188 protein-coding genes, 2 tRNA genes, 3 rRNA genes and 3 pseudogenes (2 of these 196 only partly in view) are annotated in these 230,686 nt (G+C 65.1%); 125 read left to right on the forward strand and 71 right to left on the reverse strand.

What is annotated here, in order from left to right; all coding sequences use genetic code 11:
- The 5 genes in view from KI794_RS02510 to KI794_RS02530 are tightly spaced (at most 54 nt apart) and all read left to right on the forward strand, a layout consistent with a single transcriptional unit that may run on beyond the window.
- A protein-coding gene (locus tag KI794_RS02510) for an FGGY family carbohydrate kinase (RefSeq protein ID WP_255809018.1) crosses the window boundary here: on the forward strand, positions 1 to 1,165 show its 3' portion. The gene continues 362 nt to the left of window position 1, outside the view; only the last 1,165 of its 1,527 coding nucleotides appear in the window; its start codon lies beyond the left edge, outside the window; it ends in the stop codon at positions 1,163 to 1,165.
- Positions 1,162 to 2,835, forward strand: a complete 1,674-nt coding sequence (locus KI794_RS02515; protein ID WP_255809019.1) for a glycerol-3-phosphate dehydrogenase/oxidase — start codon at positions 1,162 to 1,164, stop codon at positions 2,833 to 2,835. The genes KI794_RS02510 and KI794_RS02515 overlap by 4 nt, the downstream gene beginning before the upstream one ends.
- Positions 2,832 to 4,364 (forward strand): FAD-binding oxidoreductase, encoded by a 1,533-nt coding sequence (locus KI794_RS02520; protein WP_255809020.1) that lies wholly within the window; start codon positions 2,832 to 2,834, stop codon positions 4,362 to 4,364. Before KI794_RS02515 ends, KI794_RS02520 begins: the two co-directional genes overlap by 4 nt.
- Positions 4,365 to 4,369: 5 nt before the next feature.
- Entirely contained in the window at positions 4,370 to 4,993 is a 624-nt protein-coding gene (locus tag KI794_RS02525; RefSeq protein ID WP_255809022.1) for a glycerol-3-phosphate responsive antiterminator, read from the forward strand.
- 54 nt (positions 4,994 to 5,047) lie between these two features.
- Positions 5,048 to 5,335: a putative quinol monooxygenase gene (locus tag KI794_RS02530; RefSeq protein WP_255809024.1), complete on the forward strand. Its 288-nt coding sequence runs from the start codon at positions 5,048 to 5,050 to the stop codon at positions 5,333 to 5,335.
- A 66-nt stretch (positions 5,336 to 5,401) separates the two neighbouring features.
- Here KI794_RS02530 and KI794_RS02535 read toward each other — a convergent pair whose 3' ends face one another.
- Both KI794_RS02535 and KI794_RS02540 read right to left on the reverse strand, forming a co-directional pair.
- Positions 5,402 to 7,774: a chitobiase/beta-hexosaminidase C-terminal domain-containing protein gene (locus tag KI794_RS02535; RefSeq protein ID WP_255809025.1), complete on the reverse strand. Its 2,373-nt coding sequence runs from the start codon at positions 7,772 to 7,774 to the stop codon at positions 5,402 to 5,404.
- Positions 7,775 to 8,200: 426 nt separating this feature from the next.
- Positions 8,201 to 9,082: an A/G-specific adenine glycosylase gene (locus tag KI794_RS02540; protein ID WP_255809027.1), complete on the reverse strand. Its 882-nt coding sequence runs from the start codon at positions 9,080 to 9,082 to the stop codon at positions 8,201 to 8,203.
- Positions 9,083 to 9,194: 112 nt separating this feature from the next.
- On the opposite strand from KI794_RS02540, the gene truB reads away from it, so the two are divergent.
- The 6 genes from truB to KI794_RS02570 all read left to right on the forward strand — a co-directional run bounded on the left by truB (position 9,195) and on the right by KI794_RS02570 (position 15,429).
- Positions 9,195 to 10,181: a tRNA pseudouridine(55) synthase TruB gene (truB, locus tag KI794_RS02545; protein ID WP_119281362.1), complete on the forward strand. Its 987-nt coding sequence runs from the start codon at positions 9,195 to 9,197 to the stop codon at positions 10,179 to 10,181.
- Positions 10,178 to 10,534 (forward strand): hypothetical protein, encoded by a 357-nt coding sequence (locus KI794_RS02550; protein ID WP_119281304.1) that lies wholly within the window; start codon positions 10,178 to 10,180, stop codon positions 10,532 to 10,534. Before truB ends, KI794_RS02550 begins: the two co-directional genes overlap by 4 nt.
- A gap of 68 nt (positions 10,535 to 10,602) precedes the next feature.
- The gene (locus KI794_RS02555) at positions 10,603 to 10,986 is read left to right on the forward strand and encodes a hypothetical protein (protein WP_119281303.1); all 384 of its coding nucleotides are present in this window, start codon (positions 10,603 to 10,605) and stop codon (positions 10,984 to 10,986) included.
- Positions 10,986 to 11,936, forward strand: a complete 951-nt coding sequence (locus KI794_RS02560) for a bifunctional riboflavin kinase/FAD synthetase (RefSeq protein WP_119281302.1) — start codon at positions 10,986 to 10,988, stop codon at positions 11,934 to 11,936. The genes KI794_RS02555 and KI794_RS02560 overlap by 1 nt, the downstream gene beginning before the upstream one ends.
- Before the next feature lie 223 nt (positions 11,937 to 12,159).
- Positions 12,160 to 14,301 carry a DEAD/DEAH box helicase gene (locus KI794_RS02565; protein ID WP_255809028.1) on the forward strand — a complete coding sequence of 714 codons (2,142 nt, stop codon included), beginning with the start codon at positions 12,160 to 12,162 and terminating at the stop codon, positions 14,299 to 14,301.
- A 93-nt stretch (positions 14,302 to 14,394) separates the two neighbouring features.
- The gene (locus KI794_RS02570; RefSeq protein WP_255809029.1) at positions 14,395 to 15,429 is read left to right on the forward strand and encodes a 6-phosphofructokinase; all 1,035 of its coding nucleotides are present in this window, start codon (positions 14,395 to 14,397) and stop codon (positions 15,427 to 15,429) included.
- Positions 15,430 to 15,852: 423 nt separating this feature from the next.
- On the opposite strand, the gene KI794_RS02575 is transcribed toward KI794_RS02570, so the two are convergent.
- Entirely contained in the window at positions 15,853 to 16,935 is a 1,083-nt protein-coding gene (locus KI794_RS02575; protein ID WP_255809030.1) for a hypothetical protein, read from the reverse strand.
- A 233-nt stretch (positions 16,936 to 17,168) separates the two neighbouring features.
- Positions 17,169 to 17,444: a mycoredoxin gene (locus KI794_RS02580; RefSeq protein WP_119281299.1), complete on the reverse strand. Its 276-nt coding sequence runs from the start codon at positions 17,442 to 17,444 to the stop codon at positions 17,169 to 17,171.
- A gap of 241 nt (positions 17,445 to 17,685) precedes the next feature.
- Here KI794_RS02580 and KI794_RS02585 point away from each other — a divergent pair, with 241 nt between their 5' ends.
- The 5 genes from KI794_RS02585 (at position 17,686) to ilvA (ending at position 23,307) form a co-directional block, all read left to right on the forward strand.
- Complete coding sequence (locus KI794_RS02585) at positions 17,686 to 19,029, forward strand: inorganic phosphate transporter (protein WP_119281298.1); 1,344 nt, start codon at positions 17,686 to 17,688, stop codon at positions 19,027 to 19,029.
- Positions 19,026 to 19,328 carry a hypothetical protein gene (locus KI794_RS02590; protein ID WP_119281297.1) on the forward strand — a complete coding sequence of 101 codons (303 nt, stop codon included), beginning with the start codon at positions 19,026 to 19,028 and terminating at the stop codon, positions 19,326 to 19,328. Before KI794_RS02585 ends, KI794_RS02590 begins: the two co-directional genes overlap by 4 nt.
- 66 nt (positions 19,329 to 19,394) lie before the next feature.
- Positions 19,395 to 20,798, forward strand: coding sequence for an aldehyde dehydrogenase family protein (locus KI794_RS02595; RefSeq protein WP_255809031.1), 1,404 nt, complete (start codon positions 19,395 to 19,397; stop codon positions 20,796 to 20,798).
- Between the two features lie 65 nt (positions 20,799 to 20,863).
- Positions 20,864 to 22,066 (forward strand): AI-2E family transporter, encoded by a 1,203-nt coding sequence (locus tag KI794_RS02600; RefSeq protein ID WP_119281360.1) that lies wholly within the window; start codon positions 20,864 to 20,866, stop codon positions 22,064 to 22,066.
- Positions 22,063 to 23,307, forward strand: coding sequence for a threonine ammonia-lyase (gene ilvA, locus KI794_RS02605; protein ID WP_255809032.1), 1,245 nt, complete (start codon positions 22,063 to 22,065; stop codon positions 23,305 to 23,307). Before KI794_RS02600 ends, ilvA begins: the two co-directional genes overlap by 4 nt.
- A 72-nt stretch (positions 23,308 to 23,379) precedes the next feature.
- Here the strand turns inward: ilvA and greA are convergent, their stop codons facing one another.
- Entirely contained in the window at positions 23,380 to 23,862 is a 483-nt protein-coding gene (gene greA, locus KI794_RS02610) for a transcription elongation factor GreA (protein WP_119281294.1), read from the reverse strand.
- Between the two features lie 120 nt (positions 23,863 to 23,982).
- On the reverse strand, positions 23,983 to 24,405 hold the full coding sequence (locus KI794_RS02615) for a DUF4307 domain-containing protein (protein ID WP_255809033.1): 423 nt from the start codon (positions 24,403 to 24,405) through the stop codon (positions 23,983 to 23,985).
- Between the two features lie 84 nt (positions 24,406 to 24,489).
- Here KI794_RS02615 and mca point away from each other — a divergent pair, with 84 nt between their 5' ends.
- The 3 genes from mca to recQ are packed head-to-tail and all read left to right on the forward strand — an operon-like array spanning position 24,490 to position 27,522.
- Positions 24,490 to 25,359 (forward strand): mycothiol conjugate amidase Mca, encoded by an 870-nt coding sequence (gene mca, locus KI794_RS02620; protein WP_255809034.1) that lies wholly within the window; start codon positions 24,490 to 24,492, stop codon positions 25,357 to 25,359.
- Positions 25,356 to 25,682, forward strand: a complete 327-nt coding sequence (locus KI794_RS02625; protein WP_255809035.1) for a hypothetical protein — start codon at positions 25,356 to 25,358, stop codon at positions 25,680 to 25,682. The genes mca and KI794_RS02625 overlap by 4 nt, the downstream gene beginning before the upstream one ends.
- 4 nt (positions 25,683 to 25,686) lie before the next feature.
- Complete coding sequence (recQ, locus tag KI794_RS02630; RefSeq protein ID WP_255809036.1) at positions 25,687 to 27,522, forward strand: DNA helicase RecQ; 1,836 nt, start codon at positions 25,687 to 25,689, stop codon at positions 27,520 to 27,522.
- Positions 27,523 to 27,542: 20 nt separating this feature from the next.
- Here the strand turns inward: recQ and trhA are convergent, their stop codons facing one another.
- Complete coding sequence (trhA, locus tag KI794_RS02635; protein ID WP_119281289.1) at positions 27,543 to 28,361, reverse strand: PAQR family membrane homeostasis protein TrhA; 819 nt, start codon at positions 28,359 to 28,361, stop codon at positions 27,543 to 27,545.
- 122 nt (positions 28,362 to 28,483) lie between these two features.
- On the opposite strand from trhA, the gene KI794_RS02640 reads away from it, so the two are divergent.
- From KI794_RS02640 to KI794_RS02655, 4 genes are all read left to right on the forward strand, one after another.
- Positions 28,484 to 29,269: an isoprenyl transferase gene (locus tag KI794_RS02640; RefSeq protein ID WP_119281288.1), complete on the forward strand. Its 786-nt coding sequence runs from the start codon at positions 28,484 to 28,486 to the stop codon at positions 29,267 to 29,269.
- Between the two features lie 40 nt (positions 29,270 to 29,309).
- The gene (locus KI794_RS02645) at positions 29,310 to 30,611 is read left to right on the forward strand and encodes an amidohydrolase family protein (RefSeq protein WP_255809037.1); all 1,302 of its coding nucleotides are present in this window, start codon (positions 29,310 to 29,312) and stop codon (positions 30,609 to 30,611) included.
- A gap of 274 nt (positions 30,612 to 30,885) precedes the next feature.
- Positions 30,886 to 31,446, forward strand: a complete 561-nt coding sequence (locus KI794_RS02650) for a hypothetical protein (RefSeq protein WP_255809038.1) — start codon at positions 30,886 to 30,888, stop codon at positions 31,444 to 31,446.
- Entirely contained in the window at positions 31,443 to 39,596 is an 8,154-nt protein-coding gene (locus KI794_RS02655; protein ID WP_255809039.1) for an Ig-like domain-containing protein, read from the forward strand. Before KI794_RS02650 ends, KI794_RS02655 begins: the two co-directional genes overlap by 4 nt.
- Positions 39,597 to 39,695: 99 nt before the next feature.
- Here KI794_RS02655 and KI794_RS02660 read toward each other — a convergent pair whose 3' ends face one another.
- Both KI794_RS02660 and KI794_RS02665 read right to left on the reverse strand, forming a co-directional pair.
- Complete coding sequence (locus KI794_RS02660) at positions 39,696 to 40,187, reverse strand: S-ribosylhomocysteine lyase (RefSeq protein WP_119282001.1); 492 nt, start codon at positions 40,185 to 40,187, stop codon at positions 39,696 to 39,698.
- A 189-nt stretch (positions 40,188 to 40,376) separates the two neighbouring features.
- On the reverse strand, positions 40,377 to 40,640 hold the full coding sequence (locus tag KI794_RS02665) for a hypothetical protein (RefSeq protein ID WP_119282002.1): 264 nt from the start codon (positions 40,638 to 40,640) through the stop codon (positions 40,377 to 40,379).
- Between the two features lie 387 nt (positions 40,641 to 41,027).
- Here KI794_RS02665 and KI794_RS02670 point away from each other — a divergent pair, with 387 nt between their 5' ends.
- Positions 41,028 to 41,582: a phosphorylase family protein gene (locus tag KI794_RS02670; protein ID WP_119282003.1), complete on the forward strand. Its 555-nt coding sequence runs from the start codon at positions 41,028 to 41,030 to the stop codon at positions 41,580 to 41,582.
- Positions 41,583 to 41,654: 72 nt separating this feature from the next.
- On the opposite strand, the gene KI794_RS02675 is transcribed toward KI794_RS02670, so the two are convergent.
- Positions 41,655 to 41,924 (reverse strand): hypothetical protein, encoded by a 270-nt coding sequence (locus KI794_RS02675; protein WP_255809040.1) that lies wholly within the window; start codon positions 41,922 to 41,924, stop codon positions 41,655 to 41,657.
- A 25-nt stretch (positions 41,925 to 41,949) separates the two neighbouring features.
- On the opposite strand from KI794_RS02675, the gene KI794_RS02680 reads away from it, so the two are divergent.
- On the forward strand, positions 41,950 to 42,465 hold the full coding sequence (locus tag KI794_RS02680) for a CGNR zinc finger domain-containing protein (protein WP_119282005.1): 516 nt from the start codon (positions 41,950 to 41,952) through the stop codon (positions 42,463 to 42,465).
- Positions 42,466 to 42,523: 58 nt separating this feature from the next.
- Here the strand turns inward: KI794_RS02680 and KI794_RS02685 are convergent, their stop codons facing one another.
- From KI794_RS02685 to KI794_RS02705, 6 genes and pseudogenes are all read right to left on the reverse strand, one after another.
- Positions 42,524 to 43,663, reverse strand: coding sequence for an AI-2E family transporter (locus KI794_RS02685; RefSeq protein ID WP_255809041.1), 1,140 nt, complete (start codon positions 43,661 to 43,663; stop codon positions 42,524 to 42,526).
- Between the two features lie 71 nt (positions 43,664 to 43,734).
- Positions 43,735 to 44,712 carry a TIGR00730 family Rossman fold protein gene (locus KI794_RS02690; RefSeq protein WP_255809042.1) on the reverse strand — a complete coding sequence of 326 codons (978 nt, stop codon included), beginning with the start codon at positions 44,710 to 44,712 and terminating at the stop codon, positions 43,735 to 43,737.
- Positions 44,697 to 45,008 carry a GNAT family N-acetyltransferase gene (locus KI794_RS02695; protein WP_255809721.1) on the reverse strand — a complete coding sequence of 104 codons (312 nt, stop codon included), beginning with the start codon at positions 45,006 to 45,008 and terminating at the stop codon, positions 44,697 to 44,699. Before KI794_RS02695 ends, KI794_RS02690 begins: the two co-directional genes overlap by 16 nt.
- A gap of 225 nt (positions 45,009 to 45,233) precedes the next feature.
- Positions 45,234 to 45,833, reverse strand: a pseudogene (locus KI794_RS16255) (pirin family protein); the annotation flags it as partial.
- Positions 45,834 to 45,848: 15 nt separating this feature from the next.
- Positions 45,849 to 46,100, reverse strand: a complete 252-nt coding sequence (locus tag KI794_RS16260) for a hypothetical protein (protein WP_370647849.1) — start codon at positions 46,098 to 46,100, stop codon at positions 45,849 to 45,851.
- 22 nt (positions 46,101 to 46,122) lie between these two features.
- Positions 46,123 to 46,578 (reverse strand): DUF3817 domain-containing protein, encoded by a 456-nt coding sequence (locus KI794_RS02705; protein WP_119282008.1) that lies wholly within the window; start codon positions 46,576 to 46,578, stop codon positions 46,123 to 46,125.
- A gap of 468 nt (positions 46,579 to 47,046) precedes the next feature.
- On the opposite strand from KI794_RS02705, the gene KI794_RS02710 reads away from it, so the two are divergent.
- A complete protein-coding gene (locus tag KI794_RS02710; RefSeq protein ID WP_255809043.1) occupies positions 47,047 to 55,824 on the forward strand; it encodes a VWA domain-containing protein in 8,778 nt (2,925 codons plus the stop codon).
- A 147-nt stretch (positions 55,825 to 55,971) separates the two neighbouring features.
- On the opposite strand, the gene KI794_RS02715 is transcribed toward KI794_RS02710, so the two are convergent.
- The 3 genes from KI794_RS02715 to KI794_RS02725 form a co-directional block, all read right to left on the reverse strand.
- On the reverse strand, positions 55,972 to 57,465 hold the full coding sequence (locus KI794_RS02715) for a peptide MFS transporter (RefSeq protein WP_255809044.1): 1,494 nt from the start codon (positions 57,463 to 57,465) through the stop codon (positions 55,972 to 55,974).
- A 258-nt stretch (positions 57,466 to 57,723) separates the two neighbouring features.
- On the reverse strand, positions 57,724 to 58,044 hold the full coding sequence (locus KI794_RS02720; RefSeq protein WP_255809045.1) for a hypothetical protein: 321 nt from the start codon (positions 58,042 to 58,044) through the stop codon (positions 57,724 to 57,726).
- An 86-nt stretch (positions 58,045 to 58,130) separates the two neighbouring features.
- On the reverse strand, positions 58,131 to 58,655 hold the full coding sequence (locus KI794_RS02725; protein WP_255809046.1) for a TetR/AcrR family transcriptional regulator: 525 nt from the start codon (positions 58,653 to 58,655) through the stop codon (positions 58,131 to 58,133).
- 94 nt (positions 58,656 to 58,749) lie between these two features.
- Here KI794_RS02725 and KI794_RS02730 point away from each other — a divergent pair, with 94 nt between their 5' ends.
- Positions 58,750 to 59,283 carry an FBP domain-containing protein gene (locus tag KI794_RS02730; protein ID WP_255809047.1) on the forward strand — a complete coding sequence of 178 codons (534 nt, stop codon included), beginning with the start codon at positions 58,750 to 58,752 and terminating at the stop codon, positions 59,281 to 59,283.
- 248 nt (positions 59,284 to 59,531) lie between these two features.
- Here the strand turns inward: KI794_RS02730 and KI794_RS02735 are convergent.
- Positions 59,532 to 59,620 (reverse strand) — tRNA-Ser (locus KI794_RS02735).
- A 94-nt stretch (positions 59,621 to 59,714) separates the two neighbouring features.
- Between KI794_RS02735 and radA the strand changes: the two genes are divergently transcribed.
- The gene (radA, locus tag KI794_RS02740; protein ID WP_255809048.1) at positions 59,715 to 61,037 is read left to right on the forward strand and encodes a DNA repair protein RadA; all 1,323 of its coding nucleotides are present in this window, start codon (positions 59,715 to 59,717) and stop codon (positions 61,035 to 61,037) included.
- Positions 61,038 to 61,099: 62 nt separating this feature from the next.
- Positions 61,100 to 62,611: a malate:quinone oxidoreductase gene (locus tag KI794_RS02745; protein ID WP_119282015.1), complete on the forward strand. Its 1,512-nt coding sequence runs from the start codon at positions 61,100 to 61,102 to the stop codon at positions 62,609 to 62,611.
- Between the two features lie 422 nt (positions 62,612 to 63,033).
- On the opposite strand, the gene KI794_RS02750 is transcribed toward KI794_RS02745, so the two are convergent.
- Positions 63,034 to 63,795 carry an HAD-IIB family hydrolase gene (locus KI794_RS02750; protein WP_255809049.1) on the reverse strand — a complete coding sequence of 254 codons (762 nt, stop codon included), beginning with the start codon at positions 63,793 to 63,795 and terminating at the stop codon, positions 63,034 to 63,036.
- A 90-nt stretch (positions 63,796 to 63,885) separates the two neighbouring features.
- Here KI794_RS02750 and argF point away from each other — a divergent pair, with 90 nt between their 5' ends.
- The 3 genes from argF (at position 63,886) to KI794_RS02765 (ending at position 67,063) form a co-directional block, all read left to right on the forward strand.
- Positions 63,886 to 64,812: an ornithine carbamoyltransferase gene (argF, locus tag KI794_RS02755; RefSeq protein ID WP_119282017.1), complete on the forward strand. Its 927-nt coding sequence runs from the start codon at positions 63,886 to 63,888 to the stop codon at positions 64,810 to 64,812.
- Complete coding sequence (argH, locus tag KI794_RS02760) at positions 64,809 to 66,227, forward strand: argininosuccinate lyase (RefSeq protein ID WP_255809050.1); 1,419 nt, start codon at positions 64,809 to 64,811, stop codon at positions 66,225 to 66,227. The genes argF and argH overlap by 4 nt, the downstream gene beginning before the upstream one ends.
- Positions 66,228 to 66,409: 182 nt before the next feature.
- On the forward strand, positions 66,410 to 67,063 hold the full coding sequence (locus KI794_RS02765; protein ID WP_119282019.1) for a hypothetical protein: 654 nt from the start codon (positions 66,410 to 66,412) through the stop codon (positions 67,061 to 67,063).
- 82 nt (positions 67,064 to 67,145) lie between these two features.
- On the opposite strand, the gene KI794_RS02770 is transcribed toward KI794_RS02765, so the two are convergent.
- Positions 67,146 to 68,504, reverse strand: coding sequence for an FtsX-like permease family protein (locus tag KI794_RS02770; protein ID WP_119282020.1), 1,359 nt, complete (start codon positions 68,502 to 68,504; stop codon positions 67,146 to 67,148).
- Positions 68,501 to 69,205, reverse strand: a complete 705-nt coding sequence (locus KI794_RS02775; RefSeq protein ID WP_119282021.1) for an ABC transporter ATP-binding protein — start codon at positions 69,203 to 69,205, stop codon at positions 68,501 to 68,503. The genes KI794_RS02770 and KI794_RS02775 overlap by 4 nt, the downstream gene beginning before the upstream one ends.
- 168 nt (positions 69,206 to 69,373) lie before the next feature.
- Here KI794_RS02775 and tyrS point away from each other — a divergent pair, with 168 nt between their 5' ends.
- Both tyrS and KI794_RS02785 read left to right on the forward strand, forming a co-directional pair.
- Complete coding sequence (gene tyrS / locus KI794_RS02780; protein ID WP_255809722.1) at positions 69,374 to 70,657, forward strand: tyrosine--tRNA ligase; 1,284 nt, start codon at positions 69,374 to 69,376, stop codon at positions 70,655 to 70,657.
- Between the two features lie 233 nt (positions 70,658 to 70,890).
- On the forward strand, positions 70,891 to 72,084 hold the full coding sequence (locus KI794_RS02785; protein ID WP_255809051.1) for a dipeptidase: 1,194 nt from the start codon (positions 70,891 to 70,893) through the stop codon (positions 72,082 to 72,084).
- A 32-nt stretch (positions 72,085 to 72,116) separates the two neighbouring features.
- On the opposite strand, the gene KI794_RS02790 is transcribed toward KI794_RS02785, so the two are convergent.
- Positions 72,117 to 73,046, reverse strand: a complete 930-nt coding sequence (locus tag KI794_RS02790) for an Lrp/AsnC family transcriptional regulator (protein WP_255809052.1) — start codon at positions 73,044 to 73,046, stop codon at positions 72,117 to 72,119.
- A 217-nt stretch (positions 73,047 to 73,263) separates the two neighbouring features.
- Between KI794_RS02790 and KI794_RS02795 the strand changes: the two genes are divergently transcribed.
- The 3 genes from KI794_RS02795 to KI794_RS02805 are packed head-to-tail and all read left to right on the forward strand — an operon-like array spanning position 73,264 to position 76,039.
- The gene (locus KI794_RS02795; protein WP_255809053.1) at positions 73,264 to 73,434 is read left to right on the forward strand and encodes a hypothetical protein; all 171 of its coding nucleotides are present in this window, start codon (positions 73,264 to 73,266) and stop codon (positions 73,432 to 73,434) included.
- Positions 73,431 to 74,906 (forward strand): purine-cytosine permease family protein, encoded by a 1,476-nt coding sequence (locus KI794_RS02800; RefSeq protein WP_255809054.1) that lies wholly within the window; start codon positions 73,431 to 73,433, stop codon positions 74,904 to 74,906. Before KI794_RS02795 ends, KI794_RS02800 begins: the two co-directional genes overlap by 4 nt.
- Before the next feature lie 2 nt (positions 74,907 to 74,908).
- Entirely contained in the window at positions 74,909 to 76,039 is a 1,131-nt protein-coding gene (locus tag KI794_RS02805) for an alcohol dehydrogenase catalytic domain-containing protein (RefSeq protein ID WP_255809055.1), read from the forward strand.
- Here KI794_RS02805 and KI794_RS02810 read toward each other — a convergent pair.
- Positions 76,036 to 76,617, reverse strand: coding sequence for a helix-turn-helix domain-containing protein (locus KI794_RS02810; RefSeq protein ID WP_255809056.1), 582 nt, complete (start codon positions 76,615 to 76,617; stop codon positions 76,036 to 76,038). The two genes, KI794_RS02805 and KI794_RS02810, sit on opposite strands and share 4 nt — an antisense overlap.
- A 128-nt stretch (positions 76,618 to 76,745) precedes the next feature.
- On the opposite strand from KI794_RS02810, the gene speB reads away from it, so the two are divergent.
- Both speB and KI794_RS02820 read left to right on the forward strand, forming a co-directional pair.
- A complete protein-coding gene (gene speB / locus KI794_RS02815) occupies positions 76,746 to 77,693 on the forward strand; it encodes an agmatinase (protein WP_119282026.1) in 948 nt (315 codons plus the stop codon).
- 157 nt (positions 77,694 to 77,850) lie between these two features.
- Positions 77,851 to 78,483, forward strand: coding sequence for a cyclase family protein (locus KI794_RS02820; protein ID WP_255809057.1), 633 nt, complete (start codon positions 77,851 to 77,853; stop codon positions 78,481 to 78,483).
- A gap of 37 nt (positions 78,484 to 78,520) precedes the next feature.
- Here the strand turns inward: KI794_RS02820 and KI794_RS02825 are convergent, their stop codons facing one another.
- A complete protein-coding gene (locus KI794_RS02825) occupies positions 78,521 to 80,209 on the reverse strand; it encodes a PucR family transcriptional regulator (RefSeq protein ID WP_255809058.1) in 1,689 nt (562 codons plus the stop codon).
- 164 nt (positions 80,210 to 80,373) lie between these two features.
- Here KI794_RS02825 and KI794_RS02830 point away from each other — a divergent pair, with 164 nt between their 5' ends.
- From KI794_RS02830 to KI794_RS02840, 3 genes are all read left to right on the forward strand, one after another.
- Positions 80,374 to 81,879 (forward strand): sodium:solute symporter, encoded by a 1,506-nt coding sequence (locus KI794_RS02830; RefSeq protein WP_255809059.1) that lies wholly within the window; start codon positions 80,374 to 80,376, stop codon positions 81,877 to 81,879.
- Between the two features lie 99 nt (positions 81,880 to 81,978).
- Complete coding sequence (locus KI794_RS02835; RefSeq protein WP_255809060.1) at positions 81,979 to 83,688, forward strand: thiamine pyrophosphate-binding protein; 1,710 nt, start codon at positions 81,979 to 81,981, stop codon at positions 83,686 to 83,688.
- Positions 83,685 to 84,683 carry a C-terminal binding protein gene (locus KI794_RS02840; RefSeq protein ID WP_255809061.1) on the forward strand — a complete coding sequence of 333 codons (999 nt, stop codon included), beginning with the start codon at positions 83,685 to 83,687 and terminating at the stop codon, positions 84,681 to 84,683. The genes KI794_RS02835 and KI794_RS02840 overlap by 4 nt, the downstream gene beginning before the upstream one ends.
- 105 nt (positions 84,684 to 84,788) lie before the next feature.
- Here the strand turns inward: KI794_RS02840 and KI794_RS02845 are convergent, their stop codons facing one another.
- Complete coding sequence (locus tag KI794_RS02845; RefSeq protein WP_255809062.1) at positions 84,789 to 86,234, reverse strand: purine-cytosine permease family protein; 1,446 nt, start codon at positions 86,232 to 86,234, stop codon at positions 84,789 to 84,791.
- An 81-nt stretch (positions 86,235 to 86,315) separates the two neighbouring features.
- A complete protein-coding gene (locus KI794_RS02850; RefSeq protein ID WP_255809063.1) occupies positions 86,316 to 87,209 on the reverse strand; it encodes a nitrilase-related carbon-nitrogen hydrolase in 894 nt (297 codons plus the stop codon).
- 207 nt (positions 87,210 to 87,416) lie between these two features.
- On the opposite strand from KI794_RS02850, the gene KI794_RS02855 reads away from it, so the two are divergent.
- The 8 genes from KI794_RS02855 (at position 87,417) to KI794_RS02890 (ending at position 98,397) form a co-directional block, all read left to right on the forward strand.
- Positions 87,417 to 88,367 carry an Lrp/AsnC family transcriptional regulator gene (locus KI794_RS02855; protein ID WP_255809064.1) on the forward strand — a complete coding sequence of 317 codons (951 nt, stop codon included), beginning with the start codon at positions 87,417 to 87,419 and terminating at the stop codon, positions 88,365 to 88,367.
- 570 nt (positions 88,368 to 88,937) lie between these two features.
- Positions 88,938 to 90,460, forward strand: a 16S ribosomal RNA gene (locus KI794_RS02860).
- 441 nt (positions 90,461 to 90,901) lie between these two features.
- Positions 90,902 to 94,014, forward strand: a 23S ribosomal RNA gene (locus tag KI794_RS02865).
- 132 nt (positions 94,015 to 94,146) lie between these two features.
- A 5S ribosomal RNA gene (gene rrf / locus KI794_RS02870) occupies positions 94,147 to 94,263 on the forward strand.
- The 16S, 23S and 5S rRNA genes sit together here, the layout of an rRNA operon.
- Before the next feature lie 281 nt (positions 94,264 to 94,544).
- Positions 94,545 to 95,771, forward strand: coding sequence for a hypothetical protein (locus KI794_RS02875; protein WP_255809065.1), 1,227 nt, complete (start codon positions 94,545 to 94,547; stop codon positions 95,769 to 95,771).
- On the forward strand, positions 95,690 to 96,655 hold the full coding sequence (locus tag KI794_RS02880; protein ID WP_255809066.1) for a hypothetical protein: 966 nt from the start codon (positions 95,690 to 95,692) through the stop codon (positions 96,653 to 96,655). Before KI794_RS02875 ends, KI794_RS02880 begins: the two co-directional genes overlap by 82 nt.
- Before the next feature lie 4 nt (positions 96,656 to 96,659).
- Positions 96,660 to 97,697: an HAD-IIA family hydrolase gene (locus tag KI794_RS02885; protein ID WP_119282095.1), complete on the forward strand. Its 1,038-nt coding sequence runs from the start codon at positions 96,660 to 96,662 to the stop codon at positions 97,695 to 97,697.
- A 67-nt stretch (positions 97,698 to 97,764) separates the two neighbouring features.
- Entirely contained in the window at positions 97,765 to 98,397 is a 633-nt protein-coding gene (locus tag KI794_RS02890; protein WP_255809067.1) for a PepSY domain-containing protein, read from the forward strand.
- Between the two features lie 33 nt (positions 98,398 to 98,430).
- On the opposite strand, the gene KI794_RS02895 is transcribed toward KI794_RS02890, so the two are convergent.
- Complete coding sequence (locus tag KI794_RS02895; protein ID WP_255809068.1) at positions 98,431 to 99,684, reverse strand: Nramp family divalent metal transporter; 1,254 nt, start codon at positions 99,682 to 99,684, stop codon at positions 98,431 to 98,433.
- A 96-nt stretch (positions 99,685 to 99,780) separates the two neighbouring features.
- Here KI794_RS02895 and KI794_RS02900 point away from each other — a divergent pair, with 96 nt between their 5' ends.
- From KI794_RS02900 to KI794_RS02955, 12 genes and pseudogenes are all read left to right on the forward strand, one after another.
- A complete protein-coding gene (locus tag KI794_RS02900) occupies positions 99,781 to 99,984 on the forward strand; it encodes a hypothetical protein (protein ID WP_119282092.1) in 204 nt (67 codons plus the stop codon).
- Complete coding sequence (locus KI794_RS02905; RefSeq protein ID WP_255809723.1) at positions 99,971 to 100,837, forward strand: TlyA family RNA methyltransferase; 867 nt, start codon at positions 99,971 to 99,973, stop codon at positions 100,835 to 100,837. Before KI794_RS02900 ends, KI794_RS02905 begins: the two co-directional genes overlap by 14 nt.
- The gene (locus tag KI794_RS02910; RefSeq protein ID WP_255809069.1) at positions 100,834 to 101,817 is read left to right on the forward strand and encodes an NAD kinase; all 984 of its coding nucleotides are present in this window, start codon (positions 100,834 to 100,836) and stop codon (positions 101,815 to 101,817) included. Before KI794_RS02905 ends, KI794_RS02910 begins: the two co-directional genes overlap by 4 nt.
- Positions 101,814 to 103,499 (forward strand): DNA repair protein RecN, encoded by a 1,686-nt coding sequence (gene recN, locus KI794_RS02915; protein WP_255809070.1) that lies wholly within the window; start codon positions 101,814 to 101,816, stop codon positions 103,497 to 103,499. Before KI794_RS02910 ends, recN begins: the two co-directional genes overlap by 4 nt.
- A 223-nt stretch (positions 103,500 to 103,722) precedes the next feature.
- Complete coding sequence (locus KI794_RS02920) at positions 103,723 to 104,976, forward strand: AI-2E family transporter (protein WP_119278722.1); 1,254 nt, start codon at positions 103,723 to 103,725, stop codon at positions 104,974 to 104,976.
- Between the two features lie 45 nt (positions 104,977 to 105,021).
- A complete protein-coding gene (locus KI794_RS02925) occupies positions 105,022 to 106,716 on the forward strand; it encodes a CTP synthase (protein WP_119278720.1) in 1,695 nt (564 codons plus the stop codon).
- A 6-nt stretch (positions 106,717 to 106,722) separates the two neighbouring features.
- Positions 106,723 to 107,382 carry an NUDIX domain-containing protein gene (locus tag KI794_RS02930; RefSeq protein ID WP_255809071.1) on the forward strand — a complete coding sequence of 220 codons (660 nt, stop codon included), beginning with the start codon at positions 106,723 to 106,725 and terminating at the stop codon, positions 107,380 to 107,382.
- 4 nt (positions 107,383 to 107,386) lie between these two features.
- Positions 107,387 to 108,400, forward strand: a complete 1,014-nt coding sequence (locus KI794_RS02935; RefSeq protein WP_255809072.1) for a site-specific tyrosine recombinase XerD — start codon at positions 107,387 to 107,389, stop codon at positions 108,398 to 108,400.
- A 126-nt stretch (positions 108,401 to 108,526) separates the two neighbouring features.
- On the forward strand, positions 108,527 to 109,381 hold the full coding sequence (locus tag KI794_RS02940) for a ParA family protein (RefSeq protein ID WP_119278714.1): 855 nt from the start codon (positions 108,527 to 108,529) through the stop codon (positions 109,379 to 109,381).
- 10 nt (positions 109,382 to 109,391) lie between these two features.
- Complete coding sequence (locus tag KI794_RS02945; RefSeq protein WP_119278712.1) at positions 109,392 to 110,216, forward strand: segregation and condensation protein A; 825 nt, start codon at positions 109,392 to 109,394, stop codon at positions 110,214 to 110,216.
- A complete protein-coding gene (gene scpB / locus KI794_RS02950) occupies positions 110,209 to 110,838 on the forward strand; it encodes an SMC-Scp complex subunit ScpB (protein ID WP_119278710.1) in 630 nt (209 codons plus the stop codon). The genes KI794_RS02945 and scpB overlap by 8 nt, the downstream gene beginning before the upstream one ends.
- Positions 110,839 to 111,007: 169 nt before the next feature.
- Positions 111,008 to 111,745, forward strand: a pseudogene (locus KI794_RS02955) (pseudouridine synthase); the annotation flags it as partial.
- Positions 111,746 to 112,498: 753 nt separating this feature from the next.
- On the opposite strand, the gene KI794_RS02960 reads toward KI794_RS02955, so the two are convergent.
- The gene (locus KI794_RS02960; RefSeq protein ID WP_255809073.1) at positions 112,499 to 113,728 is read right to left on the reverse strand and encodes a YeiH family protein; all 1,230 of its coding nucleotides are present in this window, start codon (positions 113,726 to 113,728) and stop codon (positions 112,499 to 112,501) included.
- 80 nt (positions 113,729 to 113,808) lie between these two features.
- On the opposite strand from KI794_RS02960, the gene KI794_RS02965 reads away from it, so the two are divergent.
- The gene (locus KI794_RS02965; RefSeq protein ID WP_119278706.1) at positions 113,809 to 114,720 is read left to right on the forward strand and encodes a LysR family transcriptional regulator; all 912 of its coding nucleotides are present in this window, start codon (positions 113,809 to 113,811) and stop codon (positions 114,718 to 114,720) included.
- 342 nt (positions 114,721 to 115,062) lie between these two features.
- Here the strand turns inward: KI794_RS02965 and KI794_RS02970 are convergent, their stop codons facing one another.
- Complete coding sequence (locus tag KI794_RS02970) at positions 115,063 to 116,190, reverse strand: 3-isopropylmalate dehydrogenase (protein ID WP_119278704.1); 1,128 nt, start codon at positions 116,188 to 116,190, stop codon at positions 115,063 to 115,065.
- 183 nt (positions 116,191 to 116,373) lie between these two features.
- On the opposite strand from KI794_RS02970, the gene KI794_RS02975 reads away from it, so the two are divergent.
- Both KI794_RS02975 and KI794_RS02980 read left to right on the forward strand, forming a co-directional pair.
- Positions 116,374 to 117,873 carry an aldehyde dehydrogenase family protein gene (locus tag KI794_RS02975; protein ID WP_255809074.1) on the forward strand — a complete coding sequence of 500 codons (1,500 nt, stop codon included), beginning with the start codon at positions 116,374 to 116,376 and terminating at the stop codon, positions 117,871 to 117,873.
- A 48-nt stretch (positions 117,874 to 117,921) separates the two neighbouring features.
- Positions 117,922 to 118,713, forward strand: a complete 792-nt coding sequence (locus tag KI794_RS02980) for an SDR family NAD(P)-dependent oxidoreductase (protein WP_119278699.1) — start codon at positions 117,922 to 117,924, stop codon at positions 118,711 to 118,713.
- Between the two features lie 229 nt (positions 118,714 to 118,942).
- On the opposite strand, the gene KI794_RS02985 is transcribed toward KI794_RS02980, so the two are convergent.
- The 6 genes from KI794_RS02985 to KI794_RS03010 all read right to left on the reverse strand — a co-directional run bounded on the left by KI794_RS02985 (position 118,943) and on the right by KI794_RS03010 (position 126,656).
- Positions 118,943 to 119,503 (reverse strand): PACE efflux transporter, encoded by a 561-nt coding sequence (locus KI794_RS02985; RefSeq protein WP_255809075.1) that lies wholly within the window; start codon positions 119,501 to 119,503, stop codon positions 118,943 to 118,945.
- Between the two features lie 449 nt (positions 119,504 to 119,952).
- Positions 119,953 to 121,359 (reverse strand): amidase, encoded by a 1,407-nt coding sequence (locus tag KI794_RS02990; RefSeq protein ID WP_255809076.1) that lies wholly within the window; start codon positions 121,357 to 121,359, stop codon positions 119,953 to 119,955.
- Between the two features lie 71 nt (positions 121,360 to 121,430).
- A complete protein-coding gene (locus KI794_RS02995; RefSeq protein WP_255809077.1) occupies positions 121,431 to 123,218 on the reverse strand; it encodes an ABC transporter ATP-binding protein in 1,788 nt (595 codons plus the stop codon).
- Positions 123,218 to 124,111 (reverse strand): ABC transporter permease, encoded by an 894-nt coding sequence (locus tag KI794_RS03000; protein ID WP_255809078.1) that lies wholly within the window; start codon positions 124,109 to 124,111, stop codon positions 123,218 to 123,220. The genes KI794_RS02995 and KI794_RS03000 overlap by 1 nt, the downstream gene beginning before the upstream one ends.
- Positions 124,112 to 124,113: 2 nt before the next feature.
- Entirely contained in the window at positions 124,114 to 125,061 is a 948-nt protein-coding gene (locus tag KI794_RS03005; protein WP_119278691.1) for an ABC transporter permease, read from the reverse strand.
- Between the two features lie 74 nt (positions 125,062 to 125,135).
- Complete coding sequence (locus KI794_RS03010; RefSeq protein ID WP_255809079.1) at positions 125,136 to 126,656, reverse strand: ABC transporter substrate-binding protein; 1,521 nt, start codon at positions 126,654 to 126,656, stop codon at positions 125,136 to 125,138.
- A 276-nt stretch (positions 126,657 to 126,932) separates the two neighbouring features.
- On the opposite strand from KI794_RS03010, the gene KI794_RS03015 reads away from it, so the two are divergent.
- Positions 126,933 to 127,715 carry a FadR/GntR family transcriptional regulator gene (locus KI794_RS03015; protein ID WP_255809080.1) on the forward strand — a complete coding sequence of 261 codons (783 nt, stop codon included), beginning with the start codon at positions 126,933 to 126,935 and terminating at the stop codon, positions 127,713 to 127,715.
- Positions 127,716 to 128,070: 355 nt separating this feature from the next.
- On the opposite strand, the gene KI794_RS03020 is transcribed toward KI794_RS03015, so the two are convergent.
- Positions 128,071 to 129,315: an MFS transporter gene (locus KI794_RS03020; RefSeq protein WP_255809081.1), complete on the reverse strand. Its 1,245-nt coding sequence runs from the start codon at positions 129,313 to 129,315 to the stop codon at positions 128,071 to 128,073.
- A 456-nt stretch (positions 129,316 to 129,771) separates the two neighbouring features.
- On the opposite strand from KI794_RS03020, the gene KI794_RS03025 reads away from it, so the two are divergent.
- The 6 genes from KI794_RS03025 (at position 129,772) to KI794_RS03050 (ending at position 135,758) form a co-directional block, all read left to right on the forward strand.
- Entirely contained in the window at positions 129,772 to 130,230 is a 459-nt protein-coding gene (locus tag KI794_RS03025; protein ID WP_119283453.1) for an Lrp/AsnC family transcriptional regulator, read from the forward strand.
- Between the two features lie 134 nt (positions 130,231 to 130,364).
- On the forward strand, positions 130,365 to 131,453 hold the full coding sequence (locus KI794_RS03030) for a prephenate dehydrogenase (protein ID WP_255809082.1): 1,089 nt from the start codon (positions 130,365 to 130,367) through the stop codon (positions 131,451 to 131,453).
- On the forward strand, positions 131,453 to 132,181 hold the full coding sequence (gene cmk / locus KI794_RS03035) for a (d)CMP kinase (protein WP_255809084.1): 729 nt from the start codon (positions 131,453 to 131,455) through the stop codon (positions 132,179 to 132,181). The genes KI794_RS03030 and cmk overlap by 1 nt, the downstream gene beginning before the upstream one ends.
- On the forward strand, positions 132,181 to 133,725 hold the full coding sequence (gene der, locus KI794_RS03040) for a ribosome biogenesis GTPase Der (protein WP_119283404.1): 1,545 nt from the start codon (positions 132,181 to 132,183) through the stop codon (positions 133,723 to 133,725). Before cmk ends, der begins: the two co-directional genes overlap by 1 nt.
- A 51-nt stretch (positions 133,726 to 133,776) precedes the next feature.
- A complete protein-coding gene (locus tag KI794_RS03045) occupies positions 133,777 to 134,679 on the forward strand; it encodes a DUF817 domain-containing protein (protein ID WP_255809085.1) in 903 nt (300 codons plus the stop codon).
- Positions 134,676 to 135,758, forward strand: a complete 1,083-nt coding sequence (locus KI794_RS03050; protein WP_255809086.1) for a hypothetical protein — start codon at positions 134,676 to 134,678, stop codon at positions 135,756 to 135,758. Before KI794_RS03045 ends, KI794_RS03050 begins: the two co-directional genes overlap by 4 nt.
- A gap of 59 nt (positions 135,759 to 135,817) precedes the next feature.
- Here KI794_RS03050 and KI794_RS03055 read toward each other — a convergent pair whose 3' ends face one another.
- The 3 genes from KI794_RS03055 to KI794_RS03065 all read right to left on the reverse strand — a co-directional run bounded on the left by KI794_RS03055 (position 135,818) and on the right by KI794_RS03065 (position 138,868).
- Complete coding sequence (locus KI794_RS03055; RefSeq protein ID WP_255809087.1) at positions 135,818 to 136,543, reverse strand: DUF4190 domain-containing protein; 726 nt, start codon at positions 136,541 to 136,543, stop codon at positions 135,818 to 135,820.
- A 136-nt stretch (positions 136,544 to 136,679) separates the two neighbouring features.
- A complete protein-coding gene (locus tag KI794_RS03060; RefSeq protein WP_255809088.1) occupies positions 136,680 to 138,257 on the reverse strand; it encodes an MFS transporter in 1,578 nt (525 codons plus the stop codon).
- Positions 138,254 to 138,868, reverse strand: coding sequence for a TetR/AcrR family transcriptional regulator (locus KI794_RS03065; protein WP_255809089.1), 615 nt, complete (start codon positions 138,866 to 138,868; stop codon positions 138,254 to 138,256). The genes KI794_RS03060 and KI794_RS03065 overlap by 4 nt, the downstream gene beginning before the upstream one ends.
- Before the next feature lie 175 nt (positions 138,869 to 139,043).
- Here KI794_RS03065 and rraA point away from each other — a divergent pair, with 175 nt between their 5' ends.
- A complete protein-coding gene (gene rraA, locus KI794_RS03070; protein ID WP_255809090.1) occupies positions 139,044 to 139,514 on the forward strand; it encodes a ribonuclease E activity regulator RraA in 471 nt (156 codons plus the stop codon).
- Positions 139,511 to 140,236 carry a lysoplasmalogenase family protein gene (locus KI794_RS03075; protein WP_255809091.1) on the forward strand — a complete coding sequence of 242 codons (726 nt, stop codon included), beginning with the start codon at positions 139,511 to 139,513 and terminating at the stop codon, positions 140,234 to 140,236. Before rraA ends, KI794_RS03075 begins: the two co-directional genes overlap by 4 nt.
- Here the strand turns inward: KI794_RS03075 and KI794_RS03080 are convergent.
- The 5 genes from KI794_RS03080 to KI794_RS03100 form a co-directional block, all read right to left on the reverse strand.
- Positions 140,233 to 141,678 carry an aldehyde dehydrogenase family protein gene (locus tag KI794_RS03080; protein WP_255809092.1) on the reverse strand — a complete coding sequence of 482 codons (1,446 nt, stop codon included), beginning with the start codon at positions 141,676 to 141,678 and terminating at the stop codon, positions 140,233 to 140,235. The genes KI794_RS03075 and KI794_RS03080 overlap by 4 nt on opposite strands.
- 12 nt (positions 141,679 to 141,690) lie before the next feature.
- Positions 141,691 to 142,647, reverse strand: coding sequence for a hydroxyacid dehydrogenase (locus tag KI794_RS03085; protein WP_255809093.1), 957 nt, complete (start codon positions 142,645 to 142,647; stop codon positions 141,691 to 141,693).
- Between the two features lie 13 nt (positions 142,648 to 142,660).
- Positions 142,661 to 143,938 (reverse strand): TRAP transporter large permease, encoded by a 1,278-nt coding sequence (locus KI794_RS03090; protein WP_255809094.1) that lies wholly within the window; start codon positions 143,936 to 143,938, stop codon positions 142,661 to 142,663.
- A gap of 3 nt (positions 143,939 to 143,941) precedes the next feature.
- A complete protein-coding gene (locus tag KI794_RS03095) occupies positions 143,942 to 144,544 on the reverse strand; it encodes a TRAP transporter small permease (RefSeq protein WP_255809095.1) in 603 nt (200 codons plus the stop codon).
- Positions 144,545 to 144,665: 121 nt separating this feature from the next.
- Entirely contained in the window at positions 144,666 to 145,136 is a 471-nt protein-coding gene (locus KI794_RS03100; protein ID WP_119283386.1) for an Lrp/AsnC family transcriptional regulator, read from the reverse strand.
- A 108-nt stretch (positions 145,137 to 145,244) separates the two neighbouring features.
- Between KI794_RS03100 and KI794_RS03105 the strand changes: the two genes are divergently transcribed.
- The 5 genes from KI794_RS03105 (at position 145,245) to KI794_RS03125 (ending at position 153,433) form a co-directional block, all read left to right on the forward strand.
- A complete protein-coding gene (locus tag KI794_RS03105) occupies positions 145,245 to 148,139 on the forward strand; it encodes an aminotransferase class III-fold pyridoxal phosphate-dependent enzyme (protein ID WP_255809096.1) in 2,895 nt (964 codons plus the stop codon).
- Between the two features lie 127 nt (positions 148,140 to 148,266).
- Positions 148,267 to 149,280: a TRAP transporter substrate-binding protein DctP gene (gene dctP, locus KI794_RS03110; protein WP_185986136.1), complete on the forward strand. Its 1,014-nt coding sequence runs from the start codon at positions 148,267 to 148,269 to the stop codon at positions 149,278 to 149,280.
- 88 nt (positions 149,281 to 149,368) lie between these two features.
- Positions 149,369 to 150,766 carry an NAD(P)/FAD-dependent oxidoreductase gene (locus KI794_RS03115; protein ID WP_255809097.1) on the forward strand — a complete coding sequence of 466 codons (1,398 nt, stop codon included), beginning with the start codon at positions 149,369 to 149,371 and terminating at the stop codon, positions 150,764 to 150,766.
- Positions 150,767 to 150,784: 18 nt separating this feature from the next.
- Positions 150,785 to 151,738, forward strand: a complete 954-nt coding sequence (locus KI794_RS03120; RefSeq protein ID WP_255809098.1) for a 2-hydroxyacid dehydrogenase — start codon at positions 150,785 to 150,787, stop codon at positions 151,736 to 151,738.
- A 36-nt stretch (positions 151,739 to 151,774) separates the two neighbouring features.
- A complete protein-coding gene (locus tag KI794_RS03125) occupies positions 151,775 to 153,433 on the forward strand; it encodes a thiamine pyrophosphate-dependent enzyme (RefSeq protein WP_255809099.1) in 1,659 nt (552 codons plus the stop codon).
- A 6-nt stretch (positions 153,434 to 153,439) separates the two neighbouring features.
- Here the strand turns inward: KI794_RS03125 and KI794_RS03130 are convergent, their stop codons facing one another.
- Positions 153,440 to 154,336, reverse strand: a complete 897-nt coding sequence (locus KI794_RS03130) for an NUDIX domain-containing protein (protein WP_255809100.1) — start codon at positions 154,334 to 154,336, stop codon at positions 153,440 to 153,442.
- A gap of 93 nt (positions 154,337 to 154,429) precedes the next feature.
- Between KI794_RS03130 and arfB the strand changes: the two genes are divergently transcribed.
- A complete protein-coding gene (gene arfB / locus KI794_RS03135) occupies positions 154,430 to 154,852 on the forward strand; it encodes an alternative ribosome rescue aminoacyl-tRNA hydrolase ArfB (RefSeq protein WP_255809101.1) in 423 nt (140 codons plus the stop codon).
- Between the two features lie 57 nt (positions 154,853 to 154,909).
- On the opposite strand, the gene KI794_RS03140 is transcribed toward arfB, so the two are convergent.
- The gene (locus KI794_RS03140) at positions 154,910 to 155,281 is read right to left on the reverse strand and encodes a DUF2200 domain-containing protein (protein ID WP_255809102.1); all 372 of its coding nucleotides are present in this window, start codon (positions 155,279 to 155,281) and stop codon (positions 154,910 to 154,912) included.
- Positions 155,282 to 155,433: 152 nt separating this feature from the next.
- Between KI794_RS03140 and KI794_RS03145 the strand changes: the two genes are divergently transcribed.
- The 13 genes from KI794_RS03145 (at position 155,434) to KI794_RS03205 (ending at position 173,277) form a co-directional block, all read left to right on the forward strand.
- Positions 155,434 to 157,035 (forward strand): class I adenylate-forming enzyme family protein, encoded by a 1,602-nt coding sequence (locus tag KI794_RS03145; protein WP_255809103.1) that lies wholly within the window; start codon positions 155,434 to 155,436, stop codon positions 157,033 to 157,035.
- On the forward strand, positions 157,032 to 158,372 hold the full coding sequence (locus tag KI794_RS03150; RefSeq protein ID WP_255809104.1) for a beta-ketoacyl-[acyl-carrier-protein] synthase family protein: 1,341 nt from the start codon (positions 157,032 to 157,034) through the stop codon (positions 158,370 to 158,372). The genes KI794_RS03145 and KI794_RS03150 overlap by 4 nt, the downstream gene beginning before the upstream one ends.
- Before the next feature lie 40 nt (positions 158,373 to 158,412).
- A complete protein-coding gene (locus KI794_RS03155; RefSeq protein ID WP_255809105.1) occupies positions 158,413 to 159,618 on the forward strand; it encodes an acyl-CoA dehydrogenase family protein in 1,206 nt (401 codons plus the stop codon).
- Between the two features lie 144 nt (positions 159,619 to 159,762).
- Positions 159,763 to 159,836, forward strand: a tRNA-Pro gene (locus KI794_RS03160).
- Between the two features lie 121 nt (positions 159,837 to 159,957).
- On the forward strand, positions 159,958 to 160,722 hold the full coding sequence (locus KI794_RS03165; RefSeq protein ID WP_255809106.1) for a group I intron-associated PD-(D/E)XK endonuclease: 765 nt from the start codon (positions 159,958 to 159,960) through the stop codon (positions 160,720 to 160,722).
- Between the two features lie 399 nt (positions 160,723 to 161,121).
- Positions 161,122 to 162,690, forward strand: coding sequence for a type I restriction-modification system subunit M (locus KI794_RS03170; RefSeq protein WP_255809107.1), 1,569 nt, complete (start codon positions 161,122 to 161,124; stop codon positions 162,688 to 162,690).
- Positions 162,687 to 163,880 carry a restriction endonuclease subunit S gene (locus KI794_RS03175; protein WP_255809108.1) on the forward strand — a complete coding sequence of 398 codons (1,194 nt, stop codon included), beginning with the start codon at positions 162,687 to 162,689 and terminating at the stop codon, positions 163,878 to 163,880. Before KI794_RS03170 ends, KI794_RS03175 begins: the two co-directional genes overlap by 4 nt.
- Before the next feature lie 11 nt (positions 163,881 to 163,891).
- Positions 163,892 to 166,915: a type I restriction endonuclease subunit R gene (locus KI794_RS03180; protein WP_441776123.1), complete on the forward strand. Its 3,024-nt coding sequence runs from the start codon at positions 163,892 to 163,894 to the stop codon at positions 166,913 to 166,915.
- A complete protein-coding gene (locus KI794_RS03185; protein ID WP_255809110.1) occupies positions 166,915 to 167,661 on the forward strand; it encodes a hypothetical protein in 747 nt (248 codons plus the stop codon). Before KI794_RS03180 ends, KI794_RS03185 begins: the two co-directional genes overlap by 1 nt.
- A 149-nt stretch (positions 167,662 to 167,810) precedes the next feature.
- On the forward strand, positions 167,811 to 169,040 hold the full coding sequence (drt3a, locus tag KI794_RS03190; RefSeq protein ID WP_255809111.1) for an antiviral reverse transcriptase Drt3a: 1,230 nt from the start codon (positions 167,811 to 167,813) through the stop codon (positions 169,038 to 169,040).
- A complete protein-coding gene (drt3b, locus tag KI794_RS03195) occupies positions 169,040 to 171,085 on the forward strand; it encodes an antiviral reverse transcriptase Drt3b (protein WP_255809112.1) in 2,046 nt (681 codons plus the stop codon). The genes drt3a and drt3b overlap by 1 nt, the downstream gene beginning before the upstream one ends.
- 1,245 nt (positions 171,086 to 172,330) lie before the next feature.
- Positions 172,331 to 172,978, forward strand: a complete 648-nt coding sequence (locus KI794_RS03200) for a hypothetical protein (RefSeq protein WP_255809113.1) — start codon at positions 172,331 to 172,333, stop codon at positions 172,976 to 172,978.
- A gap of 44 nt (positions 172,979 to 173,022) precedes the next feature.
- The gene (locus KI794_RS03205; protein ID WP_255809114.1) at positions 173,023 to 173,277 is read left to right on the forward strand and encodes a hypothetical protein; all 255 of its coding nucleotides are present in this window, start codon (positions 173,023 to 173,025) and stop codon (positions 173,275 to 173,277) included.
- A 101-nt stretch (positions 173,278 to 173,378) separates the two neighbouring features.
- Here KI794_RS03205 and KI794_RS03210 read toward each other — a convergent pair whose 3' ends face one another.
- From KI794_RS03210 to KI794_RS03230, 6 genes are all read right to left on the reverse strand, one after another.
- Positions 173,379 to 173,621 (reverse strand): hypothetical protein, encoded by a 243-nt coding sequence (locus KI794_RS03210; protein ID WP_255809115.1) that lies wholly within the window; start codon positions 173,619 to 173,621, stop codon positions 173,379 to 173,381.
- A 144-nt stretch (positions 173,622 to 173,765) separates the two neighbouring features.
- Positions 173,766 to 173,894 (reverse strand): hypothetical protein, encoded by a 129-nt coding sequence (locus tag KI794_RS03215; protein ID WP_255809116.1) that lies wholly within the window; start codon positions 173,892 to 173,894, stop codon positions 173,766 to 173,768.
- 9 nt (positions 173,895 to 173,903) lie between these two features.
- Positions 173,904 to 174,125 (reverse strand): HipA N-terminal domain-containing protein, encoded by a 222-nt coding sequence (locus KI794_RS16265; RefSeq protein WP_370647851.1) that lies wholly within the window; start codon positions 174,123 to 174,125, stop codon positions 173,904 to 173,906.
- 100 nt (positions 174,126 to 174,225) lie between these two features.
- The gene (locus tag KI794_RS03220; protein ID WP_255809117.1) at positions 174,226 to 174,921 is read right to left on the reverse strand and encodes an IclR family transcriptional regulator; all 696 of its coding nucleotides are present in this window, start codon (positions 174,919 to 174,921) and stop codon (positions 174,226 to 174,228) included.
- 12 nt (positions 174,922 to 174,933) lie between these two features.
- Complete coding sequence (locus KI794_RS03225) at positions 174,934 to 176,295, reverse strand: aromatic amino acid lyase (protein ID WP_255809118.1); 1,362 nt, start codon at positions 176,293 to 176,295, stop codon at positions 174,934 to 174,936.
- Positions 176,292 to 177,623, reverse strand: a complete 1,332-nt coding sequence (locus tag KI794_RS03230; protein ID WP_255809119.1) for an amidohydrolase family protein — start codon at positions 177,621 to 177,623, stop codon at positions 176,292 to 176,294. The genes KI794_RS03225 and KI794_RS03230 overlap by 4 nt, the downstream gene beginning before the upstream one ends.
- A gap of 120 nt (positions 177,624 to 177,743) precedes the next feature.
- Between KI794_RS03230 and KI794_RS03235 the strand changes: the two genes are divergently transcribed.
- From KI794_RS03235 to KI794_RS03265, 7 genes are all read left to right on the forward strand, one after another.
- Positions 177,744 to 179,444, forward strand: coding sequence for a urocanate hydratase (locus KI794_RS03235; RefSeq protein WP_370647852.1), 1,701 nt, complete (start codon positions 177,744 to 177,746; stop codon positions 179,442 to 179,444).
- Positions 179,441 to 180,460: an arginase family protein gene (locus tag KI794_RS03240; RefSeq protein WP_255809121.1), complete on the forward strand. Its 1,020-nt coding sequence runs from the start codon at positions 179,441 to 179,443 to the stop codon at positions 180,458 to 180,460. Before KI794_RS03235 ends, KI794_RS03240 begins: the two co-directional genes overlap by 4 nt.
- Entirely contained in the window at positions 180,457 to 181,527 is a 1,071-nt protein-coding gene (locus KI794_RS03245) for an ABC transporter ATP-binding protein (RefSeq protein WP_255809123.1), read from the forward strand. The genes KI794_RS03240 and KI794_RS03245 overlap by 4 nt, the downstream gene beginning before the upstream one ends.
- Positions 181,524 to 182,171: an ABC transporter permease gene (locus KI794_RS03250; protein ID WP_255809124.1), complete on the forward strand. Its 648-nt coding sequence runs from the start codon at positions 181,524 to 181,526 to the stop codon at positions 182,169 to 182,171. Before KI794_RS03245 ends, KI794_RS03250 begins: the two co-directional genes overlap by 4 nt.
- Positions 182,168 to 182,884, forward strand: a complete 717-nt coding sequence (locus KI794_RS03255) for an ABC transporter permease (RefSeq protein ID WP_255809125.1) — start codon at positions 182,168 to 182,170, stop codon at positions 182,882 to 182,884. Before KI794_RS03250 ends, KI794_RS03255 begins: the two co-directional genes overlap by 4 nt.
- A 49-nt stretch (positions 182,885 to 182,933) precedes the next feature.
- Entirely contained in the window at positions 182,934 to 183,830 is an 897-nt protein-coding gene (locus tag KI794_RS03260) for an ABC transporter substrate-binding protein (protein WP_255809127.1), read from the forward strand.
- A 409-nt stretch (positions 183,831 to 184,239) separates the two neighbouring features.
- On the forward strand, positions 184,240 to 187,935 hold the full coding sequence (locus tag KI794_RS03265; protein ID WP_255809129.1) for a phosphodiester glycosidase family protein: 3,696 nt from the start codon (positions 184,240 to 184,242) through the stop codon (positions 187,933 to 187,935).
- Positions 187,936 to 188,073: 138 nt separating this feature from the next.
- On the opposite strand, the gene KI794_RS03270 is transcribed toward KI794_RS03265, so the two are convergent.
- From KI794_RS03270 to KI794_RS03280, 3 genes are all read right to left on the reverse strand, one after another.
- The gene (locus KI794_RS03270; RefSeq protein ID WP_255809131.1) at positions 188,074 to 188,439 is read right to left on the reverse strand and encodes a DUF3592 domain-containing protein; all 366 of its coding nucleotides are present in this window, start codon (positions 188,437 to 188,439) and stop codon (positions 188,074 to 188,076) included.
- Positions 188,440 to 188,511: 72 nt separating this feature from the next.
- A complete protein-coding gene (locus KI794_RS03275; RefSeq protein ID WP_119283332.1) occupies positions 188,512 to 188,958 on the reverse strand; it encodes a RidA family protein in 447 nt (148 codons plus the stop codon).
- Positions 188,951 to 189,565: a helix-turn-helix domain-containing protein gene (locus KI794_RS03280; RefSeq protein WP_119283331.1), complete on the reverse strand. Its 615-nt coding sequence runs from the start codon at positions 189,563 to 189,565 to the stop codon at positions 188,951 to 188,953. The genes KI794_RS03275 and KI794_RS03280 overlap by 8 nt, the downstream gene beginning before the upstream one ends.
- A gap of 294 nt (positions 189,566 to 189,859) precedes the next feature.
- Here KI794_RS03280 and KI794_RS03285 point away from each other — a divergent pair, with 294 nt between their 5' ends.
- The 5 genes from KI794_RS03285 to KI794_RS03305 all read left to right on the forward strand — a co-directional run bounded on the left by KI794_RS03285 (position 189,860) and on the right by KI794_RS03305 (position 194,463).
- Positions 189,860 to 190,786 (forward strand): amino acid ABC transporter permease, encoded by a 927-nt coding sequence (locus KI794_RS03285; RefSeq protein ID WP_255809132.1) that lies wholly within the window; start codon positions 189,860 to 189,862, stop codon positions 190,784 to 190,786.
- Positions 190,783 to 191,574: an amino acid ABC transporter ATP-binding protein gene (locus KI794_RS03290; protein ID WP_304941400.1), complete on the forward strand. Its 792-nt coding sequence runs from the start codon at positions 190,783 to 190,785 to the stop codon at positions 191,572 to 191,574. The genes KI794_RS03285 and KI794_RS03290 overlap by 4 nt, the downstream gene beginning before the upstream one ends.
- Before the next feature lie 78 nt (positions 191,575 to 191,652).
- Positions 191,653 to 192,564, forward strand: a complete 912-nt coding sequence (locus tag KI794_RS03295) for an ABC transporter substrate-binding protein (RefSeq protein ID WP_119283328.1) — start codon at positions 191,653 to 191,655, stop codon at positions 192,562 to 192,564.
- 8 nt (positions 192,565 to 192,572) lie between these two features.
- Positions 192,573 to 193,496 (forward strand): acetamidase/formamidase family protein, encoded by a 924-nt coding sequence (locus tag KI794_RS03300; RefSeq protein ID WP_119283327.1) that lies wholly within the window; start codon positions 192,573 to 192,575, stop codon positions 193,494 to 193,496.
- Between the two features lie 13 nt (positions 193,497 to 193,509).
- Positions 193,510 to 194,463 carry a phosphotriesterase family protein gene (locus KI794_RS03305; protein WP_255809133.1) on the forward strand — a complete coding sequence of 318 codons (954 nt, stop codon included), beginning with the start codon at positions 193,510 to 193,512 and terminating at the stop codon, positions 194,461 to 194,463.
- Positions 194,464 to 194,496: 33 nt separating this feature from the next.
- Here KI794_RS03305 and KI794_RS03310 read toward each other — a convergent pair whose 3' ends face one another.
- The 4 genes from KI794_RS03310 to KI794_RS03325 form a co-directional block, all read right to left on the reverse strand.
- Positions 194,497 to 196,707 carry an ABC transporter permease gene (locus KI794_RS03310; RefSeq protein ID WP_255809134.1) on the reverse strand — a complete coding sequence of 737 codons (2,211 nt, stop codon included), beginning with the start codon at positions 196,705 to 196,707 and terminating at the stop codon, positions 194,497 to 194,499.
- Positions 196,708 to 196,775: 68 nt separating this feature from the next.
- On the reverse strand, positions 196,776 to 197,510 hold the full coding sequence (locus KI794_RS03315; RefSeq protein WP_255809135.1) for an ABC transporter ATP-binding protein: 735 nt from the start codon (positions 197,508 to 197,510) through the stop codon (positions 196,776 to 196,778).
- A complete protein-coding gene (locus KI794_RS03320; protein ID WP_255809136.1) occupies positions 197,504 to 198,286 on the reverse strand; it encodes a 3-oxoacyl-ACP synthase III family protein in 783 nt (260 codons plus the stop codon). Before KI794_RS03320 ends, KI794_RS03315 begins: the two co-directional genes overlap by 7 nt.
- 381 nt (positions 198,287 to 198,667) lie before the next feature.
- Positions 198,668 to 199,411, reverse strand: coding sequence for a GntR family transcriptional regulator (locus tag KI794_RS03325; protein ID WP_255809137.1), 744 nt, complete (start codon positions 199,409 to 199,411; stop codon positions 198,668 to 198,670).
- Between the two features lie 277 nt (positions 199,412 to 199,688).
- On the opposite strand from KI794_RS03325, the gene KI794_RS03330 reads away from it, so the two are divergent.
- Together KI794_RS03330 and KI794_RS03335 are read left to right on the forward strand one after the other, a co-directional pair.
- Positions 199,689 to 200,669: a fumarylacetoacetate hydrolase family protein gene (locus KI794_RS03330; protein ID WP_255809138.1), complete on the forward strand. Its 981-nt coding sequence runs from the start codon at positions 199,689 to 199,691 to the stop codon at positions 200,667 to 200,669.
- A gap of 42 nt (positions 200,670 to 200,711) precedes the next feature.
- Positions 200,712 to 201,647, forward strand: a complete 936-nt coding sequence (locus KI794_RS03335; RefSeq protein WP_255809139.1) for a hypothetical protein — start codon at positions 200,712 to 200,714, stop codon at positions 201,645 to 201,647.
- A gap of 115 nt (positions 201,648 to 201,762) precedes the next feature.
- Here the strand turns inward: KI794_RS03335 and KI794_RS03340 are convergent, their stop codons facing one another.
- From KI794_RS03340 to KI794_RS03350, 3 genes are all read right to left on the reverse strand, one after another.
- Positions 201,763 to 203,046 (reverse strand): ArgE/DapE family deacylase, encoded by a 1,284-nt coding sequence (locus KI794_RS03340; RefSeq protein WP_255809140.1) that lies wholly within the window; start codon positions 203,044 to 203,046, stop codon positions 201,763 to 201,765.
- A 27-nt stretch (positions 203,047 to 203,073) separates the two neighbouring features.
- Complete coding sequence (locus tag KI794_RS03345) at positions 203,074 to 204,405, reverse strand: MFS transporter (RefSeq protein WP_119283322.1); 1,332 nt, start codon at positions 204,403 to 204,405, stop codon at positions 203,074 to 203,076.
- Positions 204,406 to 204,563: 158 nt separating this feature from the next.
- Positions 204,564 to 205,703, reverse strand: a complete 1,140-nt coding sequence (locus KI794_RS03350; RefSeq protein WP_255809141.1) for a helix-turn-helix domain-containing protein — start codon at positions 205,701 to 205,703, stop codon at positions 204,564 to 204,566.
- Positions 205,704 to 205,841: 138 nt separating this feature from the next.
- On the opposite strand from KI794_RS03350, the gene KI794_RS03355 reads away from it, so the two are divergent.
- The 13 genes from KI794_RS03355 to KI794_RS16270 all read left to right on the forward strand — a co-directional run bounded on the left by KI794_RS03355 (position 205,842) and on the right by KI794_RS16270 (position 220,384).
- Complete coding sequence (locus KI794_RS03355; protein ID WP_255809142.1) at positions 205,842 to 206,450, forward strand: dihydrofolate reductase family protein; 609 nt, start codon at positions 205,842 to 205,844, stop codon at positions 206,448 to 206,450.
- A 474-nt stretch (positions 206,451 to 206,924) separates the two neighbouring features.
- Positions 206,925 to 207,902 carry an aldo/keto reductase gene (locus KI794_RS03360; RefSeq protein ID WP_255809143.1) on the forward strand — a complete coding sequence of 326 codons (978 nt, stop codon included), beginning with the start codon at positions 206,925 to 206,927 and terminating at the stop codon, positions 207,900 to 207,902.
- Positions 207,899 to 209,290, forward strand: coding sequence for an amidohydrolase (locus KI794_RS03365; protein WP_255809144.1), 1,392 nt, complete (start codon positions 207,899 to 207,901; stop codon positions 209,288 to 209,290). The genes KI794_RS03360 and KI794_RS03365 overlap by 4 nt, the downstream gene beginning before the upstream one ends.
- The gene (locus KI794_RS03370) at positions 209,287 to 210,300 is read left to right on the forward strand and encodes an ABC transporter permease (RefSeq protein WP_255809145.1); all 1,014 of its coding nucleotides are present in this window, start codon (positions 209,287 to 209,289) and stop codon (positions 210,298 to 210,300) included. The genes KI794_RS03365 and KI794_RS03370 overlap by 4 nt, the downstream gene beginning before the upstream one ends.
- Complete coding sequence (locus tag KI794_RS03375) at positions 210,300 to 211,226, forward strand: ABC transporter permease (RefSeq protein ID WP_255809146.1); 927 nt, start codon at positions 210,300 to 210,302, stop codon at positions 211,224 to 211,226. Before KI794_RS03370 ends, KI794_RS03375 begins: the two co-directional genes overlap by 1 nt.
- Complete coding sequence (locus tag KI794_RS03380; RefSeq protein WP_255809147.1) at positions 211,223 to 213,031, forward strand: dipeptide ABC transporter ATP-binding protein; 1,809 nt, start codon at positions 211,223 to 211,225, stop codon at positions 213,029 to 213,031. Before KI794_RS03375 ends, KI794_RS03380 begins: the two co-directional genes overlap by 4 nt.
- Positions 213,028 to 214,689, forward strand: a complete 1,662-nt coding sequence (locus KI794_RS03385) for an ABC transporter substrate-binding protein (protein ID WP_255809148.1) — start codon at positions 213,028 to 213,030, stop codon at positions 214,687 to 214,689. The genes KI794_RS03380 and KI794_RS03385 overlap by 4 nt, the downstream gene beginning before the upstream one ends.
- Before the next feature lie 39 nt (positions 214,690 to 214,728).
- Positions 214,729 to 215,850 carry an LLM class flavin-dependent oxidoreductase gene (locus tag KI794_RS03390; RefSeq protein WP_255809149.1) on the forward strand — a complete coding sequence of 374 codons (1,122 nt, stop codon included), beginning with the start codon at positions 214,729 to 214,731 and terminating at the stop codon, positions 215,848 to 215,850.
- 81 nt (positions 215,851 to 215,931) lie between these two features.
- Positions 215,932 to 217,062: an LLM class flavin-dependent oxidoreductase gene (locus KI794_RS03395; RefSeq protein WP_255809150.1), complete on the forward strand. Its 1,131-nt coding sequence runs from the start codon at positions 215,932 to 215,934 to the stop codon at positions 217,060 to 217,062.
- Positions 217,059 to 218,558: a flavin reductase gene (locus KI794_RS03400; RefSeq protein ID WP_255809151.1), complete on the forward strand. Its 1,500-nt coding sequence runs from the start codon at positions 217,059 to 217,061 to the stop codon at positions 218,556 to 218,558. The genes KI794_RS03395 and KI794_RS03400 overlap by 4 nt, the downstream gene beginning before the upstream one ends.
- 105 nt (positions 218,559 to 218,663) lie before the next feature.
- A complete protein-coding gene (locus KI794_RS03405; RefSeq protein WP_255809152.1) occupies positions 218,664 to 218,828 on the forward strand; it encodes a hypothetical protein in 165 nt (54 codons plus the stop codon).
- A 74-nt stretch (positions 218,829 to 218,902) separates the two neighbouring features.
- Positions 218,903 to 220,234 carry a Na+/H+ antiporter NhaA gene (gene nhaA / locus KI794_RS03410; protein WP_255809153.1) on the forward strand — a complete coding sequence of 444 codons (1,332 nt, stop codon included), beginning with the start codon at positions 218,903 to 218,905 and terminating at the stop codon, positions 220,232 to 220,234.
- 51 nt (positions 220,235 to 220,285) lie between these two features.
- Positions 220,286 to 220,384, forward strand: coding sequence for a hypothetical protein (locus KI794_RS16270; RefSeq protein WP_370647875.1), 99 nt, complete (start codon positions 220,286 to 220,288; stop codon positions 220,382 to 220,384).
- A gap of 354 nt (positions 220,385 to 220,738) precedes the next feature.
- Here KI794_RS16270 and ehuA read toward each other — a convergent pair whose 3' ends face one another.
- The 4 genes from ehuA to ehuB form a co-directional block, all read right to left on the reverse strand.
- Entirely contained in the window at positions 220,739 to 221,491 is a 753-nt protein-coding gene (ehuA, locus tag KI794_RS03415) for an ectoine/hydroxyectoine ABC transporter ATP-binding protein EhuA (RefSeq protein WP_255809728.1), read from the reverse strand.
- Between the two features lie 136 nt (positions 221,492 to 221,627).
- A complete protein-coding gene (gene ehuD, locus KI794_RS03420; protein ID WP_255809154.1) occupies positions 221,628 to 222,284 on the reverse strand; it encodes an ectoine/hydroxyectoine ABC transporter permease subunit EhuD in 657 nt (218 codons plus the stop codon).
- Positions 222,285 to 222,291: 7 nt separating this feature from the next.
- On the reverse strand, positions 222,292 to 223,041 hold the full coding sequence (gene ehuC / locus KI794_RS03425) for an ectoine/hydroxyectoine ABC transporter permease subunit EhuC (RefSeq protein ID WP_255809155.1): 750 nt from the start codon (positions 223,039 to 223,041) through the stop codon (positions 222,292 to 222,294).
- A 15-nt stretch (positions 223,042 to 223,056) separates the two neighbouring features.
- Positions 223,057 to 223,959, reverse strand: coding sequence for an ectoine/hydroxyectoine ABC transporter substrate-binding protein EhuB (gene ehuB, locus KI794_RS03430; protein ID WP_255809156.1), 903 nt, complete (start codon positions 223,957 to 223,959; stop codon positions 223,057 to 223,059).
- A 181-nt stretch (positions 223,960 to 224,140) separates the two neighbouring features.
- Between ehuB and KI794_RS03435 the strand changes: the two genes are divergently transcribed.
- From KI794_RS03435 to KI794_RS03445, 3 genes are all read left to right on the forward strand, one after another.
- Entirely contained in the window at positions 224,141 to 224,893 is a 753-nt protein-coding gene (locus KI794_RS03435; protein WP_255809157.1) for a GntR family transcriptional regulator, read from the forward strand.
- Between the two features lie 70 nt (positions 224,894 to 224,963).
- Entirely contained in the window at positions 224,964 to 225,785 is an 822-nt protein-coding gene (locus tag KI794_RS03440) for a CPBP family intramembrane glutamic endopeptidase (RefSeq protein WP_255809158.1), read from the forward strand.
- 212 nt (positions 225,786 to 225,997) lie between these two features.
- Positions 225,998 to 227,374: an NAD-dependent succinate-semialdehyde dehydrogenase gene (locus KI794_RS03445; RefSeq protein WP_255809159.1), complete on the forward strand. Its 1,377-nt coding sequence runs from the start codon at positions 225,998 to 226,000 to the stop codon at positions 227,372 to 227,374.
- A 79-nt stretch (positions 227,375 to 227,453) separates the two neighbouring features.
- Here the strand turns inward: KI794_RS03445 and KI794_RS03450 are convergent, their stop codons facing one another.
- From KI794_RS03450 to KI794_RS03455, 3 genes and pseudogenes are all read right to left on the reverse strand, one after another.
- Complete coding sequence (locus KI794_RS03450) at positions 227,454 to 227,990, reverse strand: hypothetical protein (protein WP_255809160.1); 537 nt, start codon at positions 227,988 to 227,990, stop codon at positions 227,454 to 227,456.
- A gap of 229 nt (positions 227,991 to 228,219) precedes the next feature.
- Positions 228,220 to 228,594: an SdpI family protein gene (locus KI794_RS16275; RefSeq protein ID WP_370647853.1), complete on the reverse strand. Its 375-nt coding sequence runs from the start codon at positions 228,592 to 228,594 to the stop codon at positions 228,220 to 228,222.
- A gap of 285 nt (positions 228,595 to 228,879) precedes the next feature.
- Positions 228,880 to 229,347, reverse strand: a pseudogene (locus tag KI794_RS03455) (hypothetical protein); the annotation flags it as partial.
- A gap of 593 nt (positions 229,348 to 229,940) precedes the next feature.
- Between KI794_RS03455 and KI794_RS03460 the strand changes: the two are divergent.
- Together KI794_RS03460 and KI794_RS03465 are read left to right on the forward strand one after the other, a co-directional pair.
- Complete coding sequence (locus KI794_RS03460) at positions 229,941 to 230,561, forward strand: hypothetical protein (RefSeq protein WP_119283309.1); 621 nt, start codon at positions 229,941 to 229,943, stop codon at positions 230,559 to 230,561.
- Positions 230,562 to 230,638: 77 nt separating this feature from the next.
- On the forward strand, positions 230,639 to 230,686 hold the 5' portion of the coding sequence (locus KI794_RS03465) for a hypothetical protein (protein ID WP_255809161.1). 582 nt of this gene lie beyond the right edge of the window; the window shows 48 of its 630 coding nt (coding positions 1-48); its start codon is at positions 230,639 to 230,641; the stop codon falls past the right edge of the window.

Consider the following 230,686-nt stretch of genomic DNA (forward strand, 5'->3'; position numbering starts at 1 on the left):
GCTGTGGCCGAGCATCGGCCGCCCCACAGGCGTGCGCAACGTGTACCTGTGGGCAGCACGGGTGCTCGCAGACCCGCAGCAGGCGCGCGCACGGGAATGCCAGGCACGGAGCACCCTCGCGTTCGGCACCGTCGACACCTGGCTGCTGTGGTCGCTGTCGAACAGGCGTGAACTCGTCGCCACGGCAACGAACGCGGTGAGTTCGGGGGCCTACCGCCTCGCAGACCACAGCTACCACACCGAGTTCATCGAGGCGCTCGGCTTCCCACTCGAGCTGCTGCCAGAACTGCGCGACGACGTCTCAGACTTCGGAACGCTCCGCCCCGAGATTCTCGGCGTCGAACTGCCGATCGTTGCGGCTGCGGGAGACCAGCACGCTGCAATGGTTGGGCTCGGTGTCATCGACAAGGGCGACGTAATGTGTGTGCACGGCACCGGGTCGTTCGTCGACCTGAACCTCGGCACGCACCTGCCCGAAAACGACGGTCGCTATCAGGGCGCGTTGAGCCTCGTTGCCTGGCGCGAAGCCGGTATCTCCCGCTACTCGATCGAGACTTTTACCTCGACGACAGGCTCCGCCATCGACTGGCTCGTCGACAAGCTGCGCCTGTTCGACTCGGGCAAACACATCAGTGAGCTTGCCGCCAACGGGCGCATGGGGTCCGTGCACTCGGTGCCGGCGCTCACGGGTGTTCGCATGCCGAGCGTGAACGCTGGCGTCGGCGCCCTTATTGGTGGTCTCACAATGTCGACAACCCGCGAGGACGTCGCGCTCGCCGTGCTTGAGGGCATCGCCCAGTCGGTCGGCTGGAGCATTGATGCCGATAAAGAGGTTGCCGGCGTCGAGATCGGCAAGGTCAACATCGGCGGTGGGCTTTCGAGCTCCGACCCGCTTGTGCAGTTGCAGGCCGATCTCACGGGTGTGCCGCACCACCGGTTCCGCGACACGGATAAGGCGTCGCTGCGCGGCGCGGCATTCCTCGGCGGGGTGAGCCTCGGCGTGTGGGACTCGCTCGCAGACACCCGTGAGCTGCTTGGCACCCCAGACGTGTTTGAACCCCAGATGAGCCCCGATGAGCGCGAGGAACGTGTCGCCCTGTGGCGGCAACGCGTGCTCACCGAGATGGAGCTCGCAGACGCAAGAAAGGAATCGACTAGGGAATGAGATTTCCTGAAAAACGCGCAAATACAGAGCGCCAGAGCCTGTCCCCAGTGGAGGCTCCCGCGCTCAGCAGAGCGAACGCAGTTCGCCGCATGGAGGACGCGACCTTTGACGTCGTCATCGTTGGCGGCGGCATCACGGGGGCATACGCTGCGCTCGACGCGGCCCTCCGTGGGCTGAGCGTCGCGCTCATTGAGAAAGACGACTTCGCCTCGGGCACATCGAGCAAGTCCTCGAAGATGATCCACGGCGGGCTTCGCTACATCGAGCAGGGCAACCTGCCGCTCGTGCGCCACTCGCTGCTCGAGCGCCAGCGGCTTCGCCGCAACGCCGGCCACCTCGTGCAGCGCCTCCCGTTCCTGTTCCCCGTGCTCTCGGAAGACGGCGTCTTCGACCGCAGGCTCGCCTCGGGCTTCGAAGCGCTGCTCTGGACCTACGACTTTGCGGGCGGGTGGCGCGAGGGCGTACTGCACCAAAAGCTCTCGAAGGAGGAGGTGCTCGCGCAGAGCCCCCTGTTTGTCGCAGACAAGCTCGAGGGCGGCTTCATGTACTACGACTCGCGCGCTGACGACGCACGGTTGACGCTGAACATCGCACGCACCGCGGCCTTTCACGGCGCTGCGATTGCGAATTACGCGAAGGCAACCGACGTGATGCGCGACGGCGGCAAGGTCTCAGGCGTCGTCGCTGAGATCGACGGCGGCGAGGTGCAGATTCGTGGCCGCTCGGTTGTCATGGCTGTCGGCTCCTGGCTGCGCGACTGGGACGGCACGAGGCCCGGAACCGACAAGCCAAACATCCGCCCGGCGAAGGGCGTGCACGTGTCGGTGCCGTGGTCGAAGATACAGAACTCGTGCACGATTACGATCCCGATCCCGGGCCGTACCCGCCGCGCCACAATCACCCGCTGGGGCGATACTGCGCTGCTCGGCACGACCGACGAGGACTACACGGGCGACCTCGATGCCGCGCGCTGCACGCATGAAGAAATGAACTTCCTGCTCGACGGCGCCATGCACGCGCTGCGCACCGAGATCAAGCCGGAAGACGTGCTCGGCTCGATCGCCGGCACCCGACCCCTCGTCGCGGCGGCGGGCGGGAAGACGCTCGACGTGAAGCGCAACCACGAGATCCGCACGGACTCAGACGGCCTCGTCACGGTCGTCGGCGGCAAGCTCACGACCTCGCGCCACATGGCCGAGCAGACTGTCGACGCGGTACTCAAGGTCCTCGGCGAACGCGCAAAGTGCCGCACGAAAAAGGCGTACTTGCTTGGCGCTGCAGGCTACGACGGCCAGGCCGCCACGGCATCCGGCGGGCTGCCGGCTCACCTCGCCGAACGCTTCGGCACCGAGTCCAGGTTCATCTCGCAGATGATCGCCGCGGACCCCGCGCTCACCGCACCCGTCGTCGAAGGGCTGCCGTACATCGAAGCAGAGGTCATCTTCGCGGCCCGCTACGAGATGGCGCACACAGTCGATGACGTGCTCAGCCGCCGCACTCGCTCGCGCCTCATGGCGCGCGACGCCTCGGGCGTCGCGGCTGGCAGGGTCGGCGAGATCCTCGGCCGAGAACTCGGGCTGAGCGACTCAGAGATTGCGGCGCAGGTCACGAATTACAACGAACAGATCCAGATAGAAAAAGCAGTGCTGATGGGAGGCACATCGTCATGATGAGTCGGGAAGCGGTTCGCCGCGGATACAACAAGAGGAACTACGTCGTCGGGGCACACACCCCTCCCGGCTGGGCCCCTGAAACTGTCACAACCGAGCAGCTGAGCGGATCGCTGCAGGCAGACGTCGTGGCGGTGCCCGAGACAGTTGTCGAGCAGCTGCGCGGCATCGCAGTAGCTGTCACAAACGACGCGGCAGACATCGTCGCGAACACCCGCGACTGGTGGGCGCGCACAATGATCGCAGAGACGGGCGGGGAGCCAGCGATCATCGAGGGCGTATTCGTCGAGGTTGATTCGGTCGAACAAATTCAGCAGGTCATGCGCCTCGCGAACGAGCACGGCATCCCCGTGACAGTGTCGGCTGGCCGCTCGAACGTCACCGGCGCGGCCCTGCCGCTGCGCGGCGGCATCGTGCTCGACGTCTGCCGCCTGAACCGGGAGCTCGATTTCGACGCCGAGAGCCAGATCGTCACCGTCGAAGCAGGTATGTTCGGCGACGTGTTCGAGGAGCTCGTACAAGAGAAGTACGGCATGACGAGCGGCCACTGGCCCTCCTCCTTTGGAATCAGCACAGTCGGCGGCTGGGTTGCCTGCCGCGGGGCGGGCCAGCTCTCGACCCGCTACGGCAAGATTGAGGACATGGTTGCCGGCCTCGAGGTCGTGCTCGCAGACGGCTCGCTCATCACGGTTGGCGCCGCCGGCCGCTCCGCTGTTGGCAGCGACCTGCAGCAGCTGTTCGTCGGCTCGGAGGGCACGCTCGGCGTGATCACCTCGGTGAAGCTCAAGCTTCACCGGCTCCCCGACTACACGAAGGCGATCGCGTTCGGGTTCCCCTCGTTCAAGGTGGGCCTCGACGTCTGCCGCGAGATCCTGCAGCGCGGGGCCACCCCCGCGGCGCTACGCCTGTACGACGAGCTCGAGAGCGGTCTGCAGTTCGATATGCCCGAGCAGAACGTGATCCTCATCGCCGACGAGGGCGACCCGAAAATCGTCGATGCGGTCATCGCGATCTCCGAAGAGGTGTGCCGCCAGTACGAGGGAGTCGAGCTCGACGGCGACGCACTGCTCGAACGCTGGTACGAGACGCGCTACCTCACGGGCAAGAGCGCCGAGGGCTTTAAGCGCAGCGCCGGCTTTGTGGCTGACACCCTCGAGATGAGCGGCGCATGGTCGGCGCTGTCTGACGTGTACAACGAGGTCGTTGAGGCTGTGCAGGCGCTGCCAGGCACGCTCCGTGCCTCGGCGCACCAGTCGCACGCATATACGGATGCCGGTTGCGTCTACTTCTCGTTCCGTGGCGAGGTCGAAGACCCCGCGAACCGTGCCGAGTGGTACCGCGCGGCCTGGGACGCGGCAAACGAGGTCATCGTGCGCCACCAGACGACGCTCAGCCACCACCACGGCGTCGGTCTCGTGCGTGCGCCCTACATGGCCGAATCGCTCGGTGCCGGGCTCGACGTGCTGCGAGCGATCAAGGCTACGCTTGACCCCAAGGGCATTCTGAACCCCGGAAAGCTAGGGCTCTAACTCCTATGACCGCTTCAAGGCGTGAGGCACAGATCGATCCGGTGCGTCGCGCGCGCCTGAAAGAACTCGTTGGCCTGCATACACGGCCGGTGATTGCGTCGGTTCTCGACCGCCCACACCTTGAAGCGTTCATCGAGTCGTCGGCGCAATTCTGCTTCCTCGCGCAGACCGACCTCATCGAGCTCGAAGCGGCGATCGCGCGAATCCACGAGCGGCCCCGCAAAGTCGTGTTCGTGAACATCGACTCGATCGTCGGTCTCGCGCAGGATCGCGGCGGCGTTGACTACCTGGCCCGGCTCGGCGCGGACGGCCTCCTGACGACCCGCGGATCGCTGATCCCGCGGGCCCAGGAGGCCGGCCTGCTGACAGTGCAGAAGCTATTCATCACCGATCGCTCAAACATTCAGCGTGGCGTCGCCGCGGTGCACGGGGCGAAGCCTGACCTGTTGCAGCTCATGCCAGCCCCTGTGCTTCCGTTCGTGGCAGGCCACGAGATCATGCGCATTCGGCCGGTCGTGGCCTCCGGGTTTGTGACATCTCCTACCGAGGTCGAGGCGGCGCTGTCACACGGGGCCGTCGGGGTCTCGACGAGCACTCCAAAGCTCTGGGAGTACGAGCGCGCGGGTTAGCCGCCCACACCCTGAATCTGTCCCCAAATACGTCCCCACTCGAAGGAGACCACAGTGTTTACAGTCATCGCCCGCTACTTCGCCTCACCCGAGACCGCAGACGAGGTCGCGGCGCTGCTGCCGCAGCTCGCCGCCGGCAGCCGCACGGAGCCAGGCAACATCTCGTACACGATCACGCGTGATCTCGAGCGCCCCGAAGAGTTTGTGATTGTCGAGGAGTACGCCTCGGCAGCCGACTTTGCGGCGCACCGCGAGACCGAACACTTCACGCAGATTGGGCTCGGCACGATCATTCCGCTGCTCGTTGAGCGCAAGGTCGTGACGCTCACGCCTGCGGAGTAGGCCGCAGGCGTATACCCGGGTGAGGCCCTGACCACGGCCTCCACCCGGGTATACGCCGGCACGCAGCTAGTTTGTGCGCATGCGGCGGGCGGCGAGCAGTGCGCCTCCAGCGCCGAGCGCGACGACAGCGAGCACACCGACGCCCGCGAGCACGGCTGATCCCGTGTTGGCAAGCGGGTCACCGTTTGCCGTGTTCCCCTGGGTCGCTCCTGTGCCCGGTGTATCCGGGCTGTCGGTGCCTGGCGTTGTCCCAGGGTCCGTGCCCGTGCCGGTTTCAGGGTCGGTAGAGGTTTGCCATGCTGTCAGCGCTGCGGTGAGCTCGTCGGTTGCGGCGTCGAGTGCGCTCTGTGGAACATTCAGCGTCCCTTGGATCTCTTCTGCCTCGGCAAGTTCGGCGCGGAGTTTCAGCTCGGTCTCGTCGCCCGAGGCGGTTACTCGGGCCTGAGTCGTCGCAGCAGCGTCGATCGCGGCGTGTGCTTTGGCGATCGCCGCGGCAAGACCGCCGCGGTCAACGGGCACGAGGTGCGCGGCGAGTTCCTGAGTCGCGTCTGCGATTGCCCACGCTGCCGCATCCGCCGCATCCTGCGTTGTGGGCGCGGCTTCGATCCGCGACCGCAGCTCTGCCGCGGCGAGTTTCGCGGCGGAGACATCTGCTACGACGACGTCGAAGTCAGCGGGCTCAGCGGGCGACAGCACGCCGAGAACTCGCTCGACCCTCTCGACGACAGCGGTCGCCGCGGTGGTTGCGCGCTCGATCCCGCTGCGGTCGATGTCGCCGGCGGTGAATGCGAAGCTGCGCGGGGCGCTCGCGTTTCCGTAGGAGTCGTACGCCGTCAGCGTCGCCTCGTAGCTGCGGCCAGACTCGAGCGTGCGGTCAATCGGCTGGCCGACCCTGTCGCCCGCGCGCACGGCAAGCGGAATGTCGAGTACTGCGGGCTTCGGGGCGACAACGTAGTCGGAGTAGATCCTCCCGTTCGCAGGCACAAGCGTGGTTGTCGCGCCACTCTGAGCATCCTTCACCACGAGGGTGTACTCAGAGGTGAACTGATCATCGCCGGCCTGGGGGAGCCGCAGCACAGGCCCACTCTCGGTCTGACGCACTGTCGGCTGCTCTTCGCCCCAGGTCGGCGCGACCGCGTTGCGGTTCGCCTTGGTGTACGTGAATTTCGCCTGAGTCTCGGCCGGGGTCGCGCCCCGGGCGATTGTCCAGGTCGGGCCGGCGAGCGAACCGGAAGAGTTGAAGGGTGGCTTCTCCTGGAAGCTCCAGACGCCCTCGTCAGTGTAGGTGCGGCCTGGGTCGGCCGCGTAGTTAATCCTGTCGATCTCAATGCGGTCCGCGTAGACGTCGACGACGACTGACTGGGCAGTCGGGATCGTCGCGTCGCGGGCGAGGCCCGGGCCGAACGCCTGGAACTTCCCATCGTTTTCCCCGTATGACATCGACCCCTCGTTGACCGAGGTGAAGTCCTCTTGGTGGATCGAACGCTCGTCGGTGATGTTCAGGTGGGAGTGCCCCGAGAAGTAGACGACCTGTGGGAAATCGCTGAGGTTCTGCTTCAGGCCGGAGTTGGATGCCTGCGCGCCGTCCCAAACTGTCGCCGGGATCGGCCTATGGCCGAACACGAAGATCGGCTGGCCCTGAGTGGCGGGATCCTTCGAGAGCGCGTCGAGCCTGCCGTACAGCCAGTTCGCCTGTGCGATATTCCAGGCTTCGGTGTTCACTACGAAGGCGGGGAAGCCGCCAATCTCCGCTTCGTAGTAGCCGGTTTCGCCTGGGAACCAGGCGTCAGGGTACTGCTCGGCCATGCGGTAGACACGGTCGTCGTGGTTGCCGAACGACATCATGATCTTTGTGTCAGTCATGCCTGTGCGCGCGAGGTTCTGTTCGAGCATGGTGCGCGGGTACTGATGGTCTGACGCGGTGTTGAAGTGGTTGTCGTTGATCTGGTCACCGTTTGAGATGATCGCGTCGGGGCTCGGCATAATGCGCCGTAGCGTGTCGAAGTAGCCCGTCCACTTGTCCCACGACGGACCGGTTCCCGTTGAGAGATGGATGTCACTCATAACGGCGAACTGCGAGAGTGGCTCCTCAGCAGACTTCACGAGAATGCCCCGGATGGTCGGGAGGCTCTCGGCACGGTCGGTGAACGCGACCGCGGTGACGTTCGAGGTGCGTTCGACTGCGATTGGGCCGGTAGCCAGCTGGCTCTTTCGGGTCGGGTGGGTGCCGTCAAGGGTGTAACGGATTTCCGCGCCGGCCTGGGCGGTGAAGGTAATGCTTTGTGGGCCGACGTAGCGGCCGCTCTCGAGGCTCGCCGCGGGTGCTGCGACTTCGCTCTGGGTGACCGCTGCTGCAGCGGTCGCAGTGGGAAGCGCGGCTTGCACTCCAAGAAGCGCGACGCCCGCGAGCGCTAGCCCCGCAAATCTGCCGATTGACATGGATTCCTCTCTTTCGTGCGCCGCGTGAGACGCTCAGGTATCCAAGTTGTCTATACAGCGTGGCCGCAGCTCGACGGCAGCGTGACGGTGCCATGAATTCTGCTTCACTCGTGGTTCACCGCCCCGCTCGGATTATCTCCCCCGGAGAGTTGGCAGTTGTGGTCACTTGGCGAGCGCCCAAGCGACCACAACTGCCAACCCGAGCGGGGTCGGAGGCTGGCGAGGAGGCCGGGAGGCCGGGAGGCTGGGAGGCCGGCTGGGAGGCAGGTGGGGGAGGCCGGCGAGGAGGCTGGGAGGCCTGCGAGGAAGGCCGGGTGGCAGGTGAGGAAGGCCGGGTGGCAGGTGAGGAAGGCCGGGTGGCAGGTGAGGAAGGCAGGGCGGCAGGTGAGGGAGGCAGGGCGGACGGCCACAGCTGAGGGAGGCCGGCTAAGGGAGGCGGAGCCCGCCCTCGAACTCGACGACGAGCCCATCGGCGATGAGTGAGTCGAGGGCCCGTTGCGGCTGGGCCTCGTCGCGCGCTTCGCCAACGCGGCCCCCCTCGGCTGCGGCCGCGAGCGCCGCCGCAGGATCGACGGCCTCCGTCGCGCCGCGGAGAAGCTGCATGATTTTGCCACGCGCCTGCCTGTCACTGCCCTCGAACGATGCCTGCTTGGGTCGCTTTGTTGGCGCATTGTCTGGGTAGCCAGCGCCCCGCCACTCGCAGAGCTCGGCGATGGGGCATTCGCCGCACTTCGGCGCCCGGGCCGTGCACACAGTCGCGCCGAGCTCCATTGCTGCAGCGTTGAACACCGCCGCCGCGTCGCGCTCGGCTGGCAGCAACGCGGTCATGTCGTCGAGGTCGCGCGGGGCCGGCATGCCTGCCGCAGCCTTGCCGTGCACGGCGCGCGCGATCACGCGGCGGGTGTTGGTGTCGACGACTGGGTGCGTGTCACCAAACGCGAAGACCGCGACCGCCCGTGCCGTATACGGGCCGATTCCGGTGAGCGCGAGCAGCTTGTCGATGTCGGCGGGCACCTGGTCGCCGTGCCGTTCGGCAATCTCGACTGCGGCCCGGTGGAGCCAGAGCGCACGACGCGGGTAGCCAAGCCGTTTCCACGCCCGCACTGCCTCGCCAGGTTCGTCGGCGGCGAGCGCAGAGGGGGTGGGCCAGCGATCCATCCACTCGAGCCAGTGCGGTATGACCCGCTCCACCTGGGTCTGTTGCGACATGAACTCGGAGACGAGGATGCCCCACGCCGACGTCTCGGGCGCGCGCCACGGCAGATCTCGCGCTGCAGTGCCAAACCAGTCGATGAGGGCGTGGCTCATGGCCGACTGTTTCGCCGCTGGCTCCCGAAGACTTCCCACCCCTCGAGTCTACGAGGCGGCGCGGTGTCGGGCCGTCCACCGGCGTTAGGCTTGGGGGGTGAAGTTTGCAGATATGCCGCAGGGCGCGATCTTGCTCGTTGACAAGGTTGAGGGCTGGACGAGCCACGACGTTGTCGCCAAGAGCCGTCGGGCTCTCGGCACCAAGAAGGTCGGCCACGCCGGCACCCTCGACCCGATGGCGACGGGGTTGCTCGTGCTCGGTGCGGGTCCGGCGACACGGCTACTGACGCACCTCGTCGGGCTCGACAAGACATATACGACCACGATCCGGCTGGGGCTCTCGACTGTCACCGACGACCGCGAGGGAGAGATCACTGCTGCGGCCCCGGCGGGTCTCGTCGCTGAGGTATTCGCGAATCAGGATCGCATCACCGCCGGCGTCACAGACCTCACCGGGCCGATTGAGCAGGCGCCGAGCGCTGTGAGCGCGATCCGTGTCGACGGCAAGCGTGCTTACGATCGCGTGCGCGCGGGCGAGGACGTCGTGCTGAAGAAGCGCCCGGTCACGATTCACGGGTTTGATATTGGCGAGCCGCGGATCCTGACAGTGCCGGGACCAGGAGGCGAGCCCGTCGAGGTCATCGACTTAGACGCTGTCGTGCGCTGCTCAACTGGAACGTACGTGCGCGCGCTCGCACGCGACCTCGGCGAGAAACTGGGAGTCGGCGGCCACCTCACCGCGCTCAGGCGCACCGCCGTCGGGCCGTTCTCTGTTGATGCGGCGACGCCGCACGCACAACTCGTCGGCGATGGCACGGTTGCCGGTGACCCCGGCGTTCTGTACCCGCCGGCGGATATCGCGCGCAGGCTGTTCACAGTGCTTGAACTCGACGCCGAGGAAGCGAAGGATCTCGCGAACGGGAAGCGGCTGAGTGTCGATCCTGAACGGCACGCGCCCGCCCCGCTCGTCGCGGCGATCTTCCCCGGCAGCGATTCGGATGCGGCGGGAGACAGACTTGTGGGCCTTGTCGAGATCAAGGGCGGGCGCAGCCGCGTCATCACCAACTTCCCGTCACAAGAAACCGGAGGGGCAGCATGATCGCCTGGTTCAGCTACGTCACGATCGCTGTCTCGTTGGTCGCCGCAGTGATGTGCGCGGTGCAGGGGCTGCGCAAGCAAGCCCCGAACGACTACACGATGGGGGCGACGGCGCTCGTCGCGGTACTGCTCGTCGTGCAGGTTGTGATCTCGATCGTCGCGCCGTTGGCTGGCAACGCGCCTGTCGGTGACCCGCTTGAGTTCTGGATGTACCTCATCGTCGCCCTCGCGCTTCCCATCGGTGCGGGCTTTTGGGCGCTCATCGACCGCACACGGTTCGCGAACCTCGTGCTCGCGGTTGTTGGGCTGTCTGTCGCGGTCATGACGTATCGCATGCTCGTGATCTGGGGATAGTGGGCGAGTACACTCAAAGGGTGAGTAACGTGGCAACTAGTGCAGAGACAGAGCAGCGCAGCGAGAAGATGAGCGGGCTTGGGCGGGTGCTCATCACCGTCTACATCATCCTCGCGATGGCGGCGACGTTCCGCTCGGTCTACCAGATCATGACGAAGTTCGACGAGGCTCCGCTCGCCTACATCCTGTCTGCAGTGTCTGGTGTCGTGTATATCGTCGCGACGATTGCGCTCATTCGCCGGGGCCGTGGCATCTGGCGGCCAATCGCCTGGGCTGCGCTGCTGTTCGAACTCGTCGGCGTACTCGTCGTTGGCACCCTGAGCATCACGATGCCGCAGCTCTTCGGGCACCCGTCAGTCTGGTCGTTCTTCGGCCAGGGCTACGGCTTCATCCCGCTCGTACTCCCGATTCTCGGCCTCATCTGGCTCTCCAAAGAGAAGCAGACAGTCTGATGCAGCTATTCAGCGCTATCGACGAACTCCAGCCGGAGAACTTCTCCACTGGCTCGGTCGTCGCCGTCGGCAAGTTCGACGGCGTGCACCGTGGACACCAGGCAATCATCTCGTCGCTGCTGCGCACGGCGCGAGCTGAGGGGCTCCACTCTGTCGTGTTCACCTTCGCGAACAATCCACTGAGCCTGCTGCGGCCAGAAATCTGCCCGCAGCCGCTCGCTAGCAGGGCCCAACGCCTCGAACTCGTAGAGAACGCTGGCGTCGACACTTGTGTCATGGTGCAGTTCGACGAGGCGTTCGCGTCGATCCCAGCGACTGAGTTCGTCGAACGGGTCCTCGTTGGCCAGCTGAATGTGCGCCATGTGCTCCTTGGCGAAGACTTCCACTTCGGGCACCGTGGCCTCGGCGACGCGGCACTTCTGCGCGAGCTCGGGCCGAAGTTCGGTTTCACCGTTGAGGTCGTCGCGAGTGTTGGCGACGACGAAGACGCGGCCGTGTCCTCAACGATGATCCGCGATGCGGTGCTGTCCGGTGACCTTGTGGCCGCGCGCGCAATGCTTGGTAGGTGCCACGCGGTGCGCGGCGAGGTCGTACATGGCGACGCCCGCGGCCGCGAACTCGGCTTTCCGACAGCGAACCTCGGCGGGACCGTCGAGGGGCTTGTTCCCGCGCACGGCGTCTACGCGGGATCTGTCGTTATCGACGGGCGCGAACACGACGCTGCGATTTCGGTCGGTGTGAACCTCACCTTCGAGCCTGAGGGGGAGCCGCGAGTGGAAGCGTACGTGCTCGACTTTGCTGGCGACCTGTACGGCAAGCAAATGGAGGTGCGGTTCGCGAAGCGGATTCGCGAGATGCTGCCGTTTAGCTCCGTCGAGGCGCTCATCGAACGGATGCACGAGGACGTGGCTGAAACCCGCGAGATCCTCGCTGCTGTCCGCGAGGGCTGACGTCCGAGGGCTGAACAGAGAGCGAAGTTCGCGCTTCCCGGGCGCGCCCACAAGCATCGGGTGGTAAGATCGGGGCATAGTCGAGAGACGTGTGACTCGAATCCCGTGCAACGTGCGGCTCAGATTCTAGACGCTCGACCGGCTTCGCCCCGAATACGGTAGGGGCGCATGCTACGTGTCGCCCCAGTTCGGTGCGTCACGCACAGATCCTCCAGGAGAGCAATTGGCAAGCAGCACTGCCACCCGCCAGCCCGCAAAGCGTCAGCGTTCCGGCGGAGCGCGTAAGCACGCGCACAACGAGGGCATCATCCCGCTCCTCGCGCGCGCTGTGCGCGAGGTCGAAGCGTCCGCTCAGCGCGGCAAGGCGAGCCCGCAGAACCGTACGAAGTTCCAGGTCATCGCTCTGCTGATGCGCGAGGAGCGCGCTCGAGTGAAGACCGAGGAGGGCGTCAGTGACACCGAGCGTGCCGAGACGCTCAAGCGCCTTGACGGTGTCGCCGCGATCCTCGCAAAGACTGCCGCCCGAGACACGAGCCTCATTACGCTGCTCGAACCCGGAGCGACCATCACCGATGCGACTCGGCAGCTCAAGCGAAAGATGCTCGTGCAGGCCGGTATCGAGGTCCCCGAGGAAGCGCCCGCAGAGGCAGAACCCGCGAAGACCCTCGTGCCGCCGGAGCTCGCAGAGCGCCAGGTCGAGCCCGCGCGGATTCACTCTCGCATGCTCGCAAACCCCTTCCTCGCGCCCTCGCTCGAGGCGCCCAAGCAGCCGACACCGGTCGTGCGTCTCGCGAACTGGGAACTTCTCAACCCGCTCCTCAAAGCATTCGAACAGGGCGGCGGCGGGGCAGCCTGCATGGAGCTCCCTGAGGCGCCCGTGCCCGACAGGCTCGCCCCTGCCGGGCTTGAGCTTATGCCCCACCAGGCGCGCTTCCTCGCAAGCGTTCGCGAGGGCCACCGCAGCTTCCTGCTTGCCGACGAGCCCGGCCTCGGAAAGACGGCGCAGTCCGTGCTCGCCGCCTCCGTCGCAGACGCGTACCCGATGCTCGTCGTCGTACCAAACGTCGTGAAGATGAACTGGGCGCGTGAGGTTGAGCGCTGGACCCCGCAACGGCGTGTCACAGTCATCCACGGCGACGGCGAAAAGATGGACGCGTTCGCAGACGTCTTCGTGGTGAACTACGACATTCTCGACAGGCACCTCAGCTGGATCTCGCGCTTCGGGTTCAAGAGCATGGTCGTCGACGAGGCTCACATGATCAAGAACACGCATTCACAGCGCTCGCGCAACGTGCTCACGATCGCCGAGAGTATCCGGGAACGCACGCGCGGGTCCCAGCCGCTGCTGGTCGCACTGACAGGTACCCCGCTCATCAACGAGGTTGATGACTTCCGCGCCATCTGGCGCTTCCTCGGCTGGACCGACGCTGACAAGCCTGGGCCCGAGCTGATGGCCAAGCTTGAGAACAACGGCTGGACGCCGGCCGACCCGCCATTCTACCCTGAGGCGCGCCAGAGCGTCATTGAGATGGGAATCGTGCGTCGACGCAAGATCGACGTTGCTCAGGATCTCCCCGCGAAGCGCGTCGTTGATCTTCCAGTAGAACTCGACGACGAGGCGGGTCGCGGGATCCGCGCCGCCGAGGCGAAGCTCGCCCAGAAGCTGTACGACCGTTTCGCCACGGTCAAGGCTGGCAAGCTCGGGCAGAAGCTCTCGGACGAGGCGATCATTCGGATGGTCGCGGCTCAGGAGCTCGAAGAGTCGAACGCTTCTGCTGACGGGCTCAATGTCTTCACGATGGTGCGCGAGATCGGCATCGCCAAGGCTGGCCTCGCCGTTGACTACACCGCGCAGCTCGCGCGATCGGTCGGCAAGGTCGTGTTCTTCGCGAAGCACATCGACGTCATGGACCGCGCCGAAGCGCAGCTCGCCGAGGCAGGCCTGAAGACGATCTCGATTCGAGGCGAGCAGAGCTCGACGTTCAGGCAGGAGCAGATCGACGCGTTCAACAACGACCCCGAGGTCTCGGTTGCGGTGTGCTCGCTGACCGCGGCAGGCGTCGGCGTGAACCTGCAGGCCTCCTCAAACGTTGTGCTCGCCGAGCTGAGCTGGACGGATGCGGAGCAGACACAGGCGATTGACCGCGTCCACCGCATCGGGCAGGAAGAACCCGTCACCGCCTGGCGTATCATCGCGGCGCAGACGATCGACGCCCGTATCGCGGAGCTCATCGACGGCAAGGCGGGCCTCGCGGCACGGGCACTCGACGGTGCGCCGGCGGCAGAGGAGAACGCCGATCCCGTGCAGCTGCTTGCGCTCATGAGTGTTCTGTCGCGCGCGGTCTCGGCGGCGGAGAACGACTGAGTTCTCAGGCGCGCGGGGCCTGGCTGTTCCGCGCGCCAAAATGGCGCGAATCTATGTGTCTGTAGCATTCGTGCCACCGCTAGCATGGTGACCATGCGTATTGGTGTGCTCTGCTCGGGCGGCGATAGCCCGGGCATGAATGCTGCGATTCGTGGCGCCGTGCTTCGCGGCGTCGACGTTCACGGCTTCGAGATGATCGGCTTCATCGACGGCTGGCGAGGCTTCCACGACGGCGAGTTCGTCGAGCTTGACCGCCCGACAGTGCGTGGCCTATCGCCGCTCGGCGGCGTCTTCATCGGAACGAGTCGTGTTCCACCGTGGGAGGCCCCAGTCACGCCAGAGGCGCTCGACGCGCTGAGCGCAAAGATGGCGGGCTACGGTCTCGACGGACTCATGCTCATCGGCGGCAACGGAACCCAAACCGTGTCTTCGATCCTGTGGGACGCAGGTATCAACGTCGTCGGCCTCCCGAAGACGATCGACAACGACCTCGCGGGCACCGACTACACCTTCGGTTTTGACACCGCAGTGTCGATCGCTTCCGAAGCCATCGACAGGCTCCGAACGACTGGAGACTCCCACCGCCGCTGCATGGTGCTTGAGGTCATGGGCCGCGACGCCGGGTGGATTGCGTTGCACGCGGGCATGGCGGGTGGAGCGCAGGCGATGCTGCTTCCCGAGTTCCCCGAGAGCCTCGAACAGGTGTGCGCCTGGGTCGCCAACGTGCGCGACCGCGGTCGTTCCGCGCTCGTCGTTGTCGCTGAGGGGTTCAAACTTGAGGGTTCAGATGACGCCGTCACTCGCGATGGGCTCGATGGCTTTGGCCGCCCGCGCCTCGGGGGCGTCGCCGACATGCTCGCGCCCCTGATCGAAGAGCGCACAGGTATCGAGACGCGCTCGACGGTGCTCGGGCACGTGCAGCGAGGCGGCTCGCCCACGGCGTTTGACCGCGTGCTCGCGACGCGCTCAGGCATCGCCGCTGCCGACGCAGTGCTTGCCGGGGACTGGGGCAAGATGGCTGGCCTTCGCGGCGACCGGATTGAACTCGTGCCCTTCTCAGAGGCCGTCGGCAAGTTGAAGACGGTGCCGGAGGCTCGCTACGCGGAGGTCCGCCTCAACTTCGGCTGACCTGCGCCCGGCCTGCGCCCTGCGGCCTTGCGGCATGGCGCGGCATGGCGCGGCCCGTGGCCCGCGGCCTTGCTGCCATGCGGCCCCGCGCGGCCTGCGGCCCGCGGCCTGCCCGGCGCGGCCTTCATCTCGCCCCGCCGCCTCGGCCCGACCCCACCAGCCCAAGGGACAGCCCGATGTACACAGTTCCCACAGAAGCACACGACTTCTACGCGCAGAAGTCGTGTTCTTCTGTGGGAACCGTGTACAGCCGGGTCTGGCTCGCTGCAAGGGCCGGGATGGACCGGGTGGAGGATCGGGTCTGACCTGGTCTGGTCTGGTCTGGTCTGGCGGAGGGTCGGCTCGGACGGGTCCGCTGCAAGGGCCGAGCTGGGCGGAGGATCGGGTCGGGCCGGCTGCAAGGGCTGCGCCGGGCTTCGCTGACTAAGGTAGGCCCTTCAAGAACGCGGTTACGCGCGGACCCCAGCGCTCGTTCGGCTCCCCAGGCACCCGCACCCCGTGCGCTGCCAAGAGTGCTCCGAAGCGTTCACGCGAGAACGCCTCGGCGGAGCCCCACCGGATGGGGCGCAAACCGGTGGTGCCCGAGATCCAGTCGGTGCGGCGTTTCTCGGCGAGGACGATCTCTGCCGGGGTCTGTCCGCGGAGCATTGCAGTGTCCAAGTATTTCTGTTTGCCGTCTGCTTCTCCCCAGAAGCCCGTACCTGTCAGCCGGAAATCGAGAAAGACCTCGCCCCGACCTGCACCGCGCACCCCGACCTGCAGGTCAACGTCGACGCCGAGCTCCACGAACCGTAGCCGCGAGAGGCTTTCAAGCGGCGAGTCTGCTCGCGGATCAGCCAACACGGCGACGGCTTCAATGGCTCGACTGCCTGGCCTGCCGCGCAGCGACTCGGAGCGCCGAAGCATCCCATCGCGCCAGGCGTGCACCGTGGCGGCATCTATCAGCCGCCCGACCCGCGCTATCTCACTGAGGTGCGTGTCTGCGCTTGCGAGCGCGATCGTGAACGGGCCTGCACGTGCGAGGTCAGCGATTGTTCGGTCGGCCGTCGTCCGTCGAAACCTTTCGCAGCTGTCGACGTCGCTCGCCGCAAGCTCGGCGCGATGGCGAACGACCGTGGAGCTCGGTGATGAGGGGCGCGTACGGGACACAGTGACTTCCACGACCCGCGAGTTCGAGCCTGGACCCGCAGACGTCTGCCGACGTCCCGCGTCACGCAGCCACCGAGACAGCGCCGGGAACCCATGGAGCAGGGCAGCACTGCCATGGGAGAACACCGGGGGCCTCTGAGCGCTGCCGTGCGCGGCGAGCAGTGCCGCCAGATGTCGCGTCTCAGCCGACGCTGACTCCCAGAAGCTGCCAGAAATGTACCAGCCTTGGCGCAGCCGAACGAGTGACGAATTTCGAGTGGCGGCCGCGATGTCGCGCTCACTGACACCCGAGCGTCGCAGCTCAGCGGCACGGAGCAACTGGCCTGCGACGGCTTCGATCTGTCGAGAGGATGGCACTCGGATAGTCTGACCGAGTTATCGGCCCTCCGAGGGGATACCCACAGGCGGCGCGCGATGCCGGGGAAGCTGGGGTGGTGTTGACGAGGCTGCGATGCCGGGGAAGTGGGGGTGCTGTTGACGAAGCCCCAATGCCATGGGCTGCGGTGTGGCGGACGACGTCAGTGACGCCGGGATGACCGATGAAGCCCCGAGGCCAGACAGGCGCCGGGGCTTCATCGACGAGGGGCGGGTTACAGCCCCAACTTGGCCTTCACGTCGTTCAGCGAGGGGTTTGTTGCGGTCGTACCGTCGGGGTAGACAACCGTCGGAACTGTCTGGTTGCCGCCGTTGACCTGCTCGACGAGCTCTGGCGTTCCCGGGGTGTTCTCGATATCAACCTCGGTGAAGCCGATGCCGGTGGCCGAGAGCATCGTCTTGAGGCGCTTGCAGTACCCACACCACTCGGTCGAGAACATCGTGATGGCCCCCGCCTCGGGGGTGAAATCTGAAATCTGTGCGGTGCTCATTGCACGCTCCTCACTCTGGTTGCCAGCGGCTTCGCCTGTCCACTCCAACATACGCTGCTGACGCGATATTCCTGCGGTGAGAGCGCGAAGATGAACGGAAGGTGAACGACCAGGGTCTAGCTTGACCGAACCATTGCGAGGTGCCAACATTTAGTTAGCGCGCGCGTGAACGGCACGTAAACCGTTGTGAGCGAGCACGCGATGAAACTCATCAATTTCTAACGCCGAACGGAAGGCGCCGGTGGAATTCACCCTCATCGTGCTGCTAGTTATTGCGCTGGCACTCTTCTTTGACTTTACGAACGGCTTTCACGACACAGCCAATGCGATGGCAACTCCCATCGCCACTGGTGCGCTCAAGCCGAAGACCGCCGTGCTACTTGCGGCAGTTCTCAACCTCATCGGGGCATTCCTGTCGACGGAGGTCGCCAAGACGATCTCTGGCGGTCTGATTCGCGAGGGCTCTGACGGCGGGGTGCTGATCAGCCCCGAGATGGTTTTCGCCGGCCTCATTGGCGCGATCGTCTGGAACCTCGTGACGTGGCTCTACGGCCTTCCGTCGAGCTCGTCTCACGCCCTGTTCGGTGGCCTCATTGGTGCCGCGGTTGTTGGTGCGGGTTTCTCGGCGATTGATGGCGGCGTCTTCATGTCGAAGATTCTGCTGCCTGCCCTCGCGGCTCCACTCACCGCAGGCCTTGTCGCGTTCGCCGCCACTCGAGTCGCCTACGCGATCACCCGCCGCCATGACGGCCGCAAGGACGGCCGCGGCCGGTTCAGGTACGCCCAGATCGCGTCGTCGTCGCTGATCGCTCTCGCGCACGGCACGAACGACGCACAGAAGACGATGGGCGTCATCACGCTCACCCTTGTCGCCGCCGGTTTGCAGGATCCCGGTACGGGGCCGCACTTCTGGGTCATCGCAACGTGTGCGATTGCGATCGCGCTCGGCACCTACTCGGGCGGTTGGCGAATCATCCGCACCCTTGGCGCGGGCCTCACTGACGTGAAGCCTGCGCAGGGCTTCGCGGCTGAGACGTCGACGGCTGCAACCATCCTCGCGTCCAGCCACCTCGGGTTCGCGCTCTCCACGACCCAGGTCGCATCGGGCTCCGTCATTGGTTCGGGTCTCGGGCGCAAGGGGTCGACGGTCCGTTGGCGGACTGTGGGTCGTATCGCTTCGGGCTGGCTCTTTACGCTTCCTGCAGCCGCGATCGTTGGTGCTGTCGCCGCCCTGATCGCACACCTCGGCACCTGGGGCATCATTCTTGACGCTGTGCTGGGCCTGTTCTTCATTCTGTTCATCTTCTGGCGTTCGCGCCGCAACAAGGTTGACGCGGGCAACGCGATCGCCGTGCCCGACGTCGCCGAGTCTGGTTATGCCGTGCGCATGGGCAAGGGCCGTGTCAAGAAGGTTCCGACGAAGACCGGCACTGTTCCGCCGCTCACGCCTGTCGCGCAGTCGGCGGTGCGCTCTGACAAGGCGAAGCGCGCGGCCGAGAAGGCAAGGCGCGAGGCCGAGAAGGCTGCTCGGAAGGCAGCAAAGAAGGCCGCGGCTCAGAAGCAGCGCGAGGGAGGCAACGCATGAGTGATATCAACTGGTTGGCGTTTCTCACGGTGTTCGGCGCCGCGCTGTTTTCGGCAGTGTTCGTTGTCGCCCTGTACTCGCTTGGTATTCGCTTCTTGGCGACGCCTCCCAAGCCCGCACGCAGGCCTGACGGATCGATCGAGCCCGTCGGCCCGGACCGCGACGACGAGGACGACGACATTGACGAGGAGGCTGGCCGTCCGCTGTGGGCGACAATCGCCGCCAACACGTGCTTCGCTCTGTCGGTCGTCGCTGTGCTCGTCGGCATCTACCTGATTGTGCCCGCGCTTCACGGCTAGCCCGCACACAGCGAACTGCGCCCCTGGTCCTGTTGAAGGCCCAGGGGCGCAGACTATTCTGGGCGCATGAGCTTTACCGCAATTGATCGCATCCCAGGGATCGTGGCTGGTCTTCGCTACACGTTCGACCAGGGGGTGACGCGCCCCGAGTCGTGGCGGTGCGAGCAACTGACGCGGCTGCGCGACCTGCTGCTCGAGCGCGGCGCCGACTTTGAGCGTGCACTTTTCGAAGATCTTGGCAAGGCAGGCACCGAGGCGCAGCTCACGGAGATCGGGTTCTTAGTTGCAGAGATCGATCATGCGCTCTCGCACCTGGGGAGGTGGATCCGGCCGCGCCGTGTTGGGCTCCCGTTGGCGCTGCAGCCCGCTCTGGGGAAGGTGGTTCCAGAGCCGCTCGGCGTCGTGCTGGTGATTGCGCCGTGGAACTACCCGCTCATGCTCGCGCTGTCACCGGTGATTGGTGCACTCGCCGCGGGCAACTCGGTCGTGATTAAGCCGAGCGAGCTCGCGCCCGCGACGGCCGAACTCATCTCCCGGGTTATCCCAGACACGCTCGACAAGCGCGCGGTCGCGGTTGTCGAGGGGGCGGTGCCCGAGACCACAGCGCTCCTCGCCGAGCGATTCGATCACATCTTTTACACGGGCAACGGCAAGGTCGGCAGGATCGTCGCCCGCGCTGCCGCAGAGAACCTCACCCCCGTCACGCTCGAGCTCGGCGGGAAGTCGCCCGCCTACGTCGATGATTCGGTCCCGCTCGATGAGGCGGCGAAGCGTCTCGTGTGGGGCAAGTTCATGAACGTCGGGCAGACCTGCGTCGCCCCCGACTACGTGATCGGTTCACGTGAGGTGCTTGCGAGGCTCGCGCCGCTGCTCGCCGACGCCATTCACGAGTTGTATGGATCGGCGGCACAGCAGAACCCCGACTACGGGCGGGTCGTGAACCGTGCCCAGTTCGACAGGCTTGTCGGTTACCTCGCTGATGGTGAGGCAGCCGTCGGCGGTCACTACGACGCTGAAGCGCTGCACATCGACCCGACGGTGCTCACCGGTGTTTCACGTGAAGCGCGAGTGATGCAGGAGGAGATCTTCGGGCCGATCCTTCCGCTCGTCGAGGTTTCCGATCTCGACGATGCACTTGCCTTCGTCACGGGTAGGGACAAGCCGCTCGCCGCCTACGTCTTCAGCGATGATTCAGACGTTCGCAGGCGGTGGGAGCGCGAGACGAGTTCTGGCGCCCTCGCGTTCGGCGTTCCGGTGATGCACCTCACCGCTCCCGAACTGCCGTTCGGCGGGGTCGGCGAGAGCGGTATGGGCGCCTATCACGGTGAGCTCTCGTTCCGAGTGTTCAGCCACGAGAAGGCTGTGCTCGCGAAGCCGCTGCGGCCCGACACTCTCGCGGCGACTGTCATGCCCCCATATACCGCCGCGAAGGATGGCGTCGCGCGGAAGTGGCTGCGGAAGCTCCTCTAGTGGGTGCGAGGGGTTCCTGGCCGCTCACCCACATACGTGCATATGGCGATCAGTAGACTGTGCACGTGGAAGAGCCAAACAAGACCCCGGACGCGGTGTCGCCGACTGAGCGTGCCGAACAGGAGCTGCCGCTTGGCATCCGGGTCGCCGCCGCGTGGTCCTGGCGCCTCATCATTATTGTTGTTGCCGCCGGCGCCCTGATCTGGGGCATCGTGCAGGTGCGGATCATTGTGATTCCGCTGCTCATTGCGATCCTCCTCACTGCGCTACTCAACCCCGTTGTTGATTGGTTCATCAGGCGCGGGCTTCCCCGCTGGTCTGGCGTTGTCGGCGCGCTTGGCGTGTTCATCGCGGCGCTGTGGGTGCTCATCTGGCTTATCGTGACGCAGCTGCGCGACGGCTTCGGGGATTTCTCGAAGCGCTCGGTGGAAGTCTGGAACGAGATCCTCGATTGGGTGCAGCACAACACCCTCGGGATCCCTGTCGACCAGCTCGACGACCTGATGAACCAGGCGCTGCAACTGCTCGAGAACAACCAGGGCACACTGTGGACGGGCGCGCTCGGCGTTGCAACGACCGCAACCCAGGTCGCCACGGGCCTGCTGCTCACGATCTTCTCACTCATCTTCCTGCTGATTGATGGCAAACGCATTTGGTATTGGGTTGTCGGCTTCGCCCCTGCCCGAGCGCACGCGGCGTTTGACGCCGCTGGCCGCGCCGGCTGGGTGTCTGTCGGGCAGTACGTGCGCGTGCAGATCTTTGTCGCCTTCGTCGATGCTGTCGGTATCGGGCTCGGGGCGACGATCCTGGGGGTGCCGTTTGCGATCCCTGTCGCGATCCTCGTCTTCCTTGGTTCGTTCATTCCGTTCCTCGGCGCGATCGTGACTGGCGCGCTTGCCGCGTTCATCGCGCTCGTCTACAACGGCCCCGTGACCGCGCTCATCATGCTTGGCGTCGTCGTGCTCGTGAACCAGATCGAGGGCCACGTGCTGCAGCCGCTGGTGATGGGCAATGCGGTTCGGGTGCACCCGCTCGGCGTCGTACTTGCCGTGACGACGGGTACTCTGCTCGCTGGGATCCCTGGCGCACTGTTTGCGGTGCCGATCGCGGCCGCGGCGAACACGATAGTGAGCGTGCTCGTGAAACGACAGTGGGAGTCAGGTACGGACCCGGCGGCGGAGTTCCATCGAAAAGACCAGGTCCATCGCGTCGCGAGAGCGCGCGCAAAAGAAGCAGCGAAACACGCGCGGAAAGGAAACATCGCATGAGCGACGCCTACACGGCCCCAACGCTTGAAGACTTTGAGCGAGCCCTTGAGCGGGTGCATCGAATTACGCAGCGCACGCCGCTTGAGACGTCACGATTCCTTGCTGGGATCAGTGGTGCGCCGCAGGTGTACCTGAAGTGCGAGAACCTGCAGCGCACCGGAGCGTACAAGCTTCGTGGCGCGTACAACCGCCTGCTGCAGCTCACTGAGGAGGAGCGGGCGCGCGGCGTCGTCGCGGCCTCGGCCGGCAACCACGCTCAGGGTGTCGCGTTCGCCGCACGCGAGCTCGGGATCAAGGCAACTATTTTCATGCCGAAGGGCGTCGCCCTGCCCAAGCTGCAGGCGACCCGCAACTATGGCGCAGAGGTGCAGCTTGCGGGTGACATCTTTGACGAGACAGCCGTGGCCGCTCAGGAGTTCGTCCGGGAGACTGGCGCTGTCTTTATCGCGCCGTTTGATGATCATGCTGTGATCGAGGGGCAGGGGACTGTCGCGCTCGAGATTCTCGAGACGGCTCCCGAAGTCGAGACAATTATCGTGCCGATCGGTGGTGGCGGCCTGATCTCTGGCGTTGCCGCCGCCGCAAAGCAGTGGGCAGCGAAGCACGGCAGACCGATGCGGATCATCGGTGTGCAGGCCGAGAATGCTGCGCCGTTCCCGGTCTCGCTTGCGGCTGGCGAGCCCGTCACCGTGAAGACGTCGCCGACGATCGCGGACGGTATCGCAGTCGCGAGACCAGGATCGCGGAACTTCGAGGCGGTGCGCGAGTACGTCGACGAGATCGTCACTGTGAGCGATGACGACATCGCCCGCGCGATCGTGCTGCTGCTCGAACGTGCGAAGCTCGTCGTTGAGCCAGCAGGCGCCTCGGGTGTCGCGGCGATCATCGCCGACAAGGTGCAACTCACTGGCCCGACCTCGGTGATCCTGTCTGGCGGCAACATCGACCCGCTGCTGCTGCAGCGCGTTATCGGCCACGGCCTTGCCGCCTCGGCGCGCTACACGAAGTTGCGCATTCTGTTGCCCGACGTTCCCGGGCAGCTCGTGCGGACTGCCTCGATCGTTGCCGAGCAGAACGCGAACGTTGTCGAGGTCATTCACACGCGCCACGCGACCGAACTCCCGGTCAGCGAAGTCGAACTTGAGCTGCACATTGAGACCCGCGGCGCGGAGCACGGCGAGGCTGTCGCTCAGGCGCTCCGCGATCAGGGCTACCAGGTGCGAGTCGGCGAACGCTACTGACACGAGGTATAAACGTCAGTGCCCGGGAGCTGGATAGCTCCCGGGCACTGACGTTTATGTGGACTGTGCGTGTTACGCGTAAGTGTCGACTGCGAGCACCTTCACGGGAATCTCCTTGCCGTTGGGTGCCGTGTAGCTCGCCTCTTCGCCGACCTTCAGCCCGAGAATGGCAGCGCCGAGCGGGCTCTCAGCACTGTACACGTCGAGGTCAGAGCCGTCTGCGAGGTTGCGGTTTCCGAGGAGGAACCGCTCTTCGTCACCAAACACCTCTGCGGTCACGACTGTGCCGACAACGACGACGCCGTTGGCCTCTGGAGCTTCGCCGACCGTCGCGTGCTTGAGGAGCTCGGTAAGGTCGCGGATACGCGCTTCCATCTTGCCCTGCTCGTCTTTCGCGGCGTGGTAGCCGCCGTTCTCCTTGAGGTCCCCCTCCTCGCGAGCCGCCTCGATGCGGGCCGCGATGTCCTTTCGGCCCGCGCCGGAGAGTGCGTCGAGCTCGGACTGCAGGCGGTCGAATGCCTCCTGCGTGAGCCAGGTCTGCGTGGTCTCGGCCATGGTGTCCTCGTTCCTTGGGGGAAGGTTCGCCCACCGAGGGAGAGCGAACCCGCTGATCTATGACGAACGCCCCGTCGAGCAGGGCGTACGGCACAAGGGTATCAGTGCAGGTTGTGCTGGCTAGCGTTCGACGGGCCAGCACGCCTTCGCGTGGGCCGCCGTCGCCGGCCCCAGCGTGACGATGTCAACGCTGACGGTCTGGGAGCGGCCATCGATAACGGGAAGGTCTACGATCTTCCACCCGACGGTTGCTTTCGACGTGTTGAGCGCCTCGACGGCGCAGCTGACGGCAACGCCGGGGTCGGCGTTCACCTCGAACTTGGTGCTCGCGCTGAAGGCGTCGCCAGGGCCGCCCTCGTTGTGGAGTGTGAAACCGATGTTCTGGAACTCGGTGGTGCTCTGCCGCCAGTTTCCGAACGCGATGACGAGTAGCCCGACCAGAATTGCGACCGAGGCGAGCGACCAGCCGATACGCCGATCCCACCGCTTGGAGCGGCTCGCGCCGTAGCGGTCGGCTACGGTGTCGCTGGCGGTTTCGGTCACGGGGAACCTCCGGTGTGTGCTGGCTAGACTAGTCCCGTGCCAGCGTATCGGGATCGCATGATCGCTGCATGTGAAAGGACGCCCATGACGCTCAGATTGATCGCCGTACACGCGCATCCCGACGACGAATCGAGCAAGGGAGCAGGCACCTACGCCCACTACCTTGACCGGGGCGTCGAGGTGCTGATCGTGAGCTGCACGGGTGGAGAGCGCGGCGACGTGCTCAACGAGCTAGCGGCCCGCGACCCGCGGAGCCGCCGCGATCTCGCCGGCCTGCGACGCAGCGAGATGGCCCGCGCACAGGAAATCATCGGCTTCGAGCACACGTGGCTCGGCTACGAGGATTCGGGGCTTCCAGGCGAGGGGGAGGATATCCCCTCAGGATCGTTCGCCGACGTGCCGAAGGAAGTGTCGGCCGAGGCACTCGTGCGCGTGGTTCGCGCGTTCAAGCCGCACGTGATGATCACCTACAACGAACAGGGCGGATACCCGCACCCAGACCACATCCGCACCCACGAGATCAGCATGATTGCGTGGGAGCGTTCGGGAGACGCGAGCGCGTACCCGGATGCCGGCGAGCCGTGGGAGATCGGAAAGATGTACTACGAAGACATCTTCAACTCTGAGCGGGTGAAAGCGATCCGTGCGTGGCTCGTGGAGAACGACCCGGAATCCCCGGTACTGACGCGCATCGATGAGATGAGCGAATGGCTGCTGCGGCGTGGCTACACCGGAACCGCTCGCGTGAATGTTGGCCCGTTCCTCGACAAGCGCGACGACGCGCTCCGAGCGCACGCGAGCCAGGTGTCGCCCGACAGCTCGTTCTTCTTCTGGCCGAACGAGGTTCAGCTGCAGGCGTGGCCGTTTGAGGATTACAGGCTGGCGGGCTCCAGAGTCGAGACCAGCGAGTTTGAAGCAGATCTGTTTGAAGGAATTGAGGAGAACGCACGATGAGTGTTGTTTCGAGCGTGGCGCTTGCCGCTCAGTCATTTGTTGCCGAGGCTGTCATCGCGATCGCCGCGAAAGACGGCGAGACGTTTGACCCAGACAAGGTCACGCCTGGCCCCGAGGGGTTCATTGCGACCGCAGTATTCGCGGCCGCCGTTATCGCGCTCGGGTTTCTGCTCGTGAAGCGCCTGCGCCGTAACACCTACCGCCACGAGATCCGCGAGGACATCGCGGCGGAGCTCGCCGAGAGTGGGAACGCTGATGGTGCGGGGTCCGAGAACAACGCACGCGGTGATGGGAACGACGGATCCCGCAGCACTGGAGCCTAGCTGCATGACGGGCGTTGTGCGCGACCCCCAGGAGATCCTTTCGGGGGTCTTTGGGTACAGCGAGTTCCGCGGCGAGCAGGAGGCGATCATTCGCCACGTTGTTGCTGGCGGGGACGCGGTCGTGCTCATGCCAACTGGCGGCGGCAAGTCGCTGTGCTACCAGATCCCGGCGATCGCCCGCGCGGGCACCGGCATTGTGCTGTCGCCGCTCGTGGCCCTTATGCACGATCAGGTGATGGCGCTGCAGCTCGCTGGGGTGCGCGCCGCGGCGCTGAACTCGTCGCTCGCGCAGGAGGAGCGGCGGGCCGTCGAAGCCGCCTACCTCAACGGCGAGCTCGACGTGCTCTATCTCGCGCCAGAGCAGCTTGCGGTGCCAGGCACCGTCGATTTTCTGAAGCGGGGAACTGTCGCCCTGTTCGCGATCGACGAGGCACACTGCGTATCGCAGTGGGGCCACGACTTTCGGCCCGACTACCTGCGGCTCGGCGCCCTCGCAACTGAATGGCCAGACGTGCCGCGGATCGCGCTCACGGCGACCGCGACGCCCGAGACTCACCGGGAGATCACTGAGCGGTTGTTCCTCGCGGACGCCCGCCACTTCGTGTCGAGCTTTGACCGCGCGAACATCCGCTACCAGATCGTGCCGAAGCAAAATGTGCGCTCGCAGCTGCTCGCGTTTATTCGAGCGGAGCACCAGGGTGAAGCCGGAATCGTGTACGCGCTGAGTCGCAAACGGGTCGAGCAGACGGCGGCCGCATTGCGGGATGCCGGAATCGACGCCGTTGCGTATCACGCTGGTTTGCCCGCAGACGTGCGACTCGATGCTCAGACCCGGTTCCTTCGCGAGGACGGCGTGGTTGTAGTCGCGACGATCGCATTTGGGATGGGCATCGACAAGCCCGATGTTCGGTTTGTCGCACACATCGATCTACCGAAGTCCGTCGAAGGCTATTACCAGGAGACTGGCCGAGCCGGGCGTGACGGAGCGCCCTCTGAGGCCTGGCTCGCGTACGGCCTCGCCGACGTCGTGCAACAGCGCCAGTTCATTGATTCGGGTGACGGAGACCAGGCGACCCGGGCCAATCAGACCCGCCATCTCGATCACATGCTCGCGCTGTGCGAGAGCGTCACCTGCAGGCGCAGGTACCTGCTCGGCTACTTCGGCGAGCTCGACGCCCCCGAAAGCTGCGGCAACTGTGACGTCTGCCTGGACCCGCCGAAGCTCTGGGACGCGACGGTTCCCTCGCAGATGCTGCTGTCGACGATCATCCGTACGCAGAACGAGCGCGGGCGCACATACGCTGCCGGTCAGCACATCGACGTCCTTCGCGGAGTGGGGTCCGAGCGCGTCAGCCAGATGCGGCTTGACGAGCTCTCAACCTGGGGCATTGGAACCGAGTGGACAGTCGCGCAGTGGCGCGGCGTCGTGCGTCACCTTGTCGCAATTGGGCTGCTCGAAGCTCGGGGCGAATGGGGAGTGCTCTGGCCGAGCGAGGCAGCGAAGCCGGTGCTCCGCGGGGAAGAAAAGGTGCTGATGCGCGAGGAAGTCATCGCGCGAGCGACATCGACGCGGCCGAGCAGCGGGGCGAAGCGTTCTGCAGCCGCAGCGGATCTCACGGCCGAGCAGGCCGAGGTGTTCGAGCGGCTACGGGCGTGGCGTGCCGCCGAGGCGAAGGAGCAGGGCGTGCCTGGGTATGTCGTGTTTGGGGATGTGACGCTCGCGGCGCTCGCCACCCATCAGCCAACAACTGACGATGGGTTGCTCGCAATCTCAGGCATCGGGCAGGTCAAGCTTGAACGCTATGGAGATGCGGTGCTCAGGGTGCTCGCCGGCGAGTAGCCGTCGGCTGCGCCCGCGCGCTACTGCAGATAGATGGGGTCGAGCGCGAGCAGCAGTGCAGCTGTCCAGTGACACAGAAATGCGATCACCGTGAGCGAGTGGAAGATCTCGTGGAACCCGAACACCCCAGGCACCGGGTTGGGCTTCTTGAATCCGTAGACGACTGAGCCCGCTGTGTAGAGCAGGCCGCCCACGATCACGAGTACCATCGCGGCGAGGTTCGCGTGCGCGATGTCGACGATGTACATCATTGCCGCCCAGCCGAGCAGCAGGTAGAGCGGAACGTACATCCAGCGCGGCGCGCCGATCCAGAACACCCTGAAGCCGATTCCGAGGAGCGCTCCCGCCCATACGAGCACGAGCAGCAGGATCCCCTTCTCAGGGGGAAGCGCGAGCAGCGCGATCGGGGTGTACGTGCCAGCGATGAGCATGAAGATGTTCGCGTGGTCGAGCCTACGGAACAGCTGCTTCGTCGTGGGCTTCCAGTTGATGCGGTGGTAGAGCGCAGAGACGCCGAAGAGCAGCATGCTTGTGAGCATGAAGACAGCCGATGCCCACTTCGCGAGTGCGCCGTGCGCGAGCGAGATGAGCACGATGCCTCCCGCGACGGCGATGGGAAACGTGCCAGCGTGGATCCAGCCGCGCCAGCGTGGCTTTACCTCGTCGGTAGACGCCTCGTCGTCGCCGCCGTGCTCGGCTTCGTGTTCGAGTGCGTCGTCGAGGAGCGGCAGGGCGAACCTGTCGGTGCCCTGGTCAGCCTCACTCTCGGGCACAGGTGAGGCGGTGTCTCGGGGATCTAGCGGCGCGCCCACCGCATCCTCTGCATCGGAAACGGTCATGCCCTGAGTGTATGGTCCCAACAGATCTCGCGGGGTATATATGTAGGCTACCCCCACTTGTCGCGCGGCTGGGCTGATGAAACACCCGGGCCCAGGCGGCGGCACATCGCTAGACTACCCAGGTGACCCCCCAGCCCAAACCGCCGCGCACCGGCCTGCTGTACCGCCTGTACCAGCAGCGTCTGCGGCGTGAGATCGTCGACGCGCGCGTGCCGCACCACGTTGCTGTCATCGTCGACGGGAATCGGCGCTGGGCGAAGCAGCGGCTGCAAGAGCGTGCGGCGTTTGGGCATCGAGCTGGCGCCCGCAAGGTTCCCGAGTTTCTCGGCTGGTGCGAGAACGCGGGCGTGAAGGTCGTGACGCTCTACCTGCTCTCAGCCGACAACCTGAACGCCAGGGGCAGCGACGAGCTCGAGGATCTCTTTGGGATCATTGCCGAACTTGCCACCGAGCTCGCCCGCAACCCTGCCTGGCGGGTGCAGCATGTCGGCTCGTGTGATGGGCTCGCCCCGGAGCTCGCGACGGCTCTAGCGGCGGCGGAGGAACGCACGCGGGGAAACACTGGCCTGCACGTCAACCTCGCAGTTGGGTACGGTGGCCGCAGTGAGATCGCGGCGGCGGTGCGCAGCGTCATTGAGGCGCATCAGGAGGATGGCGGTACCCTCGAGAACCTTGCCGAGACCCTGACCCCCGACAAGATCGGTGAGCACCTGTGGACGCGGGGACAGGCCGATCCGGATCTTGTCATTCGCACGTCGGGTGAGCAGCGCATCTCGGATTTCATGATTTGGCAGTCGGCGCACTCGGAGTTCTACTTCGTCGAGGCACTGTATCCCGACCTGCGCGAGGTCGACTTCCTCCGCGCGTTGCGCGACTACTCTGCTCGCCAGCGCAGGCTCGGCGGCTAGCCCACTGCCACAGACCTGCCGCGCCCGGTAGCCTTGGCGCATGACGACTGAGACAGTGCTTCGCGCCGACTCCATGCTCACGCCGGCCGGGACGGTGGCCCCCGCAGAGCTCGCCTTCGATGAGACGGGGCGCATCAGCTACGCCGGGCCGCCGCGCGCCGAAAGCGTTGTGACGCATGACCTCGCGGGCCATGCGCTCATGCCGGGGCTCACCAACGGTCATACCCACTCGGCCATGACCCTCCAGCGAGGCGTGTCAGACGACGAGAGTTTCATGCAGTGGCTCGCGACCGTGCAGGGCATCGAGCAGCGGCTCACCCACGACGATCTCGTCGCGGGGCTCGAGCTTGCGCTGCTCGAGATGATTGAGACAGGGACTGTCGCGTTCGCTGACATGTATTACTGGGATGAGGCGCTCATCGAGCGAGTTCGCGCTGCCGGCATGCGCGTGTTTGCGGCGCTAGCGTGCAGTGCGAGCGACCACGTTGCCTACCCAACTGTCTCTCCGATGACGGGGGCCGAGGTGCTCGACGAGGTCGAACGGCTCGCAGACCGCTACCGCGAGGACCCACTCGTGCGGGTAGGCTTCGGGCCCCACGCCCCCTACACGTGCACACCCGAGTTTCTGCGCGAGGTGCGGGAGCGGGCGCTCGCCGGCAACATTCCGATCCACACTCACGTCTCGGAGTCGGCTGCCGAGGTCGCGCAGATTCGAGAGCAGTACGGGAAAACGCCTGGAGATCATCTCGCATCGCTCGACTTCTTCGACGCTGAGGTGCACGCCGCGCACTGTGTGCACCTCACCGAGGGCGAGATCTCGACGTTTGCCGAGACCGGCACTTCCATCAGCCACAACCCTGTCTCGAACCTCAAGCTTGGCAACGGTATCGCCCCGTTTCCCGAGATGATCGGCGCTGGCCTCGCGCTCGCGATCGGCACTGACTCGGTCGCGAGTAACAACTCGCTTGACCTGTTCGAGGAGTTGAAGCACGCAACGATTCTGCACCGGGGGGCTCGCCAGGACGCGGCGGCAGTGCTCGGTCCGCAGGTGCTCGACATTGCGACGAGGGGTGGCGCCGCTGCAATCGGGTTCGCTGATTCGGGGGTACTCGAAGCAGGCAAGTTCGCCGATGTCGTCGCGGTCGATCTTCGCGGCACAGCGGCTGCGCCACTCGCGCCAGAGTCCCTCGTGGCGCATCTCGTCTATGGTGCGACCGGAAGGGACGTGCGGCATGTCTTCATCGGAGGCCGTCACGTCTATGCAGACGGGGAGCACCTCACGCTTGATGCCGAGGGTGTACGCGAGCGCGCGCGGGTCGCGCGAGCCCGGCTCGTGTCGTAGCTAGCGGTCGGCAGTTCGAATCGTAGAAAGCTCCCTCGCCAAGGCGGGGGAGCTTTCGCGTTACTCACTCCAAGCGGCTGAGTAGCGACTGAGTATCAGGGGGTCACCGTGCGGTGATGAACGATTGATGATTTTTCTTCACGCCTGAGAATTTCGTGTATAGAATCCCAATTAACTTGCTGTTTGTTGCCTTGCTATTTCGCTTGCGGTCGCCGTGAGTGACTGCGGTTTCCGCGAATCTGCTGTGGCTACATGAGCAGATTGGATGGGGGACATGACCGCAACGAAGCATCATAGCCACGGCGTTGCCGAAGCTGACGATTCACCGGGCGTCGTCGACGAGGCGCGTCCCGAGAGCATCGACGCTGGCACGCAGTCTGACGACTCGACTGCGACCGGTACTCAGTGCCGCACCAGGCGAGCAGTCATAGCGGGCGCCCTCGGGATCGGGCTCGTCGCGGGCGGTGGGATCTGGCTCGCCCTCCCACACGGCACAACCGACCCCCGCCTGCCAGCTGGATTTCCGACAACACAAGAGGTGCCAATCGCCGCGGGCGAGGTGACTACCTCGATACTCATCGGCTCGCAATGGCAGGTCGATTTGCATGTCGATGACTATGAGGCGCAGCTCGCCGCCATCGAAGACCTGCAAGGAGCCGGTTTTGCGCTCAAGGGCCAGCAGGGCTCTGGGCCAATCGGAACTGTGAGCGCGTTGAGTAGCGAAAGCCACTCAGCGCGCGTTGAGTTTGGACAAGACCACGACGGCAACTTCACAGTGAAGTACGTCGTCTCGGAGAGCCAGGGCGCTCCCCAGAACGAAGGGAACGCGAAGTGAGGATCACACATTCGGCAGGCACCCAGAGCTCCGGGCACCCGCATCGACGCCGAGAACAGCGAGCGCGCACCAGGCGGCAGCGGTTGGCCGGGGTCATCGTCGCGGCGCTTCTCGGCACCTCCGCCGCGGCGTTCGGACCGCTCGCGGTAGCGAGCCCGGCGCTCGCCGCCGGTACGCCCCACGGTGAGGTCGTCGGCATCGTCGAGTGGCCCGCAGACGCTGACCTCCACGCAGGTGGTGTGTGGGGCGGCGGCGACTTCAACCTGATCGTCGGAACGACAGGCACTCCGACCACGGCGATCAAGCGGTTCAACGTGAACGCCGCTGGAGGCCCGACAGGGACTCGCAACTCGTACAACCTTGGAGTCAGCGCGCACGCGGTGAACCCGGGCATCTATGCGACTGCGGGGTTGAACCTCGGCGGACGCTCAGCGGCATCGCCTGAGGCGCTCGCCCACTACGGCTTTGCGAACACGGTCTGGGTGGACTGGAGTCCGTCGACTGACAACGGCTCTGGCGAGAAGGGGAAGACATACTCGATCGAGATCCCGTCTCCCACGGTTGCCGAGGCCAACGCGGCCGGAAAACCGATTCACCGTGACTTCACCAACTCCTCGTGCGGTATGGAAGTGAACCCATACACGAGTGAGCTCGTCATTCTGAACAACTGTACGGCGAACGAAAACCGCGTGCAGTACCTCGTACTGAACCCAGGACCAGACGGCGATCCGTTGACGATGGAAGACAACAGCTTCGATTGGTTTGTCGCCAACCCCCTCACCGCCAACGGTGGCGCGGTCAGTGACATGACGATCGATGCGCTCGGCAACGTTTACAACTTCCTCTCGCCCGCAGTCGGGAGCGGCAGCATTGTGCGAACCGACGCCCAGACGGGGGCGGTTGCCACAGTCGGAACGTGGAATCAAGGGCCGTCAGAGCCTACCGGCATATACGAGTGGGTCTCCCTCGCGTTCCTCGACGGGAAAATGGTCGTACCGACGGGAAATATCAACTCAGGCCAGAAGCTGTTTGCAGTCGACCCGCTCACGGGCAAGGCCGAGGCGATTCCTGGCTACACGCCCGGACTTCTCAACCGCAACTACGTGAACTATGACGGAGCTGGTGTCGAGGGGGCCGTCGGCCTGCAGGGCAAGGTCGTAGACGTGAACGGGACCGGGCTCGCGAACCAGACGGTGGCGATTTACCAAGACAACGGCGATGGAACCGCGACGCTACAGGGCTCCCGGCCAACTGACGCGAACGGCGAGTATGCAGCGCTGCTGAACTGGTCAAACGGCGTTGGCTACGTGCGCGTCGTGCAGCCGCAGCTCACGACTGGCGCCGGCGCAACTGCTGAGGCCAAGAACGGTGAGGTCGTTGCCGCAGAGGTCGCAACCCTTGTGAACGACAACACGAACTCGATCGAAGTGTTGAACGAGGGCAACAACGGCGTGAACCCGCCGCTTGGAACCCCGCTCACCACAACGATCAGCGTTGCTGACACCGACGACCTCGTGAAGATCACGGGCAACAACGCGTCGGTGTTCTACACCGCAGACTTCACCGTCGCATTCGCTGGCTCGACCGCCGACCTCTCTCGGAACAGCCTGCTCAGCACAGACGCCACCGCGGGCAACGGGCCTCAGCACCTCAACGTTGCAGGGGATTCAAGCGGAGACCTGAGACTCGGCGCAACGAACGGCGAATATACTGTCGGCGCGACAGACAACAGCCACGCGAGCGATGATGGTGTGTTCTTGAACCTCGCGGGCGACACTCCGCTCGCGAAAGACCAGCTGTTCGCCAGCGGCCAGACCTACCCGATGCGTGCGGTGAGCGAGGGCGCGCAGGCGGCGAACGCGAAGGTAGGGGCGTGGCTCTCAGCCGCGGGCGCCCAGAACGCGAACCCGCGAGGTGCGTTCGGCGACGGAGTGTTCGGGACAGGAGCGACAGTCGATTTTGACCTCGTCTTCCCGTCGACCGCGGGCTTCTCGACGCTGCGCGTCAACTCCTCGCTCGCAGACGTCACGAAGCCAGACAACACGCTCGGCGAGTACGCGGCGACGGCCGCCACCTCAGGTACTAAGCCGTGGACGACGCCTGGCGAGGTCGAAGACTACGACGTCAAGACGGTCTCCTCGGTCGTTCGTGTGTCAGCCGAGAGCAGCGTCACAGGGTCGTACGCCTACACGCTGACGGGCGTGTCTACGACTGCGCCCTCGACGACAACTGCTGAGGTCGTTGTGAGTGACGCGGGTGAGACCACACCGTCGAGCACGGTGCACGAAGGCACTGTTGGCACCGACGTCGTTGTCAGCCCGACAGCGACACCGGCCGGAACTGTGCTCAAGTCGGCAAAGATCATCAATGCGCTCACGGGCGACGAGATCGGAGAGGCGACATTCACCTCGGCTGGTGTCGTGACGATTCCCGGAACTGCAGTCACGATGGGCTCCGACATCCGCGTGATCCTCACCTACAGCGAGGATCCATCCGCCGAGGACTCGACCCTTGAGCTCGCGCCCGCGACCGCCGAGGCAAACGGCACGAGTTCGATCACCGCAACCGTGACAGTTGTTGGCGGTGTCTCTGGTGAGCCGCTCGCGGGCCAGGTCGTGAAGATCGTTGCGGATCCGGCAAACGCCGACGTGACAGTGTCGAACGTCACCGACAACGGGGACGGGACCTACACAGCGACGATTACAAGCTCGGTGCCAGGCACGTATCCGATCGCCGCGACTGTTGAGATCGCCGGAAGCGACGAAGCGGTCTCGGGCTCGCCCGCAGACGCGGTCTTCACCGCCGGTGCACCGAGCGCAACCGAATCGGTATGGGAGATCGACAAGACGGGCCCCCTTCAGGCGGGGAGCGGCGCGGGCAGCACCTACACCGCAACCGCGACGGTGAAGGACGCAACCGGAAACGCTGTCGGTGCCGGGGTCGACGTGAGCTTCACCGTGCCCGCTGGGGTCAACGGGTTCACGGAAGAAACCGTTGTCGTCGTTCCGACTGACGCGAGCGGGGTCGCAAGCCTCGCGCTTGTCAGCTCTGTAGCTGGCGAGTATGTCTTCACTGCCGGACTCGGAGCTGAGCAGATCGGCGCAAGCGAGACGCGGGCGTGGACCGCGGCGGCAGCTGATACTGCGCATTCCGATTTCTCGGTGACGAGCGGGGTGAAGACTGCTGATGGGACCGCGCAGCACGTGTTGACTGCCGCGGTCGCGGATGAGTTTGACAACCCGGTTTCGGGTGAAGAAGTGACATTCACGCTCCCTGCGGGGGCTGAGTATGCGGGAACGACCGCGGGCACCTGGGTGTCAGGAACGACCGGAACGATTGTTGTTGCGACCGACGCTGCGGGTGCCGCGGCGATCGGGGTGACCTCGACGGCGGCAGCCACGTATTCGGTTGCCGGTGCGATCGGGGCCGGAGCGCTTCCGGGTTCGCCGGCCGATATCGAGTTCGGGGCTGGTGAGGTTGATGCTTCCGCTTCGAGCTGGGAGATCACGCCGGCTGGCCCGATTGCGGCTGGCGGGACCTACACGGTCACGGTGACCGCGAAGGATAGCTCGGGTAATCCTGTTGCCGGTGCTGACGTCGCGCTCACTCTTCCGGCCGATGTCACCATCGTTAGTGGCGGTGCTGCGACTGGAACTTCGGGTGCAGACGGCACTGTCGTTTTCGAGATCACGTCGACTGTGAAGGGCAGTCACGATGTCTCTGCAACGATCGGTGGTGACCCGGTTGGTGGGGCAGGGGCTGGTACCAAGTCTGTCGAGTTCACCGCGGCGGCAGCTGATACTGCGCATTCCGATTTCTCGGTGACGAGCGGGGTGAAGACTGCTGATGGGACCGCGCAGCACGTGTTGACTGCCGCGGTCGCGGATGAGTTTGACAACCCGGTTTCGGGTGAAGAAGTGACATTCACGCTCCCTGCGGGGGCTGAGTATGCGGGAACGACCGCGGGCACCTGGGTGTCAGGAACGACCGGAACGATTGTTGTTGCGACCGACGCTGCGGGTGCCGCGGCGATCGGGGTGACCTCGACGGCGGCAGCCACGTATTCGGTTGCCGGTGCGATCGGGGCCGGAGCGCTTCCGGGTTCGCCGGCCGATATCGAGTTCGGGGCTGGTGAGGTTGATGCTTCCGCTTCGAGCTGGGAGATCACGCCGGCTGGCCCGATTGCGGCTGGTGGAACGTACACGGTCACGGTGACCGCGAAGGATAGCTCGGGTAATCCTGTTGCCGGTGCTGACGTCGCGCTCACTCTTCCGGCCGATGTCACCATCGTTAGTGGCGGTGCTGCGACTGGAACTTCGGGTGCAGACGGCACTGTCGTTTTCGAGATCACGTCGACTGTGAAGGGCAGTCACGATGTCTCTGCAACGATCGGTGGTGACCCGGTTGGTGGGGCAGGGGCTGGTACCAAGTCTGTCGAGTTCACCGCGGCGGCACCTGACGCTTCTCAGTCAGCCATGACCGCAACTACTGGTGTCGTTACCGCGGATGGTACCGCGAGTCACAAGGCGACAGCGACAGTCAAGGACAGCTACGGAAATACTGTCGGAGCCGGTGTCACGGTGACGTTCACCTTCCCGGCGGACGTTGTGGGGGCCGGTGGCGCCTCGCCGCAGACAGTCGTCACGGACGCCGACGGAAAAGCAGCGCTTCAGCTGACCTCTGTGGTCGCCGGCACGTACGAGGTCGCGGCCACGATCGACGTTGCCGGCACGGCGACAGCGATCTCAGGATCGCCCGTGTCAGTTGAGTTCGGATCAGGCGGGGCTTCGGCAGCGAACTCCACCTGGGAGATCACTCCGGCTTACGGAACTGTGGCAGCCGGCGGCACCTACACCGCCAAAGTGACTGTGCGCGACGCGACTGACAACCTCGTCGAGGGTGAAGTCGTCACGTTTGAATTCCCCTCAGGCGTGAACGGGACTGGCGTGACGAGCGGGACAGCGACAACAGGCGCAGACGGTGTAGCCTCGTTCGAGCTCACCTCTGAGACAGCATGGGTTGACTTCCCAATCGCTGCACTCGTCGCAGGAACTGCTGTAGACCCAGCGACGATCCCGATCCAGTTCACTGCTGGCTCAGCGAGCCTCGAAACCTCGACGATTGTGGTCGATCCCACAACCATAGACGTCGGGTCTGAGCCGCCGGGGACCGCAACGGTCACCGTGCAGCTCAAGGATGCCTTCGGCAACGATGTCCACGACAACACTGCGACTGTCGTCATCGAGACGAGCGTAGGTACGATCACCGCGACGGCTGCTGCCGGGTCTGACACAGGCAGCTACACGGCTGAACTCTCGGGCACGACGGCTGACCTGGTAGACGGTCAGGCAACCACTGCTGATCTCTCGTTCACGGTTGACGGAGCGGAAGCAACTGCAACCGCAAGTGCGAAGCTCATCGACGATACGGCCCCGCTCGCGCCCACGGTCGACTCGACCGATGGTGGCGTGGTGACCGGTACCGCCGAACCCGGATCGACGGTTGTCATTCGTGACCCAGATACGGGCGACGTGCTGTGCGAGACGACGGCTGACCCGACAACTGGTGCCTTTGCGTGTGGCTCGGCAGACCAGCCGCTTCCACCAGGCAAGCACGAGGTTGTCGCAGTGGACCCGGGAGGCAACGAGTCTCCGTCAACGCCCATTACAGTGGCAAAGCCCCCCGTCGTCGATTCGACTGATGGTGGTGTCGTGACTGGTGAGGGTGAGCCTGGTGACACGATCGAGGTGCGCGATCCCGATACTGGCGAGGTGCTGTGCTCCACCGTTGTGAAGCCTGACGGCACATTCGAGTGTGGCCCGATTGAGGGCGGCGGCGACCTGGAGGTCGTGCAGATCGATCCGGAGGGGAACGAGTCGGCCCCGATTGAGATCACGGTGACGAAGCCGCCGAAGGTTGACTCCACCGACGGTGGTGTGATCACCGGTGAGGGTGAGCCTGGTGACACGATCGAGGTCCGCGATCCCGATACTGGCGAGGTGCTGTGCTCCACCGTTGTGAAGCCTGACGGCACATTCGAGTGTGGCCCGATTGAGGGCGGCGGCGACCTGGAGGTCGTGCAGATCGATCCGGAGGGGAACGAGTCGGCCCCGATTGAGATCACGGTGACGAAGCCGCCGAAGGTTGACTCCACCGACGGTGGTGTGATCACCGGTGAGGGTGAGCCCGGCGACACGATCGAGGTCCGCGATCCGGACACGGGCGAGGTGCTGTGCTCCACCGTTGTGAAGCCTGACGGCACATTCGAGTGCGGCCCGATTGAGGGCGGCGGCGACCTGGAGGTTGTGCAGATTGACCCGGATGGGAACGAGTCGGCGCCGATTGAGATCACGGTGACGAAGCCGCCGAAGGTTGACTCCACCGACGGTGGTGTGATCACCGGTGAGGGTGAGCCCGGCGACACGATCGAGGTCCGCGATCCGGACACGGGCGAGGTGCTGTGCTCCACCGTTGTGAAGCCTGACGGCACATTCGAGTGTGGCCCGATTGAGGGCGGCGGCGACCTGGAGGTCGTGCAGATCGATCCGGAGGGGAACGAGTCGGCCCCGATTGAGATCACGGTGACGAAGCCGCCGAAGGTTGACTCCACCGACGGTGGTGTGATCACCGGTGAGGGTGAGCCCGGCGACACGATCGAGGTCCGCGATCCGGACACGGGCGAGGTGCTGTGCTCCACCGTTGTGAAGCCTGACGGCACATTCGAGTGCGGCCCGATTGAGGGCGGCGGCGACCTGGAGGTTGTGCAGATTGACCCGGATGGGAACGAGTCGGCGCCGATTGAGATCACGGTGACGAAGCCGCCGAAGGTTGACTCCACCGACGGTGGTGTGATCACCGGTGAGGGTGAGCCCGGCGACACGATCGAGGTCCGCGATCCGGACACGGGCGAGGTGCTGTGCTCCACCGTTGTGAAGCCTGACGGCACATTCGAGTGTGGCCCGATTGAGGGCGGCGGCGACCTGGAGGTTGTGCAGATCGACCCCGATGGGAACGAGTCCGCTCCGATCGAGATCACGGTGACGAAGCCACCGAAGGTTGACTCCACCGATGGTGGTGTCGTGACCGGTGAGGGTGAGCCTGGTGACACGATCGAGGTGCGTGACCCGGACACTGGTGAGGTGCTCTGCTCGACGACGGTGAAGCCTGACGGGTCGTTCGAGTGTGGCCCGATTAAGGGCGGCGGCGACCTGGAGGTTGTGCAGATTGACCCGGATGGGAACGAGTCGGCGCCGATTGAGATCACGGTGACGAAGCCGCCGAAGGTTGACTCCACCGACGGTGGTGTCGTGACTGGTGAGGGTGAGCCTGGTGACACGATCGAGGTCCGCGATCCGGACACGGGTGAGGTGCTGTGTTCCACGACGGTGAAGCCTGACGGCACCTTCGAATGTGGCCCGATCGGTGACGGCTCATTTGAAGTTGTGCAGATCGATCCAGACGGCAACGAGTCGGCCCCGGTGCAGGTCATCGTGGATACAACTCCGCCGGCGCCCCCAGTTGTCAACCCGACTGACGGCAAGACTGTCGGCGGCACCGCTGAGCCGGGGTCAACAGTGACAGTGAAGGATAAGGACGGCAACGTCGTCTGTGAGACTGTCGCAGCGGCAGATGGCAAGTGGAGCTGCACGCTCGAGCCACCTGTGCAGCCGGGCACGTCACTGTCAGTCACCGCTACGGATTCGCACGGCAACGTTTCGGAGCCGACAGTGATCCAGGTCGGCAGCCCCTGGATGGAGCTGTCAGCCAAGACGCTGAAGCGCGGCGAGACTCTCGTCATCACTGGCCACTGGTTCGCGCCTGGCGAGAGTGTCGCGGGGTCGATCAAATCTGAAACCGTCGAGCTCGGTACTCAGGTCGCGAACGAGAACGGCGAGGTTGTGTTCGAATTCAAGATCCCAGCTGACTTCGAACTCGGCGACCACACCGCGTTCCTTGACGGGGCAGACTCCGAGCTCCTGCAGCTCCCGTTCGAGGTTGTTGCGGTGACGCCGCCGAAGCCTGACCCGGGCCTGCCGGGCACTGGCGGACAGCTGCCGTTCATCGGCGGCGCGGCGGCACTCCTGCTTCTCGCAGGCGGCGCGACTGCTCTCATCCTCCGGAGGCGGTCGGGTGCACGGGAATCGGCCTAGGAAGTAAGATGCGCAGCGTCGGAACACTGTTCCGACGCTGCGCATCTTGCTGCCAGTGGGGGAGCGGGTCGCCACTCACCGCGGCCGCGCGCGTGCTGGTTACGCGATGACGCTGCGGTCGAACGCGTCGACGCTGATGCCCTGTTCGAGCACCTGCTTCGACCATTCCTTGGCAGAGTGCAGGCTGTGATCTCGGTAGTTGCCGCAGCTCTCGGCGGTGGTGCCAGGCACGTCTTCCCACTCGACCTTCTCGACGAGGTCGGTCAGCGAGGACTTGATAGCCGACGCGACCTCCGCTGAGCTTGGCTCACCCCACACGATCATGTGGAAGCCCGTCCGGCAGCCGAAGGGCGAAATGTCGATGAGGCCGTCGAACCGTGTGCGCAGGAGCGCGGCGATTGTGTGCTCGATGGTGTGGAGACCGGCTGTCGGGATCTCGCCGGCGTTTGGCTGCACGAGGCGAATGTCAAAGTTCGAGATCGCGTCGCCCTTCGGGCCGCGTTCGACGCCGATGAGTCTGACGTACGGCGCGAGCACCTTCGTGTGGTCAAGGGCGAAACTCTCTACTGCGGCAAGCTCAACGTCACTCATGCCGCAAGTGTAGCCTCGCGGGTGGGGCGCGCAGCCGAATGTGACGCGCAGCTACGGGGCGACCGGAGTAGCACCCAGGAGGTGGGAACGCACATGCCCCGCCGATCCGGTCAGGATCGACGGGGCATTTCAAGCGGTTGCGCGGCTACGCGGCTGCGTCGCTACACGACCGGTGGTTGATCGGCTCGACTACGCGGCGCGGCTGAGCGCGATGCGCGCGTTGGTGCCGGCTGCTTCGACAGCGACGTCCCAGCCTGCCTTGTCCAGTCGGACGAGGTCACGGCGGGCGTCTGCGAGTGTGTCGGTCTCGACAACGTAGAGCGTGCGGCCCGCGCTGCGGTACACGGAGCGGTGTTGTGCCCACGCGGGAATCCGCATCTTTGCGCCTTCGCCGAGCGAGTGGTACGGAGTACGCGGCGCTGGGCGGATGGGGGTGATGTTCTGCGTATGCATAGTGATAGGTCCTTTCGAAGCCGCGTAGTCGTCATGACGAGCGGCGGTAATGAGCACGCTGTGCTGAGTGCAGACACATGTGCGTGCTTGGCCTCGATTGAGGCGGTCGATCCATGCGGATCTTGGTGAGCTGCTGCGCACTTCGCTGGAATGAAGACTGGCCCTGCACTGGACGAAATCGCGGTCGCTTGCAAGCTCTGTTGAATATCTTAGAACAAGTCTTCGAAAAACACCAGTGATGATTTCGCTTCGCTTGCGCAGCCCGCGCAAATCAGCGGCTGACTTTGCGCGATAGCCTTGGTTTCCGGGGCTTGCGATCGCGCCTGAGAGCACCGCTCGAAGCCCCCGCGCTGCAGCGTTTCGCCGCTTTGACTATGAGGAGACTTCATGACAGCCAACCGTACCTTGCTCGTGTTTGCCCACGGTGACGAGGCGTCTGCCTTCGCTGACGTGCCGCACCTGGTGACCGGCGTCGGCAAGATCAATGCTGCTGTGTCGCTCGCCAAGGAGCTTAGCGTCGGCGACGTGGGGCGCGTCGTCGTGCTCGGAACCGCAGGCGTCGTTGGGGAGGACACAGATCGGCTGTCTCTCGACACTGTGTACCAGGTGACCGCGCTCGTGCAGCACGACTTTTCGTTGCCGTCTGCGACTCTCATTCCGGGTGGGGATGTGCTGCTTGAGGAGACCGCCACCATGGCGACTGGGGACCAGTTTGTGAAGGACGACGCGCAGCGTGCCCACATTGCCGGCCTCGGTGCTCAACTCGTCGACATGGAGGGGTATGCCTACGGGGCACTGTGCGCCCGGTTTGAGGTGCCGCTGCAGGTGTTTAAGGTTCCGTCCGACTTTGCTGACAGCTCGACTACCGACGAGGAGTGGGACGAGATTGTTTTCACGAAGAGCCGCCAGCTGCGCGCGTTCTGGGAGGACCGTCTGCGCTAGGCGCCAAACCGCACGCCCATATGCGGGTTCCACGGCTGCCTGGTCCGCGAGGGCTGGCACCCGGTCAAGCGGTCATGCGTGCAACTGGTTGGGGGCGAGTGGGCGCAGTTCGACCCGATGCGCGCCGCAGCGAGCGCAGCGCACGTAGCGCACGATGCCCTCTGACGTCGAATGGTGCGACTCCGTGCGCCACGAGTGTTCGTGTGCGCGGCGGGCTTGTTCGGCTGTGTGCGAGGTCTGTGGGGCGCCTGAGCCGTTGGCGACAGGTTGAGTGCCAGGTTCGGCGGAAGTCGCGTGCGGGGTGGTACCGGGCTGGCGAGTGATTGGTGCGGTGGTGCTCATGAGACAAGCGTGATGTAATGCCCTTATGCATCTCAACCCTTACGGCACCTACGCTGTGCTGCTCGCGGCTTCGCTCGCCAACGACTGGCCGGTGGATCGCTCAGGGATCGAGGAGCGAACGCGCGAGTTCGGCATGACGATGCGCTTCGCCGTGGATGACGGAGACCATGCAGCGGTACGTGCCGTGATCGATGAATGGCTCAGAGTTGTCGACGCCGAGAACCCAGAGCGCCGCGCCGAGATTCTCAATCGGCAGATGGCCGACGCGGCCGCGTTTCCGCAGCTCGTGAACCACGACGGCGAGGGCTGGCACCTCCACTACCGCGACGACAGGCAATCACTCCCAGGGGTACTGCGCTCAGTGATCCCTGTCGGAACGGCCCTGCATCTCACGACGCGCGGAGTCACCCGACTTGGACGATGCGCGGCGGAACCGTGCACCCACGTGGTCGTCGATGTGACCCGCAATGGCAGGCAGCGCTACTGCTCGGTGCGGTGCGCAAACCGCGCGGCGGTTCGGCGGCATCGCGCCCGCGGCTAAACCCGGCGCACGTAGCTAGCGAAGGATCTGCCGATGGCACACCGTGCTCCGGCCGCAGCTAGTCGGCGGCTGGTCTACCGGATTCGGCGGTGAGGTTGTCGCCAGAAAGCCATCGCAGCCACCCCATGTTCGGGTCGCGCTCAAGGATGAGCGCGCGGACGAGGAGCGTCAGCGGGATCGCAAGGATGGCGCCGAGCGGTCCGATGATGAACGTCCAGAAGAGCACTGACACAAAGCTGAGCGTCAGGCTCAAGCTCACGGCGTCGCTGACGAACTTGGGCTGGATGAGCACCTGGAGCAGCACGTTCGCGACTGCATAGACCGCGACCACCGCGAGCATCAGCGGCCACCCACCGACAACGAGCGCGAGAATTGCGGGCGGCACGAGGCCGAGCACGAAGCCGATGTTCGGAACGAAGTTCGTAACGAACGAGAGGATGGCCCACACGAGGGGAGCTGGGATGCCGAGTGCCCAGAGGGCGAGACCATCGACGACCGCGACGAGGAGACCGAACGCCGCGTTCACGACGTAGTAGCGGCGCACGTTGCTGTTGAAGTTTGCGAAGCGCCGCACGCGAGGGCCGGCCGACGGCCCAAACTCTCGCGTGGCCCGTGCGAAGCGGCCGGCGTCGGCAGCCATGAATATCGCGTAGGCGAAGATGAAGAACAGCGCCGTCAGCACGCCAAGGATACTGCTACCAAGCGATGTCGCGTACTGGACAATCGTTGACGGCGTGAGCACCGAGGTGATGGCGTCGGTGAACTGATCGCTCAGGCCCAGCGAGGTGAAAAACTCGAAGAGCGCGTCGGCAGTTGCCCGCAGGTCTGCGCTGTAGGCGATGACGAGCTGCGTGAACTCGGCAGTCGCGAACGCAAGCATGGCGGCGAGCACAAGCAGGATCGCCCATGAGAGCGCAACGACGACCGATGTCGACACCCAGCTCGGCACGCCGCGGCGGTCGAGCGGGCGCCGCACCGGCGAACAGATGATGACGATCACCGCTGCGAGGGCGAGCGGGCCAATCACCTCGCGCGCAAACGACACCCCAGCGAGCACGATGACGGCTGCCGCGAGACCGAGCAGCACGGTGAGCGAAGGGGGTATGCCAGTGTGTGTGCGTACCGGCGCCAGGGAGGCTGGCGTCTCCGCGTGTGCGGGCGAGGCGCTGGGATGAGGCTGGTGCGCAGCGTCGTTCATGCACTCAGCGTAATGGAAGTTACGCCGGCTGCGTCAGGAAAGCGGCTACTCGGCGAGATGAGAAATTGCGGCTACGACCACTTGGGCCGCGGTGGCTGCCACTCGCCGATCTTCGCGAAGAGCTCGGCCGGCTCGGTCGCGACGATCAGTGCGCCCCTTGCCTCAGGCTTTGAGAACCCAGCGTCGACCATCGCGTCGATCGCGCCCATGAGCGGCTGCCAGTATCCCTCGATGTCGTAGAGCGCCACAGGCTTCGTGTGGATGCCGAGCGTCACCCACGTCCACACCTCGAAGATCTCCTCGAGGGTTCCTGGGCCACCCGGAAGCGCGACGAAGGCATCGGTGAGTTCAGCCATTCGGCGCTTGCGATCTGGCATCGACGCAACGACCTCAAGACGGGTGAGCCCCGTGTGTCCGGTCTCGCCGTTGAGCAGCGCTTCCGTGATGACGCCGAACGCGCTGCCTCCTGCGTCGAGCACGGCGTCGGCAACAGTGCCCATGAGGCCGACCTTGCCGCCACCGTAGACGAGTTCGATGCCCGCTCGCGCCATCGCACCGCCGAATTCGCGCGCACCAGTGGCGAAGGCGTCGGAGTTACCGAACGCCGACCCTGTGAACACCGCAAGGCGCTGCGCTGGGCGTTCGGGTCGTGCGAGGGCTGGGAAGATGTGCTCGATGTTGAGCGGCGCCATCGCGGGGTTCTCTTCGTGTGGGTCTGCCCATTCGAGATGTTCAATCTCGGCGAGTGGGCGGTCAACCGCGACGTAGGGATGCTCGAACACGTGCGCGATGACGTCGCGCTCGGGCTCGTTGGCGGCTGGGGAGCGGAACTGCCCGAGGCCGCGAAGACGGAGCGGATCGAGTTCCACTCCGAGTTCCTCTCGGAACTCGCGGATTGCGGTGTCTCGGGGATCCTCGCCGGTCTCCGGTTTTCCGCCGGGAAGCATGAGCGAATCGGTTCCGCGCTTTCTGACGTTGAGGACCCTGCCCTCAGCGTCGCGAATGACGACAGCGCTGACCCGAATGGGCTCGGCTAGGTGTTCGGCCAATCGACGATCTCCTCGTACTCGGGGTGCTTCTTCAGCCACGCCGACACGTAGGGGCAATACGGAACGATGCGCATTCCAGCGGCGCGCGTGTCAGCCATGGCTTCAGTGACAAGCGTACCGGCGAGGCCGCGGCCGCCGAACTCGGGGCTGACCTCGGTGTGAACGAACGCGCGGGCGTTGCCGCGAGCTGGCACCCGGTACTCAGTGAAGCCGGCGAGCGTCTCGCCGAGGTAGATGGCGTACCGTACGTCGTCGGGCTCGTGCGCGACTCGTACCTGCTCTGGTGCTTCGGACATGGGCGCCTCCTCGGAAGACTGTTGCGATTGTGAACTTGAAGTTGCGCCGCTGTTTGCCGTTGCGAGCGTCACTGTTGTGGCAGGAAGCGGGCCGAGCTTGCTCCGCGGCACCAGCCGCGCTGTCGGCAGCTCTGGTGCGGGAAGTGGTGGCTCTGGCTCGTCATCTGGCAGTCCGAACCGATCAGCGGCGTCGGGTTTCCGGGTGCTGATCGTCTCCTGCCACGCGTCGCGTGCGGCGGCGACCTCCTCGTGGGAGCCGCCGATGAAGTTCCACCACATTACGAGCTCGTCCTCGAATGGCGCGCCACCGATGAGGAGGAGGTGTGCGCCGTCTGCTCCAGCGGTGATCGTGAGCTCAGCGCACCCGGCAGCGGCAAAGCCGAGGTCATTTGCGCGGAGCGATGTACCTTCGGCCTTGTCAGGTGAGAGCGTTGCCGAGCCGGTGTCAACGAGCAGACCGTGCTCGTGGGTCGGCTCAACTTCGAGAGTGAGGCTCGTTCCCGCCTCGAGGGTGAGCTCGGCCCCAACGAGCGGCGTGTGTGTCTCGACGGGGGAGTGCTGCCCGAGCAGCGAGCCGAGGAACACCTGAGCCGTGTAGCCGTCGCCGGTGAGAAGCGGTGGCACGTAGTGGTCGAACCGCTTTGCGATGCCGCGCGCGTGTGCGGGGAGCGCGATCCAGAGCTGTGCGCCGTGCAGCAGTGTGGTGTCGGGGGTTGAACGCTCGGAGTGGCTGATTCCTGAGCCAGCGGTCATGAGATTCAGCTCGCCGGGGCGAACCATCGCGTGGTTGCCCGCGCTGTCGCGGTGCTCGATGGTGCCCGAAAAGAGCCAACTCGCGGTCTACAGTCCCGTGTGGGGATGTGCGCGAACCTGCATGCCGCCTGACTCTGCGACATCATCGGGGCCGTAGTGGTCGAGAAAGCACCAGGCGCCGATGAGGCTGCGACCCCGCTGGGGGAGTGTGCGGCGCACCGGCATGCCTCGGAGGCCGCCAAGCGGCACCTCCCTCGGTTCAAGTACCTCTACAGCGCCCGCGGTGCCTGGGCCTGCAGCGCAGACAGTTTCTTCGGGCTGTGCCTCAAGATTGCTCATGATTGTGCTCCTTTTGGAGATCCTAACCCTTGGGCACCGGGGGGCCCAACCAGAGGAGTACAAGGAACACAATCACCACGAGGATCGCGATCAGGCCGATCGAGAGGATCGGTCGACGCAGGATCCACGCCTGGACATGCTCAACGAAGCCGCTTGGGGCTTCGCCGCCGGGGGCGAGGCGCCAAGGGCCGGCAAGGAGGCCGCGCTTGTCGACGGCGCGTTCGAACGGGTAGGTCGCAAATGGCACGATTGCAAGGAGCAGGCCGGTGATGCCGAGACCGGGCTTCCAGCGCTGGTTGATCCACACAAACACTGTCGAGACACAGTAGGCGAGAAATACGAAGCCGTGAATGCCGCCGGCGATCGGGACCGCGCCGGCGGTGATACCAGTCGCCCTGAGGATGAGCGCGGCGATCAGGCCGGCCCAGGTGATGACCTCCGCGGTCGCGAACAGGCGGAACAGATTTCTTGGGCTCATAGTGCTCCTCATCTTGCCCGATCGAGGTTGGGAACTTCCTCGATTCGCCATTGGTAACGATCTTGACACGCCGACCACTTCCGTAGAGACTTCAGAGGCGAGTTCTGCTGGGCGGAACGCATGAACTGAACCACTCAGTTCCGAGCTGCGGAACTGATTGTGTGTTGATGAAAAGTCCAGTTCAGGTTTGATTTCAATGGGCAACTACCGCCAATGTGGGTGAGTATCGGAGACATCTGTCACGCTTGCCAGTCATCGAATGTTCATCGACAAGGCAGAATCGTCGGACTTGATTTTGTGAATCCTGACGCTTATCGTCAACGAGTACGCTATGGGTTCTCTGGGACCCAACGATTACTGCAGCATCATTGGGGACGGGGAATTCGCATGTCACGACGGGGTCAGCAATTTCGATTGGCGGGAGCGTCTGCCAGAGCGCGAAGGCGGAGCATTGGTCGCCTGGTTGCGATGGTGCTCGCGGGCGCGGTGATTTACACGGGTCTGCCGACAGCGGCATACGCCGTGACAACGCCCCCCGCTGATCAGCCAACAGTCGAGACAACCGGGCCGGAAACGACGGAGGCGCCGGAGACCGACCCAGGAACTGACTCGGGAACCGAGACAGGCGAGACACCGCCCGCAGCTCCCGTTGTTCCAAGCGACGAGGAAAGCACGCCGGAACCCCAGGCGGAGGCGCCGAGCGACGACGGTTCCGCGGGAGGCGAAGCCAAGGCGGCTGCCCCGCGAGCTGCAGCGGCAGACATCGCGCCGGCTGCTGTTCCGACGCTCAACGGCGGCCCCGGCGTTGGCACCGCACCCGGGGCCTCCGAGTGGCTGATCCAGATCGCCGCGACAGGCGACAGGAATGGACTGAACAGCCGTGAAAACCTTGCAGGCGTCGCCTTCAGCGCATTCCAGGCGACCAGCCTCACGAACGTGACGAACCAGACTGCCGTAGCGACATGTACGACCGACGCGACGGGCCAGTGCTGGATGAAGGTGCCAACACGGGGATCTGGATCGAGTTCCCCCGGATACCTCGTGAGGTCAGTCGAAGCGCCTGGCGGCTGGTCGATTCTCTCCACGATGAACACCTCATCAAATGGCCTCTCGGTCGGCACGGCGGAGCCCTACAGCTTCTACACCGGGGCGGCGCGCAGCGGCGGCTCGGCCGCCGACCGGACCTTCAGGCCCCCGACAGGCTCGAGCCTCCGCGCGAGCTCCGGTACCTGGTCGAGCGTGCGCAACAACCCGTCGATCCCCGCCGAGTGTGGCATCGACGTTGCCCTGCTCGTCGACCTCTCGACATCGGTCTCACAGACGAGTGGTGCGCTCCAGCAGATCCGTAACGCATCCTCGGCAGTCGTGAGTGCGCTCACAGGCACCCCATCGCGAGTCGCCCTCCACACCTTCGGAACCATGTCGCCGGCGCCAGGGGCAAACAACAGCTTCTTGGGCCTCACAAGCGTCGCGACTGCGGCCCAGGCCCAAACCGTGAAGGACAAGGCAAACGGCCTCACAATCAGCAGCTCGACCCAATACACGAACTGGGACGCCGGCCTCTGGTCACTGAACACAATGGCGCCACAACTCGACGCCGTCATCATGATCACCGACGGTCTTCCCACCGTGTACGGTCAGAACGGCGACGGCGCACGGGCGACGCGTTTCTTCGAGATGGAGAACGCGATCGCGTCAGCGAACGCCATCAAGGCCCAGAACGTGAAGATTATGGCGGTCGGAGTGGGCCTCGGGGTCTCTGGAGACTCCTACAATCTCCAGGCCATCTCTGGCCCGACAGCTAACTCCGACTACTATCAAGTGAGCAACTGGAACAATCTCGAGGCCCAGCTCCGGGCCCTCGCCTCCGCAAACTGTGACGGCACGGTGAACGTCGTCAAGCAGGTCATTCCAGTTGGCGGGACCGTTGCCAACGCGCAACCGAAGAACAACTGGGGCTTCACCGCACAGACGGGTGCCGCCGCGGTTCGCATCGACGAGGTCGGAACGACGTTCGCGACGACTGCTTCCGGGCTGACGGGGGCGACCGGTGTGCTCGGCTTCCGCTCGAACTTTGAAGGTACGACTCAAGCCAACCGGCGCATGAGCGTGACCGAGACACTTGGCCTCGAGCACACGCTCGCGCCGCAGAACGGTAAGAACGCAGTCTGTACGCGAACCGACACTGGCGCGAGCGTGGCAGTCACAAACATTGACAGTCCGACGAATCCAGGCTTCAGCGTCGACCCGATCCAGAACGCAACGGTGACCTGCACGATCTACAACCAGGCGCAGGACAGGTCTGCGCAGCTGCGCGTGGACAAAGTGTGGAAGATCGACGCTGACGGAGACGGCACCTTCGAAGAAGTGACCGACCCGAACGTTGCTCCCACGGCAATCCCCGGGCTCAGCGCAGGCCTGCAGCTCAGCGACAACACCAGGCTTCCAGGCGGAGTCGTGAACTTCGGCCAGACAGTCTCAAACCTTGCGCTCGACTCGACAGTTGCGGTCACTGAGACAGTGAACGGACTGCCGCCGCTCTGCACGAACACTGCAACGTTCACTCCCGAGCTCCCAGGCGGCAAGGTGAAACTCACGCTCGCGAGCGACCAAGGCGTGAACGCCGTCACCATCACCAACACAGTGACGTGTGAGACGAAGCTCACTCTCGAAAAGTCGGTTGCCGACGGCGAGACCCCCGCAACCGACTGGAACCTCGACGCGATCGCCCCAGGCGGTGCGGCCACTGGCCCCTCGGGAGTCTCGGGCTCAGGCGCTGCGACGGCGGCAGTGACCCCTGGCGTTGTCTACCCGCTTGCGGAGGAGGCGCTGACCTCGGCAGCGAAGAAGTACACGCAGCAGTGGCGCCCGACGCTACAGAACCAGTGGGGCGCGAACCACGGCGCCGGTTCGACAGGCTCGTGGGTCTGCGTCGCGGCAACCTCAGTTGTCGATGGAAACCCGGTGTGGGCAAGCAACCAGAGCGACGGCCGTAACGGCGGCGTGACCGTGCAGCCCGGTGGCTGGATGAAGTGCACCGCAGTGAACGAGCCGAAGCCAACACTGCAGCTCGTCAAGCAGGTGCAGATCGACGACGAAGTCGAGATCGTGCCTGTCGGCGACGAGCGCTGGACGCTCGGCGCGAGCTGGACCGCACCCGTCGCAACCGGTAACGACGGAAGCGCGATCACACCGTACCCGGCAACCCAGGAGGCGCTCTCCGGCGCGGGCGGCTTCGCCGCGACCGAGGTGTTGCCAGGCGAGTACTCGCTGACTGAGTCTGCGGCGACCGCCGGGTTCGAGAACGGCACTGCCTTTTCGTGCGTCGTGAACGGCGACGAGCCAAAGCTCATCGACGTCGACTCAGACGACACGCTCCACCTCGGGGCAGGTGACAATGCAGCCTGCACGATCGTGAATACGGCGCTTCCGTCGCCGCTCACAATCGAGAAGAGCGACGGCACCGTCGCGCAGCTCGCCACCGGCGACTGGCAAATTGACTACACAATCGCGGTGAAGAACCCCGGCCAGGTAGCGAGCACCTACACGCTCACTGACACCCCGGATCTGGGGGCAGGATTCACAGTTGTGTCGGGGAACTGGGTGGGCGCACCTGCGCCCGTCGCCGACAAGCCGATTGCGGCCGGCGCGACGCACGAGTACACGTACCGAGTGATCGCGAGCTTTGACAGCTCGACCGAAGAACCGTCGCTGACATGCGATCCTGAGCAGGGCGGTGCGTTCTTCAACACCGCCACGATCGCATTCCCCGGCGGCGAGGCAAGCGACTCCGGTTGTGGCGAACCTGCCACACCGACCGTTGAGAAGACCGCAGCTCAGCCAGTGCAGAACGCAGACGGGTCCTGGACGATCAACTACAAGATCGTGGTGACGAATCCGTCAGACATCCCCCTGGGTATCGACCTTGCTGACACGCTTGGCGAGCTTCCCGATGGTGCGACGTTCGAAGCGCAGAGCGTGAGCAGCACTGGCGGAACCCTGACGTCCGCCTGGAACGGCAGTGGCGCCCTCGTCACCGACGCCCTCGTCCCGCCGAACGGCGCACTCACCGCGACAGTGACGATCAAGTTCGTCTTCCCGGCAAGCACAGACGCCGCCGCGCTGGTGTGCGACGAGGGCGGTGAAACGGGGCTCTGGAACACCGCCGTCGTTGATAACGGCATCGGCACTGACGAGTCGACTGTCTGTTCGGAGATCCCGTCGGGTAGTGCAGACATCACGAAGACGGTGAACCGTGTGTCGCAGCTTGCAGACGGCACGTGGGAGATCGTCTACGACGTGACCGCGAGCAACCTGCTCAGCCCGGTGACTGCGACTTACTCCCTTGCTGACACGCTGAAGTTTGGCGGCGACATCACCGTGAACACAGCGACATGGGCTGGCCCTGCAGGAACGACAGGTGCGTTTGATGCAGCCGGTACCGCCACGCTTGCCACGAACCGCGCGCTTGCCGCAGGTGCGCAAGATAAGTACACGGTCTCTGTAATCGCGAGCATCGACCCGGCTGCGTGGGCGGCCGAGGAATCGACACTCACCTGCGAGTCAGACGGATCAGCCTCGGGCTTCCTGAACACTGCAACGCTCACCGTTGGCGGAAAGACGACAGACGTGCGTGCGTGCGCTGAGCCAGACCTGCCGACAGTGGCGAAGACCGCGGTCGGCGCCGAGCAGGATGCGACCGACCCTGAACTGTGGCACGTGAGCTACACGCTCACAGTCACGCCAGGATCAGCTGACTCCTTCTACTCGCTCACTGATACGCCGGCGTTCGCTGACGGGGTGACACTCGGAGCTGGAACTGCGCAGCGGACAGACACCGACCCTGCCGGCGCCGCGGTGGGCATCACGAGTGGTGAAAAGTTCACCGCCGACCCGGTGGCGATCGCCGCAACCGACGAGCCGCACACGTGGCTCGTGAGCTGGGAAGCACGTCTTGGTGACGTCGCCACCGCAGACGCAGCGTGCGGCGAGCCAGAGTCGGGCTTCTTCAACTCGGCTGCACTCGTGCAAGGCGACGACGTCGTGAGCGAGAGCGACGCGTGCATCCCCGTGCCGAAGCCAGCCGACCCGACAGTCACGAAGAACGTCACGTCGGCGAGCCAGGAGCCGAACGGCGACTGGACAGTCACCTACGACCTCACCGTGACGCTCCCCGCCAAGGGCGAGTTGAACCGCGACGGTCTTTCGGCAAAGTACAACCTCAGCGACACACTCGCGTACGGTGCCGGCATCACCGTGCAGTCGGCTGCGTGGACCGGGCCGGCGGGCGCCGAGGGCGACTTCGATGACACGACGTGGTCGGCGAACCTCGCAACCGGGGCGACAATCGCCGCGGGCGAGACGCTCACATACACTGTGACAGCCGTCGCACGGGTCACCGGCGAGGCTGTAGAGAACGGTACGACCGAGTGCGTCACCGAGGGTGACTCAGGTGGCTTCCTCAACACTGCGAAGCTCGTCTCCGGTGGGAAGACAACCCCTGTGGAGGCCTGTGCAGAGCCTGAGCTGCCAACACTCACGAAGACCGCGGTTGGCGCAGTGCAAGACGAAGCCGATCCTGATCTCTGGAGCGTGAGCTACCTGCTCACCGTGACCCCGAGCGGCTTTGACGCCTCCTACACGCTGACGGATACCCCCGACTTCGCGGCGGGCATCCAGCTCGGCGATGGAACCGCCCAGCGCACTGACACCGACCCTGCGCAGGACGCGTTCGCGATCTCCTCGGGCCAGCCGTTCAGCGTTGGACCGACAGCGATCGGCGCCGGCGACGCACCCCACACGTGGCTCGTCACGTGGGAGGCGCGAGTCGGAACGGACGTCTCCGGCGAGCTCAACGAGTGCGAGGGCCCAGGAACCGGGTTCTTCAACACCGCAGAGCTCACGCAGGGAGAGACAGTCATCGACGACGACAGCGCGTGCGCGCCAGTCGAAGATCGGGTCTACCCGCAGGTCTCGAAGACGGTGACGCAGACCGCGCAGCAGCCAGACGGTAGCTGGACGATCGACTACGATCTCGTCGTGACCCTCGCACCAAAGGGCGAAGCGAACCCGGCAGGCCTGTCGGCAAAGTACGACCTCACCGACGTTCTCGCCTACGGCGCCGGCATCGACGTGAAGTCGGCATCGTGGACGGGTCCAGCCGACGCCTCGGGCGACTTCGACGCGGCCGACTGGAGCGCGAGCATCGCGACAGGCAAGGGAATCAAGGCGGGAAGCACGCACACCTACAAGGTGAGCGTCGCGGCTGAGGTGCCAGTCGGCGCCCTCGAGGAAGGCGCGGGTGAGTGCCTCACCGGCGGCGAAGCTGGCGGATTCTTGAATACCGCGAAGCTCGTCTCTGGCGCTGTGACGACACCTGTCGAGGCCTGCGCAGAGCCTGACCTGCCAACGATCACGAAGACCGCGGTTGGGGCTGAACAGGACGCGATGGATCCTGAGCTGTGGCGCGTGAGCTACACGCTCACCGTCACCCCGAGCGACTACGACTCGTCGTACACGCTCAGCGATACCCCTGAGTTCTCGGGTGGCGTCACCCTCGGTGACGGCACCGCGCAGCGCACCGACACCGACCCGGCAGGGGCGGAGCTCGGGATCGCCGCTGGCGCGCCGTTCAGCGAAGAGCCCACTCCAATCGGTGCCGGCGATGCACCCCACACGTGGCTCGTCACGTGGGAGGCGCGCGTCGGGGAAACGACCGCTGCGGCCTGTGAGGGCCCCGGAACCGGGTTCTTCAACACCGCGGCGCTCTCCCAGGGCGACACAGTCATCGGTGACGACACCGCATGCCTGCCTGTTCCAGACGCTGTGACGCCGCAGGTCTCCAAGACTGTGGCGGGGGCGATCCAGAATGCTGACGGCACGTGGAGGATCGACTACAACCTCGTGGTCGCGCTCGCCGCGAAGGGCCAGGACAACCCTGACGGGCTCGCCTCGAAGTACGACCTCAGCGACGTGCTCGCCTTCGGAGACGGGATCGACGTGAAGTCGGCCTCGTGGACAGGGCCAGCGGGCGCGCGAGGAGACTTCGCTGAGGCGACTTGGAGCGCAGACATCGCGAAGGGTGCAGCAATCGCGCCGGGCGCGACCCACGAGTACAGGGTCTCCGTCGTCGCCGATGTGACTGCCGCAGCAATCGAGTCCGGCTCCACTGCGTGCGCGACCGAGGGCGGGGACGGCGGGTTCCTGAACACCGCTGAGCTCACCTCCGGCGGCGACACGACGCCAGTCACGGCCTGTGCAGAGCCGATCTTCCCGACAATCGAGAAGACTGGCGCATCATCGGTCGACAATGGCGACGGAACGTTCGACATCGCCTACAACGTTTCGGTGACATACCCGGAGATCGAATCGGGCTACCCGCTTGGCGTGAGCTTCTCGCTCGCCGACGAACCGCAGCTCCCAGCTGGCGTCGAGACCGTCGGCGGCTGGTCCGCGGCAGCGGCGAACAGCCAGACCCCAGCTCCGCAGAACCCGCGCCGCCCGGCGACTGGCGAGTGGAGACTCGTGGACGGAGCACAGTTTGTCAAGGAGAACGGCGAGTCATCGATTCCAGAGTTCGACTACCTCGTCTCGGCTACCGTCAAGGTGGTTCCCGGCGAGCTCGGTGAGCCAGGTGTCTGCGAAGACACCGAGGGTACCGGGATCGTTGTTCCGAACTTCGGAATCGTCACCTCTGGCGGATTCTCAGCCGAGGATGGCGGTTGCGTGACTGTGAACTTCAGGGACGTGGGCATCGAGAAGACTGCGGTGCTCGCAGAGGGTGAAACCTCGGTGCAGCCAGGCGACTCGTTCGACTACGTGCTCACTGTCACGAACCACGGCACCGCCCCGGCGACTGACGTCAAGGTGACAGACTCCGACGTCAACGAGCGGCTGAGAATCACGGGTCTCACAGTCGACCCCGACGTCGCGTGGACGGAGGCCCCCGGATACGAGGGCAACGATGTCGAGCTCACGATCGGCGAGATCGGTATCGGCGAATCAGTCGACGTGCGCATCAGTGTCGAGTTCCTCCCAGCAGCGAACCTGCAGACGGAACCGATCCTGCAAGGTTCGCCGGCTCCCGCCGCGCCCGCGGCGCTCGACGAACTCACAAACACGGCGTGCGTCGAGATGGCAGGCGACTCGAATGCAAACAACAACTGCGACGAGGCAGAGATTCCCGTACGGGATCTCACGGCAACCGTCTACACGCTCTGCGTGGCTGACGCGCCGATGCTTGGCTGGTCGGTTTCGAAGTCAGCGCTGCTTGAGGACAAGCCGGTGAACTTCCGGTGGACTCCAGACGGGGCGACTGCAGAAACGGTACCGGCTGAGGTGACGCTCACCGAGCCCGGTGGAAGCACGAGCTGGACCTCCACACAGGCATGGCCTGGATCGGCATTCACACCGTCAGGTGTCAGCATCGACTACCCAGGATGGCGTGCACTCAAGGCGTCCGACTTCGCCGCAGGAGGTGGCTACCTGCTGCCAGGCACCTCGACAGTCATGACTCCGGCGCAACAGGCAGAGTTCGTGTTCAACGGGTTGATCCTCGACCCGAGCGAGCTTGACTTCTCCTGGCGCGGTGACACGACGATTCAGTTCTCGGTCAACCCCGAGCTGACGTTCAACGCGAGCTACCCGCCGGCAACCGCTGGCTGTGGCGTCGCGCGCCACTCGCAGGTCGAGATTGAGAAGGACGCGAGCGTCACACGCACGCAGCCGGGCAAGTCGTTCGACTACACCCTCGCGGTGAAGAACGTGAGCGATGACAGCGCCGCCGAGGGTGTCGTCGTCACCGACAAGATCCCAGCCGATCTGAAGGTCGACTCGGTCGAGTGGGCAGGCAAGGGCAACGCCGACACCTTCCCGAACTGGAGCGAGTGCGATGTGACTGGCAAGGACCAGCGAGGCTACGGTGGAACGCTCCGCTGCGAGCTCTTCGGTCCGCTGCAGCCGAAGGGATCTGCCGAGGGAGCCTCCGATGCACCAGAGATCAGACTCGGTGTGACAGTTAACGCCGGATCGAATCGAACCGACGTCACGAACACCGCGACGGTGGATTACCACACGTTCGGTGACCCGGATGACTCGGGCCGGGACTCAGACAGCGCCACGGTGCTGCTGTGGGGCCTGCCTGTCACTGGCGCGCAGCTCGGGAGCATTGGCGGAGTTGCTGGCGGACTCCTCGTGCTCGGCGGGGCCCTGCTGCTCTGGCGGAAGAAGCGCGGCGTGACACCCTAGCCACCTGACCCGCAGCGCGGACGTCGAGGCTTCCCCCAAGAATCCATTCGACGTATGCCCCATGTATCCCCGCTGCGACGCAAGAAGGGCCGGGCAGAAGCTCAAGCTTCTGCCCGGCCCTTCGACGCGCGGTGACGCGGGTTCGCGCTAGCGAATGCCGCCCATGAGTCGCAGCACCGGCTTACGCAGCAGGAAGAGGATCGCGCCTACCGCGATCGACGCGCCACCGAGCGCGAGGAAGTACGGGACCTCGTTCTCGGGAGTGTAGAAGCGCGACAGCGATCCGGAGGCGGCGGAACCGAGCGAGATCGACAGGAAGAACAGCGCAACCATCTGCGAATGGAACGCTCGGGGCGCGAGCTTCGTCGCGAGCGACTGGCCGACGGGGGAGATGCTGAGCTCCGCGAGCGTGAGCAGCAGAATGATCACCACGTAGGCGAGGAAGGGAACGGTGCCGTTTGCGCCGCCCGCAAATGGAATGAAGCACAGGAAAGCGACGCCCATGAGGGCAGTACCGATCGCAAACTTCACCGGTGTGCTTGGCTGCTTGTCGCCAAGCTTCACCCACATCGCGGCGAAGACTCCCGCAAGAATAATGATGAAGATCGGGTTGATCGACTGCACCATGCTTGGGGGCATCTCCCACCCAAAGATGGTGCGGTTCAGGCGCTGGTCTGCATAGATGGCGAGCACCGTGAACTGCTGCTGCGACAGCGACCAGAAGACCGCCGATGCGAGAAACAGCGGAATGAACGAGAACACCTGACGGCGCTCGGGAGCGGAGACCTGGCGGCTTGAAAGAATCACGGTGAACAGCACAACAACAGCGATCACGATGAGCACAACAACAACCGTCGAGAGGTTCTCTGCGGTGATCACGCCAAGCGAGAGCGCGAGGGCGATGAGCGCGATGGCGACAACGAAGATGACCGACCACACACGCTTCTGAGTTGAAGACAGCGGGTTCGCTGGCTTCCTGCTCGACTCGCTCACCGTGTGCTTGCGCATGGCGACATACTGCACGAGACCAACCGCCATGCCGATGGCTGCGAGACCGAAGCCCCAGTGGAAGCCCTTCCAGCCCCACAGCGCGCTCGTGAGCAGCGGGCCAGCGAACCCGCCAATGTTTACGCCCATGTAGTAGATCGAGAACGCGGCGTCGCGTCGCTGGTCGCCCTTGTCGTACAGGTCGCCGAGTACCGTCGAGGTCGTCGTCTTCAATGAGCCGGAGCCGAGTGCAACGCCAACAAGGCCCATAGCGAGACCGAGCACGCCCGGGACGAGCGCGAGCGCGAGGTGGCCTCCCATGATGAGGCATGCGGCCGTAAGCAGAGTGCGCTCGGCGCCGAGCACGCGGTCAGCGACCCAGCCTCCAAGCACAGCAGAGAGGTAGACGAGGCCTCCGTACGCGCCAACGATCGACGTCGCGGCGGCCTGCGACATTCCCAGGCCGCCGTCGGTGACGGAGTAATAAATGTAGAAGGCGAGGAGCGCCTGCATGCCGTAGAAGCTGAACCGCTCCCACATCTCAACGCCGGCGAGGTTTGCGAGCCCCCACGGGTGGCCGAAGAAGCCACCCTTGCGCGGCTGTGACTGACTCGCCGGCGCCGTATTATCGGGCTGCGTAGTGGGTGATGACACGGGTTCTCCCCTGGGGTATACCGCGTGCGATGGCCCTCGCAGCGCTGGCGAGGGGCGCACCGCTGCGGAAAATCAAAAACATGAAAAAGACCCCGCCAGTGCGCTCCGTACCCCGGCGACCAGTGCCGTTCGTACCGCGCTCCAGTGTGCGGGGCCAGTGAAAACCGTATCACTGTCTGAGATTTCGGGCGCGTCGCGGGCGCGGAATGTGGTCTGGGGCGAGCAGGATCCCTGCCTGTGGTGCGCGACGGCTAGCTGCTAGGCGTCGCCGCCCTCGGACCCAGCGGCATTGCGGCGGTCGATCCGGCGATTGTGCAGTGAGAAGCCCAGGACTGCGGCAATGACAGCGGCAAAGAGAAGCACGAAGTTCCACGGGCCGACGTCGCGAGAAATGAGGAGCCCACTCGACACCGTGAGGACGAGGCCGACGGTGTAGGTCCACTCTGCGTGAGGCGGCATCGGATCGAGCTGCCCGGTGAGCGGGATGTGCTCGTGGGGGTGCGAGCACAACACGATCCTTATGGAGATGAAGAGCAGGGCCAATCCCACACACGTGACAGCCCATGCGAGGAGAACCATGCCCCTAGTCCACAGCAGGTGCGCGGCGACGTCAACCAGTGCGGGTAGTCGCGGTCGAGCGTGATGTGCGATGTGTGCGCGTCTGCTCAGCCGGCGATGAGGTCATCGAGGTGCGCGGCGCCATACTGTTCCGGGGCGATGCGCTGCATGCCCGCGAGCGCGACGCCGAGGAGCACCGTGCGCTCAGCGGCGAGTTCAGAGACCGCAGGGGCTGCGCTGCGGAGGGCCGCGGTCAGCTGGCCGAGGGTCTCGGCGTAGACGGGTCCGAACTCGCGGGAGCGGAGCGCGTAGGCCCAGGCGCTCACCCACAGGCTGACCTCTGCCGCACGCTCGGGGTCGACATGGTTGCCGAAGAACTCGCGAATGGGATCCTTCCCGTCAGTGACGACAGCTTGGTCATACTCGGCGAGGCTATCGGCGACGAACTTCTTCCAGGCGCTCGCGATGAGCGCGGGGACGCTCTCAAAGTGCTGGTGGATGAGGCCGGGCGATCCTTCGACTGCTGTCGCGATGGAACGCGCAGATACACCCTCGAGGCCGTCCGCGAGCATGACGCGGACGGTCGCCTCGATGATTGCCGCGCGGCGCTCTTCCCGGGGCAGATAGGCCATTGATCCTCATTTCTCGCGAACTCCGTGTAGTCTATCTGCGTAATCTGTACGTGTGTACAAATTGCTTGAGATTGCGATTCACGAAGGAGAAATCATGCGCCCCCACGCGCTCACAACCCTGCGCAATGCACTGGGTAATGTCGACGCGTCGACCCGGAGGACCGCCAGAATGCCGCGGGACGGCTTCACCCCTGCAGTGGAGGATCGCGACTATCTCGGCTGGCGAGACCCAAGCGCCCCGCAACGCGGCTACCTCTTCATCGAGGGTGAGCACGGCCTGCGGGGTGTGATGCTCACAACCACTCGCACGCGGAACTCGGTGCGGCGGGCCGTGATGTGTGAATTCTGTCGCATCCCGCGACGGTTCGACCAGGTGGTGCTGTTCACCGCGCCCACGTCGCCGAAGCACAAAGACAGCTCGACGTTCGGGACCTACCTGTGCATCGACCTCGACTGCAATGCGAGGGTGAATGCGCTCAGGCCAATGGGGCCGCTCGACCCGCCGGCCGACGTGATGGTGGCCGCGCATCGGGCCCAGCTCACGGAGCGTGTGACGGCCTTCGTGACAGAGGTGTTGGAGCGCGCGGAACTGCCGGCCACGCGACGAACAGGCTCTGCATCGCGGTGAAAGTGGTCTAAGCCTCGGGACCTTGACTCGGGCTTGCCCGGAGGTCGGGGTCCGCCCGGTAGCCTGGGCCCTCCGCGGGCCGCCGGATAGTCCGTTTTCTGCAAGTGAGTACCTAGCCAACGGGATGCAGGGGGCTGTTTTGCGAGGAAGGGACTGTCTTGCGAAGGGTGGGCCCGTCCCGCTGGCCAGAATGCGGAAAACCCCCGCGATCAGAATGTTTCCATTCGATCTAACGGGGGTTTTCTCTGTGGCGGTGACGGCGGGATTTGAACCCGCGGTAGGGGTTGCCTACACAACATTTCGAGTGTTGCACCTTCGGCCGCTCGGACACGTCACCGCGGAAAAGTTTACGGGAAAGTGTCTGCAGAACCTAATCGGGGTGAAAGGTGTGAGCGCGCCGGAGTGTCGGAGGTCGCCGCTAGTCTCGACACATGGCGAAAACGAGTAGCGCGTATGCCTGCAGCGAGTGTGGCTGGCAGGCTGCGAAATGGGTTGGTCGCTGCGGTGAATGCCAGCAGTGGGGCACCGTCGAGTTGCGTGGTGCGGCCAAGGCCTCGCTCGCGCGTACAACCAAGGCAACCGCGCCAGAGGCTGGGCGTGAGGCTCGGCCGATCACCGAACTCTCTGGCGCCTCCGTCAAGCACAGGCAGACGGGCATCACTGAGCTTGACCGCGTGCTGGGAGGTGGCATCGTGCCGGGCGCCGCGATTCTCTTCTCAGGTGAGCCTGGCGTGGGCAAGTCAACGTTGCTGCTCGATGTCGCCTCGCGCATCGCCCGCCACGGTGCCCGTGTGCTGTACGTGAGCGGAGAGGAATCGACGGGCCAGATCCGCATGCGGGCCGAGCGTACCGACGCGCTCGTTGACACCCTGTATCTCGCAGCAGAGACTGACCTGGGGTCGGTACTCGGGCACATCGAGCTTGTCGACCCGGGGCTCATCATCATCGACTCAGTGCAGACCCTTGCGAGCGACCAGGTCGAGGGCATCGCGGGCGGCCCATCGCAGGTGCGCGAGGTTGCGGCCGCTCTCATTCGGGTGGCGAAGGATCGCGGGACGCCAGTGATCCTTGTCGGTCACGTCACGAAAGACGGGTCTGTTGCCGGGCCGCGACTCCTCGAACACCTCGTCGACGTGGTGTGCCACTTTGAAGGCGACCGCAACACCGCACTGCGGTTCCTACGCACGCTGAAGAACCGCTTTGGGCCGACCGACGAGGTCGGTTGCTTCGAGATGACTGGCGGCGGTATTGCCGAAGTGAGTGACCCCAGCGGGCTGTTTCTCAGTCGAGGCAGTGTGCCCGTGAGCGGCACCTGCGCGACTGTTGCGATGGAGGGGCGGCGCGCGTTGCCAGTCGAGATCCAGGCGCTTGTGGCGTCGAGTGCGACGCCGAACCCGCGACGCGTGACGAGCGGAGTCGATCCTTCGCGAGTGGCGATGATTCTCGCGGTGCTTGAGCGCCGCGCGCGCGTCAGGCTCCACGACCAAGACGTCTATGTATCGACAGTTGGCGGGGTGAAACTCACCGAGCCCGCCGCAGACCTGGCAATCGCGCTTGCAGTGATTTCAGCGGTCGCTGATAAGCCCCTCGAACTCGAATTCGCGGCCTTCGGTGAAATTTCACTGGCCGGTGAGATTCGCGCGGTCACCTCAGGGCCACAGCGGCTCGCGGAGGCAGAACGCCTCGGATACACGCGAATCGTCGACTCAAGAGCCGAAACGCTCGCCGAAGCCCGGCGCCTCGCAATCGGCTAAACCCGGTTCCCTGAGCGCCGTGAGACCCGGGCGCCCCGGTATCCGAGGTACACTACAAGATCGTGAGCACAAACACGGTAGATGTCGTACTAATCGGCGGCGGCGTGATGAGCGCAACGCTCGGAACGCTGATCAAGCAGGTTCGCCCTGACTGGACCATTGAGGTCTTCGAGTCCCGCAGCGAAGTCGCCACCGAAAGCACCAACGGGTGGAACAACGCGGGCACCGGCCACGCCGCGCTCTGCGAGCTGAACTATATGCCCGAGGGCAAAGACGGCAGCCTCTCCGCCGATAAGGCGATCAACATCAACGAGCAGTTCCAGCTCTCGCGCGAGTGGTGGTCAACCCTCGTCGAGCGTGGCATCCTCGCTGAACCGACAAGCTTCATCAACCCGACCCCGCACATGACGTTTGTGCGTGGCGAGGAGAACGTTGATTACCTTCGCCGCCGCTACGAGCTGCTGAAGACTGAGCCGCTGTTCTCTGACATGGAGTTCAGCGACGACCCCGAGAAGATCGCCGAGTGGGTGCCGCTCGTCATCGATCGCCGCGCGAAGAGCGAAGTTGTCGCCGCCACCCGGTCTGAAGCCGGCACGGACGTCGACTTCGGCGCCCTCACCCGCCAGCTCTTCGGCTACCTCGAGCGCGAGGGAGCCCAGATGCACCTCGAGACCGAGGTACAGAAGCTGAAGCGCAAGGCAGACGGAACTTGGGACGTGCACGTTCGCAGCCGCAACGGCTACGGCACCTCGATCACGAACACCAAGTTCGTCTTCGTCGGTGCAGGCGGCGGGGCGCTCCCGCTGCTGCAGTCATCTGGCATCCCAGAGATCAAGGGCTTCGGTGGCTTCCCCATCAGCGGTAAGTTCCTGAAGACCTCGAACCCAGAGATCGTCGAGCAGCACAACGCGAAGGTTTACGGCAAGGCCGCGGTCGGCGCGCCCCCGATGTCTGTCCCGCACCTTGACACCCGCATCATCGACGGCAAGAAGAGCATCCTCTTCGGGCCGTACGCAGGGTTCAGCCCGAACTTCCTGAAGAAGGGCTCGTGGTGGGATCTTCCCGGCTCCATCCGTGCGCACAACCTCGGCCCGATGATCAAGGTCGGCCTCACGGAGTTCTCGCTCGAGAAGTACCTCGTGTCTGAGCTCCTCGCGAGCCGCGAGAAGCAGATGGAGACCCTGCGGCAGTACCTGCCGAGCGCGCGCACCGAGGACTGGGAGATGGTCACTGCTGGCCAGCGAGTCCAGGTTATGAAGAAGGATCCCAAGCTCGGCGGCATCCTGCAGTTCGGCACCGAGGTCATCACCGGTGCAGAGGGCTCGATCGCCGGCCTGCTCGGAGCCTCGCCCGGCGCTTCGACAGCGGTCCACGCGATGCTCGGTGTGCTGAAGACCTGCTTCCCCGACGAGTACGCGTCTGAGTGGGAGAACGTTTTCAAGGAGCAGGTGCCCGCTCTCGGCCAGGGCCTCAACGGTCGCCCCGAAGCCGCGAAGGAATCGCTCGAACGCACAACCCGCGTGCTGCAGCTCGGCGTCGCAGCCCCCGCAGAGGACGCGGCGGTCGAGGCCTAGCCTTCTCGGGCCTCAGTGCCCTATACATACATGTGTGGCCCCATCGGTTGGTGGGGCCACACATGTATGTATAGGGTTTGGCTCCAGGGGGCTTCTGGGCGCTCGCCTCGTACGCCTGTGATCTGCAGGAGAAATGCTGAGACGTTGCAGGTTCTCCATGTCTACTGCAGATGACAGATGTTCGTGCTGGGCCGGTTCTGCTCCGCTCGCCTCGTGTGCCTGTGATCTGCAGGAGAAATGCTGAGACGTTGCAGGTTCTCCATGTCTACTGCAGATATCAGATGTTCGTGCTGGGCGGGCCTGGGTTCGGCCGGGCTGGGGCGGGCTGGGCTGGGCTGGGTCGGGATCGGCGCGGCTCGGTTGTGCACAGGTGTGTGGCAGGGCCTGGCGTGTGAGAGGCCTCTGGCCGGCCCCCACACCGCCTACGCGTCGAGCAGCGCCTCAATGAAGTCTGCGGTGTCTTCCCACCCAGTGACCGCGTGACACTTCACACCCATGGCCTTCACCGGGTAGTCATTGCCGTCGGGATCCAGCCTGTCGCCGACAAAGAGCATGTCGTCAAGCGGAATGCCCGTGTGCTGTTCAAGCTTGCGCATGCCGTAGGCCTTGTCGATCCCTCGCCGGGTGATGTCAACTGAGGTCGATCCGCCGCTGCGCACTTCGAGGCCAGGGAGCCGCTCGGCGACCGCCGCTCGCAGAGTGTTCTTCTTCTCGCCCGTTGGGTCCCATGCGTGCTTGGCGTCGACGGGGGCACGCTGGCCGAGAGCGGAGAATGTGACCTGGGATCCGCGATCCTCAAGGATCTCGCCCCACGGCTCCGCCTCCCAGAGGCCGAGCCGCCCAGCTTCCTCGCGAAGGGCAGCGAGCGCCCCGTCACGCTCCTCCTCGGTGAGATGCTCGCGGTACACGGTGCGCCACGCCCCGGCTTCGCGCCGCTCGTATCTCGTCCCGCACGTTGGTAGGAGGTGTAGCCGCTCGAGCGCCGCTTCGGACACGGACTCCAGGCCGTCGAGCTGAGAGACGAGCTGCGACTCGAACTGCTCGAAGTTGCCGCCGGAGATGACCGCGACCGTTGTCTGCTCAAGCAGACGGGCGAATGCGTCAAGCATGCGTTGCGGGACCGGGGACTTTGAAGGGGCGAGCGTATCGTCGAGATCGAATGCGACAAGGCGGGGGACAGACATGGCCCCGATTCTCCCATAGCGCCCGCGCGGCCAGAGAAGGGCCACCCGGCCCGTTCCGCCGTGCCGGGGGCGGGCGAGTAAGCTGGGCGGGTGACTAGGCACTTTCTGAGAGACGACGACCTGAGCCCATCCGAGCAGCGCGAGGTGCTCGACCTCGCTGCGCGAATGAAGCAGGACCGATTCTCGGAGCGACCCCTCGAGGGGCCGCAGTCTGCCGCGATCTTCTTCGACAAGACGTCGACCCGTACCCGCTTCAGCTTTGCGGCGGGCGTCGCAGACCTTGGTGGCAATCCGATCATTGTGAATCCTGGCGAAGCACAGCTCGGCGCGAAGGAGTCGATCTCTGACACCGCGAAGGTGCTGTCGCGGATGGTGTCGCTCATCGTCTGGCGAACGCACGCGCATGCCGGTCTCGAGGAGATGGCTGAGAACGCGACCGTTCCCGTCATCAACTCGCTGTCTGACGACTTTCACCCGTGCCAGATCTTGGCCGACCTGCAGACGATCCGCGAACAGAAGGGCGACCTGCAGGGCCTCACCGCAACGTACCTCGGTGACGCCGCAAACAATATGGGTCACTCCTACCTACTCGGGTTCGCGACCGCGGGCATGCACATCCGGGTGGCGGGCCCCGCTGGCTTCCACCCCCGAGCTGACATCATTGCTGACGCCGAGAAGATCGCGGCTGAGACCGGTGGCAGCGTCACAGTCTTGACCGACCCGGCAGCGGCAGTCGCAGGCGCAGACGCCGTCATCACAGACACCTGGGTGTCTATGGGACAGGAGGCCGAGAAGGCCGAGCGCATCGAAACCTTTGGCTCGTATCGCGTCACCGCCGAACTCATGGCGGAAGCGAAGGCGGACGCTATCTTCCTGCACTGCCTCCCCGCCTACCGGGAGTACGAGGTCGCGCCTGAGGTTATTGATGGCCCACAGAGCGTCGTCTGGGACGAGGCAGAGAACAGATTGCATGCGCAGAAGGCGCTGATGGCTTGGCTGCTGAAGGAGAGCAAGTGACTGAGAATACGAACCGCGCTGCGGAAGACGGTGCCCTGTGGGGTGGACGATTCGCGAGCGGCCCGTCGCCTGAGCTTTTGAAGCTCAGCAAATCGACACAGTTCGACTGGGTGCTCGCGCAGTACGACATCCGTGGGTCGAAGGCGCACGCGAGCGCGCTCGCCGCAGCCGGCTACCTGTCGGCTACTGAACTCGCAGACATGCGTGCCGCTCTCGACGAGCTCTCGGCTCGTGTTGCTGACGGCCGCTTTGTCGCCGCTGAGGCCGACGAGGACGTGCACTCCGCGCTCGAGCGAGGCCTCATTGAGATCACTGGCGTTCAGCTGGGCGGCAAGCTTCGCGCTGGCCGCAGTCGCAACGACCAGATCGCGACTCTGGTGCGCATGTACCTGCTTGATCACGCCGCCGTTATCAGCGGGATGCTCGTCGAACTCGCGGGTGCCATTCACGCGCAGGCGGTGGCGCACGAGGGCGCGATCCTGCCCGGGCGTACGCACCTGCAGCACGCACAGCCGGTGCTGCTCGCGCATCAGCTCGCAGCACACGCGTGGCCGCTCGTGCGCGACCTTGAGCGGCTGCGCGACTGGTCGCGGCGGGCGAGCGCATCGCCGTACGGGGGCGGCGCACTCGCTGGCTCGTCACTCGGTCTGGATCCGCGCCTCGTCGCAACAGAGCTTGGCCTCGGTGACCCGCTCGAGAACTCGATCGATGGCACCGCGGCGCGCGACGTCGTCGCCGAGTTCGCGTTTATCACGGCGCAGATTGGGATCGACCTGTCACGGCTGAGCGAAGAGATCATCCTCTGGAACACGAAGGAATTCGGCTTCGTTCGTTTGCACGATGGCTACTCGACGGGGTCGAGCATCATGCCGCAGAAGAAGAACCCAGACATTGCAGAGCTCGCGCGCGGCAAGTCGGGGCGCCTGATCGGTAACCTCACCGGCCTGCTTGCGACGCTCAAGGCGATGCCGCTCGCTTACAACCGCGACCTGCAGGAAGACAAGGAGCCAGTCTTCGATTCGGTCGAGCAGCTTGAGGTGTTGCTGCCAGCTTTCACAGGCATGGTCGCGACGATGCGTTTCGACACTGATCGCATGGCCGAGCTTGCCCCGCAGGGCTTCTCGCTTGCAACTGACGTAGCCGAGTGGCTGGTGAAGCAGGGCGTGATCTTCCGTGACGCACATGAGATCTCAGGCGAACTCGTCAGGTACTGCGAGGAGCGTGGGCTGGAACTGCACGAGCCAAGCGACGACGAGCTGCTGACAGTGTCGGAGCACTTGCTGCCTGGCGTGCGCGATGTGCTCACGATCGAGGGGTCTGTGAATTCTCGAGTTGGGGCGGGCGGAACAGCGCAGGTGCGCGTAACCGAGCAGCTCGCGGTGCTTGCTGACCGGCTGCAGGAGTTTGGCGCTTAACTGACCACCGCCCCATCGGGGAGCCGCTGAGAACCGGCCTGTGCACCTTCGCGCACAGGCCGGTTTTTTCGTGCCGGCTGGTCCTTTGTCCACAGATTCCATCGTTTCCCACCGATGCGCCGGATACCGACGTAGTGTGGAACCACTTAGGCGACGGCTGATGAGTAGAGAGGTGGTGGAGTGTGGGACTTTTCGAGCTTTTGGCAGCGCTTGCGAGCGTAGCCGCGATTATCTCGGTCGTGCTGTGGAGCACGCGGGACACGAAGGTAACGCTCGGTGCCCGAATTGACAGTGTCGAAGCGCGACTCGATCGGATGGACAAACGGTTCGACAAGATGGATTCGCGGTCCGACAAAAACGAAGCAAGATCGGCGGACCACTTCGAGCAGCTGGAGGAAGGACTCGCCCGCACGACAGCTGTGATGGAGGCCCGCTTTGACAGTGTGGAGGCCCGCTTTGACAGTGTGGACGTCCGCTTTGGCAGTGTGGACGTCCGCTTTGACGCCGTGGATGCCCGTTTTGACAGGCTCGACGTTCGACTCGATCGGACAGACGACCGGGCAGCTGCGTTCGGAGCCTTGGTTGAGGGGCGCTTCGACACTCTGCGGGAACGGATCGACGCGGGTGCGGCGGAAGCGCTCGCGCGCAACGATGACCTGCGGGCGAGGCTCGAGACTCGCTTTGACTCGGCGAACGTTCGGGTCGACGGAGTGTACGAGAGTATGGAACGACTGCGCGACAGCATGTCTGTGCGTATTGCTGAACTGCGACACGAGTCGCACGGTCAAAATCCCGATCAGGGCGGCGAGAGTAGTTCCCGACTCAAAAAGGCCTGAGCGCCAGAGGCGCACACGGTGCCACTCTCCGAAGACGCAAGCCTTTCCCGCGCTCCGCCAGAGAGTGGAGCGCGGGAAAGGACTACTCGCGGTGACCATCCCCCGCTTCGACGCGTGCCGAGTCTCGAAGCAGTGGACGAGTCCCGAAGAGCGCCCCGAGCACGATGAGGTAGCCGAACATGATCATCGAAAGCATCGTGAGGAGTGACAACGGGGCGAAAATGAGCGCAGCACCCAGAATCGGGAACAGGAGCACCGCTGCGATCGTCGCCGAGCCTATCGAAGCGACAGCGAGCGGCAGAGTAGCTGCCTTGCGCCGTGCTCCGTCCTGCACAGACAACGGGGTGCCCATGATCGCAAGCGACCGATGAACATCACGGCGGTCAAGGATCTGCGCGGCCTGGTTCACCCCCACCGAGCATGCGACCATCACGAAAGTGCCGATGACGACGATCGCGAGGCCCGTGCGCATATCGCTCATGAGAAACTGCTCAGGGCCGGTGAGCTCAGCCTCGGCGCCAGAAGCCTGGCCGAGAAGCGCGATGCCCGATCCTGCGAAGACAGCCATGAAGCTCGACATCGCCACTCCAGAGACCTGCCGCCAGGCGGCCCGTGGAGACTCAAGGACGAGGCGCGCTGAGATGAGGTCGACAGGCGATTGCGCGCGACGCAGACGTGCCCTACCGAAGAGCGAGAGCACCCACGCCCCAATGAGGTCGATCGCGAGTAGGGCGACAGCGAAAGCGACAAGAAAACCGATAAGGACAACCGCGAGACCAGCATCGCCGTCGGCCTGAGTGAGTGCCGACACTGTCAGAACCGCGACGATGATTCCAGCGATTGCGACGATCGCCTGCACCCACGGCATTTTCGGTGCCGACTGCTTCATCGCGACCCCAAGGGGCGAGATGATGACCTTGCGGAGCCCGACCATTGCGCTGAGCGCGGCGATGGCGACGACAGCGAGCACCAGCAGTGCCGCCCACCCGAGCGGGAGTGCGGCCTGCGCTGCCCCGATCGCTGCCCCGCGGAAATGAATGAGGCCGATGAGGGGTGAGAGCGCGTACGCGAGCAGGACTCCCGCCACTGCACCCACACACGCGACCGCAGCGGATTCGAAGATCGCGAGCCCAGCAGTGCTTCGCCCGGTCGCGCCGAGCAAGCGGAGCACTGCCAAACGGTCGTCGCGACGTCGCGCCGAAAGCCTCGCAGCCGCCGAACCGAGCGAGATCAGTGGCGGAACCATGAGGGCGAGCGCGAGGCCCGCCAGGAACCCGTAGAGGTATGCAAGCTCATCGTCGAATACCCAGAACGACTGGGCACCGCCGATGACGATTGCAAGAAGGGCAGTTACGCTCGCAAAGGCGATGCCTGGAAGCAGCAGCCCGGCGGCACCCTGCCTGCTTGGGCGCGAGAGCAGCGGAAGAACTCGAAGAATCATGACTGGGTTCCGTTCGATCCCTGCGCGTGCGCGGTGTCTGCGACGATACGACCGTCAGACAGCGTGACAACGCGCTGGCACCGAGCCGCGACGCCGGGGTCGTGCGTCACAACGACGAGTGTGCGGCCGTTGCCAGAGGTGCTCGAGAGTAGCGCTGTCATCACCTCTTGGGACGTGTTCGAGTCGAGCGCCCCTGTCGGCTCGTCGGCGAATATCACCCGGGCGCCAGTCACTTGCGCGCGCGCGATCGCGACGCGCTGAGCTTGGCCTCCTGAGAGTTGACCGATCCGGCGTTCTTCCATTCCGGCGAGCCCGAGCGCCTGCAGCCACTGCGCCGCCGGCCCGATAGCGTCGCTCTTCTTCGCGCCATTGAGCATGGGAGCGAGCGCGACGTTCTCGACTGCAGTCAGCTCGGGGATGAGGAGCCCCTGTTGGAACACGAAGCCGAACTGCTCTCGCCGAAGCCTGCTGCGTTCAGAATCGGGAAGGCCGCTGATCGGCTTCCCCGCGTACGTCACGGTGCCCGATCCCGGGGTGAGGATGCCGGCGAGCATGTGAAGCAGCGTCGTCTTCCCTGAGCCGGAGGCGCCCATGATCGCTGTGGACGTACCTTCTACGATCCCGAGCGAGAGGGAATCGAGGGCGCGAGTGCTGCCGTATTGCTGTGTGAGGCTGTCCGCCTGCAGGATCACGTGTGTCATGGTTCCATGCTTCCGCGGGGCAGGCCCGGAGGGATCGGCCCGCGGTGCCGGACGATGGTACTTGGGTACCCGCCTGCCCGGTACCGCGGGGCCAGACCGGTGCCCGACTCGATCGGCAAACGAGGTAAACTGCGAGGCGTGTCTGAATTGAACGAACGCACCGAGCTCATGGCCAACCAGCGCATCGACGACAGCTTCCCCACCCTGTGGGCGGAGCTCGAGTGGCGCGGGCTGATCCACGTTTCCACGGACGGCGAAGCGCTGTCCGAGTTGCTCGAGGGTGAGCCGTTCGCGTATTACTGCGGGTTCGACCCGACAGCGTCGAGCCTGCACCTCGGCCACTTGGTGCAGTTGCTGCTCATGCGCCGCCTCCAGCTGAAGGGGCACAAGCCGCTCGGCCTCGTCGGGGGATCCACGGGTCTTATCGGCGATCCGCGCCCCACGAGCGAGCGCACCCTGAACTCGCGCGAGACTGTCGCGCAGTGGGTTGATTCGCTCGGCGAGCAGGTTTCGAAGTACCTGAGCTTCGAGGGCGACAACGCCGCGCGTCTCGTCAACAACCTCGATTGGACGGCGCCGCTCAGCGCGATCGATTTCCTGCGTGAGATCGGCAAGTACTTCCGCGTCGGCACGATGATCAAGAAAGACATCGTGGCGAAGCGCCTCGACTCAGATGAGGGCATCAGCTACACCGAGTTCAGCTACCAGATTCTGCAGGGGCTCGACTACCTTGAGCTGTACCGCCAGTACGACTGCAAACTGCAATCGGGTGGCTCAGATCAGTGGGGCAACCTGACGAGCGGAACCGAGCTCATCCGCAAGGCCGAGGGCGCAACCGTGCACGCGATCGGCACGCCGCTCATCACGAACGCCGACGGCACGAAGTTCGGTAAGAGCGAGGGCAATGCGATCTGGCTGAACCCAGAGATGTGCTCGCCGTACGCGTTCTACCAGTTCTGGCTGAACCAGGCCGATGCTGACGTCGTGGATCGCCTGAAGGTGTTCACGTTCCTCACGCGCGCCGAGATCGAAGACTACGCGGCCCAGGTCGCCGAGGAGCCCTTCAAGCGCGCCGCGCAGAAGCGCCTCGCGCTCGAGGTCACGACCCTCGTGCACGGCGCGAAGGCGACGCAGGGGGCAATCGACGCTTCCGCGGCGCTGTTCGGCCAGGGCGAGCTTTCTGATCTTGACGAGGTCTCGCTTGCGGGCGCGGTGGCTGAGCTGCCTTCTGCCTCGGGCGCCGCCGGCGCGAGCATCGCGCAGCTGCTCGTCGATACCGGGCTCGTGAAGAGCCTTGGCGAGGCACGCCGCGCGATCGCGCAGGGTGGCGTGTACGTGAACAACGCGAAGGTTGAGTCTGATGAGGCCGCGCTCGCCGCAGCCGATCTACTGCACGGCAAGTTCGCGGTGTTGCGCCGCGGCAAGAAGACGCTCGCGGCGGTACGCGCGTAGCGCTCGGCAGTGCATACACGGGCCGGGGAGGATCGCCAGAATCAGTGATCCTCCCCGGCCCGTGTTCGTGTGGAAGGCGTTGGCGGCCGGCTGAATGAGGTTGGCGATTGGGTGGCGATACGCCTCGCCCGGCTCAAGGCCGCACAGAGATTGCACAGCGACCGCGGGTTGATTTGTGGGTAATGCGCAAAGCGTTGCGGGCGGCCCGCAGCACGCTGCTAATCTCTGGCGCTATGACAACTCGACACCGTCGTCGCTGGGTTCGGCGAACCATTATCGGAACCGTTCTCGTGCTTGCACTCGCGCTGACCGCGTTCTTCGCGCTTGCCCCTGCGATCGCCGAGCGGAGCATGAACGAGATCACCGGTGACCCGATCCCTGAGGTGTCTGCTGAAGCCGCCGCCTTGCACTCGAAGCTTGCGGTCGCAGACATGCATTCAGACACGCTCATGTGGGATCGATCACTGAACACCCGTGCTGATCGTGGCCACGTCGACGTTCCCAGGCTCGCCGAGGGCAACGTCGCCCTGCAGGTCTTCTCATCGGTATCGAAGTCTCCCAAGGGGCAGAACTACGACTCGAACACAGGCGACACCGACAACATCACGCTGCTGTCGTTCGCGCAGCTGCAGCCACCAAAGACCTGGTTCTCGCTGCTCGAACGGTCGCGCTACCACGCGGCGAAGCTCGCGAGAGACGCTGAAGCCTCCGGCGGTGCGCTGCGCGTGATCACCACGCGCGCCGAGCTCGAGCAGCTGCTCGTCGATAGGTCTGAGGGGAGTCCTGTGATCGGGGCGCTGTTCTCGGTCGAGGGGCTGCAAAACCTCGAGGGCGACATTGCGAACCTTGACGTGCTGTATGCAGACGGGATGCGGATGGCGGGCCTGACTCATTTCTTCGACAACGAGCTTGCCGACTCGATGCACGGCGTCGGTAAGGGAGGGCTCACAGAACTGGGCCGCGAGGCAATTTCAAAGATGGAAGACCTTGGAATCGTTGTCGATATTGCCCATGCCAGCCACCAGACAATCGCCGAGGTGCTCGAGAGCGCCAAGAAGCCAGTCGTCGCAAGCCACGGCGGAGTTCAGGCGACATGCGACGTGAACCGAAACCTCACGGACGACGAGATCCGCGGTGTCGCGAAGACTGGCGGCGTGATCGGAGTGGGGTACTGGGACGCGGCTGTGTGTGAACTCACACCGCAGGCTGTGGTTGACGCGATCGACCACGTCGTGAAGATTGGCGGGATCGAGACCGCGGCCCTTGGCAGCGACTACGACGGGTCTACCGAGGTTGCCTGGGATACGAGCCACCTTGCGATCATCACGCAAGAACTCATGAATCGCGGCTACGACGATGATGACATTCACGCGATCATGGGCGGCAACACGATCCGAGTGCTCGCTGAGACCCTCCCGGCGGAATAGCTGAGTCCCGTGGGCGGCCTCCAGATCCCCGCTTAGTGCGTTCCGAACGCCGCAGTGAGGCGGTCTCCCTCGCCGTACTGTTCCTTGTGCATCCGCAGGTTGGCCCAGGTGTCCACCCTGGAGATCTCGGGGCGTGAACGGAGTGCGTCGGCGAGTCCAAGGATCTCGTCGTTGGAGGATCCTGAGAGCGTCGCGATGAGATCGTAGCCTCCAGATGCCACGGCGAGAAACTCGGGGCGTAAGTCCTTCACGCATGTGAGGGCGGCCTCGAGCGGGCCGCGCACCTGAATCCCTGCCCCGACGGTGACGGCCGCGGAATGACTGCCTCGAACAGGGATCCCCACGACCTTTACGGCCCCGTGACGAGTCAGGCGCGTGAGGCGGAGGCGAGCTCCACTCGCGGAGATTCCGGCTGCCGCCGCGAGCTCACGAAATGTCGCGCGACCGTCCTGCTGAAGGTGCCGGATGATGGCGCGATCGGCGTCGTCGAGGACGAACCCAGTTCCACCGGTGCGAATTGGTGAGTGCAGGTTTATTTCGATGCTGTCGTAGTGGTGCACTCGAAGCTCACGAACGTGGGGCAGCTGACGAATCCGGTCGATCGTCTCCCGCAGGTGGGGGTCGGCCCCGGTGCGAATCTCGGCATCGAGCCCGTAGCTTCCGGTGATCTCTGCGACGAACGTGGTTTCGGGCATTGCGACGACCGCCTCCCGTGCGGCGGTGATCGGGCCATCGAGGGCAATCTGAACGTATGCAAAACGTTCGAGGCTCAAGAGGTCTGGGCTGATTGACACAGTGATGCGTAGTTCGTCGTGTTCGAGCGCCGACTGGACTATGTGGGTCACCTGGCGTCTCGTGCTTCCGTGTTTGGCCGCAATCTGGGCGTAGCTGGCCCGGCCGTTCTCGCGAAGCTCATCCAGCACCTTCGTCCTGAGGCCATCGGTAGCCTGTTTCGGTTCCACGTGTGGCCTCCAAATTCATCGGACTGGGTACAAATTTTGCGCACCACAAAGCATGCTAATCGAAGATGCTGACGCTATTTTGCACCGATTCCGTGCGTTTGCGCACGAAAGGACTTTCTCAGGTGTAAATGCGTTTGCGCGCGCTTCCACGACGGACTTAGGCTTTCTCCGACTTACGAAGGTGTACGACCGGGACTCACAAGGAGGTCAGACCCAAATGTCTGAATTTATTGAACTGGATGCGGAAGTCGAGCGTCGCCTCGCCATCCTCGAAACAGATGAGGCGGCAGATTCCGTGCACGCCGCAATGAGCGGCAAGAGTCTGGCGCTCTTCCTCACGGTCGCAGCAGCTATCGTCGCGGTCTCGATTGCGATGGTCCTGCTGTGAGCTCGGTGCGTGACAAGCGCGCGCGGGCTGGCGTCGACGCGGATATCGCGAAGGAGGCGGTGTACGGCTCCCTCCCGCTCCTGAAGCACGAGCGCACGTGGAGTGGCGGGGACTTTAGCTGGGTCACGTTGAGTCTCGCGATTGCAACCTGGGCCTTCCTCACAGGCGGATCGACGGTGCTTCTCGTCGGGTTCACCGACGGCATCGCGGCCATGCTCATCGGCAACAGCATCGGTCTCGCAATCATGGTCCTTGGGAGTGTGCTGTTTAGTCAACGGCTCGGCATTGAGCAGTACAAGGTTCTGAAGTCGGTCTTCGGTGTCATTGGAGTCGGCATCGTCGTCTTCGTTGTCGTGCTGCTGACCGAAATGGGCTGGACGTCGCTTCTTGGCGTGATGTTTGGTCGCGCTTTCTCAGAGATCTCAAACCAGGCCTTCGGCACCGAATTTGCGCAGTTTGGCCCCCTCGTCACGGTGTTCGCGCTGCTTGCGATCTTCATCGGCTGGATCATTCTGTCGCGAGGGCCAGTCACGATCAGTAAGCTCAACAGGTTCGTCGCGCCGGGCCTACTCATCGTTGTGGCGCTCATGATGGTGCTGTTGATGACCCACTACAGCTGGGGCGATCTGTTGGCCGCAGAGCCCATCGCGCCGTTCGCGGACGAGCAGCTGAACTTCATGATGGCGGTCGAGTTCAATCTTGGAGCTGGCCTATCGTGGTGGCCTGTCATGGGCACCCTGGCTCGGCTCACGCGGGGCCCGCGTGCAGCGGTATGGCCCGCATACGGTGGCATCTTCATTGGTACCGTCGTTGCGCAGCTTGTCGGCATGGCCGCGGGACTGCTGTTCGGGCAGGCCGACCCGACCTCGTGGATGGTGCCGCTCGGAGGGCCCGTTCTGGGTGTTCTCACGCTCCTGTTTGTCGGGTTTGCGAACGTCACGAGCATGGCCTCTATCGCGTACTCGACAGTCCTCGCCGTGAAGCAATCGAGTGGTAGGGCGCTCTCGCGCCTGCGCTGGCCTGTGCTCGCAGGAGGCTTCCTCGCCCTGCCGGCCGTGCTGAGCTTCTTTCCGGGGTTCATGTACGAGCAGTTCATGACCTTCGTCGTGGTGAGCGGTGCATTCATCGCGGCGATTTGCGGCGTGATCATTGCCGACTACTTCATCCTGCGGCGCCAGGTTGTTCCGCTTCGGGCGCTCTATGCGAGTGGCAGGCAGGACCCGCTGCGCTTTAGCAGCGGCGTCAACATCGCGGCCATCGCTGCGGTGATTATCGCCTCCGCGTTCTACCTCTGGGTCTACAACCCAATCACGCTCGAAACGCAGCCACTCTTTCGGTTCGCGACAGCGACGGTCCCTGCCGTGCTGATTGCGATGGGGAGTTATCTCGTGTTGAACCGGCTCTTGTATGTGCGCCGCGGCCGCGGTGCGTATGGGGGAACCGATACCTTTGCGGCCGCCGGAAGGAAGTAATCATGGCTGAATCGCGGAGGGTTCGCTCGGCTGTATTTCACGCAGATAGTGGCGACAGGCTCGCTGTCGAGACACTTACTCTCGATCCTCCCGGGCACGGGGAAGTGCGGATCGCTGTGCGCGCGGCGGGGGTGTGTGGCTCGGACCGTCACGTCATCGACGGCGAATGGAATGTGCCGCTGCCCGCGGTCATGGGGCATGAGGCGGCCGGCGTCGTCGAAGCGATCGGCCAGGGCGTGCGCGAGCTTGCCGTGGGAGACCACGTCATTATCGCTTGGCACCAAGCATGCCAACGATGCGCCGAGTGCGCCGGAGGGAAGCCGTGGGCGTGCATGCGCGTGAAGTCGAACGATTCTCAACTGCCAGACGGCACCACACGTTGGCGGACGCTCGACGGTGCTGAGGCTTGGCCCTACCTCGCGGTCGGGGCGATGAGCGATCATGTTGTGGTGCCTGATTTCGCCGCGATCAAGGTCGACGAGCGTGTCCCGTTCGACATCGCGAGCCTCATCGGATGCTCGGTGGGCACGGGCTACGGTGCGGTGGTCAACAATGCCAGGGTAGTGGCTGGCGAAGCTGCTGTGGTTGTTGGGGCAGGCGGGGTTGGTCTCTCGATTATCTCGGCCCTCCGGCTGGCGGGAGCTCACCCGATCATCGCGGTCGACGTGACCCAGGAGAAGCTTGCTGAGGCCGCTCGTGTTGGAGCATCGCACGGCCTCATCGGGGGGTCGAACCTCGCCGCGGAAGTTGCGGCGCTCACCCAGGGTGGCGCCGACGTTGCGTTCGAAGCGATCGGCCGCATCCAGACAATGGCGCAGCTTCCTGCCCTCATCCGCCCCGGCGGGCGAGCCGTGTTCGTTGGGTTGCCGCCCGAGGGGCAGACGCTCGAGCTTGATGCGTTGCAGCTCGCCTACGACGGGAAGACAATCATCGGCTCAAATTACGGGGGGCTTGTGCCTGCTCGGGACTTTCCGAGGGTTGCCGCCGCCTATCTGGCTGGCGAGCTGCCGCTCGACGAGCTGGTGAGCTCGAGGGTCTCGTTGGACGAGGTCAATGACGCGTTCGATGCGATGCGCCGCGGCGAGCGCACGCGAAGCGTGATCCTGTTCCCGGCAGACCCGAGCGCGGACTAGCGCGAGCCGCTCCAGGCGGCGGGCACGAGGATCCACACGATCTCGGCGCCCGCCTCGCCAGCCCGCCAGGTGTGCGGCGTGCGGCCCGGGAAGGTGAGGGTGTCGCCGGGGGCGAGGGTGACCTCGCGGTCAGCAAACTGCACGCCCACCTCGCCCGCGACGACGTGGAGTGATTCGACGTCGCAGCTGACGGTGTAGAGCTCGTCGCCACCTGAGCCCCCTGGCTCGACGCTCGAACGGAGCACCTGCACGCGCTCTTCTGCGCGGGGGGTGACGAGTCGCTCGTCGGCTCCGATACCGCCCATGTTGATTCGCGGAGCATCTGCGAGTCCAACGAGCTGCACATCAGGCTCCTCGAAGAGCGACCCGATCGGCAGCGATAGGGCCTGGCAGAGTTGCACGAGTGTCGGCACGCTCGGCATCGTCTCGTCGCGCTCGATGCGGCTAATGAATCCCTTGGTGAGATCCGAGGCCGCAGCAAGCTGCTCAAGCGTGAGCCCCTGGGCCTGGCGCGAGCTGCGAAGTTTCGCGCCGATCTGCACCTGAGTTTCGGCCGCTGTGGGATGGATCGGTCGCACGACGTGGCCTCTTTCGTCAGGGAATTGTGAGCGCGTTGACGCTCCAGCGTTCCCAGTCTATGCTGGTCTCAAGTTCACCAATAGTATTCAAGAGTTTACTATTAGGCAACAAGACTGGAAGGGAACCAATGTCTGAGCACACACCGCAGGGCCCGGTCGACGCGAGTCTGACCCCCCGCTACGCCGGGATCGCCACGTTCGCCAAGCTGCCCCGCATCGAAGACGTGCCTGCGGCCGATATCGCCGTCGTCGGCGTCCCCTTTGACACCGGCGTGAGCTTCCGCCCGGGCGCGCGTTTCGGCCCGTCGCACGTGCGCGAGGCGTCGCGCCTCCTGCGCCCCTACAACCCCGCGCAGGATGTCTCGCCGTTTTACGTGAAGCAGGTTGTTGACGCCGGCGACATCGTGGCGAACCCGTTCAACCTCGACGAGGCAGTCGACCAGGTCGAGGCCGCGGCGACCGAGCTCGGCGAGAAGGTCGACAAGATCGTCACGATCGGCGGCGACCACACGATCGCGCTCCCGCTGCTGCGCGCAATCAACAAGAAGCACGGCCCGGTCGCAGTGCTCCACTTCGATGCGCACCTCGACACGTGGGACACCTACTTCGGCGCCCCGACAACGCACGGCACCCCGTTCCGCCGCGCGTCAGAGGAGGGCCTTATCGACATGACGGCGTCGATGCACGGCGGAACCCGTGGCCCGCTCTACGGTAAGCAGGATCTCGAAGACGACGCAATGCTCGGCTTCCAGATCGTCACGAGCGAGTTCATCGAAGAGAACGGCGTGCCCGCCGCCCTCGAGAAGATCCGGAAGCGCGTCGGCGACAAGCCACTCTACATCTCGATCGACATCGACGTGCTCGATCCCGCGCACGCGCCTGGCACAGGCACCCCCGAGGCCGGTGGCCTCACGAGCCGCGAGATGCTTCGCCTCATCCGCGGCCTCGCGGACCTGCACATCGTGGGCGCCGACGTCGTTGAGGTCGCGCCGGCCTACGACCACGCGCAGATCACCGCTGTCGCGGCGAGCCACGTCGTGTACGAGCTCGTCAGCGCGATGGCAGCCCGCGACTAGGGGTCGCCCCACTTCAGCGCAGGGCCCTCGAGTGATCTCGGGGGCCCTGCGCTGCGTCGTTGGTGCGTTGTCGCTGAGCTTGCCGGTCTACTGTTGAGGTGGGCGGGCGCGGGAACCGCCCCGGCCCAATCCGAACCCGTGGACTCGAGAGGCGAGCATGGCGACCTACGTAGACCTCAGCCACCCGGTGAGCACCGGGATGCCCGTGTATCCGGGGGATCCTGAGGTGCAGTTCGCGAGCGCTCTCACGGTCGCGAACGACGGCGTTGCCGTCGAGCGGCTCAGCATGGGCTCGCACGCTGGCACACATCTTGACGCGCCGTCGCATGCGATCCCCGGCGGGCGCACGGTCGACGCGATCCCGCTTGATTGTCTTGTTGGCGAAGCCCTGGTGCTGCGCGCCGAGGTGGCAGCGGAGCAGCGGATACGCCCTACCGATCTCACGATCCCCGCGACGCTGCCAGGGATCGTCTGTATCGCGACTGGGTGGGACGCTCACTTCGGCACAGCCGAGGCCCTGCGCCACCCGGTCGTCACCCATGAGCTCGCACAGACGCTCTGGAGTCGCGGCGCCCGAGTGCTTGCGCTTGACACGCTGAGCCCGGACCCGACCGCGCAGCCGGAACAGGGGATGCCGGTGCATGAGTATTGGCTCGGGCGCGTCGGCGTTCTCGTCGAAAACCTCAGAGGACTCGCCACTATCCCCGACGCCGTGGAGCTCTCGCTCCTGCCGCTTCGGCTCGCGGGGGTCGACGGCTCGCCGATTCGCGCGGTGGCGAAGATCGGGTAGCGCAAGCGGGAGCCGGCCCGCCGGCAGAGGCGCAGGCCTAGGTTGCGGAGCTGCCTCCGGGAGGCACCCCTGGCGGCGAATCCGCCGCGAGCGCAGTGAGTGCGAGGAGTACCCGGGCCCGCTCGAGTGGGTCGTCGAGGTCGCGCCCGAGGCGGAGCTGAGCGTCGCCAACGAGTCGCCTGACAGTGTTGCGGTGCACGCCGAGCTCGCGGGCGCTGCGATCCCACGAGCCGTGTTGGTGCAGCCAGCTCGTGAGCGCCGCGCGCTGCTCCGCGGTCTCTGCCGTGAGGATCGGCGCGAGCCACTGGGTAGCCGCCGCGCGGGCGACGGCCGGGTCTGCGGCCGCGCCGAGCGGCCAGCTCGCCTCAGCGGGCGGGGCGGTCCCGTCAACGTGGCTCCCGATGTGGAGCGCGGCTCGAGCGAGCACCTCTGCTTCCTGCATTGCGGTCGGGAGCTCAAGCAGTGGATGGGGCTTACTCACGGCGAGAAGCCATCCGAGTTGCCCCGCGTGCTGGAGCTCACTCTGGCTTGGGGCGCTCGCGACGAAGGCTCTGAGTTGCTTGGAGCGGTGTTCGACGAGTGGGGTGTGCAAGAGCTGGCGCAGCCAGTTCGTGTCGGACGCGACGGTCTCGCCGGCCGGGACTGGGTCGCCGATGGCTGCTGCGTTCGGATCCCGCATCGCGATGACTGCGTGCGCTGTCTTCGAACCACCCCCGAGTGAGTTCGCGAGCAGTCGCGCGAACCTATCGCGCTCGGCACCGAGAAGCTGGGAGCCGTGCCGCTCCATAAGCAGCTGCATGAGGAGCTGGTCGACCGCCATCGACTGCGCGGCAGGAAGCTGCAGAAGGAGGCCGACGAGGTTCGCGGCGAGCTGCAGCGCCGTGAGGTCGATCCTCGTGAGCCTGGGGGCGCGGCCGATTGTCAGGATCGCGTTGCCGTCGACGCTGCGATTTCGTGATGTGCGTGGCGTCGCCTCGTGCGCGGCGACCTCGTACTCGGCACCGGCCGTGCGCAGGGTCGTGAACGCTGTCGAAGCGCCGCCCTTTGCGCCACGTGGGCGGCGGAGGCGCTCGTCGAACTCGGTGAACATCTCGGCGAGCGCCAGCTCGTCTGGCACAACCCCGCCGAGGTACAGCTCGTCCCCGATGCGAAGCGCGGCCCAGCTGCCGGGCTCTGTTGCGAGCCGCTCGACGAGCCGCTGGGCAGGCCGGTGCTGCAGCACTGCCTCGGTGAGATGCCTGGCGAGCGTGTTCATGTGTTCGAGCGCGCGGGTGCGCTCGGTCTCGAGTGCGCGGTTGACGATGCTCGTGACTGCCGCGAAGTAGATCGGGGGAGGGAGCACGATGAGCGGGAAGTTCGCTTCGCGGCAGGCGGCGAGGAGCGTCGGCGGAATCTCCGCGTGCACCGGCTCGAGCCCGAAGACGAGCGCGGAGACCCCGCTCGCGCGAAGCCGCGCGATGTAGTCGCGGTCGTGCTCAGCGTCGCCTGAAAATGCGAGGCCGGTCACCATGAGCAGGTCTCCGGGGAGCATGTATTGACCCGGGTCATCAAGCTCGATCACGATCGCGGCGGCCACCGGTGTGCTGCGGATCTGCGCGGCAAGTCTGGCGTCAGTCGCGAGTACGCGAGGTGCGGGCGAGGCAAGCTCGGCCTGGAGCGATGGCTCGTCGAGGAGCGTGGCGAGTGGCACCGTTGCCCTGTCGAAATAGTCGGGTTCGTCGTGCACACTGCCTCCACGAAAAGTTCTTTTGACCCATCGCTGGTCAATTTTAGGATAAATCGTCGGCGAGTTCCGCGCGAATCCTAGGTACCTTCCCTAGAAGAAACACGCAGTCGGCGTCGACACCACGGATCGGTGTCGATCCACACCACCGGATCAAGGAGGACACTGTGGTCCTGGACTACATCATCATTGCCGCGTATCTCGTCGGCATCCTCGGCGTCGGCTATTGGGGCATGAAGCGCTCCAAGTCGAAGAGCGATTACCTCGTCGCAGGCCGCAGGCTCGGCGGCTTCATGTACTCGGGCGCGATGAGCGCAATTGTGCTCGGCGGCGCATCGACGGTTGGCGGCATCGGCCTCGGCTGGGAGTACGGTATCTCGGGCGCTTGGCTCGTCACCTGCATCGGCCTCGGCATCCTCGTCTTGAGCGTGTTCCTCGCGAAGCGCATCGTGAAGCTCAAGGTCACCACGGTCACCGAGATGCTCGACCTGCGCTACGGCGGCTCGAACGGGCTTATCTCGGGCATCGTGATGTTCCTGTACACGCTCATGCTCACCGTGACATCGACCCTCGCGTACGCAACGATCTTCCACGTGCTGTTCGGCATCTCGAACGTGTGGGGCGTCGTGATTGGCGGCTCGATCGTTGCAATCTACTCGATCATGGGCGGTATGTGGTCGATCACCATGACCGACGTCGTGCAGTTCGTCATTAAGACTGTCGGCATGTTCCTGCTGCTGCTGCCGATCGCGCTCATGACCGCATCCGACGAGGCAGGCGGCTGGGCTGGCATCCGTGAGCGCCTCGGTGACTCGTTCTTCTCGCCGTGGTCGATCGGCGGAATGACAATCGTCACCTACGTCATCGTCTACACCCTTGGCCTGCTCATCGGCCAGGACATCTGGCAGCGCGTCGTCACCGCCCGCACCCCGCGCGTCGCGAAGTGGGGCGGCATCTCCTCGGGCGTCTACTGCCTGCTCTACGCGTTTGCCGGTGCCCTCATCGGTATGGCAGCGCGCGTGCTCTTCCCCGATATGCCGAACCGCGACGACGCGTTCGCGTTCATGGCGCAGGAGATGCTGCCGCCCGGCGTCCGCGGCATCGTGCTCGCAGCCGCGCTCTCGGCGATGATGTCGACCGCGAGCGGGGCGCTCATCGCGTCGGCGACGGTGTTCACGTCCGACCTCATGCCGGCAATGCGGCGCGTGCTCGGTATGAAGCCGAAGCAGGCGAAGATCGAGGACGGGCACGTCGCAGGCGACAGCCTCGTGAGCTACCGCGTCACCATCTTCGTGCTCGCAGGCGTCACGATGTTCATCTCGACGCTTGTCAGTGACGTCGTCGCGGCGCTCACCATCGCGTACGACATCTTGGTCGGCGGCCTGCTCGTCGCGATCGTTGGCGGCCTGTTCTGGAAGCGCGGCACACGCGCAGGTGCGCTCGCGAGCATGCTCGTCGGCACCGTGACCGTCGTCGTCTCGATGTTCATCTGGGGCATCCTCGCGAACGAGCCGATCTACTTCAGCCTGCTTGCGAGCCTCGTCACCTACGTCGTCGTGAGCCTCTGCACAAAGCCCGTCGCGCCGCAGGTGCTCGACGAGTGGACCCACCGGCTGAGCCTCGACGACCGCACCGCAGTCAACGACGTCGTCTACACGGACGTCGAGCGCTAACGCTCGAGAACACCTCACCGGTCCCGCGGAGGGCACGCCCGCGGGACCGGCTCCCTTCCCCCTGAGTGCCTGCTCACCACAGTTCTTACGGAGGAACCAATGACCACTCAGACACCAGACACCGGCAAGCGCATCGGCGGCGACGTCGTGCTTGAGACGCTCATCGCGCTTGGCGCGCGCGGCGTCGTCGGGCTCCCTGGCCAGCACGCGCTCGGCCTGTTCGACGCGCTCCGCCGCTCCGACCTCGCCTACCTGAGCGCCCGCGTTGAGAACAACGCCGGGTTCATGGCCGACGGCCTCGCCCGCGTGACTGGCGACGTCGCGCCGTTGCTGCTCTCGACTGGCCCCGGCGCGCTCACCTCGCTCGCGGCACTGCAGGAGGCCGCGGCCTCCTCGATCCCGGTCCTCGCGATCAGCGCCCAGATCCCAGTTGCAGGTCTCGGCGGCGGTCGCCACGGCTACCTGCACGAGCTGCCCGAGCAGTCAGCGTCGTTCCGTGGCGTCGTGAAGCACGTCGTGACAGTTCGCACGATGGCGCAGATCCCGACCGCGATGGCCGAGGCCTGGCGGATCGCGGCCGCGGCACCGCAGGGCCCCGTGCTCGTTGAGGTACCGCAGGACATCCTGCTCGCCTCGGCGCACGACGTGCCAGTGCTCACAGGCGCGACTCTCGCGAAGGTGCCCACGCCGCTCGCGCCCATCACCGAGACTGTCGCCCACGCCGCGGCCGTGCTCGCCGCTGCGGAGCGCCCGGTGATTTTCGCCGGCGGCGGCGTCGTGCGTGCGGGTGCCCAGCGTGAGCTCGCAGCACTCGCGGAGCGCCTCGACGCGCCAGTCATCACGACGTTTAGCGGGAAGACCGCGCTGCCCTGGGGGCACCCGCTCTCCGCGCAGGGGTGGATCGAAGACATCGCGACGACCGAGTTCCTCGAGCACGCAGACGTGCTCGTCATCGTCGGCAGCGGTGTCGGCGAGCTCTCGAGCAACTACCACACGTTCCGCCCCCACGGTCGCGTGATCCAGATCGAAGCGGACCTCGGCAAACTGGGGTCGAACCACCCAGGCATCGGGATCCACGCCGACGCGAAGCTCGCGCTCGCGAGCCTGGACGCCGCGGTGGCGGCGGCAGGTCGCGGGTCGACGCCCGAGCGCCGTCAGGCTGCGACGGCGAGCATCGAATCGCTGCTGGGCACCGTGCTCAGCCGCGTCGAAGGCCAGGGCCGCGAAGCCGAGATCGCGCTCGTGCGCGGACTGCGCGAGGCTGTCTCGGATGACACGAAAGTCTACTGGGACATGACGATCCTCGCCTACTGGGCGTGGTCGGCGTGGGACGCCCGTGGCGTCGAGTTCGCGTCTGCGCAGGGCGCTGGCGGGCTCGGCTACGGCTTCCCCGCGGCGCTCGGTGCCGCGTTCGGGCGCAGGATCAACGGCGAGACCGGTTCCGTCCTTGCGGTCTCCGGCGACGGCGGAGCGCTCTACGGCATCGCCGAGCTCGCCGTCGCGGCCCAGCACGACCTGCCTGTCGTCTGGCTCATCGTCGACGACGGCGGATACGGCGTGCTGCGCGAGTACATGGAGGGCGCGTTCGGCGCGGCAACCGCGACCGAGCTCACCCGACCGAACTACGTCGCGCTCGCCGAGTCGTTCGGCATCCCGGCCGAGCAGACGACGCTCGAGGACGCCCCGGCGACAGTCGCGCGCGCCCTCGCGGCAGGCGGCCCCCGGGTCGTCGTGCTGCCTGCTGTGCTTGAGCTCTTCGCACCGACGCACCTCGACCGCCTCACCGGCGCGAACGGGGCCGCAGCATGACCCGGCCGCTTGTCATCTTCACCGACGAAACCGACCTCGACCCGGCGCCCGGCCGAGCGCTCCTCGAAGCCGCTGGCTGCGAGACGCTTCTCGCCGAGCTGCCCTCGCGCGCGGGCGAACCGCAGGAGCTTCCAGCGGGCGCCGAGCGGGCGGTCGCGCTCGTCGTTGGATACGCGCGGATCGACGAGGCTCTCCTCGAACGCCTGCCGAACGTCGGGTTCATCGCGACGATGAGTGCTGGCTTCGACATGATCGACCGCGCGGCTGCCGAGGCGCGCGGCATCTGGATCGTGAATCTCACGGACGCCGCGACAGAGGAGGTCGCCGCGCACGCGCTGACGCTCATGCTCGCCCTCGAACGCGACCTGCGAGGGAGCGTTGCGGTGACGGCTGCCGGCGGCTGGACCGATGACGTGACCGCCGTGCCGCGCCGGCTCAGCGGGCTCACGCTTGGCCTGTTCGGGTTTGGGCGCATCGCCCAGCGGCTCGCCCAGGTCGCCGGCCCAAGCATCGCCAGGGTGATCGCGCACGACCCCTTCGTGAGTGCGCCCGTGCACGGCGTCGAACTCGTGGATCGCGACACCCTCATCGCGGAGTCGGATGTGCTGTCACTGCATCTGCCGCTCACAGCCGACACCCACGGCGCGATCGATGCGGCCGCGTTCGCTGCGATGCGACCGGGCGCGAGCCTCGTAAACGTTTCGCGGGGTGAGCTCGTTGATCCCGCTGCGCTCACCGCGGCGCTCGACTCGGGCCAGCTGCGCGGTGCGGCCGTCGACGTGCTGCACGGCGAGCCCCCGGCCGCCGACCACCCGCTGCGAAACGACCCGCGCGTGATCGTCACCCCGCACGTCGCGTTCCTCTCAGACGGTTCGCTCGAGCACTACACGCTCGACCCCGCGCGCAACGTGCTCGACTGGCTGCGCACCGGAACCGCGTCGCGAGCGGCAGTGCTCGGTCGCGATTCGGAGCCGCTGCTCAAGAGCGCGGAGTAGCCCCAAACGGAGTTGGCAGTTGTTGTCGCTTGCTGATCGTGCAAGCGACAACAACTGCCAACTCCGTGGGGCCCGAATTGCTGCCGGACCCCCTTGCTCACCGGCCTAGCGGTGCCAGGTGCCGAAGACTTCCTGGCTCCGAGCGATCGCCTTCTCCTCGGCCGACGTGTCGCGACGCAGCGAGAACAGGTAGTAGGAGACGCCAGAGACGACGAGGCCGATCGCGAACGAGAAGTCAGCGCCGTCGAGCGCATTCGCGACTGGGCCCGTGTAGAACGAGAGCGAGAAGAACGGGATCATCGCGACGAAACCGAGTGCGTAGGCTGCGACTCCGCGCCAGGCCCACTTGCCGTACACGCCGCCGCGCGGGTTCACAATGTCTGTCAGCGCGTAGCGACCCTTCCGGACCAGGTAGAAGTCGACGAGGTTGACCGCTGACCACGGCACGAGGAAGTAGAGCATGAGCCCGACGAAGCTGTTGAAGCTGTCGACGTAATTGTCGGGGATCGCGAGCGCGATGACGAGGGTGATGATGCCAACGATGGTGAGCGCGATGACGCGCATCTTCACTGTCGGCTTCACCGGTGTGAAGCCGTCGATTGCGCTCGCGCCGGTAAGCATGGCGCCGTATGCGTTCACGCCCATGATTGACACGAGCGCGAGTACCGAAACAAGCACCGCGACTGTGCCAAACCCGGGCACGATCATGTCGCCAACCTCGCGGAGAGTGCCAATCGGATCCGCACCCGGAATGTAGCTCGCGAGCACCGCGCCGAGCGACATCAGCCAGATCGCAGAGAGCCCGGCACCCGCGTAGACGGAGGAGATGAGCTTCGGGGCCGAGGCGTTCACCGGCAGGTAGCGCGTGTAGTCAGAGACGTAGACGGAGTAGCTGATGTTGTAGCCGGCGGAGAGCGAGAACTGGATGAGGAACGCTGAGGTGCTCCATCCCGCGGTCGCCACGGCGGCGGCCGGATCAATGGGGGCCTGAGTGAAGTGCACGATTGCGAAGACAGTGATGATCGCGAACACGGCGACGAGCGCGTAGGTGAGCCAGCGCTGGATGAAGTGCAGCAGATCGTGCCCCACGACGGCGATGACGATCGAGACCGCAATGATGATCGGGTACCAGAACCACGTCGCTTCGGAGTAGACGCCGATGCCCTGCGTGACGAGGATCGTGTCGAACACCAGGAATCCGATGTACACAAAGACCGTCGCGATGAACGGTACGACAGCGCCGCGGCTACCGAACTGCGCGCGCGACTGGATCATCTGTGCGAGCCCCATCGTGGGTCCCTGGTTCGCGTGGAACGCCATGAAGAACGTACCGAAGCCGGCGCCGAGCACCACCGCGAGCACTGTCCACCACACGCTCAGCCCGAGGCTCGGCCCGGTGAACCCGACGACCATCGTCGTGAGTACGAAGTTTCCGGTGAACCAGAATGGGCCCTGGTGCCAGACTTTGCCGTGGCGTTCCTCGAGCGGCACGACGTCGATCGAGCGGGTCTCGATCACGCCCGTGCGTGGCGTTGAAGTGTCTGAAGACATCATTATCCTTAACTATCGGTTTCCCGCGATCGTTGCGGGAAGTGGGATCTGCCCCGGGCCGTTGGCGCGCGGGGCGCGTGGTCAGTGTGTGTAGCGTTCGTAAAGCTCAGGGCGACGATCTGCGATGACGTCGCTGTACGTTGCGATGCGCTTGACCCGGCTTGCCGCAAGGTCGACGTCGGCGTAGAGGGTCGTCGGAGCGTCGATGCGATCCGGACCGGCTGCGGCGTCGTCGGTTGCGGCGCGGTGGGCTGTCGCGCGGCGGCGGTCGCCCGCTCGCTCGGTGAGCGCGAGGGGCCAGCCGTCTGCGTCGACGATGACCGAGGCACCCGACCATTCGACTCCGCGCTCGTTGCCGCCACGATCGCACGCCGCAATGGCGACACGATTCATTGACGCCTCTGCCTGCACTCGAACGACCTCGCCTGGGCGCTCGCCGTTGGGGCGTTGCACTGTTGGCCAGTTGACCGGGGCGCAGATGAGGTCGGCGCCCTGCAGTGCGGCGATCCGCACCCACTCGGGGAACTCGAGGTCGTAGCAGACCATCACTCCGATGCGCCCGGCTGGGGTGTCGACGACCGGCGGCAGGCCGTCACCCGGGGTGAAGATCAGTCGCTCTCGATCCCACAGGTGTGCCTTGCGGTAGATCACCGGGTCGGCGCCTGGCATGACAAGCGCGGCGCTGTTGTATGGGGCACCGTGTGGGTTCGCCTCGACAAAGCCCGCGACGATCACGATGCCGAGCTCTTCCGCGGCCTCGCGCCAGCGGGCGACAGTCTCACCGTTTGCAGGCTCGCTCGCGGCTGCCGCATCGGCGGTGTCGACGAAGACGTAGCCGGAGTTTGCGAGTTCGGGGAGCACAACAACCTGCGCACCGCGGCCGGCTGCGTCACGGATCAGCTCGAGTGAGCGATCGACGTTTTCGCGCACCGCCCCGAGTATCGGGGTGAATTGGCTACATGCCACCACTGCCATGACGAGTCCCTTCGTTGGATGCCGCAAACGCGGGCGACTTCGTAGCCTACGTTGGGGAGACAGGATGCGCGAGCGAAAATGCACGTCAATGGCTTACGCTCTGATGTATTGAGCGCAACAGCGAGCAAATGGCTACGCAACTGGACCTACTCGGCGAAGTTCGGTGATGATTTGCGAATTCAAGGAAAACGGAAGTGGGAGCCAACCGTGGCAGATGTGACCGGTGAGGCGGCATTGGCTCTGCGCGGGGAGATCCTGCGGGCACTGCAAGAGGACGGCCGCGCGAGTTACTCGCGCATAGCCGCGAGTCTTGGCGTGACGCGCCGGCTCGTCACCCAGGTTGTGCAGCAGGCAGTCGATTCGAATGAGCTGCGACTCACGGTGTCGATCAGCCCCGACCTGCTTGGGCTTGAACGGTTCGCGTACTTGCAGGTCGCAGTCGAGGGGGCGGTGGAGCCTGTGCGACAGGCCCTTGTCGCCCTGCCCGAGTCGAGCTTTGTCGCAGACGTCGCGGGGGTGTTTCCGATCGACGTGGAGGTCAGAGTCGGAGCCGACCCGCATCTCAGCGACGTACTCGCGACGATCCAGGGCATTCCGGGGGTGCGCAGTGTGCGCACGCACATGTACGAGAGCATCGAGGTAAATCGCTACTCACCGCTTCGAACTGGCCACACTGACTTCAAAGTCGACAGTCAGGATCGCGCGGTGATCGCCCACCTGCAACTCAACGGGCGGGCGAGCTATCGCGAACTGGGGGAGGCCGCGGGGCTGTCGCCGGGAGGTGCGCGCCTCAGGTTTGAGCGACTCAAGCGTGCGGGCGTCGTGAAGGTGGTTGCGATGCCCGTCAGAGATCACCAGCGCGAGACACCATCTATCGGCATGGGAATCAGGAGCCGACTAGCGACGGGGGAGATGCTTCAGTTTCTCCGCGACCTGGAGCCCGAGTTTCTCGCTGTGACAGTCGGAAGCTACAACTTCGTCGCGACCTTCTCGCGGGAGTCTGCGACGGAGCTCATCGCTGTGACCGATGCCCTGCGCGCGGAGCCTGGCATCACCGCGGTCGAGAGCTGGGCCAACTTGCGGGTTCTCAAAGAGCAGTATGGCGAAGGCGACAGGCTCAGTGTCGTGAGCGAAACGTCGACTGGCGGCGTTGAGTAGCGATGTGACACGCCCGGCGGTGGGGGTAGATCGGCGCGGTGACAGGGATCCGGGTCGCGGCCCCCGCATGGATTTGTGTGGCGGGTGTTTCCCGCGTAATGTATTCATCTGTTGGCCGGCGCGGAAATCGCGACTGGCGGCAAGGATCTCTCACACAACACCCCCACTTGAACCGCAGTTTGGTTTGTAAAGCGGGTAGGGAAAATGGGATTCATCTTCACCTGGATGTGACTGTTCTTCGGAATGTGTCCGGGCGGGTTCGGGTGGTAGCAGGAATGCTGCCGGCACGGATTTGCGGGAAAGCGTCTGGGTGGTCTAAGATAGAAAAGTTGCTCTTCGGAAAGCCTCAGGGTGAGTACGGTGGGTGTCTGGATCTTGAGAACTCAATAGTGTGCACTTAAATTGTCAAATGCCAATTTATTATCCCCGGCATCAAGCTTTCTGGTTTGGTGTTGGAGATTCCTTTTTTGGATAACAAAGAAATTTCGTCAGTATTGATGAGTTTCTGTTGTCAGGTTAAACTCGCTCGCTTGCATGGCTTATTCCGCTGTGTGTGTGGGCATGTAATTTTTTACGGAGAGTTTGATCCTGGCTCAGGACGAACGCTGGCGGCGTGCTTAACACATGCAAGTCGAACGATGAAGCCCAGCTTGCTGGGTGGAAGAGTGGCGAACGGGTGAGTAACACGTGAGTAACCTGCCCTGAACTCTGGGATAAGCACTGGAAACGGTGTCTAATACTGGATACGACCTATCACCGCATGGTGTGTAGGTGGAAAGATTTATCGGTTCTGGATGGACTCGCGGCCTATCAGCTAGATGGTGAGGTAATGGCTCACCATGGCGACGACGGGTAGCCGGCCTGAGAGGGTGACCGGCCACACTGGGACTGAGACACGGCCCAGACTCCTACGGGAGGCAGCAGTGGGGAATATTGCACAATGGGCGCAAGCCTGATGCAGCAACGCCGCGTGAGGGATGACGGCCTTCGGGTTGTAAACCTCTTTTAGTAGGGAAGAAGCGAAAGTGACGGTACCTGCAGAAAAAGCACCGGCTAACTACGTGCCAGCAGCCGCGGTAATACGTAGGGTGCAAGCGTTGTCCGGAATTATTGGGCGTAAAGAGCTCGTAGGCGGCTTGTCGCGTCTGCTGTGAAATCCCGGGGCTCAACCCCGGGCCTGCAGTGGGTACGGGCAAGCTAGAGTGCGGTAGGGGAGATTGGAATTCCTGGTGTAGCGGTGGAATGCGCAGATATCAGGAGGAACACCGATGGCGAAGGCAGATCTCTGGGCCGCTACTGACGCTGAGGAGCGAAAGCATGGGGAGCGAACAGGATTAGATACCCTGGTAGTCCATGCCGTAAACGTTGGGAACTAGATGTAGGGCCTGTTCCACGGGTTCTGTGTCGTAGCTAACGCATTAAGTTCCCCGCCTGGGGAGTACGGCCGCAAGGCTAAAACTCAAAGGAATTGACGGGGGCCCGCACAAGCGGCGGAGCATGCGGATTAATTCGATGCAACGCGAAGAACCTTACCAAGGCTTGACATAACCGAGAACGCTGTAGAGATACAGAACTCTTTGGACACTCGGTTACAGGTGGTGCATGGTTGTCGTCAGCTCGTGTCGTGAGATGTTCGGTTAAGTCCGGCAACGAGCGCAACCCTCGTCCTATGTTGCCAGCACGTTATGGTGGGAACTCATGGGATACTGCCGTGGTCAACACGGAGGAAGGTGGGGATGACGTCAAATCATCATGCCCCTTATGTCTTGGGCTTCACGCATGCTACAATGGCCGATACAAAGGGCTGCGATACCGCGAGGTGGAGCGAATCCCAAAAAGTCGGTCTCAGTTCGGATTGGGGTCTGCAACTCGACCCCATGAAGTCGGAGTCGCTAGTAATCGCAGATCAGCAACGCTGCGGTGAATACGTTCCCGGGCCTTGTACACACCGCCCGTCAAGTCATGAAAGTCGGTAACACCCGAAGCCGGTGGCCTAACCCTTGTGGAGGGAGCCGTCGAAGGTGGGACTGGTGATTAGGACTAAGTCGTAACAAGGTAGCCGTACCGGAAGGTGCGGCTGGATCACCTCCTTTCTAAGGAGCACTCAGCAACATGGTTGCTGCAGAATGGTGCGTTCATCACCGATCGTGTGATGCGTAACCGCTCATGGGTGGAACATTTGATAAAGCAAGCTGTGATTAGCTCGCCGGTGTGAGTACATCATGTCCGTTTTTTACGGGTGTGGGAGGAAAGCTTGGGTGAGTTGGTGATTGCTTCATTAAGTGCATACTGTTGGGTCCTGGAGACCCAGACCTGCTGATGCTTTTTGGGTGTTGGTGGTGCTTGGTTTCTTCAGCCCTGGTGTCTAGAACGTGTTGTCTAGTTGTCCAGGGATTGACCGTACGTTGAGAACTACACAGTGGACGCGAGCATCTTCGATACACGCACCTGACCTTTCGAGGTTGTGGTGTGTGTCTCATTGGTCACGTGAGATTTTCGGATCTTACGTGTTTCTAAATAATTTACTTATGTGATTTCAAGTTTCGAAGAGCAAACGGTGGATGCCTTGGCATCTGGAGCCGAAGAAGGACGTAGTAATCTGCGATAAGCCTCGGGGAGCCGATAAACGGGCTGTGATCCGAGGATTTCCGAATGGGGAAACCCCGCCAGCGCGCGTGCGTAGCTGGTGACTCCCGCCTGAATATATAGGGCGGGTAGAGGGAACGTGGGGAAGTGAAACATCTCAGTACCCACAGGAAGAGAAAACAACATGTGATTCCGGTAGTAGTGGCGAGCGAACCCGGATGAGGCTAAACCGGTGGTGTGTGATACCTGGCAGGGGTTGCATCATCGGGGTTGTGGGACGTTTCAAGGAGCGCTGCCATGCTTCTAGCGTGAATGTTCAGGTTATAGGGGAACCGCTTGGAACGGCGGACCGGAGTGGGTGAGAGTCCCGTACCCGAAATGATCTGGCTGCGCGAGGCGTATCCCAAGTAGCACGGGGCCCGAGAAATCCCGTGTGAATCTGTCAGGACCACCTGATAAGCCTAAATACTCCCAGATGACCGATAGCGGACTAGTACCGTGAGGGAAAGGTGAAAAGTACCCCGGGAGGGGAGTGAAATAGTACCTGAAACCGTTTGCTTACAATCCGTTGGAGCAGCCTTGTTGCTGTGACAGCGTGCCTTTTGAAGAATGAGCCTGCGAGTTAGCGATATGTGGCGAGGTTAACCCGTGTGGGGAAGCCGTAGCGAAAGCGAGTCTGAATAGGGCGATTCAGTCGCATGTCCTAGACCCGAAGCGAAGTGATCTATCCATGGCCAGGCTGAAGCGCGTGTAAGAGCGCGTGGAGGGCCGAACCCACTTAGGTTGAAAACTGAGGGGATGAGCTGTGGATAGGGGTGAAAGGCCAATCAAACTTCGTGATAGCTGGTTCTCTCCGAAATGCATTTAGGTGCAGCGTTGCGTGTTTCTTGCCGGAGGTAGAGCTACTGGATGGCCGATGGGCCCTACAAGGTTACTGACGTCAGCTAAACTCCGAATGCCGGTAAGTGAGAGCGCAGCAGTGAGACTGTGGGGGATAAGCTTCATAGTCGAGAGGGAAACAACCCAGATCACCATCTAAGGTCCCAAAGCGCGTGCTAAGTGGAAAAGGATGTGGAGTTGCTGTGACAACCAGGAGGTTGGCTTAGAAGCAGCCATCCTTGAAAGAGTGCGTAATAGCTCACTGGTCAAGTGATTCCGCGCCGACAATGTAACGGGGCTCAAGCACGCCACCGAAGTTGTGGCATTCATATAACAGGTAGGCCTTCGTGGTCCAGCCGTATGGATGGGTAGGAGAGCGTCGTGTGGCGAGTGAAGCGGCGGTGTGAACCAGCCGTGGATGCCACACGAGTGAGAATGCAGGCATGAGTAGCGAAAGACGGGTGAGAAACCCGTCCTCCGGAAGACCAAGGGTTCCAGGGTCAAGCTAATCTTCCCTGGGTAAGTCGGGACCTAAGGCGAGGCCGACAGGCGTAGTCGATGGACAACGGGTTGATATTCCCGTACCGGCTGGTAACCGTTCAAGACCTAACTAGTAGTGCTAAGCAAACCAAAGCTTCATGGATCCTTCGGGTGATGTGGGGTGGCGGCTGCGAACCCGAACTGGGGTGGTGAGCGTGAGGTGTGACGCAGGAAGGTAGGTGATCCCGGGCGATGGTTGTCCCGGGCTAAGCATGTAGCCTGCGGGATAGGCAAATCCGTCCCGCATATAAGGGTGAGATGCGATGGGGACCCGTATGGGGAAGTCATTGATCCTATGCTGCCGAGAAAAGCATCGACGTGAGGTTGCTAGTTGCCCGTACCCCAAACCGACACAGGTGGTCAGGTAGAGAATACTAAGGAGCTCGAGATAATTATGGTGAAGGAACTCGGCAAAATGCCCCCGTAACTTCGGGAGAAGGGGGGCCATCCACTTATACGGGCTTTGCTCCGGAAAGGGTGTGGTGGCCGCAGAGACCAGTGGGGAACGACTGTTTACTAAAAACACAGGTCCGTGCTAACACGCAAGTGGACGTATACGGACTGACGCCTGCCCGGTGCTGGAAGGTTAAGAGGAGCGGTTAGCAGACTTGTCTGCGAAGCTGTGAATTTAAGCCCCAGTAAACGGCGGTGGTAACTATAACCATCCTAAGGTAGCGAAATTCCTTGTCGGGTAAGTTCCGACCTGCACGAATGGCGTAACGATTCCCCAGCTGTCTCCACCGTAAACTCGGCGAAATTGCAGTACGAGTAAAGATGCTCGTTACGCGCAGAAGGACGGAAAGACCCCGTGACCTTTACTACAGCTTGGTATTGGTGTTCGGTGTGGCTTGTGTAGGATAGGTGGGAGACTGTGAAGCGGGCACGCTAGTGTTCGTGGAGTCATTGTTGAAATACCACTCTGGTCATATTGGATATCTAACGACGAACCCTGATCGGGTTTTCGGACAGTGCCTGGTGGGTAGTTTAACTGGGGCGGTTGCCTCCCAAAAAGTAACGGAGGCGCCCAAAGGTTCCCTCAACCTGGTTGGCAATCAGGTGGCGAGTGTAAGTGCACAAGGGAGCTTGACTGTGAGACTGACAGGTCGAGCAGGGACGAAAGTCGGGACTAGTGATCCGGCAGTGGCTTGTGGAAGCGCTGTCGCTCAACGGATAAAAGGTACCTCGGGGATAACAGGCTGATCTTGCCCAAGAGTCCATATCGACGGCATGGTTTGGCACCTCGATGTCGGCTCGTCGCATCCTGGGGCTGGAGTCGGTCCCAAGGGTTGGGCTGTTCGCCCATTAAAGCGGTACGCGAGCTGGGTTTAGAACGTCGTGAGACAGTTCGGTCCCTATCCTCTGCGCGCGTTGGAAATTTGAGAGGATCTGACCCTAGTACGAGAGGACCGGGTTGGACGAACCTCTGGTGTGCCAGTTGTTCTGCCAAGGGCATGGCTGGTTGGCTACGTTCGGGATGGATAACCGCTGAAAGCATCTAAGCGGGAAGCCGGCCTCAAGATGAGATTTCCGTAGGAGTTTACTCCTGTGAGGCTCCCAGTAGATGACTGGGTTGATAGGCCAGATGTGGAAGCGCGGTAACGTGTGGAGCTGACTGGTACTAATAAGCCGATGACTTGACTTCATCCCAAATAGTGTTTTGGGGCATGAGTAAAGTGTTGTAACGATGTTCGCGTCTACTTTGTGGTTCTTGACGTATGGCCACAACCCCAGCACGTTACGTGCCTGGTCGGGGTTGGTTTCATGTCAATAGAGTTTCGGTGGTTATAGCGTCAGGGAAACGCCCGGTCACATTCCGAACCCGGAAGCTAAGGCTGACAGCGCCGATGGTACTGCGAGGGGGACCTCGTGGGAGAGTAGGACACCGCCGAACAACCTTTATTGAAAGGGGTTGTTCAGATGAAGCTGACCAAGATGGTCGCCTCGTCTGAACAGCCCCTTTTTCATTTTGTAGACTGAGAAGCACAGTCTCGTAGAGATAACAATCACACAGGGAGAATCACATGAACGACCGACAGGACCGACCCGAGGAATCCGGGCGTCCGCGCCGTTCAAGTGGTGACCGTCCCCGGAGCTCAGGCTACGATCGAGATCGCACACCGCGCGATGATCGCGGAGGCCGTGACGACCGACGCTCCTCCTACGGTGGGCGCGATGATCGCCGCTCGTACGGCGGCGACCGTGACGGTCGTGGCGATCGTGCACCGTACCGTGGTGACCGCGAAGGCGGCCAACGTGGTGACCGCACTCCGTACCGCGGTGATCGTGACGATCGCGGACAGCGCGGCGACCGGCCCGCGTACCGTGGAGACAGTGCAGGTGGCGATCGCCGCCAGTTCCGTGGCGATCGCGACGATCGCGGCCAGCAGCGTGGCGACCGTGCTCCCTACCGTGGCGACCGTGACGGCGGCCAGCGCGGTGACCGTGCCCCGTACCGCGGTGATCGTGACGATCGTGGCAAGCGCGGCGACCGGCCCGCGTACCGTGGAGACAGGGAAGGTGGCGATCGCCGCCAGTTCCGTGGCGATCGCGACGATCGCGGCCAGCAGCGTGGTGAGCGTGCTCCTTACCGTGGCGACCGTGACGGCGGCCAGCGCGGGGATCGTGCTCCCTACCGCGGTGACCGTCCCGCGTACCGCGGTGACCGTCCCGCGTACCGCGGTGACCGAGACGATCGTGCCCAGCGAGGGGACCGCCCCGCGTACCGCGGTGATCGTGACGGTGGCCAGCGCGGTGACCGTCCCTCATACCGAGGCGATCGCGACGATCGTGGTCAGCGGGGGGATCGTGCTCCGTACCGTGGCGACCGAGATAGCGGGCCCCGTGGAGACCGTCCCGCGTACCGTGGAGACCGCGACGATCGTGCTCAGCGCGGCGACCGTGCTCCGTACCGCGGTGACCGAGACGATCGCGGACAGCGTGGCGACCGTGCTCCGTACCGTGGTGACCGCGACGACCGTGGCCAGCGTGGGGATCGCCCCGCGTACCGCGGCGACCGTGATGGTGGCGAGCGTCGCCAGTTCCGGGGCGATCGCGATGATCGCGGGCAGCAGCGCGGAGATCGTGCTCCCTACCGTGGTGATCGTGATGGCGGCCAGCGTGGTGATCGTCCGGCGTACCGTGGTGACCGCGACGGCGGGCAGCGCGGCGACCGTCCTGCCTTCCGCGGCGGCCGCGACGATCGGCGCGAGAGCGATTCGAGGGGGCGCGGCGGCACACGCGGTGGCGGCCGCAGTGACCGTGGCGGCCAGGACCGCGAGTTTACCGAGGAGGAGCGGCTCCAGCACTCGCTTCGCCCGGTGCGCAGCGAGCACGACGACCCGATCATTGCCGACCACATTCGGGTCAACGACCTGCACCCGTCTGCCCGTAACGAGCTGAAGACCCTGCAGCCTGAGGTGCAGGAGCGCGTCGCACTACACCTTGCGATGGCTGCGGAGTTGATTGAAGACGATCCTGAGCTTGCTCACCAGCATGCGATCTCTGCGAGCAGGCGTGCGGGGCGCATTCCTGTCACCCGTGAGACCCTGGCGATGACTGCCTACCGAACCGGTGATTTCGCGCTCGCGATCCGTGAACTTCGCACGTTCCGCCGTCTGAGCGGCCGTGACACTCACCTCGCGATCATGGTCGACTCTGAGCGCGGCCTGGGCCGTCCGGAGAAGGCGATTGAGACGGGGCTTGAAGTTGACCCTTCGACCCTTGATACTGCTGATCGTGTTCACCTTGCTATCGCGATGTCTGGTGCTCGTCTCGACCTTGGTCAGACGCAGCAGGCGCTGTTTGAACTCGAAATTCCTGAGCTTGATCCGAAGAAGGGCTTCTCCTGGAGCCCAGAGCTGTTCGGCGCGTACGCGACGGTCCTTGAGGATCTCGGTCGTGTCGACGAGGCAAAGACATGGTTCGCTTACGCGGATCGGGCAGAGGCCGCGCTCGAGGAGCACTTCGGCGGAATGGATGAGATCGAGGTGCTCGAGATCACCGAGTACGAAGACCTCTATGACGACGAAGCTCGCGAGGACGCTGATGACGAAGGTCGTGAGCACGCAGACGCGGACGGCGTTGAGGCGGCAGCGGTCTCCAGTGACCTCCCGGGCGTCGAGGGCTCAGAAGACTCCGGGGAGTCAGCGGATGCGGCAGATTCAGACGACTCAGAGGAGTCAGACGCCGAGTCGGACGAGTATCTTGACGCGTTCGTAGAGGCAGAGGCAGAGGCAGAGGCCGAGGAACTCGCCGCTGCAACTGAGCGGGACGAAAAGGAGTAACACGATGGCCCTGTTCGGTAGGCGTGAGAGGTTTGATGCTGCACCCGTGGAAGGCCGGGAGGTGTTGCTCACCGACCTCGATGGAGTTATCTATCGTGGGCACGGAGCAGTCGCCGGTGCCGTGGAAGCGCTGAACCTCGCTGCCGAGCAGGCCCGCGTGGGGTACGTTACGAACAATGCTGCGCGCACCGATGCGGCCGTCGCGGCGCACCTTACCGAGCTCGGGCTGCGCGCTACCGCCGCCGATGTGATTACCTCGCCCCAGGCGGCAGTTGCGCTGCTGCGTGAGGCCGTCCCTGCGGGGTCTCGGGTGCTTGTTGTTGGGGGCGAGGGGCTGACCCACGAGCTCGAGAAGGCAGGCTTTCAGTGGACCCGCAGCGCTGACGACAATCCCGTCGCAGTGGTGCAGGGGTTCGCGAAAGACGTGGGGTGGGAACAGCTTGCCGAGGCCGCGTACGCGCTGCAGGAAGCGCCCGGGCGCGAGCCGTTGCCGTGGATCGCGACGAACACTGACTGGACAGTTCCACGCTCGCGCGGAATTGCCCCGGGAAATGGGACGCTCGTGTCTGCGGTGCACACCGCCGTTCAGCGGCTCCCAGATTTCGCGGGCAAGCCTGAGACTCCGATCTATGAGGCGGCGTTTGAGCGGTTCGGCTCGCGCAACGCCCTGATGCTCGGCGACCGCCTGGACACGGATATCAAGGGTGCTGTTGCGGCGGGCATTCCATCGCTGTTCGTGCTCACTGGCGTCGACAGGCCGAAGCAGCTCATCGCCGCGTCTGCGGATATGCGGCCTGACTACATCGTCGCCTCGCTCGCCGAACTGCACAAGCCATACATGCGTGCTGAGACGCTGAAAGATGGCACCGTGCGGGTGGGGTCTGCGAAGGTTCGTATGGACGGCCACATCGTGAAGGTGCTTGCAGAGGGCGACTCGCCAATGGAGTTGTTGCGCGCCGGCTGCGGCGCGATCTGGGCCTCGGGCCTCGCGATCTACGGGCTCAAGGTGCCCGAGATTCTTGTGGAGGATCACTGGCGTTAACCTCAGGGGCCACAGACGTCGCTCAGCTACCATGGAGGTGCAGAACGATGACCGGGAGGTTGAGGCCATGCGCCACGTAGCATCTACACTCACAATCGCAGGCGCGTTGGGGGCGGTGCTGCTGTTCTCAGGCTGCGCGCCCACGGTCACGGCGATCCCGCCAGAGACCTCAGAGGCCCCGTCTCCGTCCACCCCCGAGGCTGCGCCGGATGCGGGGACGCAGGACCCGTCAGTTGGTGCGACGCCGTTTGACGTCGACCTCACGAAGACCGAGTTCGCCACGAGCTGGCGTGATGCGCTCGCCACCGGCGCCACAGCGTTCGACGGGGAGCCGGTATCGGTGTCGTTCGAATGGAACCGCACGGTCTGGGCGTACACCGTCAAACTGCTTTCGGCCGATGAGGTCTACCTCGCCACGGTGAACGCTGACACCGGCGAGATCATCGGTGAGTGGACGAAGCCGCGAGGCGGTGGTGGCCGCGCCGGGACGCCAACTGGCGTGTTCCCTGCTGACGGCGTCATCGAGCCGTCGGCTGCGATTGCAGCGGCGCTCACCGCCGCGCAGGGAACGTTCGAGGAGTGGGAGCTCGAGCAAGACAATGGCGTGCTCGCATACGAGGTGCAGATCGATCAGGGGAACGACGACGTCGATGTCAGGATCGATGCGCGCTCTGGCAAAGTCCTGGAGATCGATAACTAGCTCAGCTCTCTCGTCGAGGTGTGGCTGTCTCCGCTACGCCCCGAGTACCAGCGTTGAGTAGAGCAGCCAGAGATTGAGTGCGACGATCGCGAGGACGACTGCGAGCGAAACGTAGCGAAGCGCTGCGCCGTTCGTGAACTCGCCCATGAGTTCGCGCTTGCCTGTGAACGCGATAAGTGGGACGAGCGCGAAGGGGATACCGAACGAGAGCACGACCTGGCTCACGACGAGCGCCCACGTCGGATCGATGCCGAACCCAAGCAATATGAGGGCGGGCATGATCGTCACGATCCTGCGGGCGATTAGCGGCACGCGTACGTGCAGCAATCCGGCCATGATCTCGGAGCCGGCGTAGGCGCCAACTGACGTGGATGCGAGGCCAGACACGAGCAGGCCGATGGCGAAGAGGAGCCCAACGGCTGGCCCGACGTGCTCGGTGATCGCGGCTGCCGCGCCCTCAATAGTGTCGGTCCCATCAATACCCGGTAGCGACGCCGCCGCAAGCAGGAGCATCGCGATATTCACGCCGCCGGCGACGACAAGCGCGAGCACGACGTCGAGCTTGGTTGCGCGCAGGAGCCGCTTGATGCGCGTGGCGCGACCCTCCGCGTGGCCCTCGGGAGTGTGGCCGTGTCTGTCACGCGAGAGCGACGAGTGCAGATAGATCGCGTGCGGCATGACAGTCGCGCCGAGCATGCTCGCCGCGAGCAGCACCGACTGCGTGTCAACGAACCGAGGAACGAGGCCCGCGAACATTGCGCCGATGTCGAGCTGGCTGACGAACAGCCCGCCGACGAACCCAACAGTAATGATGAACAGCATCGCCATGATGACGACCTCGAAGCGCCGCTGATGTCGTCCCTGGAGGAGCAGGACGAGCAGCGAGACGATCCCGACGATGACGCCGCCGGCAACGAGCGGAACGCCAAACAGGATGTAGAGGGCGATGGCTCCGCCAATGACCTCTGCGAGATCGGTCGCCGCCGCCACGAGCTCGGCTTGAGCCCAGTACAGCCTGCGTCCAGCTGGGCGAAGGCGCTCCCCAAGCAGCTGGGGCAGGCTCTTGCCGGTGACGAGACCAAGCTTTGCAGAGAGGTACTGGACGATGACAGCCATGACGTTTGCCGCGACAAGTACCCAGAGCAGCGTGTACCCGTACCGTGCGCCGGCCGACAGGTTCGCGGCGACGTTGCCTGGATCGACGTACGCGATCGCCGCCACGAACGCAGGACCCAGGAGGCCAAACAGCCGCCGTTCAGGGCGTCGGTTCGAAGTCGAGGGCAGCATGCCCCCATCGTAGTACGCCTAGTCGGAACCTCAAGTTCGATGCATCGAACTTCGACTTTCCGGCGGCGCGACAGAGGGGGCGGATAGGCTTGACGCATGCAGCACGACGCACAGGACGAACTCTCTGGGGCAGTTCCGCCCTCGAGCGAGTCGACCGCGGCTGGCGCCGAGAGCGACGGCCTCCTCGGCCGCATCGAGATCATCGAGTCCCAGCCGCTCGATAAGCGCGCGCAGGGGTTCGAACAGCTCCACGATGAACTACTCGCCGAACTGCAGCGCAGTGACAATGAAGGGGCCTGATCCGGTGGCAGCGCAAAGCCGGTGGGATGGCCCACTCGAACGCGTTGATCGCGCCGTCGTCGAGCTCGGCCTCGTCCGCTCGCGCAGTAGGGCTGCAGAGCTGATTGGCGCGGGCGGAATCGCGATCGACGGTGTCCCAGCGGCAAAGCCAGGGGCACGCGTGCGCGCGGGGTCGCTCGTGTCTGTGCTCGGCGACGACAACTACGTGAGTCGAGGCGCCCACAAGCTTGTGGCAGCGCTCGACGAGTTCGCGATCGACCCCGCGGGCAAGCTCGCGCTCGATCTCGGAGCGTCGACAGGTGGGTTCACCCAGGTGCTGCTCGAACGCGGTGCGCGGGAGGTGCTCGCAATCGACGTCGGCCACGACCAGTTGGCGCCGGAGCTCCGTGCCGACCCGCGCGTTCGCGTCGTTGAGGGCTGCAACGCGCGTGAACTTGATGCCGCGCTGCTCGCTGACTTGACCGGCGTTGCCGAACGGCCGAGCCTTGTTGTCGCAGACCTCTCGTTCATTTCGCTCACCCTGATCCTGCCCGCGATCACGCGTTGCACCGATGCGGGGGCGGAGCTCGCGCTGCTCATCAAGCCCCAATTCGAGGTGGGCCGCGTGCGAGATGGCATCGTGACCGACCCCGCGCTGTGGCGAGAGGCGATCGTGAAGGTCATCGCCTCGGCAGGGGAGAACTCACTCGGTGTCCGGGGACTCGCAGCCTCCCCGATCGCTGGCGGGGAGGGAAATCGCGAGTTCCTCGTGCATCTCGTGCGCGGCGAACCCGCCGATCCGGGAGAATGGAGTTCGCGCATCGATGAGGTGTGCGGGCCCGTGGACGCGCGTGACGAGGGGAGCGGAGAGTGACAGTTTCAACGCAGGACCGGTGCATGCTCATCGTCTCGCACACCTACCGGACTGAGGCGATCGAGGCGACCGCAGCGGTCGTCGAAGCGCTCATCGGCGCGGGTGTCGTGCCGGTTCTTGGCGCGGCCGATCGCGACGAGTTCGCGCCGCACATGGACGTCACCCGAACGGCGGTGCTCGATGACGAGGTGCCGCTCAGCCAGCTCGAGGCGGCGTTCGTGCTTGGCGGCGACGGCACGATCCTGCGCGCGGCAGAAATGCTCCACGGCTCTGCCTGCCCGATCGTCGGCGTGAACCTCGGCCACGTCGGCTTCCTCGCCGAGATGGAGAGCTTTGACCTCGGCTTCACTGTCGAGCAAGTACTCGCCGGCAACTACACGGTTGACGAGCGCCTCACCCTCGACGTCCGCGCCGAGCTGAATGGCGAGGTGCTCGCTGAGACCTGGGCGCTGAACGAGGCGACGGTCGAGAAGCGCAGGCGCATGCTTGAAGTGTCGGTTGGCATCGACGATCACCCCGTCTCGGTGTTCGCGTGCGACGGCGTCGTGCTCGCGACTCCGACTGGCTCCACTGCCTACGCGTTTTCGGCGGGCGGCCCGATCGTGTGGCCCTCGGTGCAGGCGTTGCTGATGGTGCCGATCGCGGCCCATGCGCTCTTCAACAGGCCGCTCGTCGCCGGCCCAGACTCCGAACTCACCGTGCGGATTCTGCCGCAGAATGTCGGACCTGGCGTGATGTGGTGCGACGGCCGCCGACGCACAGAGCTTCCAGCCGGGTCGGTCGTGACTGTCCGCCGGTCACCGGAGACAGTGCGCATTGCTCGCCTGAACGAGGCCCCCTTCTCTGAACGCCTGGTGCGCAAGTTCGACCTCCCGGTTAGCGGGTGGCGGGGCGACCGGAACGGGAACGGGCGCCGTGTCGGAGGCGGCGCGGACTCACAGGCCACGGTTGCTGGCCCCAATGGAGGTGGTGAGGCATGATCGAAGAACTCCGCATCAAAGACCTCGGGGTGATCGCCGACGCGACGCTCCCGCTCGGGCCAGGGTTCACCGCGATCACCGGCGAGACCGGCGCGGGCAAGACGATGGTTGTGAGCGCGCTTGGCCTGTTGATGGGTGAGCGTTCTGACGCCGGCGCGGTGCGCATCGGCGCGAGTCAGGCGCGGGTCAGCGGCATCGTCCACACCTCCGACGCCGCTGTCGCAGACATTGTCGACGAGATCGGCGGCGAGGTCGAAGACAGCGAGCTCGTGATGAGCCGCACCGTGTCAGCCGAAGGCAGAAGCCGCGCGGCGGTCGGCGGTGCGAGCGCCCCTGTCGGGGCCCTCGGCAGGCTCGCCGACAGGCTGTTCGCCGTGCATGGTCAGTCCGAGCAACTGCGGTTGAAGTCGCAGTCCGCACAGCGCAACACCCTCGACAGGTTCGGTGGCTCGAAGATCGCAGACGCGGTGCGCGCCTATCGCGATGTGCACGCCGAACGTGTCGCCGCAGAGGATCGGTTGCAGACCCTCACCGAGACGCAGGAGTCTCGGTCGGCCGAAGTCGCAAAGCTTCGCGCCGAGCTCGCGGAGATCACCGCCGTCGAGCCCGTCGCAGGCGAAGAGTCAGAGCTTGCCAAGCGCATCGAGCTGCTCGGCAACGTCGAGGGCCTGCGCGCGGCCGCTGTCGGTGCCGGCGAGGCACTCGCGAGCGAGTCAGACGACCCCATGCAGCGGGACGCCGGTGGGCTCGTTGATCTCGCGGTGCAGGATCTCGAGCGAGTCGCGGACCTTGATCCGCGCATCGCCTCGGTCGCAGAGCAGTTGCGTTCGGTGAGCTTCCAGATCGCCGACGCCGCGAAGGAGCTCGCCGCCTACGCGAGCGACCTCGACGAGGAGGGCCCGGGGGAGCTCGCCCGCGCGAACGACCGCCTGGCACAGCTCACCGCCCTTTTTCGCTACTACGGCGCGACGAGTGAGGAAGTGCTCGCGCACGCGGATGCGACGTCGCGCGCCCTCCTCGAACTCGATAACGACGACGAGGCCCTCGGAGGCCTCGCCGATACGGTCGCAACGCTCACAGCCGAAGAGCGGGCGCTCGCCGAGCAGCTCACGCAGCTGCGCACGAGCGCGGCGGATCAGCTCGGTTCAGCAGTTTCGAAAGAGCTCCGCGCGCTCGCGCTCCCCGATGCCCAGTTCGTGGTGTCTGTCACACCCCTTGACGCGCTCAGCTCGTCGGGGGCCGACGAGGTCCAGTTTCTGCTCGCGCCCCATCCGGGATCGACGCCCCGGCCCATCGCGAAAAGCGCCTCTGGCGGCGAGCTGTCACGGGTGATGCTCGCCCTCGAGGTCGTGCTCGCCGGCGCCGACCCAGTCCCCACATTCGTGTTCGACGAGGTCGACGCTGGCGTCGGTGGCGCAGCGGCAATCGAGATCGGGCGGCGATTGAAGCAGCTGTCGCAGACCTCCCAGGTCATCGTTGTCACGCACCTCGCGCAGGTCGCGGCGTTTGCGACCAACCATCTTCGTGTCGTGAAAGACTCGAGCGGCGGATTCACGCAGTCGAGCTGTCAGCGCCTCGAGGGTGACGCGCGGCTTGCTGAGATGGCACGACTGCTCTCGGGCCTCGACACCTCTGAGAGCGCCCTTGACCACGCAGCGGAACTGCTGCAGCTCGGAGCGTAGCGCGCAAGGCGATGCCTCGCTCTGAGCGGCTCTCCTCCGCGGTTCCCGCGTCGGCCGGGCCCGGGGGGCGTGCCCGGCGGCGTCGCCGCGCAAGGCGATGCCTCGCTGTGAGCGGCTCTCCTCCGCGGTTCCCGCGTCGGCCGGGCCCGGGGGCGTGCCCGGCGGCGTCGCCGCGCAAGGCGATGCCTCGCTCTGAGCGGCTTGCCGCTGCTACGCTCACTGCATGGGGATATTCAAGTCCATAGGCTTTGGCAAGAAATCCAAGGCTCCGGCGGTCACTGTCGAACCAGCCTCCGAGCCGGCGGAGCCCAAACTCGTGCTGCACGCAGACACCACGCAGATGGACTCAGAGGTTCGCGAGATGTACCGCGACGCGCGTGACGCAGCCCAAGACGCCGAAGACGAGGCTCGGACAAGCCCCAAGCGTGAGTTCTTCGTCGGGAGGCCGTTCGCGCTTGGCTTCACAGTCACGCTCGGTGTGCTCGTCGCGATCGTCGTCGGCGACATGATCGGTCAGCTCTCGACGATTCTCATGTACGTCGTCGCGGCGCTGTTTATTGCGCTCGGCCTCGATCCAGTGGTGCGCTGGCTCGAACGTCACGGCGTGAGGCGGCCTCTTGGCATTGGGATCGTGTTTGTCGGCTTCATTCTCATCATCGGCGGGATCCTCGCTGTCGTCATTCCGATGATCGGAAACCAGGTCGCGCAGCTCGTGCAGAGCGCACCGGAGATCGTGCGCAATCTCACGAGCGAGCAGTGGTACAAGGACGTGAACGACAGGTTCGGGGAGTTCATCGATTTCAACTCCATCTTGAAGATGGGGCAGGACTTCATCGGCAAGCCCTCGAACTGGGCGTCGGTTGCTGGCGGCGTCTGGCAAGCGGGAATCGGGATCGCGAACGGGCTCACCGCGGGCCTCATCGTGCTCATCCTGTCGTTGTACTTCCTGTCGTCGCTGCGCACGATCAAGCGCGGCTTCTACTCGATCGTGCCGCGTTCGGGCCGCGCGAAGGTCATCGACATCACCGAGCAGGTCACGAAGTCGGTCGGCGGCTACGTGAACGGCATGGTTGTGCTCGCGCTCGTGAACGCGACGCTCGGCTTCATCATGATGACGATCGTTGGGGTCCCGTTCGCTGGCCTTGTCGCGGTCGGCGTCTTCCTGCTCGCGCTCATCCCGCTCATCGGATCGGTGCTCGCGACCGTGCTCGTGACGGCGATCGCGCTGTTCAACTCCCCGATCACCGCGCTCGTTGCGGCAATCTACTACCTCATCTACATGCAGCTTGAGTCGTACCTGCTCACGCCGCGCATCATGAACCGGGTGGTCTCGGTGCCAGGCTCGCTCGTTGTGATCGGTGCGCTCGCGGGCGGTACGTTGCTCGGTCTGCTCGGCGCGCTGATCGCGATCCCCGTCACTGCGGCGGTGCTGATGATCATCAAGCAGGTGTGGGTGCCGCGCCAGAACTCCCGCTAGTCGACAGCTGTTCACAAGACCGAAGAAGTGATAGGATTGAAGCCCGTGGGCACAAACGCGGAACAGAGCAAAACAACCAAGCACATCTTCGTGACCGGTGGGGTTGTTTCCTCACTCGGCAAGGGCCTGACAGCCGCGAGTCTCGGTAATCTTCTTACCGCACGCGGCCTGCATGTTGTCATGCAGAAGCTGGATCCCTACCTGAACGTCGACCCGGGAACGATGAACCCGTTCGAGCACGGCGAGGTCTTCGTGACCGACGACGGCGCTGAAACCGACCTCGACATTGGGCACTACGAGCGTTTCCTCGGCATCAACCTGTCGCAGGCCGCGAACGTGACGACCGGGCAGATCTACTCGGAGGTCATCCAGAAGGAGCGCCGCGGCGACTACCTCGGCGCGACCGTCCAGGTGATCCCGCACATCACGAACGAGATCAAGCGCCGCATGCGCCTGCAGGCTGAGCAGGATCCGCAGCCAGACGTCATCATCACCGAGATCGGTGGCACCGTCGGCGACATCGAGTCGCAGCCGTTCCTCGAGTCGGCGCGCCAGGTACGCCACGAGCTCGGCCGCAAGAACGTTATCTTCGTGCACGTCTCGCTCGTCCCGTTCATGGGCGCATCTGGCGAGCAGAAGACCAAGCCGACCCAGCACTCGGTCGCGCAGCTGCGGTCGATCGGCATTCAGCCCGACGCGCTCGTGCTGCGCTCGGACCGCCCGGTGACTGGCGACAACCTTCGCAAGATCGCGCTGATGTGCGACGTCGAAGAGGGCGCGGTCGTGAACGCGATCGACGTGAAGAGCATCTACGACCTGCCGCAGCTCTTGAACACCCAGGGACTCGACCAGACAATCGTCGACCACCTGCAGCTTGCAGACCGCGTCACTGACGTCGACTGGACCGGCTGGCGTCCCGTGCTTGACGCGGTGCACAACCCGAAGGGTGAGGTCACGATCGGCCTGGTCGGCAAGTACATCGACCTCCCCGACGCGTACCTCTCGGTCACCGAGGCGCTCCGAGCCGGCGGCTTCGCGCACTCGACGAAGGTGAACATCGAGTGGATCCCCTCGGATTCGTGCGAGACCCCTGAGGGAGCACGCGAGAAGCTGTCGCACCTGCACGCGATCTGCGTGCCTGGCGGCTTCGGCATTCGCGGCATTGAGGGCAAGCTTGGCGCGCTCCGTTTCGCCCGCGAGAACGGCATCCCGACGCTCGGTATTTGCCTCGGTCTGCAGTGCATGGTCATCGAGTACGCGCGCAACGTCGCTGGGCTCGAGGGTGCGTCGTCGACCGAGTTTGACCCCGAGACCCCGGTCCCTGTCATCGCGACGATGGCCGAGCAGGTTGAGATCATTGACGGTGGCGACCTTGGCGGCACCATGCGCCTCGGGCTGTACGAGGCGAAGCTCGCTGAGGGCTCACTGGCCGCGGAGGTCTACGGGTCTGACACCGCGAGCGAACGGCACCGCCACCGCTACGAGGTGAACAACGAGTACCGTGACGAGATCGCGGCTGCTGGCCTCTCGTTCTCGGGCCTCAGCCCTGACGGCGGCCTCGTCGAGTACGTTGAGCTGCCCCGCACCGTGCACCCGTACTACATCGCCACTCAGGCGCACCCCGAGCTGCGTTCGCGCCCAGGCACACCGCATCCGCTGTTCGCGGGCCTCGCGGGTGCCGCGATCGAGCGCCGTGAGGCGGCGAGCCTGTTCGAGGTCGACGAGACCTCGGCGGAGTAACCCAACGTGCCACACGCGGCCGGCCACGAGCATCTGATCGCCGACGAGCCCGCACTCGATGTGCGCGTGCTCGAGAGCACTGAGCTCGTGGCCGGCCACGTGTGGGACATCAGGCGTGACCGCCTCGAGTTCGCTGGCACCGTGCTTGAGCGCGACTACATGGACCATCCCGGTGCAGTCGCCGTGCTCGCGCTCGACGAAGACGATCGCGCGCTCATGTTCAGGCAGTACCGCCACCCGATCGCGCACCGCGACTGGGAGATCCCTGCGGGCCTCATGGACGTCGCGGGCGAGAGCGGCCTCGCCGGCGCGAAGCGCGAGCTCGCCGAAGAGGCCGACCTGCAGGCGACAGACTGGTCGCTGCTGCTCGAGATGTTTCTCAGCCCCGGGGGCTCCAGCGAGGTGATTCGCGTCTTTCTTGCCCGCGGCCTGAGCGAGGCGGTGCACGAGTTCGTTCGCGAGGGCGAGGAAGCCGAGCTCGAGCCCGTGTGGATCCCGCTCGAAGACGCCGTCGCCGCGGCGCTCGACGGCCGCATCGGAAACGCGCTTACTGTCGGAGCCGTGCTCGCCGCGGCCGCATCGAAGGCTGCGGGGTGGTCGACCCTCCGCGATCCTGATCTGCCGTGGACCGCGCGCGATCTCGTGCGCGGCGAACGATCGAGGTAGGCGCATGGAGCCGGGGCAAGCGATCGCGAAGTACCTCAGGCACCTGAGCATCGAGCGCGGGCTGAGCGACAACAGCATGGCCGCGTACAGGCGCGACTTCACGAAGTACGTCGACTGGCTTGGCGAGCGCGGTATCGACGATCTCGCGGGCGTCACCCCTGACACGATCTCTGCGTACGTCGCCGCGCTCGCCGAGGAGCAGCGCGCCCCGCGGGCCGCGGGGCCGGGCGCCGAGGCGGGCGATCAGGATCCGGTACCCGCGTATTCAGCCGCCTCGATCACGCGGATGGTGTCGACGGTGCGCGGGCTTCACCGGTTCCTGTACGACGAGGGCGCGCTCGCCGAGAATGCTGGTCGCGGCGTGCGCACCCCGAAGAAGGGCAAACGGCTCCCGAAGGCGCTCGCAATCGAAGATGTCGAGGCACTCCTCGGGGCGGTGAGCGGAGACGACCCGGTCTCGCTTCGAGACCGGGCGCTCCTCGAACTGCTCTACGCGACAGGCGCCCGAGTGAGCGAGATCGCCACGATCGACCTCGACGACCTCTACGCGGGAACCGGCCGCGAGGGCGCAGACGTCTGGGGCGACCCCGAGGGCACGCTCAGCGAGGGCGGCCTGCTGCGCGTCACGGGCAAGGGATCGAAGACAAGGATCGTGCCCTACGGCAGCTACGCCGGCCGCGCGCTCGCCGCCTACCTCGTGCGCGCAAGGCCGCAGTTCGCCGCTCGCGGTACCGGGACTCCAGCGCTGTTTCTCGGCCCGCGCGGCGCGCGGCTCTCGCGCCAGAGCGCGTGGCTCGTGATCCGGGCCGCCGCCGAGGCGGCGGAGCTCACCCAGGAGGTGTCGCCGCACACGCTCAGGCACTCATTCGCGACCCACCTGCTCGCCGGAGGGGCAGACGTGCGCGCGGTGCAGGAACTCCTCGGCCACTCGTCAGTAACGACGACGCAGATCTACACCCAGGTGACCGCGGACACGCTGCGCGAGCACTACGTGAACGCGCACCCGCGGGCGAAGTAGGGCGGCGCCCGCATTGCTGGTCGAAGACTGCCTGGGAGCTTCACGCAGACGGGAACCGAGCTTGAGCACCCCGGGACCAGCCCCAGGCCCGATAGGATAGGGCGTTAGCGACGGAAGGGAACTGGAGTGGCGAAAAAGCAGGTTGAGCTGGGACCGACGGGACGCCCGGAGCGCGTCATCCCCGCGCCCAAATCGCTCGATCGGCACGGGCCCGCGCGCATCATCGCGATGTGCAACCAGAAGGGCGGCGTCGGGAAGACCACGTCGACAATTAACCTCGCGGCTGCGCTTGCGCGCTACGGTCGCCGCGTGCTCGCTGTTGACTTCGATCCGCAGGGCGCGCTCTCTGCCGGTCTTGGCGTTCCCGCGCACGACGTTCCCACGATTTACGACCTCATGCTCGGCAAGCTCAAGGATCCGCGTGAGGCGATCCAGCACACGAGCACCGAGGGCCTCGACGTCATCCCCGCGAACATCGACCTCTCGGCTGCAGAAGTGCACCTCGTGAGCGAGGTTGCGCGCGAGCAGATCCTCGGCGGAGTGCTGCGCCGCATCACGGACGACTACGACGTGATCCTTATCGACTGCCAGCCCTCGCTTGGGCTGCTGACTGTGAACGCGCTCACCGCGAGCCACGGGGTGCTGATCCCGCTCGCGTGCGAGTACTTCGCGCTTCGCGGCGTCGCCCTGCTTGTCGAGACGATCGACAAGGTACGCGACAGGCTGAACCCGTCGCTCGAGCTCGACGGCATCCTCGCGACGATGTACGACCCGCGCACCCTGCACGCCCGCGAGGTGCTCGAGCGCGTCGTCGACACGTTTGGTGACTCGGTGTTCGACACCGTCATCGGCCGCACCGTGAAACTGCCAGACGCGCAGATCGCCGCGCAGTCGGTGCTCGAGTACGCGCCGTCAAACCCCGCCTCCGAGGCATACCTGAAGCTCGCTCGCGAGCTCGTGCAGCGCGGCGTGGTTGCCTAACCGAGATGCCATGACAGCGCTCGAGACCGGGGCGGAGCCTGAGGCGCAAGAGCCCGGGTTTCGGGTCTCGCTCGACGGCTTTGACGGGCCGTTCGACCTGCTGCTCACCCTGATCGGCAAGCACGAGCTCGACATCACCGAGGTCTCACTGTCGCTCGTGACCGACGAGTTCATCGCCTACCTCGCGACGCTCGAGGGGGAGGGGCTCACGGCCCTCGACCAGGCCTCAGAATTTCTCGTCGTCGCCGCGACGCTGCTCGACATGAAGATCGCGAGTCTACTGCCGCAGGGAGAGACCGTTGACCCCGAAGATATCGCCCTGCTTGAAGCCCGCGACCTGCTGTTCGCTCGGCTCCTGCAGTACCGCGCGTTCAAGCAGGCGAGCCAATGGTTTCGCGAGAGGCTCGCGGCCGAAGAGCGGCGTCACCCGCGCCAGGTGCCACTCGAACCGAAGTATCGAGAGCGCGGCCCCGAACTCGTGTGGACGCTGTCACTCGACGACTTCGCGGCTATCGCGCTGCTCGCATTCACCCCGCGCGAACTACCGACGGTCGGACTTGACCATTTGCACGCCCCGCTCGTGTCTATTCGCGAGCAGGCGGCGATCATCGTCTCGATGCTGCGTGGTGGCCCGGCGCGGAGCTTTCGCGAACTCATCGTCGGGGTCACCGAGAAGGGCGTCATCGTTGCGCGCTTTCTTGCGATCCTCGAACTGTACCGGCGCGACGCGGTGCTCTTCGATCAGGCCGAGCCGCTTGGCGAGCTCAGCGTCAAATGGTCTGGCGAGCACTGGAACGATGAAGAACTCTCGACGCTAGGAAATGACTATGACTGACGAGACGCTCGATCCTGAACGGGAGACGCCGCTCAGCGCGGCCCGCGCCGCGCACACCCTGCAGCAGCAGCTCGAAGCGCTGCTCATCGTCGCCGACGAGCCGCTCTCGGCCGTGACCCTCGCGACTGCCTGCGACGCCCCCGTGCGCGAGGTACGCAAGGCGCTGAACGCGCTCATCGCCGACTACGACGGAACCGCCGCGAGCACCGCGGCCGACGCCCCCGTGCCGCGCGGCTTCGAACTGCGGGAAGTCGCCGGTGGCTACCGGTTCTACGTGCGCGAGAGTCTCGACCCCGTCGTCGAAGACTTCGTGCAGCAGCAGACACCAGCGAAGCTCTCGCAGGCTGCGCTCGAGACGCTCGCTGTTATCGCGTACCGCCAACCAGTCTCGCGCGGCGCGATCGCGTCGATCCGCGCGGTGAACGTCGACTCGGTCGTGCGCACCCTGCTCGCCCGCGGCCTCGTCGAAGAGGTCGCGCACGACGCAGAGACAGGCGCGATCCTGTACGGCACGAGCGACCAGCTGCTCGGCCACCTGGGCATCGGCGACATCAGTGAACTTCCGTCGGTAGCGCCGCTACTCGACGATGGATCGGAAGGATTTGACAATGAATCGCTCTAGCAGCGAAGACCGCGGCGGCATGCGCGGCGAAGGCGACGAGGGCGGGGACCTCGGCGGACAGTTCATCGTCGACGGCAAAGCCGTGGAGATCGACATGGCCGAGTGGGGTTGGGACCGGCCGGTCACCCCATCCGCCAACGAAGTCGACCGCACTGGCGAAGAGGGCACGGTGCGCCTGCAGAAGGCGCTCGCGAACGCAGGCGTCGCCTCCCGCCGTGCATGCGAGACGCTCATCACGAGTGGCCGCGTCACGGTGAACGGTGAGGAACAGCGCGAGCTCGGCTCCCGCGTGCACCCCGAGACCGACGAGGTGCGCGTCGACGGCGTCGTCGTGCAGCTCGACTCGTCGAAGCGGTACTTCGTGCTCAACAAGCCCGTCGGGGTCGTCTCGACAATGAGCGACGAACAGGGGCGCCCCGACCTGAGCGAGTTCGCGAACCAGGTCGAAGACAGGCTCTACAACGTCGGGCGGCTCGACACCGACACGAGCGGCCTGCTGATCTTGACGAACGACGGCGAACTCGCACACAAGCTCGCACACCCCAGCTTCGGGGTCGAAAAGACATACATCGCGAAGGTGCGCGGCAGGGTCACCGCCGCAGTTATCCAGCAGATGCTTGACGGCGTTGAGCTGAAAGACGGGCCGATGCGCGCCGACCGGGCGAAGCTCCTGCCAAACGGCTCAACGAAGACGCACTCGCTCGTTGAACTCACCATCCACTCGGGCAAGAACCGCATCGTGCGACGCTTCCTCGCCGAGCTTGGCCATCCTGTCGAAGAGCTCGTACGGCGCCAGTTCGGCCCGCTGAACCTTGGCACCCTCCGGGCCGGCGAACTGCGCGAGCTGTCTGCGGCTGAGCGCGGTGCGCTACTGTCAGCAGGCGAGACAAGCGACACCCGCGCAGACTCGACGGGTGCCCGCGGCTCGAGCCGCGGCGGTGGCCGCGGTGCCGATGGCAAGCATAAGAACGCGAGCGCGCGGGGCAAGGATCGCCCGATCACGGGCGGGCGGCCCGGCGACGGCAAGGGCGCAAAGGGCATGCGCGGCATCGCGGCGCGAGGCAACCCGAACGCGGGCCGCGGACATGCCGGTGAGGATCGCGCGGGCGCACCCCGCGGCGGCGGCGCTGGCAGCGGTGAGAGGCGTGGCGGTGGCTTGCGCGGTGAAGGTTCCCACGGCGGTGGCGCTTCCAGCCAGGGCGCCTCGTACGGTGGCAGCGACAGGCGCGGCGGTGGTCCACGCGATGCAGGTCGTGCGGGTAGGCGCGGACAGTCGGGCGACGGCTTCCGCAGGTCTGAAGCTGGTCGTGGCCGCTCTGGCGAGAGCCGCGGGTGGGCCAGCGACGGCCGGGGCAGGACCGATGACCGTCGCGGCCGGAGCGCTGGAAGTGGCGGTCGATCCGGTTCTGGCGGTGGTCGTCCCTTCGAGCGCGGTTGGGTAGACAACCCCTGGGAGGATTCGCGCGGCGATTCTCGTGGTGGCTCGCGCGGCGACTCGCGTGGCGGTTCACGTGGAGGGTCCCGCGGTGACTCCGGCGAGTCTCGAGGTGGCTCTGGTGGTCGCTCCGGCGGCCACCCGGGCGGACGCTCCGGTGGTGCTCGCGGCGGTCGCGGGCGCGCCGGGCGCTGACGCCGGGATGGGCGGCTGCCAGCCGGATCCTTATCCGACGAGCAGCACGCCCACGTAGGCGATCGCAGCGACAAGCACAGTTGCGAGCGCGGCCAGCACGAAGGGCCTGAACCCGACCTTCAGGAGGCTCTTCACCTTCACGCCGCACCCAAGGCCGAACATCGCGGCCGAGAGTAGCACGGTCTGCAGGAGCTGACCCGTGGCGAGTACCCCGTCTGGGAGCGGCGCGAACGAGCGCAGCAGCACCATCGCAAGGAACCCGATGATGAACGGCGGCACGATGGGAGGCAGCGTGGGCTGGCTTCCTGAGTGAGCCTCGGCCGATGCGGTTGCGGTGTCGGCGTCAGTGCCGACGCCTGTACCGCTGCCAGCGCCCGTGCCTACGCCATTCAGGGCGCGAGCCCGTGTGGCGCCCGCGCTTGCCGCACGCCTGATGCGCAGGCTCAACACTGCCATGATCGGCGCGAGCAGCAGCACGCGGGCAAGCTTTACGACAACCGCGAGGGTGAGCGCGGTCCCGCCGAGGATGCCTCCCACCGCGACGACCTGCGCGATCTCGTGGATCGAGGCGCCAGCCCACATGCCTGTCTGATCGTTCGTGAGCCCGATGAGTGGGCAGAGGAACGGTGCAAGCGGAATCATGATCGTCCCGAAGATCACGACAAGCGCGACCGCCGTAACTGTGGCCTGCTCGTTCTCGTCGTCAGGGTCTGTGACTCCGGCCGCGCCGGCGACAGCCGCCGCACCACAGATCGAGAACCCGCACGCGATGAGGAGCGTCAGCTGGGTGGGGACCTTCAGGAGCTTCCCGAGCGCGACGGTGCCGAACAGGCCGCCTGCGACGACGCAGACGACGACGACGAGCATCGGCGCGCCGAGTGCAACGATGTCACCGAGCACGAGTTGCAGACCGAGAAACACGATGCCAGCGCGGAGCAGCTTCTTCGCAGAAAAGTCGATCCCTGGGGCTGCGACTCCCGGCAAGATCCCGGTGTTCGCAGCGATGATGCCTAGCGCGATCGCGATGATCATCGGGCTCACCCCGGGTAGCGCGGCGCCGACTGCGTAGGACGCACCGGCGGCGGCGAGGCAGATGAGCAGGCCGGGAGCGATCCTTCGCATCCATGTCGCGAGCCGCGGGCCGCGGTGTGCGCCTGGCGCGTCTGCCGGGGAGCGGCGGGCTGGCACGTGTGCAGCCGCGTGGGTGGCGGGGGCTACCGATGATTCAGCGGGGACTGTTTGGTCGTTCACGCTCCTCATGTTCCTCCTCGGCACATCGGTGCGGTAGAGGCACTATCCGCGCGGCCTACAAGTTATCCTTGTGGCTAAGAGGAGGCCGCATGGATCGTGAACCCGACGTAGCCGCGCTGCGTGCGCTTGCACTCATCGCCGAGCGCGGCAGCATCTCGGCGGCGAGCTCTGAGCTTCGGCTGAGCCAGCAGGCAGTCTCATTGCGGGTACGCTCGCTCGAACACGAGATCGGTGTGCCGCTGCTTGTGCGGTCTGCGCGGGGGTCGCAGCTCACCGCTGCCGGCGAACTCGTGATCGGGTGGGCCCGCCCGCTGCTCGACGCGGCCACCGAGTTCGGTGCCGCGGTCCAAGATCTCCGGGCCGGACGGGAGGGCAGCCTGCGGATCGCGGCGAGCCTCACGATTGCCGAACACCTCCTGCCCGGATGGATAGCGCGCTGGCGCGGGCTACAAGGACCGAGTGGTGCCACCGCAACCCTCACCGCGGCCAACAGTTCAGCCGTGATCGCTGCGCTTCGCTCCGGCGAGGTCGACCTCGGGTTCGTCGAAACTCCCGAGCTTCCGTCAGGCCTCACCGCGGCGACCGTCGGCCGCGACCGCATCGAGGTCGTCGTCGCCGCGAGCCATCCGTGGGCGGGTCGCACGGTGAGCCCGGCCGAGCTCGCCGCGACCCCGATGGTGCACCGCGAGCGGGGCAGCGGCACCCGACTGGCGTTCGAACAGGCGCTCGCCGCAGCCGGCCACCCACTTGAAGTAGAGCCCGCCGCGGTGCACGACACCACGCTTGGGGCGCGCAGTGCGGTGATGGCAGGCGTGGCGCCCGGCGCGCTCAGCGTGCTCGCCGTGCGGGATGACATTCGGGGCGGCCGTCTGGCGCGCGTTGCAGTGTCTGGGCTCGAAATTACCCGGCCGCTCACGGCGCTGTGGCGTGGCTCGGACCCGACGGCTGCGGCGCAGGCTCTCCTCGACGAAGCCCTGCGGCCTGTGGAGCCAACAGCCTGAGGGATAGCCCGCCGCGGGGTCGTGCGGGCAGCCCTGGTGGCCCTGGTGGCCGGGATGCCCCTCGTGGCCGTGGTGCCCGTGAGGGCCGTGGCTGCTGTGGCGCCCCTGGCGTCCGTGGCGGCCGGGGCGGGCCTGGCCGCCGGAGAGACTATTCCCCGCAAGAATGGCAGCTTCCAACCGGCGGAATGGGGGTGACCTGCAGGGAAGGGGCGCTCTCGCGAGGCTGGCTGGGCGGAGAAGCTGGGCGGAGTGACTGGGCGGAGTGACTGGGCGGAGCGGTAGCGGCGCCAAGCCAAGCCCCGCCAAGCACCGGCCCGGCCGAGCACCGCCCGGCCAGCTCCTCTAGCGGCTGGCGGGGAGTGTTGCGAGGGTTGCGAGAAGCGAGCCAGGGACGAGGTCGGTGTTCGCGCGACCATCGCGGACGATGTCGGCGATGCGTGTGCCGAGCTCTGCGGTCGAGGCTCCCATCTCTGCGCCTGCGAGCGCTGGGAGCGTGCCGAGGACCTCGACGGTTGCGGCCTCAACAGCCTGTGCGGCGTCGCCCTCGCCGAGGTGGCCGAGCATGAGGGCGAGGGAGAGGATGGCGCCTGACGGGTTCGCCCAGCCCTTGCCAGCAATGTCGGGGGCGGAGCCGTGGATCGCCTCGAACATGCTCGGTGCGCTGCCGTCGAGGTTGAGGTTCGCGCTCGTTGCGACGCCGAGGCCGCCCTGGATGACTGCGCCGAGGTCGGTGATGATGTCTCCGAAGAGGTTGTCGGTGACGACGACGTCGAAGCGTTCCGGGGTGAGCGGCAGGTGGAAGCACATCGCGTCGACGTGCACGTAGTCGGTCTCGACCTCGGGGTAACGCGCGGCGACGGTGTCGAATACCTCTTTCCAGAGTTGTCCGGCTGCGACGAGGATGTTCGTTTTGTGGCAGAGCGTGACTTTTTTGCGTCGTCCGAGTGCGAGGCGGAAGGAGAAGTCGACGACGCGTTCGATGCCGGCGTAGGTGTTCAGGGATTCCTGCATTGCGACGGCGTTGGTGGTGCCTGCGTGGACGGTTGATCCGCCGCCGACGTAGGCGCCCTCGGTGTTTTCGCGGACGATGACCATGTCGCAGCGCTCGGGGGTGAGGCCTGTGATGGGGGTGGGGACGCCAGGGTAGAGGCGGACTGGGCGGACGTTTGCTGCCTGCTGGAAGCGTTGGCGCATTTCGAGGATGAAGCCGCGTTCGAGGATGCCGGGGGTGACTCGTGGGTCGCCCATTGAGCCGAAGAGGATCGCGTCAGCGCTGCGCAGCTCGTCTGTGATCTCGGCGAAGAGTTCGCTCGTTTCGAGGTAGTGGTTGGCTCCTGCGGCGTATTCGGAGCGGTCGGTCGTGAAGCCGAAGCGTGCCTCGGCGGCGTCGAGGACTTCGAGTGCGCATGAGGTGACTTCGGGGCCGATGCCGTCGCCGGGGAGTACAGCGATGGTGTGGGAGCGCGTCATTGGGATCCTTTCGGGGCCGAAGGGCGCGCGGCGTTGTCGCGGGCCAACTGTTCAACTATATTAACTGGTAAGACCACTCGTTTGAAGGCCCGCCGCCGCGCCCAGGTTGCCGCGGTGCGGCCGGCGGACGATCCTCATCACAGTTCAGCACGACAGTTCCGCACCGACAGCAAGGATCCAGCAATGACCGCCACATCCGCCGCATCGACTGCCCCCGAGCTCCGCGCCCCCGCGGGCTCGCTGCCCATCGGCACGGGCTGGCGCGAGCTCGCCGCGACGTCTGACGTCGTTTTCCCGTTCGACGGCTCAGCCTTTGCGCAGGCGCCGGTGAGCTCGGCCGCCGACTCACGCGATGCGCTCGACGCAGCCGAAGCCGCTCGCCCCGAGGTCGCAGCGCTCACGACGGCCGAGCGCAAGGCGATCCTGCAGGGCATCCACGACCGGCTGCGGGCTGACGCGCAGCGCTTCGAAGATCTGCTCGTACTCGAGACCGGCAAGCCCCGCGCCGACTGCCGGGTTGAGGTGAACCGCACGATTGTCACGCTGCAGGCCACGATCGAGGAGGTCTCGCACGTCACCGGTGAGACCGTGCCGCTCGACGTGCAGGAGCTCGGCCGCGGCATGATCGGCTACTACACCCGCAAGCCCGCGGGCGTGATCGTCGCGATTGCGGGCTTCAACTACCCGCTGCTGCTCGCGACCCACAAGCTCGCGCCCGCGATCGCCGCGGGCTGCCCGGTCATCGTGAAGCCCGCGCCGAACACCCCGCTCGCAACGCTCGAGCTGCTCGCCATCACGCGCGACGTGCTCGCCGAGCACGGGGTGACCGGTGCTGCCGTCCAGCTCGTCAACGGTGGCCCGGAGGTCGGCGAGACGCTCGTGCAGGATCCGCGTGCGGCCGTCGTCTCCTTCACCGGATCGGCGAAGATCGGGCACCTCATCGCGAAGCAGGCGGCCCCACGCAAGGCGCTCCTCGAGCTCGGTTCGAACACGGGCTTCATCGTCGCTGCCGACGCCGACGTCGAGGCCGCGGTCGACGCGGTGTTCCGCGGCGGGTTCTACGCGAACGGCCAGGCGTGCATCTCCGTGCAGCGGGTCGTGCTTGAGCGCCCGATCGCCGAACGATTCACCGCCCGCCTGATCGAACGCATGGGTGAGATCGTTGTCGGGGACCCCCGCGAGATCGAGACGAACGTCGCGCCCGTGATCAACGAGGCGTCGGGGGAGCGGATCCGAGCAATGGTGGATCGTGCCCTCGCCGCCGGAGCCACGCTCCTCACCCCGGCGGAGCTGCCTGACGGGCCTGCCGCAGGCGCGTCCGTGCCGCCGATCGTGCTCGGCGACGTTCCCCGGGAGGTCGACGCCTGGTGCGAGGAGATCTTCGGCCCGGTCGTCTGCCTCACTACTGTCGATTCTGTCGACGAGGCGATCGACCTCGTGAACGACTCGCGCTACGGGCTGCAGGCAGCGGTCTACACTGCCTCGCTGGAATCGGCATTCGCCGCTATCGAGCGGCTTGAGGTCGGTGGCGTCGTCGTGAACGAGATCCCAGGCTTCCGTTCCGACATCATGCCCTACGGCGGCGTGAAGGACTCGGGCATCGGCCGCGAGGGCCCGCGCTACGCGATCGAGGAGTACACGGTCACCCGCATGGCGATGATTCGCCCGAGGGCCCGCTCCTAGCTGGCGGCCTCCACACACCACGCTCGCACACAACCAAAGGACTCACACATGACCGCCGTTGACTACTCCAAGCTGTTCCGCCTCGATGCGCGCACCGTCGTCGTGATCGGCGGCGGCAGCGGCATCGGCCGCGAGTCTGCCCAGGCGCTCGCCGCGCACGGCGCGCACGTCGTCGTAGCCGACCTCAAACGTGAGGGCGCCGACGAGACTGTACAGCTCATCGCCGACGCGGGCGGATCCGCCGAGTCGTTCCAGCTCAACGTGCTCGACGACGCAGAGGTTGAGGCAGCGGCTGAGCGCTTCGGCACCGCTCACGCGCTCGTGTTCACCGCGGCGACGAACGTGCGCAAGCGCATGGAAGACTACTCGCTCGACGAGTTTGACCGCGTCGTGAACCTGAACATGCGCTCGTCGTTCCAGCTGATTCGTCACTTCGGCAAGCGCTTCGCGGCGAACGGCGGTGGGTCGATCATCGGCTTCGCCTCGATCCGTGCGCAGGTCGTCGAGCCAGGGCAGGGCGTGTACGCCGCGACGAAGGCGGGTCTCGTGCAGCTGGCGAAGACCGCTGCGGCCGAGTTTGGCCCGCAGGGCGTGCGCGTGAACGTCGTCGCCCCTGGCGTCGTCGAGACCCCGCTCACCGCGCAGATCAAGGCGAACCCCGAGTGGTACGACGCCTACGCGAAGAAGAGTGCGTTCGGCCGCTGGTCGCGACCCGAGGAGCTCGCGGGCGCCGTCGTGTACCTCGCCAGCGATGCCTCGTCGTTCGTGACTGGCTCGACGCTCATGGTCGACGGCGGCTGGACCGCGATTGACGGCCGCTTCACCCCGCCGGCGTCCTAGCTGATCGGCGAGCCTGGTACCTGACGGCGGGCCCGCCGCCTGACGGCGAGCCGGGCGTCGCGAAGCGAGGGGCTCGCAGACAGAAGCAGCCTGCGCCACAGATTCCGGCGGCCATCCCCAACTTTCCCCAAGTTCGGCCCCGGTTCCCCCGGGAGATGCCGATGAGGCCTCCCAGCACTGCGCCCCCTCCTGGTACAGGGAGGGGGCGCAGCCTTTGGGCGATCGCGGCCTACTTCGCCGATTCGGGCAGGCCGACGAGCTTGTCGAACGCCCACGAGTAGACGTAGGTGAAGACAAGGAAGAACACGAGCAGGCTCGCTTCAATCATGAACGCCTCGATGAGGCTGACCTGCAGCATGAACGCGACGAGCGGGATCGTGAAGACGAGCACGCCGCCCTCGTACCCGAAGGCGTGGCCGAGGCGCACGAGCACGCCGCGGCCGGTCCAGCCGAAGCGCCGCTCAGCGCGCTCGAAGAGCGTGTTCCACACGTAGTTCCAGATGGTCGCCGTCGTCGACAGCAGGATCGCGGTGAGCGTCGCCTGCCCGCCTGAGTGGCCGAGCATGCCGCCGAGCACGAACACTGTGAAGACGACGCTGAGGATCTCGTAGCCGCCGACGTAGATCACGCGGCGCAGGATCGGGTGCATCGCCGCTCGCGGCGCCACGTCAGGCGATGCGGTGGCTGGGAGGTTTGGCGCACCGGCGACCTGAACGGTGCCGGTGGAAGGGATGGACAGGGTAGCGGTAGCTGGCGCTATCGACAGATCGTGGTGGCCTGGGCCGGTCACGGGTATCACTCCAGAAGCGAAAGGTTCGTTGCAGAGGGGTCTTGGCGTGACCGCACCTCTGAATTGCGGATTGCAACGTGATTCGAGTGTATCTCAACGAATTCCGTCGCGCAAACGCGCAAGTGCTGCCGAAAACAGAGGTGTTACCCCGACCGGGCGTGGTCTCCCTCTCCACGAGATCTTGGAGCGTCTGCCCGGCACAGTCCCTGAGTTGGCAGTTGTTGTCGCTTCAGGGTGCGCGAAACGACAACAACTGCCAACTCTCGGGTGCGGCTGGGCGCGACGGGGCTGGGAGGGCCGGGCCGGGAGAACCGGGGCCGGAAGGGCCGGGAGGGCTGGGCCGGGAGAACCGGGGCCGGGAGAACCGGGGCCGGAAGGACCGGGGCCGGGAGGGCCGGGAGGGCAGGCGCAGAGTGAAGAGACGGCGGTAGTGGAGAGAACAGCCCTCCCTACGGGATCGCGTTCCAGTCGACCTCTGCATCGGCGCCGCGCACAGTCTCGAACCAGTGGGCGACGCGCATGAGGCGGTCGTCGGAGCCGATGGGGCCCGCGATCTGCAGGCCTACCGTGCGGCCGTCGGCCTGGATTCCCGCGCCGATCGACACTGCTGGCTGGCCAGACATGTTGTACGGCACCGTGAACGAGATGTGGCCCATTGTCGCGAGCGGGTCGGTGATCGGCATCGGATCCTCCGCAGCGAACGCCGCGACAGGAGTCACCGGCGAGAGCACGAGGTCGTAGGGCGCTGTCGCGAGGCGCGTGAGTCGCGCCATCTCGTCGGAGCAGTTGCGGTTACGCACAGTCTCGGCCGCGGTGAAGTCCTTGCCCGCCGAGCACCAGTCGACGATGAACGGCAGCACGAGCGCGCGCTCAGCGGGCGAGAGCAGCTCGAGGTCTGCGTACGAGCGCGAACGCCAGAAGTTCACGAGCCCGTCGAGCACCTCGGCACCAACGAACGGGTCGAGCCTGGAGACAGTCGCGCCAGCGTCGGCGAACAGCGCAGCCGCGCGCTCGATGACCTCAAGAGTCTCGGGTTCGACGTCGAGGCCGGAACCAGCGTCGAGCTGCACCGCGACCCGGAGACCTGCGGGGGAGAGCGGCTCGAGCGACCAGTCCATCTCGCGGTACTCGCGCGTGAGATAGTCGCGCGCGTCGGGCGTCGCGATGATCGACATGAGCCTGATCGAGTCAGCGGCGGTGCGCGTGAGCGGGCCAGCGGCGCGGCCGGTGTAGGGAACGTCGAGCGGGATCAGGCCCTCGCTCGGCTTCAATGCCGTGAGCCCCTGCCAGGTGCCAGGCAGCCGGATCGAGCCGCCGATGTCGGTGCCGACGTGCATCGGGCCGTAGCCCGCCGCGGCCGCGGCCCCGGCGCCGGCGCTGGAGCCGCCCGAGGTGTGGGCGGGGTTGAGCCCGCCTCGCGTGATGCCATGCAGCGAGGAGACGCCGGAGGACAGCATGCCCCAGTCGGGCATGGTCGTCGACCCGACGATGACAACGCCTGCCTCGAGCAGCCTGTCGGTCGTCGGCGCGTTCGAAGCGGCGATCGGCGGGTTCGGGAGCGCGGTGCCCGAGGGCTTCGGCCGACCGGCGCGGGCGATGTTCTCCTTCACCGTGCCTGGCACACCGTCGAAGGCGCTGAGCTGCTCACCCGCGGCCCAGCGGGCGGTCGACGCGGCCGCGTCTGCGCGCACCTCGTCTGGCTCGTGCAGGTAGAGCGCGTTCAGTTCGGGTTCACGCTCGGCGACGCGGGCGAGCACATGCTCCGCGACCTCCGAGGGGGTCAGCGATCCCGCGGCGTAGCGCTCGGCGAGCGTCCCTGCGTCGAGGAAGGCGTATTCGGTTGTGGGGTGAGACATCGGTGCCTTTCGCGCGGGGTGAAACGGGGGGACAGCGGGTGAAATGAGTGAAACGGGTACAGCAGGGACGGCTACGCCTCCGCCGAGAGCAGCTCCTGCCTGAGGGTGAGCGACGAGTCGATGAGTCGCTTCGTGTACGGGTGCTGCGGGTCGCGGTAGACCGTCTCGGTCTCGCCGGCCTCGACGATCTCGCCAGACTGCATCACGATGACCGAGTCGCACAGGTGCCGCACAACGTTCAGGTCATGCGAGACGAACACGAGCGTCAGCCCGTACTCGTCGACGAGGTCTGCGAGGAGGTTCAGCACCTGCGCACGCACCGACACGTCGAGCGCGCTCACTGGTTCGTCGGCGACGACGACGGCCGGCCGGCAGATGAGAGCGCGGGCGATCGAGATGCGCTGGCGCTGCCCGCCCGAGAACTCGTGCGGGTAGCGCTCGGCCGCCGACGCGGGAAGCCCCACGGCCTCGAGCATCTCTGCGACCATCTGCGACCGCTGGGCTGCGGTCTCGTTCCTGCCGCGCACAAGCAGCGGCTCCGAGATGATCTGTTCGACGCTCATGCGCGGATCGAGCGACCCCATCGGATCCTGGAACACGATCTGCAGCTGCTGGCGGAGCTCCCGGAGCTGCGCCTCTTTCGCCCCAGCAACCTCGTTGCCGACGACGACTGCCGAGCCGGATGTCGGCTGGTCGAGGCCGGCGAGGATCCGGAGCAGTGTCGACTTCCCCGATCCTGATTCGCCGACGACGCCGAGGCGCCCGCCGCGCGGTACCTCGAACGAGATGCCCTTGAGCGCGTGCACTTCCGCCGCAGGCTTGAACAGGCTCGTCTTGCCGCGCGTGTACGTGCGCACGAGATCGGTGACGCGCATGACTGGCTCCGCGCCGGGATCCACTGCCGCGCGCTGGGCGATGTGCTCGCGCTCGGCGGCCGCCGCGTGGGCCTCAACCTCGCGGTCGGCCGCTGGGTCAACCGTCGGCGGCACATAGTCGCGTGCGCTCGCGACGGTGAACAGGCGCCCGTCGGCGTCGGTTGCCTCGAGGTCGGAGGCCGCGAGGAGTCCTCGCGTGTACGGGTGCTGCGGGCGGGTGAAGATCTCGTCGGTCGGGCCCTCCTCGACGATCCTGCCGTCGTTCATCACGAGCACACGGGTGCACATGTTCGCGACGACGGCGAGGTCGTGGGTGATGAAGAGGAGGCCCGTGCCGCGCTGCTTCACGAGCTCGAGAATGAGGTCGAGCACCTGCCGCTGCACGGTCACGTCGAGCGCCGTCGTCGGCTCGTCGCAGAGCAGCAGCGCCGGGTCGTTCGCGAGCGCCATCGCGAGCATGACGCGCTGGCGCTGCCCGCCCGACAGCTGGTGCGGGTAGGCTCGGGCAGCCTGCGCGGGGTCGGGGAGTTTTACGGCGTCGAGCATTTCGATCGCACGCTGTTTCGCCTCGGCCTTGCCCTTCACGAGCCCGTGCTGGGTCATGATCTCTGCGACCTGGTCGCCCGCGCGCATGAGCGGGTTGAGCGCCGTGAGCGGCTCTTGGAAAACCATCGCCATGTCGCGGCCGCGAATCTGCATGAGCTCGCGCTCAGAGGCCTCAAGCAGGTTGCCGTCGCGGCCGTTCTGCTGGGCGGCGCCGCGCAGCGTCACTGAACCGTCGGCGGTCACGCCGTTCGGCAGGAGGCCGAGGAGCGCGGTCGTCGTCATCGACTTGCCCGAACCGGATTCGCCGATGAGGCCGATCCGCTCGCCCTGCTGCATGTGCAGCGAGAAGTCGTGCACGAGCGTGCGGTGCGCGGTGCGCACATTGAGGTGATCGACAGCGAGCAGCGTGCCGGATTCAGGGTTCACGTTCGTTGCCATCAGCTGCGGCTCCCGTTCAGCTTGGGGTCGAAACGGTCGCGCAGACCGTCGCCGAGGAGGTTGAAGCCCATCACCGCGAGGGCGATTGCGGCGCCGGGGAAGATCGCGAGCAGCGGGTGCGTGCCGAGGAACTGCTGCGACTCCTGCAGCATGCGTCCCCACGACGGGGTTGGCGGTGGGGTGCCGAGGCCGAGGAAGCTGAGCGCCGCCTCGGCGAGCACTGCGAGCGCGAATGCGACCGAGCACTGCACGACCACGATCCCGATGATGTTTGGCAGGACGTGGCGCACGGCGATCCTGAACCGCGACTGGCTCGCCGCCCGCGCGGCGAGCACGTACTCGGTGCTCATCACCTGCAGGGTGCCCGAGCGGGCGACGCGCGCGAAGCCTGGGATCGTCGAGACGCCGATCGCGACCATCGCCGTGAGCGTCGACGCGCCGAAGACTGCCGCAGACATGATGGCGAGCAGGAGCGCGGGGAAGGCGAGCACGATGTCCGAGGAGCGCATGATGAGCTCCTCGGTCCAGCCGCCGCGGATGCCAGCCCAAATACCGAGCGGGGTGCCGATGAGCAGCGCGATGCCGACCGAGACGAGACCAACGAACAGGGTGATCCTCGCGCCGACGAGCATGCCAGAGAACAGGTCGCGACCGTACTTATCGGTGCCGAACCAGTGCTCGGCGCTCGGGCCCTGCAGCCTGTCTGGCGCGTTCACTTGCACGGGGTCGAACGGGGTCCAGAAGAACGACACGATCGCTGTGACGACGACGATGCCAACGAGCACCATGCCGACGACGAGCGTGGGGGAGAGACCGCGGCGCTTCCGCGGCGCCCGGGGCGCCGAGAGCGCGCTCGTGCGCGGGCCCTGCGTTGATTTCGAGGTCTGGCTCACGGCTAGGCCCCCTTTCGCATGCGCGGATCGACGATCGTGTAGAGCACGTCGATGAGCAGATTGAGCAGCAGCGTGATCGCGACGAGCACCATCACGACTGACTGCACGGTGAGCAAATCACGGTTCCCGACAGCGTCGAGCAGCATCGAGCCGAGGCCGGGAATCACGAAGACGCGCTCGATAACCACGGCGCCGATGATGAGCGCCGCGAGCTGCACGCCGGTGACGGTGATGACCGGGATTGCGGCGTTTCGCATGCCGTGCTTCAGCAGGGCGCCGGTGGGGCTGAGCCCCTTCGAGCGGGCGGTGCGGAGGTAATCCTCGCTCATGATCTCGAGCACCGCCGAGCGCACGTAGCGGGTCAGGATCGCGCCCTGCACGCTGGCGAGCGCGAGCACCGGAAGAATGAGGCGGCGCACGAAGTCGCCGAAGTTTTCGCCTGGCGGGGTCCAGCCGCCGGCGGGCAGCCAGCCGAGCCCGACAGCGAAGACGAGCACGAGCAGGATGCCTGCGAGGAAGCCTGGAATCGCGACGCCGAGCTGGCTGCCAGCGCCGATCAGGATCCCGGAGGCGTTGCGGTGCCGTACGGCAGCGATCGTGCCGAGCGGGATTGCGATCGCGAGTGCAACGATCATCGCCGTGATGACGAGGATGAGGCTCACCTGGAGCCTGTCGAACACGAGCGGGCTGATGTCCTGCCGCGTGATGTAGGAGGTGCCGAAGTCGCCTGTGAGAAGACCGCCGACCCAGTCGAAGTATTGGACGTAGAGCGGCCTGTCGGTGCCGAACTCGTGCTGCAGCTGCGCGACGAGTTCGGGGCTCGCGTTCGTACCGAGCGCGACCTGCGCCGGGTCGCCGGGGATGAGCCGCATGAAGAGGAACACGACGACTGTCGCGACGAGGAACGTCGCCGCGAAGCGCGCGAGATTGATGAGAATCCGAATGGCCATGCCGTGGTCCTAGGTGTTGAGGGCGTGGGGCGAACCGGGGTGGTGGGCTCGTGCGCCCACCACCCCGCGTCGGGCTACTTCCAGGAGAGCCCGGTGAGGTCGAGCGACTCGACGATTGCGTTCTCGGGAACGCCTGCGAGGTCCGACTTCGTGATGACGATGTTCGGGAAGAGGAACAGCACGCCGCTTGCGGCATCGTCAACGATCTGGCGCTGTACGTCTTGCATGCCCGAGATGTAGCCGGCCTCGTCTGCCTCGTCGGCTGCGGTGACGAGCGGAGCGATCTTCGAGTTGTCGTAGCCGATGTAGTAGTCGGGGTTGTTGAAGACGGTGAGCACGTCGCGCGCCTCGACGGCGAGCACGGTTGTCATCTCGAAGTTGTGGTTCGTGAACACGTCATCGAGCCAGACCGCAGGGAACTCGGAGGACTCGATGGTGACGTCGATTCCGACGTCTGCGAGCTGCGACACGACGATCTCAGACACTGCCTGCGCGTATGGGCGGGTGGGCACCTTGTAGGTGACCTTCAGGTTCTCCTTGCCCGCCTCCTTGAGCAGCGCCTTCGCCTTCTCGGGGTCGTAAGCGTACTGATCGTTGAGGTCGACGTAGTAGGGCTCCTTCGGGGTGACGAAGGTCGCGTCGAGCGAACCGTAGCCGTTCCAAGCGGTGTCGATAATCGCCTGGCGGTCAAGCGCGTACAGCACGGCCTGGCGCACGCGTACGTCGTTGAACGGCTCAGTGCGGTTGTTGAATGACAGCGAGACCTCGCCGGAGGAGGTGCCGCTCGTGACGGTGAACGCATCATCAGACTCGAAGGTGCTGACAAGCTCGGGGGCCTGAAGGTTCACGATCGCGTCGACGTCGCCGGTGCGGAGCGCGTTCGTCGTCGCTGTCGCGTCAGCGAAGTACTTGAGCGTGACGCCCTCGACGCCAGGTGTGTCGCCCCAGTAGTCGTCGCGGGTGGCGAGCTCGATCGACTCGTTCTGCTTCCACGAAGCGACAGTGTAGGGGCCTGTGCCGACCGGAGCGTTCGCGAGGTCCGCGACTCCGTTCGGGGAGAAGATCGCGCCGACGGGGGTCGCGATGTCGAACAGCCAGGCGTTCGACGGGCGCGAGAGGTGCACGGCAACCTCGGTGTCAGAGATGACCTCGACGCTCTCGACGACGTCCATCTTCGCCTTGAGCGTCGTGGTCCAGTCGGTCTTGACCCGCTCGAAGCTGAACTTCACGTCGTTCGCGGTGAATGCGTCGCCGTTCGAGAACGTCGCGCCTTCCTGCAGGGTGAACGTGTAGGTCTTGCGGTCGTCCGAGAGCTTCCACTCTTTGGCGAGGAGCGGCACGATCTCGCCCTCCTGGTTTACCTCGACGAGGCCCTCGTAGACGTTCGTCATGAGTGCCTGCGGAATCGCAGAGCCCGCGGTCGTGGTGAAGTCGAGGTTCACCGGCGCGCCGGTGAGGGCGATTGTCGCGGTGGTCTCGGTCGAACCGGCATCGCCGCCGGTGCTGCCGCCCGAGCCTGCCGAGCAGCCGGTGAGCGCGAGCGCGCCAGCCGTGATGATCGCCGCGGCGATGGAGAGAGTTGTCTTACGACGCATGGTGCTTCCTGTCACATGTGGGGTCGGCGGCATCGCCGACGGCTTGTGCTTCGGTATGAAAGTGTGGGCTGGATTTGCTGGGTGTGCAAACCCGGTTTGGCGCGAACGGTTGGATATCACCCCTCGGTGCGAGTCGGCTCTGACCCGCCCCTCGCGCCGCGAGGATTCAAACCAGGATACATGGTAAGGCCACTTGTGGGGCGCTACTATCTGAGAGAGTTTCCCGAATCGGTTCTTCCGCCTTCGGCCGTCGACCTCACAGAGGAGTGCAGTCGTTTGACCACACACAGCTTCACCCCCGCGGTGCCAGTACTCACCTACCAGCGGATCGTCGAACAGGTGGAATCGGCAATCATCTCCGGGGAGATCCCCGTTGGCACGCAGCTCTCGAGCGAGCGCGACCTCATGGTGCAGTTTGGTGTGAGCCGCCCGACCGTGCGCGAAGCGCTCCGCGTGCTGCAGAGCATGGGGCTCATCGAGCCGAAGCCCGGCACCCGCGGTGGCCCGGTGGTGCTCGCGCCCTCACCCGAGACACTCGAAAGATCGTTCAGGGCGATGCTTGGCACCGCGTCGCTCGGGCTCGCCGAACTCGTGCAGTTTCGCATCGTGCTCGACGGGTCAGCTTCCGAGCTCGCGGCCGTGCTGCATACCGACGAGCAACTCGAACGCATGCGCGAAGCCGTGACCCGTATGCGTGAGGCAGCCGAGGGAGTCGGCGGAGCTGGCGGGACCCCGGCGAGCGACGCCGAGTTCGCAGACGCCGACCTCGCATTTCACCGGACTGTGTGGGAGGCAAGCGGCAACCAGGTGTTGCAGCTCAGCGGTCAGGCTGTCGCGGGGGCGCTCAGGGCGCTCGTGCAGCGGGACCTCGAGCGCGGCTCAGGGCAGAGCGCGGTGCGGCTCGACTCCGCGCGCATCGACTCGGGCCTGTTCGAAGCGATCGAGCGCCGAGACTCGGCGGAGGCTGGGCGCATCGCACGCAGCGCAATCGCCGACCGCTTCAGCTCCATGCTGACAGAGCGGGAGCGCCTCGCGCTCGCAGCGATCACCGGGCCCTAGCTTTGGCGCGCGGCCGGCCCGGGCCCCTCGCTCGGCCCCGCCTGGCCGGCTCGCCTCGCCCGGCGCGGGGGCGGCGCGGCCTGCCCGGCTCGCCCCGGCTCGGCCCGCCTCCGCTCGCCCAGGTTCGCCCCGGCTCGGCCCGGCCCGCCCCGCGAATGCACACGGCTTCCGCAGATGTACACGATTTCAACGCGTAGTTTTCGTGTACATCTGCGGAAGCCGTGTGCATTGGGGTGCTGGGGCGTCCGCCGGGGAGTGGGCGGGGGCGTCCGCCGGGGAGTGGGCGGGGCGTCTGACCGGGGGAGCCGGACCGGGCGGGTGCTCGGCTGGCAGCGTGGGGCGGGAGCCCGGCGCCTCAGTCGCCGGTGCGGGCCGACCTGAACGCCACCGCAGCGAGCACCGCACAGGCCACAGCAATCGCTCCCGTGAAGGCGAGCACCGCCGGAGTCAGCCCGAAGGTTGACGCGGCAATGCCGAGGCCGAGCACCGGCAGCGTGCTGCCGAGGTAGGTGACGGCGTAGATCGCGTTCACGGTTGCTCCGTGGCGTGCCGACGGCACCGCTGCAACGGCGGCGCCGAACGCCCGCTGGAAGGCGATGCCCTGGCCTGCGCCAGCGATGAGGCATGCGGCGACAGTGAGTGCCGGGCTCGCAAGCGCCGTTGCGAGGCCGAGGAGCAGCGTGCCCGTGGCGAATGCGACGAGCCCGAGCGGCGCCGCGAGGCGGCCACGCACCGGGAAGAGCTGCACGGCTGCCGACGCGAGGAGCACGAGCGATGCGAGCAGCCCGAGCAGCGGGCGCGAGGTCGCGTGGAACAGCTCGGCGAAGTGCCCGGGGGCGAGCGAGAGTGCGAACCCGAAGAACGCGAAGCTCACGAAGCCCACGAGCGCCGCCATACGGATCGCTGGAACCGAGGCCGCGACGGCCGCTGGTGTGGAGAGCTGCTGCGTGACCGGCCCGGGGGCTGCGGTGTTTCGGCGCCCCACAGGCTCGCACTCGGGGTGCGGCGCGATCACGAGTATCACTGGGATGAGGGCGACGAGCAGGATCGACCAGGCCACGAACGGCACCTGCGTTGGCTGTTGCCCCGCGAGCGAGAGCACGCCGCCGAGGATCGGACCTGCCGCGACGCCGCCCGATGTTGCGAGGAGCGTGAGCCGCCCGCTCAGGTTGGGCCGTCCAGGCAGGAGCACCCTGAGTGCGCTCGAGCCGGTGCCTGTTGCGGCGGCGATCGCGAGGCCTTGGATGGCGCGTGCGAGGCAGAACCACGCGAGCGTGGGGGCGAGCGCGAGCCCGAGGGTCGCGAGCGAGGTTGCAGCGAGCGCCCAGACGAGGACTGTGCGCCGGTTTGCCCGCTCGCCGAGTGGTCTGAAGAGCACGAGCCCGACGAGCAGGCTCAAGACGTAGCTCGCGAATGCGACGGTGATGCCGAATTCGTCGACGTGTAGCCTGTCACCGATGAGCGGATACAGCGCGGTCGGGAGGTTGACCGCGGTGAGCAGCCCGAAGAGGCTAACGATTGTGAGGGTCGCGCGGATTCGGGGGCGCCGGAGGGAAACTGGCGCGCTGCCTGGGTGCGCGAGGGCATGGGTGCTGCTCAACTTGGTGCTTTCGTACTGGCAACCGGGGTGGTGGTCGCGTGCGGTGCTGCGGGTGCCGGGTGTGGCGTGCAGCGGTGCGGGGAGCGGCTGATTGGCTGAACCCCGAGGAGTATTCAACCTCACGGTGCGGCCGGCATGCAAACCTGCATGGCACAGTGCGAAATGTGGCTCTGATTGGCGCCCCCTACGCCGCGGGACCGCGGCGTACCCACGGCGATTGTGGGTGCACTATGGCAGGGAGTTGCGCTCAATCAGGTGCTAGGTGCGAATGGCCTGGGGTGGTGGTCATCTGCGGTGCGGGTCCCTCCTGGTGGGGCGGGCCGCGGGGTCGGAAGCGGATGGTGCCGCCTCCCGAGAAGTATTCAATCGAGGGGTGCAAGATTCGCGCAACCGGTTAAGCTTTGAGTGCGCAATTTGTATAGCCAAACCCGAAGAACGGAGCGCGAAGTGAGCGAAGTGTATGCCCTCGATGCGACGGATCGTCGAATCCTCGAGCAGCTCGACGTCGACGCGCGTATGCCAGTCGCAATGATCGCCCACAAGCTTGGCCTCGCCCGCGGCACCGTGCAGGCGCGTATCGACAAGATGCAGGCGGCTGACGTGTTCAGGCCGCACAGCGCGCGCGTGAAGCCCGCGGCATTCGGCCGCCCCGTTGCCGCGATGGTGCAGGTTGAGCTCGACCAGCACCTCATCAGCGAAGCGATCCGCGCCCTCGCGAGCATTCCCGAGGTGCTCGAGTGCTTCGCTCCGGCGGGCGACACCGACCTGCTGCTGCGCGTCGTCGCGCGCGACCCTGAAGACCTGTACCGGGTGAGCGAGGAGATCAGGCTCTGCCCTGGCATCACGCGGACGTCGACGAGCCTCTTCCTCAGGCAGGTCATTCCCTATCGCGTCACCGGCATGCTCGCTGAGTAGCGCGGGGCGGTAGCCAGGCAAGCCGAGGAGGCCCGGTGCGAGATTTTCCGCGAAAAACCGCTAAAATCGAGGGAGTTTCATCTCCTGGCGCTGGCGTAGCGCCCGCAGCGCCACGAACGGAGAACCCACTCGCGATGAATGAACTTGAATCCCGCGTCCGCGGTACCGTGCACATCGTCGGTGCCGGGCTGCTCGGAGCGAGCGTCGGCCTCGGCCTGCGCGAGCGCGGTGTTGACGTCACGCTTGAGGATCTCTCGCCGACCGCTGTCGCGCTCGCCGCAGACTACGGCGCGGGGAGGATCCGAGACGCCGCTGATCCTGAACCGTCAGTCGTGGTTGTCGCGACCCCTCCCGACGTCGTCGCCGATGCCGTTGAGCGGGCGCTCGCAGAGTTCCCGGACGCGGTCGTCACCGACGTCGCGAGCGTGAAGCTCGCCCCCTACCTCGAACTCGTGCGTCGCGGCGCACCGCTGAAGAACTACGTCGGCTCGCACCCGATGGCAGGCCGCGAGCGGGGCGGCGCGATCATGGCGCGCGCCGACCTGTTCACCGCGCGGCCGTGGGTGATCTGCCGCGACCGAGACACCCCAGCGGAGGCGCTCTCGCTCGTCGAGGCGATCGCGCTCGATCTCGGCGGCGTGCTCACCGAGATGACGCCTGAGGAGCACGACCGCTCGGTCGGCCTCGTCTCGCACCTGCCACAGGTCGTGTCGAGCCTGCTTGCCGCACGCCTCGTCTCGGCTGAGGAGCAGGCGATCGCGCTCGCGGGCGCTGGCCTCCGGGATACGACGAGGATCGCGGCGAGCGATCCTGAACTGTGGGTGCAGATCTTGGGTGCGAACCGCGAGCCCGTTGTCGCGCTGCTCGAAGAATTCTCGGCGGACGTCGCCGCGTTCACGGCGGCGCTGCGGGACGTCGACGCGCCTGGCGCGAAGCGGAGCGTCGCAGACCTGCTTGCGGCTGGCGGCCGCGGCGTGGGGCGCATCCCTGGCAAGCACGGGTCGTCCGAGCGGTTCATCACGATTACGGTGCTGATCGACGATACGCCGGGCGAGCTCGGCCGGCTGCTCACCGAACTCGGAGAACTCGGTATTAACATGGAAGACTTGCGCCTTGAGCACTCGCCGGGCGCACAGATTGGCTTTGCGGAGATCGCCGTGCTGCCAGAAGCCGCCGAACGGGCGGTCGCTGACCTTACCGAGCGCGGATGGAGAACACTGTAATGGGTGCAACACCTGTGGCCACCGAGCCCGTGCTCGTCGCGATCGACGGGCCCGCGGGCAGCGGCAAGTCGAGCGTCTCCCGGGCTGCCGCAGAGCAGATGGGCTTCGGCATCCTCGACACCGGCGCCGCGTACCGCGCCCTCGCGTGGGCGTGCCGTGAGGACGCTGTCGATCTTGACTCCGAAGATGCGGTGCTCGCGATGCTCGACGGCTGGACGTACGCGATCACGCTGCAGGGCGAGCAGCGCGTGCAGGTGACGCTTCCCGGGGGCACTGAGGCGCTCGACGTCTCTGCGGTGATCCGGACCCCCGAGATCTCGAGCCAGGTGAGCCGCGTCTCCAAGCACGCCGAGGTACGTGTCCGGCTGAACACAATGTTCCGCGACATCGTTGCTGCCTCGGGGCTGCCCGGCGTCGTCATCGAGGGCCGCGACATCACCACAGTCGTCGCGCCTGACGCGCCCGTGCGGATCCTGATGACTGCGTCACCCGAGGTGCGGGCGACGAGGCGCCAGGGCGAGCTGCCCGGCGTGAGCCACGAGCAGGTGCTCGCCGACATCACGGCACGCGATGCGAAGGACGCCGCGGTCGTAGATTTTCTGAACCCCGCCCCCGGGGTCACGCTCATTGACACGAGCGACATGAACTTTGGGCAGTCGATCCAAGCTGTGATCGACACCGTTGAGGAGGCCCGCGGGGCCCGCCCATCGAACGAGAAGGAACGATGATGAGCGAAGAACAAGAATTTGACCTGTCGCAGGTCGACCCGAGCGAGATTATCTCGGGTGGCGGCGACGTAGACCTCGACGGCGAAGAGTTTGACGGCAACGTCACCGACGAGGAGCGCCTGCGCGCGATGCGCTCGTCGCTCGACTCGTTCGAGCTTGAGGACGACGACCGCGACATTCTGACCGCCGACGGCGAGTTCGTCGGGTTCGCTGAGCCGAGCCTCGAGGCGTTCCCTGTCGTCGCGATCGTGGGCCGCCCGAACGTCGGCAAGTCGGCGCTCGTGAACCGTATCCTCGGCCGCCGCGAGGCAGTCGTTGAAGACATCCCGGGCGTGACCCGAGACCGCGTCTCGTACCCAGCGCTCTGGAACGATAGGCGCTTCACGCTCGTCGACACCGGTGGCTGGGAGCCCGACGCCCGCGGCATCGACGCTTCTGTCGCGCTGCAGGCCGAGGTCGCAATCGAACTGTGTGACGCAGTGCTGTTCGTCGTCGACTCGCGCGTCGGCGCGACGGCGACCGATGAGCGCGTCGTGCAGATGCTGCGCCGCACGAACAAGCCCGTCTTCCTCGTTGCGAACAAGGTCGACGACGCGGTGCAGGAGCCCGAGGTCGCCGCGCTCTGGTCGCTCGGCCTCGGCGAGCCCCGCAGCGTCTCTGCGCTGCACGGTCGCGGCGTCGCCGACCTGCTCGACGACGTCATGAAGGTGCTTCCCGAGCAGTCGGCTGTCGCACAGCCGAAGCTCGCAGGCCCCCGCCGCGTCGCCCTGCTCGGCCGCCCGAACGTCGGCAAGTCAAGCCTGCTCAACAAGGCCGCCGGCGAGGAACGCGTCGTCGTGAACGAGCTCGCCGGCACCACCCGCGACCCTGTCGACGAACAGGTTGAGATCGCGGGCCGCGTCTGGACGTTTGTCGACACCGCAGGTATTCGCCGCCGCGTGCACCTGCAGAAGGGTGCAGACTTCTACGCGACGCTCCGCACCTCTGCGGCGCTCGAAAAGGCCGAGGTCGCCGTCGTGCTCATCGACGTGACGCAGGAGATCAGCGATCAGGATCTGCGCATCATCGACCTCGTGCTCGAGTCTGGCCGAGCGCTCGTGCTCGCGTTCAACAAGTGGGACATGCTTGACGACGAGCGCCGCAAGTACCTCGAGCGTGAGATTGAACAGGATCTCGCGCACGTTGACTGGGCGCCCCGCGTGAACATTTCGGCGCGCACGGGCCGCCACCTCGAGAAGCTCGTGCCCGCGCTTGAAGCTGCGCTCGAGTCGTGGGACACGCGTATTCCGACCGCGAAGTTCAACGCGTTCCTCGCTGAGCTCGTGCAGGAGCACCCGCACCCGCTGCGCGGCGGAAAGCAGCCGCGTGTGCTGTTTGGCACGCAGGTGCAGAACCGTCCGCCGACGTTCGTACTGTTCGTGTCTGGCTTCCTTGACCCAGGCTACCGTCGCTTCATTCAGCGTCGTCTTCGCGAGACGTACGGCTTCGAGGGCACCCCGATCGTGCTGAACATGCGTATTCGTGAACGGCGTGAGCGACGCTAACTCTGTCGCGTCGCGGCGGCCCATGCTGGTCGCCGAACTGGAGCCGCTCGCGTGACGACTGATGCGGGCGGCTTTCCGTCGCACGAGCTTACGAGGCTCGAGCGCGCGATCGACCGCGCCGCGAATCGGGTGCTTGCAGGCGCCCCTGCGCGCGGCGCCAGGGCGGTGCTCGTCGAGTGCTCAGTGTTCTTGCTCAAACAGGCGTGGGCGTGCATCTTCGGCGCGCTGCTGCTCGTCGTGCTCGTCGCCGCGCGGCTCTGGTACCCAGACGACGCGATCCTTGCCAGGAACGATGCGCTGACGATCGCGGCGGTCGTGATTCAGATCCTGCTGCTTGCCTTCAAGCTTGAAACGGGTCGAGAGCTCTGGGTGATCCTGCTCTTCCACATCACAGGCACGGTGATGGAGCTCTTCAAGACCGATGTCGGCTCGTGGGCGTACGAGGGGGAGGGGATCCTGCGCATCGGCGCCGTGCCACTCTTCAGCGGGTTCATGTATGCCGCTGTCGGCTCATACATGGTGCGCGTCTATCGGCTGCACGATCTACGGTTCGCCCGCTACCCGTCGCGGCTCGTGACGACGGTGATCGCCGCGCTCATCTACGTCAACTTCTTCTCGCACCACTTCATTGTCGACCTGCGGTGGGTGCTGCTCGCCGCGGTCGCCGTGGTGTGGTGGCGCACCTCTATGCACTTCAGGGTATACAGGGCGACGCTGCGTGCCCCGCTGCTTCTCGTGTTCTTTGGCGTCGCGACCTTCATTTGGTTCGCCGAGAACATCGCGACGTGGGCCGGCGCCTGGCTGTACCCGCACCAGGAGGGTGGCTGGGAGCCCGTGTCACCGCAGAAGCTCATCGCCTGGTTCCTGCTCATGATCATCTCTGTCGTGATGGTGACCTGGGTGTACCCGCCCCGCGCTCCGTCCGATCAGCCGAGCCGGGCGCCGCGCGCGTGAGGCGGCTGTTCGGGAGCCCGCTCTTCTGGGCGATCGCCTGCTTCGGGTTCGCGCTGCCATGGGTGCTCGCGGGCAACGCGGCCGACTTCTTCCCGGTCGTGTGCCTCCTCGTCTCAGGCTTCTTCGCTGGCCTCGTCGCTATGCGGCTGCTCGCGCGCATTCCGTCGCGCCGTGCCGGCCTCGCCGCGCACATCGGGCTTGCTGGCGCGCTCGCACTGTACGGGGTACTGTTCGTGCCGCGCATCGGAGAGGCCATGGCCTGGCTTCGCTCGGTGCTACCCGACCCGCTGGTGTCGCTTGCGTGGGCGCTCTGGTTCACGAGCATCACCCTCACCGCGGTCGTCTGGCTGACGCTGCTCGGCCGGGCGGTTGCCGCGCTTCCCGGCGGCCCCGCATCCGACCTCCCCGCCCCGGTCTGGGTGGGGTCGGAAGACGGCGCGCAGACCGAGTTCACAGCGGTCGAGATGTCGCGACACGCATACCTCGTGGCGGTTGCTGCCTGTGCGGCGGCGGTGCTTGGGGCGGCCGTCGCGATCTTCATCGCGGCCGAGCCCGTCGTGAGTCGGCTGTCGCCAAAACTCCTGTTGCTGGCGTTCGGTGTGCTTCTCATGCTGCCCGTGTACCTCGCGGCGCGCGCGTACTTTCGCGCGCGGACTCGCGCCTGGCGGGTCACATTCACGGCGGGCCGGATGCGTATCGCGGAGCTGCAGCCCACCCGGGAGGGTGCCGCTCGCGACTGGCTGCCCGTGGAAACTGACCAAGGGGCGGATCGGGTGGCGGAATGGACTGCCGCCTTCGCCGACATCGACTCTCTCGTATGGTGTGAGGCGGGGGAGGCCGCCCGCATCGAGGTGCGCTCGCGGCGGGGCGACCGTACGCTGCTTGTCGGCGTCGCAAAGCCGCTCGCTGGGAAACGGGCGGCGCTGCCGGGCCTGTCCCGCAGGGTGCGCGCGGAGCTTGGCGACGCGGGGCTCGGCGAGGCAGGGGTCGGCCAGGCGGGGCTCCGTGGACGCTCAGCGAAGGGTCGCCCTGGCCAGTGGCGCTTCGTACGAGCTGGCGCCAGCGACTCCCGGCCCTAGGAACGTGAGAAGCGGGCACTCCCATGTTGGGAGTGCCCGCCTCTCGCGGCCGGTCTGAATTAGAAGCCGTAGCTCACGGCGCTCGAGAAGATGCCGAACGATGCGAGACCGATGAAGAGCACGAGGCCGACAGCCGCGAACGCAAGCATTGCGCCGTTGAGCCAGACGCCCCACAGCGCGAGGGTGCGCTCCTTGGTGTTGCGGCGCAGCGCGAGGATGCCGAGCACGAGGCCGACGATCGGTGCGACGAACGTCCAGGCGCTCAGGATCGATGCGATGCCGATCACGAAGCTCGCGATCGCGAAGCCGTAGCTATTCTTGCCTGGCGTCGGGTCGAGGGGGCCTGGAACTGCGTACTGCGGTGCCTGCGGCGGGACCGGATGCCCGCCCTGCGGCGTAGGTGCGTAGCCGCCCTGCGGGGGCACTCCGTAGCTGCCTGTCGGCGGCACCGCGTAGGTCGGCGCTGCGCCCGGCTCCGCCGCCTGGGGCACCGTCGCCTGGGGCACTGTCGCCTGGGGCACGGTTACCTGCGGGAGCGTGACCTGCGGCACAGTTGCCTGCTGGGCGGACGTCTGCGGGCTGGGCACCTGCGGGGTGGAGACCTGCGGGGCAGCGTATGCCGCCGGAGCCGCCGGACCAGCGGGGGCCGCGGTCGCAGCAGGAGCCTCGGGAGCTGAGTCGGCCGTTGCCGGAGCCGGAGTCGGAACCGCGGTAGTGTCGGGTGTCGAATTCTCGGACTGGATGTCTGAACCTGGAAGCTGAGTGGTGTGTGCGTCGGTGGTCATGATGACATTCCTTTCTGCCGTACGCCGCCTTGATACTTCCAAGACTACGAGCCCAAGCAGCCATCGTCGTCCTGCCCCAGTACCGGGGCCGGTGGTACCCAGGTACCTATCGACCCCGAGAGCGCGCCCTCTCCCCCTAGTGGGAGCTCGCTGAGACGTCTGTGCCCTTCGGCGTGAGGAAGAAGACGATCGCGGCAATCGTCAGCATGCTCAGGCCGCCGACAATTCCGGTGGTCTGCATCGACGAGGTGAACGCCTCGCTCGCGGTCGCGAGCAGGTCAGGGAGCTTCAACTCCTCGGCGATCGCGGCGGCGGCCCCGAGCGAGTCGTTTGCCTGCTTCGCGGCCTCCGCGCCGAGCCCGTCGACGAGCGGGTTACCCGCGAGCCCCACGCGGTAGAGGATCGCGGCGATCGATCCGAGGATCGCGACACCGAGTACGGCGCCGAGCTCGTACGAGGTCTCTTCGATCGCGCCCGCGCTGCCAGCCTTCTCCTCGGGGGTGCCGTGCATGATCATTGCCGACCCGATCGCGAGCGATCCCGTGCCAAAGCCCACGAGGGTGAGCGCGATGAGCACCGTCGTGTAGTTGAGCGTTCCCGGCTGCAGGCCGATCGCGAGCATGCCGGTGCCTGCGAGCGCGATGCCACCCGCGAGGACCGCGCGCGAGCCGACGAGGCGCGCGATCGGGGGAGCGGCGAGCGAGGCCACCGCGCCGGCGATCGCGACGGGTATGAGCCTGACACCCGCTTCGATCGGGGTCGCGCCGTCGATGATCTGCATCCACTGGGCGAGCAGCAGGAGTGCTGCCCCCATCGCGAACGACGAGCCGAGCGCCGCGATGATGCCTGCAGAGAACGGTCGGTTCCTGAAGAGTCCCAGTTCGAGCAGCGGGGCGTCGCTCCGGAGGCAGCGAATGATGAACCAGGCGAGCAGCGCGACGCCCGCGGCGAACGCGGTGAGCGCGCTCGGCACGAGGAAGCTTGACTCGGCGGCGAAGGTCTTGATCGACCAGATCACGAGTGTCATTCCGGCAATCGAGAGGAGTGCGGCGAGGAAGTCCCAGCGGCCGGGGTTCTTCACCTTCGATTCGGGCAGCACAAGCACGCCGGCGATGACTCCAGCGAGCATGAGCGGCACGTTCACGAGGAACGCGGCGTGCCACGAGAAGTGCTCGAGCAACACGCCACCGATGAGCGGGCCGACCGCGGCGCCAAGGCCGGAGACCGCGGCCCAGATGCTGAGCGCGGTGGCGCGCTCGCGCGGGTCGGTGAAGGTGACGCGGATGAGCGAGAGCGTCGTCGGCATGATCATCGCGCCGCCGATGCCAAGGAGCGCGCGGATCGTGATGACGGCCTCGGCGCTTGACGCGATGAGCACGAGCAGTGACGCGAGCCCGAACAGCGTGTAGCCGATCATGAGCATGCGCTTGCGGCCCCAGCGGTCGGCGAGCGCGGCGAACGAGACGAGCAGGCCCGCGAGCACGAGCGAGTAGACGTCGATGATCCACAGCTGCTGCGCCGCCGTCGGGTGGAGCTCAGCGGCCATCTTCGGAAGCGCGATGTTCAGGATCGTCATATCCATCGTGATGACGAGCAGGCTCGCCGTGAGCACGGCGAGGGCGCCCCAACGTCGGGCACGGCTGATGAGCGCGGCGGTGGCCTGCGCCGGATCTGCGTGCGGGGCGTTCAGTATGGGCGTGTGTTCGTTCGTCATGACTCAGACTTTTCGGATGGGTGGCCAGTCGTGCTGGTGGGTCGAGGTGAAGTTGGTGGGCCCGCGAGCGCGGTCAGCGCGATGGTGAGCGCCTCGCGGGAGAGGGAGTGCTGGCGCAAGCCTGCGTGGACCGTCGCGCCGTCGATGTAGACCGCGATCGCCTCGGCGCGATCCCGATCGAAATGCACCGAGAGCATCTCGATGAGCTTGTCGCTCCATCTGAGGGCGAGCTCCCGGAGGCTCGGGTCTGCCGTGGCGCTCGAGAACAGCGCGATGTCGGCGTTCACGGCGCGAGGATCCTGCAGGTAGCTCAGCAGCTCGGTGACCGCTCCTGACGGGTCGGTCTGGAGCGTGGCGAGGTGCGGTTCGAGCGCGGCGAGCGCCTCGTCGTCTTCTTGGGCGAGCGCGCGGAGTGCCTCCTCGCGCAACTCGTCGATCGACGCGAAGTATTGGGTTGTCGAGCCGAGGGCGACGCCCGCGTGGCTCGCGGCTGCGCGGTGCGTGAGTGCGGCGGCGCCGCGCGTGACGATGATCTCGGTCGCGGCAAGCAGGATCGCACGCCGTCGCGCCTCCGGATCTCGCTTTCCGGGCGCGAGTGGTTCGGTGCTCATCGCTTCTCCCCAAAATGCTCATGTACTTCTGTACATGTACATTTGTACATGATGTGACCGTAGCGTCGCAACTCTGTCGCGCGGTAGCGTGGGATCGGCGGCAGAGTCGCCGCGCGCGGCAGTCGGCCTAGCCAACGATCGCCGCGTTCTCGAATAAGGAATGAGGCCCATCGAGATGGACACCATCAGCACCGCAGATCTCTACGACGAGCGGGGCGACGAGCTCCAGTCAGTGTCGCTGCAGTTTCAGGACTGCGGCGGTGACACCAGCTTCAGCGGCACCGTGCGCACGGTGAAGTGCTTCCAAGACAACGCGCGCTTGAAGAGCGTGCTCTCGACGCCAGGCGACGGCGCCGTGCTCGTCATCGACGGCGAGGGCTCGCTCGAGACCGCGCTCGTCGGCGACATCATCGCGGGACTCGGCGCAGACAACGGGTGGGCAGGCATCATCGTGCACGGCGCGATCCGCGACCGTGTCGCAATCGGCACGCTGCCGCTCGGCGTGAAGGCGCTTGGCTCGAACCCGGCGAAGTCAACGAAGACCGGAAGCGGCGAGACCGACGTGCCCGTGACGTTTGGCGGCGTGACGTTCACTCCCGGCGCGATGGTGTGGTGCGACGCAGACGGCATCCTCGTCGAGAAGTGACCGACCCGTCGCGCGGCGGGCTGAAAAGCCCCGAGCTGTCTGAGGCGACTGCTGGGCCCACTCAGCTCCTGCTGCCGTTCGTGCCGTACGCCGCGATCTCGATCGTCCACGTCGCATTTGTCTTCATCGGGAACCCGCTCGCGGGCCCGACAAAGCTGTTGCTCATGCCGCTTTTGGCAGTCGCCATCCTGTGGGCATCGGCCGGCGTCCGGCCGTGGCCCGGCAAGGCGCTCTCGCTCTTGCTGCTTGGCGTGCTGTTCTCGTGGCTCGGCGACGGCTCCTCGGCGTTCTTCCCGATGTTCGCGGACGAGGTGCCGATGATGCTCGCCTGCTTCGGTATCGCGCACGTTTTTTACGTGCTGCTCATGTGGCGCGGGCGCGGCCTCGCCCGCGGCGGGTTTCCGAAGTGGGCGCTCGGCTACGTCGCCGCCTACGCCCTCCTCGTATCGCTGCTCGTGCCGCATACGGGCGACCTCACGGTTCCGGTGCTGTTCTACGGTGCGCTCCTCGTCGCGACAGCCGCTTTCGCTGCACGCTGCGGCGGCCTGATCGCGTGGGGCGGCTTCTGGTTTCTCGCGTCTGACGCGATCCTGTCGTTTCGCATCTTCACCCCAGACGCGATGCCCGACTGGACGAGCGGTGCGGTGATGCTCACCTACACGCTCGGCCAGGGGCTCATCGCGTACGGCGTGGTGCGGGCGCTCGCGACGAGAGCGAACTAGCCGCCAAAGGACACGAAGTGCGAGCTCGTTGTCGTGTAGAAGTCGAACGCACGAGTTCCCTGCTCTCGCGGGCCGTAACTCGACGCACCGACCCCGCCAAACGGCGCGTGGAGTTCAGACACCGCGGGTGAGGCGTTGACTGAGACAAGGCCGGCCCGAACCTCGGCCTGAAACCGTTCGCTCGTCGCCAGTCCGGTTGTCACGATGCCGGCGGAGAGGCCGTAGGGCACGTCGTTCGCGATCTCGATTGCATGCTCGATGCCGTCAGCCTCAATAATGCACGCGACCGGGCCGAATATCTCATCTTGGTTGAGCCGCATCGAGCTCTGCCCGCCCGCGAAGAGTGTCGGCTCGAGATAGTACCCGCGGGTGCTGCGCTCGAGGAGCGCGCCTCCAGTCAGCAGCTCTGCGCCCTCGCGCTGTCCGAGGGCGATCGCCGCGAGATCCGTTTCGAGTTGCGCGTGTGTGGCGACGGGCCCCATCGTCGTCGCCGGATCGAGGGCGTGGCCGACGCGGATCGCGGCGGTTGCCGCGGTCATTCGGCGCACGAAGTCGTCGTGGACTGCGTTGTCGACGATGAGCCGGCTGCTTGCGGTGCACCGCTGGCCCGTCGCGCCAAAGCACGAGTCGATCGCGACTCGAACGGCGAGGTCGAGGTCTGCGTCTGCCGCGACGACGAGCGGGTTCTTGCCTCCCATCTCAGCCTGCACACGCTTCGACCCCGTTGCATGCGCGGTCGCGAGGAGATGCCTGCCGACCCGTGTCGAACCCGTGAAGCTCACTGCGGCTACGTCGGGGTGGGTCGCGAACCGCTCGCCGACGATACTGCCGCGACCGGTGACGAGGTTGAACACGCCCGCTGGCGCGCCCGCATCGGCGATGATCTCTGCGAGCGATGCAGCCGATGCAGGCACTGCCTCTGCTGGCTTGAACACCACAGTGTTTCCCGCCGCGAGGGCAGGGGCGATCTTCCAGCTCGGCACGGCGAGCGGGAAGTTCCACGGGGCGATGATGCCGACGACACCGAGCGGTTTGCGGCGTGTGTGGATCGAGGTGTCTTGTCTGCGCGATGCAAGCACCTCGCCCTGGGGCGTGAAGAGGTGGTTCGCGTAGTAGGAGAACGTTTGCGCCGCCCGAGTGACCTCGCCAATGCCCTCGGCGCGCGTCTTGCCCTCCTCGCGCGCGAGCTGCTCGCCGAGCTCGTCGCGGCGCGCGAGCAGCCGCGCAGCGACGCCCTCGAGGAGGGTGGCCCGTTCGGCTGCGGGCGACCTTCCCCACGTCACAGCCGCCGCCGCGGCGGCGGCGATCGCGTCGTCGGTCTGCGCGAGAGAGGCCATGCCGTACTCACCGAGCGGCGCATCGAGGTCGCTCGGGTTCTCGTTGAGGGTCACGTCTGCGCCTGGCACCCAGGCGCCGTCGATGAAGATTGGATGGGTCGACACCTGTCGGTCTCCTTACGTGGTTTCGGCGCCGAGCGCCTCAAGCGTGAATCGTGCGACATCAACTGCCATGCGCTCGAGCGCTTCGGCGGTCATCGCGGCCATGTGCGGGGTGAGCAGCAGGTTTGGCGCGCCAAACAGCGGCGAGGCAACGTCTGGCGGCTCGGGCGAGAAGACGTCGACTGCGGCACCCGCGAGTGTTCCGCCGGTGAGTGCGCGAGCAAGCGCATCCTCGTCGACAAGTCCGCCGCGGGCGGCATTGATAAGCACGGCGTTGGGTCGCAACATTCCGAACTCGCGTTCGCCGATGAGCGGGCCGCGGGCAGGATCGCCGGGAACGTGCAGGCTGAGCGCGTCGACAGTCGGAAGCAGCGAGGCGAGGTCGGCCACTGGGGTGATTCCGGCCCGCTCGAGCGCATCCGGGTCGGCGTAGGGATCGACCGCAGACACGCGCATCCCGAGCGCCAGCGCCCGCCGAGCGACGGACTGACCGATCGCACCGGCGCCAACAAGCCCGAGATGGGCTCCTGAGAGCTCACGGCCAATCAGCCCAAGCCTGTCGACCTGGCCGGGGAGTGAGCCAGCTGCCGCGGTGAACTTGCCGCCGCGGAGCGCCGACTCCACTTCGCTGAATCGCTTGAAGAGGTGCATGAGCGCGGCGATCGTGTACTCGCCGACTGACTCGGTGTTGCTTCGTGGGGTATTCACGATGTGGATGCCGCGCTCGGCAGCGAGCGTGCCATCGATGTTGTCGATGCCAGCACCGTGACGGCCGATGACACGGAGACGCATGCCCTGATTGAGGGTCGCGGCGGTGATCGGGGTGCTGCGAACGATGATCGCATCTGAGTCGGCGAGCGCCTCGGGCAGTCGCGGGTCGTCGGGGCCGGAGAGCTCCCGAACAGTCGCCGACTGTCTGAGGATCTCGACGCCGGCCGGATGGATTGATTCGAGCAGGGTGATGATTGGCACTGTGAGCTCCGGGTTAGAGAACGCTGGGAAGGAACGTGGTGACCGCTGGCACGTAGCTCACAAGCAGCAGCACGATGATGAGTGCGAGGAAGAACGGCATGAACGCCCGTGTGATCTCGCCGATCTTTGCGCCAGTGATTGCGCTCACGGTGAAGAGCGTGCTGCCGACGGGCGGGGTGATCGAGCCGATTGTGACGTTGAGCACAACCATCACGCCAAACTGCACGGGATCAATGCCGAGACCTACGGCGAGCGGCGCGAGCATCGGGGTCATGATGATCATGAGGCTCATCGCGTCGATGACGGCACCGAGCAGCAGCAGGATGACGTTGACGAGCAGCAGGAACAGGATCGGGTTCTCGCCGACGACGCCGAGCAGGTCTCCGAGCTGCTGCGGAACGCGTTCGTAGGCAACGACGATGCTGAATACCGCCGCTGCGGCGATGATCAGCATGAGCATCGCGCTCGTGAGCGCGGCGTCCTTGAGCACCTTCGGGATGTCGCGCCACGTCATCTGCTTGTAGACGAACATCGAGACGAGCAGCGCGTAGATGACCGCGACCGCGCTGAGCTCGGTCGGCGTGAACACGCCCATGCGCAGCCCGACGAGCAACAGCACGGGCATGAGCAGCGCAGAGAACGACGCGCGGAAGCCCTGCATGACCTCGCGAAATGACGCACGCGTATCGCGGGCGCGGGGGTGGTTGAGTCGTTCTGCGAGGATCCGCACCGCAACGCTCAGTACGACGGCGATGAGCAGCGCGGGAAGCACGCCGCCCATGAAGAGCGCGCCGACTGAGACGTCGGCGAGGACGCCGTAGAGGATCAGACCGATTGAGGGCGGAAGGACCGGGGAGATCGAGCTTGAGGCCGCGGTGAGGGCTGACGCGTACGCGTTGCTGTAGCCCTCGCGCCGCATGATGGGCACGAGCACCTTTGAGTCGATCGCGGCGTCTGCCTGCGCCGAACCGCTCATGCCGCCGATCATGAGGCTGTTGAGCACATTGACCTGCGCGAGTCCACCCTTGAAGTGGCCGACGAGCGTGCCTGCAAAGCTCATGAGGCGCTCGGCGAGGCCGCCGCCTGCCATGATGCTTCCGGCGAGGACGAAGAGGGGGACCGCAACGAGCGGGAAGGACTCGAGGCCGCTCGTGAGCCGTTGAACGACGAGTGACATTGCCCGGCCATCGACGAACACGTAGATGAGCGAGACGCTGAGCAGCGAGAGGTACACGGGCACGCGGAGCGCGAGCAGCGCGAGCAGTACGACAAAGAGTGCGAGAAGCAGCATGGATCAGCCCTGCTTTCCGGTGAGCTCGTCGCTCACAACGTTGACGAATCGCGTATCAAAGTCATCGAGTTCGACCTCTTCGATGGGAACGTTCACTCGCTCGTAGTCTGGGTTTCGGAGCCCGGAGATGGCGCGCACGGCGTGCCCGCACGAGTGAATGACCATGAGTACCAGCCCGACGAGCGCGGCGACGGTGATGTACTTCTTCGAGAAGCCCAGGCCGGGCATGATGAGAAAGCGCGCCTTCTCAAGGTAGATGACTGTCGCGACGCAGATCGTGCCGAGCACTGCGAGGGTCACGAGTTCGACGAAGAGGTCGACAGCCGCGCGGCCACGGTGCCCGAGTTTGGTTGACAGGAAGTCGAGGCAGATGTGTGCGCCGCGGCGCGAGACCGCCGCTGAGCCGAGGTACACCATCCACACCATGCAGAACATGGAGAGCGGGCCTGCCCAGGCGAGTGGGTGGTTGAACACGTACCGCATGATGACATCGGCGGTGATCGCAACTGCCATGACGCCCATGAGGGCGGCCGGCACCCACTCTTCTACGGTTGCGAGGGTGCCCCTGAGCCAGCGGGGCGCTGATCTTGCGGCTGGTGATTGCACGGATGCTCCTTTGCACTCTGCACGTCGCACCTGTGCGACGCCGATACGTCAGGCATCCAGTCTAGTGATAAAAAATCACTCATGTTGTGACTTTGCGTCACAATTTCACATTGCTATGCGCTTAGAGTGCTCCCCATCCAAAGCGATGAGTGCGAATTGAGTAGTACGGAAAAGTCTCGATTCGCAGTACGCCTGGCACGTTGCGCACCTGGTGGTTGATCGCCTCGAACATCGCAGCCTGGTCTTCCGCGATAACCTCGGCGAGGATGTCGTACTGGCCGGCGGCGATGACCACGTACACGACGTTCTGGAGGTCATTCAGGGCCGCCGCGATCTCCTCGACGTCGCCCTGGGCGACGATGCCGACCATCGCCATGCTGCGGTAGCCGAGCTTGAGCGGGTCTGTGACTCCGACGATCTGGATGATGCCGCGCTCCTCGAGGCGCATGACGCGGCGTCTCGCGCCGCCCGCGGTGAGGCCGACGAGCTCGCCGAGCTCGGCGTAACCACACCGGCCATCTTTCTGGAGCGCCGACAGCAGCTTGCGGTCAATGTCATCAATGTCGTTGGGCTCGTGGTTTACGTCGATCACGCTCTATCGCCTTGCTGTGATGAAAAATGACTAATCTGGACAATTTTGTGATGTAGGGTGATTTCTCAGAGGCATTGAGTGTTCCACGCGACATCGAATGGGGTTGTAATGACTGAGAGTATCAGCCGGACTTGGCTTTTTGCGCGCCCAGTGGTGGCCGAAAGCGACGCAATGAAGGTGGCGAACGAGTGCTTCGGGGTGAGCGGCACGGCCGTCGAGGTCGGCAGCCAGCAAGACCGAAACTTCGCGATCAGGGGCGCCGGTGAGCGGAATATCCTGCTGAAGTTCGATAACGCTGCCACGACAGAAGCCGACCGCGAGTTCCAGGCACTCGTCGGGGGCGCGCTCGCCGCCGCTGGCGTCTCGACCCCGGCGCAGCTTGTGCCGATCCCTGGCGCGGGGATCGCACACGAGACCGTGTCTGAGGTCGGAGAAGCCGAGACCGTCGTCGCTCGGGCGTTCGAGTGGGTTGATGGGGCGCCTATCGCAGATGAGCCTGAGCTTCGCGGTTTCCGTGCCGAGCAGCTCGGCGAGCTCGCAGGCCGCTCGGTGTCAGGCCTGCGGGGGGTCGCGCATGCGGCGGCCGAGCGCGATATCCAGTGGGAGCTCGGTCGCGCACTTGATGTCGTCGAGCAGCTCGCCGACGCATTGCCCTTCGAGCGCCGCGAGCGCTGCCTCGCCGCCGCGCGCCGCGCTGCTGCCGCCGTGCGCGCCGCCCAGCACGCGCTGCCTCGCCAGGTGATCCACGGCGACATCACTGCCGATAACGTGCTCTGCGACGCTCGCGGCACGCTGTGGGTTGTCGACCTCGGGGACGCGGCGATGTCGTGGCGAGTCGCTGAGCTCGCGGTGACTGCCGCCGACGTTCTCGGGCGCACGGGCAGCATTGCGCACACCGGGCGAGTGGTTCGCGGCTTTCTTACTGCCGCCACGCTCACTGAGACAGAACTCTCGGTCGTGTGGCCGCTCATCGTGCTCCGCGGGGCGGTACTCGCGGTGAGCGGGTGGAGCCAGCTCGATGTTGACCCTGGAAACGAGTACGCGCGTGAGCGGCTCGAGCACGAGTGGGAGGTATTCGAGCGTGCCTGCGCCATCGACGATGAGACAGCCTACGCGCAGCTGCGACTCGCTGCAGGCATGCCGCATCGCCCTGACATCGAGTACGCGCCGCTCGCCGGGTCGCAGCCCCAGCTGCTTGATTTGGGGGTTGAGAGCGCCGAGCTTGATCGGGGCGCCTGGCTCGAGGCTGGAATCGAAGATCGTCTCGCGCAGCGCGCACTCGAAACGACGCAGGCTGTCGCGGCCCCGTTCGGGCAGGCGCGCCTGAGTCGCGTATCGCCCCGCGCAGACGTGCCCGCAGCGGCGCGGGCTCGCTGCATCGAGCTGTGGACCGCGCCGGGCGCGACGCTCGTCGCACCGTATGCTGGCGAGCTCACTGCCGACGGCGATGTGCTCGAGCTGAGCGACAGTGGCGTCGTGCTTCGCCTTGAGGGCGTGCGGGCGCTTGCGTCTGCTGGGAGCGTGCTTACCGGGGCGCCGATCGCGGTTGCCGAGTCCGGGGCGCCCATCCGAGTGACCAGGCGATTCGCTGGCGTCGAGCCGGCCGACCCGTTCGTTGAGTTCGACGGCGAGTACGAGTGCGATGGGGCGAGTGATCCCTCGCTGCTCGTTGGTGTCGTGCCAGTACCCGATCCTGATATCGAGCTTCGAAGCGAACGAGCGCGCCGCGACCTGGCGATGGGAGGGGCGAGCGAGCGCTACTATCTTGAGCCGCCGCGCATCGAGCGTGGCTGGGGCGCGCTGCTCATCGAGACTCGCGGTCGCGCCTACCTCGACATGGTGAATAACGTCACGGCTATTGGGCACTCCCATCCGGCGCTTGCAGATAGCGTGTCGCGACAGCTCAACCTGCTGAACACGAACTCGAGGTTTCTCTACGGCCTCTACGCAGATTTCACTTCCAGGCTGCTCGAGCACTCGCCAGATCCCGCACTCGACGTGGTGATCCCCGTGAGCTCTGGCTCCGAGGCGAATGACCTCGCGCTGCGCCTCGCCCAGGTCGCCACGCAACGCAAGGTCGTTGTGGCGGCGCGCGAGGGGTACCACGGGTGGACGATGGCGTCTGACGCTGTCAGCACGTCTGCGTTTGACAACCCCAACGCGGCGGGATCGCGGCCCGAATGGGTCGATATCGTGAGCGCCCCGAACTCCTACAGGGGCGAATACCGTGGCCCTGAGTCGGGTGAGCGGTACGTTGCGGAGCTGCGTGAGCGGCTCGCGGAGCTTGTTGCCGAGGGGCGGCCCCCGGCAGCGTTCATCTCGGAGCCCGTGCTTGGCAACGCGGGCGGAGTGATTCCGCCCGCCGGCTACCTCGCTGGCGCGTATGACGCGATTCGCGCGGTTGGCGGCGTCGCAATCGCCGATGAGGTGCAGGTCGGGTACGGGAGGCTCGGTACGCACTTCTGGGGCTCCGAGCTCGCCGGGGCAGTGCCCGACATCATCACTGTCGCGAAGGCCGCAGGAAACGCTTTCCCGCTTGGCGCGGTCATCACGAAGCGGGAGATCGTCGACGCGTTGCGGGAGGAGGGGATGTTCTTCTCATCATCTGGGGGCGCACCGGCAAGCATGGCAGCCGGGCTTGCCGTGCTCGACGTCATCCGCGACGAGGGGCTCCAGGAAAATGCTCGGGTGATTGGGGAGCACCTCGTCGCCGAGCTTGCGCGCCTTGCCGACAGACACTCGATGATCGGTGCGGTGCACGGGTCGGGGCTCTACCTCGGTGTCGAGTTGGTGCGAGACCGCGAGACCCGTGAGCCAGCGGTCGCTGAGACGCGCGAGGTATGCGAACTGCTGCTGCGCCACGGGGTCATCATGCAGGCGACGTCTGAGCGGCAGAACGTGTTGAAGGTGAAGCCGCCGATGACGCTCACTCGCGAGCAGGCTGACGTGTTCATTGCAGCGCTGGATCGTGTGCTCGAAGAAGTGAATTCGGAAGAGTTGTGACGAATTGTGATGAATTTACTTCAAAAAGTGTTGTATGGTGATTATGTGCCCGATCGAAAAGATCTTTCGATGATGAAACTGAATTCTCGTGGCACGCATCTGTGAAGGCAGACCGGAGGTATCAAAGATGATCAAACGCAAAATTCTCGCGGCGAGCGTCGCCGCTGTTGTTGGGCTCGCACTCGCCGGTTGCTCGGCAGGTGGCGACGGTGGTGACTCAAGTGAGGCCGGGTCGACGACGACAATTTCGGTGTCGCACGTCGAATCGTCGTCGAGCATCACCCACAAGACCCTTGAAGCTGTCGCAGACCGCGTGAAGGAGCGGTCGGGTGGCTCGCTCGAGCTCGAGATCTACCCAGACGGCCAGCTCGGTACGTCTGCGGACACGTTGCAGCAGTCTGCATCGGGCGAGCCCCTCATCGGGTACACCGATGCGGCCGAGCTCTCGGCGCTGGCGCCGAGCAGCAACCTCGACGTGCTCGCGGGGCCGTTCCTGTTCGAAAACACCGACCAGGCACAGACGTTCCACGAGTCAGATGTGTTCGCGGAGATGAACGACGCGCTTGCCGAAGAGGGCGGGGTTCGCGTGCTCGCGCTGAACTACTTCCTCGGCACCCGCAACATTCTCGGCAAGGACGCGTACCCAGAGCCCGCAGACCTCGGGGGCGTGAAGCTCCGAGTACCTCCGATCGATTCGTTCACCCGCACCACCGAGCTGCTCGGCGCCGTGCCGACGACTGTCGACTACACGGAGGTCTACAGCGCGCTGCAGCAGGGCGTCGTCGACGCAGCAGAGAACGACATCAACTCGATGCTCGACCAGAAGTGGGGAGAGGCTGCGAACCAGCTCACCATGACCCACCACTTCCAGCTCTTCCTCGGCTTCGCGATCGGTACCGCAGCGTTCGACGCACTCACCGAAGAGCAGCAGCAGATCCTCGTTGAGGAGTTCGCGCAGGGCGGGGTCGACTCGACAGCCGAGAACGCCTCGATCGAGAGCGACACGCTCCAGGCGCTCGAAGATGCGGGCGTGACAATCACCGAAGCGAACCTCAAGGCATACCGCGAGACGACGAAGTCGTACTACGACGGCTACCCCGAGGGGCTGCTCGACAGCGTGCGCTCAGCCGCAGGCATGTAATTGGTCGGGTTTGGCGGGCAGTGCCCGCCAAACCTGCCTTCGCGGTGCCCGAATCCGAGATTCGCACCGAACAGAAAGCAGGATTTTGATGAGGGTCACCGCCGAGATCAATGGTGAAGTGTCGTACTGGTTTTCGCAGGTCGCAACCAGGCCCGCGAGAGCTCCACTCGATCGCGACCTCACCGTCGACGTCGCACTCGTCGGCGCGGGATACACGAACCTCTGGATCGCCTACTACCTGAAGCAGGCTCGGCCGGATCTCGAGATCGCGATCCTCGAGCGTGAGGTCGCAGGGTTTGGGGCGTCGAGCCGCAACGGCGGCTGGATCTCGTACGGGCTCCCCGGGCAGCACAGCCGCTACGCGAAGGCGCACGGAGTGCAGGCGGTTCGAGACTTTCAGCGCGAGCTGTTCGCGACGATCGGTGAGATCGTCGACGTCGCCGCGCGAGAGGGCATCGAGGCCGACATTGCCCACGAGGGTGAAGTCGCAATCGCGCGAAACCCCGCCCAGCTCGCGCGGCTGCGCGAGGAGTACGAGGGCGGCTCGCAGTGGGGGTTTGGCCCCGGCGACCTTGTCATGCTCGACCGTGACGGCGCGAACGAGCACGCGAGGCTCTCGAACGCCGTTGGTGGCCTCTGGTCCCCGCACTGCGCTCGCGTGCAACCGGCGCTGCTCGCCTCGGGCCTCGCCGACACCGTCGAGCGGATGGGCGTGCGCATCTACGAGCACACCGCAGTCTCCGAGATCGTGCCGCACACGGCACTCACCGAACGCGGCAACAGGGTATCCGCCGAGTTCGTTGTGCGCGGCACCGAGGGCTACACCAACTCGTTGAAGGGCCACTCGCGTGACTGGCTTCCGAAGCTGTCGAGCATGCTCGTGACCGAGCCGCTCACTCCCGAGCAGCATCGCGAGATCGGCTGGGACACGAACGTGATGGTTCGAGACGCGGGCCACTTTTTCAGCTACATTCACCGCACCGCAGACGACAGGATCGCGCTCGGCGGGCCGGGCGTTCCCTACCTGTGGGGCTCTGGCTGGGACGACAGGGGGAGCACGCTGCCAGCCTCTGAGCAGGCGCTCGTCCGTGCACTGCACACGCTCTTCCCGATGCTCAAAGACCACCCGATCGCGCACACCTGGACCGGGATTCTCGGGATCCCGCGGAACTGGTCGGCCACGGTCACGCTCGACCGCGCCAGCGGGATGGCTGTCGCTGGCGGCTATGTCGGTGACGGGGTGACAAGCACGAACCTTGCGGGGCGCACAATGCGCGACCTGATTCTGGGGGATGACACGCAGCTCACCCGTATGCCCTGGGTCGGCGGGCAGATTCGCAAGTGGGAGCCCGAGCCGCTGCGCTGGATTGCGCTTCGCGGCATGTACGGGGTGTACAACCTCGCTGACAGGCTTGAGGATCGGTCGGGGAGCCCGAAGACGTCGATTCTCGCGCGTGCCGCAAACGTCATCGCCGGCCGGAGCTGACTGGGCGAGGATTGCATCATGACTGTTCCACCAAACACGCTGCTCGTTGTCCCTGACGCAGAGAGCGATGCAGACGCTGCAGCCTTTCGAGAGTGCTTCGCGGCGCTCGCGCCGCAGGGCGTCGAGCTCAGGGTGCACGTTGGCCAACCGGCGACCGATGCGGCGTGGCGTGAGCTCGTCGCTGACGCCGACGGAATCGTCTTGAACTGGCGGTTGCCAGACGAGGCGTTGCGGGCAGCGACCAAGCTTCGCGTCGTGTCGTTTCTCGGGACCGGCGCGGCAGATCACCTTGATCTTGGCGCCGCCCAGGCTCGCGGAATCGACGTTCGAACGGTGTCTGGCTATTCGAACGACGCCGTCGCGGAGCACACACTCGGGCTGCTGCTTGCGCTTGCGCGCGGCACGGTTGCGCGAAACCGCGAGCTCCGCGAGGGCGAGTGGCTGCCTGCGACAGGGATGCAGCTGTCTGGCAAACGCCTGGGCCTCGTCGGCTACGGCGGTATCGGGCAGCGGGTCGCTGAGCTCGGCGTGGCGTTTGGGATGGACGTTGTCGCGTGGACGCGCAGCGGCCGTGTCGAAAACCCCGCGCGGTTCGCCGAGCTCGCCGAGGCGTTGAGCGAGAGCGACGTCGTCAGCCTGCACCTCTCGCTGACGCCTGGGACAACTGCCTGCATCGGCGCCGAGGAGCTCGCAACCATGCGCGAGGGGGCCCTGCTTCTCAACACCGCCCGCGGGGCGCTCGTTGACGAAGCCGCGGTGCTCGACGCCCTCGACTCAGGCAGGCTTGGCGGGTACGCGACTGACGTTTTCGTCGAGGAACCGGCGCCGCCAGGGTCGCCACTCATCGCTCACCCGCGCGTGCTTGCGACTCCACATATCGGCTACGCCACCGCCGACGCCGAGGCGGCACTACTTCGACGTGGCATCGAAAACGCTATCGCTGGCCTCACCGAGTCCAGCCCGACGACCTAGCCAGACACGGCCATGCGCTCCAACGAAGGGACACCCATGTCACAGCACGCATCTCGCAGCGGCGGCGAACTTCTCGTCGACACACTTGCCGAGCAGGGGGTGACCCGCGTCAGCTGCGTACCCGGCGAAAGCTACCTGCCGGTGCTCGACGCACTGCGCGAGGCGCCAATCGAGGTTGACGTGTGTCGCCACGAGGCTGGCGCGGGCAACATGGCGGTCGCGACAGGCAAGCTCACTGGCCGAGCGGGAGTCGCGATGGTCACCCGCGGGCCAGGCGCGATGCACGCTGCCATCTCGGTGCACACCGCCGAGCAGGACGCGGTACCGATGCTGCTGCTCATCGGACAGGTCGCGCTGCGAGACCGCGAGCGCGGCGGGTTCCAAGAGATGAACTACCACGAGGTCTTCGGGTCAGTCGCGAAATGGGTTGTCTCGCTCGACACCGTCGAGCGCATCCCAGAGACGATCGCGCGGGCGTTCCGGATCGCCGAGGGCGGCAGGCCGGGCCCAGTGGTGATCGAGATGCCCGAGGACGTGCTCGCTGAGACCGCGGCCGTCGCGGCAGTGCCCCGCATCGAGCCGCTCACCGCGGCCCCGACCCCCGCGGCGGTCGCGCAGATTCGGGAGCGCCTGCGGCTCGCGAAACGCCCACTCGTGCTGCTCGGCCGCAGCACCTGGTCGCAGGAGACAGCCGACGCAGCCCTCGCGTTCGCCGAGCGCTACGAGCTACCAACGCTCGCAGCTTTCCGCTGCCAGGACTACATCGACAACACGTCTGCCTATTACGGTGGCCACGTTGGGCTCGGCACCGACGCTGCGCTCGCCGCCAGGCTCGAAGAGGCAGACGTGATTCTCGCGGTTGGCGGTCACATCGGTGACGCCGAAACCAAGGGCTACGAGATCTTGGGGCCCAAGCCTGGCCGCACGCTCATACACGTTGCGGCGAGCGAGATGGACGTCGACAGGTACCTGCAGGCGACGATCGCGGTGCAGGCGACCCCGCGGGCGTTCTTCGACGCCATGCTCGGGGCGGCTGGGGAGCCCCCTGTCGCCGCGAGTGGCGCGCGACGCGACTGGGTGAGCACGGTTCGGAGCGAAGAGGTCGCGCGCTCGATCCCGCCGGTGCAGAGCGACGACCTGCTGTCAGCGATCATGACGCAGCTCGCCGACGAGCTCCCGGCCGACGCGATCGTCGCGAACGGGGCAGGCAACTACGCGGTGTGGGTGCACCAGTTCGTGAAGTACAGGAGGTACGGCACACAGCTCGCGCCCGCGAGCGGCGCCATGGGCTTTGGGCTTCCCGCGGGCATCGCCGGGGGCCTCGTGCACCCTGACCGCCAGGTTGTCGTGTTCGCGGGCGACGGCTGCTTCAGCATGGCGATGACCGAGATGGGTGTGCTGCGCAGCTCAGGCGTGCCAGCCGTTGTCGTCATCGTGAATAACGGCATCTACGGCACCATCAGGTTGCATCAGGAGCGCCGCTACCCTGGCCGTGTCAGCGCCACCTCGTTTGAGAACCCAGACTTTGTGATGCTCGCACAGGCGTTTGGGTTCACAGCAGAACGCGTGACCACCGCCGACGACTTCATGCGCGTGTACCGCGCTGCGATCGCAAGCGGCGAGGCCGCGGTGATCGAGGTCGTTGTCGATCCGCTCAGGTCAACCCCGAGCGTGAGGCTCGACGAGCTCGCGTAGCTGGCGCTAGCGCTCAGACCTGTCGAGCAGGTCGAGGAGCCGCTTCGAGCCGTGCGCGGTGGTGACGCCAGCCGCCGCCGCGCGCACTCGAAGTTCTGCGTCGCTCGTGACGACGACGCCGAGGCCGCCCTGCGCTGCGACTGCCGCGGCCTCCTCGACGATCGCGTCGTCACCCGAGGTCGTCGCGTCAACGACGCGCACGTTCTCGGTCGTTGAGATGCCGCGTGCGGTGCTCTCGGTGACGAACACCCACTCGGGGAACACGAGGCCGCCGTGGAGGTCTGCCGGCATCTCGAAGAACGCGGCGCGAACGCCCTCGCCCGAGAGCGCGTGCGCCTCGATGCGATCGCGGAGCCGCTCGGTCGATCCCTTGCGGTCCTTCCACCAGCCGTCGGGCACGGTGCCCACGACGTTTGCGGCGTCGACGATGATCGTCGGGGTCCGGCGCACGAGCGGCTTCAGCAGCTGCCAGGTCGAGGCGAACGCGGGGTGGAGTTCTTTGCGTTCGACATCGTCGACAGGCACCCACTCGAGCGCGTGGCTCTCGGGGTCGGTGATCTCGGGAGTGAACGGGGTCTTCACCTCGGCGACGACGGTCGTGTACGACCAGCCGCCGCGATCGAGCACGTGCGTGTAGCGGGGGAGCACTGCGTCGTCAGGGACGCCGGCCTCTTCCTGCGCCTCGCGGATCGCGCCGGCGATCATCTCCTCGCCCTGATTGATCGCGCCGCCAGGGATGCCCCAGGTGTTGCCGTGGTCGCTCCAGCTCACGCGATGCTGCATGAGGATCGCGTCGAGCCCGCGATCGTACGCGAGCAGGCCGGCTGCCCCGAACTTGCCCCAGTAGCGGTTTCCGTCTGCGGCCGTCACCCACGCGTCGCCGGGATCTCGAAGGTCGCTCATGCCTTCCAGACTACCGGGCGGGGCTCGCTCGCGGCCCGGATCGGATAAATCTTCGGGCGGGGTATCAGTCGGGTCGTGTGTCATCCTTGACAGGTGGATATCACGGTCACGCACAAGCTGACCATCCCAGCCGCCGAGCTCGGATGGCGGTTTTCGCGATCCTCCGGGCCCGGCGGGCAGCACGTCAACACCTCCGATAGCCGGGTCGAGCTCTTCTGGGAGGTGGCCTCGTCGAAGGCGCTCACCGACGAGCAGCGGCTGCGGCTACTCGCAAAGCTTGGAAACCGGCTCGTGAACGGCACGGTCACTGTCACCGCGTCTGAGGAGCGCTCTCAGCTGCGCAACCGCGAGACCGCGCGCGAGAAGCTCGGGCAGCTCGTCGCCGCCGCGCTCGCGCCCGACGGGCCGAAGCGCCGGGCGACGAAGCCGACCCGCGGTTCGCGCGAGCGGCGCCTGCAAACAAAGGGCAAGCGCTCAGAGGTGAAGCGCAACAGGCAGCGGCCAGCCTTCGACTAAGAGTGGGCGGGGACGCTGCGCCGGCGTGATGGGCTGCGTGACCGGGTGCGGCCCGGGTTATGCCGGGGTGGGAAGGGTGCGGAGGATCTTCTCCATCGCCTTCCCCTTCGCAAGCTCGTCGATGAGCTTGTCGAGGTAGCGGATCTCGAGCATCAGCGGATCTTCAATCTCCGCGAGCTTCACGCCGCAGATCGTGCCAGTGATCTGCGAGCGCGCGATGTTCATCTTCGGGGCATCTCGGAAGAACTCCTCGAGGTTCACGGGGTTGCCTGGCTCGATGAGCTCGTCGAGCTGCGCCTGCGAGTAGCCGGTGAGCCAGCAGATGATCTCGTCGACCTCCGCCTTCGTGCGGCCCTTGCGCTCGGCCTTGTGCGTGTAGTTCGGGTACAGATCCGAGAACGCGAGCTTGTAGATACGGTGTGCGGCCATGCGCCAAGGATACGTCGGTTTCGCTGAGTTGTGGCTCTCAGGCTGCGGCACAGCTCTCAGGCCTTTCCTTACCGCGAACGTGCAGCACTCGCCGAGCGTCGGGAGCGTATGCTGGACGGAGTCCATCTAAGTCGAGCGCGAGGAGTCTCCGGGTGCCGATCACGCAGTCGATACTTGATGTCGCGAGGCGACACCCCGATCGGGTCGCGATCGCTGGTGAAGGCGGCAGGCTCAGCTACGCCGAGCTCGTCGAGGATTCGCGCCGCGTGTTCGCCGTCGTCGACGCCCTGCACCGAGCACAGCACGCTGCGCCCGACACAGAGTCCGACGCTGAGCCCGCCGCTACGCCCGCCGCGGCGCCGGAGCCCGCACCAGAGACGCGCGGCATCCCGATCACCGCGGTGAGCATCGACTCTGCCTTTCACACCTCCCGTATCATCGCGGGCCTCGCCGGGTATCGCGCAGTGTCTGCGACGATCGACCCGCGCTGGCCGCTCGAACACCGCGTCAACGTGATCGTCACGACAGGCATCGGAGTCGTCGTGAGCGACGCCCAAGACCTCGCCCCCGCGCTTCGCGCGCGCGGCTGGGGCGGCACGATCATCTCGCTCGCCGAGTTTCGGGCGGCTGAGCGGGGCGTTGGGGATCCTGATCGCCCGCTCGCGCCACCGCCGACTGTGCGCGATGGCGACGAGGCGTTCCTGCTGCTCTTCTCGTCTGGCACGACGAGTGCGCCGAAGGGGTTTCTGAAGACGCGCGACCAGTACCGGGCGAACGTCGCGGTGTCGAGTGCGTACCTCGAGCCGCTGCCAGGCGTGCACACGCTCGCGCCGGGCCCGGTGTCGTACAGCCTCACGCTCTACGCGCTCATCGAGTGCCTCGCGACGGGCGGGGCCGCGCACATGGCCGACGCGTTCGACGCGATCGAGATGGCCCGGCGAGTGAGCGAGGAACGGATCACCCGCGTCGTCGCCGTGCCCGCGCTCGTCCAGTCGCTGAGCGACGCCGCCCGCCGCGACCCCAGCAGGTTCGGCTCGCTCGAACTCGTGGTGACCGGGGGAGCGAACCTCTCGGCCTCGCTGCGCGCGGGCCTCGCGTCCGTGCTGCCAGCCGTGCGACTCATTAGCTACTACGGGGCAGCCGAGATCGGGTTTATCGGCGACAGCCGCGGCGGCGACGGCACGCTCATCGAGGTGTACGACGGGATCGGGTTCGAGATCCGCTCCGACGCAGGGGAGCGGCTGCCCGACGGAGAATTCGGCACCCTCTGGATCGACGCGGCGGCCTGCTCCGACGGCTACCTCGCGGGCACCACCGACGCCGTGCTGCGCGGGGACGACGGCTGGGCGACGGTGCACGATCAGGGGCGCATCGTCGACGGCAAGTTGCAGCTCGCCGGGCGGGCCGGCGACATCGTCGTGACCGGCGGGCACAAGGTTGCGCTGCCCGAGGTCGAGCGCGCGTTCGAGGGCATGCACGGGCTTAGTGCTGGTGCTGGCGCTGGTATCGTATGCGCGATCGCGCTACCGCACCCGCGGCTCGGAAGCGTCGTCGCGCTCGTGATTGAGGGCGGCGCTGACGCGCCCGTTCCCGGCAAGGACGCGATGCGCGGGTGGGCCCGCGAGCGCCTCGCACCGCAGTTCGTGCCGCGCCAGTGGTATCGCTTGGACGCCCTGCCGCGCACCGTCGGCGGGAAGATTCGCCGGGCCGAGACCGTTGCACTCATCGAATCGGGCGAAGGGGAGCGATTGTGAGCGAGAGACGAGTCGTCATCACGGGGCTCGGGGCCGTCACCCCGAGCGGGATTGGCGTGCCGAGGCTGTGGAACGCGGTTGCCCAAGGGTGGAGCGCAATCACGCGGCTTGAGGGCCCCGAGTTCGACGACCTCGCCGTGCGCATCGGCGGGCAGGTGCGCGGCTTTGACGTGTCGACTGTGCTCGAGCGGAGCCTCGCGAAGCGGCTGAGCCCCGTGCAGCACTGGGCGATCGCCGCGGCCGATGAGGCGCTCGCGCAGGCTGGCGTTAATGCTGCGGGTGTTGCTGGCGCGGTCGCTGGTGGCGTTCGGGCTGGCGGTGATGCCGGTGTCGGCGATGGTGCGCGAGCTGGCGATGGTGGCGGATCCGCTGCCGCGCTGCCGTGGGACGCGACGCGGGTCGCCGTGATCGCGGCGACGGGATCCGGCCCCATCGACGCGATGCAGTCGGCAACGCGGGTGCTCGATGCACGGGGGCCGCGCGCGGTGCCGCTCACGCTCTCGATTCACGGCGCCCCAGACTCCGCGGCCGCCCTGCTCAGCCAGCGGTACGGCATCCGCGGGCCGGCCCAGGGCGTCTCCGCGACGTGCGCGAGCGGCGTGGTCGGGCTTGGCGACGGGCTCAGACGCATCCGCCACGGCTACGCCGACGCCGTGCTCGTCGTCGGGTACGAGGACTGCCTGAACGGCGTGAACCTCTCATCGAACGCGAACATGCGGGCGCTCGCCGCAGGCTACGAAAACGACCCCGAGACCGCGTCGCGACCGTTTGACCGGGCGCGCTCGGGGTTTGTGATGTCGCAGGGGGCTGCGGCGATCCTCATTGAGTCGGAGGAGCACGCGCTCGCGCGCGGCGCGGAGATCCTTGCGGTGCTCGCCGGGTTCGGCTCCGCGAGCGACGCACACCACCCGACCGCCCCGCACCCCGAGGGTCGCGGCGCCGCGCAGGCAGTGCGGGAGTGCCTCGCAGACGCGGGCGTCGAACCCGAGGACGTCGACCACATCAACGCGCACGGCACCGGCACCCCCGCGGGCGACGCGGTCGAACTTCTCGCCCTCGAGGCCGCGCTCGGGTCGCACGCCCGGCGCACCCCGATCTCGGCGACGAAGTCGAGCACCGGGCACCTGCTCGGCGCGGGCGGGGTGGTGGAGGCAATCATCTCGGTGATGGCCGTGCGCCAGCGGCTGCTGCCGCCGACACTGAACCTTGAAGACCCAGAGTTTGACGGCTGGGACTTCGTCGCCGGGAAGTGGCGGCCCGTCGCGGTTTCGCGCGTGCTGTCGACGTCGTTCGGGTTCGGCGGGCACAACGGCGCCGTGCTCATCGAGCGGCCGTAGCGTCTTACTGCTTACTTACGAACCAACGATCGGAGAGAGAATGAGTGACCGAGAGACGCGGCATCAGGAGCTTGCCGAGCAGTACCTGCCGAAGGAGCTGCTTGAGCGGTTCCGCGAGCGGGCGGCCGTGTACGACCGTGAGAACAGCTTCTTCCACGAGGATCTCGCTGAGCTGCGTGAGCAGGGCTACCTCACGGCGTTCGTGCCCGAGGAGTTCGGTGGGCCGGGCCTGACGCTCAGCGAGGTGTCGCGGCTGCAGCAGCGGCTCGCGACCGCCGCTCCCGGTACCGCCCTCGCCATCAACATGCACCTCATGTGCACTGGCGTGATCCGCGCGATGTACGAGCGCGGCGACCACTCCCTCGACTACGTGTTCGAGGAGGCCGTGGCGGGCGAGATCTTTGCGTTCGGCATCAGCGAGCCCGCGAATGACTGGGTGCTGCAGGGCTCGAAGACCAAGGCCGAGCCGCAGGGTGACGGCGGTTACTTGCTCTCTGGCGTGAAGATCTTCACGTCGCTCTCCCCGGTGTGGACGAGACTCATCGTGCACGGGCTCGACCAGACGACCGCTGGTAGCGACGCGGAGACGCTCGTATATGGGTTCCTCGAGCGTAGCCACGAGGAGGCCGCGGCCGGTACCGGTGCGGGGATCACGGTGTCAGACCAGTGGGATGTTCTCGGCATGCGGGCGTCGCAGAGCCGGGCGACGATCCTCAAGGAAGCGCCGATGCGGGCTGAGCGGGTCGCGCGCAGAATCCCGGCTGGGCGGCACCCAGATCTGTTGACGTTTGCGATCACCGCGAACTTCCAGTTGCTCATCGGCTCCGTCTACGCAGGCGTCGCGCGTCGCGGGCTCGAGCTCGCGGCCGCAGGAATGCAGAAGCGGCGCTCCGCGAAGGCAGGCACGTCGCACGCCGAGGTGCCAGAGGCACGCGTTCGCCTCGCCGACGCCCATATGGATTTCATGGCGGTGCCCGCGCAGCTCGATGCATACGCGCGCGACTTCGACGAGCTCGTCGATCACGGTGCGGGCTGGCCGCTGCGGCTCGTGTCTGTGCGGCTGAACGCCTCAGCAGCGGCCCGCCGCAACGCAGAAACCGCGCTCATCTGTGCCGGGGGATCGGGCTTCGACAACGGCAGCGAGATCAGCCGCCTGTACCGTGATGCGACCGCAAGCATCTTCCACCCGCCGGGCATAGACGCGGCACGCCCGATGTACGCGGCGGCCCTGCTCGACGAGAACTGAGACGCCAGGCGGGCGGCGCGCCAAGCATTTGCTGCAGAATCTGCGCCGCCCGGCCAGACGTGTCATTCGGGCCCCAAAAGTATGGGTAAGATGGAGAGGTTGCTTCGGCAGGATCCGGTTTTGATCGGTTCGGCTGAATAACAACGGGCTGTGGCGCAGCTTGGTAGCGCACCTGACTGGGGGTCAGGGGGTCGCAGGTTCAAATCCTGTCAGCCCGACAGAAAGGGCCTGGTCAAAGTGAGTTTTGATCAGGCCTTCGTCGTTTCTCGCTGGATCGCGCTGCTTGTGCGTGACCCCGACTTGGAACCCAATGTCTGAGGCGAACTGTAGCGTCTCGATATGGCGGCACAGCGGAAGTACTCTGACCAACAACTGGCTGAGGCGATCGCATCGGCAAGATCTTGGCGTGGGGTTCTTCGTGCGCTCGGCCTCCCTGATACTTCTTCAAGCGCTATTCGTGTCGCACGGCAACGAGCAAATGACTTGGCGATTGGATACGGCCACTTTATTGGGCAGCGAGCATGGACCGAGCCTCGTTTACGCGCGGCTGTCGCAAGCTCAAACACATGGTCAGGTGTTGCTGAAACGCTCGGAATCGCCGGGAGCTCTGCCGCTGGTGCGCTGGAAGGGCATTGCATCCGATTGGGAATCGACTCTACGCACTTCATAGGTCCTCAGGAGAATCCAGCGGCTGAGGAGCTGAGGCCAAGCATTGCGAACCTAGACAGGGCTGGCGCGCTGCTGGCTGCTTCCTGGTTCGCGCTGTGCGGGCACGACGTTTCCTGGCCGTTGGAACCGAGCCGTTACGACCTCCTCGTTTCACGTGGGGACGGCATTCGAAAGGTTCAGGTAAAGACAACCACTGTTCGTGTTGGCGAGACTTGGAAGGTCTACCTTTCGACCTCGCGAATGATGCGCAAAACGTACAGTCCAGACGAGATTGACGAGTTCTTCGTCGTCACGGCGGAGTTCGAATGCTACTTAATCCCGCTCGCCGAAGTTGGGGGACTTCATGCAATTCATTTGAGCGGCTATGACCGGTTCCGAGTTCCGCGAGCTTTGGAAGCCGCTGCTCCCAAACCTACTGACCAGAAAGCCTGTTGATCTAAGCAAGACCCCCTCTTTTAATGGACTATTTGGGCTGCGTGTAAAGGTCGCCCTTTCGGCCCATGATGATGGAACAGTTGCGGGAAATATCTTTGCGCGTCGCAACTCGCGCTCGTGTGCAAGCTCACGCGCAAGTCACAGAAAAGCACTGAGGAAGATAACCGCCCGCAGGGCTCTAGAGGACTCCCCTGACACGCGCTGGCTCGTCCACTTGGGCGGAACTGGTTTGCGCAGAGTTCGGGAGCATACGGCTGTGCTGAGACGTCGATGGAGTTTTCATAACTTTCGGTGGTGCGGACTGGAGGGCCTTTACCAAAATGTCGCTGGGCACCGATACGGTGAGCAATAGACACGGCCGGTCATCGGCGGTGAATCAGGTCTCACAGTAGGAAGTTGATGACAAACGGCATGAAAGAACAGCAGCGGGCAGAGCTTCACAAGACCATCTGGCAAGTCGCAAATGATCTTCGGGGTTCAGTCGATGGCTGGGACTTCAAGTCCTACGTACTCGGCATGCTGTTCTACCGCTTCATCTCCGAAAACCTCACCACCTACATCAACAAAGGCGAGCGCGAAGCCGGAGCCCCTGACTTCGACTTCACTCACCTCTCAGACGAAGACGCCGAGTTCGCGCGTGACGAGATCGTCGCTGAGAAGGGCTTCTTCATTAAGCCGTCTGAGCTGTTCGAAAACGTGCGAAAGAAAGCAGCATCGAACGAGAACCTCAACGAGACGCTCGAATCGATCTTCCGCGACATCGAAGGCTCTGCCGTCGGCACCGACAGCGAAGACGACCTCAAAGGCCTCTTCGACGATCTGAACGTAAACAGTACGAAGCTAGGCAACACGGTTGCGAAGCGCAACGAGAAACTCGTGAAACTGCTCGATGCGATCAGCAGCCTCCCGCTCGGTGGCGATTACGCCGACAACTCGATTGATCTCTTTGGTGACGCATACGAGTACCTCATGCAGATGTATGCATCGAGCGCCGGTAAATCCGGTGGCGAATACTACACCCCGCAAGAAGTGTCCGAGCTGCTCGCGCACATCACCACGATGGGTAAGAAGCGGGTCAACAAAGTGTACGACCCTGCTGCAGGATCAGGCTCACTGCTGCTGAAGTTCGCAAAGGTTCTTGGTAAAGAGAACGTGGGTGGCTTCTACGGTCAAGAGATCAACCTCACCACCTACAACCTTGCTCGCATCAACATGTTCCTCCATGATGTGAACTACGAGAAATTCGACATCGCACTCGGTGACACCCTGCTTGAGCCTGCCCACTGGGACGAGGAACCGTTCGAGGCCATCGTCTCGAACCCGCCGTACTCGATCAGGTGGGAAGGCGACGCGAACCCTCTCCTGATCAACGACCCACGCTTCGCGCCTGCGGGTGTGCTGGCCCCGAAGTCGAAGGCCGATCTTGCGTTCACGATGCATATGCTGCATTGGCTTGCGACCGATGGCACCGCGGCCATCGTCGAGTTCCCGGGTGTGCTGTATCGAGGTGGTGCAGAGCAGAAGATCCGCAAGTACCTGATCGACAACAACTATGTCGAGTCCGTGATTCAGTTGCCGCCGGACCTGTTCTTCGGCACCACGATCGGCACCTGCATCATCGTGCTCAAGAAGTCCAAGAAGACGAACGACGTGCTGTTCATTGATGCGTCGGCAGAGTTCGTGCGAAGCGGCAACAAGAACAAGCTCTCACCCGACAACCTGCAGAACGTACTCATGGCGCTCGAGGACCGCGAACATCAGGACCACTTCGCCACCACAGTCGCGAACAGTACGATTGCGGAGAATGACTACAACATCGCCGTCTCCTCCTACGTCGAAGCAGAAGACACCCGCGAGGTCATCGACATCACGGAACTGAACGCCCGGATCGAGACGATCGTGGCGAGCCAATCAGAGCTGCGTACCAAGATTGATGCGATCGTCGCGGATCTGGAGGGTTCGAAGTGAGCCGCATCGATGATCTGATCGCGGAGCACTGCCCTGATGGCGTGCCTTACCGGGGCCTCACTGACGTAGCTGATTATGTTCGCGGAGTTACCTACAACAAAAGCAACGAGCAGGCCGACGGGCCGGTGAGCGTACTACGCGCCAATAACATCTCTCTAGCTACAAACACATTGAATTTCGCTGATGTCAAACGTGTTTCTGGCTCTGTTCGAGTCCGAGACAATCAACGTCTAGTACACGGTGACATTCTTATCTGTGCAGGAAGCGGCAGCAAAGACCACATCGGAAAAGTTGCGTTCATATTTGACGACTTAGAGCATACATTCGGCGGATTCATGGGGGTTGTGCGCGCAAAAGGTGAGCTAGAACCACGATTCCTGTTCCATCTACTCACAGGCGGCTCATTTCTTGCCTACTTACGGAGTGCGCTTTCGACAACCACTATTAACAACCTCAACGCGGGAGTTATGCGAGGGTTTCGTATCCCGGTTCCGCCGATTGAGGTGCAGCGTGCGATCGTTGAGGTGCTGGATACGTTCAGTAAGCTGGAAGCGGAGCTGGAAGCGGAGCTGGAAGCGGAGCTGGAAGCCCGCAAACAGCAATACGAGCACTACCGCAACAGCCTGATGCTTGCGGGTGGAGGCACGCATACGGTGCTCCTCGAAGACATCGCGACTGTCGGCACCGGAAGCCACGACACCAAAGACGCTCAACCGGATGGTGATTACACTTTCTATGCTCGAGGGCGCGAGCCTCTCCTGCTCAATACCTTTGATTTTGACGAGAATGCCATCATCACCGCAGGTGACGGTGTTGGGGTTGGTAAAGTCTTTCATTTCGCGCGCGGGAAGTACGCGCTTCACCAACGCGCATACCGCATAGTTCCTGATGAGGGCGTTGACGCGCGCTTCATCTATCACTATTTTCTCGCTGACTTCGCCAGATATCTTGAGCGAACCTCAGTGCATGCTTCGGTAACTTCTCTGCGGCGTCCAATGTTCCTGAAATATCCACTCCAGTTGCCGCCGATTGAGGAGCAGCGTCGTATCGTCGAGATTCTTGACAAGTTCGATGCACTTGTGAACGACCTGAGTGTCGGTCTGCCTGCTGAGCTTGCTGCGCGTCGGCAGCAGTATGAGTACTACCGTGACAAGCTCCTCACCTTCAAAGAACTGGAGGTGACAGCATGATGGGCTCGCGTGTGAAACATGATCTGATCGCGTTTGGTGGTGAGTCGACCGTAGTCGTCGAATACGAGCCTGATCCGCGGGACCGGTCGAGCTATCAGTCGGAGTCGCAGCTCGAGAACGAGTTCATTCGCCAGCTCGAGACACAAGCCTACGAACGCGTGAGCATCACGAGCGAGACCGACCTCATCGTGAACCTGCGTGCTCAGCTCGAAACCCTCAACGGCTACCGGTTCTCAGACACCGAGTGGGAGCGGTTCTTCACCGAACGCGTTGCGTCGGCCGGCGACGGCATCGTCGAAAAGACTGTACGTATCCAAGAGGATCACGTGCAGTTGCTCACCCGTGATGATGGTTCAACGAAGAACATCACGCTGCTAGATAAGCGCGACATTCACAACAACCGACTCCAAGTCATCAACCAGTACGCGGTAGACCGTGGTGAAGGCGGCGCTTCGTTCTCGAATCGGTACGACGTCACCATCCTGGTGAATGGTCTACCGATGGTGCATGTGGAGTTGAAACGGCGCGGTGTGCCGATCCGTGAAGCGTTCAATCAGATCGACCGGTATCAGCGCGACAGTTTCTGGGCAGGCAGCGGCCTCTTCGAGTATGTGCAGCTCTTCGTGGTTTCGAACGGTACCCAAACGAAGTACTACTCGAACACCACCCGCCGCCAACACGTCGCCGACCAGACCGGGTCGCGCCGTACGAAGAAGACCTCGAATTCGTTCGAGTTCACTTCGTGGTGGGCCGATGCCCGCAATAAGCCGATCCTTGATCTGACGGCGTTCTCGAAGACGTTCTTCGCAAAGCACACCCTGCTGAATATCCTCACCCGCTACTGCGTGCTCACGAGCGACCGGCTACTGCTCGTGATGCGTCCGTACCAGATCGTGGCGACCGAGAAGATTCTCCAAAAGATCGACATCTCCACGAACTACAAGACCCTCGGTTCCCGAGATGCAGGCGGCTATGTCTGGCACACCACCGGCTCGGGCAAGACTCTCACCTCCTTCAAGACCGCGCAGCTTTCCTCACGCGTCGAGTCTGTGGACAAGGTGCTGTTCGTGGTTGACCGGAAGGACCTCGACTATCAGACGATGAAAGAGTACGACCGCTTCGAGAAGGGGTCTGCGAACTCGAACACATCAACAGCGGTGTTGAAGCGTCAGCTGGAGGATCCGTCGAAGAAGATCATCATCACGACGATCCAGAAACTCTCTAACTTCATCAGCGGAAACAAGGGCCACGACGTCTACTCCGGGCACGTCGTGTTGATCTTTGATGAGTGTCACCGTTCCCAGTTCGGTGACATGCACACCGCCATCACAAAGGCGTTCAAGCGGTACAACCTGTTCGGGTTCACTGGCACCCCGATCTTTGCCGAAAATTCCGGCAGCGGTGGCAACCCGCAACTCAAGACCACCGAGCAGGCGTTCGGCGACAAGCTCCACACGTACACGATCGTGGACGCGATCAATGACAAGAACGTACTGCCGTTCCGCATTGACTATGTCAACACCATCAAGGTCGGCACTACCGGCGACAAGCAAGTGAGCGCGATCGACACCGAGAATGCGCTCCTCGCCCCTGCCCGTGTGTCGCAGGTGACGAACTACATTCTTGAGCACTTCGACCAGAAGACCAGGCGACAAGAAGGCTACGCGCTCGGTGAGCGGCGGGTGAAGGGCTTCAACTCGATCTTTGCCACCGCCTCCATCACCGCGGCACGCACCTATTATCAAGAATTCAAGAACCAGCAAGAAGGCCTGTTGCCGGATCAGCGGCTCAAGGTCGCGACGATCTTCTCGTACGCTGCGAACCCTGACAGCGAAGACGGGCTGCTCGATGAGGAGGGCTTCGAGACCGACGCGCTCTCGGGTGATGCGCGCAGCTTCCTTGAGACCGCGATTTCGGACTACAACCGCATGTTCGGCACGAGCTTCGATACGAGCTCGGATAGCTTCCAGAACTATTACAAGGATCTGTCGCAGAAGCTCAAGACCCGCGAGATTGACCTGGTCATCGTGGTGAACATGTTCCTCACCGGGTTCGACGCCACTACTCTCAACACGCTGTGGGTGGATAAGAACCTCCGCAGTCACGGCCTCATTCAGGCGTACTCGCGTACGAACCGTATCCTGAACTCGGTGAAGACGTACGGCAACATCGTGAACTTCCGAGACCTCGAGGAAGCCACGAACGACGCGATCGCCCTGTTCGGCAACAAGGATGCTGCGGGTATCGTGTTGATGAAGCCGTACCGCGAATACTTCGATAGCTATGCCGAGAAGGTCACGCTGCTCATGCAGCAGTACCAGCCGGGCGCGTTGATCGTAGGTGAGGAAGCCCAGCTCGAGTTCGTGAAGCTCTACGGCGAGATCCTCAAGCTTCGCAACATCCTCACTTCGTTCGATGACTTCGAAAACGACGAGATCCTCTCCGTGCGAGACATGCAAGACTACCAGTCCACCTACCTCGACCTCTGGAACGAGCGCAAGCGCGCGACTCAGGGAGAGAAGGAAAGCATCATCGAGGATGTGGTGTTCGAGATCGAACTGATTAAACAGGTCGAGATCAACGTCGACTACATTCTGCTGCTCGTGCAGAAGTACCGTGAAGAACGTGGCGACGGAGATGACAAGGAACTCCGTGCAGGGATTAGCCGTGCGATTGATTCGAGCCCGTCACTGCGAAACAAGAAGGACCTCATCGAGAACTTCGTCGATTCCGTGTCGGTGAAGGGAGAGATTGAGGCCGAGTGGCGTGCCTATGTTGCAGCGCAGCGCGAAAAGGAACTGGCCGAGATTATCGGGTCTGAGAATCTCAAGCCGGAGGAGACGGCGCGGTTCGTAGAAGCGGCGTTCCGCGACGGCGCACTGCGCACCACCGGCACCGCCATCACAAAGGTACTCCCGCCGGTCTCACGTTTCTCGAAAGACAAGAACCATAGCGCGAAGAAGCAGCGAGTGATTCAACTGCTTGGTGACTTCTTCGAGCGATTCTTTGGGCTGGGAACGGGAGGGGCGAACTAATGGCCTCCAAGACACCTAGCATCGACGAGCTCAAGGAATTGGTCCAGCGTCAAGCAAATATGTTGGTCGGTGCCGGAACCGGTCAGATCATATTCAAGGACCATGGCGTCGAACAAGACTACGAGAGAGTCGACTCTGCTGTAACGGCTCACCTCAGACAACTAGGCCTGAAACCCCCCTTTCCATGGCGATCACTCGGTGAATGGCATGGCTTCTATTCGCAGGGGGACTTCCCTTCATACGCATCACGCCGTCTGCACATCGCTGAGTTGGTGAACCCTGTCTTGGGGCAGCTGGACGAATTACTCGGGACTGGCTCGGTTCATGATCCGATGTCCGATCGGGGCGAGCCGACATGGAGCAACATCGACACCCGGATTGCGGGACTCATCCACAGATACTCAATTGCCTCCGATAAAGATGACTGGCAGGACGTAGGACGACGCTCGCGAGAGATCTTGATTGATTTGGGCAAGCTAGTGGCCGACCCTGCCCTCGTCCCTGAGGGGACTGAGGCCCCTAGGGGTGCGGACGCCCGAGCATGGTTTGATCTATTCGTGAAATATCGTGCTTTGGGGGGCGAGCACGCCGAACTTCGCGCTTTGATGAAAAAGACGTGGGACCTCGCTCAGAAGGTGACTCACGGAGACATTGGCGATATTGATGCGTTTGCGGCAGCCCAGGCGACTGTGATGCTCGTGCGTACGTGTCAAAAAATGCACTCAGCGGAAAGCTATGAAGCCTAATGGCAGAGATACCGTATTCAGTTAAGAGCTGGAAGGCTCTCGCAGAAAGGGAGTCACGACGAGGGGCGGATATCTCCCGTACTGTGCCCGCAGTAAAGGATGCTGTCGCTGCACTCCGTGCCAGAAGAGAACTTTACAAGACTGAAGTAATGCCTCTTGCTTTAGGCAGCCCCGCCAGACTCGCCGCCTTGGATCAGTTTCGCTCAGACCGTAAAGAGCTGCGCCAGAACCGCGACACTGCCCTCGAAGAGGCCCTACAAGAAGCATTAGGTCAGTTCGAGCAAGCTCTGGAATCGGATAGTTTTACTTTTGATCTTGTACCGGCGGTGAAACTTGGAGATCGGCAGACCTATCGGATTAGCGACAAGTTAGACATTGCCTTCCCGGCAAAACAAGCAGCTGCAGTTATTCGCGATCTCCGTCCTGCAGAGAGCCAGAGCCGCAATGGTATAGTCCGTGCGCTCAAAGAAGCACTTGGGAAGAAGTACGCACACGCCATCTATCGGCTTGATATAACTTCCTTCTTCGGGTCAATCCCGCATGCCGATCTATTAGAGCGTCTTCGCTCTCTAAAGAGGCTCGATACAGTAACCGCCACTCTTGTGTCTCGGCTGCTCGATGAATTCGCGGCGCTGACTGGTAGCCGTGTTGGCATTCCGCAAGGCGTAGGTTTGAGCTCTCACCTTGCCGATCTTTATCTACACGCGTTTGATCGCCAGATGAAAGCAACTCCCGGCGTTCTCTTCTACGCGCGCTACGTTGATGACATGGTTCTTGTCCTGGAGGATGAGACGGTACTAGATCTTGTGAGGAATGAGATCGACGACGAGCTTCAAAAGCTTGGTCTGAAAAAGAACCTCGCGAAGACCGACACAATTACTGCGACGGACAACGGTGACTACCCGGCGGGGAGCGCACTGGAATATTTGGGCTATAGGTTCACCCGCGCTCAAGGCATTCTTGCCACAAGCCTTACCGCTAACCGCCACCAACGGAGAATGAAACGCTTAGAACTAGCCCTTCAATCATGGCTTGATTCATCCCCCGACGCGGCTAAACCGAATTACGGGCATGATGGCATGTTGATCGATCGACTTCGCTATCTAGCAGGCAACACGAAGCTATTGAACTCGAAGGACAATGTGGCGATTGGTCTTTTCTTCTCGAATAGCGCCTTGGATGCGGACGCGAGAGAGCTAACTGATCTTGACGCTGTGCTAGAACAATTCAGGCAGGATCATGCCCAAGAAATGTCTGAGGGCCTTACGAAAAAGATGAAGGCCATCTCGTTTGTAGGGATGTTCGCTCAGAAACCCTTTTACCGGTTCAGTCAAAGGAAAATACAGCGAGTTATCCAGGCCTGGGAGGAGGGCAACTAATGAAGTATCAGAAGGTAACGCGTGACCCCCTCCGAGCACTAACTTCAGAAATGCTGCCTTACGAAGTGCCGCTTCCGTTCAACACCGCTATGCTCTACGGATTCCTGCGCAGGATCAAGTTTGCCTGGGTCGATGAGCACAAGTTCAGGGTTTTCAAGAGTCGATTCGGGCGAGCAGAAAAGTACTGGCTTGAGATCATCTTCGATGGTCAGTCATTTGAAAGAGGAGCCACTCACGGCGACTATCTCCTGTTTGATCTGAGGTCACGAGGTGGAGCTGGATACGATCTTCGCCACCCCTACAAGTATCGTGCCAAGCGCAACAATGGGAAGAATCGAAATTTAGCGCTACCCCACCCGCAGTCGATGCTTGCGATGACATATTTTATTAGCGAGTACCGCGATTCGATCCTTTACTATACAAATAGGAGCAGCTTTTCGATCCGTCATCCGCAGCGTGTGGCTCGGCTTCACGCCAAGAGAGACTCGGAGTTCGCTCGCCGCAGAGACAAAGAGTCGTATGGTTTCGAGCAATATGACCTTGAGTACGAGCATGTCAGTTCCTTCTTCTCGTACCGGCGCTACAACAACATCAACCGCTTTTACTCATCACCTGAGTTTCGAGCATGTGAACGTAAGTACCCGAAGCTGGTGCGGGCAGACGTGTCCAAATGTTTCGACAGTATTTATACGCACACTGTGTCATGGGTGACGAATGGTGTTCGGGCCAGCAAAGAATTCCGTGGAGAAGGCGCTGTCGATGCAACTTTTGGTGCCAAGTTTGATCACTATATGCAGTATCTCAACTACGCGGAGACCAGTGGAATCATTATTGGTCCCGAATTCTCGCGCATTTTTGCCGAGATCATCTTGCAGGAAGTCGATGTCCGAGTAGAGCGGCTGTTGGCCGAGAAGGGCATGCAGGCCGGTCATGACTACGAGATCATGCGCTACGTCGATGATTACTTCATCTTCCTCTCGGACGCTAAGGAGAGCCAACGCGTCGAGGAATTATTGGCGAGCCAGCTTAGCGAGTTTCGGCTGCACCTCAACGACCACAAGCAGCACGAGTTTGACACCCCGCTGCGCTCACATATATCAGTAGCAAAGCTCCGGATTCGAGAGAATCTAAAGTCTCGCACCGACTGCACGATCGACCAAGAGTCCGAGCAACCCAAGGCGAACCTGTATTTCTCGAGCAGCAAAGCAATTTTGGACTACAAAGCCACGCTGATCGATTCAGAACTTGAACATGGAGAAATTGCCAACTCTTACCTATATGAAATTGGCAGAAGAGTATCGAAGACCATCAAGAAGTATCAGAAGCACCTCGACAGAGTTCATGCCGAAGGCGACGCGAAGATGCTTGCGTCTGCCCAGACCGCGTTGGTCACTTACCTAGTCTCAAATTTAGATACAGCCATTTTCGTATACGCGGGAGCACCGTCAGTTTCTCACAGTGTCAAAGTCACACGGCTTATCGTCAGCGCATTAAAGACATTGGAGGACAATGACTTTAGCTTCCTTCAGATCCAGGCGTTCAAGGACAAGATGCTGCGTGAGATCGAGGCTCAGCTGGCTGCCGTTCGTGATGAGTCAGAGTTTGGCGTGCACACCCTACTACTTGCGGATTGCTTGATCTACATGAATCCGAGCATCGATGAAAACCGGCTCTCGGAAATCCTCAGCCGAAGAGGGGTGGAAGTCCGTGAGCTAGATGCCTTCGGAGTATTGACGTTCTTGCGGAGATTTAGTCAGGAGGCCAGCAGTAGTCCGCTGAAGACAAGCCTGCTCGTGAGGGCAAGGCAACTGGTCGATTTAGGGGAGGCAGATCAGAAATTCAACGCAGCAAGAGTTATCCTACGAATGAGTCTGCTTTCAATGCCAGGTCTAAGCGAGCTAGAACTGAGAGAGGCCACCGGCCTCTCTGGCGGAAAAGTAAAGGCTCTAAGGCGGAGTAAAGCACACCCCTCCCTATTCGCCTGGAACGCCAATGACGACTATCACGAGCGTCTGCAGCTAAAAATCGCCCAAATGGTATACTAGAGATGCAGCCACGACGCAACGGTCTTAGGACCCACACACTGGCGCTGGGAGCCGGGCGTCTCGAAGCTCCAAGTGACGGCCAGACTTATGTCTGGCCGTTGCGCGTATCTCGGCGGCTACCCTCGTGTTAATGCGCAGGTTAGTCGACGAGATACTTCCGAATGGTTTTGTGATTCCGCCCTACCTTCTTCGCTATAGCCTTCAATCCGAGACCTTCTGCTCTTAGCTCCTGCCACCGGAATATCTCATCATCGGTTGGAACGGCCACACGTGATCGAATCCCAGCCCCCGCAAGATACTTCATTATCGTGCCCCGATTGTGCCCATATTTGTCAGCCAGCTCATAGGCTGACATCCCCGCCTCATAATCAGCAATCATGAGCTGCAGCTTCTCGTTGGTGACGCGAGCAAGTGATCGTGGCGGTTGGTGTAAATCTGCGGATTTTGGCGAAGTGGGAGCCTCCTTAAGGAGTCGCCACCCCTGTTCTAAATGGTTTGAATACGAGGAGAACACCCCGTCAGAAAAAGCCTGATCAAATTAGGTTTTGATTAGGCCTTCGTCGTTTCGTGCGAGCCCGTGGCCCTTGCGCGCGTGGCCCTCGCCCTGCAACCAGTGTCCGACGTGCCCTGTACCGTCTCGATATGTCGGCACAACGGAGTTACTCGGACCAACAGCTAACTGATGCGGGAGCGATCGTGACGTGGATCGAGCGTACCTACCATCGGCGCCGCAGACAGGTTAGGATGGGCCGTTTGACGTCGATCGAGTGCGAGACCATCATGAACAAGACAGGTCGCACCCGCTGCCTGACCAGCCTGTCACCTAGTCGTGCACCAGACCCAATATCTGGTAACTACGCCATGCCCGCACCCGGCTACGCCAGGGCGGGCGTGACCTGAGGATTCACCGAAGAATTCGTTGCTGTGGGCGTTCATGCACCTCCATTCTGAGGATCGAGAATTGCAGGAACGCCAACGTCGTACCGGTGCCAGTAGCGTGGGGGTGATTCGAAGATGGGGGTTCGCTTTCCCAGGGGCGCGCCGTGGTCGGAGGCCAATCAACGAGCTTCGCTGCACTTAGACGCCCCATAGATGGCTCCAGGCGCCGATAGCTCATGTCCAGTCCTGAGGAGCGATGCGTTCAGCGGACTATTTGAGCGGATGTGGGCACAAACCTTGACTCACAAGCAGACAAGTGTAAATTGGATTACTCAAGTTAGTTTACTTTATCCTAGGGAGTAGAGAATGTTCCAGTTGGTGAAGTTTAGTTTTAAATCACTTGTGTTGCCCTTGGTTGCCATTGCTGTGGCGATAGGGATGGTGGTGTTCACAACAGTCACGCCTGCACGTGCTGACGATAGTTTTGGCGCTGGCGCTGGCGCTGGCGTTGGGGATTCGGTTGTTCAGCTTGATCAAGCGCTTGAAAGCGGAGGGGTCGAGGTTGCGGGGTTGGATGGGCAAGCTCGAACTCTGGAAAAGGTCCCTGGCGCCTATGGAGATGCCCTTCAATTCGAGTTCGCCGAAGGCGACAACGTCTCGCTGTCGCCGGACAAGAAGTCGTTGACTATATCTAATGCCGCCGGGCAGGTGCTTTTGGCGTTCGACTCACCCGAGCTTCGTAGCCCGGGCGATCCCGAAGTTGTGGTGGATTCGGAGATCCTCATTGAAGATGGTCTTATCCAAGTTGTTCCTAGTGGTAGCTCGTTTGTTGAGGGGGTGGAGGCTCGTGCAAGTTGCTTTGCTTCGTGGCTAGGGAGTCTGGTGGTCTCCGTGGGTTCCGGTGTCCTTGTCTGCCTTCCCCTGGGTCTCGCCAACGTGGCAGCTGGCATCGCTTGCACCGTAGCAATGGGAGTGGGGAGTGCGTCATTGGACTATGACAAAGCTTGCCGTTAGGAGGCACTGCGGTGCTTGGTGATTCTGGAAAGGGACGGAAGGCAATGACCCCTCTTGAACGTTTGAACGATCAAGGGGCTGTGTTGAACTTGTTTATCTGGCTTCTCGTTGGCAGTTTCGTGGGGACACTGATTGGTTTGGGCCTGAAGGCCAATGCGAGCTGGGAGGAATTTCTGCATCTTGTGGTTGTTTTTGTCCCCTTTGTGTGGGTCCCGTCTGGGGCAATTCTTGCGACTGTTGGGGTGGCGTTGTTTATTCGGGCAGGGAAAATTGCCGCGTCGGGTGACGAAGGGCGCTGAACAGTCTGCGGTTGAGGTGGAGTGCTGCCGGGTCTGTCGCACTCCACCTGACCCCAGCTCGCGTGGGGGGCGAAATATGAATTGGCGCGACTGATCTCGCCCTACACTGCGTAAAATAGAGTCACCCAGCCGAACATGTTCCTGCTGGCCGTCACGCATTCGAGTCGTAATGCAACACCTTCGCGGGAAACTCGAGCATTAGGGTGCCACCAGGCATCGATGATGCGGTCGTAGCGCTTGGTGACGAACGCGGGGAGCCCGTCGAAGTCCATGATCTTGACCACGGCGGTTCCGACGCCCGGTAAGCGCGCGGCGCCTATCATGACGAACTCGACGGCTTGCATCTCGGCGTTCGAGTGGCCCGGTCCAGTCACCATTCCCGGTTCGACGATGTGGGTGCTGGCGATTCGCCCGTTCGGTTCAAACTAGGCGCCATCCGCGCGTGCGAGCGCGAACTTCCCTTGGTCGCCGCCCAGCGAGAAGCGGCTCTAGTCTTCGGTGGCGTCATTCGCCCAGCGATCGGGGTCATCGATGAGCTCGCTGATTCGTTCGGTGATGCGGGCATCGGTCATGTGCGACATGCTGCCGAGCATCGAAAGCCCGGTGCCCTGCGGCACGACCTGCACCTAGCCTGGCGCATCCTTTCCCAGGTGGCGCAGCACCGTGAAGGGGTCGTTTCGTGTTTCGCTGAACTTGGCGGCCCATCGGTCGCGAGCCTCGACCGCGTCTGGCAGCAGATTTGAGAGCGGAGGTATTACCTCGTTGGGGCCGTGGTTCTCTCGAGCGAGCGGCATTCTCACTGAGAGTGGGGTGGACCCGCGGCGGTCGAAGCAGGCGGCATCACCCATATGGCCTTCGGCGTTGACCTGCTCTGGGTCACGCAGGGTGCCAGTGACCTCAATTGTGGGCGGGCCGAACCCACGGGCGCTAGGCAGGGCTCAAGGCGTGCTAAAACTTCGCCCCCAGCGCAGTCGCCGCAGCGATCACCGCAGCCCCTGCCTCCGCGATGCCGTCGCCCTTGAGGCGATAGCTCGGGCCGACCACGCTGAGCACCGCGATGATCTCGCCGGTTGACGAGTAGACGGGTGCCGCGACGACGGTTGCTTCTGAGGTGACGACCGCGTCCATCACCACGTAGCCGCTTTCTGGGATGCGGCGTTCGAAGACCTCGGCAACCGCCGAGCTCGCCATTGGCACTGTGCGGCCCTGCCAGCCCGAGAAGCCGACGTGCCTGATCGGGTGCGTGGTCTGTTCCTCGCGCAGGTAGACGCAGGTGTTGGCGTCGCCCCGCACCGCGAGGTAGCTTGATTCGCCGGTCGACTGGGTGAGCTCGTGCAAGATCGGCGCGCTGAGGTCGTTGAGCGCCTCCGCAGAGGCCGGCTCCGGTGTGAACCGGCTCTGCGCGAACCTGGCACCGACCACGAAGTGGCCCTGCGGGTCTTTCGCGACGTAGTCCCAGTGCTCGAGCACCCGGAGCATGCGCATGGCTGTCGACGCGGGGAGATCCGCCTCACGCGCGAGCGCGCTCAGCGAGATCGGCCCCGACTCGACAACGCGAGTGAGCAGCTCGAGCGCTCGGTGAACGGCACGAGGGCCCTGGCTTGGCCCCTGAGCGTCGTCGTGCGATTCGTGCGATTCGTTCATGCTCATCTCTCGCTAGGATACCGATACTCGTACGTGGTCGAGAACCCCCAGAGTCGCAGCCACCTCTGCGCTGAGGTCTCGGTCGCGCAACTCGTGCGAGCTGTCTGCGAGCGCCGGGGCACCCGCGACGCCGCCGGGCAACCGCCCGAGCGCGACGCCGATGCAGGCGAGCAGCGTGCGGTATGCGCTGTCGGCGCGCGCGAGCCTGCGCACCGCGTGGGCGGTGAATGGGGCGTGCTCCTCGGCGCCCTGAGAGACGTTCACGCCGTACGCACCGTGTGCGGCGGCGGCCTCCCTGATCTCGGCGACCGCCGCGGCCGCTGCGTATTCGAGCATCATCGCCCCGGTCGCGTCTGCGCTGCCGTCGCTGAGGAAGTCGGCCGCGCCCGTGAAGCGCGCGTCGAGCAGCAGCCCGAGCCGCGCGGCGGCGAGGCTCGCCTCGTGGGCGAGCGCGCGCAGCAACCCGTCGATCGCGAGCGCGAGCTCGACGGTGTAGAAGTTGCCGACGTGTGCCACGTCGCCCTGCGGCAGCGCGACCGGGTTCTCGAAGCGCGCGTTGATGCCGATCTCGACGGTGTCTGCCGCCGTGTTCCAGGCGCGCAGCACGCTGCCGTGCGAGTGCGGGGCGAGCCGCACCGAGAACGGTTCCTGTACCCGGGAGGCGGGGGCGGTGCCGCGGATCGCGCGCAGTCGCTCGGCGACCTGCCGCACCTCGGCGTGCTGCGGCGCGAGCGCTTCGGCCGAGAAGTGGTCGTGCGTCGAGTGCACTGCCCGGGCGACGAGCCCAGTGAGCTCGACCCCGGCGGCGAACGCGCGCGCGCTCGACTGCAGCGTGAGCGCCGCGTCGGCGTAGGTGAGCGCCCCAGAGCTCATGAACGGCAGGCCGTCGCTCGGCAGAAACGCGACCCCGGTCTCGGTGAGGTGGAGGGCGACGGCGGCAAGCGCGCCAATGTCGCCCGTGCCGAGCGACACTCCATAGTGGATCGTTGGCAGCTCAACGCCCCCGGCAGCAGCAGCGAGTCCCGCCGCGAGCTCGGAGCTCACGCCCGAGCCGCCCTGCGCGATCTGGATCGAGCGGATGAGCAGCGTTGCCCGCGTACGATCCGGATCAACGGTCTCGCCGATCTGCAGCGCGTGCGCCTGCCAGAGCCGCACGCACGACTCGAGGTCGCGCTCGACCGCAACAAACCTGCGCGCGCCAACCCCGGTTGAGAGGCCGTACACCTCCTTGTGCGCCGCGGCCGCGAGCAGGTTGCGGTGCCCTTCGGCGATGCGGATCTCGTCGTCCGCGGCGAGCTCTGCGCGGAGTTCTTGGCGCGCGAACTGCTCCACCTGGGCGAGGCTCCAGCGCGAACCGAGTGCCTTCGCGGTCATGCCCCGGGCTCGATCCTGCGGCCGCGACGGGCGACCACCTCGCCGCCGATATAGACCTCGGCAGCGAGGTTTGAACCGAGGCGGTGCACGATCTGGCCGTGCTCGGCGACGTCCCAGAGCACGAAGTCAGCGGTCTTGCCGACCTCGATGCTGCCGCGCTCGCCGCCGGTGCCGAGCGCGTGCGCGGCGTTGATGGTTGCGAGGTTCCAGACCGCTGCGAACGACATCCGGTACAGGCGCGCGGCGAGCTGCATGGTGAGCTGCATCGAGGTGCACGGTGCGGTGCCGGGGTTGTAGTCGGTCGAGAGCGCGAGCGCCGCACCCGACTCGACGAGGCGATCCGCCCAGGCGACGAGGTCGCGCGGCTGCTTCGCCGATCCACCGACACCGACACCGGCCCCCGCACCGGCCCCGCTGCGGCCCGGAGTGACATCGAGCAGATGCATGTTTGCGGCTGGGAAGATCACCCCGACGGTCTCGGACCCGGCAAGCGCTGCGAGACTGTCGTCGCCAACGAAATCGAGGTGGTCGACCGTGAGTGCCCCGGCATCGGCGGCGATTCCTGTGCCCGACACGTCGCCGGTCTGGTCGGCGTGGACGCGCAGCGTGAACCCGTGCTCCCGCGCCGCGGCGATAAGCCGCTCGCCCTCCGCCGCGGTGAACGAGACGGGGTCGATTGCGATGTCGCAGGTGTCTGACAGCTTCCGCGCGGCTGGCATCATCGCGATGACCTCGGCGATGTACGCCTCGCGGTCGTCGCGGTGCCGCTCGGGCACGGTGTGGGCACCGAGGAACGTGCTTTCGAGTGCGACGGGGTGGTCGATTGCGGCCGCGAGTTCGAGCAGCCTGAGTTCGGAGCGCTCGCTGAGCCCGTAGCCGCTCTTCGCCTCGACAGCAGTGGTGCCCGAGGCGAGCATGTCGTCGAGAATCGTCTCGGCGTGCGCGAGGAGCGCAGCGTCGCTCGCCTCGGCGGTCGCGTTGATTGTGGATCTGATCCCGCCGTCGATCCCGACAGCCGGCCGCTCGAGCACCTTCGCCTCCCACTCGGCGTGCCGCGATCCACCGTGGATCAGGTGGGTGTGCGGATCGCTGAACGCAGGGGAGACGAGGCGGCCGCCCGCGTCGACGTGACGCGTGGCGCTGTACCGCTCGAGGAGTTCGTCGGCGCTGCCGACGGCGACGATCTTGCCCTCGTTTACCGCGAACGCGCCGCCAGGAATCACCTCGATGTGATTGAGCGCGTCGCCCCGAACCGGGCCCGCGGCGGCGCTGCGCGCGGTGAGTAGTTCGGAGGTGTTGAGAACCAGCAGGTCGATGTTTTCTTGCATTTTCCCTCGATGTAACGGTTTTTGATTGGCGCTTGACAGCTTGCGAAGCGTCTGCGTTAATGAGTAAAGCGTTTCACGTGATGATTCGCAAGTATTTCATACAATGCAAAGGAGCAACAGATGGAGCGGGTGTCACCCGGTACTGGCCGAGAGCTACGCTGTCGGGGTTGGCGTCAGGAAGGCATCCTGCGGATGCTCGAAAACACGCTCCACAACGCCGAGCGTCCCGAGGATCTGGTGATCTACGGCGGCATCGGCAAGGCTGCCCGCGACCACGAGAGCCTGCGCGGGATCATCGAGTCGCTGAAGGTGCTCGGCGACAATGAGACGCTCGTTGTGCAGTCGGGCCGCGCGGTTGCGATCATGCCAAGCTCCGTCGCTGCGCCCCGCGTGCTCATCGCCAACGCAAACGTTGTGCCGCGCGCCGCCACCCGCGAGGAGTTCTTTGACCTCAGCGACCGCGGCCTCACCATGCACGGCCAGTACACGGCAGGCAGCTGGGCGTACATCGGCGGGCAGGGGATCGTGCAGGGCACCTTCGAGACCTTCGCCGCGGCAGCAGAGCGCGCGTTCGGCGGCGACCTCACCGGCAAGATCGTGCTCACCGCAGGTCTCGGCGGCATGGGTCAGCCCCAGGGGCGCGCGGTGCGGATGAACGGGGGAGTCGCGCTCATCGCCGAGCTCAACCGTCAGCTCATCGAGCAGCGGATCGAGGCCGGCAGCGTCGACGAGGTGTTCGACACCCTCGACGCGGCGTGGGAGCGCGCAGAAGCGCTCGCCGCGCAGGGCGAAGCGCGCGTGCTCGCGGTCGTGCAGAACGCGGCGGACGTCGCAGAGCAGCTCGCAGATCTGGATCGCGTCCCCGCGATCACCACCGACCAGACGAGCGCGCACGACCTGCTGCACGGCTACATCCCATCCGGCCTGAGCTTCGCCGAGGCGACGCAGCTGCGCGCCGAGGATCCTGACGGGTACCTGCGCCGCAGTGAGGCAACCCTGCTGCGCCACGTCACAGCGCTCGTGCGGCTGAAAGAAGCGGGATCGGTGGTGTTCGAGTACGGCAACGACATCCGCCAGGCCGCCCGCCGCCTCGGCCACGAGCGCGCAGACGAGATTCCCGGCTTCGTGCCCGAGTACATCCGGCCGTCGTTCGGCGTGGGGCGCGGCCCGTTCCGCTGGGTCTGCCTGAGCGGCGACATCGCCGACCGCGACAGGCTCGACCGCGCGGCACGCGAGCTCTTCCCCGACGACACCCGCCTGAACACCTGGCTCGACCGCGCAGCCTCCGAAACCCCGGTTGAGGGGCTGCCCGCGCGCATCTGCTGGATCGGGCATGGCCAGCGCGCCGCGATGGCGCTTGAGATCAACCGCCTCGTCGCGAACGGCGAGCTGTCGGGACCCGTCGCGATCACCCGCGACCACCTCGACTCCGGCTCGTGCGCGTACCCGACCCGCGAGACCGAGAAGATGCCCGACGGTTCAGACGTCATTGCCGACTGGCCGTACCTCAACGCGATGCTCAACGTCGCGGGCGGCGCAGACCTCGTCGCGATCCACCAGAACGCGGGGATCATCGGTGGTTCAGTCTCCGCTGGCATGACGATGGTGCTCGACGGCACCGAGCTCAGCGCGGCGCGCGCCCGCATCTGCTTCGAGAACGATCCTGCGATTGGCGTGATCCGCCACGCGAGCGCGGGCGTTCCGGAGGCCGTGGCGTACCTGCCGCAGAGCGGGATCCGCGCCGTCGGGGTTGGCGAGGTTGAGGATCGCGCAGCCGGTGCGAGCACGGCCGACAGCACTACCGCCGGGGTCGGCGCATGAGCGGGCTCACCCCCGTTGCCCACGGACTCCTCGGGGCCGAGATCAGTGGCCCGGAGGAGATCGCGGCGGGCGACATCGCGGTGTTCGGTGCGCCGTATGGCTCGCCGTACTGGATGAGCGGGGTGCACTCTGACGCGGCAAACGCGCCACGCGTGTTCCGCGAGCGCGCGAACCAGCGCTTCGGCGTGCACCAGAACCGTTACGACTTCTCGCTCGGCGGCACGCTGCTCGGCGACACCGGTGTGCGGCTGCACGACCTCGGCGACCTCGTGGGCGACCCGCGCGATCTCCCGGGCAACGCCGCAGCGGTGACCGCGACCGTGCGCGACATCGTGGATCGCGGTGGCGTGCCGATCGTGCTCGGCGGCGACGACTCCGTGCCGATTCTTGCTGCTGCTGGTTTTGCCGGACCCACGGGGTCCGCGGGGTCGGGCGGCGGGCCGGGGGCTGCGGCAGATGCAGACGCCGCCGATGCAGCCACGGCAGCCGCCCCGCGGATCAACGTGCTGCAGATCGACGCGCACATCGACTTCGCAGACGTCGCGCACGGCCGCGCCGACGGGTTCTCGAGCACGATGCGGCGCATCCGCGAGATGGGCTGGGTCGGGCAGATCGTGCAGGTCGGCGCGCGCGGCACCGGCAGCGCGACCCCGGCGGACTACGACGCTGCGGTCGCCGCGGGAAACGTCATCGTGCCGATGGCGGAGGTGCGCCGCAACGGCATCGAGAGTGTCATCGAACGGATGAACACCGACCTGCCGTGGTTTGTCACCCTCGACGTCGATGGCCTCGACCCGACGATCGCCCCCGGCACCAGCTGTCCCGTGCCTGGCGGCCTGAGCTTCGACGAGGCCGAGGCGCTGCTCGCCGCGGTCGGCGGCACGCTCGGGCTCGCAGGCATCGACATCGTCGAGCACTTCCCGTCGCTCGACGTCAGAGACACCACTTCAACTACACTTTCCCGGCTGCTCTCCGTGCTCATCGGAAACGCCGCACGATCGAGGAGACACGCATGATCACATTTGAGAAGGTCGAGAAACGCTACCCAGACGGCACACTCGCCGTCGAGTCGCTGTCGCTCGAACTGCCTGCCGGGCAGACCACAGTGTTTGTTGGGCCGTCGGGCTGTGGCAAGACCACGAGCCTGCGCATGATCAACCGCATGATCGAGCCGACAAGCGGCAGGATCACCATCGACGGTCAAGACGTGACGACGCTGAAAAAGGCCGAGCTGCGTCGCGGCATCGGCTACGTCATTCAGAACGCCGGCCTCTTCCCGCACCGCACGGTGCTGCAGAACATCATGACGGTGCCGAAGCTCAACGGTGTGCCGACGGCGCAGGCGAAGACGCGTGCGTACGAGCTGCTCGACACCGTCGGCCTGCCGCGTGAGTTCGCCACACGATTCCCGACCCAGCTCTCGGGCGGCCAGCAGCAGCGCGTCGGCGTTGCCCGCGCGCTCGCGGCGAGCCCGAAGGTGCTGCTCATGGACGAGCCGTTCTCGGCGCTCGACCCGGTGGTGCGGCACGAACTGCAGGAGGAGTTCGCGCGGCTCGGCCCCGAGCTCGGCACGACGATCGTGTTTGTGACGCACGACATCGACGAGGCCGTACGGCTTGGGGACCGCATCGCGGTGTTCGAGAAGGGCGGCAAGCTTGCCCAGTTTGCGACCCCGGAAGAGCTGCTGAGCTCTCCAGCGAACGAGTTCGTCGCGGAGTTCGTCGGCAAGGATCGCGGGTACCGTGCGCTCTCGTTCAAGCAGGTGGGAACGACGGTGAACCCCGTGGCGACGATCCAGCTCGGCGACTCGACCGCCGAGCTCCCCGCCGCTGGGGCCGCGGTCGTTGACACCTCGCACCGGTTCGTCGGTTGGGCGCGGCGCGGCGAGCAGGCCGACCGCGCGAACCAGCTTGAGCAGCGCGCGACGGTGCGCCAGAGCGACTCGATGCGCCTCGCAACCGACGCCGTGCTCACGAGCCACGATGGCCAGGCGATCGTCGTCGACGACGACGGCAGGCTGCTCGGCAGCATCGACCTCGCCCTGCTGGCGCCGCGCCTGCACGCACAGGGATCCCGAGCATGATCGAGTGGATCGCTGACAACCTGCAGCGCGTGCTCGGTCTCGCGGGGCTGCACTCCGTGCTCGCGGCAGCCGCGACGCTCATCGGCCTCGTGCTCGCGCTCGTGCTCGGCATGCTCGTCGCCCGCACCCGGTGGACGGCGGGGGCGATGCTCGCGATCAGCGGTGTGCTCTTCACGATTCCGTCGCTCACGCTGCTCATCTTTATCCCGGTGCTGCTTGGCACCAAGATCCTCGACCCGATCAACATCGTCATCGCGCTCTCGGTGTACTCGTTCGCGCTCCTGTTTGGCGGCGTCGTCGAGGCGCTCCGGGCGGTTCCGGTGGAGACGCGGCAGGCGGCAGAGGCGATGGGGATCGGCAGGCTGCGCCTGCTCTTCACGGTCGAGCTGCCGATTGCGATCCCGGTGATCGCTGCAACGCTGCGGGTCGCGGCGGTGTCGAACGTCAGCCTCGTCTCGGTCGGCGCGCTCATCGGTGTCGGTGGCCTCGGCGACCTCTTCACCGAGGGGTTCCAGCGGAGCTACCTCGTGCCGATCATCTGGGGCATCCTGCTGAGCGTTCTGCTCGCCCTCGTGTTCGACATGATTGTGGTGCTCATCGAACGAGTATCTACCCCCTGGGTGAAGGCAGGTGAGCAGCGATGATTCTGCAACAGATTCTTGAGTTCTTCTCGAACCCGGCGAACTGGTCTGGGCCAGACGGCATCCCCGTGCGGCTCGGCGAGCACCTGCTCTACACGGTGATCGTCGTCGCGATCGGCATCCTCATCGCGATCCCGGTCGGCGCGCTCATCGGGCACACCCGCCGCGGCGCCTGGCTTGTCATCAACATCGCAAACGGCTCTCGCGCGCTCCCGACCCTCGGCCTCCTCACCCTCATGGTGCTGCTGCTCGGACTCGGGTTCCTGCCAGCCGCGATCGTGCTGGTGGTGCTCGCGATCCCGCCGATGCTCACCGCGACCTACGCGGGCGTGCGCGGTGTCGACCCCGCGGTCGTTGACGCGGCCCGTGGAATCGGGATGCCTGAGTGGCGGATCCTCGTCACTGTCGAGCTGCCGATCGCAGCGCGCGTGATCGTGAGCGGCATCAGGTCGTCGGTGCTGCAGGTCATCGCAACCGCGACGGTCGCCGCGTACATCGCGCTCGGCGGTCTCGGCCGCTTCCTGCTCGACGGCCTCGCGCTGCGCGACTACGGCGAGATGGCGGGTGGCGCACTGCTCGTCGCTGGGCTCGCGCTCATCACCGATGGGCTCTTTGCGCTCGGGGGTATTCGCCGCAAGAAGCCGCTCGCGAAGGCCGAGGCGGTCGCGGCGGAGGCGACCGAGACCCGTGCCGTCAGGCTCACTGAACAGCCCTAACCATTCTTTTGAATCTCTCTCACACCCTGTACACCCGGAAGGAATTTCAATGAAGAAAACAGTTCTTGCCGCGGCCGCCGCGGCAGTCGCACTCACCCTCGGAGGCTGCGCAAGCAGCGGCTCACTCGACGGTGGATCTGAGGAGTCGAGCGGCGACACCATCACCATCGGCTCCGCCAACTTCTCGGAGAACGTGCTGCTCGCGCACATCTACGCTGAGGCGCTGGAGGACGCGGGAGTTGCAACGACCGTGAAGCCAAACATCGGCAGCCGCGAGGTGATCATTCCGGCGCTGCAAGACGGCAGCATCGACATCGTGCCAGAGTACAGCGGCGCGCTGCTCGCGTACCTCGGTGGCGACGAGACCGCGTTCAGCTCGGAAGACGTGCTCAAGGCGCTCGACGCAGTCGTGCCCGAGGGCACGACGCTGCTTGAGGCCGCATCGGCTGAGGACAAGGACACGCTCGTCGTGACCGCCGAGACCGCAGAGAAGTACAACCTCGTGTCGATCGGCGATCTGCAGCCCGTTGCCGGGGAGCTCGTGCTCGGCGGCCCGCCGGAGACGAAGGACCGCCGCGCGGGCGTGCCCGGCCTGAAGGAGCTCTACGACGTCACGTTTGGCGAGTTCAAGTCGGTCGACCTTGGCGGCCCGCTCACCGTTGCCGGCCTGAATGGCGGCGACATCGATGTGGCCCTCATGTTCACCACGCAGTCTGCGATCGCCGAGAACAATTTTGTGTCGCTTGAAGACCCCGAGTACATGTCGCTCGCTGAGAACATCATTCCGATCGTGCGCAGCGACCGCGCAGACGACACGGTCACGGAGGCGCTGAACGCGGTGTCGGCGAAGCTCACCACCGAGGATCTCATCCGCATGAACCGCGAGATCGAGGTCGATAAGAAGGATCCGCAGAAGGTCGCGCGAGCCTACGTCGATTCGCTCTAGTCGCGCAGACCCTGAGGGTGAAGCTCGAGAGACCTTCGTGGCCGAATGCGAGCCGGTATGAACCCGGTTCGCGGCTACGAAGGTCTCTCTCTGCTGTCCCAATCACATACGTGCCGCGCTGGTCTGAAGGTGTCAGGAGCCCAAGCGTTGTGCGCAGGTCCGGGCTGCAGCCTTCGAGGTCGACCAGGTGGATCGGCCCGAGTAATTCGTAGCGAAAGTCGCTACGGGTATTTCGGTCGTTCGAAGTTCGTGTCACAACGCCGCAAGGCCAACAACCCTCCCGTCCACCCGCAGGCAACCTTCGCGCTACCTGGCCTCCCTACGCTGACTTGAGCGTCCGGCGGCCATTCAATTATTCCTTTGCTGCCGCACGCGCATTCCAAAACTTAAGAAAGGTCTGCGGCAACTCGTGGCTTGGTTTAGACGAACACCCCTGAAAACAACGCTTGCGGCCGGGCTCTGTCTCGGCATCGCTGTGAGCGGCATCGCCCTCGCACCCCAGTCCACCCTCACGGCCAGTTACGCGTCACCCGACACGGGTGGTCTCGACCTGGGCGGCCGTGATTCGAGCCTGCTTCGCGCTGACACGCGGCAGCTCGCACCGGGTCTGAAGGCGACAAGCTTTGACAGGCTGCAAGGTGAGGGATGGGTGACTGGCGACGTGCTCGTCGCGGATCTCTCCACACCCACGCTGTCGATGGACGTGCGTGACTCGGGCAGCCTTACGAAGCCAGCGCCCGTCACTGAGCACACGCTTGGCGATCACGCCGTGGCCGCGGTCAACGGCTCCTTCTTCGACATCAACAACTCTGGTGTCGCCCAGGGCACGAACGTCTCGTCGACGGAGGGCGTGAAGACAACGAGCGGATCACCTGTCCAGAGCTTCACAGTCAGCGAGGGTATCGCTGCGATCCAGGCGCTTGCCTCAGCCGCCACCCTCGACATTGCGGGCGCCAATCACCCGGTGAGCACGGTCAACAACATCGGTATTCCCGCCGACGGCATCGGCTACTTCACGCCGATGTGGGGCGAGTACCCAATCTCGCGCGCCATCGGCGGGCCATCGAACATCGACCCGAAGTTTCTCCGCGTGGAGATCACAGACGGGGTCGTGACGCGCACATCTGCGGACCTTGCCGAGATTACGGGACCGACCGCCATCGCAGCAGGATCGGGCGTCGTGCTCGCGCGCGGATCGGCCGTCGACCTGTTCGCTGGCGTGAAGCCAGGCGATCCGCTGCCAGTAACTGTCGCTGCCAGCGCCGATGTGGATCTCGCGATCAGCGGCAACCAGCGCCTCGTCGCTGACGGCGTCGTCGTCGGCGCTCCCGACAAGGGCGAGCCCCGCACCGCGGTTGGCGTGAGCGAGGACGGCAGCGAGGTCTACGTGGTCTCCCTCGACGGCCGCCAGAGCCATTCCCGCGGCATGGCGCTCGACGAGCTCGGCGAGTTCATGGTCGAGCTCGGCGCGCACAACGCGGTGAATCTCGACGGTGGCGGATCCAGCACCCTGCTCATGCGCGAGCCGGGAACCAGCGAGCTGAGCGTCGGCAACGCGCCCTCAGATGGGCACCTGCGCAGCGTGCCCAACAGCCTCGTGTTTTCGTCGACCGCGCCCGACACCGGGCTCGCCGACGTGATGGTTGCCCCCGAGTCGAAGCTTGACGACGCAGACGCAGTGTTCCCTGGCTTCTCGCGCACTGTCTCAGGCATTGGCCTCGACGCGAATCGCGGCGCGATCGCTACGGCGGGCGAGTTCTCGGTGGCGGGCAAGAACGCGACGCTCACGGCGGTCGACGGAGACACCGCAACGGTCACCGGATCCGCACCTGGCACCGCGCCCGTCACGTTTACCGCAGAAGGGAAGTCGGCGACGAGCGAGCTGCGCGTACTCGGCGAGCTCGACAGGCTCCGTGCGAGCCAGAGCGTTATCGCTTTGGTCGACGAGAACGGCAGCGAGACTGTGACAATCACCGGCCTCGACAAAGACGGCTTCGGCGCGCCCATCGAGGCCGCTGACCTCACGGTCTCGGCCGGCGCTGACGTCGCTGTCGAATCGCTTGACGGCGACACCTTCACGATCACCCCGCGTGCAACGTCGGGGGCGGCGACGGTGTCGTTCTCGGCGGGAGATCGCCGCGTCGACGTCGCAGTCACGATTGGCTTGGAAGAGGAGCCTGTCTCTGACCTCGCAAACGCGAAAGACTGGACCTTCCGCTCAGACCGCGCCACCGGCCAGATCGCTGAGGCAACCGGACCGAACGGCGAGGCCGGGCTGAAGCTCACCTACGACTTCGCCTCGTCGACTGGCACGCGCGGTGCGTACGCCGTTGCGCCCGAACCCATCGAGATTGCGGGGCAGCCGAAGGCAATCAAGATGTGGGTGCACGGCGACGGCAACAGCACCTGGCCACGGCTCCAGATGAAGACCGGCGCGGGCACCACGATGAACATCGACGGCCCGCACACCAGCTGGAAGGGTTGGCAGGAGCTCACGTTCAACGTGCCAGTTGGCACCGCCTACCCGCTGAAGCTCGAGCGCGTGCGCATGATGGAAACCTCGGCAGCGAAGCAGTACCAGGGCGAGACAATGTTCGCCGGCATCCGCGCCATCGTGGCGCCCGAGGTCGATCAGCCGCAGGCGCCGGTCGTGCACGATCCGCTCGTCGTCACGAACGGCACCGTCGACAAGCGCGCGCAGCGCATCGCTGTGATGAGCGATGCGCAGTTCGTCGCCCGCAACCCCGAGGGCCCCAACGTGCACGGCGCACGCCAGACCCTGCGTGAGATCCTCGCCGCGAAGCCCGAGATGTTTGTGATCACGGGTGACTTCGTCGACGAGGCCGCGCCCGAGGACTTCGCGCTCGCCCGCAAGATCCTCGACGAGGAAATCGGCGACAAGCTGCCCTGGATCTACGTGCCTGGCAACCACGAGGTGATGGGAGGGCCGATCGAGAACTTCATTGCCGAGTTCGGTCCGACGAAGACGAAACAGCAGGTCGGCAGCACGCTGGTCATCACGCTGAATACCGCGAACGGTTCGTTCAATGCCTCTGACAAGCAGCAGATGCGCTTCCTTGAAGACGCACTCGCCGAGGCCGAGAAGGATTCGACGATCACGGGCGTGCTCGTGTTCGCGCACCACCCCGTCGACGACCCGAAGAGCAGCAAGGACAGCCAGATCTCGGATCGCATCGAGGCGAAGCGCTATCAGGATCGGCTCGCGGAGTTCCGTGCCGACACCGGCAAGTCAATTGCCTCGATCAACGGCCACGCCGGCGTTTTCCATGCGACGAGCCACGAGGGAGTCTCGACCTTCCTCAGCGGCAACAGCGGTAAGGGGCCGTCGAGCTCGCCAGACAAGGGCGGTTTCACGGGCTGGGCGATGCTCGGCATCAACCCGAACTCGGGCGTCGTTGGAAAAGATCCGGCGCCCGTGACAAGCCGCACGAACTGGCTCCAGGCCGAGGTGAAGCCCCGGGTCGACGAGCTCACCCTTGGCGCGACCGCGGCAGTGCCGGCGGCGATGACCGTTGGCGACTCGGTGACCGTAGATGCCACCATCTCGCAGGACGGCGGGCGCATCGTGCCCGTGCACTGGCCGATGAGCGCGGTGTGGGGCGGGGACGGTGTCGTCGTCGACGACGGATCAGTCGAGACCGATAAGCGCGGCCGCGCAGTGAGCGCGAGCGCAAGCGAGGCGACCGATGAGAGTGTGCTCCGGTTTAACCCGTCGACGGGCGCCCTGACCGCGACCGGTGCGGGGGAGGCGACGCTCGGCGTGACCGTGAACGGCGTCACGAGCGAGCACACGATCACTGTTGCGGACGACACAACCGGACCGGTGGATCCGGGTGGTCCCGGCGAGCCGGGCGGCCCGGATCAGCCGGGTGACGGCGGCGGCACCGGGACCGGTGACGGTAGCGGAACCGCCCCCGGCGCCGGTGCCGAAACTGGCGGCAAAGTCGATACGGGCGCCGAAGGAAAGCAGGGCCTTGCGAACACCGGCGGCCCCGAGGTCCAGTGGACGCTGGCGATCGTGCTGATGACCGTGCTCGTCGCTGCCGGGGGCCTGCTCGCGTTCTGGCGCCGCCGCTCGGCCTAGGTCACCGGGCACGGGTGCAGTAGGCGGCTCAAGCTGTCTGTCGCCGCGGGTCCCAGCGCAGTGCTGGGACCCGCGGCGACGTTGCGTTCGGGGCGCTGGGCTCTGCGCCAGGGGAGTGCCAGATCAGAGCGGGAGGGACTATCGCAGCGAAACGGCGAGAAGCGCGACCCCCGCAATCGCGGCGAATGCCCCGACGGCGATGAGGAGCGTCCCGTTCGTGCGCAGCTGGGCTGGCTGAGACGTCGCGGGGTTCTGGGGGTCGTACGCTACGAGGCAGTTGCCCCCGAAGGGCGCTCGCCAGACGACTTTGACTCGTGACGATCCTGTGCGCTCGACCCCGTCTGGGGTGCGGTAGCGGTAGGGGTGCGGCGAGAACTGGAGTGCCGGGCCGATCCAGTCGCCCGGCACCGTCGCCCAGTGTTTTGGCACGAGCCTGCGAACGCGGAGCCCGGCGAGGATGACGACGCCGGAAACGGCGATGAGCGCAAAGCATGCGATGTACAAGTGGACCTCCCGGCAGTGCGGAAGTCCATCCGCGTCCGACAGTGATTCTATCGAGTGCGCTCTCTTGCGCCGCTAGCTGGTGGTGGCCTCTGCGGCGAACACGGCGTCGATCTCGACGGCAACTCCGCGGGGGAGCGATGCCATGCCGAGCGCCTTGCGTGTCGGGAGATCCTGATCGCCGAAGACCTCGCGCAGGAGGCCGCTCGCGCCCTCCGCGACCTCACCGTGCTGCGTGAAATCTGGGGTGGTGTTCACGCACACGTTGAGCTGCACCAGCCGCAGCCCATCGAGCGTGCCGTTGTGTTCGAGCACCGAGTGGAGCAAACGCAGCGCGGCCTCACGCGCGGCCTGTGCGCCGTCTGCGACTGTGAGCTCCGCGCCGACCTTGCCGAGCGTCAGGCTCGTGTGGCCCGAGGTGAAGATGAGCTCGTGTGCGCTCGCGCACTGCGCCATCGTTGGCGAGTTTGGGCCGTCGGTCGCGCCGAGCGCGCGGGCGAGTGAGTCTCTGGTGCTAGTCATCGTTCGTTCCTTCTGCAGCGCCGGTGGAGCTTGGCACAGTAACCGGGCTGACGATCCAGTGCACCTCTGCAACGTCGTCACCCACGTTCACCGTGCGGTGCAGCTGTGAGCTGCGGTACTCGATGGTGTCGCCAGCATCGAGGAGGTGCGACCTGCCGTCGATCTGGACGTCGACCGAGCCTCGGATGACGATCAGGAACTCCTGGGAGTCGCCGTGGTTGTATGGCTCGTCGCCGGTCGATTCGCCCGGGTCGAATTCGCCGGCGAAGATCTCGATGTGTGACAGCGGGCGGGGGCTCAGCATGAATTTGCGGGCGCCACCGTGGATGAGCTGCGGGCGTTCGGCGTGCCTGACGATGCGTGGCCCCGGTGGTTCGTCGGCGTTGAAGAGTTCGGCGAGGGTTGTGCCGAGCGCCTCGGTGACGTCTCGAAGCGTTCCGAAGCTCGCGCGGCACGTGCCCCGCTCAAGCTGGCTGAGGAAGCTCGCGCTCACGCCTGACATTTCTCCAAGCTGGGTCAGCGACAGTCGCCTGAGCTTGCGTATCTCACGGATGCGTGCGCCGAGTTGGGCGTCTTCGTCTCCGGATTTGCGTTTTTGAGTACTCATCCCTTCGCATGTTACAGGTTTTCGACCGCCGTGTCTGCACCCAAGATGTAGCAATGCTAAAAGTAAATTGAAGTGAAATCGGCAGGCCGTGGCCGTCTGGTTTGCCGTGAATTCAAGTAACTGCCTCGATTTTGCGGGGAGCGTTTCGAATTCAATTCAAACAGCTTGTAGAAATACTGAATTTCATTTACAGTGAATCCATCGACCTTGCGAACGCCTGAGGAACCCCTCTGGAAAACGTAGGTGCGTCAACGTAGACGAAGCCCGGGCCGGGCTCGACCGAAAGGTGGCCGAGTGAAAACCACATCCCCTCCCAGTGCTCCAGCGTCAGCTGGAACTACAGCGGAGATCACCCCGCTAGAGATCGTTCCCCTCAAGCGCTACGGTCGCATGGTCATTGCGGCAGTCGCCGCACTGATCGTCGGCGGCCTCATCTTCGCCCTCGTCACGAGCGAGAACCTCGACTGGAGCGTGGTGGGCCAGTACCTGTTCGCGCCCGTCATCATCGAGGGCGTCATCTTGACGGTGCAGCTCACCGTGCTCGCGGTCATCATCGGCATCCTGCTTGGCATCGTCCTCGCGCTCATGAAGCTCTCTGACAATAAAGTGCTCACCGTGCTCGCCGACCTCTACCTCTGGTTCTTCCGCGGCACACCGCAGCTCATCCAGCTGATCTTCTGGTTCAACCTCGCCTTCCTGTTCCCCACGATCAACCTGGGGTTCGCAAGCTGGGACACGAACGCGCTCATCACCCCGTTCATCGCCGCGCTCATCGGGCTGAGCTTGAACGAGGGCGCCTACATGGCCGAGATTATCCGTGGCGGCATCCTCGGTGTGCCAAAGGGACAGCGTGAGGCAGCCGTCGCGCTCGGCTTCACCCCGCTCGAGATGATGACGAAGATCATCCTCCCGCAGACGATGCGCATGGTGATCCCGCCAACAGGCAACCAGGCAATCGCGATGCTCAAGGTCACCTCGCTGGTCTCGGTCATCTCCGCGCGCGACCTCCTCACGAACGCGCAAATGATCTACTCGCGGAACTACTATGTGATCGAACTGCTCATCGTCGCCTGCGCGTGGTACCTCCTGCTGACCACGGTCGCGACGCTGCTACAGAACCAGCTCGAGAAGAAATACGCAGGCCGCAGTGGCAACACCTCGGGCCGCGGTGCCAACCGAGGCATGTTCAAGCGCCTCACCCAGACGGGAGCACAACGATGAACTCGACAGAGCACGCGACGAGCGCGGAGCGCCCAATGGTGCAGGCCGTGGAGGTACGCAAAAGTTTCGGCGGCAACGAAGTGCTTCGCGGCGTCAGCATCGAGGTGCAGCGGGGAACGGTGACCGCGCTCATTGGGCCGTCAGGATCGGGCAAGAGCACCTTCCTGCGATGCATCAACGACCTTGAGACGTTCGACTCGGGCGACATCCTCGTCGACGGCGAACGCGTTGCTTACCGGCGCGAGGGCACGAAAGCCTACGAGCTCAAGCCGCGGATCGTCGCGAAGCGGCGCGCCAAGCTCGGCATGGTCTTCCAAGGCTTCAATCTGTTCGGCCACCTCACCGTGCTCGAGAACATCATGATCGCCCCGGTGCAGGTGCTCAAGCAAGACAAGCGCGCGGTGGAGCAGCGCGCGCTCGAACTGCTTCGCAAGGTCGGTCTTGCCGACAAGCGCGACGCCTACCCCGACTCGCTGTCTGGCGGGCAGCAGCAGCGCGTCGCCATCGCGCGTGCCCTCGCGATGGAGCCGACGCTCATGCTCTTCGACGAGCCAACTTCTGCCCTCGACCCCGAGACCGTCGGCGAGGTGCTCGAAGTCATGCGGACCCTCGCCCGCGAGGGGATGACGATGATCGTGGTCACCCACGAGATCGGGTTCGCCCGCGAGGTCTGCGATCAGGTCGCCTTCCTTGAAGACGGTGTCATCCAAGAAATCGGCCCGCCAGAGCAGGTCCTCGACAACCCCACACACGAACGAACCCAACGCTTCTTGAGTCGCGTCATCTAGTACGCGGCAGCAGAACACTTCACACTCGATCCGCCCAACGACGGGCCGGATCTCGAATCCCACGAGAAAGAACACGCCATGAAACGACGTACCCCCTCCCTGAAAGTCGCCATCCCGGCGCTGATTGTCGCGAGCTTCGCGCTCTCGGCGTGTGCGCCAGCCGGCGCATCCGCAGACAAAGAAGCCGCGCCAGTCGACTCCGCAGCCGTCGTCGACGAGATTCGGCAGCTGCTGCCCGAGAAGATTCTGAGCGCAAACACGATTAAGGTCGTCACCGACCCATCGCAGGCGCCCTACGAGTTCACCGACGATGACGACAACATCGTCGGCATCAACCCAGACCTCGCCGCCGAGGTTGCCGCAGTGCTCGGCGTCGAGCTCGAGTGGTCGCGAGCAGACTTCGGTGGCCTCATCACCGGCGTCGCGACGAAGCGCTACGACATGATGAGCGAAGCGATGTGGGACACGGAGCAGCGTCGCGAACAGATTGACTTCGTCGACAACCTGATCTCTGCGAACAACATCGTTGTCGCCAAGGGAAACCCGCTCGGCATCAAGGACCTGCCCGATCTCTGCGGCAAGAACGTCTCAACGCTCGAGGGAAGCATGATGGTGGAGCTCTTTGAAGAGTTTCAACCCGAGTGCGGCGACAACCCCATCAACGTGCTGATCGCGCCGACCACTGCCGACCAGCTGCTCTGGCTGTCGACAGGCAGAGCGGTCGCGACGATCGCGAACCCGATCGTCACCGAGTTTGGCATCGAGCAGGGTACCGCTCGCGACATCGAGGTCGTTCCGGGCGAGGGCTACCTGAGCAACAACTACGGCTGGGCCTTCCACAAAGACAACGTCGAGCTCCGCGACGCCGTGGCTGCCGCCATTCAGCACCTGATCGATACCGGCGTCTACGACGAAGTGATGGACAAGTGGAACGTTTCTGACAACAGCAGGCTCGCGCAGGTCGAGATCAACAGCGAGATCGTGAAGTGACCCGAGATATGCAAGAACTCGATTCCTACGGCCGAATGTACGAGCTCGCACCTGACGCTCCGATGGCCGGGTCGGTTGTTCCCGGGAGGGAGTTCACGGTGCACACGCTCGACTCCTCTGGTGGGCAGATCCGCACCGACGTCGACTACGGCGAGCTCGACGCGAGCCAGTTCTTCCCTGTCGTCGGCCCCGTCGAGATCGTCGGAGTTGAGCGCGGCGACGTCGTTGAGATCGAGATTCTCGACATGCGCCTCGACCCGCTCGCCCACACGTGGACCCGCCCGGGCCTCGGGCTCCTCGGGCAAGACAGGTTCGCGGTGATGGCAGTCGACACCGAGACGCTTGAGCTCAGGCCGGGCGGGCCTGGAACTCCGGTGCTCGCCGCCGCGCAGCCGAAGGCGCACGTCGGTGCGCTCGGCCTGCTCACCGACACGGTCGAGCCAGCGCGAACGCTCGGGCACTACGGCGGAAACATCGACTTCAGTGCCGTAGGCGTCGGGGCAAAGCTGTGGATCACGGCGTCCGTTGCCGGCGGTGGCTTCTTCATCGGCGATGTGCACGCGACCATCGGCGACGGCGAGGTCTGCGGCACTGGCGCGGAAACTGGCGCGTCTGTCTCGCTCAGACTCAACCGGCTCGCGGGCGTCGGCTCGATCCTCCCGACGGTGGAGGACATCGAGGGGCGGCTGTGGGTCATCGGTGTCGGCGCCTCAGTGGAGGAGGCGCTCAAGGAGGCAACTGCGTACTGCGTCACGCGAGTCGCCGAACACGCAGGAATCAGCAAGGATGAAGCGTACCTCTCGGTCGGGCTGCTCTTGAACGTCAAGGTCTGCCAGGTCGTGAACCCGCGCACGAGCGTCGCGGTGTCGCTCGACGGCGGGCTTGACAGGGTGCTGCGAGTCGCAGCCGCCGCGACGGCGCTCGCGGAGTAAGAAAGGACGAGAAGTGAACCTCAGAACAGTGCTCGGCGACGTGAGCGTCGAACAGATCGACCGCGTGCTGCCGCACGAGCACCTGCTCTGTGACTTCAGCCCGGTGACGGGGGATCGCAACCACATCTTCAACAACCCAGAGTTGGCGGTGCGCGAGCTCGGCTACATGAACGCCGACGTGCCGCCAGCTCAGGGGATGCAGCACGCGATTGTTGAGGTCACGCTTCGCGATCTCGGGCGTGACCCCGAGGGGATGCGACGGATCTCGCGGGAATCGGGCCTGCACGTGGTGATGGGCACGGGCTGGTATCTCGAGCCCTACTACCCGAAGGAAGTGTACGAGGTATCCGCCGAGAGGCACGCGGCTCAGATGATCCAAGAGATCGAGGAGGGCGTGCTCGCCGCAGACGGGACCCGCATTCGGGCAGGCGTCATCGGTGAGATCGGCACACACGGTGGCACGCTCTCGCCGGCTGAGGAACGGGTGCTGCGTGCAGCAGGACGAGCCTCCAACGCGACGGGTGCCGCCGTGACGACGCACGCTTTTATGTACCCGACTGGCGTCGACCAGCTGAGCATCCTCGAGGAGGAAGGCGTCGACCCTCGCCGTACTGCGATCGGCCACGTCGACACCTTCCTTGACCACACCTACCTCACCGGGCTGCTCAAGCGGGGCGTGTACCTGCAGTTTGACACCTGTGGCCGCGAGCACCTCATGCCAGACAGTCTGCGAGTTGAAATGCTCGTGCGGCTCATCGACGAGGGGTGGAGCGACTCCCTGCTCATCTCGAGCGACCGCTGTCACATGACCGACCTCAAGATTCGTGGCGGGCTTGGCTACTCGTGGGCGGTCGGCGGCTTCTGCGACCTGCTTCGGGCTGCGGGCGTTGCTGAGTCCGTCGTTGACAAGCTCACGAGGGAGAACCCGCTGCGTCTGCTGACGGGCATCGATTCTGCGCGCGGGTGATCGGGCGCTTGACGCCCTCGCCAATTTTGACTGTCACTCCACCCCCTTCAGCGCCTCGGTCATGTCTATGCGTTTGACCCGTCTCGTGAGTAGCAGCGTGGCGGTCAACGCAGACAGGATCGTGATGGCAGACGCAATGACCAAGCTCGTTACTGAGATATACGGAAAGTATGTGGCGCGGTCAGTGCTGAATAGCTCCACGTACGTGCTGAGAAACCACCAGCCGGCGGGGACGCCAATGAGCCAGCCGGCGAGCGTCACAAGTACGTTCTCGCGACTGGCCAACGCGCGGATCTCGCGGAGAGTGAAACCGAGCACGCGAAGCGTCGCGTAATCGCGAACCCGCTCGGTGAAGCTCAGCGTGCCGAGGTTGTAGAGCACGATCACCGTGAGGAGGATCGCGAAGACTTTGATCAATGTGAAGACGCTCGAAAGTGAATCAACAAGTGACTGTGCGTTGCTGCGTTGCTCCGAGAAGTTCAGCATGGCGGTCACGCCATCGGTAACTGCGATGGCGTCGGGTGGTGGGTTGCGCGTCAGGTAGGCGGTGGGGGTGAACGTTCCGCCGCTCGACACCCAGAATTCTTCGGTGATGAGGATGCCAAGTGGCTCCGAGACCGCCGCCACGCCATCGAGATGCACGTTGGTGGTGCTGCCGTCTGGCAAGGCGATTTCCACGTCAGACCCGGCTTTGGCATTGAGATGCTCGTTCAACGGCTGTGTGACGAGGCTCCGTACCCCGGAAGCCGAGAGCGGAGTGCCTGCGGTGTCGCTGACTTGCACGAGGTTGCCCTTGCCCAACACCGTTAGTACGCCCTCCGCGCGTTCACCCCGCGGGAACTGGATAGGAACTTGTTGTATCCATTGACCTGGCCCTGCTGTGGCCGCGATCTCCGCGCGCACCTCAGGTGGGGCGAGCGGCGATACTGCGAGCCGTGTGCTGTAGCGGTACTGCTCCGAGAACGACTCTTGGACTTGATTATTCAGTGTGTCGGGCATGCCGAATCCAGCGATGAGGAGCATCATGCCTCCTGCCGTTGCGACGACACCCATCCCGAGCCGGACTGGGTTTTCCGCGGCGTCTCGGAGTGCCCAACGGCTGCCGAAGGACAGCGTTCTCCAACGTGCGTTCGAAGTTTTGGTCGCCTTCTCGTTCGTGCGGATCGGGCCTGGGCGCATCCCCGTGGCAGGGCTTGAACGTCTCACCGGGCGTGTGGCTGTCCAGGAGCCCAGGGCGCACACTGCGATCAGTAGAAATGGCAGCAGGCCGCTCGCGAAGGTGTAAGAGGGCGTCCAACTGGGAAGTGCGAAGCTCGATTGTTGCGTACCGAGTACGTACGTTGACAGGAACGGGGCAAACGATAGCCCGACGACAATTCCCACCGAAACAGCGACCATGCCAACGGCAGTGAAGTATGCGCCTACAGCCGAGTTTGTGAAACCGAGCGCTTTGAGAACTGCAACTTCGCTCTGTTGCGTGTCAGTGAGCCGGCGGATTGAAGTGAAGATCGAGAGGAGCGAGACAGCCACAAACAACGAGGAGAATAGATACGAGAGGCTTCGTATCTGGTCGACGCGCTCATATGCCGTCGATACGGTGGGGTTGGAGCTGCGGTCTAATATGGTGGCATGTTTGCTCCCTAGTGTTTCTGCGGCTTCGGTCCGCACAACCGATGCGTCGCCTCGCACGAGAATCGACGAGGTCGAGGGCCCGCTCGACTTGAGCTTGTTCAACACAGATGCAGTCACAAGCCCATAGCCGTGTTTTTCGGGGTCAGGTGCGACCAGACCAGCGCCGGTGTAGGCGATCTTGTCAGGCTGGAGTATGAGCCCGGCCACCCTCAGCGTGAAAGCACCGGAACCGTGCATCAGCGTGACCTTGTCACCGACCTGTATACGGTTCGCTTCGGCATACGCCGTATCCAGGGCAAGCTCGTCGGCTTTGAGGTCAACGGTGCCGGCTAGCACGTAGGGTGCATTTAAGGTGTCGTGGTCTGAGGTGCTCAAGGCGAGGATGTCGGTATGCCCATCGTCCTCGCGTTCGACGGTCACTTCAGAGACAAGCGTGGCACGCTCTATTCCAGACAACGCTTCGACCTGTGCGGCATCTCGTGGTGTCAGCTGGAGACCTGTAATCCATGCGTTGGGCATGCGCGCGCTGTCGGACATTGCGTCGAGCTGAGTTTGAATGCCACGCCAGCCTCCTTCAAGCCCTGAAAAGACAAGGACGCTCAGGGCTGCCATGAGCGTTACCGCCAGAAACTGCGGCCACACCTGAGCTAAGTCCCGCCAGAGTTTACGGGCGAGGATCCTCACGCGCGTGATTCCGGGTCGGATAGTGTCTGAGGGGTTCGCACGACACGCTGTTCAATGACTCTTCCATCACGCAGGTGAATGACGCGGTCGGCAGCGTCAGCGAGTGATTGTTCGTGGGTGACGACAACGACAGCAGTGTCTGTGTTGCGTGCCGTCCGCTGGAGGTGCGCGAGCACGTGGCGTCCTGTCGCAGAATCGAGTGCCCCGCTCGGCTCGTCGCAGAGCAGGAGCCGTGGGCCTTTGGCGAGGGCGCGCGCGATGGCAACTCGCTGCATCTCGCCGCCCGAGAGGTGGCGCGGAAAATGATTGAGGCGGTGCTCTAGTCCCACCTCGGCCAAAGCAGCTGAGGCGCGGGTGTCTGCCTCAGCCCGAGACATGACCAGCTCGGCGGCGAGTGCAACGTTCTCGCGCGCGGTCAGCGTTGGAATGAGGTTGTAAAACTGGAAAACGAAGCCCACTTGCTCTCGCCGATACCTTGTCAGGTCCCGTTCCGATAGGGATTCGATAGAGAGCCCTCCGACCTGCAGCGTTCCAGCCGTCGCGGCGTCCATCCCACCAAGCAGATTCAGTAGCGTGCTTTTGCCTGAGCCCGAAGGCCCAAGCACCACCGTGAACTCGCGCGAGTGAACCTCTATGTTCGCGTCGTCGAGAGCGGTGACTCGAGTATCGCCGGTTCCAAACGTTCGACATAGACCCGAAGTGGTGATGAGCGGGGCGGCGGCATTCACCACCGCACTACCAGCCCTCCGTAATGTGTGCCTGACCCGGTTCCGATCAGGAGCGCTGTTTCTCCGGGCAGGATACTTGAGCGATGAAGTGCTAAGGGGATGCTGGCCGCAATGGTATTGCCCACGGTCGGAAGCGTCACCATCATCTTGTCCCATCCCCAAAACCGCGACATGAGTTCCATTCCTGCCTGACTAGTTTGGTGGGGAATGACATGCTCGATTCCGCTGGGGTTTTCGCTGAGGCCTTCTCGAAGGGACTCTAGAAAGGCGGGGAACCATCGAAGGGCCCCGCGAAGTAGTTTGAGTCCCTGCATATCGAACTTGAAGTCTTCGATGTGTTCGGCTGCGTCGGCTACCGGCACCCTGCTTCCGAACCCACGGATCTCTGCGTCATGCACCCCGTCAGTGTCAGTGGAGAAGTGCGCCTCCGTGATTCCCTGCCTCGGAGTGTCAGGCGGCCCGACGACGACCGCTACCGCCGCATCGCCTATGAGGAGCGCGCTTTCTGGCTGGTTGAAGTTGAGGCCCCGGCTGCCAGCTTCAGTAGAAACAATGAGCACGTGCTTGGCGCTGCCCATGCTGATGTGGAACGCCGCCTGCTGAAAAGCGACCAGAAACGAAATGCAAGTTGCATGAACTGAATAGCCAAAGCTGCCGCTCATGCCGAGCTCTGCCGCGATGAGTGCGCCGCCGTCAGGAATTGCCTGCATAGGAGTGCCTGAGGCGTTTAGAACTAGGTCGATATCTGGCGCGGAGAGGTGGGCATCATCGATTGCCATTTCAGCCGCGGCGACGCCTTGCAGTAAAGGATCTTCGTCATCACTGAGCCAATGTCGTGTTCTCACACCAGTGCGGCTTATCGCCTCATCAGTCGGAATTCCGCAGAGCTCAGCCACTTCGGCGGTCTCCACTACCCGTCGCGGCATGCACTCTGCTGACCCCAGTACCCGAATCCCCACTACATTCACCGCAACCACCTCGTTCGCTCGTGATGAGTATTGTGCTGAGGCTAGCCGTGTCACTACGCCCGCGCAGTAGCCGAGATTTTCACGTGGCAGTGTGGCTCAACATGAGGACACATTGCTACCGTCACCGCCCCGAAGCTCTCGCGGCTTAGGTCGTGTCGCAGGCTTGGCTGGACCGTCTACGGGCGGTCACACTCACACGCGAATCTCCGTCATGCTCACGGATGGCCAGCGTGCGAGCGCGTCGAGCACGCGACGGCGAGACGCCTCGATGTGGGGGCCCAGGAAGTCGACTGCGCTGTCGGCGTCGCGCTCAACGACGAAGCGCACCACATCGGCGAGGGCGCTGACGCGGCCGCCGAGCTCCGCGAACTCCGACTCGATGACGAGTCGCCAGACGCGACTGAGCTCGCCATTGATGCGGTGGTGCGCGGCAAGCAAGTAGGGGTTGTCGCTCGACTCGGCGATGAGCGTGAAGATCTGAAGCGCGGCGTCGATCGCCGAGAGCAGGTTCGCGCGCGTGGCGTCGTCGTCGCCGGGAACGACCTGCGCGTCGAGGCGGGTGCCTGTCTCGGTGATCTCGGCAAGCTGGGCATCGCTCAGCGCCGGGATGCCGGTGCGCGCGATCTCTGGTGCAAGGAGTGCCCAAAAGTCGAAGAGTTTTCCCACAGAGTGCAGCGTGAGCGGAGCGACGACTGACCCCTTGCGCGGCTGGGTGACGAGCAGCCCTTCTTGGTCGAGTCTCGTCATCGCGTTGCGCACTGACGCCATACTCATGCCAAGGCTCGTGACCAGTCCACGCTCGGTCACTTTCTGCCCTGGTGCAAGACGGCAGGAGATGATGTCGCCCCTGATCTGGTTGTAGGCGATCTCAGCGAGCGGCAGGTCTGCGGTGGCCTCCGGCACGGCGCATGGCGCAGTCGGCGTTGGCTGTGGCATCTCTCCGCCTCTCGGTAAACGTCCGGTTCAGGTGTGCGATTTGGCGTCGTCAGTTGCAGGAATCGCTGGGCTCGCGGCTGCTGCCGTAGGTGCCTGCCGGTGTGGAACGATCTCAGACTACAACCTCTTGCACTCTCAGGCACTCAGGCTTAACATTTGAAAAGTGGCTCTGTGACATGTCAGATGCGCGGGGTTGAGAGTTCGCGAGGTCGCGCCCTGCTGGAAGCGCGCCCACACGTCTCGAACAATGTGTCGCAGAACGAAGTTGGAGCATGCCATGAGATTTGTCACCTTCCAGAGACCAGGGGATCCGACACCGCGCCTCGGCGTCGATAACACCGACGGTGAGACCTACACAGACCTCGGCGCCCGCTACCCAGGCGACCCGGCCTTCACGTCGATGCTCGCGCTGATCGATGCGGGCGACCGCGGGCTCGAAGCCGCCTGGGAGGCCTACCAGAAGCTCGATGAGGCGGCGCTCGTTGAACAGGACGCGGTGACGTTGCTTGCGCCTTTCGCCCCGCGACGCATGCGCGACTGTGGCCTCATCGTGAGCCACCTGCGCCAGAGCATTTCGCGCACTGCGCGCTGGATCACCGAGCACATCGACGACGCGCCCTCGTACGCGACGCTCTACAGGCAGCTGGATGGCGCCTTCAGCCCGCTGTACGATCCGCGGACCCCGGTGCAGTACGCAGAACGCAGCCCAGAGACGGTTTCCGCCCCGAACGCCGTGCTCGAATGGCCGGCCGGCAGTGACTACCTCGACTACGAACTCGAGCTCGCCGCAGTCATCGGTAGGGGTGGCACGAACATCGCGCCGGAAGAGGCCGAACAGCACATCTTCGGGTACACCGTCTACAACGACTGGTCGCTGCGCGATGTGCAGGCCCGCAACGCGCTCGCGGGCGCCGGCGCGCATGGAAACGCAAAGGACTTCCCAGAGTCGAACCCGTTCGGTCCGTGCGTGGTCACCCGTGACGAGATCACCGACCCGCAGAACCTCCGCATGTCGGTGCGGGTGAACGGCGAGACCTGGGGCGAGGGATCATCGGCCCAGATGATCCACTCGTTCCCCGAAGCCGTCGCAGACATCAGCGCCCGCGAGCCGATCGTCGCGGGGGAGGTCTGGGGCACCGGAACAGTGCGCAATGGCTCATCGTTCGAGATCGGCCGACGTCTTCCACGTCCAGCGTTCGTTGAGCTCGAGATCGAGCGCATCGGAGTGCTCGCCCAGTACGTCGTCCCGAAGCCATAGCGGCAACATCCCACCCAGAGAGATCTCGAAAGGAAACCACTCATGAACGCACAAGTTCCCGCCCTCGAAGGTGACCCCCGCCTGATCCGACTGAGCGACGACGTGTACGTGTTCGGTACATACCCCTACTCCGGCCTCGTTGTGACCGACGAAGGCTGCGTTGCGATTGACGGGCCAATGTCGCCGCGCAACTCGGCGCTCTGGAAAGAGTTCATCGACAGCAAGGGCCCCCTCAAATACCAGGTGTACTGCGAGCACCACTCCGACCACGCGGTTTCCGCGCCGCTGCTGGAGCCCGAGGTGCTCATTACCTCGGAGACGACGGCCCTTGGCCTCGACTCCGATGAGGCGGCGCGCGAGGCGATGCGCACCTGGGGCGCCTACCCAGACACTGCTCCCGAGTTCATCGACGCGTTCGAGATGCGCCGCCCGAACCTCACGTACCGTGGTCGCATGAACTTCGAGCTCGGCGGCAAGCGGTTCACCCTGTTCGAGGCGCCGGGGCACACCATGGGCTCCACGGTCGTGCACGCCATCGACGACCGCGTGGCGTTCATCGCCGACACGGGAACCACGCCCGCGATCCAGTCAGGTAACCCGGTCTCCTGGCTCACGACGATCGCCCTGCTCGAGACGCTCGACGTCGACTGGTACGTGCAGGGCCACTCCGACCCATTGAAGCGCGAGGATCTCCACTACTGGCGCACGAAGCTTCTCGCCGCCCTCGACCAGGCGCGCGCAGACCTCGCGAACGGGGTGACCCCGCAGGAGGTGGCAGAGCGTGGCGGTGTGCTCTCAGTCGTCGAGCTCATGCAGAAGCCATTTGTTGGCCGGGGCGACATGCCCCCTGGTCTGCGGCAGGCGGCGGGAACGACGCTGCAGGAGTGGGGTGTCGACCGCATGTACGAGGCGCTCGCTGCGCACCCGACCGATGCGCCCGGCGCTTCGCTCGGCCCAGGCCTCCGAGAGATCGTCTAACGTGCGTGGTCGGCGAGCGTGCCCGCTCGCCGACCACGGGTCGGGCCTCACACGGCTCACAAACGCAACAGGCGGGGCGCCGAACCGAAGTGTCGGTGCCCCGCCTCACTCGCGATTACTCAGCCTCGATCACTCCGCACCACGAGGCGAGAAACAGCGCCATCGACTGCGTGCACTTGCGGATGGATTCGATGCTCACCCGCTCGTCGAAGCCGTGGATGTTCTCTGAGACAGGCCCGTAGACGAGCGTCGGGATGCCACCGTAGTTCACGAACACCCGCCCGTCGAGGTAGCCGGGGGTGGTGAAGCTCGTGAGCTCGCGCGAGAACGCGGCGCGGTGCGTCTCCTCGAGCAGCGCTTCGGCGTCGCTCCCGGGCTCGAGCACGTAGCCCTCGGCGTAGAAGCCGTCGCGGGTGAGCTGCACGTCGAACGCGCGCGAGCCGTCTGCCGCGAGGGTCGCGCCGTCGACGCACTCGACGATCTGACGCCAGGCGTCGTCCGCGGTGACCCCCGGATAGGTTGCGACGCGCACACGAATCTCGCACCAGGCTGGAACGCTCGACGGCCAGTCGCCGCCCTGGATTCCGCCGAAGTTGAAGTTGATGGGGTGGTCGAGGTCTTCGAAGTAGCGGTGATTGCCGCGGTCGGCGTTCCACTTCTCCTCGAGTACGCGCAGCGCCGAGATGACCCCGTAGGCAGCGTCGATCGCGTTGAAGCCGTTTGCCATCTCGCGCGGGTGGGTGGGGACGCCCTCGACGCGGGCAGTGAACCAAAGCACGCCGACGTTCGCGCGCACGAGGGCGTCTTCCTCGGGCTCTGAGATGATCACTGCGTCGGCGGTGTACCCGCGCAGCAGCGCGGCGAGCGAGCCGTTGCCAGTGCACTCCTCTTCGACGACGGACTGGAGGTGCACGCGCCCGGTGAGTTCGAGGCCCGCGGCGCGGATCGCGTCGAACGCGAAGAGGTTCGCGATGAGCCCCGCCTTCATGTCGCCGGCGCCGCGGCCGTACATCCAGCCGTCGTTCACGGCGGCGTCCCAGGGCGACCGCGACCACTGCTGCTCGGGCCCCTCAGGGACGACGTCGATGTGTCCGTTGAGGATGACTGACTTGCCAGAGTCGGTGCGCGGCTCGTAGGTGCCGACGACGTTGGTCATCTGCGTGTAGTCGACCGTTGACGGGCCGTATCCGGGGTGCGCGGTGAGTTCGTCTGAAGCGATCGTCCACCTGTCGAGCTCGAGGCCGAGGGCGCGCATGCGTGCCTCCATGATGTCTTGGGCCGGCTCTTCGCCTGCGCGCAGAGACGGTGCCTCGACGAGGTTGGCTGTCGCGGCGAGCTGCGCGTCGAAGTTTGCGTCGACTGCGGCGAGGATGCGCGCGGCGAGTTCGTTCTGGATCATGTGTGTTCCTTTCGAGGGGAGGGGAGGTTAGGCGTCGACGACGATCGGCTTGTCGCGGACCCTGAGCTTCTCACCGAAGTAGCCTCCGGTGGCGGTGAGGAGCGCGATCACGACGAGGATGAGCGCGGCGCCCCACGACGCGTTGTTCGAGACGGTGAGCATCGCTGTCGCGATGAGCGGGAGGAAGCCCGAGGTCGCGCCTGCGATGTTGTACCCGAGTGCGACACCTGAGTAGCGCAGCTTCGCAGGGAAGAGCTCGGCGAGGAGCGCGCCCGAGACCGCATAGGCGATGGTGACGAGCATGATGCCGACGGTGATCGCGAGCGTGATTGCGATCGGTGACTTCGTGTCGATGAGCCAGAACAGGGGGAAGGAGGCCGCCGCGGTCAGGATCCCTCCCCAAAAGGTGACGCGGCCCGGGCCGACGCGCTCGGCGAACCTGCCGGCGATGACGGTAACGAAGATCTGCGCGACCGCCGCGATCAGGGTTGCGTTCACCATGACCTGGCGGTCGACGCCGAGCGTATTCGAGCCGTACGAGACGACGAACGTGGTGATCATGTAGAAGCCGCCGACGCCGAGTAGCGCGCTGAGCGTCGCAACGATGAGCCTGCCCCAGGCAAACCTGAAGACCTCGAACGCTGGCACCTTTGCGACCTCTTGCTCGGCGAGCAGGTCGGCGAAGATCGGCGACTCCTCAACCTTCACGCGGATGTAAAGGGCGACGAGCAGCAGCGGGAACGCGAGGAGGAACGGGATGCGCCAGCCCCACGCGTCGAACGATTCGGGCGGAAGCATCAAGACGACGGCGAATGCGCCAGACGAGAGCAGCGTGCCGACCGGCGAGCCGATCTGCACGAGCGCGGCGAACCTGCCGCGCTTCTCGGCGGGCGCGTGTTCGACTGCCATCGTCACTGCGCCGCCCCACTCGCCGCCGACGGCGAGCCCCTGCACCAGGCGCAGAATGGCGAGCATGACGGGCGCCGCGAGTCCGATCGAGCCGAAGTCTGGGAGCACGCCGATGAGCCCTGTCGCCACACCGATCATGACGATCGTGATGAGCAGCGCTGGGCGGCGGCCGACGCGGTCGCCGATGTAGCCGAAGAGGATCGCGCCGAGCGGCCGGGCCGCGAAACCGACGCCGAACGTCGCGAAGGAGGCGAGCAGGGCTGCGGTGGGGTCGAGCTCTGTGAAGAACAGCCTGTTGAAGACGAGTGCGGCGGCCGTGCCGAACAAGAAGTAGTCGTACCACTCGAGCGCGGTTCCGACGAACGCTGCGCGAGCGATCTTGCCGGCGTCTGCGCCGCTGATGGTCTGGAGGGGAGCGTGAGCCTTCGACCCCTGAACTGGTTGGGACATCTGCGTTCCAATCGTGCATCAAGACATCAAACGAGGCGTGTCTGACGCGGGCGTCAAGGCCTCGGCCGTGGCGCGAGGCGCGCCGGGCAGCATCGAGCCTAGGCAGCGAAACGCAGCGGGAGAATGTCTAGATCACCCCGAAATTGCCTCGCCGGTGTTCATTCCGACACCGCCGGGGCGGAACCGGACGGGCCGAGTGGCAGCGCGAGCATGGCGATTGCGGCGTCGCGCGGCACGGTGAGGTCGAGCCCCGTGAGTCTGGTGAACGCCCGCAGCCGCTTGAACACGGTGTTGCGATGCACGAAGAGGTCGTCGGCGGTGGCCTGGATCGATCCTGATCTCACGAACGCGCGAACTGTCTCCGTAAACCTGTCGCGCTCGTCGGCTGGCGCTGCATGCCAGTCGCCGACGACCTCGTGCTCGAAACCGGCGATGAGGGTGGCGAAATCGGGGCGCAGGAGCTGCGCGAATCCCTCCCGCAGCGACGTGGGCTCGGCGCCGCCGGTGGCGCGGGTCAGTGCGCTGGCAAGCGCAGCTGCATTGGCGAGGGAGTCGACGCCACGCACCTCGGCGATGTGCGCGCCAGGCTGCGCGAGGAAGCCGTCGGGCTCAGCCGCGCTGCGGCCCTCCCGCTCGCGAAAGAGCAACGCGACGTCGCCCTCAACGTGCAGCAGCGCCCCGCGCCAGGCCTGCGCCGTGACAATGACGCGGGGATCGTCGGCGCCAGGGAGCGCCACGAGTTCGAAGGTGGCGTCGGCGCGCAGACCGAGCAGCTCTGCGGCAGCGGCGAGCGAGGCTGAGTCGATGTCGCGCGCGAACAGTTTGGCGAGCGCGCGCTCCCTCGCAGTCCGTCGCTGCTGCGCCATGAGCTGCGACTCCTCGAGAAACGCGGCCTGCACCTCCGTCGCGTAGCGTTCGACGACGCCGAGGATTCGCTCGCCGTTCGAGACGAGCTCGTCGACGAGGTCAGGAGCCGCGGCCCGGTGCAGCGCCCGCCACAGCACCCTGAAGTTGATGCGCACTCCCTCCATGAACTGGTCGATGCGCATGCCCTGGCGTGCTCGCTTTCGCCCGAGCTCGCCGGAGAATTGTGCTGACCGCTCAGCGTCGTCAGTGTCGCCGAGCCGCGCGAGGAAGATCTCGAACGCGCCGACAGCCGTGCGCTCGATGTCATCGTGCGGAACGACGCCTGCGGCGTACCCGTCGAGTCGCGCGAGCTCCTCGAGGAAGTCGGCGAGGAGGGCGGGGATGTCGCTCCGCACACGGTCGAGCAGCTCGGGCCAGGCTGAACCAGTCATGGGTCTATTGTGGGACGTTTCTGTCGCGCTCGCGTGCACCGGGTATCGCGCAATCGGTGCTGAGCGGAGTACCCTTGCAAGTCTCGGCACCGACGTCACCGCAGACGCATCGGCCGGGCCGAGCAAACGGAGCGCACCATGAGCGACACCACGTGCCACATGTCAATATCGCTCGACGGCTACGTTGCTGGGCCCGAGCAGAGCCTCGCGAACGGGCTCGGCATCCGCGGCCAGGAGCTGCACGCCTGGCACATGGGCGACGCCCGGGCGAACAAAGCCGACTCCGTCGCGAACTCGTGGCTCATGCGGCCCCGCGGCGCATACGTGATGGGCCGCAAGATGTTTGGCCCGATCAGGGGAGAGTGGGAGCCCGACTGGCACGGGTGGTGGGGTGCCGAGCCGCCGTACCACGCGCCAGTCTTCGTGTTGACGCACTACCCTCGCGAGTCAATCGAGCTCGAAGGCGGGACGACATTTCACTTCGTGACCGAGGGCTTCGACGCCGCCTACGCGCAGGCCTTCGCCGCAGCAGAGGGTCGGGGAGTCGATGTGGCCGGCGGCGCTTCCACAGTGCGCCAGGCGCTCGCGGCCGATGTCGTGGACGAGCTTGTGCTCGATGTTGCGCCGGTGCTGCTCGGGGCGGGCGAGCGCCTGTTCGACGGGGTAACGAGCTTTCCGTTCGAGCCCGTCGAGACACTTCATTCCCCGCTCGCCACCCACATTCGCTACCGCAGGGTTGGCCGCTGAGGCGAGGCCGGTCGCAGCCGTGTGGGGCCGGAGCCCCGGTCGTTTGCGCGGATCGAGGTTCCCGACGGGTACTCCATGGAGACCTCGCCAAAGGGCGTGAAGCCCGCGTGACGGCACCGGGCGTGAAGCCCGCGCGGTGACACGGGGCGTGTGACGCATCGTGGCCAGTGCGCGGGTAGGGCGTGCGCGGCGCGACTGTCGCCCTGTCGCTGTGCTCTGCCGCTGTGCTCTGTCGCTGTGCTTTGCCGCGTGACGGGGCCTGGGCAGTGGCGCTTCCGTGCGCCACCAGCTGGCGTTGCCGCCGCCCGCGAAATTTATTCCTCTGTGACGAACCGTGTCGAAGTGTGACGGAATCCGACACAATTCGCGCCGTCACCGCGTAACAAGACTTTCACTTTAGTTATGTCTCCCATTAGATTCTGTCGATATCCGCTGGGCTGAATCACAGCCCGCGAAGCAGCGAGGGGAAGCGAAGTGGGAACACACACGGGGAGCGTTGGCACCGCACACGCAGAGACGGGGAGCCAGGCGCGCGGCGTCACGCAAGGCGAACGTGAAATCGAGCTTGCCGGGCACCGCGTCTCGCGCGTCGGGTTCGGCGCAGCACGGCTCACCGCCGGCGACGGTTGGGGCGAGCCGGCTGACCCGGCCGCGGCGAAAGACCTGCTGCTCGCGGCAGTCGAGGCCGGCTTCACCTACGTTGACACCGCAGACGCGCTCGGCCCCGGCGTGAGCGAGCGGCTCATCGGCGAGGCGCTCGGAAACCGCGACGACGTGCTCGTCGCGACGAAGGTCGGCATGCTCCGCCCCGCAGCAGACGCCTGGGGCGTGCTTGGCAGGCCCGACTACCTGCGCCAGCAGATCCACCTGAGCCTGCAGCGGCTGCGCCGCGACCGCATCGACCTGCTCTACCTCCACCGCATCGACCCTGCGGTGCCACTCGCCGACCAGCTCGGCGTGCTGCAGGAGGCGCGCGACCGCGGCGACGTCGGCGCGATCGGCGTGAGCGAACCCTCGGCCGCGCAGCTCGACGAGGTGCTCACCCTCGAGCCGTCGCTTGCGGCTGTGCAGAGCCTGCTGAGCGTCGTCGCCCGTCAGAACGGCGAGCTCGCGGCCCGGCTCGACAGGCTCGGGATCCCGTTTGTCGCGTACTGGCCGCTCGTCGGCCGCGGCCTGAAAAGCGAGCAGAAGGCGCTGCTGTTCGCCGAGCTCGGACGCATCGGCGACACTGTCGGCCTGAGCGCGCACCAGCTCAGCCTCGCCTGGATCTTCTCGGTGTACCCGCACGCCGCGGCGGTCGCGGGCTCGCGCTCGCTCATCCACCTCGTGCAGAACCAGCAGGCGGCGGGCGTACGGCTCGACTCCTGCGTCGTCTCCGAGGTCGAGGCCGCAGTCGCGGCCATCGTCGGCGACACCCCATTTGACCCACGCTTTCCGAAGGAGCACGCATGACCGCCACTACCCAGCTCACAACTCAGCCGACAACTCAGTCAGCAACTCAGGCCGCAGCCGCAGCCCAGCGCACGGGCACCGACCCGCTGCAGACCTACATCGCCTACGCCGACGCCGAGCCGCAGCAGGCCGCGCGCGAGGCCGGCGTCACGGCGGTGAGCGAGTTCTCGGGCGCCCCCGAGGCCCTGCACGGCAGGATCACCGACCGCGTCGAGGCCGCACGCGACGAGCTGCGCGCGCTCGCGGTCGAGCTGTTCGAGCACCCCGAGGTTGGGTTTCAAGAGCATCGGAGCGTCGCCCGCATCTCTGAGCTGCTCGCCGCCAAGGGCCATCAGGTCGAGGTCGGGTCGTTCGGCGTCCCGACGGCGTTTCGCGCGAGCGTCGGGGCGGGTCAGCCGCACTTCGCAATCGTCGCCGAGTACGACGCGCTGCCAGGCATCGGTCACGCCTGCGGCCACAACATCATTGCGGCGATAGCGGCGGGTGCGTTCACCGCGCTCGCGCCAGAGGTCGGAGAGCTCGGCGGCAGGCTGAGTATCATCGGCACCCCTGCGGAAGAGGGCGGCGGAGGCAAGGAGCACGTGCTGCGCGCGGGCGGCTTTGACGACGTCGACGCTGCAGGCATGGTGCACCCGTCGGTCGGCACCGAGGTGTCGCCGATCTACGGTTCTGGCACGAGCGGGGTGCGGCGCCTCCGGGTGAAGTATCACGGCCGCGCGGGCCACGCGGCGGCGAGCCCGTACCTCGGGCTCAACGCGCTCGACGCTGTCGTCACCGCCTACCAGTCGATCGCGCAGCTGCGGCAACACATCCTGCCGATCGACAGGATCCACGGGATCATCACGAACGGCGGCGCGGCAGCGAACGTCGTGCCCGAGCTCACCGAGGCCGAGTTTCTTGTGCGCTCGAGCGAGATCGACACGCTGAAGGTGCTCACCGAGCGCGTGATCGACGCGCTCGAGGCCGCAGCTCTCGCGACTGGCACGACCGCAGAGATCGACGTCGACTTCGAGCCGCCGTACCTGCCGCTGAAGCCGAACGTGTCGCTCACGAAGCACTGGGCGCGGCGGCTTGAACGCCGCGGCCGTAGGGTGCCAGTCACGCCGAGTCGCGTCCGTCTGGGCGGGCCGTCGACTGACATGGGCAACGTGAGCTGGGCGATCCCTGCGGTGCACCCGGCGCTCGGCCTCGGCGGCCCCGCAGACGTGCTCCCGCACAATGCAGCGTTTGCCGCATCGACTGTCGAACCGCCCGCGATCGACGCGCTCGTTGACGCAGCGATCGCGCTCGCCGGGCTCGCCGCCGACTACCTCGCAGACGGCGGGCTCCGGGCCGCGGTGCGGGCGGAGTTCGACGAGAACGGCGGCGTCAGGCGGTGGACGTCGTGAGTGTCGCCACGCTGACAGGCGAGCGTCGCGGTGGCGGCAGCGAACCGCTCGCTGCCGCCGCGCAGGATCGACGTAGAGCCCCGCGCTGGCTCCGCATCCTCGCGCGCAGCCTGTTCGACCTCGTGCTCGTCGTCTGGCTCGCGGCGACGGTCGCCTTTCTCGCGCTGCGGCTCATTCCGGGTGACCCGCTCGACGTGCTTCTCTCGGGCGTGCAAGACGCGACGCCCGAGATGCGCGCGGAGATCGCCGCGCACTACGGCCTCGACAGGCCAGCGATCGTGCAGTACTTCGGCTACCTCTGGGGCGTCGTGCAGGGAGATCTCGGCACGAGCTATCACCGCGGCTCGCCCGTCACAGAGGTGCTGTTCAGCGAGCTCGGTGCGACGGTCGAGCTGACAGTCGCCGCGATGCTCGTCGCCGTCGTCGCGGCTGTCGCGCTTGCGCTCGCCACGAGCGGCGAGCGGCCAGGCGTCAGGCTGATCGCGCAGGGCCTCGAGATCATCGCCGTGTCGGTGCCGTCGTTCTGGCTCGGCATCGTGCTCATGACTGTCTTCTCGTTCGGACTGCGCTGGGTACCCGCGTTTAGCGGCGATACGCCTGCGGGCTTGATCCTGCCAGTCGTCACGCTCGCCGTGCCGCTCGTCGGCGTCATGACGCAGCTCCTGCGCGAGCGGATCGAGCACCAGCTCCACGAGCCGTTCGTGACGACTGTGCGTGCGCGCGGCGTTGGCGAGGCGGCGCTCCGGTCGCGGCACCTGCTGCGGCACGCGAGCGTGCCCGTCTTGACGCTCAGCATCATCTTCTTCGGGTCGCTACTCACGGGCACCGTCGTCATCGAGACGCTGTTCGCCCGCCCGGGCATCGGCCGCGTGATCGTGCTCGCGCTGCAGGATCGCGACGTGCCAGTCGTGCTCGGCTTCGTGGTGTTCGCCGCTGTCGTCTTCATCGTCATCAACACGATCGTCGATCTGCTGCTCCCGCTCATCGACCCGCGACTGAAGGAGGCATGATGGCAAGCCGCATCGTTCGCGAGCAGCGCCCAGACGCTGGCGCCGCAGCCAGGCCAGGCGCTCAAGCCGCGGGACGCCAGACGCTGTCGCCGATCGGCAGGGCCGCCCGCCCGGGCCGCCCGCCACTCGGGGTGATCGTCGCGCTCGCCGTGTTCGCTCTCCTCGTGCTTGCGGCGCTCGCGCCGGGCCTCGTCGCCCAACACGACCCCTACGGGAGCAACCCGGCGAACTCGTTCGCGGGGCCGAGCGCCCAGAACTGGCTCGGCACCGACCAGCTCGGCCGAGACCTGTTCTCGCGTCTCGTGTACGGCGCACGGTACTCGATCCTGCTCGGTGTCGGCGCGACTGTCATCGGCCTCGCCGGCGGCATCCTGCTTGGCGTCATCGCGGGCTATGCGCGCGGCAGCTTGGATCGCGCGATCACGCGCCTGCTCGACGTGCTGCTCGCGTTCCCCGACGTGCTCGTCGCTCTCGTCACAATCACCGTGCTCGGGCCGGGCGAGTGGAGCCTCATCTGGGCGGTTGGCCTCGGCCGCATCCCTGGCTCAGCGCGCCTCGTCCGTGGCGAGGTGCTCAGGGTGCGCGAGACAGGGTTCGTGCGCTCAGGGATCGGCCTCGGCCTCACCCCGACAACGCTCGTGCTGCGGCACGTGCTGCCGAACAGTCTTGGCCCTGTGCTCGTGCACGCGGTGCTCGGGGTCGGCGTGAGCATCATCTTCGGCGCCTCACTGAGCTTCCTCGGGCTCGGGGCAGTACCGCCGACGCCCGAGTGGGGGCTCATGCTCTCTGAGGCCAGGCAGTACCTGAGCATCGCGCCGTGGGTGGCGATCTGGCCGGGCCTCGCGATCACCATCACCGTCGTCTCGATCACTGTCGTCGGCCGCTTTGCGCAGCAGCGCTTCATCACGAAACGGAGTTCACTATGACTGGCACCGCTCACGCGCCGCTCGCCGAAGTGCGCGGACTCACTGTCACGTTCGACGACTTCGTCGCGGTGCGCGACGTCTCGTTCACGCTCACTCCGGGCAAGTGCGTCGCGCTCGTGGGGGAGTCGGGGTCTGGGAAGTCTGTCACCGCTCGCAGCCTGCTCGGCCTCGTCGGCCGCGGCGGGGCAGTGACCGCGGAGCGACTGCGGCTCGCGGGCCGCGACCTCACCGAGCTCAGCGAACGCGACTGGCGCTCGGTGCGGGGCAGCGAGGTCGGCCTCGTGCTGCAAGACGCGCTCGTCTCGCTCGACCCGCTCATGCGCGTCGGCCCGCAGATCGCGGAAGCGCTCGCGCCGACGTCGGCAGCCCGCCGACAGCTCCGCGGCGGGGACAGGGCGGCGCGCGCCACCGAGCTACTCGAACGCGCCGGGGTCCCAGACGCCGCGGTGCGTGCCCGCCAATACCCGCACGAGCTCTCGGGCGGGCTGCGGCAGCGCGCACTCATCGCGAGCGCGGTCGCGGGGGCTCCCGGCGTGCTCATCGCCGACGAGCCGACAACCGCGCTCGACGTGACCGTGCAGGCGCAGATCTTGGCGCTGCTCGGCGAACTGCGCGCGGAGGGCACCGGGCTGCTGCTCGTGAGCCACGACCTCGCCGTCGTCTCGCAGCTCGCAGACGAGATCCTCGTGCTGCACCGCGGCGAGGTCGTCGAGCAGGGCCCTGCCGCCGAGGTGCTTGGCGCCCCGCGCACCGACTACACGAAGATGCTGCTCGCCGCGATTCCCGCCGAGCGAGACAGGCGGCGCCAGGCGGGTCAGACGCTTCCTGGCGATCAGGATCGCGCCGATGCGCCGGCAGACGATGCGCCGGTGCTTGGTGAGCCGGTGCCTGGCGCCCCGGTTTCCGATGCGCCGTCGCACAATGCGCCCGGGGCCGACGCGGCCCCGGCCAGCAACACGTCGACGCACCCGGTGCCAGTGCTGCAGGCGCTCAACCTGCGCAAACGCTACGCGCGGCCCGGCGGCGGGCACACGCTCGCCCTCGACGACGTCTCGTTCGCGCTGAACCGCGGCACGACGCTCGGCATCGTCGGCGAGTCAGGCTCAGGCAAGTCAACCGCCGCGAACGCTGTGCTCGGCTTCACCTCGCTCGACGCGGGCGAGGTGCTGCTCGACGGCGATGTCTGGTCAGCGGCACGCGAGCGCGGCAGGCGCTCGCGACGGCACAGGATCCAGGCGATCTCGCAGGATCCGCTCGGCTCGTTCGATCCGCGGGCCGACGTGCGCGGGATCCTGACCGAGGCGCTCCACGCGGTCGGCGTACCCCGACCGGAGCACACCGAGCGTGCAGTGCGCCTGCTCGAACAGGTGGGGCTCGGGTCCGAGCACCTCGCGCGCACCCCGCTCGAACTCTCGGGTGGGCAACGACAGCGCGTCGCCATCGCCCGCGCGCTCGCGACCGACCCCGAGGTCATCGTCTGCGACGAGGCGGTCTCGGCGCTCGACGTGTCCGTGCAGGCGCAGGTGCTCGACCTGCTCACCGAGCTGCAGTCTCGGCTCGGCGTCTCGCTGCTCTTCATCTCGCACGACCTCGGCGTGATCCGCAGCATCGCTGACGAGGTCATCGTGATGCGCGGCGGTCGCATCGTCGAAGCCGGGCGCACCGAGCAGGTCTTCACCGCACCCAAGCACTCCTATACCCGCGAGCTTCTCGCGGCGATCCCGCGCCTCAGGGTCGCCGACGAGCCCGCACCAGAACCCACCCCAATACTCACCGACACCACCGAAAGAACCCCAACATCATGAATCGAAGACTCCTCACCATCCCAGCGATCGCCGCGACCGCGCTCCTCGCGCTGTCAGGCTGCACGACAGCGGGCGCGAACGCTGGCGACGGCGCTGCAGCCTCGGCGGATCCGACCGCTGGCGGCACCCTCACCTACTTCGCGAACACCGAACCGCCGGTGTGGGACGGCCAGCGCATTCCGAGCCTCAACGCGAACTCGATCAACAGCTCCATCTTTGACACCGTGGTCGCGCAGGCAGACGACGGCACCTACAAGCCTGGGCTCGCGACGAAGTGGGAGATCAGTGACGACGGCCTCACCTACACGTTCACCCTGCGCGACGACGTCACGTTCCACGACGGCACCCCGTTCAACGCAGAGGCGCTGAAACTCAACCTCGACCGCCCGCTCGCCGAGCCCGATCTCGCGACGGTGTCGACTGGGATCGCGTCGACGAAGGTCATCGACGAGCACACGCTCGAGGTGGTGCTCGCGAGGCAGAACGCGGCGTTCATCCACGCACTGTCGACGCCGCACTGGCCCATCTACTCGGGCAAGGTGCTCAGCGAGCACACCTCGGCAGAGCTCGCGGCGTCGCCCGAACTCTCAATCGGCACCGGCGCGTTCAAAGTGAAGGAGTACTCGAAGGGGTCGCAGCTCGTGCTCGAACGCAACGACGACTACGACTGGGCGCCCGAAACGTGGGAGCACGAGGGGCCGGCGTACCTCGACGAGGTCGTCATCCAGTTCGTGCCCGAGACGCAGGCCCGCATCGGCGCGCTCACATCGGGGCAGGCCGACGCGATCGACCAGATCCCGCCGCTGAACATCCCAGAGGTTGAGAGCGCAGGGCTCACCGTGCTCGAGAAAGACAACACAGGCACCCCCTACTACGTTGCGCTGAACCCGAACCTCGCGCCGTTTGACGACAAGAACGTGCGGCTCGCGTTCAGGGAGTCTGTCGACATCGACGGCCTGCTCGAGGGCGTCTACGCCGGCGTCTACGAGAAGGCGTGGAGCACGACGCTGCCAGGCACCCCGCCCGAGGGATCGTTCGACGAGTCGCTCGTCGACAGCTGGGGCTACGACCCTGAGAACGCCGCGAAGCTGCTCGACGAAGCGGGCTACACCGAGGTCGACTCAGACGGCTACCGCGTGAAAGACGGCAAGCGGCTCACGCTGAACTGGAGCGTTGACAGCCTGTACCAGCAGACCGATCAGCGCCAGCAGCTCGGCGAGGCCATCGCGTCGTCGCTGAAAGACGCAGGCTTCGAGGTGATTCGCACCCCGTACGACACCGCCGCGTACACCGCGCAGCTCGCGAAGGGCGAGCACCACCTCGCCGACTCGTCGCGCGGCTTCGCCGACGTTGGTACCTCCGTCTACCCGTTCACCACGGGCGGCATTCCGAGCTCGAACGGCGGCTCAGGCATCAACTACGGCCTACTCAGCGACCCGGCAATCGACGACGCCTACAAGATCATCACAAGCTCGCTCGACCCTGCGGAGCGCATCGACGCGGCACACGAGGTGCAGCATCGCATTCTCGACGAGGGCTACGTTGTGCCGATCTACGTGCCGAAGAAGATCGTCGGCACGACTGACAGCGTCAGCGGCTGGAAGTTTGACGCCGTCGGTTACACCGATTCGTTCTACGACGTCTGGCTCGCACAGTAGCCCGCGGGCTGCCGCAGCCACTGAGAAAGGACCACAGCAATGCCACGGATTGACCTGTTCTACTACGGCGACACCTCGCCTGGCCAGTCACCAGCACAGCTCTACCGCGAGATCGAGGAGCAGATCGTGCTCGGCGACACGCTCGGATACCATGGCGCATGGGTGACCGAGCATCACTTCCAGGCGCGCGGTGAGGTGCCCGACCCGCTGACGCTGTTCGCGCGGCTCAGCGGCAGCACCACGCGCATCAGGCTCGGCACATCGATCGCCTGCGCCCCCTACTACCACCCGATCAGGCTCGCCGAGCAGGCCGCGCTCGTCGACGCGCTCTCTGGCGGCAGGCTCGACCTCGGCGTCGGCACTGGAATGACGACGCCCGAACTCGCGGCGGTGTGGGGGTTTCAGCCAGACGACGCGGCACGGCGGGCGAAAGAGGTCCACGAGATCCTCACCCAGGCCTTCGACGACGGCGTGGTGAACTACGCGGGGGAGTTCTACAACTTCTCTGACGTGCGCATCTCGCCGCCAGCCGGGCGGCCCGCGAAAGACATCATCTGGACTGCCGCAGGCCGAAACGCGATCCCGCTCGCGACGAAGCACGGCTTCAGGCTCATGATCCCGCGGCCGCTGCCGCTCGCGCAGCGGCTGCAGATCAACGACGAGTACCGGGAAGCGGTGCCTGGCGGCGAGGTCATCCACCTGCGCTCGGGCCTCGTCGGCCCGACGGCTGAGATCGCCCGCGAGCGCGCGGTCGAGTTTCTACGGGAGTACGCTGCCGTCTACCTCCGCACCGACTGGCGCGGCGGGCCGGACAGCCAGGCGTTCGATGACATCGCAGAGAAACTGTCGTTCGCCGTCGGCACCGCCGAGCAGGTCGCCGACAAGATCTGGGAGTGGACCGAGCAGTTCGGCGGCACCGAAGAGACAGCCATTCAGTTCCACGGCCCCCGCGTCGAGCACGCGCACGTGCTCGAATCCATCGAGCTGTTTGCCCCGCAGCTCGCCCAGCTGCAAGACGACGCCCCGCGCACGAGCGTGCAATGGGAGGACAGGGGGATCGAGGATCGCCCGGTGCCCCACGGACTCACCCCCTACAGCGACGGCGGCGTGCAAGACCCAGACGTGCGGCGCCTCGTCGGGGCGCAGCAGGCAGCACAGTGACGCCGACGCGGCGACAGCAGGCAGCACAGTGACGCCGATACGGCGGCGGCACGCACACACGACACGACGAGGAGCACTCTCATGACCACACCACCACTTCACCCGCAGGCTGGCACGCGCAGCCCGCTCGGCACGACCGACATCGGCGAGAAGCTGCGCATTGGGTTCATCACCCACTTCGACCAGAGCGAAGACACCGCGTCGATCTACCGCGAGAACATCCGCCTCGTGCAGGCGCTCGAAGCGCAGGGATACGACAGCGCGTGGATCGCGACCCGCCACTTCGGCAGCGGCTGGGCCGCGGCGCCGAGCCCGTACGGCCTGCTCGGGGCGCTCGCCGCATCGACCGAGCGGATTGGCCTCGGAACAGCCGTGCTTCCCATCATCTTCGACGACGCGGTGCGTGCGGCAGAAGAGCTGTCTGTCATCGACCACCTGTCGGGCGGGCGCCTGCTCGTCGGGCTCGGGAAGGGTGTGCCGAGCGACTCGTACCAGGTGTTCGAGGCGTATTCGCCAGACCGCGACCAGAGTTTCAGCGAGAAGATCGAGACCCTGCACTGGGCGCTCGAGGGCAACCAGGTCGAGGGCGGCTCGCAGTCGATCTACCCTGCGAACACCTCGTTGCAGGGCCGCCTGTTTCACGGCAGCTCGAACGACAAGACGATCAGGTACGCCGCCGAGCGCGGCGACGGCTTCATCCTCGAACGGTTCGGCAACGGCCCTGAGCGCGAGCCGGGGGAGCGCCAGACGTTCCAGCGCAGGCAGCTGCGCACCGTGCTCGACTACCGGCGCGTCTTCCGCGAGACCTGGGGCGACACTCGCACCCCGTACGTCGTCACGTCGCGCAGCGCGTACCCCGGGGCGACGACAAGCGCGGCGCTCGCTGAGGCATCCGCAACCGCCGCCAGGTGGAACGAGTACGCGGGCATCCTCGGCAGGGTGAACCCCGAATACTCGCCCGCCGACCAGCTGCTCTCAGACAACTTCGTCTGGGGCGACCCAGAGGCGCTCGCCGCAGACCTGCTCGCAGACCCGACGGTGCTCCTCACCGACGAACTCGTGCTCGGTATTCACCCCGCGCTGCACACCATCGACGAGACCATCGCGAAAGCGAAGATTCTGCTCGACGAGGTGGTGCCGCTCGTCCGTAAGGGCTGGGCCACCGGTCGTGCCGAGCTGCTCGCCCACGAGGAAGCCGGGGTCGCGTCGTGAACCCGGCTCCCGCGAGAAGCGTCGCCGAGGACATTGCAGGCGTCGCGCGCGGCTCCGGATCAGGGGGCGTGCCACCGGATCCCGCTGCCGCCGGGCAAAGGGGAGTGCCACCGGATGCCGGTTCCGCCGGGACGGCTGAGTTCGCGCCCGCCCGGGGGCCAGAGGCGAACGCCGATGTGGTCCCCGACACTGCAGCTTTCGAGCCAGACAGGGCTGTGTTCGAGCGGGAGTGGGCCGAGTGGCAGCAGGGGCGCCTCGGCGCCGCGACAGCGCCGACCGGGCCGGCAGCGCTCGTGCTCACACAGTGGGTGACTGGCGAGGAGCCGCGGGCGGTTGCCGGGCTTCCCGGCCTGTGGTCGGCACCGGGCGGGGTGCTCACCGCGACCGGCTTCGCTCCCGGTGACTACACGCTACCGACGGGCGAGCACGCCCAAGCGCCCCTGCGCCTCGGCGAGCCACGGGGCGACGCCGATGCCGGCGCCCACGCCGAGGTGCGGGCCGGGACGCTCACCGTGCGGCCGTTTGCGCGCGAGGGAGTGCCTGCGGTGCGGGTGTTCGACCCCGCCACCCCCGGGCGCACCGGGCTCGAATCGATCGACGCGTTCGCGCCCGATCCTGCCTGGGTGGTCCCCGCGCGCTTCGACCCCCGCCCGCGAGCGGTGCCCATCGAACTCGCAGACGGGCACCAGACGATCGCCGAGACCTCAGGCGATCTCGTGTTCGAGCTCGCCGGCGTCGAACACCGGCTCGCCGGCACCGTGCGCGGCGGCCCGATCTCGGTTGTCTTCGGCGACGCAACAAACGGTGTTGAGAGCTACGGCTTCAGGTTTCTCACGGTGCCGGCGCCAGACGCGAACGGGCGCACCGTGATCGACTTCAACCGCTCCTACCTGCCGCCGTGCGCGTTCAGCGATCAGTTCGTATGCCCGCTGCCTGCCGCGGGCAACCGGCTTCCGGTTCGCATCGCGGCCGGCGAACGCGAGGTGCGGCGCTTGGCTGAACCTACTGCGGAGGAGGCACGTACGAGGCGCTACCGCGACGTGATGGGCGCGTTCCCCTCTGGCGTCACTATCGTCACGACGCAGGGCGACACGGGCCCGGTCGGGTTCACCTGCCAGTCGTTCTACAGCGTGTCGATCACGCCGCCGCTCGTGTCGTTCTCCATCTCGCGCTCCTCAAAGAGTCTCGCTGCGGTGCGCAAGCGTGGCAGGGTCGTCATCAACTTTCTGAGCTCGGCGCAGCGACACCTGAGCGCCCAGTTCGCGAGGTCGGGCACCGATAAGTGGCAGGGTGTGGCTTGGACCCCTGCGGTCGACAACGGCTCGCCGGTGCTCGACGAGGTGACGGGCTGGGTCGCGGGCGAGATCGACCGCGAGATCGAGGCGGGTGACCACCTCATCTTCCTCGTGCGGGTGGACGCCCTGCACACGGCGCCAGACGTTGAACCCCTCGTCTTTCACCGGGGAAGCTACCGGGAACTCGAGTACATGATCTAGCTGGGGTGCAGCCGGTCGGCCGCGCACTCGCTCTCGGTCGACCGGCTGCGCCAACGCCTGAGCGCCCCCACGAGCTGTTCACCCGCGAATGGTAGGTTGTACGGCATGACACATCGAGCCAGTGGGGTGATACTCGCCCCGACCGTGTGGGCGGTGCCCCAGCCTGGCACGAACGGTTACGTCTCGTCGTGGGGAGCGATGCTGTCTGGCACCACACCGATAGTGGCGCTTGCGCTACCCCGACCACCAGCGGGATTCCTCGTCGCCTGATGTCAGGCGCACAGGAACTGCGTCCTGCCCTGGCCGGGTGAGATTTCCTCGCACGCACGCCACCCGGAGACCCAGTGACCTCATCGACCCCACGCCCCACGTTCCCGCGCATCGGCGGCTTCGCCGAAGCCCGCCGCATCGCCGAGCTCCTGCGTAAGGAGACCGTCGGCGGGATACTGCTCGTCGTCGCCGCGCTCATCGCCATTGTCTGGGCGAACTCGCCTGCCGCGGCGGGCTATTTCGCGCTTCGCGACTTCACGATCGGCTACGAGCCCTGGCACCTCAGGCTCTCGCTAGGCGCATGGGCCGCCGACGGTCTGCTCGCCATCTTCTTCTTCCTCGTCGGGCTCGAACTCAAACGCGAGTTCGTCGCCGGTGACCTGCGCAACATCCGCACTGCGATCGTGCCCATCGCGGCGGCGGTCGGCGGTGTCGCCGTGCCGGCGCTCATCTACGTCGCAATTGCCTCGCAGAACGAGGCGCTCCGAGGCGGCTGGGCGATCCCGACCGCCACGGATATCGCGTTCGCCGTCGCGGTGCTCGCGATCATTGGCTCGCACCTGCCGCCCGCCCTGCGCATCTTCCTGCTCACCCTCGCGGTCGTTGACGACCTCCTCGCGATCAGCATCATCGCCGTGTTCTACACCGACAGCATCGAGGTGCTCGCGCTTGTGCTGTCGCTCGCGGTGATCGCGCTGTACGGGGTCATTGCGCAGCGCTACCGCGTCTTTTTCGGGGCGCACGCCTTCGCCGCCTGGCTCGTGCTCCTCCCGATCGGAGGGGTTGCGTGGGCACTGATGCACGCCTCGGGCATCCACGCGACGATCGCTGGCGTACTGCTCGGTTTCACGATTCCCGTGTTGCATCGTCGCGCAGACCGCGATGCTGGGGGGAACACCCCGGGGCTCGCCGAAGAGTTCGAGCACCGCTTCAGGCCGCTCTCGGCAGGGTTCGCAGTGCCCGTGTTCGCCTTCTTCGCAGCTGGCGTTTCTGTCGGCGGGGCCGACGGGATCCGCGCCGCGATAGCCAACCCGCTCACCATGGCCATCGTCGCCGCCCTCGTGTTCGGCAAGCCGATCGGTATCCTCACGACGACCTGGCTCACCACTTCGCTCATGCGCACCAAGCTCGATCCTGGCCTCAAGTGGATCGACATGGCCGGAGTCGGCCTGCTTGCCGGCATCGGATTTACTGTCTCGTTGCTCATCGCCGAACTGAGCTTTGCGCCGGGGTCGGCGGAGGCAGACACGGCGAAGGTCGCGATCCTCGCTGCCTCAGTGATCGCGGCTGTGCTCGCCTCTGCCCTTCTCATCACCCGAAATCGCCAGTACAAGCGCATCGCGCTTCGCGACGCGGTCGACGAGAACGCCGACGGTATCCCAGACATCTACCAGCGGGGCGAGTGACGGCCTGAGCGCAGCCGACACGCGGGTGGGGCTCGGGCGCGCTAGGCGGCACTGCTTGGCGGTGCGCTGCTCCTCGGAGCGGGCCTGCTGCTCGTGGCTTTCAAACGCCGCAAGCGGGAGGAAGAAGAGACTCAGGTGGCTAGCCACTAACGAGTTCCTCGAATGAGGGGGCTGGGGCCGGAATCTGATTCCGGTCTCAGCCCCCTTCGCGGTTGTGGCGCCGCCCGCCACGCCGACGCAGACGGTTGCGGGTCACTTCGTGACACAAAAAAGCTGCCGGGACTTGGTGTAAAACCAAGGCCCGGCAGCTGCGAGAAGGAGACCGGTCCACCGAACTGCTGCATGAGGCTTGCGCCTATGGGGGTGCAACAGTCGCGGGGCCCGCTCTCACCATCCACGCTAGTTCTCGAGAGCCTTCCGTAGCGGGCAGAAGCGAGTTGTTGCGTGCGTGCTGCGGGGAATTACGTAGTGGGTGACCGGTCTTCGCTGGCTCCGTCGGCTGTCCTAGAGCACGGCCGAGAGGAACTCTTTGGTGCGCTGCTCTTGTGGATTGGTGAAGAGGGTCTCTGGGTCGCCTTCTTCGACGATGGCGCCGCCGTCGAACATGAGTACTCGGTTGGAGACCTCGCGCGCGAACTGGAGCTCGTGGGTGACGATGAGCATTGTGACGTCGGTGTCGCGGGCAACGTCGGTGAGGATCCCGAGGACCTCGCCAACGACCTCGGGGTCGAGAGCGCTCGTGACTTCGTCGAGCAGTAGGATTTCGGGATCCATGGCGAGCGCACGAGCGATCGCGACGCGCTGCTGCTGCCCGCCCGAGAGCTGCGAGGGGTGGGCGTCGGCTTTGTCTGGGAGGCCGACCTTGGTGAGGAGTTCGTGCGCGCGCGCTCGCGCCGCCGCCTTCGGCACGCCGAGCACATGCACGGGCGCCTCGATGATGTTCTCGAGAACGGTCATGTTTGGGAAGAGATTGAACTGCTGAAACACCATGCCGATGCGCTTGCGCATCTCGGTGCGATGCTTCTCCTTCAACGCCACGCGCCGGTCTCCGACTCGGTGGTGCGTGAGCGGTTTGCCATCGACGTAGATATAGCCCCCGTCCGCGTCCTCGAGCGTCATCAGGAGTCTGAGGATGGTGGTCTTGCCCGATCCTGACGGGCCGATGAGTGTGACTCGATCTCCCGCGCGGACCGAGAAATCGAGTCCGTGTAGCACTACGTTGTCGCCGAAGCGCTTTTCGACGCCCTCGAAATGGATCGCTGCCGTTTCCTCGTGTGGGAGTGTGACCGCTCCGGTGTGTGTTGCCGTGGTCAGGTCGATCGCTGGAGACTGTTTGGACGCGGCCGAGGCGGGGGAGGGGTCGCCTGTAGTGGTGCTGAGAGCGGGGCGGGGATTAGGTGCGAGCGACAAGTCGTTTCTCCATTCGGCTGATGAGTAGGGAAGTCGGGTAACTGGCGAGCAAGAAGATCACTCCGGCTATGGTGATCGCCTCGATGTAGCGGAAATGCTGACCGCCGAATAGCTGGGCGGCCCTGACGAGCTCGGTTACGGTGATGGCCATGAGAAACGGGGTGTCCTTGAACATCGCAATGACGTAGTTGCCGAGTGAGGGAAGCGTATTGCGCAGCGCTTGCGGGATGACGACTGCCCACCATGTGCGACCGCGCGACATGCTGAGTGCGGTGCTGGCCTCCCACTGCCCGGGTGGCACTGACTCGATCCCGGCCCGATAGCTCTCTGCCATGTAGGTGGCATAGTGCACGCCAAACACGATGACGCCGATGGTGACCGGGGAAACTGCCGGGACAGCGTAATAGACGAAGAGTAGTTGGACCACGATCGGGGTCATCCTGATGAAGTTCGCCACGGCTCCGACTAATCGCGCGAGCGGCTTTGGCGCGCTCTGCCTCGTTATCGCGATGACGAGGCCGAGGGCCGCCGCGATCGCGCTTCCGAGGATGGTGACGAGCAGGGTCACTTGAACGAACGCGGTGAGCAATACGGGGAGGGCTTCGAACGCGTACTGCCAGTTCCAGATTCCGTCGGTCATGCGATCCTCACCGAGTTCCTGCGACGGTCACGGCTTTCGCCACATCGGATCCGGGCGCCTGCGACGTCGAGTTACGCATGAGGTCCGTGAACGGTGTGCCGCGACCGAGTCGTCGTTTCGCGCGTGCCTCGAGCCAGAGCATGACGAAGCTCAGCGCCCAGGCGAGCGCGAAGTACATGAGTAGGCCGACGGAATACGCAAAGAACACATTGGTGTCGATGCGTAGCTTGTTGATCGACGCGGTGAGGTCAAACATGGTGATGAAACTCACAATGGCGGTGCCCTTGAGGAGCAGCACGAGGAGGTTTGCGAGCGACGGCAGCATGATCGCCCAGGCCTGAGGAAGAATCACGCGGCGCATGCGCCCGACGCGAGACATACTGAGGGCGACCGAAGCCTCCCACTGCCCGGCGGGTACCGCATTGATCGAGCCGCGCACGACCTCTGCGCCATAGGCTCCGTAGTTGAGCCCGAGTCCGAGCACGCCGACGAGTATTGGCGAGAGTTCGATGCCGAACAGCGGCAGTACGAAGAACAAAAAGAAGAGCTGCACGACGAGCGATGTCCCCCGAAAGAACTCGACGATGACCCGTGAGACGCCGCGAACCGTGCGACGCTCCGAGCGTGCCATGAGCCCGAGTGTCCCTGCGACAGCGAACGCAAGGAGCGCCCCGCCGATGGTGAGCGTGACAGTAATGCCGAGCCCCTCCATGACGCGCGGCCAGGCTCGCCAGAGTGCTTCAAAATCCTCCCCCACGACCTTTGCGCCCCGCTAGTCCAGTTCGCCCGAGCAGAGCTGCGCGGTCGTCAGGCTCGTGGGCGGCAGATTCTCCGCGGTGAAGCCGAAGTCTTCCACGAGCGAGAGGTAGGAGGCCTCATCGCCGGTGATCTTCGCGAGTTGCTCGTTATAGGCCTCAAGGAGTTCTGAATCAGCCTTGCGGAACACGGTTCCGCCAGCGCCAATCTGCTCGACGCCGTCGATTGACTGCACGAACGCGCCGGTCACTTCGATGTCGTCACGGTTCTCAGCCATCCAGTTCAACGACACCGCAGTGAGCGTGAACGCATCGGCGCGGCCGTTCTGCACCGCCTCGATGCCGGCCTGCGCGTTGTCGACCTGCAGGGTGTTTGCGATACCGAGCTCTCGGGCGTAGTCGGCTTCGACCGCTCCACCGAGCACCGCGAGGGTAACCTCGCCATTGCGGGCGGCGATCGAGTCGAGATCGGTGAGCTGCTCTGGGTTGCCCTTCGGGACAGCGAGGGCCGTCGTATACATGATCTCTGGGTCGCTGAATGCGGCCTGTTCACAGCGGTCGGGCAGGATGGACATGCCGGCGCTGATGGCGTCGAAGCGGCCAGCGTTTAAGCCAGGGATGAGCGAGTTCCAGTCGACTTCGACGACCTCGACGTTGGCTATGCCGAGGCCTGCGAAGATCTCTTTGTGCATAGCGATGGTGGCACCGGTCGGCTCGCCGTTCTCGTCTACCCAAGAGTAGGGGCGCTCGTCGGCGATCGCGAGTGTGATGGAGCCGTCCTCCTGGAGGCGTTCAAGCGTGTTGCCGTCGGCTGTTGGTGTGGAGCTCGTGCTGCACGCTCCGAGGAGCAGCGCCGCACTCCCCGCGAGCACAGCTGAGATGGCGGTGCGAGTGCGAAGGCGGTGTTTGAAGCTGGTCATTGGTCCCCGTTTCCTGTCGAAAGGCCCGGCACTGCCTGTGCCAGGGGCTGACCTCAGCGAGCTTATGCAGATCGCAGACTGAAAGATACTCAGAGTGTAAGATTGTCGACAAAGAGCAAGAATCGTTGCACCCCGCGGGGCGATGCCTACGTGGAGCCGACCGCGTGAACGGAGCCCCAGCATGTTAGGTCTGAGTCACACCAGCTTGCCGCGCCAGATGGCGCCGCTCGCCCGAAGCTCAACGGTCGACCTGATTGCCCGTGAGCTGCGCCAGGCGATCTTCACCGGCGGGCTGCCGGTTGGTGCTCCAGTTCGTGAGGTCGAGATCTCCTCCCAACTTGGCGTCAGCCGAGCACCCTTCAGAGAGGCCGCCCAGCGGCTGGTGCAGGAGGGAATCCTGACCGCTTCACCAGGCCGCGGACTGCGTGTCACCCGAATCGTGGGCGACGCGATTGACGACGTGTACGACGCGCGTCTCGCCGTCGAATCCCGCGCAGTGTTGGCGATTGCGGAATCGCGAAACGCCGAAGTGCTGAGCGCATTACGCGGCTCGTTCGAAGTGTTTGCGCAGGCCACCGAGCTGGGCGAGGACGCATTCGAGATCGGAAACGCCGACCTGGCATTTCATCAATTACTCGTCGACTTCGCCGGCAGCTACCGACTGTCCCGGATGATGTCAACGCTGGTGATGGAGACCCGCCTCGCGAGTTTCAGCGCGGATGATGGGTTCGCAGTTCGCCTATCGGTCTCGCCAACCTACGAAGCCCTGCTCTCGGGCCTTGAGCTCGGAAACACGCAGACAGCGGTGAGCGCGCTCGAAGCGCAATTCCGCGACGCGATCGGCAGGCTGCGCGGCGAGTACGACTACCCGACGATGGAGACTGAGCCCGACGCCGAGCGGCACGAATTCAACCCGATTGATCCAAACTCGTAAGTGAGTTGGCGCGCCAGTGGCGGCTAGAGTGAAGTGAGTAACCGCTGCAGCGCCGCCAAGGAGTAGCTCCGTGACACCACGCCAGGAGGGGTCTGCCCGTCGCGGCGTCGGTGCCGCGTGGCGTGTGGCAGCGGCGGTGCTCCCGCTGTGGGTTGGGCTAGCTGTTGTGACAGTCGTAGTGCCACCACACGAGAATCTGTCTGACCCGGCGACGCTTGCGATCAGGATCGGTGCGGGTATCGCGCTGAGCTCCGTAACTCTCCTGGTGATCGCACTGTTGGCGCGGTGCGCCGACGGCACGCGGATTGCAGATGTAGGGCTTCCCTCGATGCGCGGCGGGTGGCGGCTCGCGGTCTGGGGAGCGCTCCTGTGGGCCGTTCCCGCGGCCGGGACATTTGGCGTGCTAGCGCTCCGAGGAAGCCCGCTCCGCGTAACGGCTCCCGCGGCAGAGCTCTGGCAGACACTCGGACTTGTGCTCGTAGCCGTACTCGTCACGGAAGCGATCCCTGAGGAAGCTGTCTTTCGCGGCTACGTGACGACCGCACTCGGCAGAATTACTCGTGGTTGGGGCACCGTTGTCGCCCAGGCCGTGGCGTTTGTGCTCTTTGCCGGGGTGATCCGCCAGGGCTGGGACCCGACTGATCTCTCGCTGTTTCTGGCGATGGGAATCGGGTTCGGATACTTGCGAATGCTCACTGGATCCATATGGATGTCCGTCGGGTTTCACACGGCATTCCAAACCGGAACCCAGCTTGTGCTGAGCCACCAAGTTGTTGAGTTCGCTGGAAGTACCGGTCTCTCGATGCTCGCGCTCGGCATGGTCCCGTTCACCGTGGCCGCGATTGTCGTAAGCGGTGTCGGGATACCGCGCTGGATACTTCCGCCTCGGTAACCCGGGCGTCGGCAGACCGGCACAGGTGTGCGCTGTGCTGCAGTGGTGTGCGAGACCAGTGGTTTCCCTGGCAGCCACCGATAGAATGGATCCGCTTGACCGCCGGAGTAGCCGGGCAACCGCGCCGGTTGGTGATGCGATCAACCACAGTAATGGCATATCCATTGGGTGCCGTTCAATTGCACGGGAGTGCAGACAGGAAACCGATATCCATGGCGAAGTATCGAGTGCAAAACCCCGCAACGGGTGAGATTATCGAGAGCTTCGAATCCGCGACCGACGCGCAGGTCGAGCAGCAGCTCGCCGCCGCCGATTCCGTCTACCGCGAGTGGCGCGAGCGAAGCGTACAGGAGCGCGCCGCAGTCGTCAAGCGAGTCGCCGAGATCTTTGCTGAGCGCCGTGAGGAACTCGCTGAGATCATCGCCCTCGAAATGGGCAAGTCGATCGCCGAGAGCCTCGACGAGGTCGATTTCGCGACAGACATCATCGAGTACTACGCGGTCTACGGGCCGGGCCTCATCACCGACTACGAGATCCCGAGCACTATCCCCGGCAAGGCCGTGATGGAGCACCTGCCGATCGGTGTGCTGCTCGGTGTCATGCCCTGGAACTTCCCGTACTACCAGGTTGCTCGTTTCGCGGCGCCCAACCTTGTGCTCGGCAACACCATCATGCTGAAGCATGCAGACATCTGTGCGAAGTCGAACCTCGTGATCCAGGAGATCATGGAGCAGGCTGGTGTTCCTGTCGGCGGCTACCAGGCGCTGTTCACCTCGCACGACCAGATCGCGACGATGATCGCTGACCCGCGCGTGCAGGGTGTCTCGCTGACGGGCTCCGAGCGCGCAGGCGCCATCATCGGCGCGCAGGCTGGCACTCACCTCAAGAAGGCTGTGCTTGAGCTCGGCGGCATCGACCCGATGGTCGTGCTCGACAGCGACAACGTCGCTGAGATCGCGAAGACAGCCTGGGAGTTCCGCACCTACAACGGCGGCCAGGTCTGCAACTCGAACAAGCGCATGATCGTGATGGCAGACATCTACGACGAGTTCGTTGCCGAACTGAAGAAGCTCGCCGAGGGGCTGAAGCCGGGAGACCAGCTGAACCTGGGTGAGGGGGAGTACGCTCCGCTCTCGACCCGTGCGGCGGCCGAGACAGTCAACGCACAGGTGCAGCAGGCAATCGCAGAGGGCGCGACCCTCGAGGCCGGTGGCGTGCTCTCGGACGGCCCCGGCGCCTACTACTCGCCGGCAGTGCTCACGGGTGTGCCGCGCGACTCCGCGTCGTACCAGGAAGAGATCTTCGGGCCCGTCGCGACCGTGTACAAGGTGCACAGCGACGAAGAGGCACTCGAGCTCGCAAACGACTGCGCGCTCGGTCTCGGTGGTTCGGTGTTCTCGACCGACGAGGCGCGTGCTGCGCGCGTCGCCTCGAAGCTCGAGGTCGGCATGGCGCACGTGAACATCATCGCGGCTGAGGCAGCCGAGATCCCGTTCGGCGGCGTCAAGCGCTCTGGCTTCGGCCGCGAGATGGGCCCCGTCGGCATCGGTGAGTTCGCCAACAAGCGGCTCTACTTCGTGTCGGTATAACGCCTACCGGATAGTGCACAGATGGGGTGCGGGCTTCGGCCCGCACCCCATCTGTGTTGAGCGGCGTGATTGCGGTGGCTCAGCTCAAATCGCTCAGAGGCCCAGTCTCTGCTGGGCGCTTCTCGCTCTGCGCGTGCCCGAGCAGAGCGACCGCCGTGGCCGTGAACAGCACGACGTAGACGGCTGGTTCGGCGCTCCCATACTCGAGCCACCCCCGGATACCGGCGGAGGGGCCATCACCTGCTTCAAGCTCGTACTGCAGGCCCAGGTGCGATGCGAGCACTACCCCGATCGATACCGAGACTACGCCTGACGCGACAAGGCTCCATGCGTAGGTCGTGGTGAACGAGCGCTTGGCTCTGGGGAGAAGGATGCTCCCAATGGCTAGAGCTCCCAACGCTGCTGCGCCAGCCACCGCGAAGGGCGACCCGTGTGGGTCGGTAGCTGCCGCGACGCTGTTGGACCAGGGGTCCATGACCGCCCCCAATTGGCTACCGTATCGCTGGAGTGCGAACAGGCCGTTGGCTGCGACCAGCAGGAAGCCGACAAGGGCTCCTGAAGCGATAGCGCCCGCAGTTTTGACCGGTGAGAACTCCGCCGTGTTCGTGTTTTCCATTGAGTCACCTCGTGACATGTGATCACATGGACTTGTGATTGCGAACTACCGTAGTTCATTAGCGCGACGAAAGCTAGCTAGATGGCACCAGGGTCCCGAAACGATCTCGACAAAGCTAGCGCTGCGGCCTGCGGAACACACCATCGCCGTATGGCGGCGGGCCGAGGCGTACGTGCTCGCCGTCTTGAACCTGGGGATGCGTTCACCCGTGCAACCGCGGGTGAACGCGCTACTTGTCGTTATTCTCCTCAGCCGGGCGACGTTTTGTGCTGAGTCTTTTGGCTGCTCTCTCTGCTGTCACTGAACCAATGAGCGCCGTAGCGATTATCAGTGCGGCCGACAAGGCCACAAGCGCACTTCGCACCTTCGAAGAAGTTGCAGCTGAGCCAATAAGTATGATCGCTGTTGGGAGAAGGAGAATCAGCGTTGGGCCAACAATCGCGCGGTGTCCTGCTATCCAACCTTCATCGCTTTTGAGTGTATGGCGAGTTCTGACTCCGACGTATCTGTTTCTGCGAATTCTTCCGGTTGCTCCAAGGAGAATCACACTGATTACCACCCCCGTGACTGCGAGAAAGAACCAGTTGAAGCTGCCAAAGGTCATGGGGGAATCACACTTCAGTGTTGCCAGACGGTGTCCTCGCAGATTGAAAAGCTGGAGGGATATCGTCTATTGAGGCGTCGTTTGTGGCTGGGTTCTGGGCCCCGGCCGCTGAGCTTGGGAGAACTGCAGTGAGGGTACGAGCATTGAGGGTTTTTCGCTGCATGTGAATCGCCAACTTCGTTGTTGAGTGATGTGAGGTAGTGCATGGGTTACATTACGGTAGCCCATTTGAGCAACAATCGCACGTTGAGTGGTTTCTTTTCGTTGAATTCGAGCTTGCTGTTGCTAGCGCTGCGGCCTGCGGAACACACCGTCGCCGTATGGCGGCGAGCCGAGGCGTACGTGCTCGCCGTCTTGAATTTGGAAGACGAGGCGCGCATTGCCGATCGACGGGTCGCTCGTCTCCTCGGGGTAGGCGACAGTCGACTGCCCGTCCGTGCCGAAGGTGTAGCTCCCGTTCACTCCGCGGTACCTCGTCGACCGGAGCACTGCAAGCGTGCCCGCGACGTCGCTCGGGTCGGCGGTGTGCTGCCACGCAGAAATGAGGATGTGGGCGAGGTCGTAGCCGAGGCCGGCCTGTGAATAGCCGGGCCCCTCGCCGTACGCCGCGGTAAATGCGCGAGCGAAGACTTTGCCGACAACGTCTCCGTAGGTGCCTGACACTGTCGCCCAGACGATGCCCTCCGCCGCATCGCCGAGCGTGGCGGCGGAGTCGGGCATCGATGGCGTGTAGATCGTGTAGATGATCGACTTGACGCCCGCGTCGTGTCCATCGAGCGGATGGCGTCAGTCTGGAGGCGCGTGTGAAGCGTGATCGCGAGCAGCGCGATAGCCGCCCCAATGAGCGCCCCGATCGAGGATCGGGCTGGCGACGATGAACACACTGCCAGCGCTGAGTGGGTGAGCCACGGGTGCTCGACGAGAACCGTAGCGAGCACGTCGTCTCTTTAGCCGCGGGTCGCGGGCTGCGGGTCGCGCACGCGCGTGGACCCGAGAAGGCCAGCCTGGCGGGGGTCCGATCTGCCGGTTGTGGGCCTCGTATGCGCCCGCGTGCATGGCGATTTCGGGCGCCCATCTGGACCATTTGGGCGATTGAGAGCACTTGCTTGGGTGGTACCAGTTGAAGCACTGTTTTGCACAGATGTGAATGCTGGTTCACTCAAATGCAGGGTAGGCCTTACTCAGATCTACGCCATCGGTTCCCCGACCCATTGAAACCGTGATGCTCGCTCACCTAGCTTCGGTCGTGGCCTTCTACATGGGTCGCACACGCCGTGCGCCCCATGTCAGGAATCTCGAGGTGCACCTTGCACTTGCGGTGGCCGCGTACTGAAAGAGGAGAAGCAATGACCAAGGTAAACCAGAAGTCGGGGCGGAAACGAGTACTCATCGCAGCGGGCTCGCTGCTGGGGGTCGGCGCGCTCGCCGTTGCAGCTGCATTCACTGATTTCGCGAATCTGAACCTGGGCAATGGGACCGGTGGCGGTATCGGCGGCGGCGACAACACCTTCAACATCATGGTTGTCGGCACCGACGCTGACGGCGTGCCCGTTCCCGGCACCTGGCAGGAAGCCGACACCGCTGAGGGCGTCGACATCGCACTCACCGGCGCAGACACCATCACTCCCGGAGACACGATCTTCGTTGACATCCCAGTGCTCAACGACAGCCCTAAGCTGTCAGCCGATCTCTCGCTGACGCTCGGCGACGTGCCTGGCAAGACTTCCGACGCTGACTACGCAGCGCAGCTTCGCTACACGATCACCGTTGACGGCACAGATGTCGCGACCAATGCGACTCAGGCAGCAGTCAACGCGCTGAGCCTCACCCAGATTGCGGCTGCGGACGAGAGCAACGTGAAGGTTGCCGTGACGCTGCTTGACCAGGGCAGCGCTGCAGCCAACAACGCCCTGCAGGGAAAGAGTGCCTTCGTGCAAGCGCAGTTTGAGGCCGAATCCTCCAACTAGCTTCCTCTCCCGGCCCGGACGAAAGACCGTCCGGGCCGGGACGCACCACTTTCCCATGCGAGCGAGAGGCGATCCCGATGACCGTGAGTTCCCGACGCGCAGACAGAGCGCGTCTCGTCGTGGCA

The sequence above is a fragment of the Leucobacter aridicollis genome, from assembly GCF_024399335.1.
GTDB lineage: Bacteria > Actinomycetota > Actinomycetes > Actinomycetales > Microbacteriaceae > Leucobacter > Leucobacter aridicollis_A.

Excerpts from the sequence above, each read along its gene's own strand:
- KI794_RS03200 (WP_255809113.1), top strand. The coding sequence starts at position 172,331 with ATGTTCCAGTTGGTGAAGTTTAGTTTTAAATCACTTGTGTTGCCCTTG.
- KI794_RS03395 (WP_255809150.1), top strand. The coding sequence starts at position 215,932 with ATGACCACACCACCACTTCACCCGCAGGCTGGCACGCGCAGCCCGCTC.
- KI794_RS02945 (WP_119278712.1), top strand. The coding sequence starts at position 109,392 with ATGACAGCGCTCGAGACCGGGGCGGAGCCTGAGGCGCAAGAGCCCGGG.
- KI794_RS03210 (WP_255809115.1), bottom strand. The coding sequence starts at position 173,621 with ATGCAAGCCGTCGAGTTCGTCATGATAGGCGCCGCGCGCTTACCGGGC.
- KI794_RS03250 (WP_255809124.1), top strand. The coding sequence starts at position 181,524 with ATGATCGAGTGGATCGCTGACAACCTGCAGCGCGTGCTCGGTCTCGCG.
- KI794_RS02960 (WP_255809073.1), bottom strand. The coding sequence starts at position 113,728 with ATGAGGAGCGTGAACGACCAAACAGTCCCCGCTGAATCATCGGTAGCC.
- dctP (WP_185986136.1), top strand. The coding sequence starts at position 148,267 with ATGATCAAACGCAAAATTCTCGCGGCGAGCGTCGCCGCTGTTGTTGGG.
- KI794_RS02895 (WP_255809068.1), bottom strand. The coding sequence starts at position 99,684 with ATGCTGCCCTCGACTTCGAACCGACGCCCTGAACGGCGGCTGTTTGGC.
- KI794_RS02850 (WP_255809063.1), bottom strand. The coding sequence starts at position 87,209 with ATGGCAGTGGTGGCATGTAGCCAATTCACCCCGATACTCGGGGCGGTG.
- KI794_RS03390 (WP_255809149.1), top strand. The coding sequence starts at position 214,729 with ATGCCACGGATTGACCTGTTCTACTACGGCGACACCTCGCCTGGCCAG.
- cmk (WP_255809084.1), top strand. The coding sequence starts at position 131,453 with ATGGGTGCAACACCTGTGGCCACCGAGCCCGTGCTCGTCGCGATCGAC.
- KI794_RS02770 (WP_119282020.1), bottom strand. The coding sequence starts at position 68,504 with ATGATTCTTCGAGTTCTTCCGCTGCTCTCGCGCCCAAGCAGGCAGGGT.
- KI794_RS03005 (WP_119278691.1), bottom strand. The coding sequence starts at position 125,061 with ATGGCCATTCGGATTCTCATCAATCTCGCGCGCTTCGCGGCGACGTTC.
- mca (WP_255809034.1), top strand. The coding sequence starts at position 24,490 with ATGACGCTCAGATTGATCGCCGTACACGCGCATCCCGACGACGAATCG.
- KI794_RS03065 (WP_255809089.1), bottom strand. The coding sequence starts at position 138,868 with ATGAGCACCGAACCACTCGCGCCCGGAAAGCGAGATCCGGAGGCGCGA.
- KI794_RS03330 (WP_255809138.1), top strand. The coding sequence starts at position 199,689 with ATGAGATTTGTCACCTTCCAGAGACCAGGGGATCCGACACCGCGCCTC.
- KI794_RS02515 (WP_255809019.1), top strand. The coding sequence starts at position 1,162 with ATGAGATTTCCTGAAAAACGCGCAAATACAGAGCGCCAGAGCCTGTCC.
- KI794_RS16265 (WP_370647851.1), bottom strand. The coding sequence starts at position 174,125 with ATGGGTGATGCCGCCTGCTTCGACCGCCGCGGGTCCACCCCACTCTCA.
- KI794_RS03335 (WP_255809139.1), top strand. The coding sequence starts at position 200,712 with ATGAACGCACAAGTTCCCGCCCTCGAAGGTGACCCCCGCCTGATCCGA.
- KI794_RS02645 (WP_255809037.1), top strand. The coding sequence starts at position 29,310 with ATGACGACTGAGACAGTGCTTCGCGCCGACTCCATGCTCACGCCGGCC.
- ehuB (WP_255809156.1), bottom strand. The coding sequence starts at position 223,959 with ATGACCAGCTTCAAACACCGCCTTCGCACTCGCACCGCCATCTCAGCT.
- KI794_RS02680 (WP_119282005.1), top strand. The coding sequence starts at position 41,950 with ATGCATCTCAACCCTTACGGCACCTACGCTGTGCTGCTCGCGGCTTCG.
- speB (WP_119282026.1), top strand. The coding sequence starts at position 76,746 with ATGTCTGAGCACACACCGCAGGGCCCGGTCGACGCGAGTCTGACCCCC.
- KI794_RS02535 (WP_255809025.1), bottom strand. The coding sequence starts at position 7,774 with ATGTCAATCGGCAGATTTGCGGGGCTAGCGCTCGCGGGCGTCGCGCTT.
- KI794_RS02840 (WP_255809061.1), top strand. The coding sequence starts at position 83,685 with ATGACCCGGCCGCTTGTCATCTTCACCGACGAAACCGACCTCGACCCG.
- KI794_RS02990 (WP_255809076.1), bottom strand. The coding sequence starts at position 121,359 with ATGTCTCACCCCACAACCGAATACGCCTTCCTCGACGCAGGGACGCTC.
- KI794_RS03300 (WP_119283327.1), top strand. The coding sequence starts at position 192,573 with ATGCAAGAACTCGATTCCTACGGCCGAATGTACGAGCTCGCACCTGAC.
- KI794_RS16275 (WP_370647853.1), bottom strand. The coding sequence starts at position 228,594 with ATGACCTTTGGCAGCTTCAACTGGTTCTTTCTCGCAGTCACGGGGGTG.
- KI794_RS03105 (WP_255809096.1), top strand. The coding sequence starts at position 145,245 with ATGACTGAGAGTATCAGCCGGACTTGGCTTTTTGCGCGCCCAGTGGTG.
- KI794_RS03260 (WP_255809127.1), top strand. The coding sequence starts at position 182,934 with ATGAAGAAAACAGTTCTTGCCGCGGCCGCCGCGGCAGTCGCACTCACC.
- KI794_RS02820 (WP_255809057.1), top strand. The coding sequence starts at position 77,851 with ATGGCGACCTACGTAGACCTCAGCCACCCGGTGAGCACCGGGATGCCC.
- KI794_RS02795 (WP_255809053.1), top strand. The coding sequence starts at position 73,264 with ATGTCTGAATTTATTGAACTGGATGCGGAAGTCGAGCGTCGCCTCGCC.
- KI794_RS03240 (WP_255809121.1), top strand. The coding sequence starts at position 179,441 with ATGAGCGGGCTCACCCCCGTTGCCCACGGACTCCTCGGGGCCGAGATC.
- KI794_RS02555 (WP_119281303.1), top strand. The coding sequence starts at position 10,603 with ATGAGCGGGCTTGGGCGGGTGCTCATCACCGTCTACATCATCCTCGCG.
- der (WP_119283404.1), top strand. The coding sequence starts at position 132,181 with ATGAGCGAAGAACAAGAATTTGACCTGTCGCAGGTCGACCCGAGCGAG.
- KI794_RS02625 (WP_255809035.1), top strand. The coding sequence starts at position 25,356 with ATGAGTGTTGTTTCGAGCGTGGCGCTTGCCGCTCAGTCATTTGTTGCC.
- KI794_RS03275 (WP_119283332.1), bottom strand. The coding sequence starts at position 188,958 with ATGACTAGCACCAGAGACTCACTCGCCCGCGCGCTCGGCGCGACCGAC.
- KI794_RS03355 (WP_255809142.1), top strand. The coding sequence starts at position 205,842 with ATGAGCGACACCACGTGCCACATGTCAATATCGCTCGACGGCTACGTT.
- KI794_RS16260 (WP_370647849.1), bottom strand. The coding sequence starts at position 46,100 with ATGAGCAATCTTGAGGCACAGCCCGAAGAAACTGTCTGCGCTGCAGGC.
- KI794_RS02875 (WP_255809065.1), top strand. The coding sequence starts at position 94,545 with ATGATCGCCGCTCGTACGGCGGCGACCGTGACGGTCGTGGCGATCGTG.
- KI794_RS02920 (WP_119278722.1), top strand. The coding sequence starts at position 103,723 with ATGGGGATATTCAAGTCCATAGGCTTTGGCAAGAAATCCAAGGCTCCG.
- KI794_RS02900 (WP_119282092.1), top strand. The coding sequence starts at position 99,781 with ATGCAGCACGACGCACAGGACGAACTCTCTGGGGCAGTTCCGCCCTCG.
- KI794_RS02540 (WP_255809027.1), bottom strand. The coding sequence starts at position 9,082 with ATGAGCCACGCCCTCATCGACTGGTTTGGCACTGCAGCGCGAGATCTG.
- KI794_RS02725 (WP_255809046.1), bottom strand. The coding sequence starts at position 58,655 with ATGGCCTATCTGCCCCGGGAAGAGCGCCGCGCGGCAATCATCGAGGCG.
- KI794_RS02670 (WP_119282003.1), top strand. The coding sequence starts at position 41,028 with ATGACAGCCAACCGTACCTTGCTCGTGTTTGCCCACGGTGACGAGGCG.
- KI794_RS03350 (WP_255809141.1), bottom strand. The coding sequence starts at position 205,703 with ATGACTGGTTCAGCCTGGCCCGAGCTGCTCGACCGTGTGCGGAGCGAC.
- KI794_RS02520 (WP_255809020.1), top strand. The coding sequence starts at position 2,832 with ATGATGAGTCGGGAAGCGGTTCGCCGCGGATACAACAAGAGGAACTAC.
- KI794_RS03280 (WP_119283331.1), bottom strand. The coding sequence starts at position 189,565 with ATGAGTACTCAAAAACGCAAATCCGGAGACGAAGACGCCCAACTCGGC.
- KI794_RS02595 (WP_255809031.1), top strand. The coding sequence starts at position 19,395 with ATGAGCTTTACCGCAATTGATCGCATCCCAGGGATCGTGGCTGGTCTT.
- KI794_RS02965 (WP_119278706.1), top strand. The coding sequence starts at position 113,809 with ATGGATCGTGAACCCGACGTAGCCGCGCTGCGTGCGCTTGCACTCATC.
- KI794_RS03220 (WP_255809117.1), bottom strand. The coding sequence starts at position 174,921 with ATGAACGAATCGCACGAATCGCACGACGACGCTCAGGGGCCAAGCCAG.
- KI794_RS03125 (WP_255809099.1), top strand. The coding sequence starts at position 151,775 with ATGTCACAGCACGCATCTCGCAGCGGCGGCGAACTTCTCGTCGACACA.
- KI794_RS03245 (WP_255809123.1), top strand. The coding sequence starts at position 180,457 with ATGATCACATTTGAGAAGGTCGAGAAACGCTACCCAGACGGCACACTC.
- KI794_RS03010 (WP_255809079.1), bottom strand. The coding sequence starts at position 126,656 with ATGCGTCGTAAGACAACTCTCTCCATCGCCGCGGCGATCATCACGGCT.
- KI794_RS02775 (WP_119282021.1), bottom strand. The coding sequence starts at position 69,205 with ATGACACACGTGATCCTGCAGGCGGACAGCCTCACACAGCAATACGGC.
- KI794_RS02975 (WP_255809074.1), top strand. The coding sequence starts at position 116,374 with ATGACCGCCACATCCGCCGCATCGACTGCCCCCGAGCTCCGCGCCCCC.
- KI794_RS02580 (WP_119281299.1), bottom strand. The coding sequence starts at position 17,444 with ATGAGCACCGCACAGATTTCAGATTTCACCCCCGAGGCGGGGGCCATC.
- KI794_RS03130 (WP_255809100.1), bottom strand. The coding sequence starts at position 154,336 with ATGAGCGACCTTCGAGATCCCGGCGACGCGTGGGTGACGGCCGCAGAC.
- KI794_RS03365 (WP_255809144.1), top strand. The coding sequence starts at position 207,899 with ATGACCGCCACTACCCAGCTCACAACTCAGCCGACAACTCAGTCAGCA.
- KI794_RS03320 (WP_255809136.1), bottom strand. The coding sequence starts at position 198,286 with ATGGCAATCGATGATGCCCACCTCTCCGCGCCAGATATCGACCTAGTT.
- KI794_RS02935 (WP_255809072.1), top strand. The coding sequence starts at position 107,387 with ATGGAGCCGGGGCAAGCGATCGCGAAGTACCTCAGGCACCTGAGCATC.
- KI794_RS03295 (WP_119283328.1), top strand. The coding sequence starts at position 191,653 with ATGAAACGACGTACCCCCTCCCTGAAAGTCGCCATCCCGGCGCTGATT.
- KI794_RS02730 (WP_255809047.1), top strand. The coding sequence starts at position 58,750 with ATGCGCCCCCACGCGCTCACAACCCTGCGCAATGCACTGGGTAATGTC.
- KI794_RS03385 (WP_255809148.1), top strand. The coding sequence starts at position 213,028 with ATGAATCGAAGACTCCTCACCATCCCAGCGATCGCCGCGACCGCGCTC.
- radA (WP_255809048.1), top strand. The coding sequence starts at position 59,715 with ATGGCGAAAACGAGTAGCGCGTATGCCTGCAGCGAGTGTGGCTGGCAG.
- KI794_RS03380 (WP_255809147.1), top strand. The coding sequence starts at position 211,223 with ATGACTGGCACCGCTCACGCGCCGCTCGCCGAAGTGCGCGGACTCACT.
- KI794_RS03445 (WP_255809159.1), top strand. The coding sequence starts at position 225,998 with ATGGCGAAGTATCGAGTGCAAAACCCCGCAACGGGTGAGATTATCGAG.
- KI794_RS02695 (WP_255809721.1), bottom strand. The coding sequence starts at position 45,008 with ATGTCCGAAGCACCAGAGCAGGTACGAGTCGCGCACGAGCCCGACGAC.
- KI794_RS03460 (WP_119283309.1), top strand. The coding sequence starts at position 229,941 with ATGACCAAGGTAAACCAGAAGTCGGGGCGGAAACGAGTACTCATCGCA.
- KI794_RS03255 (WP_255809125.1), top strand. The coding sequence starts at position 182,168 with ATGATTCTGCAACAGATTCTTGAGTTCTTCTCGAACCCGGCGAACTGG.
- truB (WP_119281362.1), top strand. The coding sequence starts at position 9,195 with ATGCCGCAGGGCGCGATCTTGCTCGTTGACAAGGTTGAGGGCTGGACG.
- KI794_RS03060 (WP_255809088.1), bottom strand. The coding sequence starts at position 138,257 with ATGACGAACGAACACACGCCCATACTGAACGCCCCGCACGCAGATCCG.
- KI794_RS03435 (WP_255809157.1), top strand. The coding sequence starts at position 224,141 with ATGTTAGGTCTGAGTCACACCAGCTTGCCGCGCCAGATGGCGCCGCTC.
- KI794_RS03120 (WP_255809098.1), top strand. The coding sequence starts at position 150,785 with ATGACTGTTCCACCAAACACGCTGCTCGTTGTCCCTGACGCAGAGAGC.
- KI794_RS02845 (WP_255809062.1), bottom strand. The coding sequence starts at position 86,234 with ATGTCTTCAGACACTTCAACGCCACGCACGGGCGTGATCGAGACCCGC.
- KI794_RS03405 (WP_255809152.1), top strand. The coding sequence starts at position 218,664 with ATGACACATCGAGCCAGTGGGGTGATACTCGCCCCGACCGTGTGGGCG.
- KI794_RS02560 (WP_119281302.1), top strand. The coding sequence starts at position 10,986 with ATGCAGCTATTCAGCGCTATCGACGAACTCCAGCCGGAGAACTTCTCC.
- KI794_RS02570 (WP_255809029.1), top strand. The coding sequence starts at position 14,395 with ATGCGTATTGGTGTGCTCTGCTCGGGCGGCGATAGCCCGGGCATGAAT.
- KI794_RS03325 (WP_255809137.1), bottom strand. The coding sequence starts at position 199,411 with ATGCCACAGCCAACGCCGACTGCGCCATGCGCCGTGCCGGAGGCCACC.
- KI794_RS02685 (WP_255809041.1), bottom strand. The coding sequence starts at position 43,663 with ATGAACGACGCTGCGCACCAGCCTCATCCCAGCGCCTCGCCCGCACAC.
- drt3b (WP_255809112.1), top strand. The coding sequence starts at position 169,040 with ATGAAGTATCAGAAGGTAACGCGTGACCCCCTCCGAGCACTAACTTCA.
- KI794_RS03340 (WP_255809140.1), bottom strand. The coding sequence starts at position 203,046 with ATGATCCAGAACGAACTCGCCGCGCGCATCCTCGCCGCAGTCGACGCA.
- KI794_RS03235 (WP_370647852.1), top strand. The coding sequence starts at position 177,744 with ATGGAGCGGGTGTCACCCGGTACTGGCCGAGAGCTACGCTGTCGGGGT.
- KI794_RS02665 (WP_119282002.1), bottom strand. The coding sequence starts at position 40,640 with ATGCATACGCAGAACATCACCCCCATCCGCCCAGCGCCGCGTACTCCG.
- KI794_RS03310 (WP_255809134.1), bottom strand. The coding sequence starts at position 196,707 with ATGGCAGCCCTGAGCGTCCTTGTCTTTTCAGGGCTTGAAGGAGGCTGG.
- KI794_RS03290 (WP_304941400.1), top strand. The coding sequence starts at position 190,783 with ATGAACTCGACAGAGCACGCGACGAGCGCGGAGCGCCCAATGGTGCAG.
- KI794_RS03225 (WP_255809118.1), bottom strand. The coding sequence starts at position 176,295 with ATGACCGCGAAGGCACTCGGTTCGCGCTGGAGCCTCGCCCAGGTGGAG.
- ehuD (WP_255809154.1), bottom strand. The coding sequence starts at position 222,284 with ATGACCGACGGAATCTGGAACTGGCAGTACGCGTTCGAAGCCCTCCCC.
- KI794_RS03030 (WP_255809082.1), top strand. The coding sequence starts at position 130,365 with ATGAATGAACTTGAATCCCGCGTCCGCGGTACCGTGCACATCGTCGGT.
- KI794_RS02785 (WP_255809051.1), top strand. The coding sequence starts at position 70,891 with ATGACAACTCGACACCGTCGTCGCTGGGTTCGGCGAACCATTATCGGA.
- KI794_RS02970 (WP_119278704.1), bottom strand. The coding sequence starts at position 116,190 with ATGACGCGCTCCCACACCATCGCTGTACTCCCCGGCGACGGCATCGGC.
- KI794_RS02590 (WP_119281297.1), top strand. The coding sequence starts at position 19,026 with ATGAGTGATATCAACTGGTTGGCGTTTCTCACGGTGTTCGGCGCCGCG.
- KI794_RS02705 (WP_119282008.1), bottom strand. The coding sequence starts at position 46,578 with ATGAGCCCAAGAAATCTGTTCCGCCTGTTCGCGACCGCGGAGGTCATC.
- KI794_RS03450 (WP_255809160.1), bottom strand. The coding sequence starts at position 227,990 with ATGGAAAACACGAACACGGCGGAGTTCTCACCGGTCAAAACTGCGGGC.
- KI794_RS02720 (WP_255809045.1), bottom strand. The coding sequence starts at position 58,044 with ATGGTTCTCCTCGCATGGGCTGTCACGTGTGTGGGATTGGCCCTGCTC.
- KI794_RS03345 (WP_119283322.1), bottom strand. The coding sequence starts at position 204,405 with ATGTCCCAACCAGTTCAGGGGTCGAAGGCTCACGCTCCCCTCCAGACC.
- scpB (WP_119278710.1), top strand. The coding sequence starts at position 110,209 with ATGACTGACGAGACGCTCGATCCTGAACGGGAGACGCCGCTCAGCGCG.
- KI794_RS02805 (WP_255809055.1), top strand. The coding sequence starts at position 74,909 with ATGGCTGAATCGCGGAGGGTTCGCTCGGCTGTATTTCACGCAGATAGT.
- drt3a (WP_255809111.1), top strand. The coding sequence starts at position 167,811 with ATGCCTCTTGCTTTAGGCAGCCCCGCCAGACTCGCCGCCTTGGATCAG.
- ilvA (WP_255809032.1), top strand. The coding sequence starts at position 22,063 with ATGAGCGACGCCTACACGGCCCCAACGCTTGAAGACTTTGAGCGAGCC.
- KI794_RS02675 (WP_255809040.1), bottom strand. The coding sequence starts at position 41,924 with ATGAGCACCACCGCACCAATCACTCGCCAGCCCGGTACCACCCCGCAC.
- KI794_RS02550 (WP_119281304.1), top strand. The coding sequence starts at position 10,178 with ATGATCGCCTGGTTCAGCTACGTCACGATCGCTGTCTCGTTGGTCGCC.
- KI794_RS03185 (WP_255809110.1), top strand. The coding sequence starts at position 166,915 with ATGGCCTCCAAGACACCTAGCATCGACGAGCTCAAGGAATTGGTCCAG.
- KI794_RS02750 (WP_255809049.1), bottom strand. The coding sequence starts at position 63,795 with ATGTCTGTCCCCCGCCTTGTCGCATTCGATCTCGACGATACGCTCGCC.
- KI794_RS03155 (WP_255809105.1), top strand. The coding sequence starts at position 158,413 with ATGAGTGACCGAGAGACGCGGCATCAGGAGCTTGCCGAGCAGTACCTG.
- KI794_RS03090 (WP_255809094.1), bottom strand. The coding sequence starts at position 143,938 with ATGCTGCTTCTCGCACTCTTTGTCGTACTGCTCGCGCTGCTCGCGCTC.
- KI794_RS02525 (WP_255809022.1), top strand. The coding sequence starts at position 4,370 with ATGACCGCTTCAAGGCGTGAGGCACAGATCGATCCGGTGCGTCGCGCG.
- KI794_RS03170 (WP_255809107.1), top strand. The coding sequence starts at position 161,122 with ATGACAAACGGCATGAAAGAACAGCAGCGGGCAGAGCTTCACAAGACC.
- recQ (WP_255809036.1), top strand. The coding sequence starts at position 25,687 with ATGACGGGCGTTGTGCGCGACCCCCAGGAGATCCTTTCGGGGGTCTTT.
- KI794_RS02710 (WP_255809043.1), top strand. The coding sequence starts at position 47,047 with ATGGTGCTCGCGGGCGCGGTGATTTACACGGGTCTGCCGACAGCGGCA.
- KI794_RS03230 (WP_255809119.1), bottom strand. The coding sequence starts at position 177,623 with ATGCAAGAAAACATCGACCTGCTGGTTCTCAACACCTCCGAACTACTC.
- KI794_RS03055 (WP_255809087.1), bottom strand. The coding sequence starts at position 136,543 with ATGACCACCGACGCACACACCACTCAGCTTCCAGGTTCAGACATCCAG.
- KI794_RS02995 (WP_255809077.1), bottom strand. The coding sequence starts at position 123,218 with ATGGCAACGAACGTGAACCCTGAATCCGGCACGCTGCTCGCTGTCGAT.
- KI794_RS02650 (WP_255809038.1), top strand. The coding sequence starts at position 30,886 with ATGACCGCAACGAAGCATCATAGCCACGGCGTTGCCGAAGCTGACGAT.
- KI794_RS02905 (WP_255809723.1), top strand. The coding sequence starts at position 99,971 with ATGAAGGGGCCTGATCCGGTGGCAGCGCAAAGCCGGTGGGATGGCCCA.
- KI794_RS02980 (WP_119278699.1), top strand. The coding sequence starts at position 117,922 with ATGACCGCCGTTGACTACTCCAAGCTGTTCCGCCTCGATGCGCGCACC.
- rraA (WP_255809090.1), top strand. The coding sequence starts at position 139,044 with ATGGACACCATCAGCACCGCAGATCTCTACGACGAGCGGGGCGACGAG.
- trhA (WP_119281289.1), bottom strand. The coding sequence starts at position 28,361 with ATGACCGTTTCCGATGCAGAGGATGCGGTGGGCGCGCCGCTAGATCCC.
- KI794_RS03375 (WP_255809146.1), top strand. The coding sequence starts at position 210,300 with ATGGCAAGCCGCATCGTTCGCGAGCAGCGCCCAGACGCTGGCGCCGCA.
- KI794_RS02835 (WP_255809060.1), top strand. The coding sequence starts at position 81,979 with ATGACCACTCAGACACCAGACACCGGCAAGCGCATCGGCGGCGACGTC.
- KI794_RS02660 (WP_119282001.1), bottom strand. The coding sequence starts at position 40,187 with ATGAGTGACGTTGAGCTTGCCGCAGTAGAGAGTTTCGCCCTTGACCAC.
- KI794_RS02890 (WP_255809067.1), top strand. The coding sequence starts at position 97,765 with ATGCGCCACGTAGCATCTACACTCACAATCGCAGGCGCGTTGGGGGCG.
- KI794_RS03165 (WP_255809106.1), top strand. The coding sequence starts at position 159,958 with ATGGCGGCACAGCGGAAGTACTCTGACCAACAACTGGCTGAGGCGATC.
- KI794_RS03140 (WP_255809102.1), bottom strand. The coding sequence starts at position 155,281 with ATGGCCGCACACCGTATCTACAAGCTCGCGTTCTCGGATCTGTACCCG.
- KI794_RS03115 (WP_255809097.1), top strand. The coding sequence starts at position 149,369 with ATGAGGGTCACCGCCGAGATCAATGGTGAAGTGTCGTACTGGTTTTCG.
- recN (WP_255809070.1), top strand. The coding sequence starts at position 101,814 with ATGATCGAAGAACTCCGCATCAAAGACCTCGGGGTGATCGCCGACGCG.
- greA (WP_119281294.1), bottom strand. The coding sequence starts at position 23,862 with ATGGCCGAGACCACGCAGACCTGGCTCACGCAGGAGGCATTCGACCGC.
- KI794_RS03205 (WP_255809114.1), top strand. The coding sequence starts at position 173,023 with ATGACCCCTCTTGAACGTTTGAACGATCAAGGGGCTGTGTTGAACTTG.
- KI794_RS02885 (WP_119282095.1), top strand. The coding sequence starts at position 96,660 with ATGGCCCTGTTCGGTAGGCGTGAGAGGTTTGATGCTGCACCCGTGGAA.
- tyrS (WP_255809722.1), top strand. The coding sequence starts at position 69,374 with ATGGCCAACCAGCGCATCGACGACAGCTTCCCCACCCTGTGGGCGGAG.